Origin of the sequence: Saccharopolyspora halophila (assembly GCF_039531955.1) — a bacterium.
In the GTDB taxonomy this organism is placed as follows: domain Bacteria; phylum Actinomycetota; class Actinomycetes; order Mycobacteriales; family Pseudonocardiaceae; genus Saccharopolyspora; species Saccharopolyspora halophila.
The window spans coordinates 340,187-567,335 of the sequence record NZ_BAAARA010000001.1; the positions used below are offsets into that span (position 1 = coordinate 340,187).

218 protein-coding genes, 4 tRNA genes, 1 other RNA gene and 1 pseudogene (2 of these 224 cut by a window edge) are annotated in these 227,149 nt (G+C 70.1%); 138 read left to right on the forward strand and 86 right to left on the reverse strand.

The genetic code is table 11. From position 1 onward, the window contains the following. From ABD289_RS01660 to ABD289_RS01675, 4 genes are all read right to left on the reverse strand, one after another. Positions 1–538, reverse strand: partial view of a ribose-phosphate diphosphokinase gene (locus ABD289_RS01660; protein ID WP_344126169.1) — the 5' portion only. It extends 434 nt beyond the left edge of the window; the window shows 538 of its 972 coding nt (coding positions 1–538); it begins with the start codon at positions 536–538; its stop codon lies beyond the left edge, outside the window. Positions 539–549: 11 nt separating this feature from the next. Continuing rightward, positions 550–2,076 carry a bifunctional UDP-N-acetylglucosamine diphosphorylase/glucosamine-1-phosphate N-acetyltransferase GlmU gene (gene glmU, locus ABD289_RS01665; protein ID WP_344125670.1) on the reverse strand — a complete coding sequence of 509 codons (1,527 nt, stop codon included), beginning with the start codon at positions 2,074–2,076 and terminating at the stop codon, positions 550–552. Between the two features lie 279 nt (positions 2,077–2,355). Beyond that, positions 2,356–4,071 (reverse strand): GGDEF domain-containing protein, encoded by a 1,716-nt coding sequence (locus tag ABD289_RS01670; protein ID WP_344125672.1) that lies wholly within the window; start codon positions 4,069–4,071, stop codon positions 2,356–2,358. A 110-nt stretch (positions 4,072–4,181) separates the two neighbouring features. Further along, positions 4,182–4,252 (reverse strand) — tRNA-Gln (locus tag ABD289_RS01675). A gap of 442 nt (positions 4,253–4,694) precedes the next feature. Between ABD289_RS01675 and ABD289_RS01680 the strand changes: the two genes are divergently transcribed. Beyond that, on the forward strand, positions 4,695–5,675 hold the full coding sequence (locus ABD289_RS01680) for an acyl-CoA desaturase (protein ID WP_344125674.1): 981 nt from the start codon (positions 4,695–4,697) through the stop codon (positions 5,673–5,675). Between the two features lie 455 nt (positions 5,676–6,130). Further along, a complete protein-coding gene (locus ABD289_RS01685) occupies positions 6,131–6,724 on the forward strand; it encodes a TetR family transcriptional regulator (RefSeq protein WP_344126171.1) in 594 nt (197 codons plus the stop codon). Positions 6,725–6,739: 15 nt separating this feature from the next. Here the strand turns inward: ABD289_RS01685 and ABD289_RS01690 are convergent, their stop codons facing one another. After that, complete coding sequence (locus ABD289_RS01690; protein WP_344125676.1) at positions 6,740–7,897, reverse strand: PQQ-dependent sugar dehydrogenase; 1,158 nt, start codon at positions 7,895–7,897, stop codon at positions 6,740–6,742. A gap of 192 nt (positions 7,898–8,089) precedes the next feature. Here ABD289_RS01690 and mfd point away from each other — a divergent pair, with 192 nt between their 5' ends. From mfd to ABD289_RS01720, 6 genes are all read left to right on the forward strand, one after another. Continuing rightward, positions 8,090–11,677: a transcription-repair coupling factor gene (mfd, locus tag ABD289_RS01695; protein WP_344125678.1), complete on the forward strand. Its 3,588-nt coding sequence runs from the start codon at positions 8,090–8,092 to the stop codon at positions 11,675–11,677. 320 nt (positions 11,678–11,997) lie between these two features. Then, complete coding sequence (locus ABD289_RS01700) at positions 11,998–13,668, forward strand: BCCT family transporter (RefSeq protein ID WP_344125680.1); 1,671 nt, start codon at positions 11,998–12,000, stop codon at positions 13,666–13,668. 97 nt (positions 13,669–13,765) lie between these two features. After that, complete coding sequence (locus ABD289_RS01705; RefSeq protein WP_344125682.1) at positions 13,766–14,689, forward strand: SurA N-terminal domain-containing protein; 924 nt, start codon at positions 13,766–13,768, stop codon at positions 14,687–14,689. Between the two features lie 64 nt (positions 14,690–14,753). Then, positions 14,754–15,746, forward strand: coding sequence for a nucleoside triphosphate pyrophosphohydrolase (locus ABD289_RS01710; RefSeq protein ID WP_344125684.1), 993 nt, complete (start codon positions 14,754–14,756; stop codon positions 15,744–15,746). Next, positions 15,739–16,512, forward strand: coding sequence for a lytic transglycosylase domain-containing protein (locus tag ABD289_RS01715; RefSeq protein ID WP_344125686.1), 774 nt, complete (start codon positions 15,739–15,741; stop codon positions 16,510–16,512). Before ABD289_RS01710 ends, ABD289_RS01715 begins: the two co-directional genes overlap by 8 nt. A gap of 38 nt (positions 16,513–16,550) precedes the next feature. After that, complete coding sequence (locus ABD289_RS01720) at positions 16,551–17,366, forward strand: lytic transglycosylase domain-containing protein (protein ID WP_344125688.1); 816 nt, start codon at positions 16,551–16,553, stop codon at positions 17,364–17,366. Positions 17,367–17,370: 4 nt separating this feature from the next. On the opposite strand, the gene ABD289_RS01725 is transcribed toward ABD289_RS01720, so the two are convergent. Beyond that, positions 17,371–17,751: a tetratricopeptide repeat protein gene (locus tag ABD289_RS01725; protein ID WP_344125690.1), complete on the reverse strand. Its 381-nt coding sequence runs from the start codon at positions 17,749–17,751 to the stop codon at positions 17,371–17,373. Positions 17,752–18,086: 335 nt separating this feature from the next. On the opposite strand from ABD289_RS01725, the gene eno reads away from it, so the two are divergent. The 3 genes from eno to ABD289_RS01740 are packed head-to-tail and all read left to right on the forward strand — an operon-like array spanning position 18,087 to position 20,413. Beyond that, complete coding sequence (gene eno / locus ABD289_RS01730) at positions 18,087–19,373, forward strand: phosphopyruvate hydratase (protein ID WP_344125692.1); 1,287 nt, start codon at positions 18,087–18,089, stop codon at positions 19,371–19,373. Positions 19,374–19,376: 3 nt separating this feature from the next. Next, positions 19,377–19,907, forward strand: a complete 531-nt coding sequence (locus ABD289_RS01735; protein WP_344125694.1) for an FtsB family cell division protein — start codon at positions 19,377–19,379, stop codon at positions 19,905–19,907. Then, complete coding sequence (locus ABD289_RS01740; RefSeq protein ID WP_425564518.1) at positions 19,904–20,413, forward strand: DUF501 domain-containing protein; 510 nt, start codon at positions 19,904–19,906, stop codon at positions 20,411–20,413. Before ABD289_RS01735 ends, ABD289_RS01740 begins: the two co-directional genes overlap by 4 nt. Positions 20,414–20,533: 120 nt before the next feature. On the opposite strand, the gene ABD289_RS01745 is transcribed toward ABD289_RS01740, so the two are convergent. After that, positions 20,534–22,147: an acyl-CoA dehydrogenase family protein gene (locus tag ABD289_RS01745; protein ID WP_344125696.1), complete on the reverse strand. Its 1,614-nt coding sequence runs from the start codon at positions 22,145–22,147 to the stop codon at positions 20,534–20,536. A 223-nt stretch (positions 22,148–22,370) separates the two neighbouring features. Here ABD289_RS01745 and ABD289_RS01750 point away from each other — a divergent pair, with 223 nt between their 5' ends. The 7 genes from ABD289_RS01750 (at position 22,371) to ABD289_RS01780 (ending at position 30,897) form a co-directional block, all read left to right on the forward strand. Next, positions 22,371–23,984 carry a lytic transglycosylase domain-containing protein gene (locus tag ABD289_RS01750; RefSeq protein ID WP_344125699.1) on the forward strand — a complete coding sequence of 538 codons (1,614 nt, stop codon included), beginning with the start codon at positions 22,371–22,373 and terminating at the stop codon, positions 23,982–23,984. Positions 23,985–24,117: 133 nt separating this feature from the next. Beyond that, positions 24,118–25,071, forward strand: coding sequence for a Ppx/GppA phosphatase family protein (locus ABD289_RS01755; protein ID WP_344125701.1), 954 nt, complete (start codon positions 24,118–24,120; stop codon positions 25,069–25,071). Positions 25,072–25,301: 230 nt separating this feature from the next. After that, positions 25,302–26,918 carry a peptide ABC transporter substrate-binding protein gene (locus ABD289_RS01760; RefSeq protein WP_344125703.1) on the forward strand — a complete coding sequence of 539 codons (1,617 nt, stop codon included), beginning with the start codon at positions 25,302–25,304 and terminating at the stop codon, positions 26,916–26,918. Positions 26,919–26,986: 68 nt separating this feature from the next. Next, positions 26,987–27,913 carry an ABC transporter permease gene (locus tag ABD289_RS01765; protein ID WP_344125706.1) on the forward strand — a complete coding sequence of 309 codons (927 nt, stop codon included), beginning with the start codon at positions 26,987–26,989 and terminating at the stop codon, positions 27,911–27,913. Beyond that, the gene (locus tag ABD289_RS01770) at positions 27,906–28,886 is read left to right on the forward strand and encodes an ABC transporter permease (protein ID WP_344125708.1); all 981 of its coding nucleotides are present in this window, start codon (positions 27,906–27,908) and stop codon (positions 28,884–28,886) included. The genes ABD289_RS01765 and ABD289_RS01770 overlap by 8 nt, the downstream gene beginning before the upstream one ends. Positions 28,887–28,895: 9 nt before the next feature. After that, entirely contained in the window at positions 28,896–29,906 is a 1,011-nt protein-coding gene (locus ABD289_RS01775; RefSeq protein ID WP_344125711.1) for an ABC transporter ATP-binding protein, read from the forward strand. After that, positions 29,899–30,897, forward strand: coding sequence for an ABC transporter ATP-binding protein (locus ABD289_RS01780; RefSeq protein WP_344125713.1), 999 nt, complete (start codon positions 29,899–29,901; stop codon positions 30,895–30,897). Before ABD289_RS01775 ends, ABD289_RS01780 begins: the two co-directional genes overlap by 8 nt. A 230-nt stretch (positions 30,898–31,127) precedes the next feature. On the opposite strand, the gene ABD289_RS01785 is transcribed toward ABD289_RS01780, so the two are convergent. Further along, positions 31,128–32,591 carry a S10 family peptidase gene (locus tag ABD289_RS01785; RefSeq protein ID WP_344125715.1) on the reverse strand — a complete coding sequence of 488 codons (1,464 nt, stop codon included), beginning with the start codon at positions 32,589–32,591 and terminating at the stop codon, positions 31,128–31,130. An 81-nt stretch (positions 32,592–32,672) separates the two neighbouring features. Between ABD289_RS01785 and ABD289_RS01790 the strand changes: the two genes are divergently transcribed. Beyond that, entirely contained in the window at positions 32,673–33,395 is a 723-nt protein-coding gene (locus tag ABD289_RS01790; RefSeq protein WP_344126175.1) for a uracil-DNA glycosylase, read from the forward strand. Between the two features lie 142 nt (positions 33,396–33,537). Here ABD289_RS01790 and ABD289_RS01795 read toward each other — a convergent pair whose 3' ends face one another. The 3 genes from ABD289_RS01795 to ABD289_RS01805 form a co-directional block, all read right to left on the reverse strand. Beyond that, positions 33,538–33,819 (reverse strand): hypothetical protein, encoded by a 282-nt coding sequence (locus ABD289_RS01795; RefSeq protein WP_344125717.1) that lies wholly within the window; start codon positions 33,817–33,819, stop codon positions 33,538–33,540. Continuing rightward, complete coding sequence (locus tag ABD289_RS01800) at positions 33,807–34,055, reverse strand: hypothetical protein (protein ID WP_344125719.1); 249 nt, start codon at positions 34,053–34,055, stop codon at positions 33,807–33,809. Before ABD289_RS01800 ends, ABD289_RS01795 begins: the two co-directional genes overlap by 13 nt. 61 nt (positions 34,056–34,116) lie before the next feature. Further along, positions 34,117–34,752, reverse strand: coding sequence for an HAD-IA family hydrolase (locus ABD289_RS01805; RefSeq protein ID WP_344125721.1), 636 nt, complete (start codon positions 34,750–34,752; stop codon positions 34,117–34,119). 140 nt (positions 34,753–34,892) lie between these two features. Here ABD289_RS01805 and ABD289_RS01810 point away from each other — a divergent pair, with 140 nt between their 5' ends. The 8 genes from ABD289_RS01810 to ABD289_RS01845 all read left to right on the forward strand — a co-directional run bounded on the left by ABD289_RS01810 (position 34,893) and on the right by ABD289_RS01845 (position 42,129). After that, positions 34,893–35,096: a ribbon-helix-helix protein, CopG family gene (locus ABD289_RS01810; RefSeq protein ID WP_344125724.1), complete on the forward strand. Its 204-nt coding sequence runs from the start codon at positions 34,893–34,895 to the stop codon at positions 35,094–35,096. Next, positions 35,093–35,470 (forward strand): type II toxin-antitoxin system death-on-curing family toxin, encoded by a 378-nt coding sequence (locus ABD289_RS01815; protein WP_344125726.1) that lies wholly within the window; start codon positions 35,093–35,095, stop codon positions 35,468–35,470. The genes ABD289_RS01810 and ABD289_RS01815 overlap by 4 nt, the downstream gene beginning before the upstream one ends. Before the next feature lie 357 nt (positions 35,471–35,827). After that, the gene (locus ABD289_RS01820; RefSeq protein WP_344125728.1) at positions 35,828–37,150 is read left to right on the forward strand and encodes an NAD(P)/FAD-dependent oxidoreductase; all 1,323 of its coding nucleotides are present in this window, start codon (positions 35,828–35,830) and stop codon (positions 37,148–37,150) included. Positions 37,151–38,238: 1,088 nt separating this feature from the next. After that, complete coding sequence (locus ABD289_RS01825) at positions 38,239–38,592, forward strand: MvdC/MvdD family ATP grasp protein (protein ID WP_344125730.1); 354 nt, start codon at positions 38,239–38,241, stop codon at positions 38,590–38,592. Between the two features lie 101 nt (positions 38,593–38,693). Continuing rightward, a tRNA-Leu gene (locus tag ABD289_RS01830) sits at positions 38,694–38,770 on the forward strand. Between the two features lie 362 nt (positions 38,771–39,132). After that, complete coding sequence (locus ABD289_RS01835; protein WP_344125732.1) at positions 39,133–39,792, forward strand: hypothetical protein; 660 nt, start codon at positions 39,133–39,135, stop codon at positions 39,790–39,792. A 283-nt stretch (positions 39,793–40,075) separates the two neighbouring features. Next, entirely contained in the window at positions 40,076–41,161 is a 1,086-nt protein-coding gene (gene yidC, locus ABD289_RS01840) for a membrane protein insertase YidC (RefSeq protein WP_344125734.1), read from the forward strand. Between the two features lie 185 nt (positions 41,162–41,346). Further along, on the forward strand, positions 41,347–42,129 hold the full coding sequence (locus ABD289_RS01845; RefSeq protein WP_344125736.1) for a Bax inhibitor-1/YccA family protein: 783 nt from the start codon (positions 41,347–41,349) through the stop codon (positions 42,127–42,129). Positions 42,130–42,275: 146 nt separating this feature from the next. Here ABD289_RS01845 and ABD289_RS01850 read toward each other — a convergent pair whose 3' ends face one another. Both ABD289_RS01850 and ABD289_RS01855 read right to left on the reverse strand, forming a co-directional pair. After that, the gene (locus ABD289_RS01850) at positions 42,276–43,496 is read right to left on the reverse strand and encodes an acetyl-CoA C-acetyltransferase (protein ID WP_344125738.1); all 1,221 of its coding nucleotides are present in this window, start codon (positions 43,494–43,496) and stop codon (positions 42,276–42,278) included. Between the two features lie 209 nt (positions 43,497–43,705). Further along, complete coding sequence (locus ABD289_RS01855) at positions 43,706–44,623, reverse strand: SGNH/GDSL hydrolase family protein (RefSeq protein WP_344125740.1); 918 nt, start codon at positions 44,621–44,623, stop codon at positions 43,706–43,708. Between the two features lie 227 nt (positions 44,624–44,850). Between ABD289_RS01855 and ABD289_RS01860 the strand changes: the two genes are divergently transcribed. The 3 genes from ABD289_RS01860 to ABD289_RS01870 all read left to right on the forward strand — a co-directional run bounded on the left by ABD289_RS01860 (position 44,851) and on the right by ABD289_RS01870 (position 48,787). Then, complete coding sequence (locus ABD289_RS01860) at positions 44,851–46,218, forward strand: cystathionine beta-synthase (protein ID WP_344125742.1); 1,368 nt, start codon at positions 44,851–44,853, stop codon at positions 46,216–46,218. 118 nt (positions 46,219–46,336) lie between these two features. After that, a complete protein-coding gene (locus ABD289_RS01865; RefSeq protein ID WP_344125744.1) occupies positions 46,337–47,575 on the forward strand; it encodes a hypothetical protein in 1,239 nt (412 codons plus the stop codon). A 72-nt stretch (positions 47,576–47,647) separates the two neighbouring features. Then, entirely contained in the window at positions 47,648–48,787 is a 1,140-nt protein-coding gene (locus ABD289_RS01870; protein ID WP_344125746.1) for a cystathionine gamma-synthase, read from the forward strand. A 325-nt stretch (positions 48,788–49,112) separates the two neighbouring features. Here the strand turns inward: ABD289_RS01870 and ABD289_RS01875 are convergent, their stop codons facing one another. Continuing rightward, a complete protein-coding gene (locus tag ABD289_RS01875; protein ID WP_344125749.1) occupies positions 49,113–49,349 on the reverse strand; it encodes a hypothetical protein in 237 nt (78 codons plus the stop codon). A gap of 118 nt (positions 49,350–49,467) precedes the next feature. On the opposite strand from ABD289_RS01875, the gene ilvA reads away from it, so the two are divergent. Both ilvA and ABD289_RS01885 read left to right on the forward strand, forming a co-directional pair. Next, positions 49,468–50,679 carry a threonine ammonia-lyase gene (gene ilvA / locus ABD289_RS01880; RefSeq protein ID WP_344125751.1) on the forward strand — a complete coding sequence of 404 codons (1,212 nt, stop codon included), beginning with the start codon at positions 49,468–49,470 and terminating at the stop codon, positions 50,677–50,679. Between the two features lie 106 nt (positions 50,680–50,785). After that, positions 50,786–51,259 (forward strand): Lrp/AsnC family transcriptional regulator, encoded by a 474-nt coding sequence (locus tag ABD289_RS01885; RefSeq protein WP_344125753.1) that lies wholly within the window; start codon positions 50,786–50,788, stop codon positions 51,257–51,259. 172 nt (positions 51,260–51,431) lie between these two features. On the opposite strand, the gene greA is transcribed toward ABD289_RS01885, so the two are convergent. Beyond that, positions 51,432–51,920, reverse strand: a complete 489-nt coding sequence (greA, locus tag ABD289_RS01890) for a transcription elongation factor GreA (RefSeq protein WP_344125755.1) — start codon at positions 51,918–51,920, stop codon at positions 51,432–51,434. A 189-nt stretch (positions 51,921–52,109) separates the two neighbouring features. Beyond that, positions 52,110–52,550, reverse strand: a complete 441-nt coding sequence (locus ABD289_RS01895) for a DUF4307 domain-containing protein (RefSeq protein ID WP_344125757.1) — start codon at positions 52,548–52,550, stop codon at positions 52,110–52,112. A gap of 248 nt (positions 52,551–52,798) precedes the next feature. Between ABD289_RS01895 and mca the strand changes: the two genes are divergently transcribed. The 3 genes from mca to ABD289_RS01910 all read left to right on the forward strand — a co-directional run bounded on the left by mca (position 52,799) and on the right by ABD289_RS01910 (position 56,226). Beyond that, positions 52,799–53,683 carry a mycothiol conjugate amidase Mca gene (gene mca / locus ABD289_RS01900; protein WP_344125759.1) on the forward strand — a complete coding sequence of 295 codons (885 nt, stop codon included), beginning with the start codon at positions 52,799–52,801 and terminating at the stop codon, positions 53,681–53,683. Next, positions 53,680–54,021 (forward strand): hypothetical protein, encoded by a 342-nt coding sequence (locus ABD289_RS01905; RefSeq protein WP_344125761.1) that lies wholly within the window; start codon positions 53,680–53,682, stop codon positions 54,019–54,021. The genes mca and ABD289_RS01905 overlap by 4 nt, the downstream gene beginning before the upstream one ends. A 201-nt stretch (positions 54,022–54,222) precedes the next feature. After that, positions 54,223–56,226 carry a thioredoxin domain-containing protein gene (locus tag ABD289_RS01910; protein WP_344125763.1) on the forward strand — a complete coding sequence of 668 codons (2,004 nt, stop codon included), beginning with the start codon at positions 54,223–54,225 and terminating at the stop codon, positions 56,224–56,226. A 101-nt stretch (positions 56,227–56,327) separates the two neighbouring features. Here the strand turns inward: ABD289_RS01910 and trhA are convergent, their stop codons facing one another. Then, complete coding sequence (gene trhA, locus ABD289_RS01915; protein ID WP_344125765.1) at positions 56,328–57,005, reverse strand: PAQR family membrane homeostasis protein TrhA; 678 nt, start codon at positions 57,003–57,005, stop codon at positions 56,328–56,330. Positions 57,006–57,120: 115 nt separating this feature from the next. Between trhA and ABD289_RS01920 the strand changes: the two genes are divergently transcribed. Then, positions 57,121–57,897, forward strand: a complete 777-nt coding sequence (locus ABD289_RS01920) for an isoprenyl transferase (protein WP_344125767.1) — start codon at positions 57,121–57,123, stop codon at positions 57,895–57,897. Between the two features lie 193 nt (positions 57,898–58,090). On the opposite strand, the gene ABD289_RS01925 is transcribed toward ABD289_RS01920, so the two are convergent. After that, positions 58,091–58,333 (reverse strand): hypothetical protein, encoded by a 243-nt coding sequence (locus ABD289_RS01925; protein WP_344125769.1) that lies wholly within the window; start codon positions 58,331–58,333, stop codon positions 58,091–58,093. A gap of 277 nt (positions 58,334–58,610) precedes the next feature. Continuing rightward, the gene (locus ABD289_RS01930; protein WP_344125771.1) at positions 58,611–58,853 is read right to left on the reverse strand and encodes a hypothetical protein; all 243 of its coding nucleotides are present in this window, start codon (positions 58,851–58,853) and stop codon (positions 58,611–58,613) included. Positions 58,854–59,644: 791 nt separating this feature from the next. Between ABD289_RS01930 and phoH2 the strand changes: the two genes are divergently transcribed. After that, positions 59,645–61,012: an RNA 5'-3' helicase PhoH2 gene (gene phoH2 / locus ABD289_RS01935; RefSeq protein WP_425564519.1), complete on the forward strand. Its 1,368-nt coding sequence runs from the start codon at positions 59,645–59,647 to the stop codon at positions 61,010–61,012. 180 nt (positions 61,013–61,192) lie between these two features. Here phoH2 and ABD289_RS01940 read toward each other — a convergent pair whose 3' ends face one another. From ABD289_RS01940 to ABD289_RS01960, 5 genes are all read right to left on the reverse strand, one after another. Then, complete coding sequence (locus ABD289_RS01940) at positions 61,193–62,632, reverse strand: GuaB1 family IMP dehydrogenase-related protein (RefSeq protein WP_344125773.1); 1,440 nt, start codon at positions 62,630–62,632, stop codon at positions 61,193–61,195. A gap of 62 nt (positions 62,633–62,694) precedes the next feature. Next, complete coding sequence (locus ABD289_RS01945; RefSeq protein ID WP_344125775.1) at positions 62,695–63,114, reverse strand: DUF4288 domain-containing protein; 420 nt, start codon at positions 63,112–63,114, stop codon at positions 62,695–62,697. Positions 63,115–63,126: 12 nt separating this feature from the next. Then, on the reverse strand, positions 63,127–64,641 hold the full coding sequence (locus ABD289_RS01950) for an ATP-dependent DNA ligase (RefSeq protein ID WP_344125777.1): 1,515 nt from the start codon (positions 64,639–64,641) through the stop codon (positions 63,127–63,129). A 29-nt stretch (positions 64,642–64,670) separates the two neighbouring features. After that, entirely contained in the window at positions 64,671–66,065 is a 1,395-nt protein-coding gene (locus ABD289_RS01955) for a class II fumarate hydratase (RefSeq protein ID WP_344125779.1), read from the reverse strand. A gap of 154 nt (positions 66,066–66,219) precedes the next feature. Then, a complete protein-coding gene (locus tag ABD289_RS01960) occupies positions 66,220–67,017 on the reverse strand; it encodes a S1 family peptidase (protein WP_344125781.1) in 798 nt (265 codons plus the stop codon). Between the two features lie 248 nt (positions 67,018–67,265). On the opposite strand from ABD289_RS01960, the gene ABD289_RS01965 reads away from it, so the two are divergent. Then, entirely contained in the window at positions 67,266–68,231 is a 966-nt protein-coding gene (locus tag ABD289_RS01965; RefSeq protein ID WP_344125783.1) for an NAD(P)/FAD-dependent oxidoreductase, read from the forward strand. A 315-nt stretch (positions 68,232–68,546) separates the two neighbouring features. On the opposite strand, the gene ABD289_RS01970 is transcribed toward ABD289_RS01965, so the two are convergent. Together ABD289_RS01970 and glpX are read right to left on the reverse strand one after the other, a co-directional pair. Continuing rightward, entirely contained in the window at positions 68,547–69,287 is a 741-nt protein-coding gene (locus ABD289_RS01970) for a S1 family peptidase (RefSeq protein WP_344125785.1), read from the reverse strand. Positions 69,288–69,538: 251 nt separating this feature from the next. Next, positions 69,539–70,552, reverse strand: a complete 1,014-nt coding sequence (gene glpX / locus ABD289_RS01975) for a class II fructose-bisphosphatase (protein WP_344125787.1) — start codon at positions 70,550–70,552, stop codon at positions 69,539–69,541. A gap of 179 nt (positions 70,553–70,731) precedes the next feature. Here glpX and ABD289_RS01980 point away from each other — a divergent pair, with 179 nt between their 5' ends. Beyond that, positions 70,732–71,343 carry a DUF4245 domain-containing protein gene (locus ABD289_RS01980; RefSeq protein ID WP_344126179.1) on the forward strand — a complete coding sequence of 204 codons (612 nt, stop codon included), beginning with the start codon at positions 70,732–70,734 and terminating at the stop codon, positions 71,341–71,343. A 24-nt stretch (positions 71,344–71,367) separates the two neighbouring features. Here ABD289_RS01980 and ABD289_RS01985 read toward each other — a convergent pair whose 3' ends face one another. The 4 genes from ABD289_RS01985 to ABD289_RS02000 form a co-directional block, all read right to left on the reverse strand. Then, positions 71,368–71,622: an exodeoxyribonuclease VII small subunit gene (locus ABD289_RS01985; RefSeq protein ID WP_344125789.1), complete on the reverse strand. Its 255-nt coding sequence runs from the start codon at positions 71,620–71,622 to the stop codon at positions 71,368–71,370. Next, a complete protein-coding gene (locus ABD289_RS01990; protein ID WP_344125791.1) occupies positions 71,619–72,041 on the reverse strand; it encodes a hypothetical protein in 423 nt (140 codons plus the stop codon). Before ABD289_RS01990 ends, ABD289_RS01985 begins: the two co-directional genes overlap by 4 nt. Before the next feature lie 14 nt (positions 72,042–72,055). Beyond that, positions 72,056–73,258: an exodeoxyribonuclease VII large subunit gene (xseA, locus tag ABD289_RS01995; RefSeq protein WP_344125793.1), complete on the reverse strand. Its 1,203-nt coding sequence runs from the start codon at positions 73,256–73,258 to the stop codon at positions 72,056–72,058. Between the two features lie 170 nt (positions 73,259–73,428). Continuing rightward, a complete protein-coding gene (locus ABD289_RS02000) occupies positions 73,429–73,911 on the reverse strand; it encodes a lipid droplet-associated protein (RefSeq protein ID WP_344125795.1) in 483 nt (160 codons plus the stop codon). Between the two features lie 324 nt (positions 73,912–74,235). Here ABD289_RS02000 and ABD289_RS02005 point away from each other — a divergent pair, with 324 nt between their 5' ends. Continuing rightward, on the forward strand, positions 74,236–75,267 hold the full coding sequence (locus ABD289_RS02005; protein ID WP_344125797.1) for a 4-hydroxy-3-methylbut-2-enyl diphosphate reductase: 1,032 nt from the start codon (positions 74,236–74,238) through the stop codon (positions 75,265–75,267). Between the two features lie 314 nt (positions 75,268–75,581). On the opposite strand, the gene ABD289_RS02010 is transcribed toward ABD289_RS02005, so the two are convergent. Further along, positions 75,582–76,550 carry a DUF6542 domain-containing protein gene (locus ABD289_RS02010; protein ID WP_344125799.1) on the reverse strand — a complete coding sequence of 323 codons (969 nt, stop codon included), beginning with the start codon at positions 76,548–76,550 and terminating at the stop codon, positions 75,582–75,584. 237 nt (positions 76,551–76,787) lie between these two features. Here ABD289_RS02010 and ABD289_RS02015 point away from each other — a divergent pair, with 237 nt between their 5' ends. The 4 genes from ABD289_RS02015 to ABD289_RS02030 all read left to right on the forward strand — a co-directional run bounded on the left by ABD289_RS02015 (position 76,788) and on the right by ABD289_RS02030 (position 83,219). Beyond that, positions 76,788–78,362 (forward strand): sugar ABC transporter ATP-binding protein, encoded by a 1,575-nt coding sequence (locus ABD289_RS02015; RefSeq protein WP_344125801.1) that lies wholly within the window; start codon positions 76,788–76,790, stop codon positions 78,360–78,362. Next, entirely contained in the window at positions 78,359–79,393 is a 1,035-nt protein-coding gene (locus ABD289_RS02020; protein WP_344125803.1) for an ABC transporter permease, read from the forward strand. Before ABD289_RS02015 ends, ABD289_RS02020 begins: the two co-directional genes overlap by 4 nt. A 20-nt stretch (positions 79,394–79,413) precedes the next feature. Continuing rightward, a complete protein-coding gene (locus tag ABD289_RS02025; RefSeq protein ID WP_344125805.1) occupies positions 79,414–80,418 on the forward strand; it encodes a substrate-binding domain-containing protein in 1,005 nt (334 codons plus the stop codon). 485 nt (positions 80,419–80,903) lie between these two features. Then, positions 80,904–83,219, forward strand: coding sequence for a glycoside hydrolase family 172 protein (locus ABD289_RS02030; protein ID WP_344125807.1), 2,316 nt, complete (start codon positions 80,904–80,906; stop codon positions 83,217–83,219). A gap of 16 nt (positions 83,220–83,235) precedes the next feature. Here the strand turns inward: ABD289_RS02030 and ABD289_RS02035 are convergent, their stop codons facing one another. Then, a complete protein-coding gene (locus tag ABD289_RS02035; protein WP_344125809.1) occupies positions 83,236–84,228 on the reverse strand; it encodes a LacI family DNA-binding transcriptional regulator in 993 nt (330 codons plus the stop codon). 178 nt (positions 84,229–84,406) lie between these two features. On the opposite strand from ABD289_RS02035, the gene ABD289_RS02040 reads away from it, so the two are divergent. The 3 genes from ABD289_RS02040 to ABD289_RS02050 all read left to right on the forward strand — a co-directional run bounded on the left by ABD289_RS02040 (position 84,407) and on the right by ABD289_RS02050 (position 88,299). Further along, entirely contained in the window at positions 84,407–85,822 is a 1,416-nt protein-coding gene (locus ABD289_RS02040; protein ID WP_344125811.1) for an L-fucose/L-arabinose isomerase family protein, read from the forward strand. Continuing rightward, positions 85,819–87,315 carry an FGGY-family carbohydrate kinase gene (locus ABD289_RS02045; protein ID WP_344125813.1) on the forward strand — a complete coding sequence of 499 codons (1,497 nt, stop codon included), beginning with the start codon at positions 85,819–85,821 and terminating at the stop codon, positions 87,313–87,315. Before ABD289_RS02040 ends, ABD289_RS02045 begins: the two co-directional genes overlap by 4 nt. Before the next feature lie 69 nt (positions 87,316–87,384). After that, entirely contained in the window at positions 87,385–88,299 is a 915-nt protein-coding gene (locus ABD289_RS02050) for an alpha/beta hydrolase fold domain-containing protein (RefSeq protein WP_344125815.1), read from the forward strand. 199 nt (positions 88,300–88,498) lie between these two features. Here ABD289_RS02050 and ABD289_RS02055 read toward each other — a convergent pair whose 3' ends face one another. Further along, complete coding sequence (locus ABD289_RS02055) at positions 88,499–89,485, reverse strand: DNA recombination protein RmuC (RefSeq protein WP_425564520.1); 987 nt, start codon at positions 89,483–89,485, stop codon at positions 88,499–88,501. 185 nt (positions 89,486–89,670) lie between these two features. Between ABD289_RS02055 and ABD289_RS02060 the strand changes: the two genes are divergently transcribed. After that, the gene (locus ABD289_RS02060) at positions 89,671–90,852 is read left to right on the forward strand and encodes an exonuclease SbcCD subunit D (RefSeq protein ID WP_344125819.1); all 1,182 of its coding nucleotides are present in this window, start codon (positions 89,671–89,673) and stop codon (positions 90,850–90,852) included. Further along, positions 90,849–93,800, forward strand: a complete 2,952-nt coding sequence (locus ABD289_RS02065) for an AAA family ATPase (RefSeq protein WP_344125821.1) — start codon at positions 90,849–90,851, stop codon at positions 93,798–93,800. The genes ABD289_RS02060 and ABD289_RS02065 overlap by 4 nt, the downstream gene beginning before the upstream one ends. A gap of 201 nt (positions 93,801–94,001) precedes the next feature. Here ABD289_RS02065 and ABD289_RS02070 read toward each other — a convergent pair whose 3' ends face one another. Together ABD289_RS02070 and ABD289_RS02075 are read right to left on the reverse strand one after the other, a co-directional pair. Beyond that, on the reverse strand, positions 94,002–94,514 hold the full coding sequence (locus tag ABD289_RS02070; protein ID WP_344125823.1) for a methylated-DNA--[protein]-cysteine S-methyltransferase: 513 nt from the start codon (positions 94,512–94,514) through the stop codon (positions 94,002–94,004). Further along, positions 94,511–95,980 carry an AlkA N-terminal domain-containing protein gene (locus tag ABD289_RS02075; RefSeq protein ID WP_344125825.1) on the reverse strand — a complete coding sequence of 490 codons (1,470 nt, stop codon included), beginning with the start codon at positions 95,978–95,980 and terminating at the stop codon, positions 94,511–94,513. The genes ABD289_RS02070 and ABD289_RS02075 overlap by 4 nt, the downstream gene beginning before the upstream one ends. 103 nt (positions 95,981–96,083) lie before the next feature. Between ABD289_RS02075 and ABD289_RS02080 the strand changes: the two genes are divergently transcribed. Continuing rightward, the gene (locus tag ABD289_RS02080) at positions 96,084–96,302 is read left to right on the forward strand and encodes a hypothetical protein (protein WP_344125827.1); all 219 of its coding nucleotides are present in this window, start codon (positions 96,084–96,086) and stop codon (positions 96,300–96,302) included. A 48-nt stretch (positions 96,303–96,350) separates the two neighbouring features. Beyond that, positions 96,351–97,427: a redox-regulated ATPase YchF gene (gene ychF / locus ABD289_RS02085; protein WP_344125829.1), complete on the forward strand. Its 1,077-nt coding sequence runs from the start codon at positions 96,351–96,353 to the stop codon at positions 97,425–97,427. Positions 97,428–97,471: 44 nt separating this feature from the next. On the opposite strand, the gene ABD289_RS02090 is transcribed toward ychF, so the two are convergent. Beyond that, positions 97,472–98,053 carry an SRPBCC family protein gene (locus tag ABD289_RS02090; RefSeq protein WP_344125831.1) on the reverse strand — a complete coding sequence of 194 codons (582 nt, stop codon included), beginning with the start codon at positions 98,051–98,053 and terminating at the stop codon, positions 97,472–97,474. 244 nt (positions 98,054–98,297) lie between these two features. Here ABD289_RS02090 and ABD289_RS02095 point away from each other — a divergent pair, with 244 nt between their 5' ends. Continuing rightward, entirely contained in the window at positions 98,298–99,020 is a 723-nt protein-coding gene (locus ABD289_RS02095) for a DUF5701 family protein (RefSeq protein ID WP_344125833.1), read from the forward strand. A gap of 27 nt (positions 99,021–99,047) precedes the next feature. Here the strand turns inward: ABD289_RS02095 and ABD289_RS02100 are convergent, their stop codons facing one another. The 3 genes and pseudogenes from ABD289_RS02100 to ABD289_RS02110 all read right to left on the reverse strand — a co-directional run bounded on the left by ABD289_RS02100 (position 99,048) and on the right by ABD289_RS02110 (position 101,108). Continuing rightward, the gene (locus tag ABD289_RS02100; RefSeq protein WP_344125835.1) at positions 99,048–99,545 is read right to left on the reverse strand and encodes a GNAT family N-acetyltransferase; all 498 of its coding nucleotides are present in this window, start codon (positions 99,543–99,545) and stop codon (positions 99,048–99,050) included. A gap of 85 nt (positions 99,546–99,630) precedes the next feature. Beyond that, positions 99,631–100,689, reverse strand: a pseudogene (locus ABD289_RS02105) (BCCT family transporter); the annotation flags it as partial. Between the two features lie 173 nt (positions 100,690–100,862). Further along, the gene (locus ABD289_RS02110) at positions 100,863–101,108 is read right to left on the reverse strand and encodes a hypothetical protein (RefSeq protein WP_344125837.1); all 246 of its coding nucleotides are present in this window, start codon (positions 101,106–101,108) and stop codon (positions 100,863–100,865) included. A gap of 91 nt (positions 101,109–101,199) precedes the next feature. On the opposite strand from ABD289_RS02110, the gene ABD289_RS02115 reads away from it, so the two are divergent. Together ABD289_RS02115 and ABD289_RS02120 are read left to right on the forward strand one after the other, a co-directional pair. Continuing rightward, on the forward strand, positions 101,200–101,469 hold the full coding sequence (locus ABD289_RS02115; RefSeq protein WP_344125839.1) for a hypothetical protein: 270 nt from the start codon (positions 101,200–101,202) through the stop codon (positions 101,467–101,469). A gap of 47 nt (positions 101,470–101,516) precedes the next feature. After that, the gene (locus ABD289_RS02120) at positions 101,517–102,557 is read left to right on the forward strand and encodes a YncE family protein (protein ID WP_344125841.1); all 1,041 of its coding nucleotides are present in this window, start codon (positions 101,517–101,519) and stop codon (positions 102,555–102,557) included. A gap of 42 nt (positions 102,558–102,599) precedes the next feature. Here ABD289_RS02120 and ABD289_RS02125 read toward each other — a convergent pair whose 3' ends face one another. Further along, positions 102,600–102,833 (reverse strand): hypothetical protein, encoded by a 234-nt coding sequence (locus tag ABD289_RS02125; protein WP_344125843.1) that lies wholly within the window; start codon positions 102,831–102,833, stop codon positions 102,600–102,602. A 16-nt stretch (positions 102,834–102,849) separates the two neighbouring features. Continuing rightward, positions 102,850–104,145: a S8 family serine peptidase gene (locus tag ABD289_RS02130; RefSeq protein ID WP_344125845.1), complete on the reverse strand. Its 1,296-nt coding sequence runs from the start codon at positions 104,143–104,145 to the stop codon at positions 102,850–102,852. 394 nt (positions 104,146–104,539) lie between these two features. On the opposite strand from ABD289_RS02130, the gene ABD289_RS02135 reads away from it, so the two are divergent. From ABD289_RS02135 to ABD289_RS02145, 3 genes are read left to right on the forward strand one after another with little or no spacing between them, the layout of a single operon-like run. Beyond that, positions 104,540–104,821, forward strand: coding sequence for a hypothetical protein (locus tag ABD289_RS02135; protein ID WP_344125847.1), 282 nt, complete (start codon positions 104,540–104,542; stop codon positions 104,819–104,821). 25 nt (positions 104,822–104,846) lie between these two features. Further along, positions 104,847–105,419, forward strand: a complete 573-nt coding sequence (locus tag ABD289_RS02140; protein ID WP_344125849.1) for a hypothetical protein — start codon at positions 104,847–104,849, stop codon at positions 105,417–105,419. A 59-nt stretch (positions 105,420–105,478) separates the two neighbouring features. Further along, positions 105,479–105,604 carry a hypothetical protein gene (locus ABD289_RS02145; RefSeq protein ID WP_344125851.1) on the forward strand — a complete coding sequence of 42 codons (126 nt, stop codon included), beginning with the start codon at positions 105,479–105,481 and terminating at the stop codon, positions 105,602–105,604. Between the two features lie 87 nt (positions 105,605–105,691). Here ABD289_RS02145 and ABD289_RS02150 read toward each other — a convergent pair whose 3' ends face one another. Both ABD289_RS02150 and ABD289_RS02155 read right to left on the reverse strand, forming a co-directional pair. Then, positions 105,692–106,225, reverse strand: a complete 534-nt coding sequence (locus ABD289_RS02150) for a Clp protease N-terminal domain-containing protein (protein ID WP_344125853.1) — start codon at positions 106,223–106,225, stop codon at positions 105,692–105,694. 2 nt (positions 106,226–106,227) lie between these two features. After that, entirely contained in the window at positions 106,228–106,434 is a 207-nt protein-coding gene (locus ABD289_RS02155) for a hypothetical protein (RefSeq protein WP_344125855.1), read from the reverse strand. Between the two features lie 117 nt (positions 106,435–106,551). On the opposite strand from ABD289_RS02155, the gene ABD289_RS02160 reads away from it, so the two are divergent. Beyond that, the gene (locus tag ABD289_RS02160; protein WP_344125858.1) at positions 106,552–107,505 is read left to right on the forward strand and encodes an FAD-dependent oxidoreductase; all 954 of its coding nucleotides are present in this window, start codon (positions 106,552–106,554) and stop codon (positions 107,503–107,505) included. 157 nt (positions 107,506–107,662) lie between these two features. Here ABD289_RS02160 and ABD289_RS02165 read toward each other — a convergent pair whose 3' ends face one another. Both ABD289_RS02165 and ABD289_RS02170 read right to left on the reverse strand, forming a co-directional pair. After that, entirely contained in the window at positions 107,663–107,959 is a 297-nt protein-coding gene (locus tag ABD289_RS02165) for a 4a-hydroxytetrahydrobiopterin dehydratase (protein ID WP_344125860.1), read from the reverse strand. Between the two features lie 58 nt (positions 107,960–108,017). Then, positions 108,018–108,428, reverse strand: coding sequence for a GNAT family N-acetyltransferase (locus ABD289_RS02170; RefSeq protein ID WP_344125862.1), 411 nt, complete (start codon positions 108,426–108,428; stop codon positions 108,018–108,020). Positions 108,429–108,597: 169 nt separating this feature from the next. Here ABD289_RS02170 and ABD289_RS02175 point away from each other — a divergent pair, with 169 nt between their 5' ends. The 4 genes from ABD289_RS02175 (at position 108,598) to ABD289_RS02190 (ending at position 112,077) form a co-directional block, all read left to right on the forward strand. Continuing rightward, entirely contained in the window at positions 108,598–109,278 is a 681-nt protein-coding gene (locus ABD289_RS02175) for a response regulator transcription factor (RefSeq protein ID WP_344125864.1), read from the forward strand. Continuing rightward, complete coding sequence (locus ABD289_RS02180) at positions 109,278–110,606, forward strand: sensor histidine kinase (RefSeq protein WP_344125866.1); 1,329 nt, start codon at positions 109,278–109,280, stop codon at positions 110,604–110,606. The genes ABD289_RS02175 and ABD289_RS02180 overlap by 1 nt, the downstream gene beginning before the upstream one ends. 137 nt (positions 110,607–110,743) lie before the next feature. Continuing rightward, positions 110,744–111,589 carry an NUDIX domain-containing protein gene (locus ABD289_RS02185; RefSeq protein WP_344125868.1) on the forward strand — a complete coding sequence of 282 codons (846 nt, stop codon included), beginning with the start codon at positions 110,744–110,746 and terminating at the stop codon, positions 111,587–111,589. Between the two features lie 167 nt (positions 111,590–111,756). Next, positions 111,757–112,077 (forward strand): YciI family protein, encoded by a 321-nt coding sequence (locus ABD289_RS02190; RefSeq protein ID WP_344125870.1) that lies wholly within the window; start codon positions 111,757–111,759, stop codon positions 112,075–112,077. Positions 112,078–112,120: 43 nt separating this feature from the next. On the opposite strand, the gene ABD289_RS02195 is transcribed toward ABD289_RS02190, so the two are convergent. Next, the gene (locus tag ABD289_RS02195; protein WP_344125872.1) at positions 112,121–112,291 is read right to left on the reverse strand and encodes a hypothetical protein; all 171 of its coding nucleotides are present in this window, start codon (positions 112,289–112,291) and stop codon (positions 112,121–112,123) included. Between the two features lie 479 nt (positions 112,292–112,770). Here ABD289_RS02195 and typA point away from each other — a divergent pair, with 479 nt between their 5' ends. The 6 genes from typA (at position 112,771) to dapC (ending at position 120,012) form a co-directional block, all read left to right on the forward strand. Beyond that, entirely contained in the window at positions 112,771–114,690 is a 1,920-nt protein-coding gene (gene typA, locus ABD289_RS02200; RefSeq protein ID WP_344125874.1) for a translational GTPase TypA, read from the forward strand. 340 nt (positions 114,691–115,030) lie between these two features. Next, positions 115,031–116,776 carry an ABC transporter family substrate-binding protein gene (locus tag ABD289_RS02205; protein ID WP_344125876.1) on the forward strand — a complete coding sequence of 582 codons (1,746 nt, stop codon included), beginning with the start codon at positions 115,031–115,033 and terminating at the stop codon, positions 116,774–116,776. Between the two features lie 265 nt (positions 116,777–117,041). Beyond that, on the forward strand, positions 117,042–117,914 hold the full coding sequence (gene mshB, locus ABD289_RS02210) for an N-acetyl-1-D-myo-inositol-2-amino-2-deoxy-alpha-D-glucopyranoside deacetylase (protein ID WP_344125879.1): 873 nt from the start codon (positions 117,042–117,044) through the stop codon (positions 117,912–117,914). Beyond that, entirely contained in the window at positions 117,911–118,279 is a 369-nt protein-coding gene (locus tag ABD289_RS02215) for a hypothetical protein (RefSeq protein WP_344125882.1), read from the forward strand. The genes mshB and ABD289_RS02215 overlap by 4 nt, the downstream gene beginning before the upstream one ends. Before the next feature lie 297 nt (positions 118,280–118,576). Further along, positions 118,577–118,897: a ferredoxin gene (gene fdxA, locus ABD289_RS02220; RefSeq protein WP_344125885.1), complete on the forward strand. Its 321-nt coding sequence runs from the start codon at positions 118,577–118,579 to the stop codon at positions 118,895–118,897. After that, a complete protein-coding gene (gene dapC / locus ABD289_RS02225) occupies positions 118,894–120,012 on the forward strand; it encodes a succinyldiaminopimelate transaminase (RefSeq protein WP_344125887.1) in 1,119 nt (372 codons plus the stop codon). Before fdxA ends, dapC begins: the two co-directional genes overlap by 4 nt. A gap of 28 nt (positions 120,013–120,040) precedes the next feature. On the opposite strand, the gene ABD289_RS02230 is transcribed toward dapC, so the two are convergent. From ABD289_RS02230 to ABD289_RS02240, 3 genes are all read right to left on the reverse strand, one after another. Further along, positions 120,041–120,913 (reverse strand): CHAD domain-containing protein, encoded by an 873-nt coding sequence (locus tag ABD289_RS02230; protein WP_425564531.1) that lies wholly within the window; start codon positions 120,911–120,913, stop codon positions 120,041–120,043. A 265-nt stretch (positions 120,914–121,178) separates the two neighbouring features. Next, positions 121,179–122,162, reverse strand: a complete 984-nt coding sequence (dapD, locus tag ABD289_RS02235) for a 2,3,4,5-tetrahydropyridine-2,6-dicarboxylate N-succinyltransferase (protein WP_344125891.1) — start codon at positions 122,160–122,162, stop codon at positions 121,179–121,181. Between the two features lie 52 nt (positions 122,163–122,214). Next, complete coding sequence (locus ABD289_RS02240) at positions 122,215–122,652, reverse strand: LppA family lipoprotein (RefSeq protein ID WP_344125893.1); 438 nt, start codon at positions 122,650–122,652, stop codon at positions 122,215–122,217. A gap of 168 nt (positions 122,653–122,820) precedes the next feature. Between ABD289_RS02240 and dapE the strand changes: the two genes are divergently transcribed. Beyond that, entirely contained in the window at positions 122,821–123,897 is a 1,077-nt protein-coding gene (gene dapE, locus ABD289_RS02245; RefSeq protein WP_344125895.1) for a succinyl-diaminopimelate desuccinylase, read from the forward strand. 94 nt (positions 123,898–123,991) lie between these two features. Here the strand turns inward: dapE and ABD289_RS02250 are convergent, their stop codons facing one another. After that, complete coding sequence (locus tag ABD289_RS02250; protein ID WP_344125897.1) at positions 123,992–124,930, reverse strand: slipin family protein; 939 nt, start codon at positions 124,928–124,930, stop codon at positions 123,992–123,994. Positions 124,931–125,151: 221 nt separating this feature from the next. On the opposite strand from ABD289_RS02250, the gene ABD289_RS02255 reads away from it, so the two are divergent. Next, the gene (locus ABD289_RS02255) at positions 125,152–125,925 is read left to right on the forward strand and encodes an LOG family protein (protein WP_344125899.1); all 774 of its coding nucleotides are present in this window, start codon (positions 125,152–125,154) and stop codon (positions 125,923–125,925) included. Continuing rightward, positions 125,922–126,494, forward strand: a complete 573-nt coding sequence (locus ABD289_RS02260) for an LOG family protein (protein WP_344125901.1) — start codon at positions 125,922–125,924, stop codon at positions 126,492–126,494. Before ABD289_RS02255 ends, ABD289_RS02260 begins: the two co-directional genes overlap by 4 nt. A gap of 44 nt (positions 126,495–126,538) precedes the next feature. On the opposite strand, the gene ABD289_RS02265 is transcribed toward ABD289_RS02260, so the two are convergent. After that, positions 126,539–126,871, reverse strand: a complete 333-nt coding sequence (locus tag ABD289_RS02265) for a hypothetical protein (protein ID WP_344125903.1) — start codon at positions 126,869–126,871, stop codon at positions 126,539–126,541. 210 nt (positions 126,872–127,081) lie between these two features. Here ABD289_RS02265 and ABD289_RS02270 point away from each other — a divergent pair, with 210 nt between their 5' ends. The 3 genes from ABD289_RS02270 (at position 127,082) to ABD289_RS02280 (ending at position 128,739) form a co-directional block, all read left to right on the forward strand. Continuing rightward, entirely contained in the window at positions 127,082–127,411 is a 330-nt protein-coding gene (locus tag ABD289_RS02270; RefSeq protein WP_344125906.1) for a PadR family transcriptional regulator, read from the forward strand. Between the two features lie 370 nt (positions 127,412–127,781). Next, positions 127,782–128,117, forward strand: coding sequence for a DivIVA domain-containing protein (locus ABD289_RS02275; RefSeq protein ID WP_344125909.1), 336 nt, complete (start codon positions 127,782–127,784; stop codon positions 128,115–128,117). A 46-nt stretch (positions 128,118–128,163) separates the two neighbouring features. Next, positions 128,164–128,739 (forward strand): DNA-3-methyladenine glycosylase I, encoded by a 576-nt coding sequence (locus ABD289_RS02280; RefSeq protein ID WP_344125911.1) that lies wholly within the window; start codon positions 128,164–128,166, stop codon positions 128,737–128,739. A 41-nt stretch (positions 128,740–128,780) separates the two neighbouring features. Here ABD289_RS02280 and ABD289_RS02285 read toward each other — a convergent pair whose 3' ends face one another. Continuing rightward, on the reverse strand, positions 128,781–129,563 hold the full coding sequence (locus ABD289_RS02285; protein WP_344125913.1) for an enoyl-CoA hydratase-related protein: 783 nt from the start codon (positions 129,561–129,563) through the stop codon (positions 128,781–128,783). A gap of 362 nt (positions 129,564–129,925) precedes the next feature. Here ABD289_RS02285 and ABD289_RS02290 point away from each other — a divergent pair, with 362 nt between their 5' ends. Both ABD289_RS02290 and ABD289_RS02295 read left to right on the forward strand, forming a co-directional pair. After that, a complete protein-coding gene (locus ABD289_RS02290; RefSeq protein ID WP_344125915.1) occupies positions 129,926–130,093 on the forward strand; it encodes a DUF3117 domain-containing protein in 168 nt (55 codons plus the stop codon). Between the two features lie 471 nt (positions 130,094–130,564). Further along, positions 130,565–132,100 carry a leucyl aminopeptidase family protein gene (locus ABD289_RS02295; protein ID WP_425564532.1) on the forward strand — a complete coding sequence of 512 codons (1,536 nt, stop codon included), beginning with the start codon at positions 130,565–130,567 and terminating at the stop codon, positions 132,098–132,100. 296 nt (positions 132,101–132,396) lie between these two features. Here the strand turns inward: ABD289_RS02295 and tatB are convergent, their stop codons facing one another. The 4 genes from tatB to sigE form a co-directional block, all read right to left on the reverse strand. Then, positions 132,397–132,804 carry a Sec-independent protein translocase protein TatB gene (tatB, locus tag ABD289_RS02300; protein ID WP_344125919.1) on the reverse strand — a complete coding sequence of 136 codons (408 nt, stop codon included), beginning with the start codon at positions 132,802–132,804 and terminating at the stop codon, positions 132,397–132,399. A 141-nt stretch (positions 132,805–132,945) separates the two neighbouring features. Further along, positions 132,946–134,586, reverse strand: coding sequence for a trypsin-like peptidase domain-containing protein (locus tag ABD289_RS02305; protein WP_344125921.1), 1,641 nt, complete (start codon positions 134,584–134,586; stop codon positions 132,946–132,948). 204 nt (positions 134,587–134,790) lie between these two features. After that, the gene (locus ABD289_RS02310; protein WP_344125923.1) at positions 134,791–135,549 is read right to left on the reverse strand and encodes an anti-sigma factor family protein; all 759 of its coding nucleotides are present in this window, start codon (positions 135,547–135,549) and stop codon (positions 134,791–134,793) included. Next, entirely contained in the window at positions 135,546–136,172 is a 627-nt protein-coding gene (gene sigE, locus ABD289_RS02315; protein WP_425564524.1) for an RNA polymerase sigma factor SigE, read from the reverse strand. Before sigE ends, ABD289_RS02310 begins: the two co-directional genes overlap by 4 nt. 320 nt (positions 136,173–136,492) lie before the next feature. Between sigE and ABD289_RS02320 the strand changes: the two genes are divergently transcribed. After that, complete coding sequence (locus ABD289_RS02320) at positions 136,493–137,074, forward strand: O-methyltransferase (RefSeq protein WP_344125925.1); 582 nt, start codon at positions 136,493–136,495, stop codon at positions 137,072–137,074. A gap of 57 nt (positions 137,075–137,131) precedes the next feature. Here the strand turns inward: ABD289_RS02320 and ABD289_RS02325 are convergent, their stop codons facing one another. Then, positions 137,132–138,271 carry an Mrp/NBP35 family ATP-binding protein gene (locus ABD289_RS02325; protein ID WP_344125927.1) on the reverse strand — a complete coding sequence of 380 codons (1,140 nt, stop codon included), beginning with the start codon at positions 138,269–138,271 and terminating at the stop codon, positions 137,132–137,134. A gap of 207 nt (positions 138,272–138,478) precedes the next feature. Here ABD289_RS02325 and ABD289_RS02330 point away from each other — a divergent pair, with 207 nt between their 5' ends. After that, the gene (locus tag ABD289_RS02330) at positions 138,479–138,958 is read left to right on the forward strand and encodes a MarR family winged helix-turn-helix transcriptional regulator (RefSeq protein ID WP_344126184.1); all 480 of its coding nucleotides are present in this window, start codon (positions 138,479–138,481) and stop codon (positions 138,956–138,958) included. 4 nt (positions 138,959–138,962) lie between these two features. Next, positions 138,963–139,421, forward strand: a complete 459-nt coding sequence (locus ABD289_RS02335; RefSeq protein WP_344125929.1) for an NUDIX hydrolase — start codon at positions 138,963–138,965, stop codon at positions 139,419–139,421. A gap of 83 nt (positions 139,422–139,504) precedes the next feature. Here the strand turns inward: ABD289_RS02335 and ABD289_RS02340 are convergent, their stop codons facing one another. Next, the gene (locus tag ABD289_RS02340; protein WP_344125931.1) at positions 139,505–140,014 is read right to left on the reverse strand and encodes a DUF1003 domain-containing protein; all 510 of its coding nucleotides are present in this window, start codon (positions 140,012–140,014) and stop codon (positions 139,505–139,507) included. Next, the gene (locus ABD289_RS02345) at positions 140,014–141,297 is read right to left on the reverse strand and encodes a magnesium transporter MgtE N-terminal domain-containing protein (RefSeq protein ID WP_344125933.1); all 1,284 of its coding nucleotides are present in this window, start codon (positions 141,295–141,297) and stop codon (positions 140,014–140,016) included. Before ABD289_RS02345 ends, ABD289_RS02340 begins: the two co-directional genes overlap by 1 nt. A gap of 59 nt (positions 141,298–141,356) precedes the next feature. Here ABD289_RS02345 and ABD289_RS02350 point away from each other — a divergent pair, with 59 nt between their 5' ends. The 7 genes from ABD289_RS02350 (at position 141,357) to ABD289_RS02380 (ending at position 151,257) form a co-directional block, all read left to right on the forward strand. Beyond that, positions 141,357–142,316, forward strand: coding sequence for an HpcH/HpaI aldolase/citrate lyase family protein (locus ABD289_RS02350; protein WP_344125935.1), 960 nt, complete (start codon positions 141,357–141,359; stop codon positions 142,314–142,316). Positions 142,317–142,578: 262 nt separating this feature from the next. Next, entirely contained in the window at positions 142,579–145,806 is a 3,228-nt protein-coding gene (locus tag ABD289_RS02355; RefSeq protein ID WP_344125937.1) for a patatin-like protein, read from the forward strand. Positions 145,807–146,245: 439 nt separating this feature from the next. Next, positions 146,246–146,773 carry a general stress protein gene (locus tag ABD289_RS02360; RefSeq protein WP_344125939.1) on the forward strand — a complete coding sequence of 176 codons (528 nt, stop codon included), beginning with the start codon at positions 146,246–146,248 and terminating at the stop codon, positions 146,771–146,773. Positions 146,774–147,118: 345 nt separating this feature from the next. After that, the gene (locus ABD289_RS02365; RefSeq protein ID WP_425564533.1) at positions 147,119–148,324 is read left to right on the forward strand and encodes an ABC transporter substrate-binding protein; all 1,206 of its coding nucleotides are present in this window, start codon (positions 147,119–147,121) and stop codon (positions 148,322–148,324) included. After that, positions 148,324–149,235 (forward strand): carbohydrate ABC transporter permease, encoded by a 912-nt coding sequence (locus ABD289_RS02370; RefSeq protein WP_344125943.1) that lies wholly within the window; start codon positions 148,324–148,326, stop codon positions 149,233–149,235. The genes ABD289_RS02365 and ABD289_RS02370 overlap by 1 nt, the downstream gene beginning before the upstream one ends. After that, entirely contained in the window at positions 149,235–150,080 is an 846-nt protein-coding gene (locus ABD289_RS02375) for a carbohydrate ABC transporter permease (RefSeq protein WP_344125945.1), read from the forward strand. The genes ABD289_RS02370 and ABD289_RS02375 overlap by 1 nt, the downstream gene beginning before the upstream one ends. A gap of 4 nt (positions 150,081–150,084) precedes the next feature. Continuing rightward, on the forward strand, positions 150,085–151,257 hold the full coding sequence (locus ABD289_RS02380) for an ABC transporter ATP-binding protein (protein WP_344125947.1): 1,173 nt from the start codon (positions 150,085–150,087) through the stop codon (positions 151,255–151,257). 642 nt (positions 151,258–151,899) lie between these two features. On the opposite strand, the gene corA is transcribed toward ABD289_RS02380, so the two are convergent. Both corA and ABD289_RS02390 read right to left on the reverse strand, forming a co-directional pair. Then, a complete protein-coding gene (gene corA, locus ABD289_RS02385; protein WP_344125949.1) occupies positions 151,900–152,976 on the reverse strand; it encodes a magnesium/cobalt transporter CorA in 1,077 nt (358 codons plus the stop codon). 488 nt (positions 152,977–153,464) lie between these two features. Further along, complete coding sequence (locus ABD289_RS02390) at positions 153,465–153,896, reverse strand: NUDIX hydrolase (protein ID WP_344125951.1); 432 nt, start codon at positions 153,894–153,896, stop codon at positions 153,465–153,467. A gap of 143 nt (positions 153,897–154,039) precedes the next feature. Here ABD289_RS02390 and ABD289_RS02395 point away from each other — a divergent pair, with 143 nt between their 5' ends. From ABD289_RS02395 to ABD289_RS02415, 5 genes are all read left to right on the forward strand, one after another. Next, positions 154,040–154,204 carry a hypothetical protein gene (locus tag ABD289_RS02395; RefSeq protein ID WP_344125953.1) on the forward strand — a complete coding sequence of 55 codons (165 nt, stop codon included), beginning with the start codon at positions 154,040–154,042 and terminating at the stop codon, positions 154,202–154,204. Between the two features lie 30 nt (positions 154,205–154,234). After that, positions 154,235–154,807 carry a PH domain-containing protein gene (locus tag ABD289_RS02400; protein ID WP_344125956.1) on the forward strand — a complete coding sequence of 191 codons (573 nt, stop codon included), beginning with the start codon at positions 154,235–154,237 and terminating at the stop codon, positions 154,805–154,807. 106 nt (positions 154,808–154,913) lie between these two features. Next, complete coding sequence (locus ABD289_RS02405) at positions 154,914–155,789, forward strand: PHP domain-containing protein (protein ID WP_344126186.1); 876 nt, start codon at positions 154,914–154,916, stop codon at positions 155,787–155,789. A gap of 70 nt (positions 155,790–155,859) precedes the next feature. After that, positions 155,860–156,699, forward strand: a complete 840-nt coding sequence (locus ABD289_RS02410) for a RecB family exonuclease (RefSeq protein ID WP_344125958.1) — start codon at positions 155,860–155,862, stop codon at positions 156,697–156,699. 23 nt (positions 156,700–156,722) lie between these two features. Further along, positions 156,723–157,136, forward strand: a complete 414-nt coding sequence (locus tag ABD289_RS02415; protein ID WP_344125960.1) for a hypothetical protein — start codon at positions 156,723–156,725, stop codon at positions 157,134–157,136. Between the two features lie 10 nt (positions 157,137–157,146). Here ABD289_RS02415 and ABD289_RS02420 read toward each other — a convergent pair whose 3' ends face one another. Continuing rightward, entirely contained in the window at positions 157,147–158,355 is a 1,209-nt protein-coding gene (locus tag ABD289_RS02420; RefSeq protein WP_344125962.1) for an Rv3212 family protein, read from the reverse strand. 154 nt (positions 158,356–158,509) lie between these two features. Further along, on the reverse strand, positions 158,510–160,120 hold the full coding sequence (locus tag ABD289_RS02425) for a DEAD/DEAH box helicase (protein ID WP_425564534.1): 1,611 nt from the start codon (positions 160,118–160,120) through the stop codon (positions 158,510–158,512). A 459-nt stretch (positions 160,121–160,579) separates the two neighbouring features. Here ABD289_RS02425 and ABD289_RS02430 point away from each other — a divergent pair, with 459 nt between their 5' ends. Both ABD289_RS02430 and ABD289_RS02435 read left to right on the forward strand, forming a co-directional pair. After that, positions 160,580–161,266, forward strand: a complete 687-nt coding sequence (locus ABD289_RS02430) for a ferritin-like fold-containing protein (protein WP_344125966.1) — start codon at positions 160,580–160,582, stop codon at positions 161,264–161,266. Positions 161,267–161,496: 230 nt separating this feature from the next. Continuing rightward, positions 161,497–161,724: a DUF3107 domain-containing protein gene (locus ABD289_RS02435; protein ID WP_344125968.1), complete on the forward strand. Its 228-nt coding sequence runs from the start codon at positions 161,497–161,499 to the stop codon at positions 161,722–161,724. Between the two features lie 57 nt (positions 161,725–161,781). On the opposite strand, the gene ABD289_RS02440 is transcribed toward ABD289_RS02435, so the two are convergent. Next, positions 161,782–162,084: a DUF4873 domain-containing protein gene (locus ABD289_RS02440; protein ID WP_344125970.1), complete on the reverse strand. Its 303-nt coding sequence runs from the start codon at positions 162,082–162,084 to the stop codon at positions 161,782–161,784. Continuing rightward, complete coding sequence (locus ABD289_RS02445; protein WP_344125972.1) at positions 162,077–162,820, reverse strand: TetR/AcrR family transcriptional regulator; 744 nt, start codon at positions 162,818–162,820, stop codon at positions 162,077–162,079. The genes ABD289_RS02440 and ABD289_RS02445 overlap by 8 nt, the downstream gene beginning before the upstream one ends. Before the next feature lie 63 nt (positions 162,821–162,883). On the opposite strand from ABD289_RS02445, the gene ABD289_RS02450 reads away from it, so the two are divergent. Both ABD289_RS02450 and ABD289_RS02455 read left to right on the forward strand, forming a co-directional pair. Then, on the forward strand, positions 162,884–163,783 hold the full coding sequence (locus ABD289_RS02450; RefSeq protein ID WP_344125974.1) for an AurF N-oxygenase family protein: 900 nt from the start codon (positions 162,884–162,886) through the stop codon (positions 163,781–163,783). Then, complete coding sequence (locus tag ABD289_RS02455) at positions 163,780–164,655, forward strand: alpha/beta fold hydrolase (protein ID WP_344125976.1); 876 nt, start codon at positions 163,780–163,782, stop codon at positions 164,653–164,655. The genes ABD289_RS02450 and ABD289_RS02455 overlap by 4 nt, the downstream gene beginning before the upstream one ends. Before the next feature lie 13 nt (positions 164,656–164,668). Here ABD289_RS02455 and ABD289_RS02460 read toward each other — a convergent pair whose 3' ends face one another. Then, positions 164,669–165,292, reverse strand: a complete 624-nt coding sequence (locus ABD289_RS02460; protein ID WP_344125978.1) for a TetR/AcrR family transcriptional regulator — start codon at positions 165,290–165,292, stop codon at positions 164,669–164,671. Positions 165,293–165,395: 103 nt separating this feature from the next. On the opposite strand from ABD289_RS02460, the gene ABD289_RS02465 reads away from it, so the two are divergent. The 5 genes from ABD289_RS02465 to ABD289_RS02485 all read left to right on the forward strand — a co-directional run bounded on the left by ABD289_RS02465 (position 165,396) and on the right by ABD289_RS02485 (position 170,788). Then, positions 165,396–166,427 (forward strand): alpha/beta fold hydrolase, encoded by a 1,032-nt coding sequence (locus ABD289_RS02465; RefSeq protein ID WP_344125980.1) that lies wholly within the window; start codon positions 165,396–165,398, stop codon positions 166,425–166,427. Positions 166,428–166,597: 170 nt separating this feature from the next. Further along, entirely contained in the window at positions 166,598–167,551 is a 954-nt protein-coding gene (locus ABD289_RS02470; RefSeq protein ID WP_344125982.1) for a DUF3152 domain-containing protein, read from the forward strand. Between the two features lie 274 nt (positions 167,552–167,825). Continuing rightward, the gene (moeZ, locus tag ABD289_RS02475; RefSeq protein WP_344125984.1) at positions 167,826–168,998 is read left to right on the forward strand and encodes an adenylyltransferase/sulfurtransferase MoeZ; all 1,173 of its coding nucleotides are present in this window, start codon (positions 167,826–167,828) and stop codon (positions 168,996–168,998) included. A gap of 121 nt (positions 168,999–169,119) precedes the next feature. Next, on the forward strand, positions 169,120–169,917 hold the full coding sequence (locus tag ABD289_RS02480) for a TIGR02569 family protein (protein ID WP_344125986.1): 798 nt from the start codon (positions 169,120–169,122) through the stop codon (positions 169,915–169,917). A 52-nt stretch (positions 169,918–169,969) separates the two neighbouring features. Beyond that, positions 169,970–170,788, forward strand: a complete 819-nt coding sequence (locus tag ABD289_RS02485; protein WP_344125988.1) for a uroporphyrinogen-III synthase — start codon at positions 169,970–169,972, stop codon at positions 170,786–170,788. Positions 170,789–170,885: 97 nt separating this feature from the next. Here the strand turns inward: ABD289_RS02485 and ABD289_RS02490 are convergent, their stop codons facing one another. Both ABD289_RS02490 and ABD289_RS02495 read right to left on the reverse strand, forming a co-directional pair. Next, positions 170,886–171,173, reverse strand: coding sequence for an MGMT family protein (locus ABD289_RS02490; RefSeq protein ID WP_344125990.1), 288 nt, complete (start codon positions 171,171–171,173; stop codon positions 170,886–170,888). A 79-nt stretch (positions 171,174–171,252) separates the two neighbouring features. Next, positions 171,253–172,242 carry a chitinase gene (locus tag ABD289_RS02495; RefSeq protein WP_344125992.1) on the reverse strand — a complete coding sequence of 330 codons (990 nt, stop codon included), beginning with the start codon at positions 172,240–172,242 and terminating at the stop codon, positions 171,253–171,255. Between the two features lie 215 nt (positions 172,243–172,457). On the opposite strand from ABD289_RS02495, the gene ABD289_RS02500 reads away from it, so the two are divergent. From ABD289_RS02500 to ABD289_RS02510, 3 genes are all read left to right on the forward strand, one after another. Next, on the forward strand, positions 172,458–175,625 hold the full coding sequence (locus ABD289_RS02500) for an ATP-dependent helicase (protein ID WP_344125994.1): 3,168 nt from the start codon (positions 172,458–172,460) through the stop codon (positions 175,623–175,625). After that, on the forward strand, positions 175,622–178,861 hold the full coding sequence (locus tag ABD289_RS02505) for an ATP-dependent helicase (RefSeq protein ID WP_344125996.1): 3,240 nt from the start codon (positions 175,622–175,624) through the stop codon (positions 178,859–178,861). The genes ABD289_RS02500 and ABD289_RS02505 overlap by 4 nt, the downstream gene beginning before the upstream one ends. A gap of 163 nt (positions 178,862–179,024) precedes the next feature. Next, the gene (locus tag ABD289_RS02510) at positions 179,025–179,630 is read left to right on the forward strand and encodes a hypothetical protein (RefSeq protein ID WP_344125998.1); all 606 of its coding nucleotides are present in this window, start codon (positions 179,025–179,027) and stop codon (positions 179,628–179,630) included. 430 nt (positions 179,631–180,060) lie between these two features. Here ABD289_RS02510 and ABD289_RS02515 read toward each other — a convergent pair whose 3' ends face one another. Further along, on the reverse strand, positions 180,061–180,585 hold the full coding sequence (locus tag ABD289_RS02515) for a hypothetical protein (protein WP_344126000.1): 525 nt from the start codon (positions 180,583–180,585) through the stop codon (positions 180,061–180,063). A 129-nt stretch (positions 180,586–180,714) separates the two neighbouring features. Between ABD289_RS02515 and ABD289_RS02520 the strand changes: the two genes are divergently transcribed. Together ABD289_RS02520 and ABD289_RS02525 are read left to right on the forward strand one after the other, a co-directional pair. After that, positions 180,715–181,785 (forward strand): potassium channel family protein, encoded by a 1,071-nt coding sequence (locus tag ABD289_RS02520; RefSeq protein WP_344126188.1) that lies wholly within the window; start codon positions 180,715–180,717, stop codon positions 181,783–181,785. 90 nt (positions 181,786–181,875) lie between these two features. Then, complete coding sequence (locus ABD289_RS02525) at positions 181,876–182,277, forward strand: hypothetical protein (protein ID WP_344126002.1); 402 nt, start codon at positions 181,876–181,878, stop codon at positions 182,275–182,277. A gap of 141 nt (positions 182,278–182,418) precedes the next feature. Here the strand turns inward: ABD289_RS02525 and ABD289_RS02530 are convergent, their stop codons facing one another. Further along, entirely contained in the window at positions 182,419–183,606 is a 1,188-nt protein-coding gene (locus ABD289_RS02530; RefSeq protein ID WP_344126004.1) for a neutral zinc metallopeptidase, read from the reverse strand. Positions 183,607–183,984: 378 nt separating this feature from the next. On the opposite strand from ABD289_RS02530, the gene ABD289_RS02535 reads away from it, so the two are divergent. From ABD289_RS02535 to ABD289_RS02550, 4 genes are all read left to right on the forward strand, one after another. Then, the gene (locus tag ABD289_RS02535) at positions 183,985–184,407 is read left to right on the forward strand and encodes a YbaB/EbfC family nucleoid-associated protein (protein WP_344126007.1); all 423 of its coding nucleotides are present in this window, start codon (positions 183,985–183,987) and stop codon (positions 184,405–184,407) included. A 7-nt stretch (positions 184,408–184,414) separates the two neighbouring features. Continuing rightward, complete coding sequence (locus ABD289_RS02540) at positions 184,415–186,052, forward strand: WXG100 family type VII secretion target (RefSeq protein ID WP_344126009.1); 1,638 nt, start codon at positions 184,415–184,417, stop codon at positions 186,050–186,052. Positions 186,053–186,182: 130 nt separating this feature from the next. Further along, a complete protein-coding gene (locus ABD289_RS02545; protein WP_344126011.1) occupies positions 186,183–186,770 on the forward strand; it encodes a hypothetical protein in 588 nt (195 codons plus the stop codon). Next, positions 186,763–187,455, forward strand: coding sequence for a hypothetical protein (locus ABD289_RS02550; RefSeq protein ID WP_344126013.1), 693 nt, complete (start codon positions 186,763–186,765; stop codon positions 187,453–187,455). Before ABD289_RS02545 ends, ABD289_RS02550 begins: the two co-directional genes overlap by 8 nt. Positions 187,456–187,486: 31 nt before the next feature. Here ABD289_RS02550 and ABD289_RS02555 read toward each other — a convergent pair whose 3' ends face one another. Next, positions 187,487–187,927 (reverse strand): hypothetical protein, encoded by a 441-nt coding sequence (locus ABD289_RS02555; RefSeq protein WP_344126015.1) that lies wholly within the window; start codon positions 187,925–187,927, stop codon positions 187,487–187,489. An 89-nt stretch (positions 187,928–188,016) separates the two neighbouring features. Further along, positions 188,017–188,283, reverse strand: a complete 267-nt coding sequence (locus ABD289_RS02560; protein ID WP_344126017.1) for a hypothetical protein — start codon at positions 188,281–188,283, stop codon at positions 188,017–188,019. 153 nt (positions 188,284–188,436) lie between these two features. Here ABD289_RS02560 and ABD289_RS02565 point away from each other — a divergent pair, with 153 nt between their 5' ends. From ABD289_RS02565 to ABD289_RS02630, 14 genes are all read left to right on the forward strand, one after another. Continuing rightward, on the forward strand, positions 188,437–189,273 hold the full coding sequence (locus ABD289_RS02565) for a helix-turn-helix domain-containing protein (protein WP_344126019.1): 837 nt from the start codon (positions 188,437–188,439) through the stop codon (positions 189,271–189,273). Then, entirely contained in the window at positions 189,270–189,464 is a 195-nt protein-coding gene (locus ABD289_RS02570; protein WP_344126021.1) for a DUF397 domain-containing protein, read from the forward strand. The genes ABD289_RS02565 and ABD289_RS02570 overlap by 4 nt, the downstream gene beginning before the upstream one ends. A gap of 113 nt (positions 189,465–189,577) precedes the next feature. After that, entirely contained in the window at positions 189,578–189,988 is a 411-nt protein-coding gene (locus tag ABD289_RS02575; RefSeq protein WP_344126023.1) for a hypothetical protein, read from the forward strand. After that, positions 189,985–190,521: a DUF3558 family protein gene (locus ABD289_RS02580; RefSeq protein WP_344126025.1), complete on the forward strand. Its 537-nt coding sequence runs from the start codon at positions 189,985–189,987 to the stop codon at positions 190,519–190,521. Before ABD289_RS02575 ends, ABD289_RS02580 begins: the two co-directional genes overlap by 4 nt. A gap of 13 nt (positions 190,522–190,534) precedes the next feature. Further along, positions 190,535–191,887, forward strand: a complete 1,353-nt coding sequence (locus ABD289_RS02585) for a PPE domain-containing protein (protein ID WP_344126027.1) — start codon at positions 190,535–190,537, stop codon at positions 191,885–191,887. 104 nt (positions 191,888–191,991) lie between these two features. Further along, positions 191,992–192,810, forward strand: a complete 819-nt coding sequence (locus ABD289_RS02590; RefSeq protein ID WP_344126029.1) for an ESX secretion-associated protein EspG — start codon at positions 191,992–191,994, stop codon at positions 192,808–192,810. Positions 192,811–192,971: 161 nt separating this feature from the next. After that, entirely contained in the window at positions 192,972–194,285 is a 1,314-nt protein-coding gene (locus tag ABD289_RS02595) for a M16 family metallopeptidase (protein ID WP_344126031.1), read from the forward strand. Beyond that, a complete protein-coding gene (locus tag ABD289_RS02600; protein ID WP_344126033.1) occupies positions 194,282–195,649 on the forward strand; it encodes a M16 family metallopeptidase in 1,368 nt (455 codons plus the stop codon). Before ABD289_RS02595 ends, ABD289_RS02600 begins: the two co-directional genes overlap by 4 nt. A gap of 26 nt (positions 195,650–195,675) precedes the next feature. Continuing rightward, positions 195,676–196,602 (forward strand): NAD(+) diphosphatase, encoded by a 927-nt coding sequence (gene nudC, locus ABD289_RS02605; RefSeq protein ID WP_344126035.1) that lies wholly within the window; start codon positions 195,676–195,678, stop codon positions 196,600–196,602. 154 nt (positions 196,603–196,756) lie between these two features. After that, positions 196,757–198,841, forward strand: coding sequence for an ATP-dependent DNA helicase UvrD2 (locus tag ABD289_RS02610; protein WP_344126037.1), 2,085 nt, complete (start codon positions 196,757–196,759; stop codon positions 198,839–198,841). 161 nt (positions 198,842–199,002) lie between these two features. Continuing rightward, positions 199,003–199,200: a hypothetical protein gene (locus ABD289_RS02615; RefSeq protein ID WP_344126039.1), complete on the forward strand. Its 198-nt coding sequence runs from the start codon at positions 199,003–199,005 to the stop codon at positions 199,198–199,200. 127 nt (positions 199,201–199,327) lie between these two features. Continuing rightward, positions 199,328–199,693, forward strand: coding sequence for a WhiB family transcriptional regulator (locus ABD289_RS02620; protein ID WP_344126041.1), 366 nt, complete (start codon positions 199,328–199,330; stop codon positions 199,691–199,693). A 72-nt stretch (positions 199,694–199,765) separates the two neighbouring features. Next, positions 199,766–199,975 carry a hypothetical protein gene (locus ABD289_RS02625; protein ID WP_344126043.1) on the forward strand — a complete coding sequence of 70 codons (210 nt, stop codon included), beginning with the start codon at positions 199,766–199,768 and terminating at the stop codon, positions 199,973–199,975. A gap of 111 nt (positions 199,976–200,086) precedes the next feature. Next, positions 200,087–200,986, forward strand: a complete 900-nt coding sequence (locus tag ABD289_RS02630) for a class I SAM-dependent methyltransferase (RefSeq protein WP_344126045.1) — start codon at positions 200,087–200,089, stop codon at positions 200,984–200,986. Between the two features lie 18 nt (positions 200,987–201,004). Here ABD289_RS02630 and ABD289_RS02635 read toward each other — a convergent pair whose 3' ends face one another. After that, positions 201,005–202,330 (reverse strand): ABC1 kinase family protein, encoded by a 1,326-nt coding sequence (locus ABD289_RS02635; RefSeq protein WP_344126047.1) that lies wholly within the window; start codon positions 202,328–202,330, stop codon positions 201,005–201,007. Positions 202,331–202,607: 277 nt separating this feature from the next. Further along, positions 202,608–202,757, reverse strand: coding sequence for a DUF5679 domain-containing protein (locus ABD289_RS02640; RefSeq protein ID WP_010693945.1), 150 nt, complete (start codon positions 202,755–202,757; stop codon positions 202,608–202,610). Positions 202,758–202,982: 225 nt separating this feature from the next. Between ABD289_RS02640 and ABD289_RS02645 the strand changes: the two genes are divergently transcribed. Beyond that, positions 202,983–203,543, forward strand: coding sequence for a M48 metallopeptidase family protein (locus ABD289_RS02645; protein WP_344126049.1), 561 nt, complete (start codon positions 202,983–202,985; stop codon positions 203,541–203,543). A gap of 78 nt (positions 203,544–203,621) precedes the next feature. Here the strand turns inward: ABD289_RS02645 and ABD289_RS02650 are convergent, their stop codons facing one another. Further along, complete coding sequence (locus ABD289_RS02650) at positions 203,622–205,055, reverse strand: zinc-dependent metalloprotease (RefSeq protein WP_344126051.1); 1,434 nt, start codon at positions 205,053–205,055, stop codon at positions 203,622–203,624. Positions 205,056–205,160: 105 nt separating this feature from the next. Here ABD289_RS02650 and ABD289_RS02655 point away from each other — a divergent pair, with 105 nt between their 5' ends. Beyond that, positions 205,161–206,189, forward strand: a complete 1,029-nt coding sequence (locus ABD289_RS02655; RefSeq protein WP_344126053.1) for a YlbL family protein — start codon at positions 205,161–205,163, stop codon at positions 206,187–206,189. 72 nt (positions 206,190–206,261) lie between these two features. On the opposite strand, the gene ABD289_RS02660 is transcribed toward ABD289_RS02655, so the two are convergent. Continuing rightward, entirely contained in the window at positions 206,262–206,774 is a 513-nt protein-coding gene (locus ABD289_RS02660; RefSeq protein WP_344126055.1) for a PPA1309 family protein, read from the reverse strand. Between the two features lie 204 nt (positions 206,775–206,978). Between ABD289_RS02660 and ABD289_RS02665 the strand changes: the two genes are divergently transcribed. From ABD289_RS02665 to ABD289_RS02675, 3 genes are all read left to right on the forward strand, one after another. Then, positions 206,979–209,900 carry a UPF0182 family protein gene (locus ABD289_RS02665; RefSeq protein ID WP_344126057.1) on the forward strand — a complete coding sequence of 974 codons (2,922 nt, stop codon included), beginning with the start codon at positions 206,979–206,981 and terminating at the stop codon, positions 209,898–209,900. Positions 209,901–210,092: 192 nt separating this feature from the next. Then, a tRNA-Met gene (locus tag ABD289_RS02670) sits at positions 210,093–210,166 on the forward strand. 417 nt (positions 210,167–210,583) lie between these two features. Further along, positions 210,584–210,657 (forward strand) — tRNA-Met (locus ABD289_RS02675). Between the two features lie 59 nt (positions 210,658–210,716). On the opposite strand, the gene ABD289_RS02680 is transcribed toward ABD289_RS02675, so the two are convergent. Next, entirely contained in the window at positions 210,717–210,941 is a 225-nt protein-coding gene (locus ABD289_RS02680) for a hypothetical protein (RefSeq protein ID WP_344126059.1), read from the reverse strand. Between the two features lie 360 nt (positions 210,942–211,301). Here ABD289_RS02680 and ABD289_RS02685 point away from each other — a divergent pair, with 360 nt between their 5' ends. From ABD289_RS02685 to ssrA, 7 genes are all read left to right on the forward strand, one after another. After that, on the forward strand, positions 211,302–211,799 hold the full coding sequence (locus ABD289_RS02685) for a PadR family transcriptional regulator (RefSeq protein ID WP_344126062.1): 498 nt from the start codon (positions 211,302–211,304) through the stop codon (positions 211,797–211,799). Positions 211,800–211,883: 84 nt separating this feature from the next. After that, complete coding sequence (prfB, locus tag ABD289_RS02690; protein WP_344126064.1) at positions 211,884–212,990, forward strand: peptide chain release factor 2; 1,107 nt, start codon at positions 211,884–211,886, stop codon at positions 212,988–212,990. 114 nt (positions 212,991–213,104) lie between these two features. Next, positions 213,105–213,794, forward strand: coding sequence for a cell division ATP-binding protein FtsE (gene ftsE / locus ABD289_RS02695; RefSeq protein WP_344126066.1), 690 nt, complete (start codon positions 213,105–213,107; stop codon positions 213,792–213,794). 144 nt (positions 213,795–213,938) lie between these two features. Beyond that, on the forward strand, positions 213,939–214,841 hold the full coding sequence (gene ftsX, locus ABD289_RS02700) for a permease-like cell division protein FtsX (protein ID WP_344126068.1): 903 nt from the start codon (positions 213,939–213,941) through the stop codon (positions 214,839–214,841). A gap of 132 nt (positions 214,842–214,973) precedes the next feature. After that, the gene (smpB, locus tag ABD289_RS02705) at positions 214,974–215,450 is read left to right on the forward strand and encodes an SsrA-binding protein SmpB (RefSeq protein ID WP_344126070.1); all 477 of its coding nucleotides are present in this window, start codon (positions 214,974–214,976) and stop codon (positions 215,448–215,450) included. Between the two features lie 2 nt (positions 215,451–215,452). Beyond that, positions 215,453–216,367, forward strand: a complete 915-nt coding sequence (locus ABD289_RS02710; protein ID WP_344126072.1) for an amidohydrolase family protein — start codon at positions 215,453–215,455, stop codon at positions 216,365–216,367. Between the two features lie 90 nt (positions 216,368–216,457). Continuing rightward, positions 216,458–216,827: a transfer-messenger RNA gene (gene ssrA, locus ABD289_RS02715) on the forward strand. Between the two features lie 145 nt (positions 216,828–216,972). On the opposite strand, the gene ABD289_RS02720 is transcribed toward ssrA, so the two are convergent. The 5 genes from ABD289_RS02720 to ABD289_RS02740 form a co-directional block, all read right to left on the reverse strand. Further along, the gene (locus ABD289_RS02720; RefSeq protein ID WP_344126074.1) at positions 216,973–217,824 is read right to left on the reverse strand and encodes a nucleotidyl transferase AbiEii/AbiGii toxin family protein; all 852 of its coding nucleotides are present in this window, start codon (positions 217,822–217,824) and stop codon (positions 216,973–216,975) included. Beyond that, the gene (locus ABD289_RS02725) at positions 217,821–218,414 is read right to left on the reverse strand and encodes a type IV toxin-antitoxin system AbiEi family antitoxin domain-containing protein (protein WP_344126076.1); all 594 of its coding nucleotides are present in this window, start codon (positions 218,412–218,414) and stop codon (positions 217,821–217,823) included. Before ABD289_RS02725 ends, ABD289_RS02720 begins: the two co-directional genes overlap by 4 nt. 203 nt (positions 218,415–218,617) lie before the next feature. After that, positions 218,618–219,391, reverse strand: coding sequence for an SDR family oxidoreductase (locus tag ABD289_RS02730; RefSeq protein ID WP_344126078.1), 774 nt, complete (start codon positions 219,389–219,391; stop codon positions 218,618–218,620). Positions 219,392–219,403: 12 nt separating this feature from the next. Beyond that, positions 219,404–220,789, reverse strand: coding sequence for a GntP family permease (locus ABD289_RS02735; protein WP_344126080.1), 1,386 nt, complete (start codon positions 220,787–220,789; stop codon positions 219,404–219,406). 38 nt (positions 220,790–220,827) lie between these two features. Continuing rightward, positions 220,828–221,352, reverse strand: a complete 525-nt coding sequence (locus tag ABD289_RS02740) for a gluconokinase (RefSeq protein WP_344126083.1) — start codon at positions 221,350–221,352, stop codon at positions 220,828–220,830. Between the two features lie 275 nt (positions 221,353–221,627). Between ABD289_RS02740 and ABD289_RS02745 the strand changes: the two genes are divergently transcribed. Beyond that, complete coding sequence (locus ABD289_RS02745) at positions 221,628–222,311, forward strand: FadR/GntR family transcriptional regulator (protein WP_344126085.1); 684 nt, start codon at positions 221,628–221,630, stop codon at positions 222,309–222,311. A 76-nt stretch (positions 222,312–222,387) separates the two neighbouring features. Here the strand turns inward: ABD289_RS02745 and ABD289_RS02750 are convergent, their stop codons facing one another. Both ABD289_RS02750 and ABD289_RS02755 read right to left on the reverse strand, forming a co-directional pair. Further along, positions 222,388–223,194, reverse strand: coding sequence for a DUF2182 domain-containing protein (locus ABD289_RS02750; protein ID WP_344126087.1), 807 nt, complete (start codon positions 223,192–223,194; stop codon positions 222,388–222,390). After that, positions 223,191–223,850 carry a DUF1326 domain-containing protein gene (locus ABD289_RS02755; RefSeq protein WP_344126089.1) on the reverse strand — a complete coding sequence of 220 codons (660 nt, stop codon included), beginning with the start codon at positions 223,848–223,850 and terminating at the stop codon, positions 223,191–223,193. The genes ABD289_RS02750 and ABD289_RS02755 overlap by 4 nt, the downstream gene beginning before the upstream one ends. Before the next feature lie 193 nt (positions 223,851–224,043). On the opposite strand from ABD289_RS02755, the gene ABD289_RS02760 reads away from it, so the two are divergent. Beyond that, positions 224,044–224,793 carry an SDR family oxidoreductase gene (locus ABD289_RS02760; RefSeq protein WP_344126091.1) on the forward strand — a complete coding sequence of 250 codons (750 nt, stop codon included), beginning with the start codon at positions 224,044–224,046 and terminating at the stop codon, positions 224,791–224,793. Positions 224,794–224,845: 52 nt separating this feature from the next. On the opposite strand, the gene ABD289_RS02765 is transcribed toward ABD289_RS02760, so the two are convergent. Continuing rightward, positions 224,846–225,760, reverse strand: coding sequence for a DMT family transporter (locus ABD289_RS02765; RefSeq protein WP_425564526.1), 915 nt, complete (start codon positions 225,758–225,760; stop codon positions 224,846–224,848). Positions 225,761–225,835: 75 nt separating this feature from the next. Here ABD289_RS02765 and ABD289_RS02770 point away from each other — a divergent pair, with 75 nt between their 5' ends. Beyond that, a complete protein-coding gene (locus ABD289_RS02770) occupies positions 225,836–226,717 on the forward strand; it encodes a LysR family transcriptional regulator (protein ID WP_344126095.1) in 882 nt (293 codons plus the stop codon). Between the two features lie 12 nt (positions 226,718–226,729). Here the strand turns inward: ABD289_RS02770 and ABD289_RS02775 are convergent, their stop codons facing one another. Then, a protein-coding gene (locus ABD289_RS02775) for a sodium:calcium antiporter (RefSeq protein ID WP_344126097.1) crosses the window boundary here: on the reverse strand, positions 226,730–227,149 show its end. Its footprint extends 648 nt past the window's final position; only the last 420 of its 1,068 coding nucleotides appear in the window; the start codon falls outside the window, past its right edge; its stop codon occupies positions 226,730–226,732.

Consider the following 227,149-nt stretch of genomic DNA (forward strand, 5'->3'; position numbering starts at 1 on the left):
GGACGCGGCCGGAGTCCGGCGAGACCACGGTGATCCGCTCGTCCGAGTAGTTCTCGTGGATGTAGTCGGCGAGCACCTTCTGCGCCATCAGGTGGTCGACCGGGCCGTCGAAGAAGCCCTGGATCTGGTCGGTGTGCAGGTCCACGACCATGATCCGGTCGGCGCCCGCGGTCTTGAACAGGTCCGCCATCAGCCGCGCCGAGATCGGCTCACGACCCTTGTGCTTCTTGTCCTGGCGCGCGTAGCCGTAGAACGGGATGACCACGGTGATGCGCTTGGCGCTGGCGCGCTTGAGCGCGTCGACCATGATCAGCTGTTCCATGATCGCGTCGTTGAGCGGCGAGCAGTGCGACTGGATGACGAACGCGTCGCAGCCGCGAACGGACTCGTCGTAGCGCACGAAGATCTCGCCGTTGGCGAACTGGTAGGCAGCCTGGGGCGTGACCGTTACGTCGAGCTGCTTGGCCACCTCCTCGGCAAGTTCCGGGTGACTGCTACCGGAGAAGAGCTTGAGGCTCTTTTTCGGCGTGGCAGACATGGCACTCACGGTCATCGTCCCTCCCCGTTCGACGCCTGGACGTCATCGGTCGGCTTGTCGGCCCTGGCCTGCTGGGCGGCCTGGTCTGCGGCGGTTCCCGGGCGGCGCCTGGCCACCCAGTCTTCGATGTTGCGTTGCCTGCCGCGAGCGACTGCCATCGCTCCCGGCGGGACATCCTCGGTGATCACCGAGCCGGCGGCGGTGTAGGAGCCGTCGCCGATCTCGACCGGGGCGACGAACATGTTGTCCGCGCCGGTCCGGGCGTGTGATCCGATCACGGTGTGGTGCTTGGCCTCACCGTCGTAGTTGACGAAGACGGTCGCCGCGCCGATGTTCGACTTCTCGCCGATCGTCGCGTCGCCCACGTAGGTCAGGTGGGGGACCTTGGTGCCTCCGCCGATGGTCGCGTTCTTGGTCTCCACGAAGGTGCCGATCTTGCCGCCGGTGCCCAGCGAGGTGCCCGGCCGCAGGAAGGCGAACGGGCCGACGCTCGCGCCCGGCCCGACCTCGGCGCCCTCGCCGTGGGAGCGGATCACCTTCGCGCCGGGCTGCACGACGCAGCCAGTCAGCGTGCTGTCCGGTCCGATCGCGGCGCCTTCGCCGATCGAGGTGCCCGCCCGCAGCTGCACGCCGGGCTCGAGCACCACGTCGCGCGCCAGGGTCACGTCGCAGTCCAGCCAGACCGAGACCGGGTCGGTGACGGTGACGCCCTGGCGCATCCAGTTCAGCACCAGGCGGCGGTTGAGCTCGGCACCCAGCTTGGACAGCTGCACCCGGTCGTTGACGCCCTCGACCAGCCACGGGTCGGCGCAGACCAGCGCGCCAACCGGGCGTCCGTCGCCGCGAGCGATGGACAGCACATCGGTGAGGTAGAGCTCGCCCTGGGCGTTGTCGGTGGACAGCCGCTGCAGCGCGTCGGAGAGCACTGCCGCGTCGAAGGCGTACACCCCGGAGTTGATCTCGGCGATCTCGGACTGCTCGGGCGTGGCGTCCTTCTGCTCGACGATGCCGGTGACGTTGCCCTCGGCGTCGCGCAGCATCCGCCCGTAGCCGGTGGGTTCGTCGACCACCGCGGTCAGCACGGTCACGGCGTTGCCGGATTCGGCGTGCTCGGTGAGCAGGCCCTCCAGCGTGCCGGCGTCGAGCAGCGGCACGTCGCCGTAGCTGACCAGCACGGTTCCGGTGAGCTGCGCGGGCAGCGCGGCCAGCCCGCAGGACACCGCGTGTCCGGTGCCCAGCTGCTGCTCCTGCACGGCGGTGGTGACCTCGCGCCCCAGCGCGGTCGCGACCGAGGACAGGTGCTCGCCGACGGCCTCCTTGCCGTGCCCGAGCACGACGACGAGCTGGTCGGGATCGACACCGGCGGCGGCGCGCACGGCGTGTTCGACGAGGGGGCGCCCGGCGAGCGGGTGCAGCACCTTCGGTGTCGCCGATCGCATCCTGGTGCCCTCCCCGGCGGCCAGCACCACGGTGCTGATCGGTGCGGAGCGCGCCGCGGCGCGTTGGGAGGAGGGCTGGGCGTTGTCGCCCTGGAGCATCAGCGCTCTCCCTTGATCTCTAGGAGCTCCTCGGCCGTCGCGGGCCCGAGGGGTCGGCCGCCACTGGCCGAGTGCTCGTTGCGTCCAAGCGGGTGAAGAGTATCCGGCCGGGTGGCCTTTCCCGACCGCGCCCCTATCGGCTTCTCCAGCGCCCGTGATGGTACCGCCAAACGGCTTCCCTGCCGCGGCGAAACGGCGTCCGAGCTGGGGTGATGTGATCTGTATGCGAAGTTTGCCCGCGTCGGTGAACCGGTTCGGGCACGGTGCGCGAACCGATTACTACCGGGCGTCGGGAGGGGTCCACACGCCTTGATCGATCGCGGACGAGTGACGTTCTTCGGCGTGGAGAGTTCCGGAGAGTGCGGACACGCGGTTCCCGCCGTTTCGCTTGGCCTGATACATCGCCGCGTCCGCGCGGGCGAGCGCTTGGGCGGCCGGCTCCAGCGGGCGCATGGACACCACCCCGATGGACAGCGTCACGCCGCGGGAGAGGCCGGCGGGTAACCGATCCACGGCGGTCACCGTGCGGCTCAACGCCGCCTCGGCGGCGTCCAGCGTCGCGCCGGGCAGCAGCACGACGAACTCGTCGCCGCCGTAGCGGGCGAGGAAGTCGTCGGTGCGCAGCGTCTCGCGCAGCGTCCGGGCGACGGTGCGCAGCACGTCATCGCCCTCTGCGTGCGAGCAGCGGTCGTTGACGCCCTTGAACCCGTCCAGGTCCACCAGCGCCACGGCCAGGGGCTGCTCGGACGCCGAGTTCAGCAGCGTCTCGAGCCGGTCGTCCAGCGCACGGCGGTTGCACAGGCCGGTCAGCGGGTCTTCCCGGGCTTGCCGGGTGATCGCGTCGTGCTTGTGGCTCAGCCGCGAGTTCTCCAGCCGCGTCACCAGCGTGGACACCCGCGCCTCGCGCATCGCCCAGAGCTCGGTCTCCAACTCGGTGGCGTAGGTGCGCAGCGAGTCCCTGGGCCTGCCGTGCGAGTCGTTGAGCATGGCGAGTTCCCTGGCCAGCGAGATGCGCAGGGTCTGCTCGGAGGTGTCCGACATGAGGTTGTTCAGCGTCTCGGACAGCACCCGGATCGCCTCGTCGCGATGATCGGAGCGCACCAGGCAGCGCGCCAGCGCGATCGCGACCAGGATCTGCTCGCGCGGGTGCATCGAGCGGTCCACGTGCCGGAGCTCCTCGAGCTTCGGGATGTTCTCGGCGCCCGGCGAATCCAGCGCGTGCGCGGCGCCGAGCACCGGCATCTGCTCGCTGGCGCTGCGGTTGGACACCCGGGGGAACAGCGACTCGCGCCACGGCGCTTCCACCGCGACCGCGATGGCCGAGGCGGTGGAGAACTGGCTGGCGGCCTCCTCGGTGTGCCCCACCCGCTCCAGCCGCAGGCCCCAGGCGAGCTGCATCCGGCAGCGGTTGATCATGTGCACCGCGATCTCGTGCGGGCCGCCGCTCTCCCGGATGCGCTGGTGCGCGCGGGCCATCACCTCGTCGGCCATCTCGTAGACGCCGAGCTGGGTCAGCACCAGGCCCAGGTCGATCAGCGAGGTCGCCAGCAGGCGCTCCCAAGAACGTCTGCCCAGCGCGCGGTCCGGAGCGAGCTCGTCGTCCAGCATCGCCAGGCCCCGCGCGACCTCGGTGAGTGCGTTGTCCTCGCTGCCGCCGAGCAGCGCGCGCTTGCCGCGCAGCGCGTGCGCATCGGCCTGCAACACCTCCAGGCCGTGCCTGCGGGTGTGGTTGAGCAGCTCGTCGAGCAGCGGGTCGGCCTCGTCGGTGAGCTCGATGTTGGCCAGCCGCATGGAGGCGCAGTGGCGCAGCAGCTGGGCGACTATCCGGGGTTCGCCGCGTCGCTGCGCTTCCAGGAGCAGGTTGTCGGCCTCGCGGATGGTGGTGTGCTGGCCGGACGGCTCGCTGTGCTGGCCGGCGGCGTTGAGTTCGCGGGCGCGCCCGACCAGCCACGCGTCGGACACCTCGCTCAGCGTGGCTGCCGGATCTTCGCGCACGGCGGCAGTGTCGTCGCGCAGCGGCGCACACCCCCTGTTCACCTTGGCCCCCGGACGCCCGGTGCGGGCCGCGTGACCGCGAACCGCACCAGGGCCGGGAGGGCTGCTCGCTCCGCCGCCAGGATTCGAACCTGGACCATCGGAACCAAAATCCGAGGTGCTGCCTTTACACCACGGCGGATCGGGCGTCGAGCACCCGTGGCGCCGGTCAGTGCGCTCCGGTGCCGGTGCTCGAGCTTACCGGTACGGCATCGCGACCGGACGCGCCCGCCCGGCATCGTCACATCTCGTTGATCTCGGCGGGCGAGCGGGCGGCCTCGGTGCCGCACTGGCGTTTCCGGTGAAGCGGAGTTCGGGATTCCGATGGGCACACGGGTGGGACGGAACGATCAGGAGCCCGGTTGCACATCGACAGTCCGCCGATCAGGTGAGGTTGGCTCCCCAGACACGCCCGAATATGCGCGACACGCCGCATTTCCCCCGACGGGGGGTGACGATTCCGCATCGTTCTACTTACGCTAGCGTAGGTTACGGTCCCGTAGGGTGGAGGTGTTGCGGGCCGTGATCGCTGGTCGTGGACCAAAGTTCTTCCCACCTCCTCAACGCCATTCGAGGTATCGAGCATGACCGCAGCTACAGAGTCGGTGGCCGAGACCAGAGCTCCGAGCGATTCCGCCAACAAGACCGGGCCGAAACCGCTGACCGCGGGGTACCGCCCGCTGGTGGGGCAACTGTCGGTGTACGTGTTCGTCCTGGTCCCCTTCGTGGCGCTGCTGCTGGCGGTGCCCGCCGCCTGGGGGTGGGGGCTGGGCTGGCTGGACATCGGTCTGGCCGCGGTGTTCTACGTGGTCTCCGGGCTGGGCGTCACCGTCGGTTTCCACCGCTACTTCACGCACGGCTCGTTCAAGGCCAACAAAGCCGTGAAGATCGCGCTGGCGATCTCCGGGATGATGGCCGTGCAGGGGCCGGTGATCACCTGGGTAGCCGACCACCGCAGGCACCACGCCTACTCCGACCGGGACGGCGACCCGCACTCCCCGTGGCGCTTCGGCAGCACGCCGATGGCCCTGGCCAAGGGCTTCTGGTACGCGCACATGGGCTGGCTGTTCGAGCGCAACCTGACCAACGTCGACCGCTTCGCCCCGGACCTGCTCAAGGACAAGTCCCTGGTCAAGACCAACGACCTGTTCGCGCTGTGGACCGTGATGAGCCTGGTGCTGCCGGGCGTGCTCGGCGGGCTGATCAGCTGGTCCTGGTGGGGCGCGCTCACCGCGTTCTTCTGGGCCGGACTGGTGCGCGCCTCGCTGCTGCACCACGTGACCTGGGCCGTGAACTCGATCTGCCACATGATCGGTGAGCGCCCGTTCAAGAGCCGGGACAAGGCGGCCAACTTCTGGCCGCTGGCGATCCTGTCCTTCGGCGAGTCCTGGCACAACTCCCACCACGCCGACCCGACGTGCGCCCGGCACGGCGTGCTGCGCGGTCAGCTGGACATCTCCGCGCGGGTGATCTGGGCGTTCGAGAAGCTCGGGTGGGCGTGGAAGGTGCGCTGGCCCAACGCCAAGCGCCTCGAGCGCATCGCTGTTACGGACTACAAGGCATGACGTTTCGCTGTGGTGAGTAGTGTTTCCGCTCGTGCTGCTTTGCGGTGTGGGTGGCGGAACCTCAGCGGCCCGCTGGCTGCGGGATCCGCTACTTGAGTAGCGGCCCTACGCGGCGTCGCGGCTGTCCTCGCCAGCGGGCCGCTGAGAACCCGCGGCGGTGCGGGTTGCTCGGGTGGGGTTCCGGCTCGCGGCTTCGCCGCTTGCGCTTTGTCCGTTCTGGCTCGCGGGTTCGCCGCTTGCGCTTGGTCCGGGGGTTTCTTCGCTCGGGCTTGATTCGGGTCCGCTCCTGGTTGGTGGTTGACCGGGGTGGATGCTGCAAAACCAATGGTTAGCCGGGTCCGCGCTTATAGTGCGGACCCGGTCGCTTTAGGGTGGTCCGAGTGGCACGGCGACGCGCGAAGAACACGCCCGAACCGGGGGAGCCCCGGCCCGCGGGCAGAACTGCTCGGGTTCGGATGACCGGAACCGAGCGACGACTGCAACTGCTGGACGTGGCCCGCGCGCTGTTCGCGGAGAAGGGCTTCGACGGGACCTCCATCGAGGAGATCGCGCACCGCGCGGACGTGTCCAAGCCGGTCGTCTACGAGCACTTCGGCGGCAAGGAGGGCGTCTACGCGGTCGTGGTGGACCGCGAGATGCGCAACCTGCTGGACGCGGTGGTCGCCGCGCTCGGCACCGGGCACCCCAAGGACCTGCTGGAGCAGGCGGCGCGTGCGCTGCTGGACTACGTGGACAACAACACCGACGGCTTCCGCGTGCTGGTGCGCGACTCGCCGGTGGCCAGCAACAGCGGCACCTTCTCCAGCCTGCTCAACGACATCGCCAAGCAGGTCGAGCACATCCTCGGCATGCAGTTCAGCGCGCGCGGCTACGACGCCAAGCTCGCTCCGCTCTACAGCCAGGCGCTCGTCGGCATGGTGGCGCTGACCGGGCAGTGGTGGCTGGAGGCGCGCAAGCCGAAGAAGGAAGACGTCGCCGCGCACCTGGTCAACCTGGCCTGGAACGGCTTGTCCCACCTCGACCACAAGCCCAAGCTCGCGACGAAGTGAGCCCGCCGGGCCGGCTCAGCGGGTGATCCGCAGGACCTGGTCGTCGGTTCCGTTCGACGTCGTGACGTAGAGCGCGCCGTCCGGACCCTGCCGCGCCGCGCGCAGCCTGCCGTGCGTGTCGTCGAGCTCCGCCGGGACGGCGGGTCGCTCGACGCCCTCCGGGGAGGTGCGGAAGATCAGCAGCTTGCTGCCCTTGAGCGCGGGTACGGCCAGCGCACCGTCGAGATCGCCCCACTGCTCACCGGTGAGGATCTCCGCGCCGCAGATCGCCTCGGTCGACGACCCCGAGGACCACGCCGCCGGTACCGCCTCCGGGAAGCGCTGCAGGTCGGTCATCGGGACCGACTCGTCGTAGGAGTCCTCCTCGCCGCCGCGCGACGGGTCCCAGCCGTAGTTGCCGCCGGCCCGGAGCACGTTCACCTCGTCGTCGACGTCGGGGCCGTGCTCTGCGACGAACACCCGCCCGTCCGGGTGCAGCGCCAGTCCCTGCGGGTTGCGGTGGCCGTAGCTCTGGACCCGCCGCTCCGCCGGGTTCGGCGAGTTGATGAACGGGTTGTCCGGGAGCGGCGCACCGGTGTCGATGTCCATCCGCAGCACCTTGCCGCCCAGCGACGTCCGGTCCTGGGATACCGGGGCGCGGGCCGTGTCGCCGGTGCTGACCAGCAGCGCCCCGTCCGGCCCCAGCTCGGGACGGCAGCCCGAGTGGCGTCCGCTGGGATTGATCGGCAGCCCGGTGAGCAGATCACCCATTCGCCGCGCGCTGGTGCCGTCCTCGGCCAGCCGCCACCGGACCAGCCGGATGTCGACCGCAGTGCCGTTCTCCTGGTGCGTCTGGCAGGTGATGAACTGCCGGTTCGACGCGAAGTCCGGGTGCACCAGCAGGCCCATCAGCCCGCCCTCGCCCCGGTCGTGCACATCGCCGAGGTCGGCGCGCACCGGTCGGGGCGGACCGGGTTCGGGCCCGACCAGGGCCAGCTCGCCCGGCCGCTGGGTGACCAGCCCCGAACCGTCGGGCAGGAACCCGATGTCCCAGGGATGCTCCATCCCGCCCGCGAGCACTCGCACGTTCAGCGGTGGGACGGCGTTCGCCGGAGCGCCGCCGGAGGGCGCGGACGATCCGCAGGCGGTGGTCGTCAGCAGCAGGACCAACACGGCGAACCGGAGGCTTCTCATACCGCGAGTGTGGCAGCGCGCATGCCCGGAGCTCGGGTAGTCGTGTTCCTGTCACCCCGGAGTCGTAGTCTGGGAGCAACCCCAGCGACCGTTGTGCGCAGTCGACTGCTGCGCGCGGGCGCCCAGCCGGTAGTCCCGGGCGGGGGTGTGTGTCGTGTCCGCTTTCGCCTCTTTCCGCTGCGAGGTAGCTCCATGAGCCAGGCAGGTCCCCTGCGCGGGCTGCTCGACAACGTGCTGCGCGATCCGGCCCTGAGCCGGGTCGTCGAGGCCGCGGGCAAACCGCGCCTGGTGCTCGAAGGTCCCGTCGCGGCTCGTTCGTTGACGGCGGCCACCCTCGCGGGCGGTGCGCAGCGCCCGGTGCTGCTGGTGACCGCCACCGGCCGGGAGGCCGAGGAAGCGGCGGCGGCGTCCGCGGACCTGCTCGGCCCGGACGGCGTCGAGGTGTTCCCGTCCTGGGAAACCCTGCCGCACGAACGGCTTTCGCCGCGCGCCGACACGGTCGGCCGCCGCATGTCGGTGCTGCGGCGCCTGGCGCACCCGGAGGACGACCCGCGGGGCCGGATCCAGGTGCTGGTCACCACGGTTCGCAGCCTGATCCAGCCGATCGCTCCCCGGCTCGGCGAGCAGGTCCCGGTGCGGCTGCACGTCGGCGACGAGCACGACTTCTCGGAGCTGGTGGAACGACTCGCCGCGCTCGCCTACGACCGCGTCGACATGGTCGAGAAGCGCGGCGAGTTCGCGGTGCGCGGCGGCATCGTCGACGTCTTCCCGCCCACCTGCGAGCACCCGCTGCGCCTGGAGTTCTGGGGCGACGAGGTCACCGAGATCCGGCCGTTCTCGGTGGCCGACCAGCGGTCGCTGCCGGAGGCCACCGACACCGAGCTGCACGCGCCCGCCTGCCGCGAGCTGCTGATCACCGAGCAGGTCTCCGAACGCGCGGCCAAGCTGTCCGAGCAGCACAAGGCCGACGGCGATCTCGCCGAGATGCTCGGCAAGATCGCCGCGGGCGCCCCGGTCGAGGGCATGGAGGCCCTCATCCCGGCGCTGTGCGAAGGCGAGATGCAGCTGCTGTCGGACCTGGTGCCCGCCGGGACCCACGTGCTGCTCGCCGACCCGGAGAAGGTCCACGCCCGCGCCGCCGACCTGGTCCGCACCGGCCACGAGTTCCTCGAGGCCTCCTGGATGGTGGCCGCCGACGGCGGCAAGGCCCCGATCGACCTGGGCGCGGCGGCCTACCGCGGCCTCGCCGAGGTCGCCGAGCACACCCGTGAGATCGGCCTGTCCTGGTGGTCGCTGACCCAGCTGACCAGTGAGGACGGCGAGGACGACGAGGTCGTGCGGCTGTCCTTCAAGCAGGTCGAGGCCTACCGGGGCGAGATCGACCGCGCCTACACCGACCTGCGGGCGCACACCGCCGCCGGTGGTGCCGCGGTGATCGTGGTGGCCGGTTCCGGCACCGCTCAGCGCGCCGTGCAGCAGCTGCGCGAGGCCGAGCTGCCGGCCTCGCACGCCGAGGAGGGCCTGCCCGGTGAGCCCGCACCCGGTGTGGTGACCGTGGTGCGCGGCGGTCTGGAGGACGGCTTCGCCGCCCCGGACCTCTCGCTGGTGGTGCTCACCGAAACCGATCTCACCGGCGGACGCCACGGGACCTCCACCCGCGACATGCGACGGATGCCGTCCCGGCGGCGCAACGGCGTCGATCCGCTGGCGCTCAAGACCGGTGACTACGTGGTGCACGAGCAGCACGGCATCGGCAAGTACGTCGAGATGGTGCAGCGCTCGGTCGGCGGCGCCACTCGCGAGTACCTGGTGCTGGAGTACGCCTCCAGCAAGCGCGGTCAGCCCGGTGACCGGCTCTTCGTGCCCACCGATCAGCTCGACGAGGTCAGCCGCTACGTCGGCGGCGAGGCCCCGGCGCTGAACAAGCTCGGCGGCTCGGACTGGACGAACACCAAGGCCAAGGCGCGCAAGGCGGTCAAGGAGATCGCGGCCGAGCTCGTGCAGCTCTACGCGGCCCGCCAGTCCTCGCCGGGCCACGCCTACGGCCCGGACAGCCCGTGGCAGCGCGAGCTCGAGGACGCCTTCCCCTACACCGAGACCGGCGACCAGCTCGCCGCCATCGACGAGGTCAAGGACGACATGCAGCGCTCGGTCCCGATGGACCGCGTGATCTGCGGTGACGTCGGCTACGGCAAGACCGAGATCGCGGTGCGCGCGGCGTTCAAGGCGGTCCAGGACGGCAAGCAGGTCGCGGTGCTGGTGCCCACCACGCTGCTCGCGCAGCAGCACCTCAACACCTTCACCGACCGGATGCGCTCGTTCCCGGTCACCATCAAGGGCCTGTCCCGGTTCACCGACCCGACGGAGTCCGAGCAGACCGTCAAGGGCCTGGCCGACGGCGAGGTCGACATCGTCATCGGCACGCACCGGTTGCTGCAGACCGGGGTCCGCTACAAGGACCTCGGCCTGGTCATCGTCGACGAGGAGCAGCGCTTCGGCGTCGAGCACAAGGAACACATCAAGGCGCTGCGCACGCACGTCGACGTGCTGACCATGTCGGCCACGCCGATCCCGCGCACCCTCGAGATGAGCATGGCGGGCATCCGCGAGATGTCGACGATCCTGACCCCGCCGGAGGAGCGGCACCCGGTGCTGACCTACGTCGGCGCCTACGACGGCAAGCAGGTCGCCGCCGCGATCCGGCGCGAGCTGCTGCGCGACGGCCAGGTGTTCTTCGTGCACAACCGGGTCAGCGACATCGAGAAGACCGCCCGCAACCTGCGCGAGCTCGTGCCGGAGGCCCGGATCGTGACCGCGCACGGGCAGATGAACGAGGACCGGCTGGAGAAGATCATCCAGGGGTTCTGGGAGAACGAGCACGACGTGCTCGTGTGCACCACGATCGTCGAGACCGGGCTGGACATCTCCAACGCCAACACGCTGATCGTGGACCGCTCGGACATGCTCGGCCTGGCGCAGCTGCACCAGCTGCGCGGCCGCGTCGGCCGCGCCCGCGAGCGCGGCTACGCGTACTTCCTGTACCCGCCGGAGAAGGCGCTGACCGACACCGCGCACGACCGGCTCGCGACCATCGCGCAGAACTCCGAGCTCGGCGCGGGCATGGCGGTGGCGATGAAGGACCTGGAGATCCGCGGCGCGGGCAACATCCTCGGCGCCGAGCAGTCCGGGCACATCGCAGGCGTGGGATTCGACCTCTACGTCCGCCTCGTCGGCGAGGCCGTAGAGGCGTTCCGGCGCTCCGCGGGCGAGGAGCCCGGCGAGGCCGAGGAGGAGCTCACCGACGTGCGCATCGACCTGCCGATCGACGCGCACATCCCGCACGAGTACGTGCCGGGCGAGCGGCTGCGCCTGGAGGCCTACCGCAAGCTCGCGGCAGCGACCGACGAGGAGGCGCTGGAGGCGGTCCGCGCCGAGCTCGGCGACCGCTACGGTCCGCTGCCGGAACCCGTCGAGCGGCTGCTCAAGGTCGCCCGGTTCCGCCAGCAGTGCCGCGAGCACGGCATTCGCGAGGTGACGTTGCAGGGCAGCTCGTTGCGGTTGTCCCCGCTGGAGCTCGCCGATTCCAAGCAGGTCCGGCTCAAGCGGCTCTACCCGAAGGCCGTCTACAAGCCCGCCATGCGGACGGTGACCGTTCCGCATCCCACCGAAGGTGCGGCAGGCGGGCGCATCGGGGCGCCGAAGCTGCGGGACGAGGGGCTGTTGGCCTGGTGCGCGGAATTCCTCGAAACCCTCACCCAAACACCTGCTCTTTCTTCGTGACCTGCTGCTCCGGTCTCGCCTCGGTGCGGTGGCGGTGACAGTTTTGCCTATAACTGTCCGGACATTTCGGGCGCCGGAGGCTCACAGTTTTAGGCAAAACTGTCACCGCCCCTCTCGGGTGCCGTTGTCGGACTCGGATCGAGGCTTTCCCCGGTGCCGGGTTCGCCGGTTGCTGGGAATCTGATGGGTGACGTCTTCGCGCAGAGGCTTGGTTTGGACCTCGGGGCGGTGTGATCACTCGGTAGGAGGATCGTGGTTGCTGGCCTGCGGTGCGGGCGTGACCGTTGATCCGGTTGACTCCTACGTGAGGCGGCGGGTCTATGGCTGAGCAGGACGATTTTGCGCAGCAGTCGCACGCCGTGCGGCACCAGGCGAGGACCGACCGCGTCGTGTTCGGGGTGACCGCCGCGCTCACCGTGGTCTTCGTCGCCTGGGGTGTGCTGTCCACCGGAACGCTCGACGCAGTCGCCGCCGGCGGTCTGTCCTGGCTGGTGACCAACGTCGGCTGGGGATTCGTGCTGGCCGCAACGGGATTCGTGGTGTTCGCGCTGTGGCTGGCGGGCAGCCGGTTCGGGGCGATCCCGCTGGGCGGCGACGACGAGGATCCGGAGTTCCGGACGATCTCCTGGATCGCGATGATGTTCTCGGCCGGTATGGGCATCGGCCTGATGTTCTTCGGCGTGTCCGAACCGCTGGCGCACTTCGTGGAACCGCCGCCGGGCGCCGCGCAGCCGATGAGCGACGAGGCGGTCCGGGTCGCCATGGCCACCACGCTGTTCCACTGGACGCTGCACCCCTGGGCGATCTACGCGGTGGTCGGCCTGGCCATCGCTTACTGCAGCTTCCGCCGCGGGCGCAGGCAGTTGATCAGCGCCGTGTTCACGCCGTTGATCGGCAAGCGCCGCGCCGAAGGACCGCTGGGCAAGCTCATCGACATCCTGGCCCTGTTCGCGACGCTGTTCGGCTCAGCGGCCTCCCTGGGCCTGGGCACGCTGCAGATCCGCAGCGGTATGCAGGCGGCGGGCTGGATCGGCGCGGTCGGGAACATGCTGCTGGTGGGGATCATCGTGGTGCTCACGATCTGCTTCATCGCCTCGGCGGTCTCCGGCATCGCGCGCGGCATCCAGTGGCTGTCCAACATCAACATGGTGCTGGCCGCGCTGCTCGCGATCTTCGTGTTCGTGGTCGGGCCGACGGTGTTCGCGCTGGATCTGCTCCCCACCGCGTTGGGCTCCTACGTCAGCGACTTCGGCGACATGGCTTCGCGTTCCGGCGCCACCGGTGGCGAGTCGATGATCAGCTGGTTGTCCGAGTGGACGATCTTCTACTGGGCCTGGTGGATCTCCTGGACGCCGTTCGTGGGCATGTTCATCGCCCGGATCAGCCGCGGGCGCACCATTCGCCAGTTCGTCGGCGGCGTGATCCTGGTGCCCAGCGTGGTCAGCGTGATCTGGTTCGCGATCCTGGGCGGAAGCGCGATCAAGCTGCAGGACACCGGCACCGACGTCTACGCCAGCGGCGGCGAGGAGGCGCAGACCTTCGACATGCTCGGGGCGCTGCCGCTGTCGCTGATCACCACGGTGCTGGTGATGATCCTGGTGGCGATCTTCTTCGTCTCCGGCGCGGACGCGGCCTCGGTGGTGATGGGCACGCTCTCGCAGCGCGGTTCGATCGAGCCCAAGCGCTGGGTCGTGGTGTTCTGGGGTGCGGCCACCGGTGCGGTCGCGGCGATCATGCTCCTGCTCGGCGGTGAGGACGCGCTCAGCGGCATCCAGAACCTGACGTTCCTGGCTTCGGCGCCGTTCGCGGTGGTGATGGTGCTGCTGTGCGTCGCGCTGCTCAAGGACCTGCGCAGCGACCCGTTGATGCGGCGCGGCGAGAAGGGCGCGCAAGTCCTTGAGCAGGCGGTGATCTCCGGAACCGAGCGGCACGGCGAGGACTTCCAGCTGGAGGTCGGCCCGCCGGAGGAGAGCGAGGGCGACGACCGCTGAACCCGCGGCCGCGCCCGGCATCCGGTGCTGGCGAGATCCCGACTCCGCACCGTGGTGAGCCTTCACCTGACGGTGACGCCGTGAGAGGGTGCGCGCTGTGAGAACGCTGTCGCGCCACGGGCGCCTGTTCGCATCGATCGCGGTGGCCGGGCTGTTGCTGGTCGGCTGCGGCACCGGTCCCAGCAAGATGGGCGCCGCCGCCGTCGTCGGCGATACCCGCATCCCGGTCTCGCAGGTCAAGGCCTGGTTCGGCGACGTGCTCGACGAGGAGCCGCAGCTGCGCTCGCAGCTCGAGAAGCAGCACCAGTACGACGAGCTCGGGCGCGCGCTTGCCGGGCAGCTGGTGCGGCGGGAGCTGATCGCCAAGGCCGCGGAGCGCGAGCGGCTGAGCGTCGACGAGCAGCAGGTCGACGCCGTGATGGACAGGTGGCGCCGGTCGGGAGCCACCGAGGGCTCGATCTTCACCGAGGAGAACGTCCGCGGATTCGCCAGGGACGACGCGCTGTTGCTGGAGCTCGGCAGGCGCTACTTCGACGGTCTGTCGATCACCTTCGACTACACCCAGGCCACCACGCGGAGCGAGGCCGAGCGGAAGGCGCACCGGATGGCCGAGAGCGATGCCGTCGCCACCGAACTGATCAACAGCGACCGGGCGGGCGGCACCCCGGCAGGCACCGGCCAGCGGCTGCGCGCGACCGACAGCCCGAAGCTGGCCGCGGCCACCCCGCTGTTCGGCGCCGAGCCCGGCACCGTGCTGGCCTTCGAACCGGAACCGAACGCCGGCCAGTGGCTCATCGTCCGGATCGAGGAGCGCGAGGCGAGCCCGGCACCGCGCGCGAGTGCCGCCGACGAGTCGACGCTGCGGGCTCTCGGCGGGCAGCTCCTCGGCCTCACCGCGCAGCGCGCCGGCGTCCAGCTCAGCCCGCGCTACGGGGTCTGGGACCCGATCGGGCTCAGCCCGGTTCCCGACGAGGGCCAGACCACCGGCTTCCGCATCCCGGGAGACCCCGGACGCGCGTGAGCCCAGCGCGGGATCGCGGCCACGCGCTGACCGCCCGGTCCCGACGTGCTGGGACAATAGGGGCATGAGCGAGCTGCGGGTGGCGGAAGGCAGTGCGGTCGTCCTGGTCGACGATCGGTTGGGGGAGGTGCTGCCCGCGGCGGCGTTGCCCCTGGTCCGGGGAGCGACTGCCGTGTACGCCTCGCCCGGGCTCGCCCCTGCCGCGCGCGAGGCGCTGGGCGCTGCGGAACAGCCGGTGGACGTGGTCGAGAAGGCGTCGGTGGAGCCCGTCGTGCTGATCGCCGGGTCCCTCGACGCCGAGGCCGAGGCGCTGCGCGCCGCAGGGGCGACCGTGGTCGGGGCGCCCGCTCCAGCGGGGGCCGAGCTGCTCGACGCGGTCACGGTGATGGACCGGCTGCGCTCGCCCGGCGGTTGCCCGTGGGACGCCGAGCAGGACCACGACTCGCTGCGCCAGTACCTCGTGGAAGAGGCCTACGAACTGCTGGACGCGATCGCCGAGGGCGACCGCACCGCGCTGCGCGAAGAGCTCGGCGACGTGCTGCTGCAGGTGCTCTTCCACGCCCGCGTCGCCGCTGAGCACGCCGCGGACCCGTTCGGCATCGACGAGGTCGCCGCGGGCCTGGTCAGCAAGCTGGTCTCGCGGCATCCGCACGTGTTCGCCGAAGCCGACGCGATCGTCGATTCCGAGACCCAGCACCTGCGCTGGGAGGAGCTCAAGCAGCAGGAGAAGCAGCGCGAGTCCGCCGTGGACGGCGTGGCGCTCGGGCAGCCCGCGGTGGCGCTCGCCGCCAAGCTCGCCCAGCGCGCCGGCCGGGCGGGCATCCCGGCCGATGCCATGCCGCGCGGCGAGCAGGTGGGACCCGCGCTGTTCGCCGCGGCGGCGAGCGCCAAGCTCGCCGGCTGCGACCCGGAGGACGAACTCCGCGGTACCGCTCTGGACTTCGCCTCGCGGGTGCGCGCGGCCGAGCGCGCGGCGCGCGAATCCGGCCGGGCGCCAGCCGATCTCACCGCCGACGAGTGGCGGGACCTGCTCACCGGATCGCGCACCGATGCGTAGGCGCGGGCGGATCTGGTTACTGGCGCCCGCGCTATTGCTGGCGTCCTGCTCGTTACCGGTTCCGCAGCCTCCCGAACCGCCGCCACCACCGGCCGTCGCACCGCCGGACGCGGGCGCGCCGCCCCCGCCGGTCGCGCTGTTCGACGGCGGCCCGCCGCTGTCGACGCGGGACCGCCCGCAGCAGCAGCTCGCGGGCTGGGCCGAGAGCCTGTCCGACGGGCTGAACATCCCGCACGCGGCGCTCGAGGCGTACGGCTACGCGCAGCTGCAGATGGCCGCGACGGCCGGGGATTGCGGCTTGAGCTGGACGGTCCTGGCCGGTCTCGGCGCGGTGGAGTCCAGCCACGGCAGGCACGGTGGCGCGCGGCTGGACGAGACCGGCAGGCCCTCCCCGCCGATCATCGGGATGCCGCTGGACGGCTCGGAGGGCGTCAAGAGCCTCCCGGACACCGACGGCGGGCGCCTCGACGGCGATCGGCAGTGGGATCGCGCGGTCGGGCCGCTGCAGTTCATCCCGTCGACCTGGCAGCGCTACCAGGTCGACGGCGATGGTGATGGTGTCGCCGATCCGCACGACCTCGACGACGCGGCGCTGACCGCCGCGCACTACCTCTGCTCTTCGGGCGGCGACCTGCGGGATCCGGACCGGTTCTGGGCCGCGCTGTGGGACTACAACCGCAGCCGCAGCTATGGCCAGGACGTGCTCGACTTCGCGGACCGCTACGGGCGGAAGAGTCACGAGTTGGTCGAAACAGCCGGCGAATAGCCTGGTGACGGTGCACTACCAGCAAGTAGCCTGTGCGCGTGATTCGGATCTCGCCAACGGTGCTCGCGGCCCTCGGGCGGCTGGTCGTCGCCGTTTCGCTGCTCGCGGCACTCGTCGTCGGCGTCGGTCTGATCGGCTTCTTCGGCGCGCCGCCGAAGGCGCGGGTGGCGGCCCCTCCCGAGAGCCCCGAGATCGAACCCGCGCAGGTGCAGCCGGGAGCCGCGGCACCCCCGGTTGAGGTGCCCCCGGTCGCGCCGCCGCCGGAGCAGTCCTCGCCCGGGGTGGACCCGATCCGGCAGTGGGCCAACGAGGTCTCGCTGAGCGTGGACGTCCCGGCCCGCGCGCTGGTCTCCTACGCGGCCGCCGACCTGGCGATGCGCGAGCACGCGCCCGGCTGCCGGATCTCCTGGTCGACCATCGCGGGCATCGGGCGGGTGGAGTCCAACCACGGCCGCTACGGGCACCGGCAGCTCGGCGAGGACGGCAAGCCGTCGCAGCCGATCATCGGCATCAAGCTCGACGGAGGTCCCGACGTCCGCCGGATCACCGATACCGACGGCGGCCGCCTGGACGGCGACACCCAGCACGACCGCGCCGTCGGACCGATGCAGTTCATCCCCTCGACCTGGAACAAGTGGGCGACCGATGGCAACGGGGATGGCATCGGGGACCCGCAGAACCTCGACGACGCCGCCATCGCGGCCGCGCGCTACCTCTGCGCGGGAGGCCGCGACATGGCCACCGGTTCCGGTTGGTGGCAGGGCGTCATGTCCTACAACAACTCGGTCGAGTACGCCCAGAAGGTCTTCGGGCTGGCCGAGACCTACACCGCGGCGGGCAACCGCCGCGAGTAGTCGCTCAGGCGCTTCTCGTCGCGATGTGCGCGTTGATCTCGCTGAGGGCCTCTTGGTAGGCCGGGTCGTGCGGTTGCATGGTCGTGGCCAGGCGGATCTGGGCCCGCGCTTCGTTGTACCGGCCCTGGCGCTGCAGGGTCCGCCCCAGGACCAGGCGCGCGTAGTGGTCGGAGGGGTCGAACTCGAGGATGCGGCGGAACGCCTGCTCGGCCCGCTTCAGCTGAGCCGAGAAGAAGTACGCGCGACCGAGGAGCAGTTGCACGCTCGGCTCGTCTTCGGCCACCGATATGACCGGCTCCAGGACGCGGAGAGCTTCGAGCGGGCGGCGCTGCGAGACCAGCCGCTCCGCTCGGCGGAACGCTTGAACAGTGCCTTCGGTCGTCATGGCCAGGACAACGTTACGTACCAATTCCACTGTTCCGAGACCTCCGACCGGATGGTCTTCGGGGCGTTGCTCCCCATCGCGCACGGTGATCCCGCGCCGAAGCCGCCGGACGCGCCCGAGCCCGGCCCGACAAGGGCGTATTGCCAGGTCGTGGGCGCGATGTCCCGGATCGGTAAAGCGGCGCAGATCACCGGCATCGCGAGTCTGCGGCGAGCCCGGGACCGCCCCGGTTAGGCTCGTGGTCGGTTGTCGGGATCGGCGGTCGATCCGCGGCGTGCGGGAACGTCGCGAAGACCGTCCGAGTCCCATGGAGCACAGGCTGGTTAGGAGCACACGTGGCGATCATCGAGCAGGTTGGTGCCCGCGAGATCCTCGATTCGCGCGGTAACCCCACCGTCGAGGTCGAAGTGGCATTGGAGGACGGCACGCTGGCTCGCGCTGCGGTCCCCTCGGGCGCCTCGACCGGCGAGCACGAGGCCGTCGAATTGCGCGACGGCGACGCCTCCCGCTACGGCGGCAAGGGCGTGGAGAAGGCCGTGTCGGCCGTGCTCGACGAGATCGGGCCCGAGCTGACCGGTCTGGACGCGACCGAGCAGCGCGTCGTGGACCAGAAGCTGGTCGACCTGGACGGCACGCCGGGCAAGTCCCGCCTGGGGGCGAACGCGCTGCTGGGCGTCTCGCTGGCGGTGGCCAAGGCCGCCTCGGAAGCCTCCGAACTGGAGCTGTTCCGCTACGTCGGCGGTCCGAACGCGCACGTGCTGCCGGTGCCGATGATGAACATCCTCAACGGCGGTGCGCACGCCGACACCGGTGTGGACATCCAGGAGTTCATGATCGCGCCGATCGGCGCGGACACCTTCGCCGACGCGCTGCGCTGGGGCGCGGAGACCTACCAGGCGCTGAAGTCGGTGCTCAAGAGCAAGGGCCTGGCCACCGGTCTGGGTGACGAGGGCGGCTTCGCCCCGTCGCTGGCGAGCAACCGGGAGGCCCTGGACCTGATCACCACCGCGATCGAGAAGGCCGGCTACAAGCCGGGCCGGGACATCGCGCTCGCACTGGACGTGGCCGCCACCGAGTTCGTCGAGAACGGCGTCTACACCTTCGAGGGCACCAAGCGCACCGCCGACCAGATGGCGGAGTACTACCGCGAGCTGGTGGAGGCCTACCCGCTGGTGTCGATCGAGGACCCGCTGGGCGAGGACGACTGGGACGGCTGGGTCAAGCTGAGCCAGGAGATCGGCGGCAAGGTGCAGCTGGTCGGCGACGACCTGTTCGTCACCAACCCGGAGCGCCTCGAGGACGGCATCCACAAGGGCGCGGCCAACGCCCTGCTGGTCAAGGTCAACCAGATCGGCACCCTGTCCGAGACCCTGGACGCGGTGCACCTGGCGACCTCCAGCGGCTACAAGTCGATGATGAGCCACCGCTCCGGCGAGACCGAGGACACCACGATCGCCGACCTGGCGGTGGCCACCGGCTGCGGCCAGATCAAGGCCGGTGCTCCCGCTCGCAGCGAGCGCGTGGCGAAGTACAACCAGCTGCTGCGCATCGAGGAGGGCCTCGGCGACGCGGCCCGCTACGCAGGCGAGCTGGCCTTCCCGCGGTTCAACCCGGAGAGCTGAGCCATGCCGGCCGGGCGCGCATCGCAACCGCGTGGGCGCGGCGAGCGGGACACCCCGCCGTCGCGCCGGTCGGTGCGCGCCCGCCGGGATGCGCCGGGCAAGACGGGCCCCGCGAAGAAGGCGCCGCCGCGGCGGGGCCCCAACCCGCGGTCGAGCACCGGTGGCGCGTTCAAGCTGTCCTCCACGCGGCGCGCGGCGGTGCTGGCGCTGCTGGTCTGCGTGATGGCGCTGAGCGTCGCGGTGCCGCTGCGCACCTACCTCAGCCAGAGCGATGAACTGGCCGCGCAGCGACACCAGGAGAAGGTCCTGGAGGCGCAGGTGCGCGAGCTGGAGCAGCGCAGGGAACAGCTCTCCGACCCGAAGCAGATCGAGGCCGAAGCCAGGGCGCGGCTCGGCTACGTCAAGCCGGGCGAGACGCCCTACATCGTGCAGGTGCCGGAGACCCCGGCGCCGCCGTCCCCGAAGGAACCGGACGCCGACGGCGTCCCGTGGTACGAGAAGTTGTGGAAATCAGTGGTGGGGAAGGAATCGTGACGGTGGACTCGGCGCTGGTCAGCGAGGCCGATCGGGAGTGCGTCCGGCGGCAGCTGGGGCGCCCGCCCCGCGGTCTGCACGCGATCGCGGCCCGCGACGACGCGGGGGATCCCACGGTCGTGCAGACCTGGCCCCGCCTCGAGGACGGCACCCCGTTCCCGACGCTCTACTACCTCACGGCTCCGGAGCTCACCTCGCACGCCTCGACTCTCGAGGCCGACGGCCTGATGAAGGAGATGGCCGACCGCCTGGCCACCGATGAGGACCTGGCCGCCCGCTACCTCCGGGCCCACGAGTCCTACCTGGCCGAGCGAGACGCCCTCGAACCCCTGGGCACCAAGGTCACCGCGGGCGGCATGCCGGACCGCGTCAAGTGCCTGCACGTGCACATCGCCCACTCCCTCGCCAAGGGGCCGGGCCTCAACCCCTTCGGCGACGAGGCGATCGCCGAGATCGCCCAGCGCTGGCCCAACCACCGCTACTTGCTGGGCGACGCCTTCGCCTGAAAGCGCTGGGATCCGCGACTCGAGCAGCGAAGCCGCGCGGCGGTGGTGACAGTTTTGCCTAAAACTGTGAGAGCGTCCGGCGCCCGAAATGTCCGGGCAGTTTTAGGCAAACTGTCAGGGTCAGAGCGTGGGGGCGTTGCGGTCGAGGAGCGTTCTCGCCCCGCTGATGGGGGTTGAGCCGAAGGTGCGGCCCGGGGTGCCGAGGCGGGTGGCGATGAAGGCCTCCGCCACCTGGGTTGGGGCGTGCCGCAGGAGCAGGGATGCCTGCAGGGTCAGGACCAGGAGTTCCGCCAGGCCGCGGGCGCGCTCCTGGGCGGGGGAGTCCAGCTCGGTGCGCAACCTCGCCAGCGCGGCGTCGTAGGTCGGGTCGCCGCCCGCGGCGGAGTCGAGCTCGGCGAGGACCGCCTCCCGCGTGCTCGGTTGCTTCTGCAGCGCGCGCAGCAGGTCGAGCGCGGTGACGTTGCCGGAGCCCTCCCAGATCGACATCAGCGGCGCCTCCCGGTAGAGCCTGGGCATGCCGGATTCCTCGACGTAGCCGTTGCCGCCGAGGCATTCCAGCGCTTCGGCGACCACCACCGGCGCCCGCTTGCAGACGTAGAACTTCGTCGCGGGCAGCGCCAGCCGGAGCAGGTCGTCCTCCTGCTGCTCGACCGCCGCGGCGAGCCGCATGGCCAGCGTGGTCGCGGCCTCCGATTCCAGCGCGAGGTCGGCCAGCACCTGCTGCATCAGGGGCAGGTCGGCCAGCCGGGAACCGAACGCGGAGCGGTGCTGCACGTGGTGGGCGGCCTCGGACAACGCGCCGCGCATGTTGGCCGCCGCGCCGAGCACGCAGTCCAGCCGCGTCATCGACACCATCTCGATGATGCAGCGGACGCCACGTCCCTCCTCGCCGACGAGATGCCCGATCGCGCCGGTGTACTCGATCTCCGAGGAGGCGTTGGACTTGTTGCCGAGCTTGTCCTTGAGCCGCTGCAGGCGGATCCCGTTGCGGCTGCCGTCCGGGAGCACCCGGGGAACCAGGAAGCAGCTCACCCCGTTCGCGGTCTGCGCCAGCGTCAGGAACACGTCGTTCATCGGCGCCGAGGTGAACCACTTGTGCCCGACGAGCCGGTAGGTGCCGTCGGAGAGCCGTTCCGCGGTGGTGGTGTTGGCCCGCACGTCCGAGCCGCCCTGCTTCTCGGTCATCGACATGCCGGCCAGCAACGCGCCCTTGTCCTGCGGCGCGCGCAGCCCGAACTCGTAGCCGGTGGCGGCCAGCTTCGGCTCGAACTCGGCGGCCAGCTCGGGCGACCAGCGCAGCGCGGGTACCGCCGCGTAGGTCATCGACAGCGGGCATCCGTGCCCGGCCTCGACCTGCGACCACAGGTAGAACCCGGCGGCCCGGCGCAGGTGCGCTCCCGGGCCCTGCCTCCAGGGCGCGGCGTGCAGACCGTGCGAGGTCGCCCGGGACATCAGCCAGTGCCAGGACGGGTGGAACTCGACCTCGTCGGCGCGGTTGCCGTAGCGATCGTGGGTGCGCAGCTCGGGCGGGTTCTCTTCGGCGAGCCTGCCGTGCTCGCGGGCCTCGGCCGAGCCGGCCTCCAGCGCGAGCGGGGTGAGGTCGCCGACGGCGTAGCGGGTCAGCGCGGAACCCAGCGCTGGATCGCAGGCCAGCGGGTCGAAGCCGGACAGCGGCGGCGGCTGGTTGGACACCTGGTGCGTGCTGAAAGCCTGCGGCTCGTCGATGAGCGTCATGGTTCGGAGCGTAGGCAACCGAGCGGCTCGCGTAGAGGGATGCGCGCGAATTCGGGCGTACTGGAATCGCTGTCCCGGCTCCGTCCCCTCGGAGGTGTGAGGGGCCGTGTTGGTCATCCGGCGCCACCCGGACGGGTGCGGTATCCAGAGTGCCGGCTCTAGTCGTCCGCGCAGTTCGAGCGAGCACAGAGGTTGGCGAGTGAGCACCCGCAGGAAACGCGACATGCGAAGGCGAGCCGCAGCGCCGTGGCGGTCGCGCTGCCGGACCGCGGTCACCGCGATGGCGCCGGTCCTCGTGCTGCCCGCCGTGCTGCTCGGTGGCTCCTCGGTGCCGCCGCCGGCGGCTCAGCCGGGCGGTCCGGCGCCCCGCGAGCTCGGGGTCAGCGGGACCCTTCCCGAGTCCCCGCGGCTGAGCCCGCGGATCTTGGCGGAGGTCGGTGATCCGCAGCGGCCGACCGCTCCACCCGCCGAGGAGCTGCCCAGCGGTGATCTGGACATCCCGGAACCGGTGCTGGCCGCCTACGTCGGCGCGGCCCGTCGGGTCGCCGAGCGCGACCCCGGCTGCGGCCTCGACTGGTCGGTGCTGGCCTCGATCGGCCGGATCGAGTCCGGCCACGCCCGCGACGGGGCGATCGACGCGGACGGCAACACCACGCGCGCGATCCTCGGCCCGCGGCTGTCCGGTGGTGCGGAGTTCGCCGCGATCGGGGACACCGACGGCGCCCGGTTCGACGGTGACCCGGTGTGGGACCGGGCGGTCGGCCCGATGCAGTTCATCCCCTCGACCTGGCGCGAGTACGCCGCCGACGGCAACGACGACGGCGCGCGGAATCCGCACAACGTCCACGACGCGGCGGTAGCGGCGGGGGACTACCTCTGCGACCGCCGCGGCGACCTGAGCGATCGGGCGGAGCTGGCGCGAGCGGTGTTCGCCTACAACCGATCCGAGAGCTACGTGCGCACGGTGCTGCTGTGGGCCGACGCCTATTCCCGCGGCGTGACCCCGACCCCTGCGGAACAGGTTTCCCCGGTCGGCGACGTGCTGGGCGGTGCCCGGCTGCCGGAGGTGGCGCCGATGCCGGAGCCGCCGCCGCTGCGGATTCCGGACCCGCAGGCGTTGGGCGTGCCCGCGTCACCGCCGCGGGACCTGGGCACGGCGCCGGAGGCGTCGCCGATGCCGAGGCCCGGTCCCGCGCCGCTGCCCGCCGCGCCGCCCGACCGGCCGCCTGCTGCATCGCCTGGCGCGCCACCCGCTGCGCCACCCGATGGGCAGGTGTTCGAGCAGGGCGTCGCGCCGGTGCCGGAGCCGCAGGGGCCGAGTCCGAGCGTGCCGGCGGCTCCGCCGGAGCAGAACGCTCCGGCACCGGCGGCGCCGGCACTGCCCGAGCCGCCCGCTGAGCCGACGCGGCATCAGCAGACAGCCCCCGAGCTGACGTCCCCCGAGCCGGGCCCGCCGGAGCCGTCCCCGTCCGAGTCGGCTCCTGCCGGATCGACGCCGCCCGGATCGACGCCGCCCCAATCGACTCCGGACCAGCCGGCCCCGCACCAACCGATGCCGTCCCAACCGGATTCGGACGCCCCGGAGTCCCCGGAGCCGATGTCTTCGACGCCTTCGATCCCGGAGCCCGCCCGGCCGATGCGGCCCGCGAACCCGTTCACCCCGCCGGAGGAGTGCGTGCCCGCGGTGCTGAGGTCCGGCGAGTTCGTCCGGGAGGAGCCCGCTCAGCGCACCGACGTGCGACCGGGCACCACCGATCCCGCCGCGGCGCGGCCGGGGACGCCGGTGTTCACCGACGACGGCGCCTGCACCGTGCCGGACGAGTGGCCCGAGCGGTGATCGGGCCGGACGCGGTACCGCTCGCCCGCCCGGTTTCGCGTGCGCCTGCGGAACGGCCTCGGCGTTGCCCGCTAGCGTTGAACCACGGGTGCCGGGACCGGCGCCCGGTTCGCTCGAGATGGGAGGGGCGCGCATGTCCAGGGTTGCGGCGATCGACTGCGGGACGAACTCGATTCGTCTGCTGGTCGCGGATGTGACGGTGCACGAGGACGGTCGGAAGGACCTGCGCGACGTGCATCGCGAGATGCGCATCGTGCGGCTGGGCCAGGGCGTCGACGCCACCGGGCGGCTCGCGCCGGAGGCACTGGAGCGCACCCGTGCTGCGCTGGTCGACTACGCGATGATCGCCGCGCGGCGCGGGGTGGAGCGCGTGCGGATGGTGGCCACCTCGGCCACTCGCGACGCGGCCAACCGCGAGGACTTCTTCGGCATGGTTCGCGACACCCTCGGGGTGGACGCCGAGGTCATCACCGGTGACGAGGAGGCGCGGCTGTCCTTCACCGGCGCGGTCGGCGACCTCGCCCCGGAGGACGGGCCGTTCGCGGTCACCGACGTCGGTGGCGGTTCGACCGAGGTCGTGGTCGGCACCTGGGACGGCGCGAAGGCGGACATCACCGCCGCCCACTCGGCCGACATCGGTTGCGTGCGGCTCACCGAGCGCTGCCTGCACGACGACCCGCCAACCGCCGAGCAGGTCGCCGAGTCGGAGAAGGTCGCGCGGCAGGTTCTGGACGAGGCCTTCGCCCGGGTCGACAGCTCCGGAGTGCGGACCTGGGTCGGGGTCGCGGGAACGGTCACCACTTTGGCCGCGATCGACCAGGATTTGCCGGAGTACGATCCGCAAGCCATTCACCTTTCCCAGATTTCCCAGAATTGCGTTGAACAGATCGCCGACAGGTTGCTCTCGATGAGTCATGACGAACGCTCCGCGATCGGTTCGTTGCACCCCGGGCGTGTTGATGTCATCGCGGGCGGCGCGCAGGTTGTCAAGGTTCTGGCAGATGAATTCGCCGAACGGGCCGGAGTTACCACGATGACGGCAAGCGAGCACGACATCCTCGACGGTATTGCCTTGTCTATCAGCTAGTTCCCACGGAATGGGACGATCGTTCCGTTTGCAAAGAACGATCCCGCTGAATCGAAACAGAAAGTGACGCTTTTGTGACAGTGCATTGCCCGTGCCCGGTTCTCACTTATGTTTACGCACGTCTGACAGGACGGTGAATGGACCACCGTCGTGCGTTATGCCTCCCGACTGGCATTCCCAGTTGGAGGCATGCGTGTGAAAACGGGAGGGCAAAAATGCGGAAACGACGCTTGGCCGCTTGGATCGCGGCCCCGCTCGCGGTGGGCGTGTTCGCCACCGCGTGCGGCGGCGGTGGTGGCGGCGCGTCCGAGGACGGCTTCATCACGGTCAACTCCACCGAGCCGGAGAACCCGCTCGTGCCTGCCAACACCACCGAGACCGGTGGCGGCAAGGTCGTCGATGCGATGTTCACGGGCTTGATCTCCTACGACGAGAAGACCAGCGAGCCGTACAACGAGGTCGCCGAGTCGATCGAGACGACCGACAACCAGCACTACACGATCAAGCTCAAGGACGGCTGGACCTTCCACGACGGAACCCCGGTCACCTCCCAGAGCTTCGTGCGTGCCTGGAACTATGCGGCCTACGCGCCGAACGGCCAGTCGACCGCGTCCTTCTTCGAGCACATCCAGGGCTATGACGAGGTCAACCCCGCCGACCCGGACGGCGACAAGGGTCCGCAGCCGGCACCGGAGCCCACGGCCGAGACCATGTCCGGTCTGAAGGCGCCCGATGACAAGACCATCGAGGTCACCCTCGACGCGCCGTTCGCCACGTTCCCGACGATGCTCGGCTACACCGCCTTCTCGCCGATGCCCGACAAGTTCTTCGACGACAAGGCGGGCTTCGAGGAGAAGCCGATCGGCAACGGCCCGTTCAAGTTCGACGAGCGGCAGCCCAACCAGCTGATCAAGGTCTCGCGCTACGAGGAGTACGCGGGCAAGAACAAGCCGCAGATCAAGGGCGTCGAGTTCCGCGTCTACAACGAGCTCGAAACCGCCTACCAGGACCTGGTTTCGGGCAACCTCGACTTCATCGACCAGATGCCGCCCTCGGCGCTGGTCGACGAGAAGTGGAAGACCGACCTCAACGACCGCGGTGAGGTCAAGCCGATCCTGAGCAACAACGCGCTGCAGCTGCCGCTGTACCTCCCGGAGTACCAGGACCCGAAGCTGCGGCACGCCATCTCGCTGGCGATCAACCGCGAGGAGATCACCAACAGCATCTTCTCGGGCACCTACCAGCCGGCCACCGGTTGGGTGCCGTCCGATGCCGTCCCCGGTTACGAGCCCGGCGCCTGCGGCGAGTGGTGCGAGTACGACAAGGACCGCGCCAAGAAGCTCTTCGACGAGACCGGTTTCGAGGGCCCGATCACGATCACCTCGAACGCCGACGGCGGGCACAAGGAGTGGATCTCGGCGATCTGCGGTCAGATCAAGAACAACCTCGGCGCCGATTGCGTCTACAAGCCGGTTCCGACCTTCTCGGAATTCCTGAAGATGCACGACGAGCAGTCGCACGACGGGCCGTTCCGCTTCGGCTGGCTCGGTGACTACCCGGCTGCCGAGACCTTCCTCGGCAAGATCTACCGCACCGGTGCCTCGTCGAACTACATGGGCTACCGCAGCGAGGAATTCGACGCCGCCATGAACAAGGCCGACCGGGCCCCGTCCGTGGAGGAGGGCAACAAGCTCTACTTCGAGGCGGAGAAGATCCTGGCCAAGGACATGCCGTCCATCCCGCTGTGGGACCAGAAGGCCGCCGTCGGCTGGTCCGACCGGCTGGAGGGCGCCACGGTGACCTGGGACCGTCAGCTCAACGTGGAGACCGTCAAGCTCAAGTCCTGACGTCGTGAGTCCGGGTCCGGCTCGAAGATCCGAGCCGGACCCGGCTTGCGTCCTGGAGGAGGTACAACGTGGGACGCTACGTGCTGCGGCGACTGCTGCAGCTGATCCCGGTCTTCATCGGGACCACGTTCATCATCTACGCCCTCATCTGGGCGTTGCCCGGTGATCCCTTCGCCGGGCGCTGCGGCGAGCGGCCTTGCCCGCCCGCCTACATCGCCGAGATGACCGAGCAGTACAACCTGGACGACCCGGTGATCGTCCAGTACTTCAAGTACCTGTGGCAGCTGCTGCAGGGCAACTTCGGGGAGACCTACTCCGGTCAGATGGTCAGCGACCTGATGGCCAGCGCCTACCCCGTCACCATCCGGCTGGCGGTCGTCGCGCTGATCATCGAAGCCGTCATCGGCATCGGCGCGGGCATCCTCACCGGTCTGCGCAACAAGGGCTTCGCCGACAACCTCGTGCTGATGTCCACGTTGTTCCTGATCTCGCTGCCGGTGTTCGTCACCGGTTTCGTGCTGCAGGTCTGGCTGGGCACCGAGTGGGGCATCATCCGGCCCAGCGTCAGCTCGCAGGCCACCTGGGGCGAGCTGATCGTGCCTGGCTTCGTGCTGGGCAGCCTGTCGATGGCCTACGTCGCCCGGCTGACCAGGACCAGCCTGATGGAGAACAAGCGGGCCGACTACGTGCGCACGGCCGTGGCCAAGGGCCTGGAGCCGCGGCGCGTGGTCGGGGTGCACCTGCTGCGCAACTCGATGATCCCGGTGATCACCTTCCTGGGCACCGACCTCGGTGCGCTGATGGGTGGTGCCATCGTCACCGAAGGCATCTTCAACATCCGCGGTATCGGTGGTCTCGTCTACGACGCCATCATCACCAAGGAGGGCACCACGGTCACCGGCATCGTGACCCTGCTGGTTCTTGTGTATCTACTGATGAACCTGCTCGTGGACGTTCTCTACGCGGTTCTCGACCCGAGGATCCGATATGACTGACCAAAGCTCTGCCAGCCTGGCACCCGGTGCTGGTTCGCAGCAGGAGGAGCGGGAGACGCCACCGCCCACCGGCGGCGGGTCTGCCGATCAGGCCAAGGCCGAAAAGCCCCGCGGGCTCTGGGGCGACGCCTGGCACGACCTGCGCAGGCGGCCGATGTTCTGGATCTCGACCGCGATCATCCTGCTGCTCGTCGTGATGGCGATCTTCCCGCAGCTGTTCACCTCGGTGGATCCCACGCACAAGGACCTGACCCGGATGCGGGATTCGCCGTCGGCGGCGGGGTGGTTCGGCTTCGACACGCAGGGCCGGGACATCTATGCCCGCACGATCTACGGCGCCCGCGCCTCGATCGTCGTCGGCGTGCTCGCGACGCTCGCCACGGTGCTGCTGGGCTCGGTGGTCGGTCTGATCGCCGGTTACTTCGGCGGCTGGCTGGACAACCTGCTGTCCCGCTTCGGCGAGATCTTCCTGGGCCTGCCCTTCGTGCTCGGTGCGATCGTCATCCTGACGACGCTGAACCCGGCGACCGGCTTGCCCAACGCGACCAGGATCATGGCGCTGGTGATCATGTCGATCTCGCTGCTGTCCTGGCCGATCTGCATGCGCATCATGCGCTCCGCCGCGATCACCGCCAAGCAGCAGGACTACGTCAAGGCCGCCCGCGCCCTGGGCGCCAGCCCGATGCGCATCATCGTCCGGCACATGCTGCCGAACTGCCTGGCGCCGGTGATGGTCTACGCGACCATCGCGCTCGGCGGGTTCATCGGTGCCGAGGCGACGCTGTCGTTCCTGGGCATCGGTCTTCGCGAACCCATCGTGTCGTGGGGCGTCATGATCGCCGACTCGCGCGACTACATCACCATCGCGCCGCACCTGCTGCTGTTCCCGGCAGGATTCCTCGTGATGACGGTGCTGGCGTTCGTGATGCTCGGCGATGCGGTCCGCGACGCGCTCGACCCGAAGCAGAAGTAGGAGAACGTCTTGTCCACACCTGACGACAAGGCCTCGGCACAACGTCTGCTCGAGGTCGAGGACCTGCACGTGGAGTTCCGCACCCGGGACGGCGTGGCGAAGGTCCTCAACGGCGTGAGCTACCACGTCGACGCCGGCGAGACGCTGGCCGTGCTGGGCGAATCCGGTTCCGGCAAGTCCGTCACGGCGCAAACCGTGATGGGCATCCTGGACATGCCCCCGGGCGTGATCACCGGTGGCTCGATCCGGTTCCGCGGCGAGGACGTCCTCAAGGCCACCGAGGCCCGGCGCCGCGAACTGCGCGGCGAGTCGATGGCCATGATCTTCCAGGACGCACTCTCGGCGCTCAACCCCGTCTACACCGTGGGGTTCCAGATCGCCGAGCAGCTGCGGTTGCGCCGCGGCATGTCCCGCAAGGACGCCATGGCCGGGGCCGTCGAGCTGCTGGACCAGGTCAAGATCCCGAACGCCAAGCAGCGGATCAACGAGTACCCGCACCAGTTCTCCGGCGGTATGCGGCAGCGCGCGATGATCGCGATGTCGCTGGCGCTGGACCCGGCGCTGCTGATCGCCGACGAGCCCACCACAGCGCTGGACGTCACCGTGCAGGCCCAGATCATGGACCTGCTCGACGACCTGCGCCGGGAACGCGGCATGGGCCTGATCCTGATCACCCACGACCTGGGCGTGGTCGCCGAGGTCGCCGATCGGATCGTGGTGATGTACGCGGGCCGGATCGTGGAATCGGCCGATGCGGGATCGCTGTACGAACGACCCGGCCACCCCTACACCGAGGGCTTGATGCGGTCGATCCCGCGGCTCGACCTCAAGGGGCAGGAGCTGGACACGATCAAGGGCTTGCCGCCGAATCTGATGGCCGTGCCACCGGGCTGCCCGTTCCACCCGCGCTGCCCGCGGGCCGAGGACAAGTGCAGCCGGGAGGTCCCGGAGTACCGGGATCTGGGGCAGGGGCGGGTCAGCGCCTGCCACTTCGCGGAGGAGTTGATGAGCCATGGCTGAGCCGATCCTCCAGGTGCAGGACCTGGTCAAGCACTTCCCGGTGCGCGCCGGGCTGCCGCGGCGCACCGTCGGGCACGTGCGCGCGGTCGACGGTGTGTCCTTCGAGCTCGGCAAGGGGGAGACCCTCGGCGTCGTGGGCGAATCCGGTTGCGGCAAGTCGACTCTGGCGCAGGTGCTGATGCGGTTGGAGGACCCGACCAGCGGCAGCGCGCAGTTCGAGGGCCGGGAAATCTTCAAGATGCGCGGTGCCGAGCTGCGCAAGCTGCGCCGGGACATGCAGATCGTGCTGCAGGACCCCTACACCTCGCTGAACCCGCGGCGCACCGTCGGCGACATCGTCGGCGAGCCCTTCGAGATCCACCCCGAGGTGGCCCCGAAGGGCGAGCGGCAGCGCAAGGTGCAGGAGCTGCTGGACGTGGTCGGGCTCAACCCCGAGCACATCAACCGCTACCCGCACCAGTTCTCGGGCGGTCAGCGGCAGCGCATCGGCATCGCCCGCGCGCTGGCGCTGAAGCCCAAGGTGATCGTCTGCGACGAGCCGGTCTCCGCGCTGGACGTGTCGATCCAGGCCCAGGTGATGAACCTGCTGGGCGACCTGCAGCAGGAGTTCGAGCTGTCCTACGTCTTCATCGCGCACGACCTGGGCGTGGTGCGCCACCTGTCCGACCGGGTGGGGGTGATGTACCTCGGCAAGATGGTCGAGATCGGCACGGACGAGCAGATCTACGAGCACCCGCAGCACCCGTACACCCAGGCGCTGCTGTCGGCGGTTCCGGTCCCGGACCCGAAGCTGCGCGGCAAGCGCGAGGTCATCCGGCTCACCGGCGACGTCCCGAGCCCGGCGAACCCGCCGTCGGGCTGCCGCTTCCGCACTCGCTGCTGGAAGGCCCAGGACATCTGCGCCGAGCAGGAGCCTCCGCTGGAGGTGCGCCTGAACGATCACCCCTCGGCCTGCCACTTCGCCGAGGAACGCCCCCACGTCATCACCTGAACCCCAGTGGTCACCCGGGCACCGTGACAGTTTTGCCTAAAACTGCGCGGGCATCGCGAGCGCGGGAGGGTGACAGTTTTAGGCAAAACTGTCAGCCTCCCGCGCCGGGTCAGGTCGCCGTGACGAAGGCCGCGAGGTCGGCCGCCTGCTGCAGGCGGGAGGGTTCGTGGACGTACATCATGTGCCCNAGCTCACAGTTTTAGGCAAAACTGTCAGCCTCCCGCGCCGGGTCAGGTCGCCGTGACGAAGGCCGCGAGGTCGGCCGCCTGCTGCAGGCGGGAGGGTTCGTGGACGTACATCATGTGCCCGGCCTCGTAGTAGCGGACGTCGATGTTGTCCCGAAGCTCCTCGGGGATCGGTAGCCGGGCCAGGACGTGCTCGGCGGCGAAGTACGGCGTCGCGCCGTCGGTGTAGCCGCAGCCGACGTGGACCCGCAGGTGCGGATTGGCCTGCACGGCCGCGCCCAGCTTGTCCACAACGGACACCGACGAGCCCTCGAACTCCTTGTAGGACCACGGATGCACGCGTCCGGTGAGGGTCTCGTAGGGCAGATCGCTGTGGTAGTCGAGCTCTTCGCGCAGGTAGTGGTTGATCGCCGCCGAGTAGGCACCGCGGATGCCGGAGATGCTCGGGTCGTCGGTGAGCCGCTCCACGGCCGCGTCCGGTTCCCAGCCGGTGAAGCGCCCGTCCATCCGGCCGACGGTCTTGCGCTCGTCGCGCAGCAGCTCGGTGAAGAACCGCAGGTGCTCGATGCGCAGGTTGACCCGGTCCACGTAGTCCTCGGACAGCCCGGTCAGCTCGGCCAGCCGCCGGACGATGTCGGCCCGCTCTTCGACGCTCAGCCGCGCGCCCCGGGCGAGCGCCCACGGGTAGTCCTCGGCGGCGAACTTCTCGGCCTCGTCCAGCACCTCGCGCAGCGGCCGGTCGCCGTGCTTGCCGTGGTGGTGCGCGATGGCCGCGTAGGTCGGCAGGTACAGCGCGTACGGCAGATCGTTGCCCTCGGTGAACCGGATGGTGCCCATGTCCAGCACGGACGAGATCAGCATCAGGCCGTTCGGGTAGAGCCCGTGCCGCGACTGGAGGTGCTCGGCGAGCGCGGCGGCCCGCAGCGTCCCGTAGGACTCGCCCGCCAGGTACTTCGGCGCCATCCACCGGCCGTTGCGGGTGACCCACAGCCGGATGACCTCGGCGATGGACTCGATGTCGCCCTGGAACCCGTGGAACTCGTCGGGCTTGCCGCCCTCGACCGCCCGCGAGTAGCCGGTGGACACCGGGTCGATGAACACCAGATCGCTGTGCTTGAGCAGGGTTTCGGCGTTGTCGGTCAGCCCGTACGGCGGCGGTGCGAGATCGCCCGCGTCGCCGGAGACCACCCGTCGCGGCCCCAGCACGCCGAGGTGCAGCCACACGCTCGCCGAACCGGGACCGCCGTTGAACGCGAAGGTCACCGGCCGGTTGCTGCCCGGCGGGGCGTCGACGACGTAGGAGGTCAGGAACACCTCGGCCTTCGGCTTGTGCCCGTCGAACTTGCCTTCGGCGTAGACCTCGTCGCGCAGCACCGTCCGCCCCGTGGTGGCGGTGTAGGACAGCTCGGTGCCGTCCGCGGTGATCGCGTGATGCGTGCTGACCAGATCGTCGACCGGCTCGGCCGGGGTGGTCTGGGTGCCCTGGTCGGTTTCCTCGCTGGCTGCCATGTCGCCAGATTACGTGCTCGCGGAGAGCGTTTCTGTCAGTTTTGCGGTGTGGACACCCGCTCCGAACTGATCCCCGACCCGATCACCGACCCGGCCGCGGCCGCCCCGGAAGCGTCCGATGTGGACCCGCTGGTGACTCGCTGCGTCGCCTGCCCGCGCCTGGTCGACTGGCGCGAGGAGGTCGCCCGCACCAAGCGGGCGGCGTTCCGCGACCAGGACTACTGGGGTCGTCCGGTGCCCGGCTTCGGGCCGATGGACGCCCGGATCCTGGTGGTCGGTCTCGCCCCGGCCGCGCACGGCGCCAACCGAACCGGCCGCATGTTCACCGGCGACCGCTCCGGCGATGTCCTCTACCGGGCGCTGCACGACGTGGGCCTGGCCAACCAGCCGGAGGCCACCTCGATCGAGGACGGCCTGACCCTGCACAACACCCGGATCACGTCCCCGGTGCACTGCGCCCCGCCCGCCAACAAGCCCACTCCGGCCGAACGCGACACCTGCCGCCCGTGGCTGACCAGGGAGCTCGAGCTGCTCCGCCCGACGCTGCGCGCGGTCGTGGTGCTGGGCGCCTTCGGCTGGCAGGCGGTGCTGCCGGCGCTGGCGGGTGCCTGGCGCGTGCCGCGTCCACGCCCGAAGTTCGGCCACCTCGCCCACGCCGAGCTCCCGGCGACCGACGGCGGCCCCGATCTCCATCTGCTCGGCTGCTACCACGTCAGCCAGCAGAACACCTTCACCGGACGGTTGACGCCGGCCATGCTCCGCGAGGTCTTCGAGCGCGCGAAGGGCCTGTCGGGGGCGGGATGAGCCAGTCATGCGGCCCTACCGAGCATGCGAGAGCCTGTCGCCGGCCCCGCTGCGCGGCGCTCCTCGTCGCAGTGAGGGCAGCAACGCGGAGGCGGGGATCCGCCTGCACACCGATGCCTTCAGGTGCGAGCGGGTGTGGCGGTCACCGGATGCCAGCGACGAGGACGTCCGCGCTCCAGTCCGCGATTCGGTCGGTGAGCGGCGCTGCGGTGTCGAGAATGTGCCGGGAGAACGCATCGCGTTCGTGGGCGAGGAGTGCTGCTACCCAGACGCAGGGGGCGAGACCAGCGTGGCCGGGACGAAGCTGGTCGGGGCGTCCGGCGGGGCCGGTGAACACGGCCAGGTCGGACATGTACCCCTCGATCCAGGTGTGGACCAGCACGTAGTCACCGTCCCCGCCCGCATGGATGATCAGCAGGCCCAAGCCGAGTGATCCGCGAATGCTGCCGGTTTGCAGATGCGCGGCTGCACTCGAAGGGCTGCCTGAACGTCCTCGTCCGCCACCGTGGGGCCGGGCGCCTCCAGCGCGCAGACCTTGACCAGGTGCTCGCTGACCTCCTGGGTTCCCAGGGCACGTGCGGCCCGCTTGTGGTGCTCCTCGCCAAGGGTGGTCAAGGCCGTGACGTCCAATGCCTCCGGCAGGGTGTCCTGGTTGTTCATGCCGTCATGATGCGTTACCCGCCACGCCGACGACTCGAATTTCCGCGAACCGCGCACGTGGTCAGCGCACCAGCAGACCGTCGGGTGTGGACCGCGCGGTGCAGCGGGTGAGGTCGGGGATGACCGCATCGGCTTCGGTGAGGTCCGCGGCCTCGTGCGAGGTGGCGACGGCGAGGGTGGCGGCTCCCGCCGCGCGGCCTGCCCGGATGCCGGCCGGGGCGTCTTCGATCACCAGGCAGCGCGCGATGTCGTGACCCAGCGCGGCAGCGGCCGCGCGGTAGCCCTCCGGGTCGGGTTTGCCCGCGCTGACGTCCTCGGCCGCGATCAGCACTCGCGGCGCGGGCAGGCCCGCCGTCGCGAGCCGGGCGCGCATCAGCGCGGAAGAACCGGAGGTCACCGCCGCCCACCGGTCCTCGGGGAGCTCCGGAAGCAGTTCCCGCGTGCCCGGCAGCGCGATCACGTCGAGATCGGCCAGTTCCAGCTGCTCCAGCTCCGCGGCCGCCGCGGGGATCTGTTCCGCCGGCAGGAACAGCGCGAGGGTGTCCTCCGAGCGGCGCCCGTGGCACACGCGCAGGAACTCCTCGGCATCCCTGCCGTGCCTGGCGGCCCAGGTTCGCCAGGTGCGCTCCACGACGGGGGTGGAGTCGACCAGCGTGCCGTCGATGTCGAACAGGATCGCCTCGACCTGGAATCGCATGGTCGACACGCTAGATCAGCGACCGGCCTCGACGCGCGAGATTCGGCTTCTCGACAACGTCGGCCGGGCTCCACCTGTCCAGCAGCGGTGAGCGGTGGTGGCGTTCGCAGTAGTGGTGTCGCGAGTGATACCATCACGTCATGCCGATGACGTTGCGCTTGTCCGATGCGGAGGTCGACGCCCTCCGTCGACGCGCCGAGCGCGAGAACCGTTCCATGCAGGACGTTGCTCGTCAGGCCGTGCGCGAATACGTCGAGAGCCACAGCCGGGCTGAGCTGATCGACCAGGTCCTCGATGAGGAGCTGCCGCGTTATGCGGAGGCTCTGGAGCGACTTGGGCAATGATCTATCTGACCTTGGACGAACTGCTCCACGTGGCTAGGCGCACGTTGGGTGACGAGGTCGAGGTTCGTGACCACGGGTTGCTCGAGTCTGCGTTGGCGAGGCCTCGAACCTCGGCGTTCGGCGCTGAGGTCTACGCGAGTCTGGAGGAGAAGGCTGCAGCGCTCTTGCATTCGCTTGCTCGCAATCATGGCCTTGTCGACGGCAACAAGCGTTTGGCGTTGGCTGCGACTTTCACGTTCCTCGGCGTCAACGGGAAGCGTCTGACCTTCTCCAACGGCGAGGCATACGTCGTTGTCATGGCGGTGGCGGCCGGTGAACTCGACGATGTTGCAAGCATCGCGAAACGTCTGCAGGACTCCACTGAACCGCGCTGATCCGAACCGACTTCCGCAGGGTGCGCGCGTTCTCGGCTGATCCCCGGCGTGTGGTGAGCGCTCGGCGGCGCCGTCGGCGCGCGTCGTTGCCGGTGGTCGCGGCGAGGTCGGTCGAGATGCGGATCCGGGCGTGGCACGGGCTCATGATCATTGGGTAAGCTGATCCGAACCAGCCCATCTGACACCAACGGCGATGTCGTGCGGCGTCGCCGGACACGCGTACCCGATACGGGTGCGTACGCAGCGCGTACGGCCGAGCACGACGCGTTGATCGTGATCGACGCCACTGGCGACTGGCATCACAATTAGGGGGGTCGGCGCAGCGCGCGCACGGTACGTGGTGCGACCATCAGAGGCATGGCTGGTAAATCCGATCCCACGCGGATTCTCATCCTCGGCGGCGGTTACGTCGGCATGTACACGGCACTTCAGCTGCAGAAGAAGCTGGGGCGCCGGGAAGCCTCCGTGACGGTCGTCGATCCTCAGCCGCACATGACCTACCAGCCCTTCCTGCCGGAAGCGGCCGCGGGTTCGGTCGAACCCCGCCACGTGGTAGCGCCACTGCGACGAGTGTTGAAGCGGTGCCATGTGATCACCGCGTCTGTCACCGAGATCAAGCACGACGAGAAGCTGGTCACGGTCGAAAACCCGCAGACCGGTTCCCAGGAGCTGGGCTACGACGTGCTCGTCGTGGCGCTGGGCTCCGTTTCCCGGTTGCTGCCGATCCCCGGCCTGGCCGAGGAGGGCATCGGGCTCAAGACCGTCGGCGAAGCCACCTACCTGCGCAACCACGTGCTGGCCAAGATGGACGCCGCGGCCAACACCGACGACGAGGAGCTGCGCAAGCGGCTGCTGAACTTCACGTTCGTCGGCGGCGGGTTCGCCGGTGTCGAGGCCCTGGCCGAGCTGGAGGACATGGCTCGCTACGCGAGCAAGGAGTACGAGAACCTCTCTCCGGACGACATGTCCTGGTCGCTCATCGAAGCCGCCGGCCGGGTTATGCCCGAGGTCAGCGAGAACATGGGCGTCTACGTGGTCAAGGCGCTCGAGGAGCGCGGTATCAAGGTGTACCTGAACACCTTCCTCAAGTCGGTCGAGGGCGGGCACGCCGTGCTCTCCGACGGCACCGAGTTCGACACCGACACCCTGGTGTGGAACGCCGGTGTGAAGGCGCACCCCGTGCTCAAGAACAGCGACCTGCCGCTGGACGAGCGCGGCCGGGTCAAGGCCAGCGCCCACCTGCAGGTCGAGGGCCTGCCGGGCGTGTGGGCCGCGGGCGACTGCTCCGCGGTGCCGGACCTGTCCAAGGCCGAGGAGGACCCGAACGCCACCTGCGCCCCGTCCGCGCAGCACGCCGTTCGGCAGGCCGACCAGCTGGCGAAGAACGTGCTGGCCACGCTGCGCGACAAGCCCACCAAGGAGTACCGGCACGCCTACGCCGGCTCGGTGGCCGGCATGGGGCTGTACAAGGGCGTCGCCGACGTCTACGGCTTCAAGGCCAAGGGCTTCGTCGCCTGGTTCATGCACCGCAGCTACCACGTGAGCAAGATGCCCACGTTCAACCGGAAGCTGCGCATCATCATCGACTGGACGCTCGCCTTCCTGTTCAAGCGCGAGGCCGTTTCGATGGGGCAGATCCAGAATCCGCGCGCTGCTTTCGAGAAGGCCGCGGAGAGCTGACCAGGCACACCCCTACGGACTCGAAGGCCGCGTGTCGTGATGACGCGCGGCCTTCGAGTTGTCCGCGACTCTGGTCCGGGCGGTGGACATCCAGGTCGGTTATAGTCGACAATCCGTAGTCGAAAAGGGAAGTCATGTACGAAGTCTTCACCTGAATGAATGCGTCGCAGGGGAAGGGGTGGATCCCTTGACGCTCAAGGAACTGGCCGCGCTGCTGCCTAGCGGACAAGCACAGGACGGTCTCATCGCGGACTTCGAGACTGATCGCCGGAAAGCCGCCGAGGTCTTCCGGAAGAAGGATGACTGATCATGAGCGCGGCCGAGAGTCGGCCGGCTGATCCGGGGGAATCGGCGCGGTCGCAGGCGCTGCGCCCGACGCCGGTGCTGCTGAAGGGTCCGGACCGCTTCGTCCGCGCGCCCGACACGCCGCTGGACTTCCAGGAACGCATGTACCTGGCCGGGATGGTCGCGGAGCAGCCCGGGACGCCGGTGCCGTGCGTGCTGGTGCTCTCCGGCGCAGCGGACGGGCAGATGAACTCGCTGTCGGTGGCGCTGGCCGAGCACGACATCCGCATGGTGCGCATCGACGCGGACCGCTGCGTGGACCTGCCGCTCACCATTTACACGGACACACCCCTGATCGAATTCCAGCGCTGGCTCTTGCGTCCGGTCCTGATCTGGCAGCGACACTTCGACATGACGGCAGTACCGGTGGAGCCGGGCACCGTGCACGGTGCCTACGTCCGCGAGCAGTGGCACGCGGTCGCCAACTGGCTGACCAGGCGAGGGGACTGGGAACGGGTGAACGCGGCGCGAAGCGGAGATCAGCTCGACCGGCTCACGCAGCTGCACGACGCGGCCGCGGCCGGTCTGCGCGTGCCGCGCACCGCGGTGACCACCATGCCCGGCCGCGGCCGTCCCGGTGGCTCGGACTGCATCGTCAAGACCGCCGGTCACCACCTGCTCGAACCCGAGCCCGGCGAGCTGCGCGGCCTGTTCCCGCAGCCCCTCGACATCCGCCGCATCGGCGGGACGCGTGCGAGCGCGCGCCGGTCCTCGTGCAGCAGTACCTGGAAAGCGACGGTGAGTTGCGGGTTTTCGTTGTCGGTGAGCGCGTCATCGCGTTCCGGGTGCACGAGCTCGATCCCGGGCAGCTGCGGGTCGACCCGGATGCGGTCGTCGTCGAGCGCGTCGAGTTGCCGGATGGCCTGGGCGACAAGCTCTTCGGGCTGTGCAGCCAGTGGGGCCTCGACGTCGCGGGCTTCGACCTCATGCGAGTGGCGGACGAGTGGGTCTTCCGCGAGGTCGACGTCAACTGCGACTGGCAGTGGTTCGAGCAGAGGGCGGAGAGCTCCGAGGTCTCCGACGCGGTGCACGACTGGATCCGATATCGGTTCGGTGAACTCGTCGCGTCGGCGGCGGGCGACTGGAACGGTTGGTGACGCAACTACCGCGAGGGTGTAAACGTTCATTCCGAGAGGGAACCTGATGCGGCTCGGCCGCATCGAAGTTCTGCGGAACGGCTCCGAGCCGTTCCGCGCGAGCCCCCGTAGCCCAACTGGCAGAGGCAGACGACTTAAAATCGTCAGAGTGTCGGTTCGAACCCGACCGGGGGTACCAACCGTTCGCGACGTCGGACGAAGCCGACTCCTGTGATCATCTTTACTGGTCAAGGGCTTTGTGGTGCTCATCATGGGCGGGTTGTCCGAGTAGGGGTTTCGCCGGGAGGGCAGAACCCGCAACAATGCGCGGCCATGGCCCAAGAGCGAGACCCGCGAGCCGGTCGGCCCGGACCCCAGCAAGGCGGACCCCAGCACGGTGCCCCCCCTCAAGGGGGAGCGCCGCAGGGACCGCCCCCTGCACGGCCGCCGCAGGCCCCGCCACCTCCGCCGGGACACGTCCCGCCCGGCCAGCCGAACCAGGGACCGCCGCCGCAGCAGCCGCCCGGGCCTCCGATGGGTGGGCAGCCCCCGGCTGCGCCGATGCCGCCCCAGCCCCCGCAGCCCGGGTACGCGCCGCAGCAGCCGCCGGGCCAGCCACCGATGCCACCGCAGCAACCCGGCGGCTACCCGCAGCAGGGGCAACCGCCGATGCCGCCCGGGCAGCCCGGCTACCAGCCGCCGTCGAACAACCCGTACCCGGCGACCCGGATGGACGCTCACCCGGTCGCCGACGATCCGTACGCCGCTCCGCACCCGGATGACCGCTACGGGTATCCGGACGACCGCTACGGCGACCCGTACCGGGACGGCTACGACTACGACGATCGCCGCGATCGCTACGACGACCGCCATCGCGAGCCGGAGCGGGACCGCCGTCGCGACCGCGACGACGACCGCCCGCGCTCCCGGGATCGGGAGTTCCACGGCCCCAGCGCCGATGCGATCGGCCGCACCATCCAGGTCGTGACCGGCCTGATCGCGTTCGTGTTCGTGCTGCACATCATCTTCTCGGTGACCGGGGCGAACCCGGACAACTCCTTCGTTTCGTTCACCTACAGCACCGCGAAGATCTTCGTGTTCGGACTCGGCGACGTGTTCACCCCCGGCGACGCCACCATCGGCCTGGTGCTCAACTACGGCCTCGCGGCGGCGATCTACCTGTACGGCGGTCGCATCATCGGTAAGGCCCTCAAGCGCTGACTCTGCGTGCACCGGATCCGGAAATGACCGCGTCCGGTATCGCTTAAATCACCTGGTGGTGTGAGCAGGGGAAATACGGTACGAGGCGAGTCTCGGGCATACCGGACGCAGGGGGTGGCGGCCGTGCCACGTGCGGGCATGGCACCCTTGAATCGGCCGTACCTGCGGTTTGCGCAGGTGTGGCCGCGTACGTGCGCCCCCGGTCGTTCCGGCGGGCGAGCAAAGCGCGCGTGGCCGTGTGCGGCCGATTGGCCAGGCGTAGCCCAGGACCGGGAGTAGCCGAGTGGAAAGTTTCTTCTCATTCATCCTCTACCCGGTGTCGGCGATCTTGTGGTTTTGGCACAAGGTCTTCGGCGCCGTGCTGGGGCCGGACAACGGCTTCGCCTGGGCGCTGTCGGTGTTCTTCCTGGTCTTCTCGCTGCGCGTGGTGCTGATCAAGCCGGCGATCAGCCAGATCCGGGCCGGTCGCAAGATGGCCAAGTTCGCGCCGCACATGCAGAAGCTGCGCGAGAAGTACAAGAACGACCGCCAGCGCATGGCGCAGGAGATGCAGAAGCTGCAGTCCGAGCACGGGGTCAACCCGCTCGGCGGCTGCCTGCCCGCGCTGCTGCAGATCCCGGTGTTCCTGAGCCTGTTCCACGTGCTGCGGAACTTCACGCCCGGCGCGCAGAGCAACTTCATCTTCGACAAGCACGGCGTCGACTCGTTCATCCAGGCGGACATCTTCGGCGCGAAGCTGTCCAACTGGATCACTCAACCGGCCACCGAGCTGGCGGCGTACGGCACCGACCGGACGTCGATGATGATCGTGGCCATCCCGCTGATGCTGATCGCCTCGGTGGCCACCTTCTTCACCATGCGGTTGTCGGTGAAGAAGCAGACGGACGCCTCGATGGCCAATCCGCAGTCGGCGATGATGGCCAAGTTCATGATGTACGTCGCGCCGGTCGGCGCGATCGTCTCCGGCTGGTTCCTGCCGATCGCGGTCCTGCTCTACTGGCTGGCGAACAACGCCTGGACCCTCGGCCAGCAGCACGTGCTGACCAAGAAGATCGACCGCGAGCAGGAGCGGGAGAAGGAGAAGGAGATCGAGGCCAAGAAGGCCGCGCCGCGTCCGAAGCCGGGGCAGAAGCCCGTGCGCGACGGCAAGGCCGACTCCTCCGACGGCGAGGCGTCCTCCGGTGGCGAGGGCGAGACGGCCACCGCGACCGCCACGGAGAAGTCCGACGGCAAGCCCGATCCGGGGCAGCGCCCGAAGAATTCCGGCCAGCGCTCGAACGGCGGGAAATCGGGCGGTCAGAAGAACCAGCCCAAGAACCGCCCCGGAAAGCAGGCGTCCTCGGCGAAGAAGGGCAAGAAACGCCGCTAGCGAGAACTCGAACGACGCCTCCGACCTGCGTGTCGGGGGCGTCGTTTCGTTATCGAGGTGTGTCATTGATGGCCCGCTGACCGCGGTCGGCACGCCGGTAAAGTCACATTTAACCGGACCGGGAACCGATCGGGCTGACCATGCGTTGGCCCTGGTGACGGCGCAAGTACGCCCAGGAGGATGAGTTGCGCACAACGAGCAACCCCGCGTTCCGTAACCTGCCGAATTCAGCCGGCGGGTACGCGAACTTCGACTACGGCCAGGGCTCCCAGCCCGGCCAGACGCAGGCCGCACCGCCCCAGGCGACGCGGCCGATGACCATCGACGACGTGGTCACCAAGACCGGTATCACCCTCGGCCTGGCTGTGATCACGGCAGCGCTGACCTACACCGTCGGTGGTGCCGCCGTCGCGCTCGCGATGCCCGCGGCGATCGTCGGTCTGGTGCTCGCTCTGGTGATCACCTTCAAGAAGAAGGTCAGCCCGGCGCTGGTGATCGCCTACTCCGCGGTCGAGGGCGTGTTCCTCGGCGGCATCAGCTGGATGTTCGCCTCGATGTTCAACCCGGGCCTGATCATGCAGGCGATCGTGGGCACGCTCGGCGTGTTCGCGGCCATGCTCGTGGTCTACAAGACCGGCGCGATCCGGGTGACCCCGAAGCTGACCAAGTGGATCATCGGTGCCGTTGCCGGCGTCGCGGTGATGATGCTGGTCAACCTGGTCGCCTCGTTCTTCGTCGAGGGCGGCGTCGGCCTGCGCGAGCCCAGCCCGCTGGGGATCGGCTTCAGCCTGCTGTGCATCGGCATCGCGGCGTTCAGCTTCCTGCTGGACTTCGACGCCGCCGACAAGGCCATCCGCGCGGGCGTGGACGCCAAGTTCGCCTGGTACGTGGCCTTCGGCCTGATGGTGACCCTGGTCTGGCTGTACCTGGAGATCCTGCGTCTCCTGTCGTACTTTCAGAACGACTAGGGTTCTGCTGATCGATGGCGGGCGTCCGACCTCCGGGTCGGGCGCCCGCCGTTCTTGCACCGGATTCCGCTGGCCCGGCCTCTTCGCAGCGGCGGGGGTTCGTCCCGCGCGGTGGTGCGGGACGAACCCCGTTCTCGCCGGTCGTGTCAGCTCAGGCGCTCGAGCACCATGGCCATGCCCTGGCCACCGCCGACGCACATCGTCTCCAGGCCGAACTGCTTGTCGTGGTACTGGAGCGAGTTGAGCAGGGTGTTGGTGATGCGGGCACCGGTCATGCCGAACGGGTGGCCCACCGCGATCGCACCGCCGTTGACGTTGAGCTTCTCCAGCGGCAGCCCGAGCTCCTGGTAGGACGGGATGACCTGCGCGGCGAACGCCTCGTTGATCTCGGCGAGGTCGATGTCGCCGATGCTCATCCCGGCGCGCCGCAGCGCCTGCTTGGAGGCCTCCACCGGGCCCAGTCCCATGATCTCCGGGGACAGGCCGGACACGCCGGTGGACACGATGCGGGCCAGCGGGGTCAGGCCCAGCTGCTTGGCCTTGGTGTCGCTCATGATGACCAGGGCCGCTGCGCCGTCGTTGAGCGGGCAGCAGTTGGCCGCGGTGATCCGGCCGTCGGGGCGGAACACCGGCTTGAGCCCGGACACGGCCTCCTTGGTCACGCCCGCGCGCGGGCCGTCGTCGGCGTCCACGACGGTGCCGTCCGGGGTGGTGACCGGGGTGATCTCGCGAGACCAGAAGCCGTTGGCGATGGCCTTCTCGGCGAGGTTCTGCGAGCGGACGCCGAAGTCGTCCATCTCGTCGCGCGAGATGCCCTTCAGGCGCGCCAGGTTTTCCGCGGTCTGGCCCATCGGGATGTAGACGTCCGGGAGCAGGTCCTGCTCGCGCGGGTCGGTCCAGTCGTCCGCGCCCTGCTCGGCGGTGGCCTGGGTGCGGGCCTCGGCATCGGCGAACAGCGGGTTGCGGGTGTCCGGCAGCGAGTCGGAGTTGCCCTTGGCGAACCGGGAGACCATCTCGGTTCCCGCACTGATGAACACGTCGCCCTCGCCCGCCTTGATCGCGTGCAGCGCCATCCGGGTGGTCTGCAGGCTCGACGAGCAGTAGCGGGTGATGGTGGTGCCGGGCAGCTGGTCCTGGCCCATCAGCACCGCGACCACGCGAGCGAGGTTGAAGCCCTGCTCGCCGCCGGGCAGGCCGCAGCCGAGCATCAGGTCGTCGATCTCGGACGGGTCGAGCTCCGGGACCTTGTCCAGGGCCGCCTGGATGACCTGGGCGGCGATGTCGTCCGGGCGCAGATCCTTCAACGACCCCTTGCCTGCACGACCGATCGGTGACCGCGTGGCGGAGACGATGACTGCTTCGGGCATGGGAACTCCTTCGTTCGCCGGGGGAGGGCGGACCGCTTCGACGCGGTTGTTACTGACCGGTCACTTTAAGCCCGCAGACCCCATCTTCGCGGTGATGCCCGCCACCAACAACCCCCAAACCAACCGGTCGGTTTCCTGTCGGCGACAGTTTTGCCTAAAACTGCAGGCCTCCAGCGTCCGAAATGTCCGGACAGTTTTAGGCAAAACTGTCAGTTGCGCCGGAGGCGGCGGTTGAGGTGAGCGATGATGCGGCTGGTCGGGCGGCGGGCCTCCGCCGCCTCGGAGCGGGTGGGGGCCGCCGGTAGGGGACCGCCCTGCCAGGCGCCCACCGCCATGCACATCACCGGGAGGACGATCTCGGCCGCGGCCTCGTAGCCCGCGGCCGAGGGGTGGAAGTGGTCCGGGCTGAAGAACTCGGCGGGCTTGGCCAGGAACTCCGGCGAGAGCAGGTCCGCGAGCGGAACCGCGTAGCCGTCGTTGGCCTCCACCTCGCGGCGCTGGGCGCGAGCGAGGGCGAAGCTCCAGCGGCTGGCCACCGAGCGCAGCGGTTGCGGGATCGGACGAATGGCGCCCAGATCGGGGCAGGTGCCCACCACGACCTGCACGTCGGCGACCACCAGCTCCCGCACCGCCTTGCCGAGCAGGGCCGCTGAAGTGGACACGCCCAGCTTGGAGGTCACGTCGTTGGCGCCGATGATGATCAGCACCAGGTCCGGCGGATTCCGCAGCGCGTCCTGCACCTGGTCGGACAGCTCCTGCGAGGTGGTGCCCACGACGGCGTGCGTGCGCAGCGCGACCGGCCGGTCCAGTTCGTCGGCCAGTCCCCGCGCCATCCGGACACCGGGCAGGTCGGCCGGGAAGTCCACGCCCAGCCCGGCCGCCGAGGAATCGCCGAGCACCGCGAACTCCAGCGGCCGCGTCCCGGCGGGCAGGTCCGCGCGCGGCACCGGACCGGTGCCGTTGGGCAGGTGCACTCCGTCGGCGCGCAGCGGAGCTGCGGCCGGTGGCCCGATGACCCGGCGCGCGTGTCCGGCCTGGCCGTTGAGCAGCCCGTAGGCCGCTCCGGACAGTCCTCCCGCGGTTCCCGCCGCCAGCAGCGCGAGCCGCAACGCCTTCGCAGCGATCATGGCCCCTCCCCTCCTCGCAACTCCCGGCCGCGCCGCCCCCGGAGGGGTCGGGCGCGGCGAACACACCCCCCAACCAGCATGACGCCGGCGAGGCCGAAAATCCTTCCCTTTCGGTGTGTCGTCGGGCAGGTCGCTTGGGTTAGCGTCTGACCAGGCGATTACGCTCGATCTCGCAACCGCTGCGCGTGTGCGCGTGGCTTCTCTCACGAGTGATCTGAGGACTGGACGTGGACTACGTCGAGCACGTGACCGAGCTGGTGGGCAACACCCCGCTGGTCCGGTTGAACGCGGTGGCGACCGGGCAACCTCCGGTGCTGGCCAAAATCGAGTACTTGAACCCGGGCGGCAGCGTCAAGGACCGCATCGCGCTGCGCATGATCGAGGCCGCCGAGGAGGCCGGCGAGCTCAAGCCCGGCGGGACGATCGTGGAGCCCACCTCGGGCAACACCGGTGTCGGCCTGGCGATGGTCGCCCAGCGCAGGGGCTACCGGTGCGTGTTCGTCTGCCCGGACAAGGTCAGCGAGGACAAGCGCAACGTGCTCAAGGCGTACGGCGCGGAGGTCGTGGTCTGCCCGACGGCCGTGCCGCCCGAGCACGCCGACTCCTACTACAGCGTCTCCGACCGGCTGGTCCAGGAGATCGAGGGCGCCTGGAAGCCGAATCAGTACGCGAACCCGGCCAACCCCGAGTCGCACGTGCACTCCACCGGCCCGGAGATCTGGGAGCAGACCGAGGGGAAGATCACGCACTTCGTGGCGGGCATCGGCACCGGCGGCACCATCTCCGGCACCGGTGAGTACCTGAAGAAGGTCTCCAACGGGCAGGTGCAGATCGTCGGCGCCGACCCGGAGGGCTCCGTCTACTCCGGCGGGCACGGCCGTCCTTACCTGGTCGAGGGCGTCGGCGAGGACTTCTGGCCGAGCACCTACGACCGCGACATCTGCGATCAGATCGTGCCGATCTCGGACGCCCACTCCTTCGAGATGACCCGGCGCCTCGCGTGCGAGGAGGCGCTGCTGGTCGGCGGCTCCTGCGGGATGGCGGTCGCCGCCGCGCTGAAGGTCGCCGAGACCGCCGACCCGGACTCGGTGATCGTGGTGCTGCTGCCGGACGGTGGCCGCGGCTACCTCGGCAAGGTCTTCAACGATTCCTGGATGGCCTCCTACGGCTTCCTCTCGCCCGATCACGGGGGTGGTTCGCTGGGCGACGTGCTGCGCCGCAAGGACGGCACGATCCCGGAACTGGTGCACGTCCACCCGACCGAGACCGTCGCCGACGCCGTGGTGATCCTGCGCGAGTTCAACGTCTCGCAGATGCCGGTCGTCAAGGCCGAGCCGCCGGTGATGGCCGCCGAGGTCGCGGGCGCGGTCAACGAGCGGGACCTGCTCGACGCGCTGTTCGCGGGCCGGGCCAACCTCGCCGACAAGATCGAGGACCACATGTCGCCGCCGCTGCCCACCATCGGCGCGGGCGAGGAGATCAGCTCCGCGATGTCCGCGCTGACCAACGCGGACGGGGCGATGGTGCTGGTCGACGGCAAGCCTGCCGGGGTGGTCACCCGCCAGGACGTGCTCGGCTTCATCGCCGGGCGCTGACGACTTGTCACGGACCGACCACTTGTCACGGACCGGCCACGATGATCTGGGGCATCAGATAGCGTGGTGGGGTCTTCGCATGCCCAGGACTTTGGACGCCGCAAGGGAGTAGTACCCGATGAGCTCTCCGCAGCCGCCGGACGGCGGTCAGCAGGGTTCGGACCCGATTTCGAACCGCATGGACCCCCAGGACCCGAACCAGGCCGGCGGTGACTCGACCCAGGTCGTGCGGCCGGTGCAGGAGGAGTCCGGGCAGGACCAGGGATCCTCCGGCGAGTCCACCCAGATGGTGCAGCCGGGACAGCAGGCAGGCCAGTCGGGCGACTCCACCCAGGTGGTGTCGCCGTCGGCGCAGCCGGGTCCGCAGCCGATGTACCAGCAGCCGGGACTCGGCGGTCAGCAGGGCGGCGAGGCCACCTCGATGGTGCCGCCGACGATGCAGCCCCCGCAGCCGATGTACCAGCAGCCGGGCACGCAGTCCCAGCCCGGTGGGTTCCCGGCGCAGCCGCAGCAGGCTCCGGGCACGCCCGGTGGCGGTTTCCCCGCCCCGCAGGCCCAGGGCTTCGGGGCTCCGCCGCCGCAGGCGGGCTACTTCGCCGCGCCGGAGGCGGGCAATCCGGGCCTGGCCAAGCTGTGCGCGATCCTGGGCATCGTCTTCGGCGGGCTGGGAATCATCTTCGGCATCGTCGGGATCGCCGGTCTCGCGGCGGCGTCCGCCCTCATGGAGCGGGCTGCCCAGATGGGCGCCGACGTGCCGAGCATGGGCCTGCTGTACACGATGTACGCCTTCAGCATGATCGCTGCGGTCGTGTACCTGGTCGGCGGCGTCCTGCTCCTCAAGCGCAAGGCGATCGGCGCTCTGATGATCGGTGGCGCCGCGGCGGTGGGTGCCCTCGTCGGCGTGATCGGCTTGTTCATGTACCCGAGCGTCTCGGCGGGGGTCAGCCTGCTGTTCGGCATCGCGCTGGCGGTCCTCGCGTTCCTCCCGCAGGTTCGGGAGTGGGCCAACGCCGGTGCCGGCGCTGCGACCGCGCCCATGCCGGGCGGCTTCGGTCCGCCCCCGCAGCAGGGCTTCGGTCAGCCGCAGCAGTACGGTCAGCAGCCCTCGCAGCAGGGCGGTTTCGGCCAGCAGCCGCAGCAGTTCGGTCAGCAGCCACCCCAGTACGGGCAGTACGGGCAGCAGTACGGGCAGGCCCCGCAGTACGGCCAGCAGCCGGGCCAGCCGCAGTACGGCCAGCAGCCCCCGCAGGGCGGCTACGGCCAGCAACCGCAGCAGGGCTTCGGCCAGCAGCCTCCGCAGTACGGTCAGCCCCCGCAGGGCGGCTATGGTCAGCCGCCGCAGCCGCCGCAGTGGTGAGCTAGCCCGTTGAACTCGAAATGCCCCCGACCTGCCCAGGTCGGGGGCATTTCGTTGTCGTAGGCTGCCGTCATGAGTGATGGCTTTGCCACCCGCGCGATCCACGCGGGTCAGGAGGCGGACCCGACGACCGGTTCGGTGATCGTGCCGATCCACGCCACGTCGACCTACGCGCAGGACGGCGTCGGCGGCATGCGCAGCGGATACGAGTACTCGCGCACCGGCAACCCGACCCGGACCGCGCTGGAGGAGTGCTTGGCCGCGCTGGAGGGCGGCCGGTACGGGCGGGCGTACGCCTCCGGCATGGCGGCCACCGACGCGGTGCTGCGCGCCACGCTGCGGCCGGGCGACCACCTGGTCATCCCGGACGACGCCTACGGCGGCACGTTCCGGCTGATCGACAAGGTGCTCACCGGCTGGGGCATCTCCTACACGCCCGCGCAGGTGTCCGACGTGGACGCGGTCAAGGCCGCGATCCAGGACAACACCAAGCTCGTCTGGGTCGAGACGCCGACCAACCCGCTGCTCAACATCGGCGACATCGCCGCGCTCGCGCAGGTCGCCTCCGAGGCCGGGCTGAAGATGGTCGTGGACAACACTTTCGCCTCGCCTGCCCTGCAGCAACCGCTCGAACTGGGCGCGACGGCGGTCGTGCACTCCACGACCAAGTACCTGGGCGGGCACTCCGACGTGGTCGGTGGCGCGGTGGTCACCTCGGACGACGAGCTGGCCGAGCAGCTGGCTTTCCTGCAGAACGGTGCGGGCGCGGTGCCCGGTCCGTTCGACGCCTTCCTGACCATGCGCGGCATCAAGACGCTCGCGGTGCGCATGGAACGGCACAGCAAGAACGCCGAGCGCATCGTCGCCGCGCTGACCGATCACCCGAAGGTGGCCAAGGTCTACTACCCGGGACTGCCCGAGCACCCGGGGCACGAGGTCGCGGCCAAGCAGATGAAGCTGTTCGGCGGCATGGTCGCGTTCACCCACGTCGACGGTGAGCAGGCGGCTCTGGACGTGTGCGCGAAGACCCGGCTGTTCACCCTCGCCGAGTCGCTCGGCGGTGTGGAGTCGCTGATCGAGCACCCGGGGCGGATGACCCACGCGAGCACGGCGGGCTCGATGCTGCAGGTCCCGGCGGACCTGGTCCGCCTGTCGGTGGGCATCGAAGAGGCCGAGGACCTGGTCGAAGACCTCCTGCAGGCGCTGGGCTGAGCGCAACCCCGGTGATCCCCAGACCCGATCACCGGCCCGAAGCCCGAAGCCCGAAGCCCGAAGCCGGTGGCCCGACGGCCGAAGGCCGCGCCCGGACGCCCAACACCCCCGGGCGCGGCCGCCCGGCGGGACCGCCACCCGCTGACTCACCGAAGACCCCGACGCACCCCCGGCGGTACGACAACACGCCCAACGGCCCCCCGATAGGCCGAACCTCCAGAAAACCCTCGAAAACGCGACCCCGAATTCCCTGGAATTCGGGGTGCGGAATTCCAGGGAATTCGGGGCCGCGTCGGCGCGGGTGTTGGTGCGTGTTCGGGTGGGGTTATGGGGCTATGGAGGGGTTGCCGCTGCCCAGGGGGTCCTCCGGGTCCTGCGGGGTGACCGGGAGGTCGCTGGAGCGCAGGCAGCCGCCGACCAGTTCGACGACCCCGTCGTGCTCGAGGTAGGTGCCGGGGTCCTCGCAGCCGGACTGCAGGACGGCCACGGCGGCCGCACCGGACAGGGCTGCGGCGCTGACCAGGCCGGTGATCAGCGGGACCACGCTGCTCGGCTGCGTCATGTTCCCTCCCGCCGCACTCGCGTGTCGTGTGAGCCACTGCACGGTCACGTTCTCGTTCTCAGAGGGTACCCAACACGCCGCCCGCGTCGCCGGAGATCAGCGGTGGCACGATTGGCCTATGCAGCTGGTTGACCTGGACCGCATCCGCGAGGCGGACGAGAAGCTCGCCGATGTGGCGCGGCGCACGCCGCTGGAACATTCCCGCGTGCTCGGCGAGCACGTCGGCGGCGAGACCTACCTCAAGTGCGAGAACCTGCAGCGCACCGGCTCGTTCAAGCTGCGCGGCGCCTTCGTCCGGCTGCTCGGGCTGGATCCCGCGAGGCGCGCCGCCGGTGTGGTGGCCGCCAGCGCCGGCAACCACGCGCAGGGCGTCGCGCTCGCGGCCGCGCAGCTGGGCATCCAGGCGACCGTGTACATGCCGCAGCGGGCGCCGCTGCCCAAGCTGGAGGCGACCAAGTCCTACGGCGCCGAGGTGCGGCTGCACGGCGCGAACGTGGCCGAGACCCTGGTCGCCGCGCGGGAGCACGCCGAGCGCACCGGCGCGGAGTTCATCCACCCCTTCGACCACCCGGACATCATCGCGGGGCAGGGAACCGTCGGCCTGGAGATCCTGGACCAGCTTCCGCAGGTGCGCACCATCCTGGTGCCCACCGGTGGCGGGGGCCTGGTCGCCGGTATCGCCGCAGCGGTCAAGGCGCAGCGACCCGAGGTGCGGGTGCTGGCCGTGCAGGCCGAGCAGGCCGCCGCCTGGCCCGGTTCGCTGGCCGCGGGCAAGCCGGTCGCGCTGACCGAGACGCACACGATGGCCGACGGGATCGCCGTCGCCGAGCCGGGGCCGGTTCCGTTCGCGCACGTCAGCGAGCTCGCCGATGGCGTCCTCACGGTCAGCGAGGAGGCCCTGTCCCGGGCCCTGCTGCTGTGCCTGGAGCGCGCGAAGCTGGTGGTCGAGCCCGCGGGCGTGGCCGCGGTGGCCGCGCTGATGGAACACCCCGAGCAGGTCGTCTCGCCGACCGCGGCGGTCGTCTCCGGCGGCAACATCGACCCGCTGCTGATGCTGCAGCTCATCCAGCACGGCATGACCTCGTCCGGCCGCTACCTCTCGCTGCGGGTCCGGCTGCCCGATCGCCCCGGTTCGCTCGCGGCGCTGCTGGGCCGCCTGGGCGATCTCACGGCCAACGTCATCGACATCGAGCACTCCCGCATTGCGGGTGCGCTGGCGCTCGGCGAGGTCGACGTCGAGGTCTCCCTGGAGACGCGGGGCCCGGAGCACCGCGAGTACGTCGTCGAGCGGCTCGAGGCCACCGGCTACACGATCCTCGCCCGCCGCTGACCGCCGCCGGTCACTCTGATCGGTCGACGCCCGGAACGGTGTACAAACTGCCCGGTGTCTGCTTCTCTCGTCGGGAGAACCGGTCGATCCGAGCGGGGAGTGCGACGTGACCGAGAACCTGGACTCGCTGGATGCTCGCCTGCTCCTGCTGCTGGCCGACGAACCGCGGATGGGCGTGCTGGAGTGCTCCCGCAGGCTCGGTGTCGCGCGCGGCACCGTGCAGGCCAGGATGGACCGCATGGCCGAGCGCGGGATCCTGCGCGGTTTCCCGCCCGAGCTCGACCTGGCCGAGATGGGCTACGGCCTCACCGCCTTCGCAGTCCTGGAGATCGCCCAGGGCCACCGCGCTCCGGTCGTCGAGCAGCTCGAGGCCATCGACGAGGTCTGCGAGGTGCACGCCACCACCGGGCAGGGCGACCTGTTCGTGCGCATGGTCGCTCGGGACAACGCCGATCTGCAGCGGGTGATCGACGAGGTGGTGGCCGCTCCCGGGGTGCGCCGGACCTCGACCTCGATCGCGCTGTCCACCCCGGTCCCGCCGCGGGTGCGCCCGTTGCTGAACCGGATCGCCGAGGCATAGCGGGCAATACAAAGCGGGCGTCCCCGGCATTGGGGGACGCCCGCGATCATCCGAGTGCTCCGAGCCGGAAACGATTCGCGAATCAGATACGCGCCAAAGCGTTTCGCGGTCGATTCGCCGCAGCGTTCCGCAGATCAGCGAAAGCGCGAATGCGGCGGAATTTGCGGAGAGATCAGCCCGTGTAGGGCTCGGCCTTGACCAGCGTCACCTTCATGGTGCCGCCGTTGGGCAGCTCGTACTCCCGAGCCTCGCCCTCCTTGGCGTCCAGCAGGGCCTGTCCCAGCGGCGAGCTGGGGGAGTAGACCTCGAGGTCACCGTGCGCGCCCTCTTCGCGGGTGGCCAGCAGGAACCTCTCGGTGTCGTCCTCGTCGTCGAAGCGGACGGTCAGCACCGATCCGGGCTTGGCGACACCGGACTGGGTGGGCACGTCGCCGACCTGGGCGGTGCGCAGCAGTTCCTGCAGCTGGCGGATCCGGGACTCGACCTGGCCCTGCTCCTCGCGCGCGGCGTGGTACCCGCCGTTCTCCTTGAGGTCGCCTTCCTCGCGGGCCTCGTTGATCTTCGCGGCGATTGCCGGGCGGGTGGCCACGAGCTCGTCCAGCTCACCCTTGAGCCGATCGTAAGCATCCTGGGTCAGCCAGGTCACCTGGGTATCGCTCACGGTCACCACTCCTCGTCGACTGCGTCCCACGCCCGCGCGGGGACTAATTGCATTCCGTGCTTTTCTCGGGCCGATGCCAAGTAACGGAAAAACACGGCCCGCGTCGGGGCCGTGCTGAGGTCGACGATAGCACGAATCAACACGCCGAGGGGCCGGAATTTTGCGGCGCCCGGCGTGGTGCGGCGTTGTTCACCCGGTTGGCCGCGTACGGGTGGACAGGTATTCAGGAACGCTGTATGTGCAGCCGTACACCTCCCCCACGACCGCTCGTTCGGAGGTGCGCAGTTGGGTGTCCTGGCGGACCACGCCGTCCGCCGGATGGATCAGCACCTCGCGGCGCCCGACCTCGCGGCCGGATTCCGCGCGTGCCCGGACCACGCAGTCGGCGGGCTTGCTCGGGTCGTCGCGCTGGACCTCGACGGTGACCTCGACGGTGTGGTCGTCCAGGATGCGGAAGGCGGCCTGCTTGCCCTGGATCGGCGCGCTGCCCAGGTTGAGGTAGCCGAGCACGGCGACGCCGATCAGGACGACCAGCGCGAGGACGAGGAGTGACCAGCGCAACGCGGGGCGGGAGCGCGCCGCGCGGGCGCGCGATCCGTACCGCTCCGGCGGGAGCTGCTGGTTCGTCACTCGAGCCGACGGCCTTTCGATCTCCGGCTGCCATGTGCTCCGTGCGCCATCCGGGGGTGGCGCCGGCCATGTCGGTCCACCGGGAACAATGGGCACCGACATCCGCGTTAAGTATCCCCGGGGCGTCCTGCGGCTCGACGGCGGGGCCGCGCTCACCGGACGGATACCGCGACGACCTGTCGCGACGGACGCCGCGACGCTTCTTATTCGGGGCGGATGCTCACACGAGCGGGAGGAACTACGGGGCGATGGCGGACAAGCTGCGGCTGATGACGGTGCACGCGCACCCAGACGACGAGGCCAGCAAAGGTGCCGCGACCACCGCGCGCTACGTGGCCGAGGGCCATGATGTGATGGTCGTCACCTGCACGGGAGGTGAGGCGGGCAGCATCCTCAACCCCGCCATGGAGCGGCCGGAGGTCGAGGCGAACCTCACCAGCATCCGCAAGGAGGAGATGGCCGAGGCGGCCGAGATCCTCGGTGTCCAGCACCGCTGGATGGGCTACATCGACTCGGGCCTGCCGGAGGGCGACCCGCCCCCGCCGCTGCCGGACGGCGTGTTCGCGACGCTGCCGGTCGAGGAGGAGACCCGCGAGCTGGTCAAGATCATCCGCGAGTTCCGCCCGCACGTGGTGATCACCTACGACGAGAACGGCGGATACCCGCACCCGGACCACATCCGGACCCACGAGATCTCGGTGGCCGCGTTCGACGCCGCGGGCGACCCGGACCTGTTCCAGGGCGACGGCGAGCCCTGGCAGCCGCTGAAGCTGTACTACTCGCACGGCTTCTCCCGCAAGCGCATGCAGCTGTTCCACGAGTCCCTGCTGGCCGAGGGCAAGGAATCGCCGTACACCTCCTGGCTGGAGCGCTGGGACAAGCAGGGCAGGCCCGACCCGGACGACCGGGTCACCACCCGGGTGCCCTGCGGTGACTACTTCGAGCAGCGCGACGACGCGCTCCGGGCGCACGCCACCCAGATCGACCCGAACAGCCGGTGGTTCGCGGTCTCCTGCGAGACTCAGCGCGAGCTGTGGCCGACCGAGGACTACGAACTGGTCCGCTCCCTGGTCGACACCACGCTCCCGGAGGACGACCTGTTCTCCGGCGTGCAGGAGAGGGTGTGCGCATGACGGACACGGTCGCCCTGGTGCTGGCTCAGCCGGCGGGCCCGGCGAACGATCCGGGCGGTCAGGGCGAGGACTTCGGCAAGTCCTCGCCGGTCGGCCTGGTGCTGCTGATCGTCTTCGCGATCGCGATCGTCTTCCTGGTCCGCTCGATGAGCAAGCACGTCAAGAAGCTGCCCAGCACCTTCGACGAGAGCAAGGCCGCCGCTGCGGCGCCCGCGCGCGTCAAGCGCGCCGAGGCCAAGGCGGCCGCCGAGGCCGAAGCGGCCGCGGCAGCCGACGAGCCGGACGGGGAGGAATCCGCGGGTTCCGAAGACCGCGCCGAGTCCGGCAAGAGCGGCTAGCTGCCTGTTCGCGGACCGCTGCGCGCGGCGGTGCGGGTCGAGTCCCGCGCTCGAAGCAGCGACTCCGCAGCACCTGAAAGGCTGGCACCACCAGCTGAAGCGGGGCCATCCGGGGACGTCCGGGTGGCCCCGCTTCGCATCGCGCCCGGATCCGGTGATCCACCGGTTGGTGTCCGGTTTGCGCGATGGGAGGCTGGAGGCATGGCGAACCGGCTTGTGGACGCGACCAGCCCGTACCTGCTGCAGCACGCGGAGAACCCGGTGGACTGGTGGCCGTGGTGCCCCGAGGCGTTCGCCGAGGCGCGCCGCCGCGACGTGCCGGTGCTGCTGTCCATCGGCTACGCGGCCTGCCACTGGTGCCACGTGATGGCCCACGAGTCCTTCGAGGAGCCCGATACCGCAGCGCTGATGAACGAGCACTTCGTCAACATCAAGGTCGACCGCGAAGAACGGCCGGACATCGACGCCGTCTACATGGAGGCCACCCAGGGCATGACCGGCCAGGGCGGCTGGCCGATGACCTGCTTCCTGACCGCCGATGGCGAGCCGTTCCACTGCGGCACCTACTACCCGGCCTCGCCGATGCCCGGGATGCCCTCGTTCCCGCAGCTGCTGTCGGCGGTGCACCAGGCGTGGACCGAGCGCGGCGAGGAGGTCCGCAAGGCCGCCGCGCGCGTGGTCGAGCAGCTCAGCGCGCAGCGCTCGGCGCTGCCGGAGTCGGCTCTGGACGACGAGGTGCTCGCCGGTGCGGTCTCCCGGCTGCGCTCCGAATTCGACTCCGCGAACGGCGGCTTCGGCGACGCGCCGAAGTTCCCGCCGTCGATGGTGCTGGAGTTCCTGCTGCGCCACCACGAGCGGACCGGATCCGCGCAGGCGCTGGACCTGGCCCGGGAGAGCTGCTCGGCGATGGCCCGCGGCGGGATCTACGATCAGCTGGCGGGCGGTTTCGCCCGCTACAGCGTCGACGCCGCGTGGGTGGTGCCGCACTTCGAGAAGATGCTCTACGACAACGCGCTGCTGCTGCGCGCCTACGCCCGCCTCGGGCGGCTCGGTGACGAGACGGCCGCGCGGGTGGCGCGGGAGACCGCCGAGTTCCTGCTGCGCGATCTGCGCACCCCGCAGGGCGGTTTCGCCGCCTCGCTGGACGCCGACACCGACGGCGTCGAGGGCCTGACCTACGTCTGGACCCCTGCACAGCTGCGCGAGGTGCTCGGCGAGGACGACGGTTCCTGGGCGGCCGAGCTGCTCAACGTCACTGCCGACGGCACCTTCGAGCACGGAACCTCGACGCTGCAGCTGCCGCGCGATCCGCAGGACCCGGAGCGCTGGGCGCGGGTCCGCCGGACCCTGCTGGCCGCCCGTGACCGGCGACCGCAACCGGGCAAGGACGACAAGGTCGTCACCGCCTGGAACGGCCAGGCGATCACCGGTCTGGTGGAGGCGGCCGCGGCCCAGGACGAACCGGCCTGGATCACCGCCGCCGCCGAGGCCGCCGATCTGCTGCTCGCCACGCACCTGGTCGACGGGCGCCTCCAGCGCACCTCGCGGGACGGCGTGGTCGGGCCCGCCTCCGGTGTGCTGGAGGATTACGCGTGCTTCGCCGACGGCCTGCTGTCGCTGCACCAGGCCACCGCCGACGTCCGCTGGCTGCGGGCGGCCTGCGACTTCCTGGACGTCGCGCTGGAGCAGTTCGCCGACGCCGAGAACCCGGGCATGTTCCACGACACCGCCGCCGACGCGGAGGCGCTGGTCCGCAGGCCCTCGGACCCGACCGACAACTCGAGCCCGGCGGGTGCCTCGGCGCTGGCCTCGGCGCTCCTGACGGCTGCCGCCCTGGTCGGTCCCGATCGGGCGGGCACCTACCGCGCGGCGGCCGAGCAGGCGCTCTCGCGAGCCGGTCTGCTGGTCCAGCGCGCCTCCCGGTTCGCGGGTCACTGGCTCTCCGTCGCCGAAGCCCGGGCGCACGGCCCGCTGCAGGTCGCCGTCGTCGGCGACACCGAGGAGTCCCGGGCCGCGCTGCTGGCCACGGCTCGGCGCGATGCCCCGGGCGGCGCGGTCGTGCTCGCGGGCGCACCGGACGCCGCGCCGCTGCTCGCCGAACGACACCTCGTCGACGGTTCCCCGGCCGCCTACGTCTGCCACGGCTACGTCTGCGACCGCCCGGTCACCGAACCGGACGAACTGGCCGCGACGTTGCGCAGGTGACGCCTTCCGCGGCAACGGCGTGATCGCGAATCGCGGAGGGCCCGGCCGGTGACTCGAATCGCCGGACCGGCCGGGCCCGCCACGTCGCGTCCCGGACGCGTCTACGCGTAGAGCGCCAGCCAGATGGCGATGTGGTGGCAGAGCGCCGCCATCGAGACCGCCGAGTGGAAGAACTCGTGGTAGCCGAAGGTCTTGGGCCACGGGTCCGGCCAGCGGGTGGCGTAGCTGACCGCGCCGAGGCTGTAGAGCAGACCGCCGACGATGAGCAGCACCAGGGCCGCGACGCCCGCGTGGTCCATCAGTTCGGGCAGCACGAAGACCGCGACCCAGCCGAGCGCGATGTAGACCGGAACGCCGACCCAGCGCGGCGCGTTCGGCCAGGCGAGCTTGAGGATGACGCCGCCGAGCGCGCCGCCCCAGACCACGGCCAGCACCACCGCGCCGGTCGTCGGGCGCATCGCCAGCATCGCCAGCGGCGTGTAGGTGCCCGCGATGAACAGGAAGATCATCGAGTGGTCCAGGCGCCGCATCCAGGTGCGGGCGTCCACCGACTGCCAGGTCTTGCGGTGGTAGAGCGCGCTGACGCCGAACAGTCCCAGCACCGTGGCCACGTAGATCGAGGTGCCCACCGCTGCCTCGGTGGAGACCGTCGAAGCGGAGAGCGTGACCAGCGTCGCGCCGGCGACGATCGACACCACCAGCGACCAGAAGTGGATCCATCCGCGCAATCGCGGTTTGCTGACGGCGTATGCCTGCCGGGCGGAGAGTCCGTTGCTCACGCCTACGAGGTTACGGGGTCGTAGGTTTGTGGCGATGTGACCTCTCTTGCAAGAGGCGGTGAAGCCGCGGAGGCGGGGACCGCAGCGGAGCCGGATCCGCGTAGTCTCATGTGGCGTGGCGCTCAAGGTCCGGTTGAAAGAACTGATGTACGCGGTGTACGAGCGGAGGCTCGCCCGCAAGCTCGACGGGATTCAGCACCCCCGGCACGTCGGCGTGATCCTGGACGGCAATCGCAGATGGGCCAAGGAAGCCGGTCTGGATTCGGTCCACGGCCATCACGCGGGCGCGCGCAAGATCGCCGAGATGCTCGGCTGGTGCGAAGAGGCCAACGTCGAGGTCGTCACGCTGTGGCTGCTGTCCACCGACAACCTCAACCGCACCGACGAAGAGCTCAACGCCCTGATGGAAATCATCTCCGGGGTCGTCGACGAGCTGACTTCGCCGGGGCAGCCCTGGCGGGTGCGCGTCGTCGGGGCGCTGGACGTGCTGCCGACCGAGACGGCCGCCCGGCTGTCCGCGGCCGCGCTGCGCACCGAGGGCAGGCCGGGCATGCAGGTCAACGTGGCGATCGGGTACGGCGGGCGCCGGGAGATCGCGGACGCGGTCCGCAAGCTGCTGCTGCAGCACGCCGAATCCGGGACCAGCATCGAGGAGCTCGCCGAGGTGCTGACCGTGGATCACATCGCCGAGCACCTCTACACCTCCGGGCAACCCGACCCGGACCTGCTCATCCGCACGTCGGGGGAGCAGCGGTTGTCCGGGTTCATGCTCTGGCAGTCCGCGCACTCGGAGTTCTGGTTCACCGAGGCGTACTGGCCGGAGTTCCGCCGCGTCGACTTCCTGCGCGCGCTGCGCGACTACGCGGTGCGGCACCGGCGCTTCGGTGGTTAGGGACCGCTCAGGACGTGGCGGTGGCCGCTGTGGCAGGTGCTGTGCCCGGCCGGCACCGGCGCTGGAGTTCGGCCGAGCTTCGGCTGTCCGCACCGCTGAGCGAACGACTCCTGGCCCGGCCGGCAGCGGCTTCGGCCGGAACGCGAGAGGGCCAGGCCTGCTACCAGGCCTGGCCCTCTTCTCATGCGCTATCTCAGCCCTGCGGGTGGTCGACGATCGGCGCGTTGACGCACTGGCTCGTCTGCGGGGACAGGATCGGGACGACCGCGCCGAGCACCGCAACGTTGTTACCGCAGGCCTGCACCGGCAGGACGCTGAGGTTGTTGTCGTTGAGGACGTTCACGCCGTCGTTGTCCATGCTGTCGGCGTTGGCCATGGGGGCCAGGGCCATCAGCCCGGCGGCGGCACCAGCGACGATCGCAGCCTTCTTCAGCACTTGGTTCACTCTCCTTTGAATACCGCGGGATTTGGAGTTCACACCGGGTGGACTTCGCAAAGGCCACGAGGAGGCTACCGAGCCTGGTGTGTCCCGGAAGAAAAGTACATCGCGCCCGCTGATCGCCCAAACTCATTACCACTATTGTGTGAAGAAGAATTTTTCCGGCGCTGGTAGGCGCGACTTCGATTCGGGTCGAGCGCGCGCGAAAAGGAGCGCCGGGTGATCCCGGCGCTCCTTTTTCAGCTGCTGTTGACGTGTCCGCCGTGGCGGTTCGTCAGCCCTGCGGGTGGTCGACGATCGGCGCGTTGACGCACTGGCTCGCCTGCGGGGACAGGATCGGCACGGTGGCGCCGAGCACGGCGACGTTGTTGCCGCAGGCCTGGACAGGCAGGACGCTGGCGTTGTTGTCGTTCAGGACGTTGACGCCCTCGTTGTCCATGCTGTCGGCGTTGGCGACCGGGGCGAGGGCCAGCAGGCCGGCGGCGGCACCGGTGACGATCGCGGCTTTCTTCAGCACTTCGGATGCTCCTTGTTGGGGATGGATGAAGCGAGGACACTCGAATTCCCGGCCCGTTGAAACCGGCCGGAGGAGAGTCCGCGTGCAACCTATCCGCGCGCCTGCTCGATTTCCCAACTCGTTGCCACTATCGTGTGGAAATTCGCCCTCGCCCCTAAAGTTGCGAAATCAAACATCGCGAGAATTCACCCTGACGTGTTGGCGTCGAATCCTAAAGTTGACTCGCTGGCTCGCGCGGTAATCCGATCCGCAGTCGGTGATTCAGTCGTCGCGTCGAACGATGGCTTCTCGGAAGGCGCGGCTGTTCCCGAATCGCTTGCGCGTGCAACAGGATGAGGCACGCCGAGAAGTCACCCGAAAAGAGCAGTGTGGATCACCGGGAGTGTTGACGGGGTCGGCGAAGTAGTGCCTCGGGCGCGTCGGCCTGACCTGGTCACGAATCGTCCGGAAACCTGCTGTTAACCATCTGAGCTGGGAAAACGTGCTGATTGCAGGGCGTGAGCCGGTGGGTCGCCGAATCACCTGTCCGGCTGTCTGCCGAAGCTCGATCTCGCAGGTAGCGTTCGCGGTGACGGGCCGTTTCCATTGCAAGTCCGTACGCGGCCCGTCCGGGAGGCCCTGATCGTGGCTGTTGGCTGGAGCGGACGTTCACACGTCCACCTTGGTCGCGGGAGGGCCGGTCCTCGGTCCTTCGCGGCCGCGGCGGACGAACGGTCCAGTCGGGGCGCGAGCAGGCCAGGCCCGGCCCGCCGACGAGCGGGTGTGCACGCCACGCCCGCGAGGGAGTTGCCGTGACCGCACGACGTTCCCAGCCTCACGCGCACGACTCGAACACCGGGTCCGCGTCTGTCGCCGCCGGCGACGGAGTCGAGGTTCGTACCTATGTCCTGGACACTTCGGTGTTGCTCTCCGACCCGTGGGCTATGGCCAGATTCGCCGAGCACCACGTTGTGCTGCCACTGGTGGTCATCTCCGAACTCGAAGGCAAGCGCCAACATCCCGAACTGGGCTGGTTCGCTCGCGAAGCCCTGCGCGTGCTCGACGATCTGCGGATCCGGCACGGCAGGCTGGACCACCCGGTGACGGTCGGTTCGGACGGTGGCTCGCTGCACGTGGAGCTGAACCACTCCGACCCGTCGGTGCTTCCGCCGGGCTTCAGAACGGACTCCAACGACTCCCGCATCCTGGCCTGCGCGCTCAACCTGGAGGCCGACGGCAACCAGGTGGTGCTGGTCACCAAGGACATGCCTTTGCGGGTCAAGGCCGCTTCGGTGGCCTTGGAAGCCGAGGAGTACCGGGCGCAGGACGTGGTCTCGTCGGGCTGGAGCGGCATGGCCGACCTCGACGTGGGTTCGAACTCGGTGGACGCGCTGTTCAAGGACGGTGTGGCCGACCTGGACGACGCGCGGGACCTCCCGCCGAACACCGGTGTGCGGATGCTGGCGGGCTCGCAGAGCGCGCTGGGCCGGGTCACCGCGGACAAGCAGGTCAAGCTGGTGCGCGGCGACCGCGAGGTCTTCGGGCTGCACGGCCGTTCGGCCGAGCAGCGCATCGCGCTCGAGCTGCTGATGGATCCCGAGGTCGGGATCATCTCGCTCGGCGGCCGGGCGGGTACCGGTAAGTCGGCTCTGGCGCTGTGCGCGGGGCTGGAATCGGTCATGGAACGCCAGCAGCACCGCAAGGTCGTGGTGTTCCGCCCGGTCTACGCGGTCGGCGGGCAGGAGCTCGGCTACCTGCCGGGCAGCGAGGGCGAGAAGATGGCGCCCTGGGCGCAGGCGGTGTTCGACACCCTCGGCGCGCACGCCAGCGAGAACGTCCTGGAAGAGGTGATGGATCGCGGCATGCTCGAGGTGCTGCCGCTGACCCACATCCGCGGGCGGTCGCTGCACGACGCGTTCGTGATCGTCGACGAGGCGCAGTCGCTGGAGCGCAACGTGCTGCTCACGGTGCTGTCCAGGCTGGGCATGAACTCGCGGGTGGTGCTCACCCACGACGTCGCCCAGCGGGACAACCTGCGGGTCGGCAGGCACGACGGCGTGGCCGCGGTCATCGAGAAGCTCAAGGGGCACCCGCTGTTCGCCCACATCACCCTCACCCGCTCGGAGCGCTCCCCGATCGCGGCCCTGGTGACCGAACTCCTGGAGGGCGACAACCTCTAACCCGACGAGTTGACCTGGGCCCACCCGGGCCCAGGTCAACTCAGGGCTTTGACAGTTCTGCCCAACGGGACCTTGCAGGTTGTGGGTTGCGTGGCGGTGCCGGGAGCGGAACCTGACCCCGATAACCGTCCGGACATTTCGGGCGCCGGAGGTCGACAGTTATAGGCAAAACTGTCGGGCTCACCAGCCGGAGGGGAGGGGGCGGCCTTCGGCGAAGCCCGCTGCGGACTGGATGCCGACCAGGGCGCGCTCGTGGAACTCCTCGAGGGTGTGCGCACCCGCGTAGGTGCACGACGAGCGCAGACCCGAGGTGATCTGGTCCAGCAGGTCCTCCACGCCGGGCGACTGCGGGTCCAGGCGCATCCGGGAGCTCGAGATGCCCTCCTCGAACAGCGCCTTGCGCGCCTGGTCGAAGGCGCCGTCGGTGCGGGTGCGCGCGGACACCGCCCGCTTGGACGCCATCCCGAACGACTCCTTGTACGCCCGGCCGTGCTCATCGCGCTGCAGGTCGCCGGGCGACTCGTAGGTGCCCGCGAACCAGGACCCGACCATCACCGACGACGCTCCGGCGGCCAGCGCCAGCGCCACGTCGCGCGGGTGCCGCACACCGCCGTCGGCCCACACGTGCTTGCCGAGCTTGCGCGCCTCGGCGGCGCACTCGGCCACGGCGGAGAACTGCGGCCGACCGACACCGGTCATCATCCGCGTGGTGCACATCGCGCCGGGGCCCACGCCGACCTTGACCACGTCGGCTCCGGCCTCGACCAGGTCCCGCACGCCCTCGGCGGTGACCACGTTGCCCGCGACCACGGGCACGTCCGGACCTGCCGCGCGGACCGCCTTGAGCGCGGAGACCATCTTCTCCTGGTGGCCGTGCGCGGTGTCCACCACCAGCGCGTCCACCCCGGCCTCCAGCAGTGCGGAGGCCTTGGCCGTCACATCGCCGTTCACGCCGATCGCGGCCGCGATCCGCAGCTTGCCGCCGTCGTCGAGCGCGGGGGCGTAGATCTCGGCGCGCAGGGCACCGCGCTTGGTCAGGATGCCGGCCAGCTTGCCGTCGGAATCCACCGCGATCGCGACGGTGCGCGCCTGCTTGTCCAGCTGTTCGAAGACCTCGCGCGGCTTGGTCTCCAGCGGCAGCACCACCGGGTGGTTGTCGGCGACCTCGCCGATGCGCGCGAACCGGTCCACACCGGTGCAGGAGGACTCGTCGACGACGCCGAGCGGGCGGTTGGCGTCGTCGACCACGACCAGGGCCCCGTGCGCGCGCTTCGGAAGCAGGTTCAGCGCGTCGGCCACCGCGTCCTCGCTGTGCAGGACCAACGGGGTGTCCCACACGGGGTGCCGGTCCTTGACCCAGGACACGATCTCGCCGACCGCGCCCGGGTCGACGTCCTGCGGCAGCACGACCAGCCCGCCGCGCCGCGCGACCGTCTCGGCCATCCGCCGCCCGGAGACCGCGGTCATGTTCGCCACCACGATCGGCAGCGTGGTTCCGGACCCGTCGCTGGTGGCCAGGTCCACGTCGAACCGGGATTCCACGCCCGAGCGCCGCGGGGCCAGGAACACGTCGTCGTAGGTTAGGTCTGTAGTGGGCTTCTGCCCGTTCAAGAACTGCACATCCGACGACCATACGGCCTGAACGGCCGGCTCCGCTCCCCACCGAGGGCGTATTCGCGGGGTCAGTCCTCGTTGCCCAGGGTGTCCAGGTCCGCGTAGGCCTTGTGGTTGCGGAAGAAGCGGCTGTAGAGCTCCGAACCGTCGTCCAGGGTGGCGTCCTCGAGTGGCTTGACCTCGACCACCTGCTTCAGCTTCCAGGTGACCGGGTTGTTGTTCTCGTCGGCGTAGCTGGATTCCTGCTGCTTGCCGTATTCGCGGGCCTTCTCCGCGGCCTCCTCGCCGGACTCGGCGGTGAGCAGGACGAAGGACTCCTCGAACAGCGGCTCGTGGTCGGTGGCCTCGGACGTGGCCTCCAGCAGCAGGACCGCCACGTAGTGCTCGAGTTCGACCGATTCCGCGCCGCGCTGGAACTCGCGCGGGTCGATGGTGCCCGGTCCGATGTTGATGGAGCCGACCGCTTCCTCGAATTCTTCGCCGCTCATGCTCCCAGGATCTCACTCGCCGCGGAGCATGCCGCGAACCGCCTCGATGGTGTCGGCCTCGGCCGCGTCCTTGTCCGGCCGGTAGCGCAGCACCCGGGCGAAGCGCAGCGCCACCTCCCCGGGGTAGCGCGGGCTCGTCTGCACGCCGTCGAGCTCGATCTCCACCACCAGGTCCGGGCTGACCTGCACGGTCCACTCGTCGCCTCCGGTGGCCAGATGCTGGAACTCGGCCGTCTGCCAGGCCAGCAGCTCGTCGGTGAGGCCCTTGAAGGTCTTGCCGACCATGATCGGCGGGCCGCCGTCCGGGTCGCGGGCGCCCAGGTGCAGGTTGGACAGGTAGCCGCGGCGCCTGCCGTGCCCCCACTCGGCGGCAAGCACGACCAGATCGAGGGTGTGCTCGGGTTTGACCTTCCGCCAGGCCTTGCCGCGCCGTCCAGCCGCGTACGGCGAATCCAGGTCCTTGACGACCACGCCCTCGTGGCCGCCAGCCAGCGCGTCGTCGAACAGCGCTGCGGCGCGTTCCGGGGAGGGGGAGAGCGCACCGGGTATCCGGTGCTGGGCGGCGACGCTCTCCAGCGCTTCGAGGCGATCGCGCAGCGGCCGGTCGAGCAGGTCGGTGCCGTCCAGGTGCAAGCAGTCGAAGAAGTAGGGGTGCAGCAGCTCGGCGCGTTGCTCCTGAGCACCGAAGCGGGCCATGGTCTCCTGGAACGGACGCGGGCGGCCCGCGTCGTCGAGGGCCAGCGTCTCGCCGTCCAGCACCACCGAGCGGCAGCGCAGACCGCGCACCAGCTCGACGAGTTCGCCCACGTTGCGGGTGATCTCGCGCAGCGTCCGGGTGTAGACCCGCACCTCGTCGCCGTCGCGGTGGACCTGGATGCGGGCGCCGTCCAGCTTGTACTCGACGCTGCGCTCGCCGTCCCCCGCCAACGCGGCGTCGAGCGTCTCCGCAGGTGAGGCCAGCATCGGGCGGATCGGGCGGCCCAGCTCGAGGTGGAACTCGGCCAGCGCCGACTCGCCACCGAGCAGCGCCGCCTCGGCGGTCGCGGGCAACCGTCCGGAGAGCATGAACGCCCGTCGCACGGCCTCGGAACGCACTCCGGAGGCCGCGGCGATGGCCTCGACCACCACGCCTTCCAGCGCGCCCTGCCGCAGTTCGCCGCCGAACAACCGGACGAGGAAGGACTGCTCGGCTTCGGTCGCCCGGGACAACAACCGGGTCAACGCCTCGGTGCGCCGCTGCCCGGAACCTGGCCCGCTGATCTCCCGCACCTCTCCGATGGCTGCGGCGACCGCGGCGATGGTCAGCTGCGGCTCGGCAGCGGGCTCGGCCCGCACGGCGGACAGCGTCGACCACCCGACCCCGGCGCGTCCGCCGGGAAGTTCGCCGGCCAGCAGCGCGGTCGCCGGGGCGACCTCGGAGCGCTCCAGCCGACGCAGCAACCCGGCCAGCGCCGAGGTCTTCGCCTTGCGCGAGGACGTCGCCGCGACCTCGCCGGAGACCGCGACGACGTCCGAGAGCAGCACCATGGCCCCATGATGCTGCTCTTCGCCGACAGTTACCCGCCGTTGGCCATGCGCAGGACGTCGAGCGCCTCGTCGAGCTCGGCGAGGGTGAGCTTGCCGTCGTCGACGTGCCCGCGTTCGAGGACGACCTCGCGGATGGTCTTGCGCTCCTTGAGCGCCTGCTTGGCCACCGCCGCGGCCTCCTCGTAGCCGATGTAGCGGTTGAGCGGGGTGACGATCGACGGCGAGCCCTCGGCGTACTCCCGGGTCCGCTCGGTGTTGACGGACACCTCGGCGAAGACCTTGTCGGCCAGCTGCCGGGAGACCGCCGCCAGCAGGCGGGAGGATTCCAGGACGTTGCGGGCGATGACCGGCAGCATCACGTTGAGCTGGAAGTTGCCCTGCGAGCCGGCGAACGACACCGTCGCGTCGTTGCCGATCACCTGGGCGACGACCTGCAGGGTCGCCTCCGGGATGACCGGGTTGACCTTGCCCGGCATGATCGACGAACCCGGCTGCAGGTCCGGCAGCGCCAGCTCGCCAAGTCCGGTGCGCGGTCCGGAACCGAGGAAGCGCAGGTCGTTGGCGACCTTGGTGAGGCTCACGGCGACGGTTCGCAGGTGCCCGGAAGTCTCAACCACCGAGTCCTGCGCGGCCTGGGCCTCGAAGTGGTCGCGGGCCTCCGTCAGCGGCAGGCCGGTCACCCTGGCCAGCTCCTCGGACACGGCGGCGCCGAAGCCCTCGGGTGCGTTGAGCCCGGAACCGACCGCGGTCCCGCCGATCGGCAGCTCGCCCAGCCGGGGCAGCCCGGAGCGCAACCGCTCGACGCCGTAGCGGACCTGGCTGGCCCAGGCGCCCGCTTCCTGCGCGAGGGTGATCGGGACCGCGTCCATCAGGTGCGTCCGGCCGGACTTGACGACCTCGGTCCACTCCGCCGCGCGCCCCTCGATGGTGCCGGCCAGGTGCTCCAGCGCCGGGATGACGTCGGTGATCACCGCTTCGGTGGCGGCGACGTGGATCGTGGTCGGGAACGTGTCGTTGGACGACTGCGAGGCGTTGACCTGGTCGTTCGGGTGCACGTCCCGGCCGAGTTCGGCCGAGGCGAGGGTGGCGATGACCTCGTTGGCGTTCATGTTCGACGACGTGCCGGAGCCGGTCTGGAACACGTCGATGGGGAAGTGCTCGTCGTGCGCGCCCTCGGCGACCTGGTCCGCCGCGACGGCGATGGCTTCGGCGACCTCGGTCTCGAGCACGCCGAGCCTGGCGTTGACTCGCGCCGCGGCGGCCTTGAGCAGGCCCAGCGCGCGGATCTGCGCGCGTTCCAGGCCGCGGCCGGAGATCGGGAAGTTCTCCACGGCCCGCTGCGTCTGCGCGCGGTAGAGCGCTGCGGCGGGCACCCGCACCTCGCCCATCGTGTCGTGCTCGATCCGGTATTCCTGTTCAGCCATGCCCCGAGTGTCCCGCCGCGGTGAGCCCGAGGTCAGCGTGAACCGCCCCACGACGGCGCCGCTCGACCCGGGGCTTGATCGATGAAGGTGCCCGATCTCTCGACATGAAGAAGCGGGGCGCCCGCTCCGGGGTGCCCCGCTTCAGGTGCGTGGGTCAGCTGATCGTGGAGCTGATCCAGTCCTTGTAGGCCGTCGCGTCGGTGTAGACCGAGGGGGCCGTTCCGCAGACCGGTACCGGGCTGCCGAGGCGGCTGGTGACCCCGGTGAGCTCCCAGTTGCCCGGGGTGCCCTCCAGCTGCGGGCCGCCGGAGTCGCCGAAGCACGCGTTGGCCAGCGGTTCCGAGCTGGCCGTGCAGATCTCGGTGGGTCCGTCGATCGCGCTCAGCGTGCACGCCGAGTCCGCCGTGACGTTCGTTTCGAGCTCCTGCAGCTGCTCCGGCGGTTCGCCGCAGCCGCGGACCGGGCAGGTCACGCCCCAGCCGATGATCCGCGAGGGCGTGCCGGCCGCGCCGGAGGCGTCGGCGATGTCCACCGGGGTCTGCGATGCGGCGTGGTCGAGCTTGAGCAGCGCGATGTCGCCGTTCGGGCTCTGGTTCTCGTAATCCGGGTGCACCGCGATCTCGGAGACGCCCGCCTCCTCGCCGCCGCTGCCCCAGGTCGGGCTGCCGATGCGCAGTCCCAGATCGGCGGGCGCGGCGTCGGCCACGCAGTGCGCGGCGGTCAGCACCCATTGCGGGTCGATCAGCGAGGCGCCGCAGCTGTGCGAACCTTCCCGCTGCAGCGACGCCATGAAGTCGTACTGCTCCGACGCCTCGTGCCCGCCGACGATCAGCGGCCCCGCGTCGGGTGCGATCAGCTCACCGGGCTCGCCCGCCGCGCCCGCAGCGGGCACGACCCCAAGGCTTAACGCGAGCGCGGCCGCGCCTCCGATCAGTGTGGACAGCTTTCGCATGTTCCGGTGCCCCTCCCCGCCGAGATCCCCTTTCTCGCGAAATTACGGGGGGCGTGGATCACGCAGGTACCGCCGCACGCGCCAACCGGCTGGGCTGTTCGGGGGAGTGCCGGCGCTGCGAGCCGACATTCGGGATCGATCCGGCTAGGCTGGTGACGTCCCACGCGATCGAGCTCGCCTTCGCGTTCGGGCGGGGTGGATCGGTGCGCGGTCTCTCGATTGGCGTCCGGCAGTGCGAGGTGGTGGGCATGACCGAGGTCGACGTGCTGGTCGTCGGCGCGGGTCCGACGGGACTGTTCGCCGCGTACTACGCGGGTTTTCGCGGTCTCTCGGTGGCGCTGGTGGATGCGCTGCCCGAGCCGGGCGGTCAGGTGACCGCCATGTACCCGGAGAAGATGATCTTCGACGTGGCCGGCTTCCCGGAGATCCGCGGTCGCGACCTGGTGACCGCGCTCGTCGATCAGGCCGCGCAGTACGACCCCACCTACCTGCTGGGGCGACCGGCCGTGCATCTGTCCGATGTGGACGACGGTGTGGTGGTCGAGCTGGGTGCGGGCGAGTCGGTCCGCGCGGGCGCTGTCCTGGTGACCGCGGGCATCGGCGGGTTCACCCCGCGCCCGCTGCCCGCGGGCGGCGAGTGGGTCGGACGCGGCGTCGTGCACTTCATCCCCGAACTCGCCGCGCACAGCGGGCACGACGTGGTCGTCGTCGGCGGCGGGGACTCGGCCTTCGACTGGGCGCTCGCGCTGCACCCGGTCGCCCGCAGCGTCACCCTGGTCCACCGCAGGACCCGGTTCCGCGCGCACTCCGGCCTCGTGGACAAGGTCACCGACCTCGGAGTCGAGCTCGTCATCCCGGCGGAAGTCATCGAGATCCGCGGCGACCGGGCGGTCCAGGAGGTCGAGATCGAAGCCGACGGCGAGCGCCGCGTGCTGCCCGCGCAGACCGTGGTCGCCGCCCTCGGGTTCACCGCCGATCTCGGGCCGATCGAGGGCTGGGGGCTGGAGCTGGAGAAGCGCTCGATCCTGGTCGACACCACCATGCGGACCAACCGGCCGAGGGTCTACGCGGCCGGAGATGTCGCCGCCTACCCGGGCAAGGTCAAGCTCATCGCCACCGGCTTCGGGGAGGCGGCGACGGCGGTGAACAACATCGCCGTCGACCTGGACCCCAGCACGCGACTCTTCCCCGGCCATTCCTCGGATCTCAGCTAACCCTCAACAAATGCACCCCCGCACGCGTCCTGCGCGTTCTCGCGCGGGACCTGACGCACCGCGCGGCTGCTCGCGTCGACCTCACCTAAGTGGGCGGCTGGTGACAGTTTTGCCTAAAACTGTCCGGACATTTCGGGCGTCGAGTGCTCACAGTTTTAGGCAAAACTGTCACCGGCCCACCGCGCGCGGCGTCGGGCCGGTTGCCGGGTGGGGTGACGGCGTCGCCGTTGCGGAGGGAAACTGCCTGGGAATCGGGGGGTTTGAGATGCGAAGGCACCCGGGGCGGTGGGGCGCCCCGGGTGCCTCGGTGGTGGGTCAGCTGGTCGTGTTCTGGGTGATCCAGTCGGTGTAGGCCGTGACGTCGGTGTAGATCGACGGGCCGGTGGCGCAGGTGGGGTCGCCGTTGCCGGTGCGGCTGGTGGCGCCGATCAGTTCCCAGTTGCCCTCGCTGCCCTTGATCTGCGGTCCGCCCGAGTCGCCGTAGCAGGCTCCGGAGTCGCCGTTCGGGTTGTCGGTGCAGATCTCGCCCGCGCCGTCGATGCCCTGGCAGTCCGCGTCGTCGACCACCTGGGTGTCGAGCTCCTGCAGGTTCGTCGGCACCTCGCCGCAACCGCTCTCCGGGCAGGTCTGGCCCCAGCCGATGATGCGGGTGGGCGTGCCCGTCGCGCCGGAGTCGGCGGCGATGTCGATCGGAGCGGCCGACAGCTGCCGGTCCAGCTTCAGCACCGCGAGGTCGGCCGTGTCGTGCGAGCGGGTGGAGCTCACCGCGGCCTGCTCGCCGCCGCTGGTGTTGTCGTTGCTGCCCACCCGAACGGTGAAGTCGCCGCCGCCTTCGACGCAGTGCGCGGCCGTGACGACCGTGTCCGGGTTGATCAGCGCGCCGCCGCACAGGTGCGAGCCCTGCTGCTGCAGCGAGACCATGAACGAGTAGGTCTGGGTGGCGTCGTGGCCACCGACGATCATCGGGTCGACCTCGTCGGCCGCGGCCGTGGCGGGCAGGCACAGCGCGCCGACGGCACCGGTCGCGGCGAGAGCGGAGACGATTGCCTTACGCATGAAACCTCCGGGAGTCCCCGGCACCCAAGGCCGGCTGGCCGCAGACGCTAGCCACGGCCCGCGCCGGGGCGTACCCACGAAGGTGGGAGGAGATCACCGGAAAAGGCGGTGACCCGCCGTTGGAACAGCAGGTCACCGCCCTGAATCGCGGCCGGTTCCGGGTTTTTCCCTGCTTTCCCGGAGCCGCCGGTCGAGCCGCCGGTCGATCACCTCGCAGCCGCGCTCGCGATCAGCGTGCTGCGCACCGCCTTTCAGACCTCCGACGCGCCGAAGTCCACATCGGAGTACTGCCGCAGCTTGGACAGCTTGTGCGAGGCGTCGACCACGCGAACCGTGCCGGACTTCGAACGCATCACGATCGACTGCGTGGAGCAGCGGTTGGCGCGGTAGTGCACGCCGTGCAGCAGCGCGCCATCGGTGATGCCGGTGGCGACGAAGAACATGTTGTTCCCGCGCACCAGGTCCGAGGTGGTCAGCGTCTGGTCCGGGTCGTGCCCGGCTTCGCGCAGCTGGGCGCGCTCGGTGTCGTCCTTCGGCCACAGCCGGGTCTGGATCTCGCCGTCGAGGCACTTGAGCGCGCAGGCGGTGATGATGCCCTCCGGGGTGCCGCCGATGCCCAGCAGCATGTCCACACCGCTGTCCGGGCGGGCCGCGGCGATCGCGCCCGCCACGTCGCCGTCGGAGATGAACTGCACGCGGGCGCCCGCCTCGCGGATCTCCTTGACGTGCTGCTCGTGCCGCGGCCGGTCCAGCACGCAGACCGTCACGTCGGAGACGTCGACCTGCTTGGCCTTGGCGACCCGGCGGATGTTCTCCGCGATCGGCGCGCCGATGTCGATCACTCCGGCGGCTTCCGGGCCGACCGCCATCTTCTCCATGTAGAACACGGCGGACGGGTCGAACATGGTGCCGCGCTCGGAGACCGCCAGCACCGACAGGGCGTTGGGCATGCCCTTGCTCAGCAGTGTCGTGCCATCGATCGGGTCAACGGCGACGTCGACCTCGGGACCGGCGCCGTTGCCGACCTCCTCACCGTTGTAGAGCATCGGCGCTTCGTCCTTCTCGCCCTCGCCGATGACCACCGTGCCGCGCATCGACACGGTGCCGATGAGCTTGCGCATCGCGTCGACCGCGGCGCCGTCGCCGCTGTTCTTGTCGCCGCGACCCACCCAGCGTCCCGCGGCCATCGCGGCGGCTTCGGTCACGCGAACCAGTTCCATCGCGAGGTTGCGGTCCGGCTCTTCCGGGTATCGTGTGGTGCTCATCGAGCCCTCCCCGTTGATAAGGCATTCGGTGGCCAGTGCTCGGGTCCGGCGGGGCGCCGCCCGCGTCCCGGCGAGTTGTTTCGGATCTTCGCAGATCATCAAGGTGTCCGGAGCACTTGCGTGGGGCAGCCCACTCGCCTTCGACCTACCCGCTGAGCTGGGATGCGACCGGTGAGAGCATGGGTCGCGTGGCAGACCCCCGCAACCAGCAGCCAGAGCAGCCGCAGGCCGAGGCACCGTCCCGCCCGCCGAGGACGATGTCGGCGATGATCTTCGCTATCCTGCCGTTGGTGCTGGTCGCGTTCGGTTTCGCCGGCTTCGCCGGGATGTGCTCGTTCAACCCCGGCGGTCCATCGGTGGACAGCGGGGCGGTGCCGACCGTGGACGTATCGGGTGAGCTGCGCAGCGATGCGGCCACGACCGACTTCCCGGTCGTCGAGCCGGAGCTGCCGCCGAGCTGGCGGGCCAACTCGGCGAACACCACCACGCTGCCCTCGCACCAGCGAGTGGTGAAGGTGGGCTGGTTGACCGGCGAGGGCAACTACCTGCGCCTGGCCCAGTCCAACGGCGCCGAGGAAGAGCTGGTGGCCGCCGAGACCCGGCACGCCCCGCAGGCCGAGGGCGTGGTGCGCGCGGGTGGCGCGAACTGGGTCGACTACCGGGGCATGCGCGACGAGCAGGCATGGGTCACCGACCGGAACGGGGTCCGCCTGCTGATCACCGGCAACGCCTCGGAAGAGGAGTTCCGGACGCTGGCCGAAGCCGCCCTGGCGGCCGAGCCGGTGCGGTGACCCCGGCCCTGCGGCGGAGCGGATTCAGGACTCCTGGTCCTCCACCGACGCCAGCGCCCGGTCCACCCGCTCGCGCGCACCCGCGAGGTGGCGCTCGCAGACCGTGGCGAGAGCTTCGCCCTTCTCCCAGAGCGCCAGCGAGTCCTCCAGCGAGAGCCCACCGGCTTCCAGCTGCTTGACGACCTCGGCGAGCTGGTCGCGGGCTGCTTCGTAGCCGAGTTCGGCGACCTCGGGGTGCTCGGCCACCGGGTCGAAGTGGTCGTCCTGCTGCTCGCTCAAGGGGCCGGAGTCTCCATATCGCTGTTCACGGACACCACCGCCGTGGCGACCGCCTGGTCGTAGCCGACGAACGCCTCGGCGAACTCGGCGCCGTCGCCTTCGCGCACCGCGTCGTTGATGCGCAGTTGCGCCTCGGCGACTCTACGTCGGTGGGCCGACACCTCCCACCAGGCCTGGCCGAAGTAGCCCGAAGTCGCATCGGCGAGCGCGCGCAGCCGTCCCGGTAGCTCCCTGCGCTCGACGGACTGGCAGCCACCCAGCAGCGCAGCCCAGCACCCGGCGGCGGTCGCGTCGGCCGCCTCCGCGCAGCGTTGCACCTCGCACGCCTGCTCCGCGGCGTCCTCCGGTCTGTTCGCGGCGTTGCGGGCGACGCCGACGGTGAGCGGGAGGAACGAGGGTTGTTCCTGCTTGGGGTGCACGGTCTTCGTCCTGTTCAGGCTGGTCGGTCGGGTACTTCCGCGTGGATCGCGCCATCGGCGACCCTGACCCGCAGGTGCGTGCCCGGGGGCGCTTCCTCGACGGACCGCACGACGCCGTCGACGGTTCCGTCTCCATCGCCCTCGATGCGCTGCACGATCGCGTATCCACGAGCCAGCGTGGCCGCCGGTCCCAAGGTCGTCAAGCGTGATCTGGTGGCCGACAGCGCGTGCCCTTCCGCGGTGAGCACCGCGGAGACCGCCCGGCGGGAGCGTTCCCGCGCCAGCTCGACCTGCTCGACGCGCTGCTGCAGCGGCCCGTGCGGATCGGCCAGCACCGGCCTGCTGCGCAACTGGTCGAGCAGCCTGCGTTCCCGGTCCACCCAGCCGTGCAGGGCGCGGCGGGCGCGGTCCCGGAGCAGGCCGACGTGCCGGGTCTCCTCGGCCACGTCGGGCACCACCCGCTTGCCCGCGCCGGTCGGCGTGGAGCAGCGCACGTCGGCGACGTGATCCAGCAGCGGTGAATCCGGCTCGTGCCCGATCGCGCTGATCACCGGGGTCCCGCAGGCGGCCACCGCGCGGCACAGCGTCTCGTCGGAGAAGGCCAGCAGGTCCTCGACGCTGCCGCCACCGCGGGCCATCACGATGACCTCGACCTCGGGCATCGCGTCGAGCTCCTGCAGCGCGGGCAGGATCTGCGGCACCGCGCTGGAACCCTGCACGGCCACGTTCCGGATCTCGAAGTCCACGCCGGGCCAGCGCAGCTGCGCGTTGGTGAGCACGTCGTGCTCGGCCGCCGAGGCCCGGCCGGTGATCAGCCCGACGCGGTTGGGCAGGAAGGGCAGCGGGCGCTTGCGCGCCGGGTCGAACAGGCCCTCGGCCTTGAGCAGCTGGCGCAGCCGCTCGATGCGGGCGAGGAGCTCACCGATGCCGACCGCGCGGATCTCGTCGACTCGCAGGCTCAGCGTGCCGCGGCCCATGAAGAAGCTCGGCTTGCCGTGCACCACGACCCGGCTGCCGTCGGTCAGCGGCGGATCCATCTTGCGCAGCATCGCCGAGGCGCAGGTCAACGTCAGCGACACGTCGGCGGAGGGATCGCGCAGCGTCAGGAACGCGGTGCTCGCGCCGGGCCGCGCCGAGATCTGGGTGATCTGCCCCTCCACCCAGATCTTCCCGAGCCGGTTGATCCAGTCGGCGATCTTGCGCGCGACGGTCCGCACCGGCCAAGGTTCCTCGGCACTGGTCGGACCGCTGCTTTCTGCAGAGCTCAGCGCCCCTCCTCATCCGTTCCCGGCCGGATCGTGCGCGGCCGTTGCCTGCGTGACATCGCGCGGTCAGCCTAGCGCCCGATCTCCGCCGGAATCCGATCCTGCCGGTCGGCCGCCCGGGCTCACTCGCCGCGCAACCGGGTGAGGCGATTGCCGAGCATGCGGATGTACTCCGGCCGCTGATCGTGCGACTCCTCGTAGGCCAGGAGGGCTTCGATCTCCTCCTCGCTGAAGCCGCGCAGGCGCCCGCGCAGTTGCGGCAGGGAAAGGTTCGGGTAGTCGCCCAGCACCTCCGGCTCCGCGTCGGGATCGGTCGCCGGCTCGGCCGCGGGCTGCGGCTCGGGAGCCGGATCCGGCTCGGCGAGGTCTTCGTCGAAGGTCGCCCAGGCGGGCTGTTCCTCCGGCCGTTCGAGCGGGGCGAGCGCCTCGTCGCCCTTGATGGCGAGTTCGGTGATGTGCTGCTGGACGCGCATCGATGCCTGCAACGTCTGGCTGGCGAGGGTCACCGGGAGGCCGAGCAGCGTGTTCGGGAGCTTGCGGGCCTGCTCGACGGCGGTGGCCGCCAAGCCTGCGGCGACCCGCACCGGCAAGGGGAGCGACGACATGGCCACAGCCTGCCGCACGAGCGGGCCGGAGGCCATCGCTTCGCCGCGCGGCGACATCGACATCCGGCCGAAGGGAGGCCACCCGTCGGCCGATCGGAGCAGTCGTGCGGCGGCACGCTCCGCGCCACTGCGGCCGGGCCCGCGCAGCGCTTCCGGGGTCGGCCGCGCCACCCGTCGAGGGGACTCCGTCGCCTGTCCCGATCACCCGCCACCACCTGCGAAAACACCCGCCACGTCGGGTAGCCGGGCGGCTCGCTCGAAAGTGACGTGTGATGCCCTACCTTGCGGAAGAGCGCTCGGGGTGGAGTCCGTACCCTTGGAACCATGACGACCACGCCCGAGGCCAGCGACCGCGCCGCCACCGACCCCGTTGATGACGCCGGCCGGACCAAGCGGGTCCTGCTGGCCAAGCCACGTGGGTACTGCGCAGGTGTCGACCGCGCAGTGATCACCGTCGAGAAGGCCCTGGAGACCTACGGTCCGCCGGTCTACGTCCGCAAGGAGATCGTGCACAACCGCCACGTCGTGGACACCCTCACCGAGCGCGGTGTGATCTTCGTCGACGAGACCGACGAGGTGCCCGAGGGCGCTCTCGTGGTCTTCTCCGCGCACGGCGTCTCGCCGAAGGTCCACGAGGAGGCCCAGGAGCGCAACCTGCGCACCATCGACGCCACCTGCCCGCTGGTGACGAAGGTGCACAAGGAGGTCAACCGCTTCGCGCGCGACGACTACGACATCCTGCTGATCGGCCACGAGGGCCACGAAGAGGTCGAGGGCACCGCCGGTGAGGCGCCCGAGCGGGTGCAGCTGGTGGACAAGCCCGAGGACGTCGACAAGGTGAACGTCCGCGACCCCAACAAGGTCGTCTGGCTGTCGCAGACCACGCTGAGCGTCGACGAGACCATGGAGCGGGTCAACCAGCTCAAGGGCCGGATCCCGGATCTGCAGGCCCCGCCGAGCGACGACATCTGCTACGCCACCTCCAACCGGCAGGACGCGGTCAAGGCGATGGCCGCCGAGTGCGACCTGGTGATCGTGGTCGGTTCGCAGAACTCCTCGAACTCCAAGCGGCTGGTCGAGGTCGCCCTGCAGGCGGGCGCCACCGACTCGCACCTGATCGACTACGCCGAACAGCTCGAGGACTCCTGGCTGGAGGGCGTCGGCACGGTCGGCGTGACCAGCGGCGCGTCGGTCCCGGACGTGCTGGTGTTCCAGGTGCTCGACCACCTCGCCGAGCGCGGCTGGACCGATGTCGACGAGGTCACCACGGCCAACGAGAAGGTGACGTTCGCGCTGCCGCGAGAACTGCGCAAGGACCTCGACGAGAACCCGAACGGCCCCAAGGGCGTCCGCTGACTCCCGGGTTTCCGACCTTCTGGGCTCGTTCCGCTGGCCGGTGCGGGCAGGACACCTGACGCGCGCGGCTTCGGAATCCGCTCCTCGAGCAGCGGCCACGTGCCCGGCTTGCCCGTCGGCCCCGCCTTGCGTGGGTGGTGACAGTTTTGCCTATAACTGTCCGGACGTTTCGGGCGCAGGGGGTCCACAGTTTTAGGCAAAACTGTCACGTGGGCCGCCGCGCGCGTTGCTGAGCCGGGCTCTCGGGTTCGCCGTTGGGCTCGTGTGGTCCATGAGAAAGGCCCGTGGAACTTCCACGGGCCTTCTCTTCGTCTTCAGCGGGGGCGGCGGGGACCGCTCGGCGGGGGTTCCGGTGGGCGCGGTCGGCCCGGGTTCTGCCGGGGTGGGGCCGGGCCTCGGCGCGGGGGCGGGGCGCCGCGCTGATCAGCCGGGCGCGGGTGTCCGGACGGCTTGGAGGCTCCACCGCTGTTGGTGCGTCCCGGCGGGGTGGCTGGCTTCGGACGCCCCTCGCCGCGAGACTGCGCGTTGCCGCGAGGTCCGCTGCCGCGGGGGGCCTCACCGCGGGGTTGGGAACCGCGCGGCTTGCGGCCCTCCGGCGCGCTCTTGCGGCTCTCCGGGGCGCGCTCCTTGGCAGCGCTCTTGCGCTCCTTGCGCTCCTTGCGCTCCTTGGGGTCCTTGGAACCTTTGGGATTCTTGGGCTCCTTGGCCCCGCCCTTCCGGGCCGAACCGCGCTCCGGCGCGCTCGCGGGCTTGCGCGAAACCGGCCGCTGCTTGCGGGTCTTGGCCTCGGGATCGATGGCTTCCGGGTCCAGTGCTGTCACCGGCGCCCTTTGCGTCACGAAAACCCGAATCAGCCCGATTCCCAAGGTTACTGCGGAAGCCCCGGCCATGATCGGGAAACTCGTGATCAGCGGTCGTGCGATCGCGAGCGCCTGGCCCGCCAGTCCGCCGCCACCGCCGCCGCCAGCACCGCTGATCAGCACGAGCACCGGAACGACGACGCCCAGAACCAGCGGCGGCTGCACCATCGGGCCGAACACTCTGGTGCGCTTGACGGTCAGCACGGCGGCCAGGGAGCCGAGGAAGAACAGGATCTTGAACAGGATTCCCGGCTGTCCCCAGATGAGGATGTCGGCGATGGCGCCGATCGCGGTCGGAGCTGCAGCCGCCAGAATCGCGCCCCACAGGGGAATGCCGTAGGGGCCGAAGGCGGAACGGTCCGAGAAGTCGTCCGTCCCGCGGCCGGTGGGGGAAGCGCTCTGGCTCGCGCGGGTCGCGGTCACAACCCAACGGTAACGGTCGAGCGGCGGACGCGAAGAACCTCTTCCGCTGCGATCGCCGTGCAGCACGTCGGGTCATGGCGCCGGTGCGACGTGCCGTGATGCTTTCGCGGTGCTTACACAACCGAACGGATGGCATGTAGCCCGTCCAGGGGTGTGACTCTTGACACAACGAACGCCCCGCTTTAGCGTCCGAGCAATCGTTTTCTCGCGTCGCGAGCGGCGAGTTGGGGGTCGGTTATGGGCGCGGCGCCACCACTGATCGAGATGACCGGCATCGTCAAGCGCTACGGCGGTGTCCTGGCCTGCGATGGCGTCGATCTGACCCTCCGGGCCGGCGAGGTGCACGCCTTGCTCGGCGAGAACGGTGCGGGCAAGTCGACGTTGATGAAGATCCTCTCCGGCGACGTCGCCGATCACGCGGGCGAGATATCCATCGAGGGTCATCCGGCCCAGTTCGCCAAACCGGCTGATGCCCAGCAGGCCGGAATCGCCATGATTCACCAGGAATTGGACCTGGTGCCCGGTTTGAGCGTCGCGGAAAACCTGCATCTCGGGCGAGAGCCGCGAACCCGGCTGGGCACTGTGGACCGTCGCGCGATGGCGGCCCGCACCCGCGAGCTGCTGACTCGCACCGGCATCGACATCGACCCGGCGCGGCCGGTCGGCGCGCTGCGGGTCGGCGAGCAGCAGCTTGTAACCATCGCTCGCGCGCTGCTGCTGGAAGCTCGCGTGCTGATCATGGACGAACCGACTTCCGCGCTGTCCACAGCGGAGGTCGAGCGCCTGTTCGGGGTCATCGGCGAACTGCGCAGAGGCGGCACCGGCATCGTCTACATCTCGCACCGGATGGATGAGATCGGCCAGGTGGCCGACCGGGCCACCGTGCTGCGCAACGGACGCAAGGTCGCGGAGTTCGACGCCAAGGAGATGACCGCCGAACAGGCGGCCGAGGCGATGGTGGGTCATGCGGTGCGAAACCGATTCCCGGGCGGCGCTGAGGTCGGCGAGGACCTGCTGAACGTGCGAGGGCTCGTGGTCCACCCGCGCCGCCCGCGGGTGGGACGCCGCGAACCCGGCGGCGTGGATCTGACCGTGCGCCGCGGCGAGATCGTCGGGCTGTGCGGGTTGCTGGGCTCCGGCCGCACCGAACTGCTCGAAGCCCTGTTCGGCGCTGGTCCGCCGGGGGCGTGGGAGGGCGAGGTGCTGCTGGACGGGCGTCCGGTGCGACCGGGGGGTCCGCGCCGTGCGCTCAACCAGGGCATCGCCTTCGTCCCGGAGGACCGGCGCGGCTCCGGCCTGGTGCTGGAGCACTCGGTGCTGGCCAACACCGTGCTGTCGGTGCTGGGCAAGCTCGGGGTGGCCGGCTTGGTGCGGCGCCGCGCGGAGGTCGGTGCGACCGCGCGCAGCGTGGAGCGGCTCAAGGTCAAGCTCGGCAGGATGACCGACCCGGTCGGGACGCTCTCCGGTGGCAATCAGCAGAAGGTGGTCTTCGGCCGGATGCTGCTGACCGAACCGCGGCTGCTGCTGCTCGACGATCCGACCCGCGGCGTGGACATCGGGGCGAAGGCCGAGATCTACCAGCTGCTCGGCGAGATCGCCGAACGCGGAATCGGCGTGCTGCTGGCCTCTTCCGAATTGCCCGAGCTGGTCGGCGCCTGTCACCGGGTGGTGGTGCTGCGGGGTGGTCGCAGCGTCGCCGAGTTCGACACCTCCGCGGCCGGCGAGGCGGAGCTGCTCGCCGCGGCCATGGGCGAGGCGCAGTCCGATGTGGATGATCGGGCGGCCGAGGGCGCCCGGGGAGGTGCGCGTTGAGCAACGAGGTGCAGCAGCGAACCGAGCCCGCGGGCGACGGGTCGAACAAGCGGGCCAACACCGTCGAGAACCTGTTCCGGTTCCAGAGCTTCTTCGGCCTGGTCGCGGTGTTCTTGGCCGCGGTGATCTTCTCGCCCCGCAGCGACGGCGAGATCCTGTTCCTGACCAGCGACAACCTGTTCAACATCGTGCGAGCGGTCTCCGAGATCGGGATCATCGCGATCGGGCTGACCTTCGTCATCCTGATCGGCGGCATCGACCTGTCGGTCGGGTCCGTGCTCGGGCTGGCGGCGGTCGGTTCGGCGGTGCTGATGGTCCGCGACGACCAGAGCGTCTTGCTGGCGGTCGTGCTGGTGCTGCTGGCCGGGACCGCGTTCGGGATGCTGCAGGGCTCGGCGGTGGCGCTGCTGGGAGTGCAGGCGTTCATCGTCACGCTCGCGGGCCTGCAGATCGCGCGCGGCTTGGCGCGCATGTGGTCCGGCGGTGAGACGGTGCAGATCTCCTACGGCGACGGGCCCGATCGAGCGCCGATGCTGTTCTCCTTGCTGGGCGAGCGCACCTTCGGCGGTGTGGTCCCGATCCCGGCGCTGATCTTCGCGGTGGTCGCGGTGATCGCGGTGCTGTTCCTGCGCTCCAGCGCCTACTCCCGGCACCTCTACGCCATCGGCGGCAACGAGAAGGCCGCGCGGTTGTCGGGTGTTCCGGTGCATCGCACCAAGATCATCGCCTTCGCCATCGCCGGGTTCTGCGCGGCGCTGGCCGGAATCGTGCACGCCGGGCAGCTCAACGCGGGCAGCCCCAACGACGGCACGGCCTACGAGCTCGACGGCATCGCCGCGGTGGTCGTGGGCGGTACCAGCCTGGCGGGTGGTCGCGGATCGGTGATCGGAACCATCGCGGGTGCCCTGCTGCTGGGCATCCTCAACAACATCCTGAGCCTCAACAGCGTCAACACCGACCTGCAACTGCTGATCAAAGGTCTGGTGATCGTCGCGGCGGCGGCGCTGCAGCGCCTGCGACCGACGTCGTGAAACGTCCGGGAGGGAGCACGATGTACAAGACGACGAAGTCTCTGGTCGCCCTCGCCTGCGCCGCGGTCGCGTTCGCCGCCGCTGGTTGCGGGACCACGAGCGAGAACACCGGCGCCGCGCAGCCGCAGGATCCGACGGCCAACTGCGAGGGGCCGGAGGGCAACTACACGATCGGGATGAGCCAGGCGAACCTCGCCGAGCCCTACCGGGTGCGGATGGACGAGGACATCCGCAAGGCGGCGGCCGAGATCCCGCAGCTGGACGTGCAGTTCTCCGATGCGGCCAAGGACAACTCGCAGCAGGTCAACGACGTGGAGAACTTCATCACCAAGCAGGTCGACCTGTTGATGATCTCGCCGAACGAGGCGGCTCCGCTGACCGATGTGGTGCGCAAGGCCTACAACCAGGGAATTCCGGTGGTGGTGCTGGACCGCAAGGTCAACGGCGAGGCCTACACGACCTACATCGGTGCGGACAACGTCGCGATCGGTCGTCAGGCCGGGGAGTACTTCAAGAACACGCTGCTGCCGGAGGGCGGCAAGATCGCGCAGATCAAGGGCCTGTCCGGTTCCACGCCCGCCGCGGAGCGGGAGAAGGGCTTCAAGCAGGGCATCGAGGGGTCCGGCATCGAGATCGTGGCCAGCGCGGACGGCGAGTGGGAGCGCTCGGTGGGGCAGCAGAAGATGGACGCGCTGCTCAAGTCTCACCCGGAGATCCAGGCCGTGTACGCGCAGAACGACCCGATGGCCGAGGGCGCCTGGCTGGCCGCCCAGTCCGCGGGTCGCGACGACCTGAAGTTCGTCGGCATCGACGGGCTGCCGATCCCGTCCGGCGGCATCAAGGCCGTGGAGGCGGGCAGGCTCGCCGCCACCAACGTCTACCCGACCGGTGGTCGGCAGGCCGTGGACACGGCCAAGAAGCTGCTCGTGGATTGCCAGCAGGTGCCGAAGAAGCAGACGTTGCGGACCGAGCTGGTCACCGAGGAGAACGCCGGCGAGGTCTACGCCCGGCTGAACCAGCGCTGAATTCCTGAGCCGAGTTGGGAGTTGTCCTAGTTCGCGGTTCGCGCGGCGGCTGTCCTCGCCCGCACCGCAGGTGACTGCCGCCGCACGCTGAAGGGAAGCTCCTAGCGACGAACATCATGGCCCGATCGGCATCCGGTCGATCGGGCCATGATTCGCGCGGTGCCGCGCGGAAAAATGCGTCCGCGCTGTTTCGATACACCGACATTCGGCCGAATTCCGGCAGCCGGAAGTGAAAACACCTGGTTGGCGGCTGTGTTCGCGCCACACGTCGGAGACCATCTCATTGAGTGAATTCGCAAAGCGGCTTCGGCGCGCGAGCGTTCGCGTGGTTGCCGACGGAACGATCACTTCTTACCCTTCGCCTATCGCACGTGATCTCGACGTTCGAGTTCTCGAGGTTTCCGCTCGAAATTCCGCCAATTCGCAACGGGCAGCATTTTTGTCTGCTGTGGACAGCGCCATGTCCGCAGGGGAGGGCGATCACCATGACAGACCGCTCCGCAATCTCGCAGGGCCGGCGCGGCACGCTCCGGCTGGCTGCCTGTCTCGGCGTGTTCTCGCTGGCCGCGGCCTCCGTGGTCGCCGATGCCGGTTTCTCCGGGGCGCGCGCCCACGCGCAGGCGCCCGGACCGTCCAAGGGGCCCGTCGGTTGGGACGCCTACCGCGACTTCGGCGCCATGCCGCAGTTGCGCGGCGGCGAGCAGTCGCGGCAGTTCTCCAGCTACGACCGCAGCGGTGGGAACGACGACGGGTTCAACGGAACCTACTCGTGCCTGAGCGAGAGCGAGCGCGGTTGCGTGATCGCCGAGCACGACGGACCCGGCGAGATCTCCTCGATCTGGAGCACCCGGGAGCCGATGGGCGACGTCACCGCCACCGGCAACATCGTCGTCGAGCTGGACGGGAGGGTGGTGCTGGACGCGCCGCTGATCGACGTGGTCAGCGGCCGCGTGGGCGGGCCGTTCCAGTGGCCGCTGGTCGGCAACCCCGAGGACGCCGCGGGTGGCGTGGTGATCAAAGTCCCGATGCCCTACCGCGAATCGATGCGCGTGACGGTGACCAACAACCCGTACTTCTACCACGTGGATTACCGGGCGTTCCCGGACGCGGAGGGCGTGCCGACCTTCGACCCGAACGACCCGGCCGCGGACGTGCTGGAGAAGATGCGCGCCTTCGGCGTCGCCGACCCCAAGACCGGCAGCGGCGGGACGCCGGTGCGACGGGACTTCGACCTGGCACCGGGTGCGGCGACCACGGTCGCGGATCTGTCCGGTCCCGCGCGGATCAACCGGTTGCGGCTGCGGCTGCCGCAGGTGGTTCCGGCTCCGCAGGTCGTCGACGACGGTCGCGCCTACGGTGCGGGCGGGGGAAGCAGCTTCCGGATGCGGATCGATCCGAACAACGAGGGCGTTCGGCTGATCCGGCGGTTCGACCCGCAGGTGGCCGACCAGGTCGCCGCGGTCGCCGTCAACGGCGTGCCGGTCGGCGAGTGGCGCAGCGGCCCGGAGCGGCCCGGCGAGTGGGGCGTGCAGATCATCGACGTGCCACCGGAACTCACCGAGGGCCGGAGCTCGATCGAGGTGACCAACCGGTTCGTGTCGTCCTCGTTGGACGTCAACGAGTTCCGCTACGACGTGCAGAGTCTCGTCGGCGGCGACTGGGAGCGCACCGACGTGCTCGACCTGGGGCCGAGTCATCCGGGAGAGGAGAGCGCGCACGGCTACACCATCGACAACCCGGTCTTCGAGCGCTGGAAGCTCTCCGGTCGCTACCCGCACGACCCGGCGCGGGTAGCGCGCTCCGACGAGGTGCTGTCCACGGTGCGGCTGCGCATCACCTTCGATGATCAGACCACTGTGGACGCGCCGATCGGCGAGTTCTTCGGTTCCGGGCTCGGCGAGCACGACGTGCGCACCATGATGAGCTCGATCGACCCGGGTCTGAACGGCTGGTACACCGCCTGGTGGCCGATGCCGTTCGAGCGCGCCGCCGAGGTCGAGATCGTCAACGGGGGCGGCGTGCCGATCTCCGGCGCCACCGCCGAGGTCGTCGCCGGGCCCGGTGGGCCGGGCCCGAACGACGGGCTGTTCCACGCGACGCACAAGCGCGGCACGACCGTGCCGGGGCAGGACTGGAACTTCCTGGACACCGGTGGTGCGGGCACGTTCTACGGCGTGACGCACACGATGCGCGGCAAGATCCCGCTCGACGCCACGCGTTCCAGCGCGCTGCCGCACTCCGTGCGGGCGCAGGCCGCCAACCCGCGGAACTACCTGGAGGGTGACGAGCGCTTCTACGTCGACGGCGCGGAGGAACCGGCCTGGTACGGCACCGGCACCGAGGACTTCTACGAGTCCGGCTGGTACTTCCGCTTCGGCACCACGTTCTCCATGCCGCAGGCGGGCAACCCGGCGCACGAGATCAACCAGGACGGTTGCGAGTTCGACTGCACCGGCGCGTACCGGTTGATGCTCGGCGAGGCGGTCTCCTTCCGCACCGGACTGCGCGCCGGGATCGAGCACGGACCGGCCAACGACGAGCGCGGCGACTACAGCTCCACCGCCTACTGGTACGGCGCCCCGAGCGGCGGCGGTCTTCCGCTGCCGGAGCGGCGGCCCGGCCCCGAGGTGCCTCCATCGCTGCCGCCCGCGCCGGAGCCGCCCGCCGAACCGCCGTCGGCGCCGGTGCCCACGACTCCGGAGACGCCGCCGTCCCCGCCGGGTGAGCAGCTGCCCTCCGAGGAGCCCGCTCCGACCACGCAGCCGACCGGCGACGATCTGCTCGACATCCCCGGGACCTGAGCCGCCCGGGGGCCGCTCAGCGGGTCGTGCTGCCCCGGACGACGAGTTTGGCCGACAGGGTCTGGGTGGTCGGCGGCTCGCCGGGTGCGGTGAGCCGATCGAGGAGCAGCTGCGCCGCCACGGCGCCCATGTCGTAGGCGGGCTGGGCGACCACCGTCAGCGGCGGATCCAGCAGCGTCGTCCACGGGGCGTCGTCGAAGGCCACCACGCCGATGTCGCGTCCCGGGCGCAGGCCCAGGTCGGCGAGGGTCTGCAGCACGCCGACGGCCATCACGTTGTTGGCGACCAGCAGCGCGTCCGGCGGATCGGGGCGGTCCAGCAGGGAGCGGGCGGACTGCCGCGCGCCCTCGGCCTTGAACCGGGAGCGGCGGACCAGCGTCGTCGAGCCCGGCAGCTCGGCCGAGCGCAACCCGTCGCGGTAGCCGGCCAGGCGTTCGTCGGCCGTGAGTATCCCGCTCGGTCCGGGCAGGCACCCGATGCGCCGATATCCCCGCCGGGCCAGGTGCAGGGTCGCCTCCTCGGCGGCGAGCCGGTTGTCCAGCAGCACGGTGTCGCTGGTGCGCTCCGGCAGCGGCCGGTCCACGGCCACCACCGGGGTGGTGTTGCGGTCCAGCAGTTCGGTGGTGTCGGTGTTGCCGGTGGGCGAGAGCAGCACGCCGGCGACCCGCTCCTGCAGCGCCACGTCGACGTACTCGCGCTCCTTGTCGGGCTCGTCGTCGGAGTTGCACAGCACCAGCGAGTACCCGGCCGCGTGGGCCACGTCCTCCACGCCGCGCGCGATCGCTGTGAAGAACGGGTTCTCCACGTCGGAGATGATCAGGGCGAGCACCGCGGTTTCCTGTTTTCGCAGGTTGCGGGCGGGGCCGTTGGGGCGGTACCCGAGCTCCTCGGCGGCCGCGACCACCCGTGCGGACAGTTCCGGGTCGACGGTCGCCTTGCCGTTGAGCGCGCGGGAGACCGTCGCGGTCGACACCCCGGCGAGCGTCGCCACATCGCTGATCGTCGCCACGGTTCCTCCCCTTCGCCCGCTGGCCGAGTGATGGTCCCTCGTTCGCCTTGACAGCCCTCGTGAGGCCAGAATAGCGTTCGAGAAAACGATTGCTCGAGTGGGTTTCGCCGCTCGGACAGATTCACCGCCGGTTCCGCGCGCAGTCAACGCCGCCTGTCGAAGCGAACTTGGAGGAACTGTGGCTCGCATCGGTGTCGTCAGCATTTCCGACGGGCGCGGTCACGTGCACGCCCGCAACGCCTCCTTCATCCAGTCCAAACAGGACGCACTGGTCGCTTCGCTGCGCGCCGCGGGGCACGAGGTGGTCGTCGGCCGCGAGCTCGTCGCCACCAACGACCTGGCCGTCTCGGTCGCCCGCGAGGTCGCCGCGGCCGATGTCGACGTCACGGTGCTCTACTACGCGGTCTGGTCGTTCCCGCACTTCACGATGCTGGCCGCCGACGCGACCCGCAGCCCGCTGGTGCTCGTGGCCTCCACCGATCCCACCGAGCCCGGCCTCGTCGGCATGCTCGCCGCCGGTGGTGCGCTGGACCAGATCGGCCGCGAGCACGCCCGCGCCTGGGGCGCGCCCGACGATCCCGAGCTGGCCGCCGCGATCGGCGTGCACGCGAAGGCCTCGGCCGCGGTCTCCTCGCTGCGCGGATCCACCTTCGGCCGGTTCGGCGGCCGGCCGATGGGCATGAACACCGCGGTGGCCAACACCGATCAGTGGATGCGCCTGTTCGGCATCGACGTCGAGGAGATCGACCAGTACGAGCTGGTGCTGCGCGCCGACAAGGCCGACCCGGCCGAGGCGCGCAAGGCCCGCGAGTGGCTCGAGCGCAACACCGCCGGGGTGCACTACGACGGCGACAAGCTCACGCCCGAGCTGCTGGAGCGCCAGATCCGCTCCTACCTGGCGATCCGGGACATCATCGAGGAGCGAAACCTGGACTTCTCCGGGATCAAGGCGCAACCCGAACTCACCGAGAACTTCGCGACCATGGACGTCACCGAGGCGTTCCTGAACGACCCGTACGACTGGAACGGGCCGAAGGAGACGCACGTGACCGCCACCGAGGCGGACATGGACGGCGCGCTGACCATGCAGCTGTTCAAGCAGCTCTCCGGAACCCCGGTGCTGTTCGCCGACGTGCGGCACTACCACGCCGACCGCGACATCTGGGACCTGTGCAACTCCGGCCAGCACGCCACCTGGTTCGCCGCGCGCAGCGACGATCCGGCGGAGAACCTGGCGCACGTCAACCTCCACCCGGAGGTGTTCTTCTTCCCGGCGGGCGGTGCCTCGGTGCAGCACATCGCGGCTCCCGGCGAGATGACGCTGGGCCGGTTGACCAGGAAGAGCGGCGAGTACCGGCTGCAGCTGATGCTCGGCGAGTTCGAGAACTACGACGCGGCGACGAACGAGGAGCTCGTGGCGCAGTCCACTCCGGAGTGGCCGCACGCCTTCGCGCGGTTGGACGCGCCGGGCGAGGTGTTCCTGTCCGAGTTCGGGGCCAACCACATCCACGCGATCCCCGGCGACCACCGGGCCGAGCTGCGCGCGGTCTGCGACCAGCTCGGCATCCGGCTCGACGAGTGGAGCCGAGGGTGAGCGCCGGCGCCCTGCTGGGCATCGACATCGGCACCGCCAGCTCGAAGGGAGTGCTGGTAGGCACCGACGGCCGGGTCATCGCCCGCGCCGCGCGGCCGCACCACACCTCGCAACCGCATCCGGGCTGGGTGGAGCACGACGCGGAGTCGGTGTGGTGGGCTGATTTCCTGGCGTTGACGAGGGAATTGCTTCCCGCGGCGGAGGGTTTCGAGCTGGCGGGCATCGGCGTCAGCGGTATCGGACCGACGCTGCTTCCCGCGACCGCTGCGGGAAAACCGCTGCGCCCGGCGATCCTCTACGGCGTGGACACCCGATCCACCGCCGAGATCGACGAACTCACCGACGAGCTCGGTGCCGAGGCGATCCTCGACCGCGGCGGCTCGGCGCTGTCCAGCCAGGCCGTGGGGCCGAAGATCCGGTGGCTGGCCAAGAACGAGCCGGAGACATACCGGCGCACCGAGATGCTGCTGATGTGCAGCTCGTACCTGGTGCACCGGCTCACCGGGCGCTACGTCCTCGATCACCACTCGGCCAGCCAGGTCGACCCGCTCTACGACCTGCGCGCCCGCGACTGGGCGCACGACCTCGCGGGCGCGGTGGCGCCCGGCCTGCCGCTGCCCGAACTCGCCTGGCCCACCGAGGTCGTCGGCCGGGTCGGCGCCGACGCCGCTCGGGAAACCGGTCTGCCGCAGGGGCTTCCGGTCACGGCGGGCACCGTTGACGCGTGGGCCGAGTCCGCGAGCGTGGGCGTGCGCGATCCGGGTGACGTGATGCTGATGTACGGCACCACGATGTTCTTCGTCGAAGTCCTCGATGAGATCCGGCCGCACCCGGCCCTGTGGGGCACCTGCGGCGCCTACCCGGACACCTACACCCTGGCTGCGGGCATGGCGACCTCCGGTGCGGTCACCGACTGGCTGCGCGGGCTCGTGGAGGGCGACTTCGCGCAGCTGGTCAGCGAGGCGGGAGCGGTGCCAGCCGGTTCGCGCGGATTGCTGCTGCTGCCGTACTTCGCGGGCGAGCGCACGCCGATCCTCGATCCGGACGCCAGGGGTGCACTGGTCGGACTCACCCTCGAGCACGGCCGCGCCGAGCTGTACCGGGCGGCGCTGGAGGGCATCGGGTACGGCGTGCGGCACAACCTCGAGGCGATGGCGCGAGCGGGCGGTACGACCCGGCGGCTGGTCGCGGTCGGCGGCGGTACCCAGGGCGGGCTGTGGACGCAGATCGTCTCCGACATCACCGGCGAGGAGCAGCAGATCCCGGCCGAGACGGTCGGGGCGGCCTACGGCGATGCGCTGCTGGCCGGTGTCGGTACGGGCGCTGCCGAGGACCCGGACCGCTGGAACCCGATCGTGGGCACGGTGCAGCCGAACGCGGCCAACCTCGAGCGCTACGACACCTACTTCGAGCACTACCGCGAGCTCTACGAGTCCACCAAGCGCACCGCGCACTTCCTCGCCGGCGAGCAGCGCGCCGCCGACCGCTGCTGATCCCGGGTGCCCGCGTCGCGGAATTGCTAGTCTCACTCCTTCGAGTGGACTTGGTCGCGGGGAGGGGCAATGGTGCGGCGCATGCTGGCCGCAGGGCTGGCGCTGGTGGCTCTCGTCGCGACCGGTTGCTCGCCGGAGTCCGAGGCCGAATCCCCGGTGCAGGTCGGCCGCGATCTCGGCGCGTCCCAGGTGCTGCGGCAGCGGGTCTTCGCCGAGCGCGAGACCGGGGACCTGCGGCTGGACCTGTTCCTGCCCGACCACGACCGGCCCGCCCCGCTCGTGGTCTACGCGCACGGCGGTGGCTGGAACGCGGGCGAGCGGACCCTGCGCCCGGGAACGCCCGAGGGCTCGGCCGCCCGGGCGCTGCTGACCGCGGGCTACGCGGTCGCCACCGTGGACTACCGGCTCAGCGGCGCGGCTCGCCACCCGGCGCAGCTGCGCGACGTCGCCGAGGCGGTTCGCTGGTTGCAGGGCAAGGCGACCGACCTCGGCGTGGATCCCGATCGGCTGGCGTTGTGGGGCGCTTCGGCGGGTGGCCACCTGGTGTCCCAGCTCGGTGCGGTGACCGGGGATCCGGCGCAGCCCGGCGGTGGTCTGACCGGTGTCCGCGCGGTCCTCAACTGGTTCGGTCCCACCGACATGCGGGCCGAGGTCCAGCGCGCCCATCCCCGGATGCGTCCGTACGCCCGAGCGGCGGTCACCGAGCTCCTCGGCTGCGCCCCGGTGGAGTGCCCGCAGCGGGCGGCGGCGGCCAGCCCGGTCACCCACCTCTCGGGTGACGAACCGCCGTTCCTGATCCAGCAGGGCACGGCCGATTCGCTGGTGCCCGTGGGCGAAACCTTCGACTTCGCGGCCGAGCTCCGTCGCCGGAACGTCCCGGTCGAACTGCACCCCTACGAAGGCCTCGACCACGGCTTCGCCAAGGCCGAGAACCCGGAGACGATCACGAAAACCCTGGTGGCCTACGTCAAAACCCACGTCTGACCCGGTAGATCCGCTGCTCCGCGCGCGTTCCGCGCGGCGACGCGGGCCGCTGCTCAGGTGGTCGGATTGCTCGTCGGCCGCACCTTGCGTGGCTGGTGACAGTTTTGCCTAAAACTGTGAGCCCTCGGTGCCCGCAATCTCCGCGCAGTTTTAGGCAAAACTGTCGGGTGACTTGCCGCACGCGGTGTCGGGGCGGGGTCTAGGCGTAGTTGTTGAGGCCGGGTTCTGCTGCGCTGTTGCCGTTTTCGGTGGGGGCCGTGCCGAGGGAGGCGTCGTCCTCGCGGCGGACCGTACCGGTCTCGCCCGAGCTGGCCGCCTCGGCGAGCGGCTGGACGGTGGCCTGGAACGTCTCCAGCGCGTCCAGCTCCCTGCGGCGCGCGGACACGAAGCGCTGCAGGTGCGTGCTGGAGAGGTTGACCGCCTCGATGGCCCCGGCCGCGGCGCGCTGGGCGCGGACCGACTGACCGCGGATCTGCTCGATGTCCTCGGCGATGGTGCGCTCGGTCGCGGCGAACATCGCCGCCGAGGCCAGCACCGCGAAGCCCGTTGGCCCGCAGAGGAACACCCGCTTGCCCAGCAGCCAGGACAGCAGCTGCGGATCGGTGTCCAGCGCGGCGACGACCGCCGCGTCGGAGGGCACGAACATGATCGAGCCGTAGATCGCGTCCGCCCACCGCTGGTAGCCCTTGCCGGAGAGCTCGGTGGCCCGGGAGCGGATGTTGCGCACGTGCACCCGCAGCGCGTCGCGGCGCTCCTCGGGGTCGTCGGTGTCCATCGCCTCGGCCCAGACGGCGAGGCTCGCCTTCGCGTCGACCGGTACCTGCCTGCCGCCGCCGACGTTGAGCACCATGTCGGGTCGCGCGGCGCCGCCGCCGGCCAGGTCGGTCTGCAGCGCGAAGTGCACGCCCTCGCGCAACCCCAGCGACCGCGCGGTCTCCACCAGCACCTGCTCGCCGAGCTCGCCCCGCCCGGTGATCGAGGCGAACGCCACCTCGTAGCGCCGCAGCTTGGCCTGCTGCGCGGTGGTGCGGGCGCGCTCGGCCTCCACCATGCGGAGCGCCTCGTCGGCGCGCTTCGCGCTGTCGGTGTACAGCCGCCAGATCAGCACCAGCGCCGCCGCGCACAGCAGGATCAGCACGACGACGAACCCGATCAGCAAACCGGTCCCCACACTTCCTCCAACCATTGCGACCCACCGGCATCATCGCCGAGACGCCCGACAAGATCACGAACCCGCGCCGGAGCGGGGAGTCGCGGCGATGCACGCGCCCGGTGCCGGGGAGGCCACGCGGCGCAGCGGGACTGTGCGACACGCCGAACTGCGCTGGGGCGCCGACGACGGTTGTCGGGGGCGTCGATAGCTTGAGGAACATGCGGGTACTGCACACCTCGGATTGGCACGTGGGGCGGACGTTCCACGGCCGCGACCTGCTCGGTGATCAGGAGGCCGTGCTCGGTTCGCTGGCCGATGTGGTCGTCGAGGAGGGCGTCGACGTCGTGGTGGTCGCCGGTGACCTCTACGACCGGGCCGTGCCCTCGGGCGAGGCCGTGCAGACCTGCGTGCGGGTGATGGCGCGCATCCGCGCCGCGGGGGCGGAGCTGGTGGTCACCTCCGGCAACCACGATTCGGCCGCGCGCGTGGGCGCGTTCGCCGACTTCGCCGCGGCGGGCGGGCTGCACCTGCACACCCGCACCGACGCGCTGCACCGGCCGACGATGCTCGAGGACGAGCACGGGCCGGTCGCCGTCTACGGCATCCCGTACCTCGAACCCGACCCGGCCCGGCACGTGCTGCAGGAGTCCGCCGAGGTCGCCGGAGCGGGGGAGATCAGCTCCCGGGGGCACACCGCCGTGCTCACCGAGGCGATGAACCGCGTCCGCGCTGACTTGGCCGCGCGGCCGGACGGCACCCGTTCGGTGGTGCTCGCGCACGCCTTCGTCACCGGTGGCGCGGGCAGCGATTCGGAGCGCACCATCGCCGTCGGCGGCGTCGAGCAGGTGCCCGGTTCGGTCTTCGACGGCGTCGACTACGTCGCGCTCGGGCACCTGCACGGACCGCAACGCCTCGACGAGCACCTGCGCTACTCGGGCAGTCCGGTGGCCTACTCGTTCTCCGAAGCCGCGCACCGCAAGTCGGTCTGGCTGGTCGATCTCGACGCGAACGGCCTGGCCGACGTCCGCAGGCGCGAGCTCCCGGTCCCGCGCGCGCTCGCCGCCATCGAGGGCGAGCTGGAGGACCTGCTGGAGGACCCGGCGTACGCCGACGTCGAGGACTGCTACGTCTCAGCGACGCTGACCGACGAGGTCCGCCCGCTGGAGGCGATGCGTCGCCTGCAGGCGCGCTTCCCGCACGCGGTGCACATGGAGTGGCGCCCGGCGGAGGGCAAGGCCACCGCACCGCTGCACTACTCCGAGATCGTGCGCGGACGCGACGACAACGCGCTGGCGGCGCGCTTCGTGGAGGACTGCCGCGGCGCCGAACCCAGCGATTCCGAACGGGCGCTGCTGGACGAGGCGCTGCATCAGGTCAGCGCGGCCGAGGGGGCCGAATGAGGCTGCACCGCCTGGAAGTCACCGCCTTCGGGCCGTACAAGGACCACCAGGTCGTCGACTTCGACGTCCTCGGTTCCGACGGGCTCTTCCTGCTGCACGGCGACACCGGTGCGGGCAAGACCACGCTGCTCGACGCCATCGCCTTCGCGCTCTACGGGCAGGTTCCCGGTGCGCGCGGTGAGGTCAAGCGACTGCGCTGCGACACCGCCGACGGCGAGACGGCCACCAGCGTGGTGCTGGAGCTGACCGTGCAGGGCCAGCGGCTGCGCCTGGAGCGCAGCCCGGAGTACCAGCGCCCGAAGCGGCGCGGCGACGGCTACACCACCCAGCAGGCCAAGGCCTCGCTGACCTGGATCGGCGGTGCCCCGACCGAGCAGTCTCCGGAGAGCCTGACCCGCATCGACGAGGTCGGCCGCACGGTGCAGCGGCTGCTCGGGATGACCGTCGACCAGTTCTTCCAGGTCGTGATGCTGCCGCAGGGGGAGTTCGCGCGATTCCTGCGCTCGGAGACCACCGAACGCGAGCAGCTGCTCGAAAAGCTCTTCGGCACGCAGCGATTCGCCGAGGTCGAGCAGTGGTTCGTGGAGCGGCGCAGGGAACGCGGTCGAGTCGTGGAGGAGCACACCCAGCGGGTGCGCGATCTGCTGGCCCGCGTCTCGCAGGTTTCCGGCACGCCCAACTCGTCCGAAGTGGACGATCAGGATTGGCTGGCCGACATCGAGAAGCGGGCGCAGCGGGAACTGGAGCACGCGCAGGCCGAGCACTCCAGGCTGCGCCGCGAACGCGACACCGCCGAGGCCACGCTGACCGAGCGCCGCGAGCTCGCCGAGAAGGTCCGCAGGGTCAAGCAGGCCCGCGAAGCGCTGGCCGAGCTGGACGAGCGCAAGGGCGAGCACGACGCCTGGCGCGCCGAGCGGGACGCCGCGCACCGCGCCGTGCCGGTGCAGGCCGCCCGCCGCACCGCCGAGCGCGCCGAGCAGGAACGCGATCGCGCGCGGGCCGAGGTCGCGACCTGCGCCACGCGTTGCTCGGTCGACCCCGAGGCGGACCTGGCCGAGCTGCGCGACCGCGCCGCTGCCGAACGCGAGCGGGCCGGGGCGCTCACCGCGCTGATTCCGCAGGCGCAGCAGCAGGAAACCGATCAGCACCGGCTCGCCGAGCTCGCCGAGCGCATCCGTTCCGACGAGCAGCGCGAAACCGAGCTGGTGGCCGAGCAGAACGGTGTCCCGGAGCGGGTGAGCGCGGCGCGCGAGCGCGTTGAGGAGGCCAAGCACGCCGAGCTGCGGCTGGAAACCGTGCGCACCCGCGGTGAAGAGCTGGAAGCCCTGCTGGGCGTGGCGCGCGAGATCCCCGGTGCGGAAGCGGAACTCGCTCGTGCCAAGGAGTCCGCGCAGCAGGCCGTCGACGCTCACCAGCAGGCACGGGACGCCCTGCAGGACCGTCGCGCTCGCAGGCTCGCGGGCATGGCGGCCGAGCTGGCCACTCAGCTCGCGGACGGCGAACCGTGCCCGGTGTGCGGCTCGGCCGAGCACCCGAGTCCCGGGCAGCCGGTCGACGACCAGGTCAGCGCCGAGGACGAGCAGGCCGCCCAGGCGGCCGAGCAGCGGGCCGCTACGACGCGGGAGAAGACCGCGGCGGCGGCCCAGCAGGCGCAGCAGCACGTCGACAACCTGCGCGAACGCCTCGGCGAGCACACCGAGTCCGAGCTGGCCGCCGAACTCGATCAGCTGCGCGCCGAGCAGAACCGGTTGCGCGAGACCGCAGCCGAGCTCGCCCGGCGCAACACCGAGCTCGCCGAGCTGGAGGCGGCTACGGGCAGGCTCGGCGAGCAGCTGACCGAGCTGCGCACCCGGCTCGCCGCTGCCCGCAGCGAGCACGCCGGTCTGGCCGAGGCGATCGAGGAGCGCAGGGCGCGACTGCTGGAAGGGCGCGGGGACTTCGGCAGCATCGAGCAGCGCCGCGCGCACCTGCTGGACTCCGCGAGCGGGCTCGAAGAGCTCATCGCCGCCCGCACCGCCCGCGACGACGCCGACCAGCGGCTGACCCGGCAGCTGGCAGCGCTCGCCGAAGCGGCGAGCGGAGCGGGTTTCGCCGATGCCGAGCAGGCCAAGGCGGCCGAGCGCAGCGAACAGCGGCTCGCCGAACTCGACACCGCGATCGGCGAGGTCGAGCAGCGCGCCGCCGGTGCTCGTGAAACCCTCGCCAGCGCCGAGCTTTTCGGCGTCGAGCCGGACACCGAGGTCGAGTTGCAAGCGGCCACCGAAGCAGCCGGTCTCGCCCGCGAAGCCGCCGAACGCGCCGCCGCGCTGGCGCACCGCGCCGAGCAGCGTCAGCGCGAGCTCGCCGAGCTCGCCGAGAAGCTGCGCGCCGCCTGGGCCGAACTCGGACCGGCGATGGCCGAGCAGGCCGAGCTGGAAGCGCTCGCCGACGTGGTCAACGGGCGCGGGCAGAACGCGCGCAAGATGTCGCTGCGCGCCTACGTCCTGGCCGCTCGGCTCGAGGAGGTCGCCATCGCGGCGACCCGCCGCCTGCAGCGGATGAGCGACGGCCGCTACTCGTTCGTGCACTCCGACGCGGCGGGCGCTCGGGGCACCCGGGGCGGTCTCGGGCTCGACGTGCTGGACGACTACTCCGGCAAGGTCCGCCCGGCTAAGACCCTCTCCGGCGGCGAGTCGTTCCTCGCCTCCCTCTCGCTCGCCCTCGGCCTGGCCGACGTGGTGGCAGCCGAGACCGGTGGTGCACTGCTGGACACGCTGTTCATCGACGAGGGCTTCGGCACCCTCGACGCCGACACCCTCGACCTGGTCATGGACACCCTCGACGAACTGCGCACCGGCGGCCGCGTGGTGGGTCTCGTCTCCCACGTGGAGGAAATGCGCCAGCGAATCGGCACCCGGCTACGAGTGACCAAATCGAGAAAGGGCTCCACCCTCACCGTCCAGACCTAGCCAGTTCTTCCCGAGGGATGTCCGGTTCGCGGTGCGCGCGGCGGTCGTGACAGTTTTGCCTATAACTGTGAGATCCCGGCGCCCGAAATGGCCGGACAGCTCTAGGAGATGTTGCAGTTTGGGGCTTGCGCGGCGGTGCGGGTGGCGGTGCGAGTTGAGTCCCGCACCGCGTGCGGCTCCGCCGCGTACGGCAAGGAACCCTCAGGCAGAACTGTCAGCGCCGACCCGTTCGTGGTCGAGGTGCCAGCGTTTGGTGTCCGGTCCCCATCGGAACTGGCCGGTGGAGCCGTCGCTGCGCACGACGCGGTGGCAGGGGACGAACAGGCCGGTCCGGTTGCGGGCGCAGGCGCTCGCCGCCGCGCGCGTGGCCGTCGGGCGTCCCATGCGGTCGGCGAGTTGCTGGTAGGTGACCCGCTCGCCCGCCGGGATGGCGCGCATGGCTGCCCACGCCTCGCCGAGGAACGCGGTGCCCGCCGGGTGCACCTCGATTCCGTCGAGGGCCGCGAAATCTCCGCGCTCGTAGTAGTCGACGACCGCCTCCCGGATCCGGCCGAGGTCTTCCTCGGTGCGCTCCATTCGAGCCAGCTCCGGGGCGACCTCGCGCAACAGATCATCCACATCGGATTCCCAGCCGGACGCCCGGACGACGTCGTTCTCGTCGGCGACGACGCAGAACGGCCCGGCCGGTGTGTCCACAACGGTCCACTTGATCATGATTCCTCCTCGAAAAGCGTTGGTCCGGATCGGGAAACCGCCGGGTCCGCGACCTGCCACAGCAGCACGCCCGCGTAGGAGCGCCACGGGCTCCACCGCTCCCCGCGGGCCGGGAGCTCCTCGGGCCGGATGCCCAATCGCTGCGCTCCTCTTCGCAGCACGAGGTCCCCGGTGAGCAGGACGTCCGGCGCCCCGAGCACGCGCATCGCCACGTAGCCGGACGTCCACGGCCCGATGCCGGGGATCCGTTCCAGCTCGGCGCGCAGCTCGGCCTCGTCCCGGCCGGGGTGCAGCGCCAGCCGCCCCTCGGCCACTGCCGCGGCCACCGCGCGCACGGTGTCCGCGCGCCGCCGCGGGCCGGGGACGTCGGACTCGGCAAGGGCCTCGGCACTCGGGAACAGCGTCGTCACCGCGCCAGCGGGACGCGGCAGCGGTTCGCCGAGCGCGGCCACCAGGTCCTCGGTCGTCCGCCGGGCGGCCGCGACAGAGACCTGCTGGCCGATCACCGCCCGCACCGCCGTCTCCAGCCCGTCCACCGCGCCGGGAACCCGGATTCCGGGCCGGCTGGCCACCGCACCGCGCAACGCCGGGTCGGCGCCGAGCACCTCCGCGACCGCGATCGGATCGGCGTCGAGATCGAGCAGCCGACGCAGCCGGGACACCGCGCTGCCGAGATCGCGCAGGTCGGTGAGTCGCAAGGTGCAGGCGACGTGATCGGTCGCGGGCCGCAGCGTCGCGATCCCGGGGCCGTGCGCCAGCCGCAACGCCCGGGAATACCCGTCCGAGACGTCCTCGAGCCCCGCGAGCGCCCGCCGCCCGAGGAACCGCAGCACGCCGTCGGCATCGCACGGCCGCCGGAAGGGCAGCCGCAGCCGCACCGCACCGCTGCCGTTGGGCACCTTGCGGTGCGCCTTGGCCCGCATCCGGCTCGGGGTGTCGTCGAAGACTTCCCGGATCGTGTCGTTGAACTGCCGCAGGCTGGTGAACCCGGCCGCGAAGGCGACATCGGTGAGCGCGATCGCGGTCGTCTCGATCAGGATCCGCGCCGAGTGCGCCCGGTTCGCCCGCGCCAGCCCGAGCGGGCCCGCGCCCAGCTCGGCGGTCAGCACGCGGGTGAGTTGCCGCTCGGAGTACCCGAGCTGTTCGGCCAGCCCGCGCACGCCCTCGCGGTCGACGACGCCGTCGCCGATCAACCGCATCGCCCGCCCGGCCAGGTCGGCGCGGAGGTCCCACTCCGGCGATCCGGGAACGGCGTCCGGCAGGCACCGGCGGCACGCGCGGTACCCGGCGGCCTGCGCCGCAGCGGCCGTCGCGTAGAACTCGCTGTTCACCGGTTTGGGTGTCGGCGCGGGACAGGAGGGGCGGCAGTAGATCCCGGTCGAGCGCACGGCGTGGATGAAGCAGCCGTCGAACCGCGCGTCCCGCGCGGCCACCGCCTTGAGCGCTTCATCGTTGCGAACCAGCATGACCTCGATAGTTCCAGCGTCCTGGGCCGATTCCTAGCGGAAATCGGACACCGTGCTGCCGAGGTGCGTGCGCGGGGTGAGCTTCGTCCCTATCGTCGACGGCATGAAGCGTTCCAGGATGACCAAGGTCGCCGGCGCGTCGCTGGGCGCGGTGTTCGCGCTCACCGTGGCCGCCGGGTGCAACGACACCATGCAGCAGGACGGTGAACAGCAGGAACAGGAGCAGGAGGGCGACCAGCAGCAGCAAGAGGGCGATCGGCAGTACGGTGACCAGCAGGAAGACGAGCAGCAGGAGGGCGGCGGCGAGCAGGAGGACGGCTGACGCACCGGGGGCCCGAGCGGTCCACCCCGAACCCCTAGACTTCGGGGTGTGAGTCTCACCCTCGGAATCGTCGGCCTGCCCAACGTCGGCAAGTCCACGCTGTTCAACGCGCTGACCAGTAACGACGCGCTCGCCGCGAACTACCCGTTCGCCACCATCGAGCCCAACGTCGGCGTGGTCCCGCTACCGGACCAGCGCCTGGACAAGCTCGCCGAGCTGTTCGACTCGGCCAAGACCATCCCGGCCACCGTGTCGTTCGTCGACATCGCGGGCCTGGTCAAGGGTGCCTCCGAGGGGCAGGGCCTGGGTAACAAGTTCCTCGCCAACGTCCGCGAGGCCGACGCGATCTGCCAGGTCATCCGCGTCTTCGACAACCCGGACGTGGTGCACGTCGACGGCCGGGTGGACCCGACCAGCGACATCGAGACGATCAACACCGAGCTGATCCTCGCCGACATGCAGACCCTGGAGAAGGCGATGCCGCGGCTGGAGAAGGAAGCTCGGACGCACAAGGACAAGCGCCCCGTTCTGGAAGCCGTGCAGCAGGCCAACAAGGTCCTGGAGGACGGCAAGACCCTGTTCGCCGCGGGCATGAACGAGGTCGAGGAGCTGCGCGAGCTCAACCTGCTCACCACCAAGCCGTTCCTCTACGTCTTCAACGCCGACGAGGGAATCCTCGCTGACGAGGCCAAGCAGCAGGAGCTGCGCGAGCTGGTCGCCCCGGCCGACGCGGTGTTCCTGGACGCCAAGGTGGAGGAAGAGCTCAAGGGGCTCGAGGAGGACGAGCAGCGCGAGCTGCTGGAGTCCATCGGCCAGGCCGAGCCGGGTCTCAACGCCATGGCCCACGCCGGCTTCCACACCCTCGGCCTGCAGACCTACCTCACGGCAGGCCCCAAGGAAGCCCGCGCCTGGACCATCCGCGAGGGCTGGACGGCTCCGCAGGCGGCCGGCGTGATCCACACCGACTTCGAGCGCGGCTTCATCAAGGCCGAGATCGTCTCCTACGACGACCTCATGGCCGCGGGCTCCATGGCCGACGCCAAGTCCGCGGGCAAGGTCCGCATGGAGGGCAAGGACTACATCATGCACGACGGCGACGTCGTGGAGTTCCGCTTCAACGTGTGAGCGTGACGTGATCCGGCGCGACTCCCGTTGCTGATTGCGGCGGGTCAGTCGTTCTCTTCGCGGACGTCCTTTCCCCGTTCGGCGAACGCCTTGAAATCTTCCATGTGCTGTTGTGACTGCTTGTGGAAGGTGCTCGGCATCAGACGCGCCACCAGTCGCATCAGCAGGTTGCTGAACCGGTATTCGCTCTCTTGCTCCCAGAGCGTCGTCTCCGGATCGGCTTCGGTCAGCCGATCGCGCACGACGCTCCACATGCCCGCGCCGACGATCTCGCGGTCGAAGTGAACGACGATCTCTTCGGGGATCTCGTGCAGGTCGGCCGGATCCCTGCGTGTGATCGTTTCGGTGCACTCCATCGTCCGCTTGCCCGACTGCATCACGACCCGCGACTTGGTGCCGAGCTGCCCATGAATCCCGCTCACCGGCTCGTGCAGCACCACCCCTCGCAGCCACTTCGGTATGTGTTCCGGGTCGGCGAGCAGTTGGGCGACCTTCTCCCGCGGCAGGTCGATCTCGATCGAGTTGCTGTACTTCATGGCGCGTTCTCCTTCCAGCTGTGGGACAACGTACTGAGTCTGCGATGTAGATGGCCCTAGCTGCGGCGACGTGGTCGACTTCCGCTTCAACGTCTGATCGGCGGCGTTGCCGCGGCGTTCGGGCGCAGTCCTCCGCCTTCGGCCACAGGTGAGCGTAGGCGTTCAGCGTGGTGGTTGCGCTGGAATGTCCCAATGCCCGCTGTGCTGTGATGGACGAGCGACCGAGTCGGTTACCTCGCCACTTCCTGGTTCTCGTGTCGCGCAGTTCTCGGGGAATAGCGACGGGGCTTCGGGCGTTGGATGAGCATCCGATTCCCGAGCGAGGACGCCACCGATGTCAGAAGTGACCGGACCGGCCGCGCGAGCGGCAACAGCGTCACATGCCGAGGGCGAGCCGGTGGTACCGGTGTTGCCTTCGTTGATCGACCAGGCCGAGCGGCTCGTTGAACTCGGTCTGGTGGAGGCAACCGGCGCTCTGAGCGCGGACGACCTGTTGGGCGCGGCCGAGCGCCTGGGGACATCGGCGGGCGCGGGGGCGCTCCTGGTGGTCGCTGACGGCGTGCTGCCGCCCAGTGCGCTGGTGCCGCGGCTGCGTCGAAGTGTCGGTGGTCGCGATCCCGGGGATAAGCGCGGGTTCGTGGTGACCGACATGTCCGACATCGACGACTTCGCACCCACTCCGACGACGGTTGTTCCGGACGCGCTGGTGTACGCGGTCGCAGACCCCGATCGCGGTGATGCCATGCGCGACTGGTCGGGCGCCGAGGCGGAAGCAGCAATCCTGGAGCGCGGGCGCACGCCGTTCACGATCGCGGAGGGCGTGCATTGGGCGCTGCAAGCTCCGGAAGTCCTCGCGCGCAATGCGTGCTACATGATGATCGGGTCTCGCCTGCCGAAGGCGAAGGGGTTCGATTCGCGGACCCCCGCATTGTGGATCTCGAACGGCACCGGTTGGGACGGGCGCGAACGTCGTGGCGCGCCCAAGGCGGGCTGGTGCTGGTGGAACAACCGCCACACGTGGCTCGGATTCGCCTCCGGGGTTGAGCGAGTGGCGTGAACCCGCTTCTTCGGCATCGGGTTCCGCTTAGGTCACTGGTCGCTGGCGAGACGCTTGAGTTCCGCGCCGTCGAGGCGCATCACCTGGATCTCGTCGACTGTTCGTGCGCCCAGACGGCGGTAGAAGCGGATCGCGTCGTCGTTGGTGCAGCACCCACCACTCGAAGCGTCCGCAGCCTCGCGCGACCGCTTCCGCCGACAGGTGCTGAAAGAGCGCCACGCCGAGACCGTTGTTGCGGGCGGCCGGTGAAACGTAGAGGTCTTCCAGATGCAGCGTGGGGCGGCCCAGAATCGTGCTGTAGGCCAGGTAATACAGGGCGAACCCGGCTGGTTCGCCGTCGATCGTTGCGACGATCGCCTCAGCGACCGGCCGCGTGCCGAAGAGCGCTTCCGCGAGGTCATCGGGGGTTGCCTCGACCGTGCAGGGGAAGTCCTCGGCGGCTGCGAGTTCGATGACGAAGCGGTGCAGCGTGGTGACATCGTCCGGCACTGCGCGACGTATAAACAGATCGACCACGCCGAGCATGTTCGCACATCGCGGGCGTTCTGATCGTGTTCTGGGACGAGTCGGCGAAACGTTCAGAAGCGGCGTCTTGTCGCGCTTGCCCGCGTCACTCGGAGGTCTCTTCGGGGCCCCGCCGCGTTGGGCGGTCTTGCCATAGGGACAGGGCGAGCGCGACGCAGAGGGCGAGCAGGATCAGCGTGAACGGCACCGCTGCGATCACGGCGGTGCTGCGCAGGCTGTCCTGGCCGCCGCTGAGCAGCAGGACTGCGGCGAACGCGGCTGCGAAGGACCACATCAGTCGCAGCGGTCTCGGTGGCTTCATGCTGCCGCCGGAGGTCGTGCAGCCGAGCATGAACGAGGCCGAATCGGCCGAGGTGATGAACAGCAGCGCCATCACGGGCACCAGCAGCGCCACCGCGATCGTGGTCAGCGGCAGCGTGCGCAGCACTTCGATGGTGGCGACGGACTTGGTGTCCGCGGCGATGCCGGCGACGTCGACGGTGCCGGAGAGCTCGCGCTGCAGCGATGTTCCGCCGAAGACCGCGAACCACGCGAAGCTGATCAGGCTGGGGACGGCCACGGCTCCGGCGATGACGTTGCGGATCGTTCGGCCGCGCGAGATCCGTGCGATGAAGATGTCCACGAACGGCGTCCAGCCGATCCACCAGGCCCAGAAGAAGAAGATCCACTCGTGGTCCCAGGTGTTGGCCGGTGCGCCCTCGGTGGCGAGGCTCATCGGCAGGAAGTTGCCGATGTAGTCCCGCATCCCGATGCCGAACGTGGTGAGCAGGTCGCCGGTGGGCCCGAGCGCCAGCACCAGGACCAGCAGTCCGGCGGACAGCGCGATGTTGGCCAGGCTCAGCGCGCGAATGCCGCGGCCGAGGCCGGTCATCGCCGAGATGGTGCTGACGGTCATCAGGCCCGCGATGATCGTGATCTTGACGCCGTAGGAGTCAGGGACCGCGAAGGCGTGGCTGAGGCTCGCGTTGAGCTCGCGGGTGCCGAGGCCGAGCGAGGTGGCCACGCCGAACAGGATGGCCAACACCACGAGGACGTCGATGACCTTGCCCACCGGCCCGTCGACGCTGCGGCCCAGCAGCGGCCGCAGCGCGGCGCTGATCAGCACCGTGCGGCCCTGGCGGAAGCAGGAGTGGGCCACCGCGACGGCGACGACAGCACGAGCGAGGCGAGGAAGACCACTCCCGGTCGGGAACTCGCGGCATCACCGGTGCGCCACCCCATGCGAGCGCAGTGTAGGCCAGCCGCGGTGCCGGGACGCGCCGGAAACGCGCGCGCGAGGCCGCGGGCGCTGCACGACTACCTCAGCCGGGCCGCTGGTCACGGCCTTCGGAAGATCGCGCAGAGGGTCGCGTTGGTGCCGACGAAGGTGTGCCGATCGAGCTGCCAGCCGACGGACTCGATGGATTCCAGGGCCCGCGCGACGTCCGGGAGCGGGCGGGACCGGTCGTTGATGCGCTTCGTCCGCGGCCGGATCTCAACGACGTGGATGTCGTCGCCGGCGTCCCACGCCTGCTGCGCATCGCTCTGGGCGGTGTCCGCCTCGGCCCTCGAGAAGATCCCCATGCGGTCCAGGCTACGGAGCTGGTGCGGAGCGGCTCGCGCGGTGGCGGTGGCCAACCTCGGAGGGCTCCGGCTCGGACGTGATCCTGGCCGGGTGCCCCGATCGATCTGGATCAGTCCGCGTCAACGGGCGATCGTGGTGGGTCTGCCCGATCGGCCGGGTCGCTGCGGTCGAGTGCTGGCCGAGCCCGGCGCGATGGAGTTGGATGCCATGACCCGGCACGTGGAAGTCGTCCACCTCGACGTGATCGGTCTGCGGCTGCTCACCGGGAACGTGCCGGAGAAGCGCTCGCCGGCGACCTCCGAGGAGGAGATCCGCCGTCGTTTTCGCGATGTTCCTGAGGATGTTCGCTTCTTGCACTAATGTGCGACAGCGGTGGATCTTCCTCGGCTTCGAAGGGGCGAATCGACGTGGTGACGCGACGGACGGTGCTGGGTGCGATGGGAGGCGGGCTGCTGACCGCCGGGGTGGCTCCGGGCATGGCGGCCGCTGCCACTCCTTCGGGCGGCCGGTCCGACAGCGGTTCCGTCGCAGGCACTCTCGTGGTGGTGGAGAAGAGCGGGCACGCCGTGGCGTTCCACGACGTGTCCGACGGATCCTTGCTGGATCGCGTCGAGCTCGGCGAGTACCCGCACGAGATGGTGATCGACAGCGCCGGCGCGTACGCCTACATCGGGCACTACGGCGTGCGGATGTCCAACGACGTGGGCGTCGGCGGCACGAGCGTGTTCGTCATCGACCTGGCCGCCCGCGAGTTCGTGCGGCGGATCGAGCTCAGCCCGTTCAACCGTATCCACGGCATCGCGATCGACGACCGCGACCGGGTTTACGCGCTCAGCGAGGAGAAGGGCGTTCTGCTCCGGATCGACGACCCGAAGAACGCCGAGAAGCCCTCGGCGGCAGTGCAAACCGGTGGGATCAAGACGCACATGGTGGTCACGAACCGGGAGGGGACCCGCGCCTACGTCACCGGTCTGCTGTCGCACACGGTGAGCCTGGTCGATCCGCACGACGCCGCCGCGGCACCGCTCGTCGCCTCGCCGGGGCGGCTGCCGGAGAGCTGCGCGCTGAGCGCGGACGAGCGGCACCTGTACGTGGGTGCGCGCGAGGACAAGGCGCTGGTGTTGCTGGACGCGCGGACGCTGGAGGAGAAGAAGCGGGCGCGGGTTCCGGGGGATCCGCTGCGGGTCTACGCGATGCCCGGGCGGGACAAGCTGCTGACCACCGACATCGAGAACCGGACCGTCACCCGCTACGACTCCGACCTGCGCGAGGAGCGCTCGATCGCCTTCGACGGCACGCCCGCCGGGATCTCGTTCCACCCCTCGGAGCCGAAGGCGTTCATCACGCTGCTGGACATCGACGAGGTGGCGATCCTGGACCTCGAGACGTTCTCGCGCGTGGGAACCATCTCGACGGGTTCGGAGCCCGACGTCACCGCGCTGATCTGATGCGGTCGAGAGGGTGAGCGCGCCGAGGCCCGGTGTCCTCGACTACTGGGCCTCGTCCGGGGGCGGGGGCTGGAACGTCGTCTCGTCCTCGATTCCCGCGACGCCGGGCAGGGCGCTCACCTTCGCGCGATGCTCTCGGGGCACGGTCCCGATGATCATTCCGATCTCGTCCAGGACCTGCTCGACCTGCATGCCCGCTCGGCGCAGCCGATCGGCGAGCACGTCGGCCGTGGATCCCTCGGCTTCGTCGAGGATCACCGTCACCCTGTCCGGCATCGAGGCCTCCTCGCGATCAGCGGGGCGCTTGCGCCAAGCCGGCGCCCGCGTCGAGCGAGGGTAGCTCCAGCCGCTGAGCGGTGCGCATCAGCAGAGCCCACAACGAGGTCCCGGTCGCTCCGCTCTGCTGCGACCACAGCGCCGCGATGCCGGCCACGTGCGGTGTGGCCATGCTGGTGCCGCTGATCGTGTTGTAGCGCTGATCCATCGGCCAGGACGAGTAGATGTCAACACCGGGTGCGGCGATGTCGACCTGACCGCCTTGCACCGGATTGCTGCGGGCGGAGAAGTTCGCGATGCGCAGCTGGTTGTCGACCGCGCCGACCGCCATGATCGAACGGCTGTTGGCGGGAATCCCGACGAAGCCGGGATTGCCGTTGGCCCGGTCGGCGTTGTTGCCCGCCGCGGCCACGATCAGCGAGCCGCGCTCCAGCGCGCGACGTCCGACCTGCTCGTAGCGCTGCGAGACCTCGCGGATGTTCGCGCCGAGGGACATCGAGATCACTCGGCTGCCGGAGGCGATCGCCCAGTTGATCCCCGCGAGGATGTTGCTGTCGGTACCGCTGCCCTGGTCGCTGAGGACCTTGCCGATCTGGATGTCCGCCGCGTGGGCGGCCCCGTACCGGCGGCTGCCGGGCGGAGCCGGTGGGTCGGCGGGACCGGCCGACGTGCCCGTGCAGTGCGTGCCGTGGCCGTTGCCGTCCTGCGCCGTCTCGCCGGGGATGAACGAACGCGCGTTGACCTGGCGGTTGCCGAAGTCCGGGTGGCGGAGGTCGAATCCGGTGTCCAGCACGGTGATCGGCACGCCCGAGCCGCTCTGCTGGGATTGGGCGACGCCGGTGGCCTGCAGGCCCCAGGTGAGCTCCGGCGTGTCAACGAATTCCGGAGCGCGTGTCGCGGCGCCGTTGACGTGCTCGTGCAAGTTCACCGCGGCGTCCCGGAAGCCCCGCAGGTACTCCGCCGACAGCGACTGCGGCGAGGCGAGCGCGTGCATGGTGCGCTCCGGTTCGACCGCGAGCACCCGGGAATCCTCCCCGGCGGCCGCGATGATCGATGCGACTCGTTCGGGATCCGCCGAGATCACACCCACGCCGAGCTCGGCGAACATCGTCGCGTCCGCCGATGCGGTTTGCCCCAGGTCCAGCGCGCCCTCCGAGAAGTCGTTCGTGCTCGCGATGTTGGACGACCCGGCGACCGAGCGCAGCACGTCGTCGGATGCCGTCCGGTCGCCTTGCACCTGGTCGCTGAGGACCACCACGTACCGTCCGGTCGGTGCGCTCGGTCGTTCGTGCCCGTCAAACGAATCGATCATCAGTAGCTCCAGCGCTGGGACGTGCATCCGGATGTGCGGATGCGGAGGAAGAGTTGCGGCGGTAGTTCCCGAAACCGGCTGTGCTGCGTCCTCTTTGGCTGCCGGCTGCGATCGCGCGTCCACTATCCGTCCGGCTGGCGGCCCTGTCACTACCACATACGAGCGAAATCGGATCAGCGTCAATCCGCCGATCCCCTGTGGCGGGGTCGGCCGCCGGAAGCGAGGAGCGGCCCCCGTCGGGCAGATGGCGGGCTGCTCCGTCCGGCCCGCGCGGAATTCGGCGTGCCGCGGCGTACATCTACTCAGCCGGGAGGGGGCGTTCAACGCTGCCCACCCCGCCCCGTCCGCCTGCACCATTCCTTCAGCGGGATCGAAACGGGTGAGGGGGAGAACGGTGATCGACGACCATCGGACGGCCGGGAGACCGATGCGCTCCGCGGCGAACTTCGCCGTGGTGCTGCGCGAAGCCCAGTGGGAACTCGACCGGGTCGCCTACCGGCTGCCCAGGGGCGAGGTTTCCAGCGTCGAACGACACCGGCTCGCCGGAATGCTCACCGAACTGGCCGACCAGCTCCGCGACGACGAACCCCGAGGAACGTCCGGCCGCTCGTCCGAGCGACGCGATCCGACCCGACGCGAATCCGCGTTACCGCCGAACGAATCCCGGCTAGGGTGACCGAATCCGCCGGGGGAGGGACGCGATGAACCCGTTTTCCGAGGGCGCGCACCGCAGGGGTGGCGCCGCGCGTCCTGAAGCGCAGCTGCCGCGAGCGCTCGCGCTGGTCGGGATCGTTTTCGGCGCGGTGTTCGTGCTCGTCAACGCCGGCGGTCTGCCCGGGCCGTGGGATGGCGTGGCTCGCATCGCCGGTGTCTGCCTGATCGTCACCGCTGCGTGGCGAGGTCTGATCCGCGCGCGGCCCCTGGAGGACACGTGGCCGGGTTCGGCGAGGGCCTACTGGATCGCGGTCGGCGTGGAGATCGTCGCGATCCCGGCGGGCGCGGTCGTGCTCAACAGGGTCCTCGAACTGCCGGACCTCGTGGTCCTCTGGGTGGTCTTCGTCGTGGGCGCCCACTTCCTCCCCGCGCGGATGTTCGCGATCGGTCGCTACGCCGAACTGGGAGTCGTCCTGATGCTGCTCGCCGTCGGCTCGGCGGCCGCGCATCTCGCCGCCGGCCTGAGCTGGGTCCCGTCCCTCGGAGCGGTGCTGGCCGGCATGGTGCTGCTCGCCTTCGCGGCGATCCCCGCTCTCGCGCACCCCGGAACGAGGTCGTGAACCCGGAAGCGGGACAACGAACTCGGAGCGATTCGGGGAGGACGAGCGGCCGCCCGGCGGTGTCGTTCGGCAGCGCGGAGCCGCGCGTAGCGAGCTCGGCCAGCGGGCTTTTCCAGGGCGTGCGCTCGTTCCTGTTCGTCATCGCGTTCGTGCTGGCCTGCCTCGCCGTGACCTCGACCGGATGAGGTGCCGCGAGGGCGAGGACCCTGGTCGTGGCAGCGGGGGTCGGGGCGGTCCCGGTGCGGCTGCTCGGCAGGTGGCAGCCCCGCTCGTCAGGCGGACTTCGCCTCGGGTTGTTCCAGGTGGGCGCGCAGCTCGTCCAGGTCCGCTCCTGTGGCGGCCAGGGTTGCGCGGCCCGGGCACTCCGCCCGGATCAGGCCGAGCAGGACGTGACGCCCGTCGATGGTGCGGTGCTTGAGGCGGATCGCCTCGCGCAGCGCGAGTTCCAGGATCTTCTTCGCGTCCGATGTGAACGGGACGTGGCCCCGTGCCCGCTTCCGGCCGCCCCGGCGCAGGGCGCCCTGGCCGAAGAGCTCGTCGGCCCTGGCGCTGACCGATTCGAGGTCGATGCCCAGGGTTGCCAGGGCTTCGGCGTCGAGGCCGTCGCTGCTGAGCTCGGAGCGGATCCGCTCGGCGAGGGCCTTGTTGTCCACGCCCGCGGAGCGCAGGGCCGATGTCGCCTCGCCGCACGTGGCCAGGCCGCCGAGCACGTGCCTGCTGTCGATCTTGGGTGAGTCCGTTTCCCGCGCCAGCTCCTGGGCTACGGTCACGACCTGCCGGGCGTCGTGGGTGAACCGTTCGAACATGGCTACCTCCTGCCGTGCTTCTTGTGGACGGCCTGGCGGGTGACTCCGAGCGTGTCCGCGATCTCCTGCCACGACATGCCCAGTTCGCGGGCGCGGCCCACCTGCAGGGTCTCCAGCCGTTCGGCCAGCTCGCGCAGCGAACGAACCGCGCGCAGGCCGACCGCGGGGTCATCGCTGACGGCCGCATCCGTCAGGTCGTGTTCCGACATGTGTCAACCGTAGTTGACGCCGCGAAAGGCTGTCAACGTTAGTTGACGAAGTCGAGCGCCGGATATGCCCGCATCGGTGGGTCCTCACAGGTGGTCAAGTGGTCTAGCGTGGGGAAGATGACCGAGCCGCCAGTGCTGGTGATCGGAGCAGGCGTGCAGGGTTTGACCTGCGGCGTCGTGCTCGCCGAAGCGGGGAACCGGGTGCGGATCCGGACCACCGATCCACCCCGCGCGACGACCTCGGCCGCCGCCGGGGCGATGTGGGCTCCGACGATGGCGAGCCCATCGGACAGGGCACCGCACTGGGCGGCGCTCTCGCACGCGGAGTTCACCGAGCTCGCGGACGACGATGACACCGGTGTGCACCTGAGCAAGGGCAGGATCGCGGCGCGCTACGGGCTCGGCGAGGCCCTCCCGGCCGAGGCGCGGTTGATCCCGGACCTGCAGCGCTGCGGTCCGCAGGACCTGCCGGCGGGCTTCGCGGACGGGTTCCGGGGAACCGTGCCGCTGATCGACATGCCCCGCTACCTCGACTACCTCGTCGCGCGCTTCCGGGGCGCGGGCGGGGAGATCGCGCGCAGCGCCGTCCAGTCCTGCGACGAGGCGATCGCCGAATCCGGCGCGGTGGTGAACTGCTCGGGCGTCGGGGCCCACGAGCTCGTCGGCGATCCGGGCGTGTACCCGGTGTTCGGCCAGCTCGTCGTGGTGCGCAACCCCGGCGTCGACGAGTACTTCATCGAGCTCACCGAAAGCGGTGAGTTCATCTCGGCCATGCCGCACGGCGATCGGTTGCTGCTCGGTGGTGTGAAGTTCGCGCAGGACTGGGGGACGCGTCCGCGCCCGCGCGTGCGGGAGGGAATCCTGCGCCGGTGCGCGGCGCTCGACCCGCGGCTGGCCGAGGCCGAGGTGCTCGACGAACTCGTCGGGCTCCGGCCTGGCCGTCAGTCGGTGCGGGTGCAGCTCGAGCGCTATTCCGGGGCGCGGATCGTGCACAACTACGGGCACGGCGGCAACGGCGTCGCGCTGTCCTGGGGTTGCGCCTACGAGGTCGCCGAGCTGTTGGCCAGCTAAGCGAGCGATGCTTCTGCGGCGGATGGCGTTGCGGTTGGGCTCGTGGTGCACCGCCCGGCGCTCCGAGCCGACCCCGCACCGGGAGCGCCGCAGCCCCGGCCGGCTCCCGGGCCGACGCCCCGGGCGGGCCGTCGGCCGGAAGCGGGCCTCGCGTCGGTCAGTTCGAGTACTGCTCGACGACGCCGTCGATCTCCTGGGCCATCGACGTGTCGTTGCCGGTGATGCCGCCCTTGAAGTGCGTGGTCAGGTAGAACGTCACCGTCTTGAACCGGATGTCCATGTCCGGGTGGTGGTCCTCGTTCTCGGCGATCTCCGCGATCCGCGTGATGGCCTGGATGGCCTTCGGGAAACCGGGGAAGTCGACGACCCGGGTGAGCTTCTCGCCGTCCCGGCTCCACTCCGGGAGGTGTTCCAGGGCTTCGGTGATCTGGTCGTCCGTGAGAAGTTCCGTCATGCGTCCATGGTGGATGCCCACCGCGACAACCTCCACCGGTGCACCGGCGATGTCGCGCTCATCGACTGATCGGGCGTTCGAGGTAGGTGCCGTCGGGCGCGTCGAACCCGAACGAGCGGTAGAGCCCGTGCGCGTCGTCGGTGTGCAACATCCAGCGGAAGTCCCGCCCCGGACCGGACTCGATCATCTCGCGCACCACGGCCTTGCCGACCCCGTGCCCGCGCGCTTCGTCGAGCACGAACACGTCGGCGAGGTAGGCGTTGGCGACGCCGTCGGAGAAGGCGCGGGCGAAGCCGATCATGGCGCCGTCGTCGCGCCGGTACGCACCGACCACCCGCCAGGCCAGGTCTACCTGCCGCTCGACGTCCGCGCGCTGCCGCCACCGGTGCCAGTAGGCCTGCGTGGACAGGAAGTCCCACACCACGTCGCGGTCCACTCGATCGGGGGCGGCATCGATCTCGAAATCCATGATCGAAGCCTATGTCCGAGGAGAAGCGAGGGTGTCCGGGATCGACGAGGCGTGGAGCTCGCGCCGAAGCCGTCCGGGACCTGAGAGCGTCCTGAGAATCTGCCGTTCTGCCGTGAGAAGGCGCTGAGATCGGGTTTCCCAGCCGCTCGTGGTCGGCATGCTGGTGGCCATGGTGCCTCGGGTCTTGCTGGTCGACGACGAACCGGGCGTGCGCACCGCGCTGTCCCGCGGGCTCGCTGCGGAGGGCATGGAGGTCAGCGTCGCGGCGGACGGTCACGAGGCGCTGCGGCTGGCCACCACCGGTTCCTTCGACGTGGTGCTGCTGGACGTGCTGCTGCCCGGCCTGTCCGGCTACCGCGTGCTGCAACGGATGCGCGAGCTGGACGTGTCCACCCCGGTGCTGATGATCTCGGCCAAGAGCGGCGAGGTCGACCAGGCCGACGGTCTGGACCTCGGCGCCGACGGATACCTGGTCAAGCCCTTCTCCTTCCTGGTGCTGGTCGCGCAGGTGCGCGCGTTGCTGCGGCGGCGCGATGCCGCCGGGCAGCAGGCCTGCCTGCGGGTGGGGGCGCTCGAGATCGATCGCACCGGCCGCGAGGTGCGCTGGGACGGTCGGCCGGTCACGCTCTCGCCGCGCGAGTACGGGCTGCTCGTGGCACTGGCCGGGCATCCCGAGACCGTGGTGCCCAAGGACGACCTGCTGCGCATGGTGTGGGGCGAGGACCAGTTCGTCACCCGCAACGTGGTGGAGGTCTACGTCGGCTACCTGCGGCGCAAGCTCGCTGCCGTGGGCGCCGGTGACGTCGTGCAGACGGTGCGGGGCCGCGGTTATCGGGTAACCGCGGGATGATGCCGCGGTTGGGCCGGTGGTGGCAGCGGCGCACCATCCAGTTCCGCACCAGCGTGGTCGCCACCGCCGTCGCGCTCATCGGGCTGGGCGTCATCGCGCACGCGGGCGGCGGGATCGTCAGCTGGCTGCTGATCGACTCGGTGGACGCCGACCTCGAGCGCATCGCCACCGGAACCGCCCGCCGGGTCACCGCGGGCGAGGATCCCGGCGTGATCGCCCGCCCCGAGGTGCGGGTGCTCACGCCCGCGGGCGAGCCGGTCGACGGCATGCCCGGAGTCGATCTGGACGATTGGCAGATCGCCGAACTGCGCTTCGGCTACGGCGTGCTGGACTTCGAGGCCCCGGCCGAGCTGCACCGCTGGCGCGGCGTCGTCACCAGCACCCCGGACGGGCGGCAACTGCTGGTCGCCGCCGAGGCGCGGCTGGTCGGGTTCGCCGACACCGCGGGCCGCACCGGCAAGCTGCTGGCCATCGCCTCGGTGCTGGCCGCCGCGCTGGTCGGCCTGGCCACCTGGCTGGTGGTGCACCGCTCGCTGCGCCCGGTCGAGCGGATCCGCAGCGCCGCCGCCGGGCTGCCCGAGGGCGAGCGGTTGCCGGTGCCCGAGGCGGCCGACGAGATCCGCGCGCTCGCCGAGGAGCTCAACTCGATGCTGGCGCGCCGCGATGCCGACACCGAACGACTCCGCCGGTTCACCGGGGACGCCGCCCACGAGCTGCGCAACCCGGTGGCCTCCATCCGCGCCCAGGCCGAGGTCGCCGTGGTGCATCCCGAGCCGGAGCTGGCGCAGGAGACGCTGCAGGACATCGCGCACGAGACCCAGCGGCTGTCCGAGCTGGTCGAGAGCCTGCTGGCGCTGGCCCGCTCCGAACGCGAGGCCGAACCGCCGCAGCCGGTGGACCTGGCCGCGGCCGTGCGCGCGGCCGAGGGCGTCGAGCTGGACGTCCCGGAGGGGCCGGTGCTGATCCTCGCCGCGCCCGCCGAGGTCTTCACGGTGCTGAGCAACGTCATCGGCAACGCCCAGCGCTACGCCCGCGAGCTGATCCGGGTGGCCGTGCGGGTCGACCAGCCGGACGGCGCCGGCACTCCCGGCAGGGTTCGGTTGATCGTGGACGACGACGGCCCCGGGATCCCGCCCGAACACCGCGAGCGCGTGTTCGACCGGTTCTACCGGGTCGAGGAGGACCGCGCGCGAAGCACCGGCGGCGCAGGTCTGGGCCTCGCGCTGGTGGCCGAGGCGGTGCGGCGCCGCGGCGGCGCGGTGCGCGCGGGCGAGGCTCCCGAGGGCGGCGCGCGCGTGGAGGTTCGCTGGCCGTGCGCGCCGGGCTGACGGGTCCGCGCAGAATGCGGCGGAGCCGCGGCGTCTGATGCTCCGCTCCCGGAGCTGCCACGCAAACCCCGAACCGGGACATCTCCGGAGGGAGCACCGGGACGACCGGCGGGCGGCGTCGGGCAAGATGGTCGACCGTGTCGGTTCTGCGCAGCACCGGATTGATCGAGGCACCCGCGACCACGGTGGGGGCCGCGCTGCGGCACACCCGCACCGCTGAGGCCGGGCTCGCCCCGAGAGGCGTCATCGGGAGGGCGTTGACCTGCCCCGCCGAGCTGCTGATCCCCGGTGACGAGCTCCGCTTCGCGCTGCGCGCCGCGGGAGTGCCGTTCGAACTGACCACCCGCATCGAACGCGCCGAGGCCGACGGGACCTCGTCGGTGCTGGTCTCCGGCCCGTTACCGCGGTTGCGCCATGAGACGGCCCTGGCCGCGGTCGGCCCGCGCACCCTGCTCACCGATTCGCTTTCCTGGACCTCCCCGCTGGGGCCGCTCGGCAAGCTCGCCGACGTCGTCATCGGCCGCGGGCTGGTCCTCGACGTGCTGGACGCGCGCATCCGGGCGGTCCGCGACCTCGCGGAGTCCTGGGCGTCCCGCCCGATCGTGGTGGGTACCGCGATCGTCCGCTCCGGGAGTCTGCTCGCCCAGCAGCGCAGCTACCCGGCGGCCGACGCGGGTCGCTGGGAGCTCCCCGGCGGTCGTGTGGAACCGGGCGAGTCCGAGCAGGACGCGGTCGTGCGCGAATGCCGGGAAGAGCTCGCGATCGACGTCGAACCCACCGGCGCGCTGGGCACCGACGTTCCGCTCGACAACGGCATGCTGCTGCGAATCCACACCGCGCGGCCGGTCGAACCCGCGGCGGAGCCCAAGCCGGTCGACCACCAGGCCCTCCGCTGGGTGAGCGCCGCCGAGCTGACCGACCTCGACTGGCTCAACACCGATCGGGTGCTGCTGCACAACATGCGGGGGTTGCTGACCGGATAGCGCACCGCGCGGCCCACCGGTTTCCGGCATCGCTCGCCGCGTTCGAACAACAGGCCGAAAACTCCGATCTCGCGCGTTGTCAACGTGCGCGGCGGAAGCGTGTGCGTACGGGAAATGATTCCATTCGGTGATCGGCATTCGCGGACCGGAAGGTCTATCGTGAAAGCATGTTTGTAGTGCTGCTCGAATACACCGCACCGGTATCGGAAATCGACGCCCAGCTGGTAGATCACTACGAATGGATCACGCGGCATTACGACGCCGGAGACTTCATCGCCGCAGGTCACCGGCAGCCGCGCAACGGTGCCGTGATCATCGCTCGGGCGATGCCCCGGGGCAAGCTGGACGCGATCCTCGCGACCGACCCGTTCGCGCTGCACAAGCTGGTTCGACACGACGTCATCGAGTTCCAGGCGCTGCGGACCATCCCCGAGCTCGCCGCTTACGCCGATCAGCTGACAACGGCTTCCGAGGGCGCCGAGCGCTAGGGCGCGGAACCTGCCCCGGCCGCGGTGCGCACCGCGGCCGAGATCATTTTGCGTCCTTTTTCTTGTCCGCCTTTTTGCTCTTCTTTTTCGCTTTCTTGACCTCTTCGGCCTTGGCGTCGCGCAAAAGCTTGCGAAGCAGCACGATCGGACAGCTGTCGCACGGGGGTTGCGAGTGACAGCATTTCTTCTTGACCTCGATGGTGCCTTTGCCCACGGTGCTTCTTTCCGGGGTGGGGACAGGGGCGCCCTTGAAGGCTAGGCGAACCTAACTTCGAAGGCGACCCCCATGTCGCTTTCGTCTCCCGCGCCAGCCCATTTGATCTTGGTTGTTGGTTTCGCCGGGAACGGGCCGGGCGAAGCGGACGTGATCGCGCGGTGGTTCTGCGCGGCCTGTGCCCCGCCGATCGGCCCGCCGCTGCCCGGCGAAACAGGCGTTCAGCGGGCCGCTCGGTGTTGCACTGCGCACGTGGGCGTTGGCTTCGCGCACCCTTGCACTACGCTGGGAGGAGCCGCGAGTCGACGCACGTCTCCCCGCAGCAGCGGGGTGTCGCCCGAAATTTGCTCCGCAGCGGCGGCGCAGTGGAGCCGCGGCCGGTACCTGGAGGACCCGCAGGTGCATCGCACCAGCAGCTGGTGCGCCAAGTCGACGAACCCGCCGTGCCCTTTTCCGCGTCGAAACCATGGAGTACCCGCGTGTCCGCAAGCGTCGCCGCCCCCACGCGCAGTGATCTGCGCAACGTAGCCATCGTCGCGCACGTCGACCACGGCAAGACCACCCTGGTGGACGCGATGCTGCGCCAGTCCGGGGCGTTCTCCGAACGTGCCGAGCTGGTCGACCGCGTGATGGACTCCAACGACCTGGAGCGTGAGAAGGGCATCACGATCCTGTCGAAGAACACCGCGATCCGCCGGGAGACCGGCGACGGTGCGGTCACCATCAACGTCATCGACACCCCGGGCCACGCCGACTTCGGCGGCGAGGTCGAGCGCGGGCTGTCCATGGCCGACGGCGTGGTGCTGCTGGTCGACGCCAGCGAGGGCCCGCTGCCGCAGACCCGCTTCGTGCTGCGCAAGACCCTGGCCGCGGGCCTGCCGGTCATCCTCGTGCTGAACAAGGTCGACCGCCCCGACGCGCGCTGCGCCGAGGTCGTCGAGGAGACCCACGACCTGCTGCTCGAGCTGGCCACCGAGCTCGACGAGGAGGGCGATCTCGAGCTCGACATGGAGGCCGTTCTCGACCTGCCGGTCGTCTACGCCTCCGCCCGCGCGGGCCGCGCCTCGATGTCCCAGCCCGTCGACGGCGAGCTGCCGGTCGACGAGGACCTGACCGCGATGTTCGACGTGCTGCTCAGGCACGTCCCGGCTCCCGCCGCCGACTTCGACTCGCCCACCCGCGCGCTGGTGACCAACCTCGACGCGTCCTCGTTCCTCGGCCGGATCGCGCTGTGCCGGATCCACTCGGGCACCTTGCGCAAGGGCCAGACCGTCGGCTGGTGCCGCGAGGACGGCACGGTCGAGAAGGTCCGCCTGACCGAGCTGATGATCACCGAGAACCTGGACCGCGTCCCCACCGAGCAGGCCTCGGCCGGCGACCTGGTGGCCATCGCGGGCATCCCGGACATCACCATCGGCGACACCCTCGCCGACCCGGACGACCCGCAGCCGCTGCCGCGGATCACCGTCGACGACCCGGCGATCTCGATGACCATCGGCGTCAACACCTCGCCGCTGACCGGCCGCAACGGTGGCAGCAAGGTCACCGCCCGGCAGGTCAAGAGCCGCCTGGACGCCGAGCTGATCGGTAACGTCAGCATGAAGGTGCTGCCCACCGAGAAGCCCGACGCCTGGGAGGTGCAGGGCCGTGGTGAGCTGGCGCTGGCGGTGCTGGTGGAGACCATGCGCCGGGAGGGCTTCGAGCTCACCGTAGGCAAGCCCGAGGTCGTCACCAAGACCATCGACGGCAAGCTGTGCGAGCCGTTCGAGCGGCTGACCATCGACTCGCCCGAGGAGTACATGGGTGCGATCACCCAGCTGCTCGCCTCGCGCAAGGGCCGCATGGAGTCGGTGGACGGGCACGGCACCGGCCGGATCCGCCTGATCTACGTGATCCCGGCGCGCGGCCTGATCGGGTTCCGCACCGACTTCCTCACCGAGACCCGCGGCACCGGCATCGCCAACCACGTCTTCGAGGGCTACTTCCCGTGGGTCGGCGAGCTGCGCACCCGCAACTCCGGCTCGCTGGTGGCCGACCGCGCCGGCTCGGCCACCATGTACGCGCTGCTGCAGCTGTCCGACCGCGGTGTGTTCTTCGTGGAGCCGACCAACGAGGTCTACGAGGGCATGGTCGTGGGCGAGAACCCGCGCGCCGAGGACCTCGACGTCAACGTCACCAAGGAGAAGAAGCTCACCAACATGCGCTCTTCGAGCGCTGATGAGCTGGAGAAGCTGGCCAAGCCGCGAACCCTCTCGCTGGAGGAGGCGCTGGAGTTCTGCTCGGTCGACGAGTGCGTCGAGATCGGCCCGTCGGTCACCCGCGTCCGCAAGGTGACCCTCGACTCGGTCACCCGCGGCCGCGAGCGGTCCCGCGCCAAGGCGCGCGACAACAACGCCTGAGCCGGTTGCTCCCGGCCGGCGTCCGCCGGCTGATCGTGTCCGTTCGCCCGGCCGGTTCCGCGAGAACCGGCCGGGCGAACGTGCGTCGCCTGCCGGGTGCGCGGAGCCGGATCGCGGCGCGGTGCGGGTGCTTTCCAGCAGGGGCTCGCCCGCCCGTTTCGCCGTTCCCCGGGCGCGGCGTCCCGGCAGCTAGCAAACTGGTCGCCGACCCCGGTGCCGATCACCCGATCGGAGGCAGGAACCATAGGGGGTTCGCGCGTTCGCGAACGCGCGAGGGCCGCTGTTCCGAGGGCTCGTCGGAGTTCGAGTTGTCGGGGGACGATGTGATGGGAGGTTCGGCGTGTCCCAGGGTCGACGCCGCCCATGGGGTTCGGTTCCCCTGCTGGTGGCCGCGGTAAGCCTGGTCGCCGGGTGCACCAACGCACCTCCGCCGCAGCTGGTGCCGCCGGGTGAGGCGCCCCCGCCGCCGACGACGAGCGAGCCCGCCCGGCCGATGCCGATCGAGGTGGTCGTCGGCGTGGATCAGCTCGAGAGCGGGTTCAACCCGCACACCCTCGCCGATCTGTCGCCGACCAGTTCCGCGCTGGCCAGTCTGATGCTGCCGTCGGTGTTCCGCCCGGATCCCTCCGGCGTGCCGCGGCTGGACACCACGCTGATGGAATCCGCCGAGGTCGTGCCGGACGCGCAGAACTTCACCGTGCGCTACCGGATCAAGCGCCAGGCCAGCTGGTCCGACGGGGCGCCGATCGCGGCCGAGGACTTCGTCTACCTGTGGGAGCAGCTGCGCTCGCAACCCGGCGTGATCAATCCCGCCGGGTACCGGCTGATCGACGACGTCGCCTCCCGGCAGGGCGGCAAGACCGTCGACGTCACCTTCGCCAAGCCCTTCCCGGGCTGGCGCACCCTGTTCAACAACCTGCTGCCCGCGCATCTGCTGCGCGACGCGCCCCGCGACTGGGGCGCCGCCCTCGACGAGGGCTATCCCGCCTCCGGCGGGCCGTTCGCGATCCGGCAGGTCGACCTGGATCGCGGCGAGCTGATCCTGGAGCGCAACGACCGCTACTGGGGCCCGCCCGCGCGCTCCGAACGGGTCGTGCTCCGCGCGCTGGACAAGACCCGGCAGGTGCAGGCGCTGCGCAGCGGGGACAGTCACATGGCCATGTTCAGCGCCGACTCCGGCACCATCGGGCAGCTCAAGGGTCTGGGCGATCAGGTTCGGGTGCTGACCGTGCCGCGGCCGGCGACCATGGAGGTGCTGCTGCGGCAGGACAGCCGGGCGCTGTCCGAGGGCAAGGTGCGCCAGGCCGTGCTGGCCGCCCTCGACCGGCGCGCGTTGATCGACGCCGGGACCGGTGGCGGTCCGGGGGAGCAGCTGCCCGCGCACGCGCAGGTGCTCGCGCCCACCGATCCGGCGTACAAGCCGACCGAGCCCGCCGGGATGCCGGACGTGCCGGATCCGGCGGAGGTGCAGCGCCTGCTCACCGAGGTCGGGTATCAGCGCAGCGGTGATTCCTGGATGCGAGATGGGACTCCGCTGAACCTGGTGATCGCGGCGCCGTTCGAGCAGGAGTCCTACGCCCGCATCGCCGAGGAGGCCGCGAAGCAGCTGCGCGCGGCAGGGATCCAGGCGACGGTGGTCACGCCGACCAGCGATCAGCTCTTCAACGAGATGCTGGCCACCGACCCGATCTCGGCGGAGGCCGGCACGGCGGGCACCGTCGACATGGCGATCGCGCCGCGCCCGGCGGGCGGGGATCCGGCGGCGACCATGGCGTCGGCCTTCGGCTGTCCCGGCGCGGGTCCGGACGAGCAGCCGTTCCCGTACAACTCTGCGGGCTTCTGCGACGAGCTCCTGCAGCCGACCATCGACGCGGCCCTGACCGGCAAGCAGCCGTTCGCCAAGGCCTCGGCCAGCGTCGAGTCCGAGGTCTGGGAGGAAGCGATCGCCCTGCCGCTCTACCAGCAGGCCCAGGTGCTGGCGGTGCGCGACGACGTCAAGGGCGTCGAGGTCGGCAACGGCCTCGCCGGCCCGTTCTCCACGGCGGCCCAATGGCTCGGCACCCCAGCCGACAGCGACGGCTACTAGGCCTGCGCCAGCAACGCCTGAACAGCTACGCCTGCGCCAGCAACGCCTGAACAGCTACGCCTGAACAGCTACGCCTGAACAGCTACGCCTGAACAGCTACGCCTGAGAGCGGTTCGCGGCCTGCGTGGCGGTGCCGGTAGCGCGGTGACAGTTTTGCCTAAAACTGTCCGGACATTTCGGGCGCCGCAGGCGGACAGTTTTAGGCAAAACTGTCACGGGCCTGGGGCTGCTGGGGTCGATCGTTCGGGTGGCTAGGCTTGGGGCCATGGCTCGGTTCTTGCTGGTGCACGCGCATCCCGATGACGAGACGTTGTGGACCGGCGGGACCATCGCCCGGTACGCCGCTCGCGGGGTCGAGGTCATGGTCGTGACCTGCACGCTCGGTGAGGCCGGCGAGGTGATCCCGGCCGAGCTGCGGGGATTGGTCAGCGACGAGGCCGATCAGCTGGGCGGATATCGAATCGGCGAGCTGCGCTCGGCCCTGGCCGCGCTGCGGGTGTCCGAGCACCGGTTCCTCGGCGGTGCAGGCCGCTGGCGGGACTCCGGGATGCTGTGGGACGAGCCCGGGCGGGCGACCGCGGTCCCGGACGCGCACCCGAGGGCCTTCGCCATCGGCGACCTCGCCGAGCAGACCGACCAGCTGGTGCAGATCATCGAGGAGTTCCGGCCGGAGGTCGTGGTGACCTACGCCGCGGACGGCGGTTACGGGCACCCCGACCACATCCGGGCGCACGAGGTCACCGAGGCCGCCGTCGAGCGCAGCACCGACGTGCGGCGCCTGTTCCACGCCGTGCCGTCCCGGCAGGCGCAGGACCGGGGCCTCGCCGAGCTGGCCGAGTCCGCGGACCTGCCGTTCCGGCTGCCCGAGTCGCACGAGCTGCCCGGCGTCGACGAGGGATCGATCACCACCGCGATCGACGTCGCCGAGCACCTGCCCGCCAAGATCGCCGCGCTGCGCGCGCACGCCACCCAGGTCGAGGTCTGGGTCGAGCAGCGGCGCGACGGGGCGGGGATCGCCTCCTTCGCGCTGAGCAACGGCATCGCCCAGCCGCTGCTGGGCACCGAGCACTACGTGCTGGCCAGCGGCGACGCGAACGGCTGCGCGACCGACCTGTTCGGCGGACTGGAGACCCGGTGACGTTCCGCGACGCCGTTCTGCTCGGCTTCCTGCTGCTCGATGCCGCGATCCTGGCCGTGGTCGAGCTGCTCTACCTGCCGCTCTACATCGGGCCGGTGCAGTTCCCGATCGCCGCCGCCGTCGCCGCGGTCACCACGCCGCTGCTGGTGGCAGCGGCGGGCTGGATCTCCGCGCGCCGGCGGGTCGCGGGGGCTCCCCTGGTCGTGTGGTTCTTGGTGGTGCTGATCTTCGGGGTGTTCGGCCCCGGTGGCGACGTGGTGCTGCTGGGTAGCGACTGGCGCACTCTGCTGCTGCTCGGCGGTGGAGCGCTGCCCAGCGCGATGATGCTCGGGATCGTGCTCAGCAAGCAGGCCGCCAAGAGCTGATCCGCCCGGTGAGCGGCGGTGTGGCGCATGGCACGTTCCTTTTGTCCGGAGGCTCGCGAGGCTCACCGCCAGGCTGGTGCGAATTCACCCGTGATCGGCATTATCGGTGGGCATCGCGGGTATCGCGGGGGAAGCGGAAGACACCGTTTACGGCGTTTACCCGGACATCGTAAGGTCAACACGGCCTCCCGAGCCGTGGGACCAGTTACCCCAGCAGGGGAGTCCGAGGGATACTGTCATTAGCCGCGCCAGGAGATTCCTGCGCGCCGAGGACAACGCTTCGAGCAGGAGTGAACCGTGACCTACGTGATCGCCGAGCCCTGCGTGGACGTGCTCGACAAGGGATGCATCGAAGAGTGCCCCGTCGACTGCATCTACGAGGGCGGGCGGATGCTCTACATCCACCCCGATGAGTGCGTCGACTGCGGTGCCTGCGAGCCGGTCTGCCCGGTCGAGGCCATCTACTACGAGGACGACGTGCCGGACGAGTGGGCCGCCTACACGAAGGCGAACGTGGACTTCTTCGATGACCTCGGTTCGCCGGGCGGTGCGGCCAAGGTGGGCAAGGTCAACAAGGACGTCGAGCCCGTCACGAGCCTTCCGCCGCAGGGCGAATGAGTCCCGCGCACGGCCCGGACGAGGTGTCGTCCGGGCCCCGTGGCCCGCAACTCCCGCAGTTCCCGTGGGATTCGCTGGCGACGTGCAAGGCGACGGCCGCCGCCCATCCGGACGGCATCGTCGACCTGTCCGTCGGCACCCCGGTCGACCCGGTCCCGGAGAACCTGCAGCAGGCGCTGCGCTCGGTCTCCGAGGTGCCGGGATACCCGGCCACCCACGGCACGCCCGCGCTGCGCGAGGCGGCGGCCGAGTCGCTGCGCCGCCGCTACGGCATCGACGGGATCGAGCACGACGCGGTGCTGCCCACCGTCGGCTCCAAGGAGCTGGTGGCCTGGCTGCCCACGCTGGCCGGTGTGCGACCGGGTGACGTGGTGGCCATCCCGGATCTGGCGTACCCGACCTACGAGGTCGGCGCGAAGATCGCGGGCGCCGAGGTGGTCCGGCTGGGCCCTGGCGAACGGCCGCCGGAGGGAACCGCGCTGCTGTGGTTGAACTCGCCGTCGAACCCGACCGGCCGCGTCCTCGACGCGGGCGAGCTGTCCGCGCAGGTGCGCGCTGCGCAGGAGATGGGCGCGGTGGTGGCCTCCGACGAGTGCTACCTCGCGCTGGGCTGGGACACCGATCCGGTGTCGGTGCTGCACCCGTCGGTCGGCGCCTCGCGGCGGAACCTGCTCGCGGTGCACTCCCTGTCGAAGTCCTCGAACCTGGCCGGTTACCGCGCCGGGTTCGTCACCGGTGATCCGGACCTGGTCGCGCGGCTGCTGGAGCTGCGCAAGCACGCGGGCATGATCGTGCCCCGGCCGGTTCAGGAGGCGATCACCGAGGCGCTGAGCGACGACGAGCACGTCGCGGTTCAGCGCGAACGGTATGCCCAGCGGCGCGCGACGCTGCGCCCGGCGCTGGAAGCGGCCGGGTTCGGCATCGAGCACTCGCAGGCCGGCCTGTACCTGTGGGCCTCGCGCGGCGAGGACGCCTGGCAGACCGTGGAATGGCTGGCGCAGCGCGGCATCCTGGCCGCCCCCGGGACCTTCTACGGCCCGGGCGGCGACCGGCACGTGCGGATCGCGTTGACCGCGACCGACGAGCGCATCGCCGCCGCTGCCAAGCGCCTGTAGCAACGGCTGAACCGGCGCGGCCGCCGCTTCAGCGGGGGCCGCGCCGGACGCCCTTCTCGGCCTCGACGAGCTGGTCCCAGGCCCCGGGCCAGCGGGCGCGGCGATCGGCCTTGCGCAGCTGTTCGCGTTCGACCAGCCTGCCCGCGACGAAGGCGGCCCCGGCGTCGGCCTCGGCGGCCAGATCGCGCAGGCGCTGCTCGGCGACGCAGGCGTCCTGGTGCTCGCCGAGCACGTCCTGGAATTTCTTGGTGGCCTTGATCAGGCGCTTGATCGGTTTGCCGAGCGCGGGTTCGGCGAGCTCGGCGGTGTAGCGGACCTTCTTGCCGCGAATCCGGAGTGCGTGCAGCCGATCGTCCGGCGGGTCGTCGGGCAGCTTGCCGACGTCCTTGCGAAGCTTGCCGAACTGGCGCAGGACCAGGTCGCGCAGCTCGGAACCGCCGTCGTCGCCAGCATCGGATTCGCGCGCGGGAAGCTCCCGGGAGGCTTCCTCGACCCAGTCGAGGAGTGCGCGGTAGCGGTCGCTGTCCAGCGCGGCGAGCAGGTCGGCGCGGGCGCGCTCGTGCTCGGCGTCCAGCCCGGCCAGCAGTCGTTCGGCGGCGTCCTGCTCGGGCATCTCCGCGGTCTGCTCGCGGAGGTGTTCCAGCAGCACGTCCAGGTCGCGCACGGGCCCCAGCGCACGTCCCAGCCAGCCGAGCTCGTTGCGCAGCGGCTCGGAGTGCTCTCGGTCGAGGAAGCTGCGGGCCGAGCGCAGCATCTCCCGCATGCGCCGCACCGATACCCGCATCTGGTGCAGCTCCTCGGGATCGCTGCCGTCCCTGGTCCCGCCCTCGTGCTCCCGCAAGGCCTGCAACCGGGTTGCGAGCCCCGAGCGAACCTGGTCCACCACGCCGCCAGACACCATTCCCAATTTTAGGAGATGGTGGCGGTTCGCGTGGCTGCGCAAGCGGCGGAACCTCAGCGTCCCGCTGGCGGCGGGATCCGCTCGTCGATCAGCGGCCTGCGCGGCGTCGCGGCTGTCCTCGCCAGGCGGGCCGCGGAGAACCGCCGCGGTGCGGGCTGAGTCCCACACCAGAAGCAGAGCAGCTGCTGCCGCCCCATGCCGAAGGAACGGCCGGGCGTCCCTCGCGGGGATGCCCGGCCGTTCTCGCGGCTTCGAGAGCCGTTGCTCAGTCGTTGGCGTGCAGGGCGGCGTTGAGCTCGATCTTGCCGCCGGTGCGGTTGACGACCTCGACGGTGCCGGTGGTGGAGTTGCGGCGGAACAGCAGGCCGTCGTTGCCGGAGACCTCGGCGGCCTTGGTGATCGTGCCGTCCGGCAGGGTCACCTTGGTGCCCGCCGTGATGTACAGCCCGGCCTCGACGACGCAGTCGTCGCCCAGCGAGATGCCGATGCCCGCGTTGGAACCGAGCAGGCAGCGCTCGCCGACCGAGATGACCTCCTTGCCGCCGCCGGAGAGCGTGCCCATGATCGAGGCACCGCCGCCGACGTCCGAGCCATCGCCGACCACTACGCCCGCCGAGATCCGGCCCTCGACCATGGAGGCGCCCAGCGTCCCGGCGTTGAAGTTCACGAAGCCCTCGTGCATCACGGTGGTGCCGCTGGCCAGGTGCGCGCCCAGGCGGACCCGGTCGGCGTCGCCGATGCGCACGCCGGACGGGATCACGTAGTCGACCATCCGGGGGAACTTGTCGATGCTGTAGACGGTCACCGGGCCGCGCGCCTTGAGCCGCAGGCGGGTGGCCTCGAAGCCCTCCACCGGGCACGGGCCGTGGTTGGTCCACACGACGTTGGCCAGCAGGCCGAACTGCCCGTCCAGGCTGACCCCGTGCGGGCGGACCATGCGGTGCGAGAGCAGGTGCAGCCGCAGGTAGACGTCGTGGGTGTCGGCCGGGGCGTCGGCGAGCGAGGGGATCTCGGTGCGCACCGCGACGATCTCCACGCCGCGGGCGTCATCCCGCCCGAGCAGCGCCGCGCCGGCTTCCCCGAGGGACTCGGCCGCTCGCTCGGCGGTCAGCCGCGTGCTGCCCGCTTGCCCGGACTCGCCCAGCTTGACGGTGGGGAACCAGGTGTCGAGGACCGTGCCGTCGTCGGTCACGGTGGCCAGGCCCACGCCGTGGGCGCCGGTGCTCTGCTGGTCGGGGAATGCGCTCATGTGCAAAACGGTAATCGGCAACGCCCCGCTCGGCCCGCACGGGGTGGCGCGATCAGGCGGTGCGCGCGGCTCGCAGATGACACCCGGTGGTGACGCTGAGCTCGGTGCCGGTCGCGGTGCCGAAGGAGTAGACGGCGCCGTAGGTGTCGTTGCCGGTGACCTCGTGGTCCCCGGAACGGTTGATGACGATCTCCGGGGGCTCGAAGCCGTGCTCGGCGGTGATCGAGCGCACGATGCCCATCGCCCGCGGCCAGTCGTCATCGGTGATCGAGCGGGGCGAGCGCCAGGCCTCCAGCAGCCGGCTCTCGGCCTCGGCGATGCCGGGGAAGGAGGTGCAGTTCCGGGGTGACTCGGGTTCGACGACCGTCCAGTCCATCGGGCCGAGGGCCTGGTCGAGCAGCTCGATCACCCGCTGCTGCATCCGCCGGTACTGCGCGCTGATGTCCTCGATGCTCGGGCGCTGCCGAAGCACGCCTCGCGGGTCCAACACCGGATACCCCCGTCGGATGTGCACGTCGTTGCGTCCCGCATCTTGCCGGATCGACCAGCCGGAAACCGCACGACCCGGTTACGGGAGAACCAATCGTGATCGAACGCGCAGCTGCGCGCTGGAGCGCCGCCGACTGTGAACCTCGCCACCCGGAGTAGCCTGCCGGGCGTGAGTGGCTCGTTGGATCTCAAGTCGGACCCCGTCGAACTGACCGCGGCGCTGGTGGACATCCCCAGCGTCTCGGAGGATGAGCGCGACATCGCGGACGCGGTGGAGCGGGCGCTGCGCGAGCAGGCGCCGCACCTGGAGGTGGTCCGCAACGGGCAGGCCGTGCTGGCGCGCACCGACCTCGGCAGGCAGGAGCGGGTCGTGCTGGCCGGGCACCTGGACACCGTGCCGATCAACGACAACCTGCCGGTGCGCCGCACCGGTTCCGGGGCCGACGAGGTCCTGCACGGGTGCGGGACGGTGGACATGAAGGGCGGCGACGCGGTGCTGCTGCACCTGGCCGCGACGCTGCCGGAGCCGCGGCACGACCTGACCTTCGTGTTCTACGACTGCGAGGAGATCGAGGCCGAGCGCAATGGTCTCGGCCGCATCGAGCGCGAGCTGCCCGAGTGGCTCGACGGCGACCTCGCGGTGGTCGGCGAACCGTCCAACGCCGCGATCGAGGCCGGTTGCCAGGGCACCATCCGCGTCCAGATCCGCCTCACCGGCGCCCGCGCGCACACCGCGCGGGGGTGGATGGGCTCGAACGCGATCCACGCGGCGGAGCCGGTCCTGCGGCGGCTGAGCGAGTACACCCCGCGCAACCCGGTCATCGACGGCCTGCAGTACCACGAGGGCCTGCAGGCGGTGAAGATCGAGGGCGGCGTCGCGGGCAACGTGGTGCCCGACGAGTGCGTGGTGACCGTCAACCACCGCTTCGCCCCGGACCGCTCGGCCGCCGAGGCCGAGGCCCACCTGCGCGAGGTCTTCGACGGCTTCGACCTCACGGTCACCGATTGCTCCGGCGGCGCGCTGCCCGGACTGACCTCACCGGCGGCCGCCGGGCTGGTCAGCGCCTCGCAGTCGGAGCCGGTCGCCAAGCTCGGCTGGACCGACGTCGCCCGCTTCGCGGCCCGCGGCCTGCCCGCGGTCAACTTCGGCCCCGGCAACCCGACGCTGGCGCACACTCAGCAGGAGAACGTCCGCACCGCCGAGATCCGGCACTGCGCGGAGACCCTGCAGCGCTTCCTGAGCTGACCCGGCCGCCGAACGCGTTCCTCCCCGCCGCGGGCGGCGCGGTGCCGGCTCAGCAGGACGCCGCCCGCGCGGTGCGGTCGTGCCTACCGGTCGTTCAGGCCGTGCCCACGGCCTCGGAGTCGCCGGGTTCCAAGACCTCACGGGTGCGCTGCTGCGGTAGTTCGGTTCCGGGGGCGGACTCGGTCAGTTCCGGTCGCTCCTCGTCCGGTTCCGCGGTTTCGGTGCCTCGCTCGGTCGCTTCGGTCTCCTCGGAGGTCTCGGTCTTCGCGGCGGCCGCACCGGCGCCCTTGACGGTGTCGACGAACTGCAGCAGCTCGACCGGGAACGGCAGCACCAGCGTGGAGTTCTGCTCCGCGGCGACCTCCACCACGGTCTCCAGCAGCCGCAGCTGCATCGCCTGCGGCGTGTCGGCCATGACGTGCGCGGCATCGGCGAGCTTGCGGGAGGCCTGGTACTCGCCGTCGGCGGAGATGATCCGCGAGCGGCGTTCGCGCTCGGCCTCGGCCTGCCGGGCGATCGAGCGCTCCATCGACTCCGGCAGCGAGACGTCCTTGATCTCCACCCGGTCGATGTGCACGCCCCAGCCCAGCGCCGGGCTGTCGATCATCAGCTCGAGGCCCTGGTTGAGCTTCTCGCGGTTGGACAGCAGATCGTCGAGATCGCTCTTGCCGATGATCGAGCGCAGCGAGGTCTGCGCGACCTGACCGACCGCGAACAGGTAGTCCTCGACGTTGATGATCGCCTTCTGCGGATCCGCGACCTGGAAGTACACGACCGCGTCCACGCGGACGGTGACGTTGTCGCGGGTGATGCCCTCCTGCGCGGGCACCGGCATCGTGACGATCTGGAGGTTCACCTTCCGGAGGTGATCGATCGCCGGGACGATCATGGTCAGTCCCGGCCCGCGGGTGAGTTCCTGCACCCGTCCCAAGCGGAACACCACGCCCCGCTCGTACTGGCGTACGACTTTGAGGCTGGCCGCCAGGTAGATGACGCCTGCGGCCAGTATCGCGATCAGCAGTTCGATGATCATGGCGGACTCCCGGGCTCGAAGCTGCATCGGCCCGGCGACGCGTGGGGCGCGCCTGCGTAGATCCCGAGATCTGCGTGGTGTGCGCGGCCGCCGTCGCCGCGCCACTCGATCTTGTCGTTCCATGGTACGCCGCCTGAATCTCCCATGAACAGGCATTTCATCGTGCGCAAAGTGACGGCCTGGACACCGCGAGCGATCAGTGGCTGCGTAGTCTCGGGCCCATGAGCGAAGCCCGGTCCAACGGTGCGGAACGTCCGCACGAGAAGCAACGCGGCCCCGTGGTGCTGCGTCGCTCGCGCTCGAGCGAGCCGACCACCACCGACGAGCGGCTGCTGGATTCCAGAGGACCCACGGATTGGGTGCACACCGACCCGTGGCGAGTGCTGCGCATCCAGGCCGAGTTCGTCGAGGGCTTCGGCGCGCTGGCCGAGGTGCCGCGCGCGGTGACCGTGTTCGGCTCCGCCCGCACCCCGCGCGAGCACCCCGAGTACCAGACCGGTGTGGAGCTGGGCAGGGCGCTCGCGGGCATCGGCTGCGCGTCGATCACCGGTGGCGGGCCCGGCACGATGGAAGCGGTCAACCGCGGGGCCTCGGAGGCCGGTGGGCTGTCCATCGGGCTGGGCATCGAGCTGCCGTTCGAGCAGGGGCTGAACCCGTGGGTCGACCTGGGCGTCAACTTCCGGTACTTCTTCGTGCGCAAGACGATGTTCATGAAGTACGCCCAGGCGTTCATCTGCCTGCCGGGTGGCTTCGGCACCATGGACGAGTTGTTCGAGGCGCTGACCCTGGTGCAGACCAAGAAGGTCACCAAGTTCCCGGTCGTGCTGTTCGGCAAGGACTACTGGCAGGGCCTCTACGACTGGGTCTGCAGCAGCATGCTGGAGTACGGGAAGATCGGCGAGAAGGATCTCGCGCTGCTGCACCTCACCGACGACATCGATGATGCGGTCTCCATCGTGCAGGAGGCCTACGAAGCTTGGGAGCAGACGCATTGACCGTTGCGGCAACGGAAATCGGTGGATCTACTGGGGACGTCTCGGTGTGCGTCTACTGCGCGTCCGGGCCCGTTCCGCAGCCCCACCTGGATCTGGCGGCCGAGGTCGGGCGCAAGATCGCCAAGCGCGGCTGGACGCTGGTATCCGGTGGTGGCCGGGTCTCGATGATGGGCGAGTTGGCCCGCGCCGCCCGCGCGGACGGCGGCCGGACGGTCGGCGTCATCCCGCGCGCCCTGCTGGAAAAGGAGGTGGGCGATACCGAGTCGGACGAGCTGCTGGTGGTCGACACCATGCGGGAGCGCAAGGGCCTGATGGACGCGCACGCCAGCGCGTTCCTGACGTTGCCCGGCGGGATCGGAACCTGCGAGGAGCTGTTCGAGATCTGGACCTCGCGCTACCTGGGGATGCACAACAAGCCGGTGGTCCTGCTCGACCCGGACGGCCACTACCAGGGCCTGCTGGACTGGCTGCGGAACCTGGCCGATACCGGCTTCGCCTCGGCCCGTTCCATGGAAGCGCTGCGGGTGACCACCGACATCGACGAGGCCCTGGAGCTGTGCGCCGGGTGAACCCCCGCGCGCTCGCCGCGCGGTGACGCCGCGCGGCGACGGGGTCAGCCGACGCCGACGGCCCGCTTGATCAGTTCGGTCAGCTGCTCGGTCGGGATGTCGGGGCGGAGCTCCCGCAGCACCGGAATGAGCCGCATCCAGCGCGACTGCACTCGCGGAGCGCTGGGGCGCTCGTGGGCGAGCTCGTCGTTGAGCTCGGCCAGCCGCCACTGGGCCTCGGGCAGGTAGAGGTCCGGTTCCTGCTGGTCGAGCACACCGGCCAGCTCCGCCAGGTAGACGCGGACCTGGTCGAGCGCGGTCCGGCTCGGGGAGTCGTCGGCTGCGGCGTCGAGCAGGTCGGCACCGTTCGCCGATTGCTCCGCGTTGTTCTCGGCCACGGAAAGCTCCTGGTCAACTGGGCCGGTTGTGGTCGACTTCGCAGTGTGCGCGCCCCGCTCGTCCGGTGCGCCCCATTCGGGTTCGTGCCACCCGAACGGCCCAGAGCTGGGGCGTGATCGACATCACGCTGCGAAGGATCGGAAAAGGACCTTCGTCCTGTTGCCCCCTGGCGATGACACCGCCGGGAAATATCCGTAGAGTCGCTACTCGTGAAGGCTGACGCGCTCCGCGGCCATCTGGACGCCCTGCTGCTGGCGACGCTGGACGGCAAGGCACTGCATGGCTACGCGATCATCGAAGCGCTGCAAGAACGCAGCGGTGGTGCTCTCGACCTGCCTACCGGCACGGTCTACCCGGCGCTGCGCCGGCTCGAGCGTGCCGGATACGTGCAGAGCACTTGGAGCACGGTCGGAGGCAGGCAGCGGCGCACCTACCGGCTCACACCCACCGGCCAGCAGACGCTGCAGGCCGAGCGCAAGGCCTGGCAGGAGTTCACCAGCGCCATCGAAGGCGTGCTGAAGGCTCCCGCGCAGGCTTAGGCGACATTTCCGCCTGTGGTTTGCCTGGCGTGCCGGGAGGAGCCTCGGACGCCGCCGGGCTGCGGGATCCGCTCCTCGCGTAGCGGCCTGCGCGGCGCCGCGGCTGTCCTCGCCCGACGACGTCTGAGAACCCGCCGCGGCACCGGCTGAGGCCCACACCGCATGCGGCTCCGCCGCATGCTGAACGGACCCTTGGGACCGCTCGCTGGCCCGTCTCCGCGAGTCGCCCGGTGCGAGCAGGCGTGACCTCCCGGCCGCGCGACCGGTCGCACCTCGGGGTCGCCGGTCGTTGCGGTGGGTACGCGGCAGGGCCGCCGGACGAGGCGAGGCCGGGCTCCGGCCGCCGGTGTCGCGTGCCACGATTGCGTGCGTGGCTAGTGCGCTGATCTACCTGTTCGTGGTGCTGGCGGTCGCCGCCGTGGTCTACCTGCTGGCCGTGCTGGTCTTCGGCCGCGGCGAAGAACTCGCACCCCTGCCCCCGGGAGCGACCCCCACCTGGTTGCCCGCGACCGACGTCGAGGGAGTCCACGTGCGGGATCTGCGCTTCCAGCAGGTCTTGCGCGGTTACAAGCCCGCGGAGGTGGACTGGGTCGTGGAACGGCTGGCCGGCGAGCTCGACGAGCTGCACGGCCGCATCGCCACGCTGGAGCGCCAGCTCGACGCCGCGGGCGAGCAACTTCGCGAGGTCCGCTCCGAGGACGACTGAACCTGCCGGCGCCGGGTGTCCCCGCGCCGTCGTGATGGAGGATCCGGTGATCGAGCAAGATCCGGTGGTCGGTGCCGACGGGAGGGCGCGCTGCCCGTGGAGCGTCAACCAGCCCGACTACGCCGAGTACCACGACAGCGAGTGGGGCGTGCCGCTGCGCGGCGTCCCGGAGCTGTTCGAGCGGATCACCCTGGAGGCCTTCCAATCCGGCCTGTCCTGGCTGACCATCCTGCGCAAGCGCCCCGCGTTCCGGCAGGCCTTCGCGGGCTTCGACCCGACCGCGGTCGCCGCGTTCACCGATGCCGACCGCGAGCGGCTGCTGGCCGACGCGGGCATCGTGCGCAACCGCGCCAAGATCGACGCTGCCATCAACAACGCCCGCGCGGTCCTCGACCTGGACCGGCCGCTGGACGACCTGCTGTGGTCCTTCGCCCCGTCGTCGCGGACCGGGCGTCCCGCGCGAATCGGTGACGTCCCGGCGACCACCCCTGAATCCAAGGCCATGGCCAAGGAGCTCAAGCGCCGCGGTTTCGCCTTCGTCGGACCGACCACCTGCTACGCGATGATGCAGGCCACCGGGATGGTCGACGATCACCTCGAGGGCTGCTGGCGCGCGGACTGACCCGCGACCCGCTCGGGGTCAGTCCGCGCGGGAGCCGCAGGTCAGCGGCCGGTGAACCGCGGGTCGCGCTTCTCCACGAAGGACGCCACGGCTTCCTTGTGGTCGGCAGTGCCGCCGGCCTCGTTCTGCGCGCCCGCTTCGACGGCGAGGGCCTCGTCGAGCCCTTCGGAGGCGGCCGCGCGCATCGTCTCCTTGATCCGGGCGTAGGCGAAGGTCGGTCCGGTGGCCATCCGGGACGCGAGTTCCTCGGCCGTGGCCCTGGCGTCCTCGACGACCTGATTGACCATCCCGATGCGCAGCGCCTCGTCGGCCTCCACCGGTTGGGCCAGCAGCATCATCTCCATCGCCCGCCCGTAGCCGATCAGCCGCGGCAGCGTCCAGGACGCTCCCGAATCGGTGGACAGACCGACGTTGGCGAAGGCCATCAGGAACTTCGCCCCGGTCTGGGCGATGCGCAGGTCGCTGGCGTACGCGATGGCCGCGCCCGCGCCCGCCGCGGTGCCGTTGACCGCTGCGATCACCGGCTTCGGCATGTTCGCCACCGCCTTGGTGATCGGGTTGTAGTGCTCCTCGACCGTGCGCAGCGGCATGTCCGAACCCGAGGAGAGCAGCTCGATGTGCTCCTTGAGGTCCTGGCCCGCGCAGAACGCCTTGCCCGCCCCGGTGATCACCACGGCGCGCACCGCGTCATCGGCCGCGGCGTCGCGCAGCGCGGCGAGCAGAGCCTCCTTGAGCTCGACGTTGAGCGAGTTGAACGACTCCGGGCGGTTCAACGTGAGCAGGCGCACACCAGCGTTGTCCTCGGTCAGCAGTACGTCGGTCACTTCCAGCTCCTTGCCTCGAGATGCAGTGCGCGCGGGATTTCCAATGTGGACCGCTTCCGGTTCTCGCGTCCCGAGTAGACGGTGTTCCCGCAGGTTGCCGGGCTCTTCGCCGGACGGGGGAGACGCGCCCGAGCGCGCACACGCCGGAGAGTGCCATTCCCGGCGCTCTCCGTGACTCCCGTTGTGGCCGAAAAAGCCCGCACAGCGGGTGAGTCTGCCAGGCGCCATCGTTATTCGACCAGCGCACGGCGACACGAGTTGATCGGTTCGGTTTCGTCTCCGGCTCGAGATGGGGGAGAATGGAGCGGGACCCGCCTGGTTGTGGCGACCGGCGGGGTGGATGTTCACGGAGGGAGCACGCTATGGCGGCCATGAAGCCCCGGACCGGAGACGGTCCCCTCGAGGTGACTAAGGAGGGGCGCGGCATCGTGATGCGCGTCCCGCTTGAGGGTGGTGGGCGACTAGTCGTCGAGATGTCGCTCGAGGAGGCCCAGAACCTGGGCGATGCCTTGGAGTCGGCCACCGGCTGAGGGGTTGTTCCGGTTTCCGGCTCGCGTGGCGGTGCCGGGAGCGGCACCTCAGACGCCGCCGGGATCCGCGACTCGAGCACGGCAGATGCGCGGCGCTGCGGCTGTCCTCACCCGACGACGTCTGAGAACCCGCAGCGGCGCGAGCTGGTCCCACTCCGCACCCGGCTACCGGAGCGACCCGCGAGGCCGCAACCGGCGACCAGCGGCGCTGCAGGCCAACCCCGGGCGCGGTGCCGCGACGTCGCCGAGGCGACAACACGTCGACGACGGGTGGCAAGACGTTCGCCGCCGCCTGACCCCGGTGCCGGAGCTTCGGTGCCGGGGTTCTCGTTGAGCAAGGACATCTCGCTCCGACCGCGGTTCGCGCGGCCGGGAAGACGGTAGTTTCGACCGCGTTCGACGTGGTCCATGCAGGAAGGTCTATTCGTGTCCGGTGCCTCCGTGTTCCGCTCCGCTCAGCCGTCCCGGCCGGTGGAGCCCGAGCTTCCCGTGATCCCCACCGCACTGGTCGAAGTGGACGTGGTGCGCAAGTGGCGCGATGGCCTGCCGGGAGCGGTGGCCGTCCACGAAGGCGAGTCCGGCCCGGATCTGGACGCGGCGGCCGAGCGGTTCGACGTGACTCCAGCGGTGCTGCAGGCGGTCGGCGCCTCCGCCGCCGCCGGAACCGTGCGCCCGCTGCCGCTGTCGTCCGGTGGGGTCGGCTGGGCCATCGGCGTCGGTTCCGGCGCGAGCCACGAGTGGCGCACCGCCGGTGCGTCGGTGGCTCGCGCGGTGCGCGACCGGCTCGCCGGGGCTGTCGAGTCCGAGGACGAGACCGGTGACCTCGGTGAGGCCTCGGACGCCGACTACCTCCAGGTCCGGCTGCCCGCCGAGCCCGACGAAGAGCTGCTCACCGAGCTGACCCTCGGGCTCGCGCTCGGCGGCTACCGGTTCAAGGTGACCAACGACACCTCGCCGCCGCGACTGCGCAAGGTGCTCCTGGTCGCGCCGGAAGACGCCGATGTGGAACCGATGCGCGAGACGGTGCGCCGCGCGAGCGAACTCGCCGCGGCGACCTCGCTGGCCCGGGACCTGGCCAACGCCCCCTCCAACGTCAAGGACCCCGCCTGGCTCACCGGCACCGGTGCCGCGCTGGCCGAACCGCTGCCGAACCTCACCGCCACCGTTCGCGACGAGAAGTGGCTCGCCGAGAACGGTTTCGGCGGCATCCTCGCCGTCGGTGGCGGCTCGTCGCGCCCGCCCCGGCTGCTCGAGCTGAACCACCACCCCGCTGCGGCCACCGGCCCGCACCTGGTGCTGGTGGGCAAGGGCATCACCTTCGACACGGGCGGCATCTCGCTCAAGCCCGCCGACGGGATGCACCTGATGCGCACCGACATGGCCGGCGGCGGCGCCGTGATCGGCGCGCTGCTGGCGGTCGCTCGGCTGGGCCTGCCGGTGAAGGTGACCGGGCTGGTGCCTTCGGCGGAGAACCACGTTTCCGGCAGCGCGTACCGCCCCGGCGACGTGGTGCGCCACTACGGCGGCAAGACGACCGAGGTCGGCAACACCGACGCGGAGGGCCGCATGGTGATGGCCGATGCGCTGGCCTACGCCGCGGACAAGCTCGAACCGGACGTGCTGCTCGACGTGGCGACCCTCACCGGGGCCATGAAGGTGGCTCTCGGGCTGCGCACCGGTGGTGTGTTCGCCACCGACGAAGACCTGGCCGACCGGATCACCCGGGCGGGGCACTCCGCGGGCGAGACCTGGTGGCGGATGCCGCTGCTCGAGGATCACGCGGACGCGGTCAAGGGCGATCTGTCCGATGTCAAGCAGACCCCGGCCGGACCCGGCGGTGTGACCGCCGCGCTGTTCCTCCGGGAGTTCACCGCGGGCCTGCCGTGGGCGCACCTGGACATCGCGGGCCCGGCTCGTGCCGAGAGCGACTACTCCGAGGTCGTCACCGGAGCGACCGGCTTCGCGGCTCGGACCCTGGTCAACCTGATCGCCTCGATGCAGGGTTGAGGTTTTCCGTGGTCGGTTTGCTGGCCGGTGCGGGTGGGGGAACCTGACGCGTCGTGTGGCTGCGGGATCCGCTCCTTGAGTAGCCACCTACGCGGCGTCGCGGCTGTCCTCGCCACACGACGCGTCAGAACCCCCGGCGGTGCGGGCTGAGTCCCGCACTTGAGGCGGCGGCTGCCGCCGCGACCGCGAGGAACACTGCTCGACGACGTCGAGAACCGGCGGTTCCGGGCTGAGTCCCCGCACCTGAAACGGCGGCTGCCGCCGCATGTTGCGAAGAGCCCGAGTCCGTGCGGCGGTCAGGTCGCGTCTTCGTCGTAGGGCGGACGCTCGCCGGGTTCGAGCGGCTTCGAGGCGGCGGGCTTGGACGCCGACGCCGAGCCGTTGCCGTTCGAACCGCTGCTGCTCGAACCGTTGCCGGTGAGGTCGTCCAGCGGGTTCTCGCCGTCCAGCAAGTGCTTGGTCACGGCCGTCTTGGGGTTGAAGTTGCGCACGTTGCGGAGGTCGTTGAGCGGCTTCTGCAGCTCGTCGAACTCCGGGCCCATCTCCGAGCGGATCTGCTCGCGGGCACCCGTCGCGTAGTCCCGGACCTGGCGCACGGCCTTGCCCAGCCACGCGGCGCCTTCCGGAAGCCGCTCCGGTCCCAGCACGAACAGCCCGACGAGCGCGAGCACCAGGATCTCCGGCCATCCGACGCTATCGAACACCTCGCGACTCCTCCGGGATCCTCGCGGCCCGCGGGCCTGATACGGCCGAACCGATGCACCACCAGACTACCGACCGGGTGAGGCCTGATGGATAGGGGAAGTGGCGCAACATGCACTCGCCCGCGCGAGGTCGACGGTGGTTCATCTGAGCGTCACGTCGAGGACCAGCTCGCGGCCCTGCCGGACGACGGTCACCGGGACCGTCTGGCCGACCTCGTGGCGGTCCACGGCCACGATCAGCTCGTCGGCGCTGCCGACCTCGCGGTCGCCGACCTTGATGATCACGTCGCCCTCGGCGATCCCGCCGGCCGCGCCCGCGCCGCCGTCCTGCACGTTCTGCACCTGCGCGCCGTCGGAGAGGCCATCGCTGACCGACTTCGCGTTGACGCCGAGGTCGGCGTGCTCGACCTTGCCGGTGCGGATCAGCTCCTGGGCGATGCGCCGCGCGTCGTCGATCGGAATGGCGAAGCCGAGCCCGATCGAGCCGCCCTCGCCGCCTTGGCCGAGGGTGCGGATGGCGCTGTTGATGCCGACCACCGCGCCGTTGCCGTCGACCAGCGCGCCACCGGAGTTGCCCGGGTTGATCGCGGCGTCGGTCTGGATGGCGTCGATGACCGCGTTGGTGTCGGTGCCCTCCCCGGCCAGCCGCACCGGCCGGTCCACCGAGCTGACGATCCCGGTCGTCACGGTGCCCGCGAGCCCCAGCGGCGAGCCGATGGCGATCACGTCGTCGCCGACCGTGAGGTTGTCGGAGTCGCCGAGCCGGGCGACCGTCGGATTGCTGACCTCGACCTTGAGCACCGCCAGGTCCGTCTTGACGTCCCGGCCGACGACCCGGGCCGGAGCGCGGGTGCCGTCGTGGAAGACCGTCGAGACCTTCGCGCTCGGGGTGTCGGCGGCCATCGAGATCACGTGGTTGTTCGTCAGAACGTAACCGTTGCCGTCGATCATCACGCCGGAACCGGAGCCGCCCTGGCCGCCGACGCGGACCTCGACCGACACCACGGCGGGAACCACGCTGCGGGCCACCTGCGCGACCTCGCCGTGCGGCCTGCCGCCCGGTCCTGGTTTCACCTCGGCGAGGGTGACATCGGGGTTGACCAGCGGGTTGCCCTCCTCGGCGGTGATCCGGCCGAGGAATCCGCCGCCGATGCCGATCAGCAGCGCCAGCACCGCCAGGACGGCCAGCGCCTTCGGGTGCACCCTGCGGCCGAACAGCACTTCGCGGGTGCTCAGCAGGGGAGCGCGCTCGGTGGCCGCCGCGGCGTTCGGCTGCTCCTCGCCGACCGCCGGCGGCCCGAGCACGGCACCCGCCGCCGGGTTGCGCCAGGGATCGCGCTCGTCGGAGCCCCAGAGGACCTCCTCGTCCTCCGAGTCGGCGTCGGGAGGGGTCTCACCGGGAGCGCGCTGCAGGCGCTCGGAGCTGTAGGCCGGGCGGCTGAACGCCTGCGTCAGCGCCTCGGCTTGCGGCGGGGCCTGCGTCAGGCCGCGGGTGGGCAGGCGGTCCTGGTTCGGGGAGAAGCTCCCCGTCACGCCCTCGGGACGGCCGAAGGCCGCCTGCTGGGCGGAGTCGGCGGCCGGGCGCCGCAGCGGACGCGGTGCGAGCCGGTGGCCGTTGGAATCGCTCTTGGGAGCCGGGGCGTACTGCTCGGCGGGCACGTTGCGGCCGGCGGGGGCACCACCCTGCCACGGGTGCACGGGCTCCTGACCCGGCTCGGGCGGCTCCCGGCGCGGCTCATCGGCGTCCGGGCCCGGCGCGGGCGTTCCTGGCTGGTCGCTCATCGCTCCCCGGGGCTGTGTGGTCGGGCTCGTCGGTTCGAGTGGATCACACACCATAGGCATGCGTCCGGCGACCCCATTCTGCCCCGAGCGGGGTGAAGTCGGTGTGGGAACACCGACGCTCGGAGGAGGTGCTGCCTCGCGCAGCCGTGCGAGCGGAGTCCCGCCACGCCTGAAGCGGCGGCTCCGCGCAGCCCTGCGAAGTTCCTAGTTCGCCGGTGTCGCCGAGGCCGTGGGCTCGGCGGTAGCGGAGCCCACCGCGCTCTCCGTGGGTTGCGCGCTGGTCGAAGCCGGCGGCGGAGCGGTCTCCGGGACGAGAGCCGGTGAGCTCGGGGCCTGCGATGCCGAGCTCGTCTCCTGCGGCAGCAGGGTCTGTCCCGCGGCCGGGATCACCGCGTTGGAGAAGTCGTCCCCGGGCATCTGCATCCGGGTCATGGGGCGGCCCTGGTCGTCGGGCAGGTTCATGAACGCCAGCGCCCCGAGCACGAGTCCGGAGAACACGACGCTCGCGCCCTGCTTGGTGCGCCTGCCGACGCGGCGCCCGGCCTCATCGGCGGTCTCGAACGGACCAACGCCACCGAGCGGCCGATCCCCGCCGAGCGGGGTGGATCTTCCCACCGCGGAACCACCGCCGAACTGCTTCGACCGGTTGGAACGGGCCACGGTGACCAGCTGGCCGTCCTCGCTCAGCGCCAGGCCGTCGGGTGCGGACGGCAGCTCGGCGGTGCCCGGGATGGCCTGCAGCGCCTGCAGGAGCGCGGGAGAGACGGACGGGACCTCGGCTTCCTTCACCGCCGCGCGGGCCTGCCGCTGCGTGGTGGCCTCCCCGCTGCACGCGGGGCAGTGGGCGAGGTGCGCGACCGCGCGGTCATGGGCGCTCGCGCTGAGCTCACCGTCGACGAAGGCGACGATGGCGTCCAGCGCGAGGTGCTGCTCGGGCAGCCCCCACCCCCGCAAAGTCGTCATCCTTCCAACCTCCGCGCTTGTTCGCGTCGGGTCTCCATGGTGTTCTTCAGCATCTGGCGCCCGCGGTGGATCCTGCTGCGCACCGTGCCGAGCTTCACCCCGAGGGTCGCGCCGATCTCCTCGTAGGACAGGCCCTCGACGTCGCAGAGCACGATCGCCGCGCGGAACTCCGGGGGCAGCTCGTCCAGCGCGACCTGCAGGTCGGGGTCCAGATGGGCGTCCGAGAACACCTGCTCCGGGCTCGGGCCGCCGCCGGGGATCCGGTCGGTGTCCTCGGGCAGGCCCTCCATCCGCAGGCGGGACCTGCGGCGGGCCATGTCCAGGAACAGGTTCGTGGTGATGCGGTGCAGCCAGCCCTCGAACGTGCCCGGCTTGTAGTTCGCGAGGTTGCGGAAGACCCGGATGAAGGTCTCCTGGGTCAGGTCCTCGGCGTCGTGCTTGTTGCCGGACAGGCGGAAGGCCAGGCGGTACACCCGGTCGGCGTGCTGGCGCACGACCTCATCCCAGCTCGGAGGAGTCCAGTTGGCCTCTTCCTCGGCTGGCGAGACGGGGCTGGGGACGCTTGCTTCATGGGCCTTCGGCTCGTCGAGCTCCGGGGCCACACGCATCGGCTGAGTTGCCATTGGCAGAAAAGCCACCTCCTGTGGGGTGCATCGGTAAGAACGAGCGGGCCGTTTCGGTTGTTCCCGAACCCGACCGTTCGCAAGACGCCGATGGGTGCCGGTAGTGGCCTTCACTGTCGTCTCCCCTGGTGAAGTGGCGATGAGAGGTTCCTTAGAAGGATCTGAGAGTTTTGGTGAGCTGCCTCTCACTCGGCCGCCGCAAGGTTGTGGTCACCCTGAGTAGCGAAACCTTGCTCTCGGAAACGGCCTCCTAACGATGTCGGCCGAACTGATCAGTTCTCGCGCGCGCGTCGATAACCTCTGTCCCCGTGATACCCCAGATGTCGGCGAGTGACGAGCCGCTGAGCGGCGAGCAGCCTCGTTCTCAGCCGGTCGGCGCAGGTTCGCCGGTCGGCGAGTCGATGCTGCACGTGCTGCGGTTCCTGGCCGCCACGTTGCGCGCCAAGGCGATCGTGGAGGTCGGTACCGGCACCGGGGCCAGCGCGCTGTGGCTGCTCGAGGGAATGGTCGAGGGTGGCGTGCTGACCTCGATCGACGCCGATCCGGTCAAGCAGCGGACGGCGCGCGAGGCGCTGCGCGAGGCGGGGCATCCGCCCGGCAGCGCGCGGTTGATCACCGGCCGCGCCGCCGAGGTGCTGCCGAGGCTGACCGACGGCGGCTACGACCTGGTGTCGGTGGGCGCGGCGGGCATCGACGCGCCGATGTACCTGGAGCTGGGGCGCAAGCTCCTGCGCCCGGGCGGCGTGATCGTGTTCAACGGCGTGCCGTCCACCCCGCCGAGCTCGCGCGGGGCGCTGGCGAGCGCGCTGCGCGACCTCATCCAGGCCGTGCGCGAGGACGAGGGCTTGGTGCCGGTCTCGCTGCCCGCCGGGCCGGGTCTGCTGGCCGCGGCCAAGCGCTGAGAACGGGACCCCGCCGGAGCGAGGTCCCGTTTCGCGTTCGGGCGCGCGGGGCGGCCGTCAGGCCGGGGAGACCGACAGGAGCTTGCCGCTGAGCCCGCGAGCGCGGGTGGACAGGCGCTTGGCGATGTCCTGCATGGTGGCGGCGGCCGGGGACTCCGGGTGCTCCAGCACCAGCGGTTTGCCCTCGTCGCCGGACTCGCGCAGCTGGGGGTCGAGCGGGATCTGGCCCAGCAGCGGGACCTCGGTGCCGACCGAGCGGCTCAGCGAGTCGGCCACGATCTGGCCGCCACCGGAGCCGAAGACGTCGATCTTCTGGCCGCCCGGCGTCTCCATCCAGGACATGTTCTCCACGACGCCGGCCAGCCGCTGACGCGTCTGCATCGCGATCGCGCCCGCGCGCTCGGCCACCTCGGCCGCCGCCTGCTGCGGGGTGGTGACCACCAAGATCTCGGCGTTGGGGATCAGCTGGGCGGTCGACAGGGCGACGTCGCCGGTGCCGGGCGGCAGGTCGAGCAGCAGCACGTCCAGGTCGCCCCAGAAGACGTCGGAGAGGAACTGCTGCAGCGCGCGGTGCAGCATCGGTCCGCGCCAGACCACCGGCGTGTTGCCGGGGGTGAACATGCCGATGGAGATGAGCTTCACGCCGTGCGCCTCGGGTGGCATGATCATCTTCTCCACCTGGGTGGGCTTGCCGTTCGCGCCCAGCATCCGCGGCACCGAGTGGCCGTAGATGTCGGCGTCGACGACACCCACCGACAGGCCGCGGGCCGCCATCGCGGCGGCCAGGTTGACCGTCACGCTGGACTTGCCGACGCCGCCCTTGCCGGAGGCCACGCAGTAGACGCGGGTCATCGAACCGGGCTCGGCGAACGGGATGCGGGGCTCCTCGGCATCGCCGCGCAGGGACTTGCGCAGCTCGGTGCGCTGCTCGTCGCTCATCACGTCGAGCTCGACCTGCACCGAGGCGACGCCCTCGACCTCGGACACGGCGTTCTCGACGCGCTGGGTGATCGTCTCGCGCATCGGGCAGCCGGACACCGTCAGGTAGACCTCGACCTGCACCGCGCCGTCATCACCGACGGACACGCTCTTGACCATGCCCAGGTCGGTGATCGGCTTGTGGATCTCCGGGTCCTCGACCTTGGTGAGGGCCTGCCGGACGGCATCCTCGGTCGGCGTGGACTGCGTACTGGTCACGGTTACCTCGACATGCATTGGGAAACGTGGTGGGAACGGAGCCTTGAGACCCCGCGAACTAGAAGACTCTCATACCCCGATCCGGTAATCCCATGTTACGGACCGGTAGTCGGGTGGTGATAGGGCTGCTGACCTGTGATGCTCGCAAGATCGGGGGCAGTGCGCAGTCGGGCGAACGCGTTCCGTAATATCTGGGCCGTGGCCGAGATGGCTCTCGATCGATTACCTACGCAAAGCGAACTGTCGGCGTACCGCAGTTTTCTCCGCGCGCACGCCCGCGTCACGCGCTGCCTGGAAAGCGACCTGATCGCCGAGCAGCGACTCACGCTGGCCGCCTACGACGTGCTCGAGGCGCTCGCCGAGACCTCGGAGCAGCGGCTCCGGATGACCGAGCTCGCCGATGTGGTGCTGCTCTCCCGATCCGGTGTCACCCGGCTGGTCGACCGGTTGGAGAAGCTCGGACTGGTGCGCCGGGTCCGGGTCGACTCCGACGGGCGAGGGGTGCAGGCCGTGATCACCGAGCGCGGCCAGGACCGGGTGCGGATGGCGGCCGCGACGCACCGCAACGGTGTCGCGCGCTACTTCCTGTCCGTCGCCGACAGCGAGCTCGACACGCTGGTGCGCACCTGCGAGCGCTTGGCGGACGGGGGCGTGCCGTCCCCGCCCGGACAACGTGCGCAAGCATGAACGGGTGACCGAACCAGTCAGCGATGGCCCGGCCGCGGGCCCCCGAGGCGATGCGGCGCGCCCGGAACCGCCCACGATCCGCGCGGTCGGCCTGGTGCTCTACGCCGCTGACCGGCTGCTGCTCGTCCGCGCCTCCGGTCAGCGGGCCTACTACCTGCCGGGCGGCAAGATCGACCCCGGTGAGACCGAGCTGGAGGCGCTGCACCGCGAAGCTCGCGAGGAGCTCGGCGTGGAACTGCGCGAGACCCGCTTCTACGCCCGATACGTCACCGACGCGGTGGGGCAGCGGCCGGGCACCCAGGTCGACCTCGCCTGCTACACGGCCACGATCGAAGGCACCCCGACCCCGGCGGCCGAGATCACCGACCTCCGCCACCTCACCCGAGCCGAGTACCTCGCGGACCCCGAGATCCAAGCCCCGGCGATCCGCACCCTCTACACCGACCTCACCTCGGGCCGGTGACAGTTTTGCCTAAAACTGTCCGGACAAAACGGACATGATCCCGCGACGGTTTTAGGCAAAACTGTCAAGTCCACCGGATCGGGTTACTCGCGGGTGCGGCCGCGGCGCTTCTCCTGCGGGCTCTCGATGCCCGGGAGCTCCTCGCGGAGGCGGTCGAGCTCGCCCCGGAGGTAGTCGCGGGTGGCGACCTCGCCCACGGCCAGGCGCAGGGCCGCGAGCTCGCGGGCCAGGTAGTCGGTGTCCGCCTTGGTCTGATCCGCGCGGGCGCGATCCTCCTCCAGCGAGACGCGGTCGCGGTCGTCCTGGCGGTTCTGCGCCAGCAGGATCAGCGGTGCGGCGTACGAGGCCTGGGTGGAGAAGCACAGGTTGAGCAGGATGAACGGGTACGGATCCCAGCGGAGCCCGTAGGCGAACAGGTTCAGCGAAATCCAGGTGATCACGAACAGCGTCATCCAGAACAGGAACTTGCCGGTGCCCAGGAACCGCGCGATGCGCTCGGACAACTGCCCGAACAGCTCCGGGTCGAAGGAAACCTTGATGCGGTGCGGCGCGCGGGGCTGGTCGAGTCGGCGGTGGGTGAGCAGCTCGGGCATCAGCGAGCCTCCCGGGTCGTCGGCTGATTCTGTTCCTGGTCGGGCAGGCCGCTGGTCCGCCAGCCGCCGGGCAGCAGGTGGTCGAGCAGGTCGTCGACCGTGACGGCCCCGATCAGGTGTTCCTGGTCGTCGAGCACCGGCCCGCACACCAGGTTGTAGGCGGCGAAGTAGCGGGTGAGCTCGGCCAGCGGCGCGTCCGGTGGCAGGGTCGCCAGGTCGGTGTCCAGCGCGCCGGCCACCAAAGTCGACGGTGGCTCGCGCAGCATGCGCTGCAGGTGCACGCACCCCAGGTACGGCCCGGTCGGGGTCGCGGTCGGCGGGCGGCAGACGAAGACCGCGCTGGCGACCGCGATCGGCAGGTCCGGGTTGCGCGCCATGGCCAGCGCTTCGGCGATGGTCGCGTCCGGTGTGACCACCACGGGTTCCGGTGTCATCAACCCGCCCGCAGTGTCGGAGGAGTAGGCGAGCAGCCGCTTGACCGGTGCGGACTCCTCCGGCTTCATCATCTCCAGCAGCCGGTTCTTGTCCACTTCGGAGAGCTCGGTGAGCAGGTCGGCCGCGTCGTCCGGGTTCATCGCCTCCAGCACGTCGGCTGCGCGCTGGTCGTCGAGGTAGCCCAGGAGGTCCTTCTGATCGTCCTCGGGCAGCTCCTCGACGACATCGGCAAGCCGATCGTCGTCGAGGGCTTCAGCGACCTCGTAGCGCCGCTTGTTCGGCAGCTCGTGCAGGGTGCTGGCGACATCGACGGCGCGCATCGTGTCGAACATGGCCAGCAGTTGCTGCACGCCCTGCGGTTTGCTGGTTACCTGGGCGAAGTCCAGCCCGGTGACCTGGTCCCAGTCCAGCACCTTGGTCGGCCCGCGACGGCCGAGCCTGCCGGTGCGTTCCCGGACGGCGAGCTTGGCCAGCCGCCAGTCCCGGGTGCGCGTCTGCTCCAGCGCGGCGTCGATGAGCACCGCCGAGGCATCCTCGGCGACGACCCGGGCGTCCAGCAGCTGACCGAGCACCAGCAGCTCGTTGGGGCGCTTGTGGAAGTGCCGCAGATTCACCGAACCGGTCGTGAGGGTGACCGCGCCCGCCTCGATGCGGGTCACGCGCAGCATCGGCACGAAGATCCGCCGCCGGGTGGGCAGTTCCACCACCAGGCCCAGGACGCGCGGCGGCTGTCGCCGGGCGCTGAGCCCGGCGACGACGTCGCGCACTCGCCCGATGGACTCGCCGTCCGGGCCGAACACGGACAGCCCGGCCATCCGGGCGACGAATACCCTGGTTACGGCCGCCACGTCGATCATGCTAGGCACAACTGGCCGCATCCGCCGGACGGCGTGGTAGACACCTGGGCATGAGCATGGTGGATGGTTCTCGACGCAGCTGCCTGGCGGTTCCCGGATCGAGCGCGAAGATGATCGACAAGGCCCGCGGCCTGGAGGTCGACCAGTTCTTCCTGGACCTCGAGGACGCGGTCGCGCCGCTGGCCAAGGCCGAGGCGCGGGAGCGGATCGTGGGTGCGCTCAACGAGGGCGGCTGGGACGGCAAGATCCGGTCGGTGCGGGTCAACGCGCTGGACACCGAGTGGACCTACCGCGATGTGGTGACCGTGGTCGAGGGCGCCGGCGCCGAGCTGGACTCGATCATCCTACCCAAGGTCTCGGCGGCCGATCACGTGCGCTGGCTGGACCTGACGCTGACCCAGATCGAGCGCGCGATGGGCCTGCGGCTCGGCGGAATCGGCATCGAGCCGCAGATCGAGGACGCCCGCGGGCTGGTCGACATCGACGCCATCGCCACCGCCTCGCCGCGGGTGCGGTCGCTGATCTACGGCCCCGCGGACTTCATGGCCTCGATCAACATGCGCTCGCTAGTGGTCGGCCACCAGCCTCCGGGGTACGACGTGGGCGATGCGTACCACTACACGCTGATGCGCATCCTCACCGCGGCTCGCGCGGCCGGGGTGCAGGCCATCGACGGTCCGTACCTGCAGATCAAGGACGTCGACGGCCTCCGCGCGGTCGGCGGCCGCTCGGCCGCGTTGGGCTTCGACGGCAAGTGGGTGCTGCACCCGGCCCAGGTCGAGGCGGTCAACGAGCTGTTCTCGCCGCGCCAGGAGGACTACGACCACGCCGAGAACATCCTCGACGCCTACGAGTGGCACACCTCCGCGGCCGGCGGCGCCCGCGGCGCGGCGATGCTCGGCGACGAGATGATCGACGAGGCCTCCCGCAAGATGGCCCTGGTCATCGCGGGCAAGGGCCGCGCAGCAGGCATGACCCGAAACAACCCCTGGCAACCCCCCGAGTCCTGACAGCTGTGCCAGCGGAGCTCCGGTGCGCGGTTTGCGCGGCGGCGCGGGTAGCGGAACTTTCGACGCCGCCGCGCTCCGGGAGCCGCGACTGAGTAGCCACCTGCGCGGCGCTGCGGCTGCCCTCGCGGGGTGGTGACAGTTTTGCCTAAAACTGTGGGGCTTTGGCGCCCGAAATGTCCGGACAGTTTTAGGCAAAACTGTGGTTGGCAACGCGCCTTCTCGCTGGCAGGTTCGATCTCGGTGTCTAGGGAGAGGTGGGGGCGTGGGTACTGCGGAGAATCCACGGGAGTTGCGGCTGGCGTTGGCCATGCGCGGCGGCGCGAGCATGGCGGTGTGGATCGGCGGCGCCGTCGCCGAGATCAACCGGCTGCGCGAGTCGCTCTGCGACGAAGGTGATTCCGAGCACCCCTGGGCGAAGCTGGCGAAGCTCGGCGGCTACGACACCGTTTCGATCGACGTGCTCGCCGGCGCCTCGGCGGGCGGGCTGAACGCGGCGCTGCTGTCGGCGAACCTGGTCTACGGCATGCCGTTCGACCGGATGCGGCGGACCTGGGTGCGTCTGGCGGACGTGGAGGCGATGGCCAGGCCGGTGCCGAAGTTCTGGCAACGCGGCCCGGAATCGCTGCTCGACGGCGATGGCTACTTCCGATCCGCGTTGCGGCGCACCATCACCGACAACGCGCGTTCCGCCGATCAGCGCCCGGGCGCGCGCACCGATCTGCTGCTGACCGCGACCCTGCTGGACCCGATCGTCGAGCGACGTCCGGACGCGCGCCTGCGTCAGCTGCACGAGCAGCGGCGCGCAGCGATGTTCCGGTTCCACCACGAGGGCCTGGCCGGAGATCCGTTGTCGGACTTCGGATCCGACCCCGGACCGACGGCGTTGCGACTGGCTCAGGCGGCCCGATCCAGCTCGTCGTTCCCGTTCGCCTTCGAACCGGCGAAGGTCGTGTCCTCCTCGGCCGAACCACCGCCGGGCGAGCCGAACATGCTCGGGCACTTCTCCGAATCCACCGAGCACGCCGAACCTTTCCGCGTCATCGACGGCGGGGTGCTGGACAACATCCCGGTGGCCGCCGCCATCGACGCCATCGCGCGGGCACCGGCCGACCGGCCCACCCGGCGCTTCCTGCTGTACCTCAACCCGGAACCGGAGATCGCCACCGGCGAGCGCGAGCCGACGCTGCCGCTGCCGGTCGCGATCTCGGCGCTGCGCGGCCGCTTCGGCCAGGAGACGCTGCTGTCCGACCTGGCCGCGCTCGACGAGCACAACCGCGCGGTGCGGCGAAACGACCTGCACCGCAGGGCGTTGTTCGCCGCGCTGCACTCCGCGCCGGAATCCGAGCGAGCCGACGTGCTGGCGCGGCACAGCGCCGCGGTGGAATCCGAGCACGCCGCGGTGCGCGCCGAGCTGGACGCCGGGGCCGTGCACGAGCTGCTGACCGAACCGGACGGCTGCGAGGACGGCGCGTTGCTGTCCCCCGTGGTCGGTGATCCGCTGGCGGACTGGTCGACGCAGGCACGCGCGGCGCTGCGGCAGCGGTTGTCGGAAGCCCTCCCGGAGCTGGTGACCACAGCCGTCTTCGACGACGTGCAGGGCCTGAAGGTGGCGATCCGCGAGTGCCTGGGCTGGGCGCGCGACATCGAGCGCTTCGCCGACGATCGCGCCGAGGTCGGCCGCTGCAAGGCGCGGCTGTACCGGCTGTCGGCCTTCGCCTCGGTGCTGGAGGGCCACGTCGACCGGTATTGGACGGCCGGGGCCCGGCTGGAACCGATCGTGGACGCCGCCGAGCTCGACGACTGGGCGCGGCGGGTGATGGGTCGCCGCGATCGGCTGCAGCACCGGCTTCCCTCTCCGGTCGAACCGCTGCTCGGCGCGGTGCTGGCGGCCGCCGACGACGGCGCGGGCTTCCAGCGGGCACTGGCCGACCTCGCCGCCGAACTCGCCTCCATCGTGGAGTCCTCGGGCGCTGACGCCGCGCCCGAGGACTCCGATGTGGACGCGGTCGCCCGGGCTCGCGGGGTGCTGCACGACATCGCCGACCGGCTGGCCGCGGCCGCGCCGCCGCGCGCCGAGATTTGGTCCGAGCAGATCGGCTACGCCCTGCTGGAGGCCACCGACCGGCGCCCCGAGGTGCTGCGTCAGCTGGTCGTGCTCACCGCGCCGCTTGACGTGGACCGGACACCGGGTTCGCGCATCGAGCTGCTGCGGGTGGTCAGCGACGAGCAGAGCCCGCTGCCGTTCACCGCGCTGCGCCAGGACGGCCGGCTGCGCGTCGAGGACAAGATCCGTGGCCTGGACCTGGGTACCTTCGGTGCTTTCCTGTCCGCGAAGTGGCGGGCCAACGACTGGATGTGGGGCCGGATGGACGCCGCGGCCGCGCTGGTCGGCCTGCTCACCGACCCGGCCCGGTTGCTGTCCGCGCGCGCGAGCACCGAGGAGTTGGCCGACGCGCTGGCAGCGATCGTCTGCCGCCCCACCGAAGCCGAGCTGGGGACGCTCGCGGAAGCGCAGGCCAAGCAGTGGCGCGGTTTCCTCGCCGAGGTCTGGGCCCGGCACGCGGGCGAGGTGCACGCCGAACTCGATGCCCTCGGCGCCGGACCGGCGGAGACCGACCCGCTGCCGCACACCCGAGAGCTGCTCACCGAACGTCTGCAGTGGACGATCGCGGCTTCCGAAGTGCCGTACGTGGAGTCGGTTTCGCTCGGCTCCGACGAGCAGGGCGGTGCCGAGCCCGCGGTGCCGGACCCCGCGCAGCTGACCCGCTCGGTGGAGAGCTTCGACGTGGGCAGGCAACGCGTGCCCGATCTCGGCGAACCTCGGCTGCTGTCCATCACCACCCGCCTGGGCCTGCTGGCATACCGCGCCGCGCGCCCGCGCGATCGCGGCATCGCCCCGTGGTTCGCACGCAGGCTGATGACGCTGCTCAAGCCGCTCTACCTGCTGGTCGCGTTCGCTGCGGCGGCCCCGGCGCGCGCCGCGTTGCTGGGCTTCACCGCGGCCACCGCGGCCGCCGTGGCCGGGCCGCCGGTCACCGCACCGGACCCGGTTCGGCTGCTGGGCGCGCTCGCGCCTCCGGACAGCGGACAGCTGCCCGGGCTGGCCTGCGCGGTGCTGCTCGCGTTCTGGTTCGGCCACCGGGTGACCCACCGGTTGGGTGACGGCATCCGGCGCTGGCTGCCCGCCGCGCTCGTGGGATCGCTGCTGACCGCAGCGGCCGCCGGGCTCTGCGCGCTCGGTCTGCGCTTGGGCCCGCTGGCGATCGTCGCGCTGGCCGCGCTGATCACGTGCGCGGCCACGCCCGCCTATCGAACGGCCGCCAGGGTCGCGACGACCGCGGCGACGCTCGCCGTCTTCGCCGCCGGTTACGCCTTCCTGCCCGGCGCACCCGTGCTCCTGCTGGCCACGCTCGCCACGGCCTACCTGCAAACGCTGGTCACCACGACCTTCGACGTCCTCCACCGGCGCCCCAGGCCGACCGACGGGTAGCGGTCGTCCCGGGGCGGGCGTGCGTGCGGCGGCCGGTGGGCACCATCACGTCCTTCGGCCCGGACGCGGGGACCGGCGCGACGCTCGCCCCGCCGCCAGGCCAGCGCTCGCTCGATGAGACGGGCGCGGTCGGCCGGACGTCCTCGTCTCCGCCCCTGGTCATGGAGGCTGTTCACGAGGTCTCGGGCCAGCGCCTCGGGGCTCGGCCCGGCAGCGCCGCCGGTGGTTCGCCTCGGGTGACGGGCGCGCGATCGGCGGTCTCCCGAACCCGCACCGGACGGATTCGGCTGGTCGAGGGACATCGTTGGCGCGATGTTCTCGATCTCGCGGTGCAGCTGCGGGGTAACCTTGGGGCAGCGGACATTGCACCCGGAACCGGGCTGCCGCACCCGTCCACCCAGGGCGGCCCCAAGCAAGTAGTTCAACGGAGGTGTCAGCGGTGTCCAACCCCTTCGCCGGAGGAGCCGGGCGGCAGACGCCGGGCACGCCGAACCTGCCCACGCCACCGACCGGTTGGCCGATCGGCTCCTACGGCACGTACGAGGAGGCGCAGCGCGCTGTCGACCACCTGGCAGACAGCGAGTTCCCGGTGCAGGAGGTCACCATCGTCGGCGTCGACCTGATGCTGGTCGAGCGGGTGACGGGCCGCCTCACCTGGGGACGGGTGCTCGGCGGGGGAGCCGCGTCCGGCGCGTGGTTCGGTCTGTTCGTCGGGCTGATCATGGGCATGTTCACCCAGCAGGCCAGCTGGTTCGGCCCGGTGCTGGCAGGTCTCGGCGCCGGCATCATCTTCGGCCTGGTCTTCGCCGCGGTGGGTTACGCCTCCACGCGCGGTCGTCGCGACTTCTCCTCGGCCAGCCAGCTGGTCGCCGGGCGCTACGACGTCCTGGCCCAGCCCAAGCACGCCGAGCAGGGCCGCGATCTGCTCGCCCGGCTGGCGATGCGCCCGCCGACGCAACAGCAGTGATCACGCGGTTCCGGTCGACGAGCTGACCTCGCCGCCCGGGCAACCGCTGCCGATTCAAACGGAACCGACGCGTCCTCTTTCGCCGGTGGTGGCGCCCGCAGTGGTCGAGACGTCCGTTCGGTGGATTGCGGTGGCGCAAAATCGCCGCGATCTCCACACATCGGCGACAAACCTTGCCGAAGCTGATCTTCCGGCCTAGTTTCCTCCGCACCGGCCTGCCGCCGGTGTTCACGGCGCGACGCAGCGTGCAGTCCGGGGCTCGTTCGCGCCGTCGATCGGAGACCGGAAGGACGCGATGTGACAGCTCGCCGCGCTCGATCGGTGGCACTGCTGGGGGCCGCGCTGATGTGCGCATCGGCGCTGACCGCCTGCGGCCAGTCCAGCAGTCCCCGCACCATCAACCTCTACAGCGCTCCCGAGGAGAACCTGCAGCACAACGTCGACCGCTGCAACGAGCGGGCGGCCGGGCGCTACGAGATCGTCTACCACAAGCTGCCGCGCGACGCCGACGGTCAGCGCGAGCAGCTGGTGCGCAGGCTCGCCGCGGGCGACCACGGCATGGACCTGCTCTACCTGGACGTCACCTGGACCGCCGAGTTCGCCGAGGCGGGCTGGATCCGGGAGTGGACCGGGCGCAACAAGGCCGAGGTCACCCGCGACACCCTGCCCGGTCCGCTGTCGACGGCCAGCTGGCAGGGCGAGCTGTACGCCGCGCCGAAGAACACCAACGTCCAATTGCTCTGGTATCGCAAGGATCTCGTGCCGGAGCCGCCGAAGTCGTGGTCGGAGATGATCGACACGGCCGAGCGGTTGAAGCGGGAGGGCGAACCGCACTGGATCTCGTTCACCGGCGCGCAGTACGAGGGCCTGTACGTGCACTACAACACCCTGCTGCAGACCGTCGGCGGGCACGTCGTCTCCGACGACGGCGAGCGCGCGGTGGTCGACGAGGGCGCGATCCGCGGGCTGCGGGCGCTCAAGCAGCTGGGCACCGCCGGGGTCACCGGGCCCGCGATGGACAACGCGCAGGAGGACGACGCCCGGCGGGAGTTCGAGAGCGGGCAGGCGGCCTTCCAGATCAACTGGCCCTTCGTCTACCCGTCCATGCAGGAGAACGCGCCTGAGCTGGCCGAGAAGGTCGGCTGGGCGCCGATTCCCGGGCTGGACGGCAAGCCCAGCAAGTCCACCATCGGCGGTGCGAACTACGCGGTAAGCCGGTTCTCCACCAAGCCGGACAAGGCCTTCGACGCGGCCAAGTGCCTGCGCAGCCCGGAGAGCCAGCGGTTCTCCGCGATCAACGACGGCGTGCCGCCGACGCTCGAGTCGTTGTACTCCGACCCGGAGCTGCAGGCCGAGTACCCGATGCACCGGACCATCCTCGAAGCCCTGCGGAACCCCGGCGTGCGACCGGGAACGCCTGCCGCGCAGAACGTCTCGAGCGTGCTGTCGAACGTGCTCAACCCGATCGCGGAGATCCAGCCGGAAGCCGATGCCGCGGAGATGCGCTCCGAGGTGCAGAACGCCCTGGAATCCAAGGGAGTGATGCCCTGATGGCCGAAACCGCCGCCGCGGCGGCCGAAAGCGAGGGCCGCAGGGCCGAGCGCCGGCTGGGCTGGTTGTTGTGCGCCCCGGCCGCGCTGGTGATGGTCGCGGTCACGGGCTGGCCGATCCTCTACGCGTTCTGGCTGTCCTTCCAGCGCTACGACCTCAAATACCCCGACGAGCGCGAGTTCGTCGGACTGGACAACTACGTCACCGTGCTGTCCAACGGTTACTGGTGGCAGGCGTTCTGGGTGACCGTGCTGGTCACGGCCGTGTCAGTGGTCATCGAATTCGCGCTGGGCATGGCCCTCGCGCTGATCATGCACCGGGCGCTGGTCGGCCGCGGGCTGGTCCGGACGGTCACCCTCATCCCGTACGGCATCGTCACCGTGGTCGCCGCGTTCTCCTGGCGCTATGCCTGGACGCCGGACACCGGCTACCTGGCCAACGCGATCACGCCGAACGGCGCACCGCTGACCGAGTACGGCAGCGCGCTGGCCATCGTGATCGTGGCCGAGATCTGGAAGACCACGCCGTTCATGGCGCTGCTGCTGATGGCCGGGCTCGCCCTGGTGCCCGACGACCTGCTCAAGGCGGCGGCGATGGACGGCGCGGGGCCGTGGCAGCGGTTCGTCAAGGTCATGTTGCCCGTGATGAAGCCCGCGATCCTGGTGGCGCTGCTGTTCCGCACCCTCGACGCCTTTCGCGTCTTCGACAACATCGTGGTGCTCACCTCCGGCTCGCAGGGCACTTCCTCGGTGTCGGTGCTTGCCTACAACAACCTGATCAAAGGACTCAACCTGGGAATCGGCTCGACGATGTCGGTGCTGATCTTCCTCGCGGTCGCGCTGATCGCCTGGATCTTCGTGAAGCTCTTCGGCGCGGCCGCTCCGGGCAGCGATGACGAGGGAGGGCGCTGATGGCCGGCCTGGGCGGGGCGGAAACCCCTGCGCGCAAGGCGAAGTGGACGGTGCTCAACGCCGTCGTGGTGGTCTACGCGCTGCTGCCGGTGCTGTGGATCCTGTCGCTGTCGCTGAAGACCCCGGACACGCTCTCCGACGGGAACCTGATCCCGCGGGAGTGGACGCTGCAGAACTACGCGGCGATCTTCACCACCACCGAGTTCACCCGCGCGCTGGTGAACTCCATCGGCATCGCGCTGATCGCCACCGCGATCGCCGTCGTGCTGGGCACCATGGCCGCCTACGCGATCGCCCGGCTCGAGTTCCCGGGCAAGCGGCTGCTGGTCGGGGTTTCGCTGCTGATCGCGATGTTCCCGCAGGTGTCGCTGGTCTCGCCGCTGTTCGAGATCGAGCGCACCCTCGGGCTCTTCGACACCTGGCCCGGGCTGATCCTGCCCTACATCACCTTCTCGCTGCCGCTGGCGATCTACACGCTGTCGGCGTTCTTCCGGGAGATCCCGTGGGAACTGGAGAAGGCGGCCAAGATGGACGGCGCCACACCGGGGCAGGCCTTCGTCAAGGTGATCGCTCCGCTGGCCGCGCCGGGGGTGTTCACCACCGCGATCCTGGTGTTCATCTTCTGCTGGAACGACTTCCTGTTCGCGATCTCGCTGACCTCGACGTCGAGCTCGCGGACCGCTCCGGTGGCGTTGCAGTTCTTCACCGGTGACTCGCAGTTCGAGGACCCGACCGGGACCATCTCGGCGGCGGCCGTGGTGATCACCATCCCGATCGTCCTGTTCGTGCTGCTCTTCCAGCGACGCATCGTTTCCGGACTGACCTCCGGTGCAGTGAAGGGGTAAGCAAGTGGCCGACATCGTGCTGGACAACGTGACCAAGCGCTACCCGGACGGGTCGCTGGCGGTCAGCGAGCTTGATCTGGACATCGCCGACGGCGAGTTCGTCATCCTGGTCGGCCCCTCCGGGTGCGGGAAGTCGACGACGTTGAACATGATCGCCGGGCTGGAGGACATCAGCGGCGGCGAGCTCCGCATCGACGGCGAGCGGGTGAACGAGCGAGCGCCCAAGGATCGCGACATCGCGATGGTGTTCCAGTCCTACGCGCTGTACCCGCACATGACCGTCCGCGAGAACATGGCCTTCCCGCTGCGCCTGGCCAAGATGGACAACGCCGAGGTCCAGCGGCGCGTGGCCGATGCCGCCGAGATCCTGGATCTGACCGGCCATCTCGATCGCAGACCGGCCAATCTCTCCGGTGGTCAGCGGCAGCGGGTGGCGATGGGACGCGCGATCGTCCGCAGCCCCAAGGCGTTCCTGATGGACGAGCCGCTGTCCAACCTGGACGCCAAGCTGCGGGTGCAGATGCGCACCTCGGTCTCGAAGCTGCAGAAGCGGCTGGGAACCACCACCGTCTACGTCACCCACGATCAGACCGAGGCGATGACCCTCGGGGACAAGGTCGTGGTGCTGCGCGGCGGTCTGGTGCAGCAAGTGGGGGAGCCGCAGGAGCTCTACACCCGCCCGGCGAACCTGTTCGTGGCCGGGTTCATCGGATCCCCGGCGATGAACTTCGTGCCGGTCGAGGTCACCGACGGGCGTCTCAGCAGCGCGCTGGGCGAGATCCCGCTGCCGGATCGGCTGCGCGGGCTCGTCGCCGAGGCCGGGGTGCCGCGTGAGCTGATCATGGGCGTGCGGCCGGAGCACTTCGAGGACGCGGCGTTGGTCGACGAGGCCCACCGGGCCGGGGGCGCGACCTACGGGGGCGAGGTGGACGTGGTCGAGGAGATGGGCTCGGACAAGTACGTCTACTTCACCGTCCCCAACGCGCGGGTCGACCACGCGGAGCTGCGGGAGGTCGCTGCCGACAGCGGCCAAGCCGAGATCCCCACCGACGACGGGCAGCTGGTCACCCGCCTCTCGGCGGACTCATCCGCGCGCGAAGGCGAGCACCTAGAGATCTGGTTCGACCCGGAGAAACTGCACCTCTTCAGCCCCGATACGGGCACCCGGGTCGCGTGAGGTTGACAGTTTTGCCTAAAACTGCGCCATGTGCGCATCCGCTTCATCCGTGCAGTTCTAGGCAAAACTGTCACCCCGGACGCAAGAGCGCCCCGGGACCTTCACCACTTCAGTGGGTCCCGGGGCGCTTCTCGCGAGAGGTGTTGGCGCTACATCTGGTTCGCGATGATGACGAACTCCGCGACGATCCAGGTGGACAGCAGCGCGACGAGAACGGTGAGCTTGCTTACGAGCAGGCGAGCCATGGCGGTGCCTCCCAACGTGCAAAACGAACTGGTCAGATCCGTCTTCACGATGTGGCCCGCGGTCTACCCTGGCGGGGCCGTCAGCGCGCGGTGGCGCGAGGCGCGACGGGGACCGCGTCCCACATCGCGCCGGGTTTTCGCTGCACCCAAGAGGTGTGCTGGAACAGCCGCTCCGCGATTTCCCGGCGCGCCACGGGACTTCGCGGATGGCTGCGGCGGGGGAGGAGCCAGTCGCGAGTGATGAGCATGACAACCTCCTCGGGCGTATCCGGCCCGGCCCAACCGCGGATCACGCGGGGGCGGGCGAGTGGGGGCGCGGACGATGCCCCGTGCGGAACCGGGTGCCGAGCACCCTCACGTACAACATCGTCTTCCAGGCGGAAAGCGTTACAGGCCATCACAACCACTTGTTCCGCCGGAAGATCTTGAACAGCGTGATGCAGCAGATCAGCATCACGCACATGGTCAGCGGGTAGCCGTAGGTCCAGTTCGTCTCCGGCATGTAGTCGAAGTTCATGCCGTAGATGCCCGCGATCATCGTCGGCGTCGAGATGATCGCGACCCACGCCGAGATCTTGCGCATGTCGGTGTTCTGCTGCAGCGTGATCTTGGCCAGCGTGGCGTCGACCAGCGTGGTCAGCAGCTCGTCGAAGCCGCTGACGGTTTCCGAGACCCGCGCCAGGTGGTCCTCGACGTTGCGGAAGTAGGAGCGCACCTGCTCGGCGACCATCGGGGTGTAGCCCTCGGCCAGTCGCTGCATCGGCTTGGTCAGCGGCTGCACCGCTCGCCGAAGCTCCATGACCTCGCGCTTCATCAGGTAGATCTGCTCGGCGTCGATCTTGGTGCGGGGTTCGAAGACCTCCGCTTCCATCTCGTCGATGTCGTCCTGGATCGCCTCGGTGACGTCCAGGTACTTGTCCACGACGTTGTCGGCCACCCCGTGCAGCACCGAGGACGGTCCGAGCGCGAGCTGCTCGGGGTCTGCCTCCAGCCTGCTGCGCAGCTCGCCGAGCTGGGCGTGGCTGCCGTGCCGGACGGTGATGACGAAGTCGCGGCCGAGGAAGACCATCAGCTCACCGGTGTCGACGATCTCGCTGGTCGCGGTACGCGGCTCGGTGGCCACGTAGCGGACCGTCTTGAGCACCATGAACAGCGTGTTGTCGTAGCGCTCCAGCTTGGGTCGCTGGTGGGCGTGCACCGCGTCCTCGACGGCGAGCTCGTGCAGTCCGAAGGTCTCGGCGATGCCGTTGATCTGCTCCTCGGTCGGTTCGTGCAACCCGATCCAGACGAACCCGGTGCCGCGCTCGCGCACCTCGGCGATGGCTTCGTCGTGCGTCCAGGTGCCCTCGAGCCGATGACCGTCGATGTAGACGGCGCAGTCGACGACGTAGGCCTTCGTCGGGACCGGCTTGCGGTTGACCGGCTGGGCGGAGCGCCCGTTTCGGCGCAGGTTCAGCGAAGGCAGGCTGGGCACGGCGACCTCCAGGGGTCAGCAAGCACGCGGGCGCGGCCGGGTTGATCGATCCGGATGGCGGGGTCCGGAAATCAACTCCGTCGGCGGCGGCAGCGCGGTAGGGCGCTTGAGCGGATCTCTCTCGCTGGTGCGCATCCCGGCCGGACCCCGGAGGGAACGCCGATTTCGCCTTAGCGGCGGGCCCTTCCGGCGGGGATGCGGTTGGTACTACACGGAAGCGCACTGTCAGTACTACTGCCCACGATCCCTCACCTCCCGAAGGTCGACCACCAAGCAGGTGGTTCGGTCACAGCCGACCTGCCACGATACTCCGTCCGGGTGGGAAGCCCGCAACGGCGGTGGGGTGACGTCACAGTTCGGGGTGCGGCTTTGCCGCAAAAGCGGACTCAACGTCTTATTCGGGCAAGGCTGACACCCGTGTATTTGGGGGTTTCCCTACCGATGGTCACCACCATAGGCATGAGTGGGTAACCCGGTCGAATTCACGATCACTCGTTGCGGGGTAAACAATCCCAAGATGTGAGCGCTTCGGCGAGACCTTCGACGAGTGCGCCATTCCGAGCGAGTGTGGTGAATGTCGCACCGTCCGCCCACATCGCATCCGCGGCGTCGTCACCAGGGGAAATTTCCCATTCGGTAGCTCGGCAGGAGTAGTCGAGAATCTCGTAGGTGCCGTGCGGCGCCGGGCGCTCCACTCGACCCACAAGATCACCGACGGTGACCTGCAGTCCGGTCTCCTCGAGAACCTCTCGCCGTACCGCCGAATGGTCGTTCTCGCCGTCCTCCACTCGGCCGCCGGGCACTGACCACCGGCCCTTTCCGGGTGGATTCGCGCGTTTGACCAGCAGCAAACGGCCCCGCGGGTCAAAAATCAGGGCACCGGTGCAGCGGATCACCGGGTTTTTCGATACGATCATCATACACGGAGGGTAGTTGGTCCGGGCCTGCCCGGAAACGACTGACCCAAGTGCGGTACAAAGCTGCCGTTAAGGGGCGAAGTGCGGTACAACGGATCAGCAGGCGCCTGTGCTACTCAAGGGCTTTTCGGACGGGGTGCGTCACAGTGAACATCAAGAAAATCCTGACCTGGGCTGTAGTTGCCTTCCTCCTGTTCTTTCTGTTTTCCGCGCCAGACCAGGCCAGCAATGTCGTCAACGGCATCCTGGCCAGTCTTCGCGGCGCGGCTGAAGCAGTAATCACCTTCATGCAGAACCTCTTCCAGGCCTAATAGAGCGCGAGCCGCAGGGAGGCGGGTGCCGTGTTCGCTCCAAGGGATCCCGACGAGTACCTGCTGGAGACCGAGCGCCGGGTGATCCGGGTTCGCAGGCACTGGGCATGCCTGGTGTGGGACCTGTTCGAAGCATCGGGTCTGCTGGTGGGCCTGGTGCTGGTCTCCTACCTGTTGCCGGAGGACAGCAACTGGTTGTTCCAGAACATCCTCTGGTACGCGGGCCTCGCGGTGCTGATCCGGTTCACCTACCAGGTGCTGGACTGGTACGTGGAGCGCATCGTGGTGACCGACAAGAGGTTCCTGATCACGTCCGGCATCTTCACCACCAACGTGGGGATGATGCCGGTCACCAAGGTCACGGACCTCACGTTCGAGCGCACCCTGATGGGCAGGCTCTTCGGTTACGGGAGGTTGGTGCTCGAGTCGGCTGGTCAGATCCAGGCGCTCAACCGCATCGACTACGTCCCGAACCCCAATGAGGTCGAGGACGCGATCTCCGGTCTCGTCTTCGGTGACAAGAAGGGCCAGCAGCAGGACCGCTTCTCGATGCTCAAGGCTCGTCGCGCGGCGGTCGGCAAGCGGAAGGCCGCGAAGCTGTAGTGAAGGTGACCGCGAGGTCACCTGCGACCCGTGGCCGGTGATCTCCGCCTCCCCGGAGCGTGGAGATCACCGGTCCGGGGTTGTCCGGACTCGGAGATCCGGCAGACTGCTGGGTGTGCTCATCGACCTGCACACGCATTCCACCGAGTCCGACGGGACCGATACGCCTGCCGGGCTGGTGACGACAGCGGTCGCCGCCGGTCTGGACGCGATCGCGATCACCGACCACGACACGACCGCAGGCTGGGCGGAGGCCGAACGCGCGGTGCGCGAGCTCGGCAGCGGCTTCCGGCTGGTGCCCGGCGCGGAGCTTTCCTGCTCCTGCCCGGACGGCAACGGCCGCACGGTCACCGTGCACCTGCTGGCCTACCTCTTCGATCCCGAATCTCCCGCGCTGATGCGCGAGCAGTCCCGGCTGCGCGCCGAACGGCGCGAGCGGCTGCGCGAGATGGCCAGGCGGATGGCCGCGGACGGGTTCCCGGTCGATCCGGACCGGATCATGGCCGAACTGCCAACGGATTCCCCCGGCGGACGTCCGCACCTGGGCCGCGCGCTGGTCGAGAGCGGCGTCGTGGACAGCGTCGACGAGGCCTTCGCCCGCTACCTCGGCAGCAGCGGCGGCTACTACCTGCCGCGCACCGACACGCCGGTGCACCGCGCCATCGAGATGATCAACGAGGCCGGCGGCGCGACCGTGCTCGCGCACCCGTTCGCCACCAAGCGAGGCCCGACCGTGAGCCCGGAGGTCGTCGCCGAGCTCGCCGAGCGCGGGCTGGCGGGTATCGAGATCGACCACCCGGACCACGACGAGCCCACCCGCGAGCGGTTGCGCGCCCTGGCCGCGGAGCTGTCGCTGATCCCGACCGGGAGCAGCGATTACCACGGCACGAACAAGACGATCCGGATCGGGCAGGAGACCACCCCTGCCGAGTCGCTGGAGCGGATCGTGGCGCGCTGCACCGGTAGCAAGGTCGTCGGCTGAAGCGGACGACCCGCTCGCAAGATCGGAGGTCCCGCCTGACCCTCGCGGGAATCTGCGTAATGTGGGGACCGTGCAGCAGGGACAGTTGAGCTTGGAGGGCATTCCGAGCGAACTCGTGCGCGTGACGCCCGCTCGGTTGTCGACCTGGGCCGGATGCCCGCGGCGCTATCGGATGGCCTACCTCGATCGGCCGACGCCGCGTCGTGGCGGGGCTTGGGCGAACGCGACGCTGGGCGCGGTGGTGCACAACGCGCTGAAGGCCTACTTCGAGCTGGTTCCCGCGCGGCGCGGTCCCGAGCGGGCCGCTGAGCTGGTGCGCCGCTGCTGGAAGTCCGACGGGTTCGCCGACCCGGAGCAGGCCGCCGAGTACCGGGAGCGCGCGCAGGGCTGGGTGCGCGACTACGTCGCCGCGCTGCCCGCCGAGCAGACCCCGGTGGCGGTCGAGCGGTGGGTCTCCGCCCCGATGGGCGAGATCATCGCCGAGGGGCGGGTGGACCGCATCGACGAGCGCGAGGGCGAGCTCGTCGTGGTCGACTACAAGACCGGGCGGCGCGAACTGCGCGCCGAGGACGCGAGAGATTCCCTTGCGCTGGGGCTTTACGCCCTGGCAGCGGGAAAGAACCTGCACCGGCCGTGCTCCCGCGTCGAGCTGCACCACCTGCCCAGCGGAACCGTCGCGGGCTGGGACCACACCACCGAGAGCCTTGGTGAGCTGCGCGAACGTGCCGAAAAGCTGGCAGGCGAGCTGAGTTCGGCCGCCGCGGAGCTGGCGGGCGGCGCGGACCCGGACGCCCCGTTCCCGGTGAAACCCGGTGCGCACTGCTCGTGGTGCGATTTCCGGGCACACTGCACCGAGGGGAAGCGGGCGGCACCCGATCTGCCACCCTGGGCTCTGCTGGGGGACGGATGAGAAGGCGACCGGAGGATGGCCCGATGCGCGCAGTCCCGCGCCAGCCGATGCCGCCCAGGACTCGACACCTCCCGCCGCAGGACGTGGCCCGCAGGCTCCCGCCTCCGGAGCGCCCGCGCCGTGAACCCCCGCCGCGACGCCCGGAGCCGCCGCGCAGCGGTCCGGGCCGGATCGGGCGCGCCGCCCGCAGCCTCGCGGGAGTGCTGACGGCGGGCTTCGTGATCCTGGTCCTGTTCCTGATCGCCGTGCAGATCTGGGCGACCAGCTGGGGCCAGCAGGGACCGGGGACGGCGGCGCTCATCTCGCACGTCGTCGCCGCGGCCGTGGCGATCGTCGCCCAGGCCATCGGGGAGCGCGAAGCCGACCGCAGGGGCGATCTGGCCACGACCGCGGTCTACCTCGCGGTCATCGGCTCGCTGTGGTTCTGGTGGTGGTGAGGCTCGCGGCTCAGCGGAGGGCGACCAGGGTGTCCTCGCGCTGCTCCAGCAGCACCGGACCGTCGGCGTTGAGCCGGATCGAGCCGGTGTAGCCGGCCCGGTCCACCGGGATCTCGGCGACCGGGGCGCCGGTTCCGGGAGCCACGAACTCGACGCCCGCCCGGTTGGGCAATGCCAGGTGATGGGCGTACATCGTGCCCGCGCCCGACGTGTCCCGGACCGTCCACTGCGGTGTGAGCGTGTCCGGGTCGAGTGCGATGGTGTCCGCACCGGTCCACCAGTAGATCTTGTTCGCCGTCGTGGTCGACTCGATCCGAACGTTGTCCGGGTAGTTCGGGGGCCCCACCCGCACCGGGTACTGCGCGACCGCGCGCCCCTTGCTGTCGAAGACCGTCACCTGCTGCGATCCGCGCAGCAGCACCGCGATGCGCTGCTCGCTCACCGCGACCACCGAGGCGTTCGGATCGCCGAGGACGAGGCTGAAGTACTCCTCGGGCTCCTCGTCGTCCTCCGGGTGCGCCTTGAGCATGGTGACCCGGCCGGTCTCCCGGGGGCAGTCCTCGATGACCCCGATCCGCTTGTCGCCGACGGCGATCGAGTCGTAGGTGCAGTCCGGCCGCTCGATGTTGTTGTCCGGGTTCTTGATGTCCGGCGGGATGCCGTACTGCTGGGTGCGCACCAGATCGGAACGCCAGGTCGGGAACACCTTCTTCCCGGTGGCGGTCAGGTAGGTGCCGTCGCCGAGCAGCCGGGTGCCGAACTCGGCGTTGGAGTTTCGCTGCGGGCCGCGCACCCCGGTCGGACCGACCAGCGAGGTGACCTCGCTGCAGTTGTGCGACTTGCGGTAGACCGCGATCGCCCGATTCCACTGCTCGCCGACGGTGCAGAGCCGGAGGTCCCGCGCGTAGCGCCAGGCGACTCGGCCGGTCAGCGGATCGTGCCCGCGCACCTCGCCACCGCCCGCCGTGACCACCGCGGAATCGGCGACCACCGGGACCGGTGTTCGCGGGCTCTGCGCGCGCCACACCTCGTGCAGGGCGTCCGGAAGGGCGTCCGGCGTGGCCGGTTCGGGGATGGGCTGCGCGGCGGGCTCGGACAGGGTGGCGCGCGCGTCGCTGTTCCACCAGATCACCGCGCCGCCGACGGCCAGGACCATCCCGATCAGCGCGACCACCAGCAGGTCGATCGGCTTGCGCCGCTCCGGCCGGACCAAGACCACTCCCCACAACATCGGATGACTGCCCCGAGCCTAATGCTTGTTCCCGCGCGGCCTCGGGCAGCGGTGCCGGCGACCTGGTTCGGTCCCGGCGGCTCGGCGAAGCGGTCCGGACGAGCGAAACCCCGGCCTCCGCGGAGACCGGGGTTTCGCTCGCTCAGCTGTCCTGCGGTTGCGACTCGGTTGCGCCTCCGCCACCGCGTCCCCGACGACGCCGCCGACGGCGCGGCTGGTCACCGCCCTCGGCGGATTCGCCGCCGGAGGCCGATCCCTCCGACTGCTGCGCGCCGACCTCGGCCGAGACCTCGCCGGACTGCGCGCCGCCGCGGGTGCGCCTGCGACGGCGCCGGGCCGGACGGGTCTCGTCCTGCTTCGTCTCGGACTGCGCATCGCCGCCCTGCGACTGCTTGCCGCTGCGGGTGCGGCGCCGGTTGCGCGAGGAGGAGTGCTTGGCCTCGCCACCGGACTCCTGCTCGGCGTCCAGCCCTTCGCGGGTGCGCTTGGCCAGCGGCAACCTGCCGCTCACATCGGTGGGGATGTCCAGGTCGGCGAACAGGTGCGGCGAGGTGGAGTAGGTCTCCACCGGCTGCGGCTTGTCCAGGCCGAGGGTGTCGCTGATCATCTTCCAGCGCGGTTCCTCGTCCCAGTCGACCAGCGTGATCGCCACGCCCTCGCGACCGGCGCGACCGGTGCGGCCGATGCGGTGCACGTAGGTCTTCTCGTCGTCCGGGCACTGCAGGTTGATCACGTGCGTCACGCCTGCCACGTCGATGCCCCGGGCGGCCACGTCGGTGGCGACCAGGATGTCGACCTTGCCGGAGCGGAACGCGCGCAGCGCCTTCTCGCGGGCGCCCTGGCCCAGGTCGCCGTGCACCGCGCCCGCGGCGAAGCCGCGCTCGGTGAGCTCGTCGGCGAGCTTCTGCGCCTGCCGCTTGGTGCGGCTGAAGATCATCGACAGCCCGCGCCCGTCGGCCTGCAGCGCCTTGGCGATCAGCTCGGGCTTGTCCATCGAGTGCGCCCGGTAGATGTACTGGTGGGTGCGCTCGTGCACCGCGCCCTCGTCGGCCTGCTCGGCGCGGATGTGCGTCGGGCGGGTCATGAAGGTGCGCGCCAGGGTCAGGATCGGGCCCGGCATGGTGGCCGAGAAGAGCATGGTCTGCCGCTTCTCCGGGACCATGTTCAGGATCCGCTCGATGTCGGGCAGGAAGCCCAGGTCGAGCATCTCGTCGGCCTCGTCGAGGACCAGGTTGCTTACCTTGCCCAGCACCAGGTGGCGCTGCTCGGCCAGGTCCAGCAGGCGCCCCGGGGTGCCGATGACGACGTCGACGCCCTCCTTGAGCACCGAGGTCTGCTCCTCGTACGGGCGGCCACCGTAGACGGCCAGCGTGCGCAGTCCGAGGTGCTTGCCCGCCTCGGTGAGGTCGCGGGTGACCTGCATGCACAGCTCGCGGGTGGGAACCACGATGAGCGCCTGCGGGGTGCCGTCGCCGGGGTCGGAAACGCGGTGCAGCAGCGGGACGCCGAAGCCCAGCGTCTTGCCCGTGCCGGTGCGGGCCTGGCCGATGAGGTCCTCGCCGCGCATCGCCAGCGGCAGGGTCAGCTCCTGGATGGCGAAGGTGCGCTCGATGCCGGTCTCGTGCAGCGCCCGGACGATCTCCGGGTGCACGTCCAGTTCGGCGAACGTCGGGGGGAGGTGCTCCGCGGCGGGTTCCGCGGGGGACTGCTCGGTGGTGCTGTCGGGGGTGCCGCCCCCGGTCTGCTCGTCCAGGCCACCAGGGGCCTGAGTGTTGGTGAACGTCAGAATGATCGCCTCTCTCGGTGCCTGCGCGCATGCGTCCCGGTTCGGGCCGATCCGTGGCGACGTCCTCCCGGCACGGCGTCCGCGCTCGCGGACGCGCTGCGTGCTCGTGGTCACCGACGTAATGGGTGCGCGCCGTTTTCATCAGCGGTGTGATCCCGCTGTTGGTTCGTTGTTTCGTTCGGCATCGCTTGCGCGCCACGAGCCTGCGAGCTGTTCGCTCGGGCCGCGTCGCGCCGGCAGTGTCCGGGCCGTCCCGCTCGGGCTTCCCGTCGCCCTGATCGTGAGGTGTGCGGGTGTCCGGCCCCGCGGTGTTCGACCTCACCGCCGGATGCCGATCTGCTCCTCCGCCGCCGAGGGTACCTGTTATGCCCGCGAACACGACGTGGTGCGTATAACTCGGGCGCGCCGACGGCTAGGCTCGCGGGCATGAGTGAGGCTGACCAGCGCGCCACCGCGCCGGAAGAAAGTGACGAACGTTACCAGGAAGGTGTCGTGGACCTGCTCGCCGCGCTCGCCTACGGCGAACTGTCCGCGTTCGACCGCCTCGCCGAGGACGCCCGCGCGGCGCCGACGCTGACCGGCCGGGCCGCGCTGTCCAGCATGGCCGCCGCGGAGATCGGGCACTACCGCAAGCTCGAGCAGGCGCTCGCCGAGCGCGGCGTCGCGGTGGAGGAGGCGATGCAGCCCTTCGCGTCGCCGTTCGAGGCGTTCAACGAGTCCACCGCCCCGCACTCGTGGCACGAGTCGCTGGTCAAGGCCTACGTGGGTGACGGGCTGGCCGCCGACTTCTACCGCGAGATCGCCGAGTGGCTGGACGAGTCCAGCCGCGAGCTGGTGCTGTCCGTGCTGGCCGACACCGGGCACTCGGCGTTCGCCGAGCGGGAGGTGCAGGCCGCCTGCGAGATCGACCCGACGCTGCGCGACAAGCTCACGCTGTGGGGCAGGCGGCTGCTCGGCGAGGCGATCACCCAGGCGCAACGCGTCGTCGCCGAGCGCGACGCGCTCGCCGAGCTGATCATCAAGGGCTCCGGTGACCTCACCGGCATAGGCGCCATGTTCCGCCGCCTGCAGAGCAACCACGGCAAGCGCATGTCCCGCCTCGGCCTCGGCTGACTGGAGAGCCGTTTCGGTTCGCGGTGCGCGGCGGTGGTGACAGTTTTGCCTAGAACTGCGAGGCCCCGGTGTCCGAAATGTCCGGACAGTTTTAGGCAAAACTGTCGCGGTGCTGCGGCGGGGAAGCTCACTCGATCGCTCTCGGCGAAGCGCGTGGTGCCGGTCGTGCCGCCGCGGCTGGGATAGCCTGAGGGCATCCAAATCGGTACGAGTGCCAACGGAGGTTCGGCGTGGAGGTCAAGATCGGCGTCGTGGACAGCCCGCGCGAACTCACGGTTGAGAGCGGAGAGACGCCGCAGGAGATCGAGTCGTTCGTCGCCGACACCCTGAAGAAGGAAGAGAGCGTGCTGGCGCTGTCCGACGTGAAGGGACGGCGCATCATGGTCCCTTCCAGCAAGGTGGCCTACGTGGAGATCGGCCCGGCCGACGCTCCGCGCGTGGGATTCGGCGTGGAGTGAGCTCGGCGCGAGACCAGGACGAGGGGCATCCGGCAGCGCCGGGTGCCCCTCGCCTCGTCAGTCCTGCAGCGGGAAGTCCACGGCGAACGGCGGTTTCCCCGTGCCGGTGATCCGGTAGCGCCCCCACGGGTCCGGTTCGGACAGCGTGGCTGGGGCTTCGCCATCGCTGGTGCGCAGCAGCACGGCGGTCTTGCGCCCCGCGGCGAGCTCGTCGATCGCCTCGTCGGCGGCGGCCCTGCCGTACCAGCGGTACTTGCCGTCGATGGGCTGGAAGAAGCCGCGCAGCACCACCTCGGTGGACAGCTCGCGGTCCTCGGCGCGGATGGTGGCCGGGCCCTGGTAGTCGTGCTCGTCAGACATCGTCGTCGACCTCCGGTTCCTGCAGCTGTTCGTCGAGCAGGTCGAGTGACTCGTCGGGATCCAGCGTCATGCCCGCCGAGCGCAGCACGCCGTCGATGGCCGCCCAGATCACCTGGGCCAGGTACGCGGTCAGATCGGCGCGGCTCATGGACTGCCGGTCGAGCCACCAGTCACCGGCGGACTGCACCATGCCGACCAGGCCGTGGCTCCAGACCTCGACGCCGCCGGAGTCCAGGCCCAGCGCGCGCATGTACCGGCCGAGCAGCCGGGACAGCGAGTTGGCGATGAGCGTCTTCTCCGTGCTGACCGGGTCGGATTCGGCGGGCCGGTCGGCGAAGGTGCGCTGGACGATGAAGCGGTACAGGTCCGGGTATTCCTCGATCAGCCCGAGGTAGGCGTCCAGCAGGCGGCGGATTCGCTGGTTGGGCGATTGGTCGCGGAGCTGGAACAGCGGCTCGAGGCGCTGCATGAGCAGCTTGGTTCCCCACTCGCCGACGGCTTGGTGCAGGTCGCTCTTGTCGCTGAAGTGCCGGTAGAGGACGGGTTTGCTGACTCCGGCCTCGGCGGCGATGTCGTCCATCCCGACCTCGGCGCCCTTGTCCCCGATGGCGCGGACCGCGGCCTCGACGAGCTCCGCGCGGCGCGCCAGGCGATGTTCTCGCCAGCGTTCCTTGCGGGCGTCGCCGCGTGACCCGTCCGTTCGAACAGCCTTGACAGGCCGGGGGATCTCGCTCACGCTTCCAATGTATCTGTTACTGGAAGTAACATGCAATCTCAATGGTGAGAAGGTGAGCGCTGCATGAGCGGGAACCTGCAGGTCAACGACCGGGAAAAGACCGCTGGACGGCTGCTGGGTTCATCGGCGAAGAACAGCTACGACCCCGAAGTCGACATCGACTGGGACGCTCCGCTGGACGAGTCCAAGCCGTACCTCCCGTTCGAGCGGTCATCGCTGTACGGCACCGAGCTCTGGGACCGGCTCAGCCACGAGCAGCGCCTCGAGCTCACCAAGCACGAGCTCATGAGCGTCGCCACCAACGGCATCTTCTTCGAGGTGCTGCTGATGCAGATCCTGCTCAAGCAGTACTACGCGGCCGATCCCACGACCAAGCACGCCCAGTACATGCTCACCGAGATCGGCGATGAGTGCAGGCACTCCACGATGTTCGCCAAGATGGCCGAACGGGTCGGCGCACCCGCCTACGGACCGCAGAAGTGGGTGCACGCCGGCGGCAAGCTGCTGCCCGCGGTGCTCAAGGGCGTCTCGTCCTACGCGTCGATCCTGGTCGCCGAGGAGATCCTGGACCGCGTGCAGCGCGAGCAGATGAACGATCCGGGCGTGCAGCCGCTGGTCCGGATGGTCAACCGGATCCACGTGCTCGAGGAGGCGCGGCACGTGACCTTCGCGCGCGAGGAGGTGGTCCGGGGGATGGCCGAGTGCGGGCCCGCCGGGCGCGCCTACCACCAGTTCTGGACCGGGTTCGTGTCCTACTTCATCACGTTGTCGCTGATCCACCCCCGCGTCTACCGCGCGGTCGGGCTGGACCCCAGGCAGGCGCACGAGGTCGCCTGGAACAACCCCCACTACCACGCTCAGCTGCGGTGGTCCGGGGAGAAGATCCTCGGTTTCCTGGATGAGCAGGGCCTGGTCGGCGGACCGGGTCTGTACTGGTTCCGAAAGGCACGCTTGATCGAATGACTGGTACCCATTGCACGACCGGCGACGGAGCGCGGCTGCGGATCGCGGAGTCCGGCCCGCCGGACGCCACGATCACCGCGGTGTTCGTGCACGGCTGGACGCTGGCCCATCGGACCTGGGACGACGTGGTCGCCCGCCTGCCCGATGATGTGCGCACGCTGCGGTTCGACCTGCGCGGCCAGGGCGAGAGCGCCCCGGCCGAACCGGGCTCGGCCAACATCGAGCGGTGCGCGGACGACCTGGCGGAGCTGATCGCGGCCCGGGTGCCCTCCGGCCGGATCCTGCTGGCGGGTCATTCCATGGGCGGCATGACGATCATGGCGTTGGCCGAGCGGCACCCGCAGCTGCTCTCCCGCGTGTCCGGGGTGGCCCTGGTGGCGACCTCGGCCGGTGATCTCCGCGAACCCGGCTATCTGCTGCCGGGGCCCGCGGCCGCGGTGTTCAACGCGGGCGAGCGGGTCCTGCGCAAGCGTCTCGCCCGTTCCGGCGGGCGCAGGCTCGCGCGCGGTTCCGGCTGGTTGCGCCCGGGCATCCGCTGGCTGCTCTTCGGCACCCGGCCGAACCGCGAGCACGTCGCGGCCGCGGCCGATTGGGTGGCGCAGTGCAACCCGGCGAACATGGCGGCCTATCGGGAGTCGCTGGCGGAGCACGAGCGCCAGGCGGTGCTGGAAGGCCTCGCGGGCATCCCCGCAGTGATCCTCGCGGGCACCGCCGATCGGCTCACCCCGGTCTCGCACGCCGAGCGGATCGCGGACGCCTTGCCGGAGGCCGAGCTGGTCCTCTACCCGGGGGCCGGGCACATGGTCCCGATGGAGCGCGCCGACGAGGTCGCGCACCGCATCGCGGGCCTGCTGGCGAGAGTTCCCGGCTGAGCGCAGGCGCTGGTCAGGGCGCCTGGTGCAGCGGGAAGCCCGCGAGGCCCTTCCAGGCGAGGGTGGACATCAGGTTGACCGCCTCTTCGCGGGAGATCTGCTGACCGCCCTCGAGCCAGTCGCGCGCGGTCACCTGGGACAGGCCGACGAGCCCCACCGCCAGCAGGCGGGCGCGGCCCGCGTCGAGGCCGGCGTCGGCGGCGACGACCTCGGTGACCGCGTCGACGCAACCGGACAGGGCGCCCTCGACGGCCTTCTCCACAGCGGGCTCGCCGCGCAGGTCGGATTCGAACACGAGGCGGAAGGCCTGGTCCTCACCGGCGACGAACTCGTACAGCGCACCGATGGCGGCGCGCACGCGGAGCTTGTTGTCCGAGGTCGACGCGATCGCCTCGCGGACCCGGCGGACCAGCTCGTTGCCGTGGGTGTCCAGCAGCGCCAAGTAGAGGTCCAGCTTGCCGGGGAAGTGCTGGTAGAGGACGGGCTTGCTCACGCCCGCGCGTTCGGCGATGTCGTCCATCGCGGCGGCGTGGTAGCCGTTGTGCACGAAGACGTGCTGCGCCGCATCGAGCAGTTGCGCCCGGCGCGCGTCGCGGGGCAACCGGACACCTCGACTCGGCTGCGCGGTCCCGGTCATCCTCGCCTCTTCCTTCCACCTCGGTGCCTGACAGGCCCCTGACTCTACTCGCCAGTAGAGGCGTGTACCGCAAACCGCCCGGCGGTCGGCGCATCCTGGGGGGATGAACACGCGCACCGCCGAAGTGCACGCACCGGTGACGAGCAGGCAAAACCCGGTAACCCGACCGGAGCTGACGCGGGTCCCGCTGGTGGCCGAGGAGATTGCTCCGGGCGATCAACCGACGAGTCCTCCACCAGGGCGCTACGTCGAGTTGCCCGCCGCCTCCGAGGCCGACGAGGCGAGTCTGTACCTGCGCGAGACCGACGGGCCGCCCGGAGCCCCCACCGCCGTGCACCTGCACGGTCTGGCGGGTTCCTCGGCGAACTGGACCGAGCTGGCCGCGATGATGTCCGGCGAGCTGCGCAGCATCGCCGTCGACCTGCCCGGCTTCGGCTTCTCGGCGCCGCCGCACGAGTTCGGCTTCACCCGCGAGGCCAACGCCGCCCGGGTCATCCGGCTGCTCGCCGAGCTGGGCACCGGACCGGTGCACCTGTCCGGGAACTCCTTCGGCGCGGCGGTGGCGATCGAGATCGCGGTGCAGCGCCCCGACCTGGTCTCCTCGCTGACGCTGATCTCGCCGGCCATGCCCGACCTGCGGCCGGACCCGCGCAGGCTCTCCGACCCCCGGCTGGCCCTGGCGCTGCTGCCCGTGGTGGGGCGTCCGGCGCGGCGCGCGATGGCCAGGCTGAGCCCGCAGCAGCGGGTCGAGCAGTTGCTCGAGCTGTGCTTCGCCGAGCCTGCCGAGGTGCCCCGGCACAAGGTGCTGGAGGTCGCTGCGGAGTTCGCCGAGCGCTCCGCGCTGCCGTGGGCCGGGCCCGCGCTGGCCCGCACCACCATCGAGCTGGGGCGTTCCTGGTTGCGGCCGCCGTCGCGGTCGCTGTGGCGGTTGCTCCCGGAGATCCATTCGCGTTCGCTGGTGGTCTGGGGGAACGAGGACAAGGTGGTCAGCGTCCGCAAGGCCCCGCGCACCGCGATGTCGCTGCCGCACGGCAAGCTCCTGGTGCTGCCGCGCACCGGGCACGTCGCCCAGATGGAGCGGCCCGGGATGGTGGCGCGAGCGATGCTCGGAATGCTGCGCGCGCAAACCTGGTGACGCCTGCATTGACCAACCCGGGTGATCCTCGCGCGGGGCGTTGCATCGACCGGTGAGTGTCTCGTCGCGCGCGGAAGGGGGTGTGGCAACCTAGTGGCGTGACGCGTCCGCCGCATCTTCCGAACGACTCCGCGCAAGACCGACCTGCTCCAGGACCGGACGCGGAGCGGGTGGACGCTGACCGGCGGGACGAACCGCTGGCCGCCTCCTGGCGCCCCGCCGAGGGCGAGCGGCCCAAGCACCGCAAGAGCAGGACCCGCCGCTACGGGTGGCAGGTCTACGCGCTGCCGCTGCTGGTGGTGATCACCGCGCTGGTGGTGTTCCAGACCGTGCGCCCGGACGACGTCGACGCCGCGCTGAGCGGCGCCGAGTCACCGCTGGGCGGCGAGGCCGGGGGCGCGCAGGGCGAGGGCGAGGATCCGGTGGTCACCGAGGCGCCGACGAAGCAGCGCTATCCCGCGGACATGTTCGACGCGGACTTACCACCGGGCGCTCCGATCCCCAAGACGGGCGCGCGCACGTTCGAGACGCTGCCCGGCGGTGCGCCGGTGATCGGCCAGGGCAAGCTCTACCGCTACCGCGTCGAGGTCGAGGTCGGCATGGACCTGCCCAACCCGGAGGCCGAGTTCGGCCACACCGTGCAGACCACGCTCGCCGATCCGCGCAGCTGGACCAACCCGAAGGCGGGTGGCATCTCGCTGCAGCGCGTGGACGACGCGGGGCCCGCCCCGGACTTCCGGGTGATCCTGATCAGCCAGGAGACGGCCCGCGTGCTGTGCGGCTACTCCGCGGGCCTGCCCTACGACAGCTCGTGCCGCCGGGGCGAGATGGTCTACATCAACGCGGCCCGCTGGGTCCGCGGCGCGAAGGCCTTCGAGGGTGACATCGGCAACTACCGCCGCTACGCGATCAACCACGAGGTCGGCCACGCCTTCGAGAACGACCACGTCGGCTGCCCGGCCCCCGGCGCGCTGGCGCCGGTGATGATGCAGCAGACCTTCAGCACCTCCAACAACGTGCTGCACAAGCTCAACGAGGTCGCCGACCAGGGCACCAAGATCCCGGCGGACGGCTTCGTCTGCAAACCCAACGCCTGGCCCTTCCCAGTAGTAGCCCCCTCCTGACCAGGGCCTGACAGTTTTGCCTAAAACTGTACGAACACCTCGGGCGCGCCCCTGACAGTTTTAGGCAAAACTGTCACGCCCCGAACCCGCCCCGCTCCGCGAAGGGACCCGGAAACGCCCACGTCCCGAATGCTGGGAGCGGGTTGGTGTTGGGAAGGTATTCCGGGAGCCTTGCGTTAAAGATTCCGTGGGGCCTTGAAGGGCTTCACGAGGACGCTTGAGGCGCCGGTGGTCGCGAACCGATCGGCGCCGTCACCAGAGGAGGATGCTGGGAATGTCCGGCGCAACGTCGCTACCGCCGCTGGTCGAGCCGGCGTCGGAGCTGACCAAGGAAGAGGTCGCGCGCTACAGCCGCCACCTGATCATCCCGGACGTCGGGATGAGCGGGCAGAAGCGGTTGAAGAACGCGAAGGTGCTCGTGGTCGGCGCCGGCGGACTCGGCAGCCCGGCGCTTCTGTACCTGGCCGCTGCCGGTGTCGGCACGCTCGGCATCGTCGAGTTCGACGAGGTCGACGAGTCGAACCTGCACCGCCAGATCATCCACGGCCAGTCCGACCTCGGCCGATCCAAGGGCGAGTCCGCGAAGGACTCGATCGCCGAGGTCAACCCGTACGTCCAGGTGAACCTGCACAAGACCCACCTGACCTCGGAAAACGCTCTGGACATCTTCCGGGACTACGACCTGATCCTGGACGGTACCGACAACTTCGCGACCCGTTACCTGGTCAACGACGCCGCGGTGCTGCTCGGCAAGCCGTACGTGTGGGGCTCGATCTTCCGCTTCGAGGGTCAGGCCAGCGTGTTCTGGGACCAGTACGGCCCGAACTACCGCGACCTCTACCCCGAACCGCCGCCGCCCGGCATGGTGCCGAGCTGCGCCGAGGGCGGCGTGCTCGGCGTGCTGTGCGCCTCCATCGGTTCGATCATGGTCAACGAGGCCATCAAGCTGATCACCGGTATCGGTGAGACGCTGCTCGGCCGGCTGATGATCTACGACGCGCTGGAGATGAGCTACCGCACCGTCAAGATCCGCAAGGACCCGAACGCGGACGCGATCAACGAGCTGATCGACTACGACGCGTTCTGCGGCACGGTCTCCGACGAGGCGCAGCAGGCGGCGGTCAACTCGACCATCACGCCGCAGGAGCTCAAGGACATGTTCGACAAGGGCGAGAAGTTCGAGCTGGTCGACGTCCGCGAGCCGCACGAGTACGAGATCGTCAAGATCGACGGCTCGAAGCTGATCCCGAAGGACCGCATCCTGTCCGGCGAGGCTCTCGCGGAGCTGCCGCAGGACCGCAAGCTGGTGCTGCACTGCAAGTCCGGCGCCCGCTCGGCCGAGGCGCTGGCCGCGCTGCACAAGGCGGGCTTCGGCGACGCGGTGCACGTCGGCGGCGGGGTGCTCGCCTGGGCGAACCAGGTGGACACCAGCCTGCCCACCTACTGATCGGGTAGGACAGCGGTGCGCTGGTGGGTTTTTGCCCACCGGCGCACCGCTTTCGCGCTTTTCGAGCACGCCTCGGAGCGTCGGGTGCTCAACCGCCGATCTTCGATGTAGCGTCTGCCACGTGAGTACTACGCCGGAGCCGCCACCGCCGCACGTGCGCGCGGCATTCGGTGCGCGCGTCGAAGAAGCCGAAGCACTCGAGGGCGCGGTCGCCTGGCGCTGCGGCGAGATCGTGCTGAAGCCGGCTTCCAACACCGCCGAGGCGGCTTGGGTCGCGCAGACCCTGGACGTCCTGGAACCCGACGAGGTGCGGGTGTCGCGGCCGGTGCGGTCGACCGACGGCCGCTGGGTTGTCTCCGGGTGGTCGGCGAGCCGGGACATCCCCGGCCAGGCGGAGCCGCGGCACGACGACGTGGTGGCCATGTCGCTGCGGTTGCACACCGCGAGCCGGTACCTCGCCAAGCCCCGGTTCCTCAACGCCCGGCAGGACATCTACGCGCTGGCCGACCGGATGGCCTGGGGCGAGGAGGAGTACGCGCTGCCGCAGGACAAGGGCGGCAGGCTCTACGACGTGCTGGCGGGCTCGCGGCGGAACGTCCGGCTGCAGCCGCAGGTGGTGCACGGCGACCTGTTCGGCAACGTGCTGTTCAAGGCCGACGAGGCGCCCGGGATCATCGACTTCAACCCGTACTGGCGGCCCGCCGAGTGGGCCGCCGCCGTGGTGGTCGTGGACTCGCTGGCCTGGGGAGGTGCGGATCCGGCGATCGTGGAGCGCTGGTCGCACCTGACGGATTGGCCGCAGGCGCTGCTGCGCGCGCTGCTGTTCCGGCTCGCGGTGCACGCGCTGCACCCGCGCTCGTCCACCCAGACGCTGACCGGGTTGGAGCGCTCCTCGCAGATGGTGCTCGAAGTGCTCTGATCCGCGTCACGTCTCGGCCCGCTGCGACGCGCGGGTGTGTGAGCATGGGCCGGTGCAGGATGTGCTGACGGGCTACACGATCGGGATCACCGCGGAGCGCAAGGCCGAGGAGCTCGGCGATGTGCTCCGCAGACGTGGTGCGCGCGTGCTGTTCGGCGCGGCGATGCACACCGTTCCGCTGCCTGAGGACGGCGAGCTCGCGGAGGTCACCGAGCGGGTCCTGTCGGCTCCGGTGGACTACGCGATCGCGATCACCGGAATGGGTTTTCGCGGCTGGTTCGAGTCCGCCGAGCTCAACGGAGCGGGCGAGCGGTTGCGCGAGCACTTGAGTTCGGCGCACGTCGTGGCGCGCGGGGCGAAGGCCCGCGGCGCGGTGCGCGGGGCCGGCCTGCGCGATGCGTGGACCTCGCCCGAGGAGGAGTCGGCCGAGGTCCTGGAGTACCTGCTCGAGCACGATCTGGCCGGTAAGCGGATCGTGCTGCAGGTGCACGGTGATCCGATGCGCGCCTTCCGCGAGCGCCTGGCCGAGGCGGGTGCGGAGGTGGTCGCGGTGACGGTCTACCGCTGGACCGACCCGGTGGACCTTCCCGCGCTGGACCGGCTCATCGACGCGGTCATCGCGGGCGAGGTGGACGCGCTGCCGTTCACCAGCGCCCCGGCCGCCACCAACTTCCTGGCGCGCGCCGACGCCACCGGGCGTGCCGAGCCCCTCCGAAAGGTGCTGCGCGAGAAGGTCTTCATCGCCTGCGTGGGCCCGGTGACGGCGGCACCCATCGCTCGCGAAGGGCTCCCGCACGCAACCCCGGAACGCTCCCGCACAGCAGCCCTGGTCCGCCTGCTCGAGAACCACTTCACCGACGGCTCTGCCTGAAGACCGGTTCCGGTTCGCGGGCGGCGGCGGTGACAGTTTTGCCTAAAACTGTGAGGCCTCGGTGCCCGAGATGTCCGCACAGTTCTAGGCAAAACTGTCAGGTGGTCCAGCGGTGGGCGCGCATGTCGATCTTGGGGCCGTTGGCCAGGACGCCTTCGGCGCGCAGGGCCTCGAGCTGGCGTTCGCGCAGGTGCTCGGCGACCGTGCCGTTGGCGCGCAGGACCCGGTGCCAGGGCAGGTCCGCGGTGTCCTCGGACATGATCCGGCCGACGAGCCGGGGCGAGCTGACGCCGGCGCGCTTCGCCACATCGCCGTAGGACAGCACCTTGCCCGTGGGAATCGAGGCGACCACGTCGCGGACCCGTTCGAACATCTCCTCATCCACGGCTCGAACCTAATCCCGGGCTCGGACGAAGTCGAACGCCGCAACCCGCGATGGGCGCGGCGTTCGACATCGGCGGGTGTCAGCTCTCGAAACCGGCGACGATCTTGGTGAAGTCCCACGGCTGCTGGTCGATGCTGCTGCAGCTGGAGATGTCGCCGCCGTCGCACGGGCGGTCCCGGTTGACCGACCAGAAGGTGAAGCGGCCGAGGCCGTTCTGCTTCGCGTAGTCGGCCATCGTCTGGAACGCGGCCTGGTCGACCAGCTCGCCCTCGACGTCGGTGACGCCGTTCATCGAGGAGATGCCGGAGTGCGCGTAGGCCTCGGCGTCGCTGTAGCCGAAGGTGCTCTTGAGGGCTTCCTTGAGCCCTTCGGTGGCGTTGATGGTGTCCTGGGCCATGTCGCTGCCGTAGAAGTCGAACGGCATCTGGGTCCACACGTCGATGTCGGCGCCGATCGCGTTGGCCTTGGCGAACATGTCCTCGCCGTTGGCGTTGGGCCCGGTGGTCGTGGTCGGGAAGGTGACCACGGTCAGGATCCCGGGGTTGTTCTGCTTGACGATCTTGAGCGCTTCGATGACCTCGTCGCGGGAGGCCTTGGTGTTGAACTCGTCGGCCTCGATGTCGATGTCGATGGCCTTGAGCTGGTAGGCGTCGATCACCTTCTGGTAGGCGCCCGCCAGCGCCTGCGCGTCGGCGCACGGGGTGCTCAGCTTGGTGCCGGAGTACCCGCCGATGGAGGGCACCACGTCACCGCCAGCGGCGCGGATCTCGTCGATGGTGGCGGCGTCCTGGCCGTTCAGCGGTCGCCTGCCGTCCCACGCGGGATTGCAGCCACCGTCGGAGTTGATGAACGCCAGGGTGAAGCTGCTGATCCCGGTGGCGTTCATGACTTCGGTCGGCGAGGGCGGGTCGCCCCAGCCGTTGTAGAGGTAGGGCGAGGCCGCGACCGGGCTCTGGGCCTTCGGGGCGACGTCTTCGGGGGCTGCCGCGCTGAGCGCCTGCGGTGCGCCGAGGGCCAGCGCACCGGCGGCGACCGCGGTGGCGAGCAGGCTCTTGCGGATCTTGCTCACGCTTTCCTCCTTGCGGTTTGCGTCGCGTTTTCGGGGACGCGAATTCGCAGGTCACGGGCGGGGGCGGCCCGCGGTGGAAAGCAATTTGCCAGAGCCCGAAATTGGTTTGCACCACCAAAAGTCGCAGCGCTTTCCCAGTTCCTTCCCGGAGAACTGCGGCACACCCGGCCAGGCCTTTCGGGATCTTGACGGGTCTTCGTGGTTCCATCGGACTCGTGCCGACTCCGACCGCTCCTGTTCTCGTGCGCCACACCGAGTCCGCTCGGCCCAGCACGACCTGGGACGACGCCGGTCGGCGCGCGCTGGAGCACTCCTTCGGCTTCCTGCGCGTGCTGGGCGGTCCTGGCACCGGCAAGTCCACGCTGACCGCCGAGCTGGCCGCCGACCGGATCCGAAACCGCGGTGTGTCCCCGGAGAACGTGCTGGTGCTGACCGCCAGCAGGCGCGCCGCGGCGTGGATGCGCACCGAGATCACCCGGTTGCTCACCGGATCCGAAGGGCTGCGCACCTCTCCGGAACCGCTGGTGCGCACGGTGCACTCCTACGCCTTCGCGGTGCTGCGGCTGCAGGCGGTTCGCGACGAGCTGCCCCCGCCGCAGCTGCTGGCGGGCCCGGACCAGGACGCTCTCGTCCGCGAACTGCTCGAGGGCGACCTGGACCTCGGCGCGCCGGACTGGCCGGAGAACCTGCAGCCGGCGGTGAGCGTTCCGGGCTTCGCCGAGGAGCTGCGGGATCTGCTGCTGCGCGCCACCGAGCGCGGGGTCGGCCACGAGCGGCTGATCGAGCTGGGCCGGGAGCACGGCAGGCCCGAGTGGGTCGCGGCCGGTCGCTTCGCCCAGCAGTACGAGCAGGTCACGCTGTTGCGCGGGGCGGGCGGTTCGCAGGCTCCCGCGGTCGACGCCGCCGAGCTGATCGCCACCGCGCTGCTCGCCTTCGAGACCGATCCCGGCCTGCTCGCCGCCGAGCAGGACCGGGTGCGCTACGTGCTGCTCGACGACGCCCAGCACCTGGACCCGTTGCAGCACCGCCTGGTCGGCAAGCTCGCGGACACCGCCACCGAGTTCGTGATGACCGGAGATCCGGACCAGGCGATCTACACCTTCCGCGGCGCCGACCCGCGCGGTTTCCTGGACGCCGACCCGGACGGCAGCGACACGGCGGTGCTGACCGTCGATCACCGCATGTCCAAGCCGGTTCGCGAGGCCGTGCAGCGGCTCGCGGGCAGGCTTCCCGGTCACGGCCCGCAGCGCAGGCTCGTCGAGCCGGATGCGGGGCCGGACGGCTCGGTGCAGGTCCGGCTGCTGGCCACCGAGGCCCAGGAGGCCTCCTGGGCCGCCGACCAGCTGCGCCGCGCGTACCTGCTCGAGGAGATCCCATGGTCGCGGATGGCCGTGGTGGTGCGCTCCACCGGTCGCTCGCTGCCGGTGCTGCGCCGCGCGCTGCTCGCTGCCGGTATCCCGATCACGCTGCCGTCCGACGACCAGCCCCTCGCGGCCCGCACCGCGGTCCGCCCGCTGCTGACCCTGCTGCGCTGCGCGGTGCGCCCGGACCAGCTCGACGGCACGGCGGCCGAGGAGCTGCTCAACTCCCAGCTCGGTGGCGCGGACCCGCTCGCGCTGCGCCGCCTCAAGCGCGGTCTGCTGCGCCTGGACCAGGCCACCGGCGGCGGCCGCGCCAGCAGCGAGCTGCTGGTCGAGGTGCTGCGCAGCGGTGACAAGCTCGCCGCGCTCGAGGACTCGGCCGCCGAACCGGCTCGCCGCATCGCGAAGCTGCTCGACCTGGCCCGGGAGTCGGTGGAGAAGGGCCAGTCCGTCGAGGAGACCCTCTGGCGCGTCTGGAAGGCCTCCGGGCTGGAGAAGCGCTGGGTCACCCAGTCCGAGCGCCACGGCGTCGCGGGCATGCAGGCCGACCGCAACCTGGACGCGATCGTCGCGCTGTTCGACGCCGCCGCCAACTACGTGGACAAGAATCCCGGCAACGACGCCTTCGGCTTCGTCAGCGAACTCGAGGGCCAGCAGATCGCGGGTTCCTCGCTGGCCCCGACCGCGCCCCGGGACAACGCGGTGCAGATCCTCACCGCGCACGCCGCGGCCGGCCAGGAGTGGGACGTAGTCGCGATTCCCGGTGTGCAGGAGGGCACTTGGCCGGACCTGCGGCTGCGCGGCTCGCTGCTCGGGGTGGAGCGACTGGTCGACGTGCTGTCCGGGATGTCGGCCGAGCGGGTCTCGGCGACCGCTCCGCTGCTGGCCGAGGAACGTCGCCTGCTGCTGGTCGCCGCCAGCCGCGCCCGGCGCAACCTGCTGGTCAGCGCGGTCCGCGGCGAGGACGAGCAGCCGTCGCGGTTCCTCGACGAGCTCGACGGCGTGGAGAGCGACCCGGACTCCGCCGAGCGCCCGGTCGAGCGGCCGGAGCGCGGCCTGACGCTGGCCGATCTGGTCGGCGAGCTGCGCCAGGTGGTCTGCGATCCGCAGGAGGACCCGGAGCGCAAGCAGCGCGCGGCCAACCAGCTCGCGCGGCTGGCCGCCGACGGGGTTCCCGGCGCCGATCCGGATTCCTGGTACGGGTTGCCCGAAAGCTCCTCGGACGCACCGCTGGTCACCGCCGACGAACCGGTGCGCGTGTCACCGTCCACCGTGGACATCCTGGCGAAGTGCCCGCTGCGCTGGCTGATCGAGCGCAACGGTGGCCAGGACACCGCCGAACTCGCCGCCGTCACGGGCACTCTCGTGCACGCGCTGGTGCAGGCCGCCGCCGACGGGGCCGACACCGCGACGTTGCACGCCGAGCTGGACAAGGCATGGGAGCAGGTCGACGCGGGCGCTCCGTGGTTCTCGCGCAAGGAGCGCAAGCGCGTCGAGGGGATGCTCGGCGCGTTCGTCAACTGGCTGGTGCAGTCCCGCGCCGAGCTCACCCAGCTCGGCGTCGAGAAGGATCTCGACATCGAGGTCCCCGGTCGCGAGGGAGGTCCCTGGTTGCGGTTGCGCGGCCGGGTGGACCGGCTGGAGGGCGATGCCGACGGGCGCCCGGTGGTCGTCGACGTCAAGACCGCGAAGGCCCCGGTCAGCAAGAACGAGGCGGCCGAGCACCCGCAGCTGGCGGTCTACCAGCTCGCCGCCGCGCTGGGCGCTTTCGGCGAGGAGGGCGAAGCCGGCGGTGCGCGGCTGCTCTACGTGGCCAAGTCCGACCGCTCGGGCGCGGCCACCGAGCGCGCGCAGGAGCCCTTCGACGAGGAGCGGTTCAAGGTGTGGCTCGACGTGGTGCACCAGGCGGCTGCGGACAGCCTCGGCCCGGTCTACGCCGCGCAGGAGAACTCGGACTGCTCGCGCTGCCCGGCCCGGACCAGCTGCCCGGTGCACTCGGCAGGTAGGCAGGTGCCGCAGTGATCACTCCGCAGCGGATCGCCCAGGCGCTGGGCCTGCACTCGCCCACGCCCGAGCAGACCGAGGTCATCGCCGCGACCCCGGAACCGGCGCTGGTCGTGGCCGGTGCGGGCGCGGGCAAGACCGAGACGATGGCCGCGCGCGTGGTGTGGCTGGTGGCCAACCAGATCGTCACCCCGGAGCGGGTGCTGGGCCTGACCTTCACCCGCAAGGCCGCCCGCCAGCTCTCCGACCGCGTCCGCGCGCGCCTGCGCAGGCTCGCGGGATCCGGTCTGCTCGACGAGGTCGATCCGTCCGGGCAGCTGCGCTCCACGGTGCTCACCGAGGAACCCACGGTGCTGACCTATCACGCCTACGCGGGCCGCATCGTCGGCGAGCACGGTCTGCGGGTGCCGGTCGAGCCCGGCGCGCGGCTGCTCAGCCAGACCGCGTCCTGGCAGCTCGCGCACCGCGTGGTCTCCAGCTGGACCGAGGACCTGGACACCGACAAGGTTCCCGCGACGGTGACCGCCTACGTGCTCGCCCTGGCCGGTGAGCTCGCCGAGCACCTCGTCGACCCCGCCGATCTGCGCGCGCACGCCGAGAAGCTCTGCGAGGCGATCGAGAACGCTCCCCGCGCCAAGGGGCAGCGCGCGAACCTCCCGCAGGACATGGTCAAGGTCGTTGCCGCGCAACGGCTCCGCACCGCGCTGCTGCCGCTGGTCGACGAGTACGCCCGGCGCAAGCGGCGCGAGGGCGCGATGGACTTCGCCGACCAGATGTCGCTGGCGGCGACGCTGGCCGCCGGGCACCGCGAGGTCGTCGAGGGCGAGCGGGCCCGCTACGGCGCGATCCTGCTGGACGAGTACCAGGACACCGGCCACGCCCAGCGCGTGCTGCTGCGCTCGCTGTTCGGGCAGGGCGAGCCGCTGCCGGTCACCGCGGTCGGCGATCCCGCCCAAGCCATCTACGGCTGGCGCGGCGCCAGCGCGGCCAACCTGCCCAGGTTCACCACCGACTTCCCGCGCACCGAGGTCGACCACCCGGTGCCCGCGTCCCGCTACGGGCTGCTGACCAGCTTCCGGAACCCGCCCGAGGTGCTCGACCTGGCCAACGCGGTGTCCGAACCGCTGCGCCGCGTCGGCCTGGAGGTCGAGGAGCTGCGCGCCCGCGACGGCGCCGACGACGGCGACATCCGCCTGACGCTGACCGAACACGTTCGCGCGGAACGGGAATGGGTCGCCGACCAGGTAACCGCGCAGTGGCAGGCCGCCATCGACGAGACCGGCAGGCCCCCGACGGCCGCCGTGCTGGTGCGCAGGCGCGCCGACATGGCCGACATCGCGGCCGCGCTGCGCGAGCGCGGCCTGCCGGTCGAGGTCGTCGGTCTCGGTGGCCTGCTGGACGAACCCGAGGTCCGCGACCTCGTCTCCGCCCTGCGCCTGCTCGTCGACCCGCTCGCGGGCACCGCGGCCGCGCGGCTGCTCACCGGCGCGCGCTGGCGCATCGGCGCCGCCGACCTCGCCGCGCTGTGGCAGCGCGCCCGTGAGCTCGGCGCCCAGTTCTACGGCGATCCGGACTCGGAGGACCCGGCGGCGGTCGTGCAGGCCGCTCTGCCGGGGGAGAGCGCCGAGCAGGCCGGGCTGGCCGACGCCCTGGACGACCCGGGCGGTCCGGAACGCTATTCCGCGGACGGCTATCAGCGGATCCGCAAGCTCGGCGGGGAACTCGCCGGGCTGCGCCGCCGCCTCGACCAGCCGCTGCCGGAGCTGGTCGCCGATGTCGAGCGCACCCTGCTGCTGGACATCGAGAGCCTGGCCCGCCCGGTCGGTGCCGGTCGCATCCACCTCGACGCCTTCGCCGACGTGGTCACCTCGTTCACCACGGCCAGCCCGTCGGCCACGCTCCCGTCGCTGCTGGACTACCTCTCGGCCGCCGAGCGCGCCGAGGACGGTCTCGAGCCCGGCGAGGTGGAGGTCGCCGAGGACCGCGTCCAGATCCTGACCGTGCACGCGGCCAAGGGGCTGGAGTGGCAGGTCGTGGCGGTTCCGCACCTGGTCGCCGACGTCTTCCCCGGCAAGCGCAAGTCCTCCTCCTGGCTGCGCTCGGTGACCTCGCTGCCCGCCGAGCTGCGCGGTGACGCCCCGGACCTGCCCAAGCTCGACCTCGGACGGCTGCCGGGCATGGACCGCAAGGAGATCGGCGAGGAACTCGGCCTGCACGAGGAGGAGTTCGAGGCCCGCAGGCTGGCCGAGGAACGCCGCCTGTTCTACGTCGCGGTGACCCGCTCCGAGCGCACCCTGCTGCTGTCCGGGCACTGGTGGGGCGAGAACGGCGACAAGCCCAAGGGTCCGTCGGACTTCCTCACCGAGGTCGCCGAGGTGGCCCACCGCGACGGCGCCGGTGTGATCGACGAGTGGACCCCGTCGCCGGACGAGGACGCCACCAACCCGCTCGCCGAGGACGTCCGCAGCGCGCAGTGGCCGGTCGATCCGCTCGGTCCCCGCCGCCAGGCCGTCGCCGCGGGTGCCGATCTGGTGCGCGCCGCGATGGCGAACCCGCCGCAGCCGGACGAGAACGACCCGGACGGCTGGTCCCGCGATGTCGACGTGCTGCTGGCCGAGCGCGCCGCCGCGGCGCAGCGCCGCGAGCAGGTCCGGCTGCCCGAACACCTGTCGGTGAGCCAGCTGGTCGAACTTGCCGGGGACACCGATGGGCTCGCCCGCAGGCTGCGTCGCCCGCTGCCGTTCCCGCCGAACCCGATGACCAGGCGCGGCACGGCCTTCCACGCCTGGTTGGAGCACCGGTTCACGTCCTCGGCGCTGTTGGACTTCGACGACCTGCCCGGTGCCGCGGACGAATCCGCCCCGGTGCACGCGGACCTCGCCGAGCTGCAGGAGGCGTTCCTGAAGGGCTCCTGGGCCGATCGCACCCCGCACCGCGTGGAGGTCCCGTTCGAGACGCAGGTCGAGGGCATCGTGCTGCGCGGCCGGATGGACGCGGTCTTCGCCGACGAGGACGGCGGCTGGACGGTCGTGGACTGGAAGACCGGTTCGGTTCCCGGCGGTGACCAGATCCCGTCCCTGTCGGTGCAGCTCGCGGCCTACCGCATCGCCTGGGCGGAGTTGTCCGGAACGCCGTTGGAGCGGGTCCGGGCGGCTTTCCACTACGTGCGCGACGATTACACCCTGCGCCCGGCGGACCTGCGCGACGGCGATGGACTGCGCGAGCTCATCACGGCGGTGCCGAAGCCCGAATGACGCTTGGCCCGCCGTTGCGGCGCTGGAACGGCCCGATCGGCGGCCGCGGGCCCAATGACCGGCGGTTTCAACGGAAATCGCGCGCGCGGTGCTTCGGCGAAGGTTTACACGTTCGAGTGGCGGAGCTTGAGTCCGGCGTGCGTGGCGACCGAGTATGCCCACGATGAACACCGACTGGAAGCTCAGCACACCACCGGAATCCCCGGTGCGCGTGGACACCGAGGTCTTGGCCATGCGCGCTCCGCTGGTGCGGGTCCACCGCGACGAGGAGGGCACCTGGTCGTTCGACGGCCCGGAGACGCCGAAGCAGGCGAAGCAGACCAAGATGCAGGCCGTCATCGGGGCGTGGCCGCACGTGGCCGCTCTCGACGACCTCGACGCGGGAGGCGCGGCGGTCTGGTCCTGGCGGCAGCACGGCTGGGCGAGCGAGTTCGAGTGCGAATGCGGCAGTTGCGAACAACCGGTCGCAGGCGACATCGACCGCAAGAGCTGGCCCGCCGAGCTGCAGCCGCACACCATCATCAGCGTCGAGCAGACCGCTCTGTCCGGCCAGCGCCCGCTCACCGACATCATCCGCACCGAGGGCGGCACGGCCATGCTCGGCCCGGGTGACCACCGCCGCACCGTCGACCTGATGACGCCGGTGGCCATGGCCAACGTCATCCGCCGCTGGCCGCACACCATGCAGGCGCTGAAGATGCTCGCCGAAGGCCGGGGAATGCGCTGGAACCCAGAAGCCCTCAACTGGCACGAGTACGTGCTGGCGTAGGGGAACTCTTGGTGTGGGATTTGCGTGGCGGTGCCGGGAGCGGAACCTCAGACGCCGTCGGGCTGCGGGATCCGCGACTTGAGTAGCCACCTACGCGGCGCTGCGGCTGTCCTCGCCCGACGACGTCTGAGAACCCGCGGCGGTGCGGGCTGAGTCCCACACTTGAGACGGCGGCTGCCGCCGCATACCGCGAGGGCCCCTTAGGGGATATTTCGGTTTTGGATCTTTGCGTGGCTGCGGGATCTGCTCCTTGAGCAGCGGCCTGCGCGGCGTCGCGGCTGTCCTCGCCGCACGACGCGTCAGAACCCGCGGCGGTGCCGACTGAGTCCCACACTCGGAACAGCGGCTGCCGCCGCATGCCGCGAGGGCGCTCGGAACCTGCGTTGAGGTCGCCTTTGCGCGGTGGTGCGGGTGGTGGGCCGAGCAGGGCTCAGGCGTTCTCCGGCTCGGGTTCCAGCAGCCGCGAGTACAGGACCTCCAGCAGCCAGCGGCCGAAGGTGGAGGAGCCGAACTCGGCCGCCCGATCCTCCGGTGCGATGACGAGTTCGGCATCGCCCCGCGAGCTGGTGCGCACGGCACCCGCGCCGTAGTAGTCGAGTTCCAGCATGGACAGCACGTCGTTGGTGCCGGTCGAGGGCAGCACGGCCGCGCAGGGCGCGAGGGTCAGCAGCATTCCGCAGGCCTGCAGGGCCTTGCTGGGCCTGTTCACCGGAACCAGCGTGCCGAGCAGGTCGACCGCCGCGACGGGGAGCTGGTCGTGGTGCTCGGGCTCGGACCAGGTCTTGAACCAGGCCGGGTCGAGCTCCGGCGCCCACCCGTTGTGCATCCGCCACCGGTGCACGTTGGGCCGGATGCGGGCGACCGCGGTGAACCGGGTGCCGAGCACTTCGACATCCTGCACTAATCGTCCGTCCCAGCCCAGGACCTGGGCTGCGTGGCGTAGCCGCTGCTGCACCGCTGCATGGTAGAACGCCGGACGCCGGTTTCGGGATGGGGACCTGCCGGATTCACCCGCGAATTCGGTGGTGGACGCGGAGGCGTTACTGTTGCGCGCCGTGAGTGACCGAGTCGGGGAGTGCGGGTGATGAAGCGGGGCTTCAAGCGGTCGATCGGCGGCGGCGCCGAGAACGAACTCAGCGATCTGCCCGACCACACGCTGGCCGGCGTGATCCGGATGCCGGGCTCCACGATCAGCCCGGTTCGCTCGATCCTCCGCCGCATCGTCTACGCGCTGACCGCGCTGGCCACCACGGTGCTCATCGTCTACGTCGGCCGCGACGGCTACACCGACTCCGATGGCATGGGTGAGATCACCGTCCTCGACGCCGTGTACTACGCGACGGTGTCGCTGTCCACGACCGGCTACGGTGACATCGCGCCGGTCACCCAGACCGCCCGGCTGGTGAACATCCTGGTCGTCACCCCGCTGCGGGTGCTGTTCCTGATCGTGCTGGTCGGCACCACCCTGGAGGTGCTCACCGAGCGGTCCCGGCAGGCTTACAAGATCCAACGCTGGAGGTCCAAGGTGCGCGACCACGTGGTCGTCATCGGTTACGGAACGAAGGGCCGTTCGGCGGTCACCTCGCTGCTCGGCGAGGGCGCGGACCCGGGGCGCATCGTGGTGGTCGACACCGAGCGCGCGGCCCTGGAGTCGGCATCAGCGCAGGGCCTGGTCACGGTCAACGGTTCGGGCACCCGCTCGGACGTGCTGCGGGTCGCGGGCGTCCCGCGCGCCAGCGCGATCGTGATCTGCCCGGAACGCGACGACACGGCCGTGCTGGTGACCCTCACGGCTCGCGAACTGGCCCCGAAGGCGCGTGTGGTGGCCGCGGTCCGGGAAGCCGAGAACGTGCACCTGCTGCGCCAGTCCGGCGCCGATTCGGTGGTGGTCTCCAGCGACACCGCGGGCCGCCTGCTGGGGATGGCGACGTCCACGCCGTCGGTGGTGGAGATGTTCGAGGACCTGCTCTCGCCGGAGGCGGGCCTGGCGATCTCCGAGCGCGACGTGGATCCCTCGGAGGTCGGCGGCTCGCCGCGGCACCTGCCGGACATGGTGCTCGGACTGGTGCGCGGGGGGACTCTGCACCGGGTCGACGCTCCGGAGGCGGACGCGATCGAGGCGGGCGACCGGTTGCTGTACGTGCGCAAGACGTAGCGGCCGGTTTCGTGATCCGCCTGTGTCACCGCGCAGTGTGCCGAGGCTGGCACTATCTGTGGGGTGGGAAGCACGCGAGGTGTGGCCTCGGTGGCGTCGATCCTGCTCGTTCTGGGCGTTCTCGGCGTTGTGGTGGCCGGTGTGACGGTCTGGCCGCTCGTGGCGGCAGCCGACGAACAGTCGAAACTGCGCCCGGCGACGGCGACCGTGGTCGAACAGCGTCCGTGCGGCCGGCAGACCAAGGGCGATCGGATCGAGGTTCAGATCGGCGGGAAGACTCGCACCGGCACGTTCAACGGCTGCGGGCACCTCGAGGGCCATGAGCTCGAGGTGATGATCCCGGCCGGTGCCTCCGACGGTTTCGTGGCGATTCCGGCGGACTCGGCCGGAACGGAACTGGAGGACCTGGTGCTGCGCGCGAACCTGGTGCTGGCCACGCTCGCCGCGGTCGCCGGCGGCGGCTACGGCATCCTCCTGGGCGGCAAGCGCTAGGAGTCGGAGGTCCAGAGCTCGTCGAGGGCGCGCCTCCCGCTGACACCCGGCTCAGGGCACTGGCAGTTCTGCCGAAAACTGTCCGGGCACGGCATCCACAGTTTTAGGCAAAACTGTCACCCTCAGCCGGTGAGGGGCGGGTCAGTCGACGTGCTCGTCGGCGGAGAGCCAGGTGTTGCACTGGACCACGCGGTTCTTGGTGAAGCCCTGGTCGACCCAGGAGGCGTTGGTCTCGGTGCTGCCGTGGTCGCGGACGTCGCCGTGCTCGTCGCCGCGCGCGGAGGAGTCGGTCAGCGCGGGGAAGATCAGCTCGTTGCTGACGCCGCCGTTCTGCAGCGCGGCCAGCGACATGCCCTCGAAGCAGGTCGCCTGCAGCTCCGAGCGCCGGGTCAGTTCCAGTCCTTCGGGGCTTTCCCAGCCCGCCCGGTTGATCGCGTCGCCGTAGGCGGTGTTGATCCCGGCCAGGGCCTGGATGGCGTGGCCGAACTCGTGCGCGAACTGCCCGAGGTAGACGCCGCCGCGGGTGCGGTTCTCCACCTGCGAGTAGTACCGCGCGGTCATGTAGATGGTGTGGTCGTCGGGGCAGTACAGCGCGGTCTGGTTCCAGCGCCGCACACCGCAGGGAGTGTCGGTGTCCTGACCGATGGTGACAACGCGCGGGGTTTCGGTCGGCAGGTTCGCCTCCCGCAGCGCCGGCGCCCACGCCTTCATCAGGCACGGGATGATCGCCTGGTAGAAGCGGTCCTGCGAGGCCACGTCGGTGCCGAAGTCCGGGATGCTGCACGGGGTGCTCATCGCCCCGTTGCCCTCGATGTTGATCGGGTTGTTGCCCAGCGCCGTCACCGGGTGCGCGTCGGATTCGGCGGATTCGGTCGTGGGGCTCGTGCTGCTCGTGGTCGTCTCGGAGCTGCTGGGGCCGGAGGCTTCGCTCGACGCGGTGGGAGCGATGTCGTTGCCCGCCAGCGGGCGGCCCGAGGCGCTGTCGTGGGACCCAGTGGCGGCCACGGTCACCACGCCCCCGGCCACCAGCGTGACGCCTGCCAGCACCAGCGCGACGACGAGTCCGGCGCGCGAGCGCTTGCGCTGCGGCGGCACGGGAACCGGCGCGAACCCCCACGGTTGCTGCTGGGGCGGATGCTGCGGCGACAGCTGCTGGTGTTGCTGGTGCTGCTGCTGGGGTGGTGGGCCGTAGGGCGGCGGTGGCGGTCCTTGCTGCGGCCCGTACCCGGGCGGTAATCCCTGCGGTACCCACTGCGGCGAGGGCTGTTGCGGTGTCTGCTGGTGCGGTGGCCAAGGCCGTTCCCAGGGGTGCTGCGGTGGTTGAGTCACGCGTCGAACCCCGCTAACTGCCTGCTGTGGACGGACATCCTGACCTCGAACTTCCTTGGGGCCACCTCGCTTGCCCGGCAGAGCTTAAACTCGCGCGCTCCCGTCCCGCCCCAGATTTGACGAATGGAGCACACCCGTTGCTCCGTGCGTGCCAAACGATTTCACGGAAAGTGCAGCAGTGGTAGCGATTCGTGCTGACGCGGCCCTGTCCTGTGTCGCCGGCAACTCGCAGCGTCGCGGGCAACTCGCGACGCGATGCCGACCGATCGGGTCAACCAGGCATTTCCGGACGTAAGGGGTGGATTTTCGAATCGGTCCGCCCGCGTCCTCCGTGATCGTTAGCCTCGCGTCGGAATCTGGCCGAACTCAGCTGGGGGGATGTTGATGGACGCCTCGGAGCGCATCCAGGAGATGATGCGCCGGTTCGAAGAGCAGGCGCAGCAGGCGGGGCAGCTCAAGGACAAGATGCAGGAGGTCCGCGGCCGGGCCAGCAGCGACGACGGTTCGGTGTCGGTCGAGGTCGCTCCTTCCGGTGCGGTCGTGGATCTGCGGTTGTCCCCGGAGGCCATGCGCCAGTCGCACTCGGCGCTGCAGCAGGCCATCCTCGGCGCGATCCGCGCGGCGACGCAGAACGCGGCCCAGCAGATGGACGAGGTGGTCGATCCCGCGTTGGGCGAGCGCGCCGAGCAGTTCAAGGAGGCGTTCAACGCCCATTCCCGGCCTCCGCAGGACGAAGCCCCCGCCGGTCGGTCGTCCGGCGGCGATGACGAGGACTTCTCCCACGGCTCCTACCTGAGGTGAGGCGCAGATGGAGATGAAGGTCGCGCCGGAGGCGCTCGCGGCGCACAGCACGGGTTCGGAGGGCGTCGCCGAACACCTCCAGCAGCTCTCCCAGCTGCTCGAACAGGCGCGGGTCAGCGACGACTGCTTCGGGCCGATCGGTGAGTTCCTGGCGTTCACCTACTTCGACTCGCTCGAGGAATGCCGCGACCTGGCCAACCGAGCTGGCGGTTTCATGCGGCACATCTCCGAGGCGGTCCAGGAGTCGGCGAAGCACTACCGGGAGACCGACCAGGGCCAGGCCGACCAGCTCGGCGGCATCGACCTCGCCGGCCTTTCCGGCGCGGGAGGCGGTCCGGGCTCGCTGGCGGCGGTCAACGGCGCGGGCTCGCAGAAGGGCTTCATGGCCCAGACCGCGGGTTATGGCATGTCGTCGGTCTCGGCCTCGCAGGGCCTTGCCAAGGCCTCCAGCCCGCCGGACGTCGCGATCGCGACGGTCAACGCCCGGATGGAGCAGCTCGAGCTGGTCACCAGCCCCGGCCAGTCGTTCGTCGACAACGGTCTCGGATTCCTGGTCTCGCTGGTGATCAGCCCGCTGGTGGAGTTCGTCCTCGAACCGGCCATCGGCGACCCGGAGCAGATGCGCAGCACCGGCAAGGGCTGGGAACAGGTCGCCGACTGGCTGGAGAAGCTGGGCGAGCACGAACAGCAGCGCGCCGAGGCGACCCGCCCGGTCTGGGAGGGGCGGGCGGGCGACGCCTTCCGCGAGCAGATGGGCGAATTCACCGAGGGAACCTCGGCTTTCGCCAGCGACGTGCGGGACCTCAAGCAGACCCTGGACCTGGCAGCGGACATCTTCGACACCTTCGTCGAGACCTGCATCGACATCATCCAGGAACTGGTCATCGGCCTGATCATCGAATGGATCGCCGCCCTGGCTGCGTCCTGGATCACGGCAGGCGCCTCGGTGGCGACGGCGCAGGGAGCGACCGCCGCCCAAGCGGCGATCACCGGCACACGACTGGGTACGAAGGTCGCTGAGCTCGTGCACAAGCTGAGGCCACTGGTCACGAAGCTGGAAGATCTCCTCCAGAAGCTTCGGACGAGCCACTTGAGCAAGCTCGTGGACAAGATGAACGAATTGCGCGACGGGAATATGGCCCAGCAGTGGGTCGCACGCCAAGTGGACGCGAACCCCTTGGCGAAGACGCTTACCCGTGGCGGTGGTCACGACATCAAGAAGGCCGAGGAAGCAGTCGAGGCCGCGCAGAAGCGTGTGGACCTCGGAGAAGCGGGTGCGGCGGAAAGGCTGCGGAACGCGCAGCGAGACCTCGCTGACGTGCAGGCAGACCCTTCTTACGCCACGACTACGGGCAACAGGTACGCGCAGCAGGTTAGGGACGGCTGGAGTGGTGACCTCGAAGCCGAGCCTGGGGAGAGCGCCGTCGGGGAGCAGGCCTTGGCGGCCAACCTCACGCAGGCCGGTTTGGGGCAGCTCGGACTCAGCGGTGAGCACCGCTGGCAGGATGCGGTCATTCACCAGGGCAGTGCGAACGTACTGCACGAGGGTGTCGAGCAGGGCGTCAAGTACGGGTATGACGAGGCCGCCGACCCATCGACGGAGGAAGAGCGTCGAGCAGCTGAAGAGCGCGGTTTCGGGGTCTGAGGGGAGTTGAATCGTGACGGTCTCTCAACGACTCGGGCCTTCGCTGGCTGCTCGTCGCTGGTGGTGCTTGTCTGATGAACCGATCTTGTGGGCTGTTTGGCAGCGAGGCAGGACCTTTCGCGTTCGTGGCTTGGACGAGCGCGGGTACCGGGAAAAATCCTTTGGTAAGAAGCTCGGGCGCGCGGCCTTTTCGGTCGGTGACGCGGCCCTGGCCACGGTTGCGACGGCTGCCTTCGGCGGTGGTGACCGGGGAGGCATTCCCAAGCGCGCGGATGATGTCACGATCATCGGCCCGGAGCCGGATGGTCGGGCGGTCCGGCTGGAGCGCACGCCCTATCCCGATGATCATGCCGGGGTCGAACACCTCTGGGTGCTGACCCCCGACCGCTTGGGGGTTCTTCTCCCGCCGCAGCGTGCGAAGGCCCCGCAGACGGGCTGGGGCGATTTCGGGCGATCCCTGGTCGGCAAGACGGTCGAGGAGTTCGGCGAGAACGATCCGGGTGAGCCGATGGGGAACCGAGAGCTCCGGCCCTGGGTTGAGATCAAGGCGAGTGAGATCGCGGACTTCGGTGTGGTTGGCCCGCAGCGCAGTTCGGAGAAGTGGCGGCATTGCGCGCTGCAGTTGGCGGACGGGTCCGGGTTCGTGCTCAACGGCAAGACGCCCGCTGACGCGCAGCACATGGTCGAGGCGATGCGGAGGGGATGGGGTCGTGGCTGATCGCAGCGGGACCGACGAGCACGTCCTGCGGTTCAAGCAGGAGCCGATCCTCAAGGAGCAGTGGGCTCGTGAGGACGAGCGGTTGTTGTGGTTCGACCTCCCGTCGCAGGGCTACGTCGCGTCGGTGATCGGCGGGCAGTCGCGGATTCCGCACGTGGCGTTGAACGAGGTTCGCGGGTCGCTGGTGGACGCGCCGGAATGGCCGTTGCCGAGCGAGCAGCTCGTCAACGGCCGGTTCCTGGGCGAGGAGTGGGCCGACGACCCGTCGATCATGTGGTGGGTGTTCGCCGCCGGCCCGAGCGAGGACGCGGTGCTGCTCGGCGATCACCTGGTGCAGGTGCCGGACGAGGCGTTCCTGGTCATGACCACGCAGCGATTCGCAGTGGTGGTCAAGGGAAAGCACCTCGCCGACGAGGAGCAGGCGTCCGGGGGTGGGTTGTTCGGCCGGGCCAAGGCCGTTGCCGCTCAGGTGCAGCGCGTTGCGGAGAGCGTCAAGAGCGACAACGGCCCGGTCTCCTACGCGGAGGTCCCGGTGGAGCGGATCGCCCGGGTGGAGGCGGTGGACCTGGGGTGCGGCATTCCCCGGGCCACGTTCATCCGGCTGGAGTTCACGGACGGCTCCGCCCTGCTCGCCCGCGTCCCGCGCGGGTTCGCCGAAGCGCACGCCGAGCACTTCGCGTCCTGAGCGATCCGCGACCGCCCCGCCGCAACGGTTCTCACCACGCGTGCGCGAGCGCTCGCGCGCGGTCGTCGCGCCGGGCTCGCTCGGTGCGCATGGCGCGCGTGGTCGCGGGCAGCCACCAGAGCACGCCGAGCGGAATCGCGACGGCCAGCTGGACGAGGCTGCCGATGTTCCCGTTCAGCAGCGTGATGGTGCCGTTGCCCAGGTAGAACAGGCAGCAAGTCGTGACCAGGACGCGGCCGGTGCGGCTGCCGCGCATCGCTTCCAGGCCGCCTCCGGCACCGAGGAGCAGGGTCAGCACGGCCGCGGTGAGCACCAGCGCGCCGAAGAGCGCGCGGCCTTGCTGGAATCCGCCCATCACGGCGATCACGATCTGCAGGAAGGCGCCGATCAGCGAGATCAGGCAGGTCGCGATCGCGAGGACGAGCAGGGGCACGCTGGTGCGCGCGTAGTTGGTCGATGTCGTTTCGGTCATGCGGTTCCTCTCGTGGATTTGCGCGATGTTTCTCGGTAGGTCTTCCGGGAAGTGCATTCCCGCGAGTTCCGCGCGAGAGCTGTTCGGATTCAGAAGTCCCAGACGTGCCCGCGGTGTCCGCGGTCGGCGACGATCAGTTCGCACTCCGCGCACTGCTCGGTGTACTTCGCGGTGACTGGCACCTGCCCGAATGGCGTGGCGGACGGGATGAGCAGCCACATCTCGCAGAGCGCGGGAACCCACGCGCCGGTATATACCGAACCGGGAAGCGCGAACATCGCGTGCCGCACGCGAAACCCGGCGCCGACGATCCAGAACACATCGGTGCTCTCGCGCCGAAACACGTCGAAAACCATCCCATCGAGTCCTTTTCTGCCAGTGGACGTAGATCTCGGATGGCGCCGGAAGCTAGCGTTGTTTCATCGCTTCATCCATTCCGAATCTGATTCGCCGGAACTGAAACGAGCTGAAACGCGAAACAGCTGGATCGGAAACCCTGGGGGTAGGGGATGTTTCAAGGCCGCCGTGTGTTTCAAGTCGGCCTCGGAGCCGAGCTGCGGAGGCTCCGCGAACTCAACAGGTTTTCCACCCGATCGGTGGCATCCAAGCTGGGCACGAGCCCGGCTTGGGTGAGCCGCAACGAGACCGGAGCCCGCAAGCCCACCGCGGGCGAGGTCAAGGAACTCTGCGTGCTCTTCGGCGTGACCGGCGCGCAGAAGGACAAGCTCGTCGCCAAGGCCTGCGACGGAAGCGACACCGTCGAACTACCGGCGGACGAGTTCGCCGACCAGCTGGCGAACGTCATGACCCTGGAGCGCGAAGCCTCGAGGATCACCGACTTCGGGAACTCGCTTGTGCCAGGCCTTCTGCAGACACCTAGTTATGCCCGCGCGGTCTTTTCCACGCGTGGGCGCACTGTCAGTGAGGTGGAGCAGTGCGTCTCAACTCGGGTTGGCCGTCAGTGCTTGTTGTCAAGGCCTAACGGCCCGGAGTTGGTCTTCCTCCTCGACGAACTGGCGCTTCGACGGCTGATCGGTGGTGCCCGGATTATGCGCGCACAGCTTAGGCACATCATCGACTGTGCTGAGCTTCCAATGGTGCTGGTTAACGTCATTCCTGTGGACGCTGGCGCCCATGCCGGGATCCAAGGGCCGTTCGCGGTCTATGAGTTCGGATCCCTAGGAACGTACGTCTATCTGGAGAACCGGAAGGGCGGGATTTTCCTTACCAAGCCTGAAGAAGCTTGCGAGTATCTTGATGTGTGCGAGCAGCTACGAGGCCAGGCGTTGGACGTTGCGGGCTCGGCAGAGCTGATCGAGTCGATCGCGAAGGGGCTTGACCGATGAACGACTCCATCTGGCGCAAGAGCAGTCGCAGTGACCAGGTCAACTGTATCGAGGTATCCCTGAGGCCAGGGGAAACAGCGGTGCGTGACTCGAAAGATCCGAAGAGTAGCCACTTAGTCATTGGTAGTTCTTCCTGGGGCAGCTTCCTGGGCTGCCTCAAAGCGGGCCGATTCGACCGTGACCTGGACTGAACGGGTGATCCAGATCAAATTGCCCGATCTGAGCGGAACCACTCCGCGACGGCCTGCGTCCACGCTAGAGTTACCCCGTCTGGTGGGGGATCGCAGGTGCCGGAGGGTCTGAGATGACAAGCGCAGAGGGCGGCTTCGCCGCGATGAAAGAGGGCTTGAAGGCCGTCAGCGGTCAGACTGCGTGGATGAACTCGCAGGTCAGCGCGGGCAAGCTTGCTCTCGACCCGGACGTAGCCGAGAAGGCCGCGAGCCGTTGCGAGGAGGAGGCCAGATCCTTAAGCGACCTTCTCGGGGAAGCACGTGCGGTTACGCGTGTTCAAGGCTTGGGTGACTACCCGGATGGAAAGCAGCTCGCGAAGCGATTCGAGGACAAGGCGGGCGATTCCAATGCTGGGGTGCTGACGCTCATCCGTGACATGCAGGAAGAGCTTCAGAAGCAAGCGGAGGCATTCCGGGGCGCTGCCAAGGATTACCGGGCGATTGACGAACAGCACGCCGACGACATTAGGCGAGGTATGCAGTGAAGACGGTTTCTCGAGCGCTGACCGCAGCGGCCGCCGGCGTGGCGCTGTTCGGCTTGTCTGCGTGCTCGGGCGGTGGCGCGGGCGACACCACGACCGGTGAGCCGACCACAGAGCCACAGGCCAAGGCCATCGAGAGCTTTGACCCGTGCACCTTTTTTGAATCTGATGAGCTCACTTCGTTCGGGGTTTCCACCCAGAGTCAGGACTTCTCGCCTGTCAGTTTCGAGCCCGGCTGCAAGTGGGATGGCGAAAAGCTCGACATCTCGCTGCAGAAGAATGCCGAAGAGACCGTCGACTCGTACGAATCGAGTGGTAGCTGGGACAGCTATCACAAGACGACCATCGCTGGCCGCCAGGGAGCGGTGGCGTTGGAAACCGGAGCTACCGATGTCGGCTCATGCACTGTCCTCGTCGATGCGGGTGGTGGCGTCGCGATCTACATGCTTGACGGAATGATGCGGGATTCCGTCGCCGATCCGTGCGGTGAGCTCGAAAAGATCGCTAACCAGACCGCCTCTAGACTGCCGAAGTAACTCTGGGGGAGTTATGGGCCTCTTCGAAAACATCTACAACTCCGGTGCTGAAGTCTTCGGCTACGACAGCACGGCGGACACCGCGCGCAAGGAGCAGCTGGCCCAGGCCAAGCAGGTTGCCCAGCAGCAGCAGTCGCAGTTGGCTGCGGACAACCGCGGGTTGCAGGTCGGCCAGTACGACTCTCCGGCGATCAGCCAGTGCGTCAACTGGGGTGGTTTCGGCCATTCCGAGATCTACAAGACGAACCAGGAGTCGATCGACCAGGGCCGAGTCGGAGAGGTCGCCCAGGCGTGGATAAAGCTGGCCGGAAAGCTGCGCGAGCGCGGTCAGAACTACTCCAAGGATCTCGGCGAGATCGTTCGTGGTGGTTGGCAGGGCGAGGCCGCCGACAAGGCGGCCGAGGTCGGCAAGCCCGCTTCGGAGTGGATGGTGCAGAGCGCCGATGCTTTCGAGGCGACCGGTAACAACCTGAACGCAGCTGGTGACGCCGCGGGCAAGTCGAAGCAGATGGTGCCCAAGCCGGAGGGCTTCAGCTGGGGTCAGACCGCTGCCAACGCGATCCCGTTCGGGCTCTCCGGGGCCGGTATGGACGCGGTCAACCAGATGGAGCAGCAGGAAGAGGCCGAGAAGGCCGCGCAGGGGACGATGGGTCGCGTCTACAGCCCGACCCTGACGCAGGTCGACGGGCAGATGCCGCAGTACACCAAGCCGGACGGCAACACCGCGCATCCGCCCGCGGTTCCGCCGCAGGACGGCACCAACTGGGGCTCGGGCATGCCTTCCGGGGCCGGGACCGGTTCCGGGGCGGGAGTCGGGTCCGGTGGGACCGCGCAGGGCATCGGCAACGTCGGCTCCGGGGTTCCCGGAAGTGGGATTCCCGGTGGTTCGCCGTCGCCGTCGCAGACCGACAGCGCTTGGGCGTCCAATCCGGCGGGTGCTGGTGCCGGTGTGCCCGGTGCCGGTGCCGGGACCGGAGCCGGAGCGCCCGGTGCGGGCGGTGGAGTCGGTGTGGCCGGTGGACTCGGGGCCGGTGGTGCGGCCGGAGCCGGTCGCGGAGCCGGAGCCGGTGGTGCGCGCGGGCTCGGAGCCGGTGGTGCCGGTGGGGCGCGCGGTGCCGGGATGGGTGCCGGCGGCCGGGCCAGTGCCGGTGGGCTCGGGTCGGGTGCCGGTGGTGCCGGCGCCGGAGCGGGAGCAGCCGGGCGCGGTGGTGCCGGTGGTCGCGGCATGATGGGTCCCGGGGCCGGTCGTGGCCAGGGGCAAGGCGGCGACGAGGAAGAGCACGAGCGCCCGTCCTGGCTCGAGGAGCAGGACGACGTGTGGATGAACGACATGCCCAAGACCGCGCCGCCGGTGCTGGGCGAGTAGATCCTGCGGATTGCGGTGGCGCCCTGGAGGAAACCGGGCGCCACCGCTGAATCCCCTCCCGTTTTCCCGGGAATTCGAATTCGCTCGACTGGGGAGTACATCACGTGAGCGTGTTGGGTCGGTGGCAGCTGGCGCCGGTGCACCTGGACATCGTCTGCAAGTACCTCGAGATCGAACGGCTCACGATGCCGATCAGCACCCGGTCCTTCGGGCGCACCGCCGAGGAGTTCAGCAACATCGGCCGGGCCGAGTACCCGGCGATGGAAGCCGCCGGCGTCGTCGTCGACGACGAGATCGCGCCGCCGCTCGTCGAGGCGCTGAAAGTGCTCGCCACGCCGTACTTCTGGGTGGACTCGCTGTGGTTCCCGCAGCCCGGCACCGACCACTGCTGGCGTGCCCTGGCGGCGTTCACCGACGAGAACCGCGTCGTGCTCGGCGTGCAGGCGCCCGGCGAAGACCCCCAGCGCGGCGGGCTGCTCACCGTCGAGGTGTACCAGAACGTTCCGCTGCCGTCGGTCGTGCTCGGGACGCTGCCGCCCGCCAAACCCGGTACCGCGGGCATCGTGCGCGTCCCGCACAGCTCGCTGAACCGGGAACAGGCCGAGGACTACGACCCGAGCAACATGATGCAGTCGGCCACGCCCCGTCGCGGCAGCAGCGGTGATCGCCAGGTCGCCCTGCTCGAGCAGCTCGGCAACGCGCCGCACGTGCGCCTCGGGCAGCTCGCCGCCAACCGGCGCGACCAGTACAACCGGCGCAACCGCACGCAGACCATCTCCTGGTTCGACAACGCCGAACCCGACGGCCGCTACGTCAACAAGGTCGAGCGCGGCAGCACCGGTGAGCCCGTCTACGCCCTGCTGCCCGCCGACGCCCGGCTGATCGGCGGCGAGATCGACGGATTGATCAACAGCCTCCGGTGATCGACCGTGGCGGTTTTGCCCACGAACGGCCCGCGAACCCGCACGAGCGGAGGAGTTCGCAGGTCCGACGGGTTGCCCCGGGGTGCCGGAATGATCACGACACGCCGATTCGTGTGGAAGGGGCTCCACACGAAGCCTGGGCTCGGACGTAGGCTGCGGGCATGGTCGAACCACAGCTGCATCGCGTTACCTTGCCCAATGGGCTGCGCGTGGTGTTGGCACCGGACTCCGCAGCGGGCCAGGCCTCAGCCGGGCAGGCCCCCGTGATCGGTGTCAGCGTGCACTACGACGTTGGATTCCGCTCCGAGCCCCAGGGGCGCACCGGCTTCGCGCATCTCTTCGAGCACCTGATGTTCCAGGGCAGCGAGAGCCTCGAGAAGCTCGCGCACTTCCGGCACGTGCAGGGCTCGGGTGGTGTGTTCAACGGTTCGACGCACCAGGACTACACCGACTACTACCAGCTGCTGCCCTCCGCGGCCCTGGAACGCGCGCTGTTCCTGGAGGCCGACCGGATGCGCGCGCCGAAGCTCACCGAGGAGAACCTGGCCAACCAGGTGGACGTGGTCAAGGAGGAGATCCGGCTCAACGTCCTCAACCGCCCCTACGGCGGTTTCCCCTGGATCCTGCTGCCGCCGGTGCTGTACTCGACCTTCGCCAACGCGCACAACGGCTACGGCGACTTCACCGACCTCGAGAAGGCGACCGTCGACGACTGCGCCGCCTTCTTCGACACCTTCTACTCCCCGGGCAACGCGGTGCTGACCGTCGCGGGCGACCTCGACGTGGACCGCACCATCGAGCTCGTCGAGAAGCACTTCGGCGACGTGCCCGCCCGCGCGGTCCCGCAGCGCCCGTCCTTCGGCGAGCCGCTGCCCACCAGCGAGCAGCGCGGCAAGCAGACCGACCCGCACGCGCCGCTGCCCGCCGTGGCCCTCGGCTACCGGCTGCCCGACCCGGTCGGCGAGATCGACTCCTACCTCGCCAACGTGGTGCTGGCCGCGCTGCTGTCCGACGGCGACGCCTCCCGGCTGCAGCAGCGGATGGTGCACCAGGAGAACCTGGTCGTCGACGTGCACGCGGGCGCGGGCCTGATGGGCGCGCCGCTGGACGCGCGCGACCCGGACACCTTCACCTTCACCGCGATCCACACCCCCGACGTCGGGGTGGACCGGGTGATCGGCGCCATCGACGAGGAGCTCGACAAGCTCGCCTCCGACGGCCCGAGCGAGGACGAACTGCAGCGGGTCACCGCCCGCTGGGCCGCCAGCCTGCACCGCGAGCACGACCGCGTGGTCTCCCGGACGCTGGACCTGGGCAGCGCGGAGCTGCTGCACGGCCGTGCCGAGATGGTCTCCGAGCTGCCCGACCGCATCGGCCGGATCCGCGCGGCCGACGTCTCCGCGGCGGCCAAGGCGATGCGCGCCGACGCCCGCGCCGTGCTGGAGATCGAACCCGAGAACGGAGGTGCGGAATGACCCGCGCTACGCACCGCAGCGCCGAGGAGATCGGCCGCACCGAGCTCGGCCCCCGGGCGCTGCCCGAACTGGCTGAGCGACGCACCGGACGCCCGCCGGAGACCGTGGACACCGTGCTGGACAACGGGCTGCGCGTGATCGCGGCCCGGCACGGCGTGGTGCCGATGGTGGAGCTCCGGCTGCGCATCCCGTTCGCCGGGGACTCGCCGCAGCACCCGGCCCAGGCCGAGATGCTGGCCGAGACGCTGCTCACCGGCACCGCCAAGCGCGACCGGGTGCAGATGGACGTCGACCTGGCCAAGGTCGGCGCCGACATGCACGCCGTGGTCGACCCCGAGCGCCTGAGCATCGCGGGCGACGCGCTGGCCAGCGGCCTGGACACGGTTCTCGACGTGCTCTCCGACGCGCTGACCGGCGCGGTCTACCGCGACGAGGAGATCGAGGGCGAGCGCGCCCGCCTCGTGGAGCGGATCAGCGTCGCGCGCTCGCAGCCGCGCGTGATCGCGCGCGAGGAGCTGCAGCGCCACCGCTACGGCGACCACCCGTTCGTCCACGAGGTCCCGCAGGCCGAGGACGTCGCCGAGGTCACCGCCGAGCAGGTCCGCGAGCTGCACCGCGCCGCCGTGCTGCCGCGCGGTTCGGTGCTGGTGCTGGTCGGCGACATCGATCCCGAGCAGGCCGTGGCCGACGTGCAGCGCGCGCTGGGCGGCTGGAAGTCCGAGGGCTCCGCCAACGAGCTGCCGCAGCTGCCGGAGGTCACCGGTGGTGACGTGCGGCTGGTGCACCGGCCCGGTGCCGTGCAGTCGCAGATGCGGCTGTCCGCGCAGGCGGTGCCGCGCACCGACCCGCAGTACCCCGCGCTGCAGATCGCCAACCTGTGCTTCGGCGGCTACTTCTCCTCCCGGTTGATGGAGAACATCCGCGAGGACAAGGGCTACACCTACGGTGCGCACTCCTCGTTCGAGTTCACCAAGGGCAACGGCACCCTGCTGGTCGACGCGGACACCGCCAGCGAGGTCACCGCGGCCGCCCTGCTGGAGACCCGCTACGAGCTCTCCCGGATGGCCGTGGTGCCGCCGACCGAGAGCGAGGTCGAGTCCGCCCGCCAGTACGCCATCGGCGGGCTGCTGACCTCCACCTCCTCGCAGTCCGGCCTGGCCTCCACGCTGGTCGGGCTCGCCTCGGCGGGGCTCGGCCAGGACTGGCTGACCGCCCACCCGGGCAGGCTGGCCGAGGTCACCGTCGAGCAGGTCGTCGAGGCCTCCAAGCTGTTCGCGCCGACCTCGTTCACCGGGGTGGTCGTCGGTGACGCCGACGAGCTCGCCGAACAGATGCGCATGCTCGGCGGTGTGCGGACGGAATGAGCGCTTTACCGGACGGAAGCCAGGGCATGACGCGCGAAGCGCTCGCCGGTACCGGTTTCCAGCTGGACAGCCCGCCGCTGCTCTCGAGGTCCACGGTGGATCGCCGGGAGGAGCTGCGGGACTCGCTGGACGGCGGTACCCGGTTGTGGAAGGCCGGCCGCGTGGTGCTGGTCGACAGCAAGGGCCGGACCCCGATCCACGCGAACGGCAGGCTGGCGATGCAGCCCGCCGCCGATTTCGGCGACGCTCCCGCGCCGACCTCCGTGCTGCTCGGCGTGGAGGACGACGTCAGCTACTGGGCGTTGCGCACCGACCACGACGGCGAAGCCGAGGGCTGGCTCGACCTGCGTCGCGGCGGTGGCCAGCTCAACGACACCGACGCGGGGCTGTTCACCACCGCGGTCGGGCTGCTCAGCTGGCACGACAACGCCCGCTACTGCGCGGTCTGCGGTGCCGGGACCACTCGGGTCCGCGTCGGCTGGGCTCGCCGGTGCACCGGCTGCGAGCGGGAGGAATACCCGCGCACCGACCCCGCGGTGATCTGCCTGGTTCACGACGGCGCCGACCACGTGCTGCTCGCCCGCCAGCCGATCTGGCCCCCGCACCGCTTCTCGGTGCTGGCCGGATTCGTCGAGGTCGGCGAGTCGTTGGAGGCCTGCGTGGCACGCGAGGTCGCCGAAGAGGTCGGGGTCGACTGCTCGGAGATCCGCTACCTCGGCAGCCAGCCCTGGCCGTTCCCGCGTTCGCTGATGCTCGGCTTCACGGCCACCGCCAGCCGCGATCAGCCGCTGATCCCGGCCGACGGCGAGATCGAGGAGGCCCGCTGGGTCCACCGCGACACCATCCTCGCGGCCCTGGACGCCGACGGCGAAGCGGTCGACGGCGTTCGCCTGCCGCCGAGCGTGTCCATCGCCTACCGGATGATCAAGGGCTGGGCCACCTGGAAACCGTGAGACCGCGCAGCGGTGACAGTTTTGCCTAAAACTGTCACCCACCAGGTCGAGGGCGTCAAAATTCTCGATCAGCGGCGCGAGTCGCGGTGCGCTGGGCGACACGTGGCGGTGGGTATCGTTCGGTCGGGGGCGTGGGTCTGCGAGACTGCCTGGCATGGCCGAACTACCGCGACTCCTGGAAGGTTTGGATCCGGAGCAGCGGGAGGCGGTTGCGGCGCTGCGGGGGCCGGTGTGCGTGCTGGCTGGTGCGGGCACCGGTAAGACGCGGACCATCACGCACCGCATCGCCTACCTCGTGCAGCGCGGGCTCGTCGCCCCTCAGCAGGTGCTGGCCGTGACGTTCACCGCGCGCGCCGCCGGCGAGATGCGGACCCGGTTGCGCGGTCTCGGCGCGGGCGGGGTGCAGGCGCAGACGTTCCACGCCGCCGCGTTCCGGCAGCTGCGCTACTTCTGGCCGCGGATGCACGACATGCCCATGTGGCAGCTCACCGACAACAAGTTCCGGCTGGTCGTCACCGCCGTGAACAAGCTCGGCATGTCCACCGAGAAGGAGGACGTGCGCGACGTCGCGAGCGAGATCGAGTGGGCCAAGTCCTCGATGATCAGCCCCGAGCAGTACCCGTCGGCCGCCGACGCCGCGGGGCGCGAGCCGCCGGTCGCCCCGACGCTGCTCGCCCGCGCCTTCGCCGCCTACGAGCAGGTCAAATCCCGCGCGCAGCTGCTCGACTTCGACGATCTGCTGCTGCACATCGCGGCGATCCTGGAGGACTCGCAAGAACTCGCCGAGGAGTTCCGCAGCCAGTACCGCTCGTTCGTCGTCGACGAGTACCAGGACGTCAACCCGCTGCAGCAGCGCGTGCTCGACGCCTGGGTCGGCAACCGCGACGACCTGACCGTGGTCGGCGACGCCAACCAGACCATCTACTCCTTCGCCGGAGCCGCGCCGAAGTGGCTGATCGGCTTCCCGCGCCGGTACCCGGAGGCGACCTTGGTCCGCCTGGAGCGCGACTACCGGTCGACGCCGCAGGTGGTGGACCTGGCCAACCAGGTCATCGGTGCTGCCCGCGAACGGCCCGCGGGCACCCGGCTCAAGCTGATCGGGCAGCGCCCGGACGGGCCGCGACCGGACTTCGCCGAGTACGACGACGAGACCGAGGAGGCCGAGGCGATCGCGCGCAAGATCGCGCAGCTGGCCAAGCGCGGCGTGCCGCTGTCCGAGATCGCGATCCTGTTCCGGATCAACGCCCAGTCCGAGGTCTACGAGAAGGCGCTGTCCGAGGCCGAGATCCCGTACCAGGTGCGCGGCGGGGAGCGGTTCTTCGCCCGCGCCGAGATCCGCAAGGCCATGTCGACGTTGCGCACCGCGATCGCCCGCGACGTCGCCGCCGACGACCTGCCGGGCGCGGTCCGGGAACTGCTCGTCGAGGTCGGCCTCACCGAGGAACCGCCCGCAGGCGGCAGCGCGCGGGAGCGCTGGGAATCGATGATCTCGCTGGTCGAGCTCGCCGAGGAACTCGTCGGCCAGGTACCGGACGCCGACCTGGCGCGCTACGTCGCCGAGCTCGACGCGCGCGCCGAGTCGCAGCACCCGCCGACCGTCGAGGGCGTCACCCTCGCCTCGCTGCACGCCGCCAAGGGCCTGGAGTGGGACGCGGTGTTCCTGGCCGGGCTGGTCGAGGGCACGCTGCCGATCCAGCACGCCGACACCGACGCCGCGGTCGAGGAGGAGCGCAGGCTGCTCTACGTGGGCGTCACCCGCGCCCGCGAGCACCTGCACCTGTCGTGGGCGCTGGCCCGCGCGGGCGGGCGGCGGTTCCGGCGCCGCAGCCGCTTCCTCTACAGCCTGGTGCCCGACGAGCACCCGGCCGCGCTGCCGACCAAGGCGAAGATGCGCGAGCAGCAGCAGATCAAGCCGAGCAAGCAGCAGGCGAAGCCGAAGTGCCGGGTCTGCGAGGCCGCGCTGGCCGGGACGATGGACATCAAGCTCGGCCGCTGCCGCGACTGCCCGTCCGATCTCGACGAGGACCTGCTGTCCGCGCTGCGCGCCTGGCGCAGCGAACGCGCCCGGCAGCTCAAGGTCCCGGCCTACGTGGTGTTCACCGACGCGACGCTGACCGCGATCGCCGAGCAGCGGCCCACCGACGTGCCCGCGCTGGTGGAGATCTCCGGGGTCGGCGCCGCGAAGATCCAGAAGTTCGGCGAGGACGTGCTGACCCTGATCAACGGCAGGCAGAACTGACTTGAGAGCGAAACCCCTGGTCGCATAGGTTTTCTGCGCACTCGGGGGAATACCCGAAAAATACGTTGCGCGATCTGCTGCGGGCCCCATAACCTGCTTGGGTGCGCGCGGCGAGAGCCGCGCCGACCGACCCCGCGAGCCCAGACGAGGAGGTGGCTGAAGTGGACACGACGATTTCGATCATCGACACCCCGAGTCACCTCATGGCCGGGGTCGTTTCGATGTATCAGGGCATCCGTGTGCCCGCTCCCGCCGACAAAAGCCGTGGTGACGTGCGTGTCCACCCGCGTCTCGACGTCTTTCCGGCGGGCGACCCGCACAAGTCGGTCCGTTGGCCCTTCCTGGATCCGCTGATCTAGGAGGAGCACAGGCTTTTACCAAGGCCGCGGACCCGACTCGGGGTCCGCGGCCTTTTTGTTTGTCTTTCCTGATCACAGCTGCCCCACAAGCGCAGATCGCCGTAGTCCGACTACTGGAGGAAGTCGTATGTTCACCGCGAGTGTGCCGATAGCCGACTCGGCCGAGGACTCGCAGCCCGAGGACGACAGCGTCGCGGAGTTGCTGGAGACGTCCGCGAAGCTGGACGACCAACTGCCCTGCAGGCGCGACCCGGACCTGTGGTTCGCCGACAGGCCCGCCGACCTGGAGCGGGCGAAGACCCTGTGCGCCGACTGCCCGCTCAAGGATCAGTGCCTGGCCGGTGCGCTGGCGCGCAGCGAACCCTGGGGGGTCTGGGGAGGAGAGATCTTCGAGCACGGCCGCGTGGTGGCGCGCAAGCGCGGCCGCGGCCGTCCGCGCAAGCACCCGCGTCCCGAGGACTCCCGCCCGGCCGAGCGGGGCCGGGCGGCGTAACCGCACCAACGAGTTGACCTTCCCGCTGCGGGAGGTCGGAAAGTCAGGGCCGAGATGTCCTACGCCCACGCCTTGAGTCGGCAACACGCCGAGACCACGATCGTTCCCAACAGCGCGGAGGCACACGCCTTGTTGCCCGAAGAACTGTCCCGGATACGTCACGAAGAGCTGCGGGCCGAGGCGCAGCGACAACGCGAGGCCCGCAGGCACTCCGCCGGACGCTGGTGGAGATCGCTGGCCCGCTACGCCACCGAGCGGGCCGAAGCGGCCGAACGCCGCTGAACGATCGGTCTCCCGCGCGGTCGCGACCGGCCGCGCGGGAGACCGGACCGGTTTGCCGGAAGGGCAAATCGATGTGCGTCCGGTCCGCGCCGCGGTCTACGCTCATCGCTCGTGGCTGGACATTCGCACTCGCACGACAACATCGACTGGGACGAGCACCTGCAGCGGCTCCGCGCGGCCGACGAGTTCAACGCCCCCGAGATCGAGGAGCTCGTCGACAAGCTGCTCAACCCCGGTGATCGCACGGTCATCGAGATCGGCGCCGGGGCCGGTGGCACCGCCGCGGCCTTCGCCGCCGCGCTCAGCGGCGCCGACGCCGAGCTGACCATCGTCGACACCGCCGAGCAGCTGCTGGCCGCCGCGGGGGAGCGCGCGGCCGAGGCGGCGGGCGAGACCGGTGCCGACATCGCGGTGCACACCGTCCGCGCCGACGCCGCCGACGACGCCCTCGCCGGGGAGATCACCAAGGCGGGTGCCACCTCGCGGGCCGACCTGGTCTACGCGGCGTTCGTGGTTCACCACCTGCCGGACCAGCTCGCCGGTCTGCGCCGCCTGGCCGACCTCGTCCGCCCCGGCGGACGGCTCGCGATCGTCGAGTTCGGCCTGCAGACCAAGGTCCTGCCCGCCGACATCGGCATCGGCGAGCCCGGGCTGGAAGCCCGCCTGATCGCGGCGCGCGAGGAGTCGTTCCAGCAGATGCGCTCGGACATGGAAGGCTGCGTCCGGCTGCCGATGGGATGGAACCGGGCGCTCGCCGAAGCCGGACTCGCCGACGCCCGGTCGTGGAGCTACCTCGTCGACCGCCCCGCCCCGCTCGACGAAGCCGGGCACACCGCGGTGCTGCGGCGCCTGGAGCTGTTCCGCAGGCACGCCGACGAGCGCGTCTCGGCGGAAGACCTCGCCACGCTGGACGCGTTGCTCGACCCGAGCAACGAGCACTACGCGGGGACTCGCGAGGACCTCTACTACCTGTCGGCCAACACGGTCCACGTCGCCACCAAGCCCAGGTAGCGGTCCCGCCCGCGCCGCTCAGGCAGTGGGGCGCTGGTCCCGGAAGCCCGGCTGGTAGGTCGTGATGATCTCCCGGGCGTCGAGCTCGGCGTCGAGCTGGCAGAGGATGCCGATGGCGCCCATCGTCACCCGGTGGATCAGCAGGTAGTCCGGCGGCAGGTTCAGCGAGCGGCTGGTGTGGAAGTCCGGGCTGCGCAGATCGCTGACCCGCTCCGCCTGGTGCTGCAGCCAGGCGCGGGTGAAGTGGAAGCGCTCGGTGCGCGCCGGGTCGACGAACGGGGCGAGGTAGGCCAGCACGTCCTCGGCCTGCACGTTCTGCTCCGGCCGGATGAAGCGCTCGGCGCGCATCAGCTCCAGCAGCTCCTCCGGGCGGTCGTCGAGCGCCAGCCGGATCATCGTGCCGAAGGTCTCCGGCATGCCTCCGGGCAGCCGGGAGACCGCGCCGAAGTCGATCACGCCCAGCCGCCCGCACGGCAGCAGCATGAAGTTGCCCGGGTGCGGGTCGGCGTGCAGCATCCCGATCCGCGACGGGGTGGAGTAGGTGAACTCCGCCAGCAGCCGTCCGGCCAGGTCGCGCTGCTCCCGCGAGCCCTCGGCGATGATCTTCGAGAACGGCGTCCCGGTGATCCACTCGGTGACGGCCACCTTCGGCGAGCTCGCCACCACCTTGGGCACCACGACCTCCGGGTCCCCGCTGAACTCCTTGGCGAACGCGCGCTGGTTGTCCGCCTCGATCCGGTAGTCCAGCTCCTCGACCATCCGGTCCTGCAGCTCGGTCAGGAGGGGTTTGATCTCCGCGCCGGGGGCCAGCGACTGGAACAGCCGGGAGAACCGCATCAGCTGGCGCAGGTCCGAGCGCAGCGCCTCGTCCGCGCCGGGGTACTGCACCTTGACCGCGACCTCGCGGCCGTCGTGCCACACCGCGCGGTGCACCTGCCCGATGCTGGCCGAGGCGGTCGGGGTCTCGTCGAACTCGCGGAAGCGATCGCGCCACCCGGTGCCGAGCTGCTCGTCGAGCACCCGGTGCACGCTCTCGGCCGACATCGGCGGGGCCGCCGATTGCAGCTTGGTCAGCGCCTCGCGGTACGGCCCGGACATCTCCTCCGGGACGGCCGCCTCGAACACGCTCAGCGCCTGCCCGAACTTCATCGCCCCGCCCTTGAGCTCGCCGAGGACCGCGAACAGCTGCTCAGCCGTTCGAATCGAGATCGACGAGTTGACCGACGTGGCGTCCTGGCCGGTCAGGCGCTTTCCCCAGCCCGCGGCGAGCCGTCCGGCGGCGCCCAGCGGCAGGCCGGCCAGCTTGGCGGTTCGATGGGCTGCTCGGCGGGGAATGTCGGCCACGAATTCTCCTAGGTGCGCGCAGGAAAACTCCCTCGACGCCGAAAGCGGGCGAACCGGCATTCGAAATCGAGAAACCTGGTCACATACTAGAGGTTCCGAGCCGGTGGTTGCGATCGTTGGAGGCCGCGAATCGTTTCCATCGAGGAGCGGGTGAAATGCGAATCACGGTCGCGGTGGTTCATTCGCGCGGTGCGCGGCCCTGAAGCGCCGACCGGGACGGCCGGCGCCGCTCACCGGGGCTGGCGGGGTGGGCCGTGACCGGCCCACCCGTGCCCGGTCATGCCTTGCCGAGGATGCGGGTCATCTTGGTGCCGCAGACCGGGCAAGTGCCCTTGGCCATCCGGCGCCCATTGGTCTCCGAGACCTCTCCGGAAAAGTCGCGCTTCTCCCGGCACTTGACGCAGTAGCCGTTGTACGTCTCGGCCACGGCTCCCCTCCTTCTGGTAATGACCCAGCGTCGATGCTGGATCCTCTCCGGGCCCTGTGGGCGGGCTGGACGAACGGTACAGGTGGCGCAATTCAAATGCATGCATTCAGGCCAGGGCATGTTCGACTCGATGGAGTAATCCTTCGGCGTTTGCGCCTGCTGTCGGATGAGGTGCAGCTCACAGGAGGGACCGTTTGTCGTGGTGGGTCGCTAGGGTCCACTTCCGTGGCTGAACCTGAGGTCGAGGTCCGCCGCAGCAAGCGCCGCCGGCAGACGGTGAGCGCTTATCGCGACGGCGAGAAGGTCGTGGTGCTGCTCCCGGCACGGATGAGCCGCACCGAGGAAAAGCGCTGGGTGGCGGACATGCTGAGCCGTCTGCAGCGCAGTGAGACGCGCCGTCGTTCGCCGGCGCGCGAGTCGGACTCGGCGCTGTCCGAGCGCTGCCGGGAGCTGTCCGCCAAGTACCTCGACGGACGGGCGAAACCGAAGTCGATCCGGTGGGTTCCGCCGATGCGGACGCGCTGGGCCTCGTGCACCCCGAGCGAGGGAACTATCCGGGTGAGTTCGCGCCTGAAAGATGTACCCGGTTGGGTGCTCGATTACGTGCTCGTGCACGAGCTCGCGCACCTGCTCGCGCCCGGCCACGGCGAGGACTTCTGGGCCTGGGTGCGCCGCTACGCCAAGACCGAGCGCGCGATCGGCTACCTGGAGGGCTTGTCGGCGGCTGCCCAGCTGGGCATCGACACGCACGCCGACGACGACACCGACGAGGCCGAGGGCGACTGATCACCGCGCCGGTCGCGGCGCGGTGAGAACGAAAGAGCCGGGGCGCCCCGCGGACGCCCCGGCTCTTTCGCTGCGCGGTTACTTGGACTCGGCGTCGCCGTTGCCGGAGTCCTCTTCGCCGGATTCCTGCTGGTCGGAGCCCTGCTCGCCCCTGGCGGCCTCGGCCTCCTCGGCGCGGCGGATCGCGGCGATCGGGTCGTCCAGATCGGCCGAATCCGTGCCCCAGCGGTCGGCGAAGTCCAGCGGTTCGTCCAGGTCGGAGGCGTCCGGCAGCAGGTCGGGGTGATCCCACACCCGGTCCCGGCTGTCCGTGCCGTGCCGCTCGCCCATCAGTCGCCAGAGGTTCGCGGCATCGCGCATCCGGCGCGGCCGCAGCTCCAGCCCGATCAGGGTGGCGAAGGTCTGCTCGGCGGGTCCGCCGCTGGCCCGGCGCCGCCGGATCATCTCGGCCAGCGCCTCGGTGCCCGGCACCCGGTCGGTCAGCGCGTCGGCGACCACGACGTCCACCCATCCCTCGACCAGGGCCAGCAGCGTCTCCAGACGCTTGAGCGCGGCCTCCTGCTCCGGGGTGGTCTGCGGTTCGAGCATCCCGGAGTTCATCAGCTCCTGCATCGAACTCGGGTTGGACGGGTCGATCTTGCTCGCCATGTCCTCCAGCGCCGAGGTGTCGATGCTGATGCCCTGGGCGTACTCCTCCACGGTCGCCAGCAGACGCTGCGCCAGCCACGGCACGTGGCGGAACAACCGGTGGTGCGCGGCCTCGCGGGCGGCCAGGAACAGGGTGGCCTCGCTGGTCGGCCGGTCCATGCCCTCGGTGAACTTCTCGATGTTGGCCGGCAGCAGCGCCGCGGTGCCCTCCGGCCCCAGCGGCAGACCGACCTCGGTGGAGGTCAGCACGTCCCCGCCGAGCTGCGCCAGCCCCTGACCCAGCTGCGAACCGAAGGTCATCCCGCCCATCTGGCCGAGCATGGACAGCAGCGGACCAGCGGCCTGCTTGGCCTCGTCCGGCAGCGCCTCCAGCCAGGCCGAGGACATCCGCTGCGCGACCGGGTCGCACAGCCGCTGCCACACCGGCAGGGTCTTCTCCACCCAGTCGACCGAGGACCAGGTCTGCACCGAGCGCACCCCAGCGGGCAGCGCGGTGGCCGCGTCGAGCCACAGCTCCGCCAGCCGCACCGCGTCCTCGATGCTCTTGACCTGCTCCTGGCTGGGCCGCTCGGTGCGGCTGTTGTTGTGCAGCTGCTGCACCGCGAGCTGCTTGGCCAGGTCGTAGTTGACCGGCCCCTGCTGGGTGCCGCCGGAGCTGCTCATGGCCTGGCCGAGCTGCGTCAGCATCTGACCGAGCTGGCCGATGTCGAAGTTGGGCATGCCGCCCGGACCGGGCATACCGGTGAACCCGAACGGATCATTCGGGTTGGAACCGGAACCGCCCTCAGAGCGGCCTTGCGACGAGTCGCCCTTGTCAGGGTCGTCGGGGTCCTGCGAGCTGAACCCGAACGGCATATTGGTCATAGTTCCACCGTACGCGGCGTGGCTGGGGAGAGCGTAGACCTCTCGGCTACTTCCGGGGCGAACACCGCGCACATCGCCAACAGCGAACACGTACGCTGTGGCCTCGTGAATCGCCGCACCTGGACGCTGTTGACAAGTGTCGTTCTGGTCGTCGCCTTCGGGCTGCTCGGCGCGTTCGTACCGGTGCCGTTCGTCGCCCTGGGGCCCGGCCCCACCTACGACACCCTCGGCACCGACGGCGACAAACCGGTCATCGAGGTCGACGGACGACAGACCTTCCCGACCGCCGGTCATCTCAACATGACCACGGTGTCGGTCACCGACCGGTTGTCCCTGTTCGGCGCCCTGGGCATGTGGGCCTCCGGCCGCTACGCGCTGGCTCCCCGCGAGGTGTACTTCCCGCCGAGCAAGAGCGAGCAGGAGGTCGAGCAGGAGAACGCCCAGGCCTTCGACGCCTCGCAGAACAGCGCCGAGACGGCCGCCCTGCGCTACCTCGGCTACCCGATGCAGGTGGAGGTCGGCCAGACCATCCAGGGCGGCCCCGCGGAGAACGTCCTGCAGCCCGGCGACCAGCTGATCTCGGCCAACGGCAAGTCGGTCACCGACCCGCAGTCGCTCAAGGCGGCGCTGTCGGGCACCAAGCCCGGCGATCGCGTGGAAATCCGCTTCTCCCGCGACGGCGGCCCGGAGCAGGTCGCCAACATCCAGCTGGGCACCTACCCGGACAGCGACGAGATGCAGGGCTTCCTGGGCGTCTCGCCGACGCAGCAGCCGGACGTGCCGTTCGACATCAAGATCCACCTGGCCGACGTGGGCGGCCCCTCGGCCGGGCTGATGTTCAGCCTGGCGATCGTGGACAAGCTGACACCCGGCGACCTCAACGGCGGCAAGTTCGTCGCGGGTACCGGGGAGATCGACGCGGCCGGCACGGTCGGCCCGATCGGCGGCATCCAGTTCAAGATGGTCAAGGCCCGCGAAGCCGGAGCCACCACCTTCCTGGTCCCGGCCGAGAACTGCGCCGAGGCCAAGGCCGAGGCGCCCGAGGGACTCGGCCTCGCCAAGGTGCACACCATCGAGGACGCCACCAAGGCGCTCGAGGCGCTGCGCCGGAACCAGGCCCCGGCGAGCTGCTGAGCGGTCGCCGCAGCAGAACCGTCCCCGGCGTGCCCAGCACACCGGGGCGGTCTCGTCGGCGCGGTGGCCAGTTCAGGAGCTGAAGGTTCCGTGCAACGCCGTGAGCAGGTTCGGGGCCAGCGTGCGGTCGGCGTAGAGCTCCTCGTCGTTGTCCCGGACCCGCATCACGCAGATGTCGGTGCCGTTGCGCAGCACCGCGGCGACCAGCCGGGCCTCCTGGCGGTCGGGGTGCTCGGCGGCGGTCTTGGCCGCATCGTCCTGGTCCTCCGGGAGGTCGGACTCTGCCTCCGGCGGCAGGATGACGATCTCCTGCACCAGGGCGCAGCCCTCGACCTGCTCGGGCCACTCGATGCGGGCCAGCGCCTCGGCCAGGTCCTCGGCGGGCAGCGAGTCCTGCGCGATCGGGGTCAGCGGGGCGTTCGGGTCCAGCTGGTCGGAGAGATTCGGCTCGGCGGTGAGTAGCTTGTCGGTGTCGACCAGGGCGAACACCTGGGAGGGCTGATCCCAGCCCGCGGAGTGCACGAATTCCTCGATCTCGCGGGCGGCGGTCGGCAGGGCGGCGGTCAGTTCCTCGGCGGAAGACATGCGCGTCATCGTCGCACCCGGTGACGTACCCACCCGGGGTCCCCGGATGTTGCGAAATCGTGTCCGAAAAATTCCGTTCGTGCCCCGGGTTATCAGGAACTTCACTCCGAGGTCGTAGAGTTGAACATCACGAGGGGCGACGGGTGTGTTGCGCACTGGTCGTCCCAGCCCTGCTGATCGTCACCAGGAGCGTGCGCTGTGGCCATGCGGCCCCCGGTAGGAATGCCGAAACTGTCCCGGCGAAGCCGGATCTTGCTGATCTTGGGCGGTGTGGTGCTGGTAGCCCTCATCGCAGGATCGCGGGCGCTGGGCACCTATGTGGATTGGTTGTGGTTCGGCGAGGTCGGTTATCGCCAGGTATACCGGACCCAGCTGCTCTCCCGCCTGGCGATGGGCGGGATCGCCTTCGTCTTCGTGGCCGGTGTGCTGCTGGGCAATCTGTGGCTGGCGTATCGCAACCGCCCGGTGTTCGTGCCGGTCACCGGACCGGACGACCCGCTGGCCGGGTATCGCACGCTGCTGACCGAGCGCTCCCGGCTGTTCGGCCTCGGGATCCCGATCGCCGTGGGTCTGATCGCCGCCCTGGCCGCGCAGGGGCAGTGGCAGGTCCTGCAGCTGTTCCTCAACAGCGTGCCGTTCGGCAAGACCGACCCCGAGTTCGGTCACGACATCAGCTTCTACGTCTTCCAGCTGCCGTTCTGGCGGATGGTGCTCTCCTGGGCCTTCGTCGCGGTGGTCGTGTCGTTCATCGGCTCGCTGATCACCCACTACATCTTCGGCGGCATCCAGCTGCGCGGCCGCTCCGGTCAGCTGTCCATGCCCGCCAGGGTCCAGCTGGCCGTGCTGGCCGGGGTCTTCGTGCTGCTCAAGGCGGTCGACTACTTCTTCGACCGGTACGACCTGCTGCTGTCCGACCGGAACAACCTGTTCACCGGTGCCAGCTACACGGACCTGAACGCGGTGCTGCCCGCGAAGCTGATCCTGATGTGCATCGCCGTGTTCTGCGCGCTGGCGTTCTTCGCGGTGATCTTCCTGAAGAACCTGCAGATCCCGGCGCTGGCCGCGGTGCTGCTGCTGCTGTCCAGCGTGGTGGTCGGCGCGGTCTGGCCCGCTCTGCTGGAGCAGTTCTCGGTGCGGCCGAACGCCAACCAGCGCGAGGCCGAGTCGATCAGCCGCAACCTGGCGGCGACCAAGGACGCGTTCAAGGTCGGCGACGACAACGTCACGTTCAAGGACTACCCGGGGCGCACCCAGCTGCAACCCAGCGAGGTGGCCGCGAACGAGGGCACGATCCCGAACATCCGGCTGCTCGACCCGAACATCCTGTCGGCGACGTTCACCCAGCTCACGCAGCAGTACAACTTCTACGGCTTCACCGACAAGCTGGACGTCGACCGCTACCGCGACGAGAACGGCAAGCTGCAGGACTACCTGGTCGCGCTGCGCGAGATCAACACCGACGGGCTGGCGGCCAACCAGCAGAACTGGATCAACCAGCACACCGTCTACACCCACGGCAACGGCTTCGTCGCCGCGCCCGCGGGCAAGGTCGACTCGACCTTCGAGGAAGGCCGGAGCCAGGGCGGCTATCCGATCTTCCAGATCAGCGACGTGGCCAACGACGGGCAGGGCGCGATCCCGGTCGAGCAGCCCCGCGTCTACTACGGCGAGCTGTCCGGGCGGGGTGACTACGCGATCGTCGGCGGCGACCCGGGCGAGGCGCCGCGCGAGTACGACACGGACACCAAGCAGTTCACCTATGACGGCGAGGGCGGGGTGCCGATCGGCAACCTGTTCAAGCGCGCGGTCTTCGGTGCCTACTACGGCGAGCGGAACTTCCTGTTCAGCGGCGCCATCGGGTCCGAGTCGAAGCTGCTCTACGAGCGCAACCCGCGGGACCGCGTGCAGAAGGTCGCCCCGTGGCTCAAGCTCGACGGCGACCCCTACCCGGCGGTGGTCGACGGCCGGATCAAGTGGATCGTCGACGGCTACACCACGCTGAACAACTACCCGTACTCGCAGCGGACCGAGTTCGGCGAGGCCACCAACGACACCAACACTGGCGTCGAGCGGCAGCCCAACCAGCAGATCAACTACATCCGCAACTCGGTCAAGGCCACCGTCGACGCCTACGACGGCACGGTGAACCTCTACGAGACCGACCCGAAGGATCCGGTGCTCAACGCCTGGGAAGGCGTGTTCCCCGGGGTGGTCAAGCCGGCCAGCGAGATCTCGCCCGAGCTGCGCCAGCACTTCCGGTACCCGGAAGACATCTTCAAGGTGCAGCGCGAGATGCTGACCAGCTACCACGTGGACAACCCGCAGGACTTCTTCTCCACCCAGACCTTCTGGCAGGTCCCGGACGACCCGACGGCCCGAGGCGGCTCCGGCGGCACCAGCCAGGGCCCGCTGCCGCCCTACTACGTGCTGGCCCAGACCGGTGACCAGCAGGAGCCGACCTTCCAGCTGACCAGTGCGCTCACCGCGCTGCGGCGGCAGAACCTCTCGGCGTGGGTCTCGGCGTCCTCGGATCCGGAGAACTACGGCAAGCTGACCGTGCTGCGGTTGCCGACCCAGACGCAGACACCGGGTCCGAACCAGGTCCAGAACCAGATGGAGTCGACCCCGGAGGTCACCGAGAACCGGACGCTGTTCAACAACCCGAACGTCACGGCGATGTTCGGCAACCTGCTGACGCTGCCGGTCGAGGGCGGTCTGCTCTACGTCGAGCCGATCTACATCCAGCGGAACGAGGAGGAGTCCTACCCGCAGCTGGCCAGGGTGCTGGTCTCCTTCGGCGGCAAGGTCGGGTTCCACGAGACGCTGCAGGGCGCGTTGGACCAGGTCTTCGGATCCGGTGCCGGGCAGGCCGCCGACACCGGCGAGGAGCCGCAGCAGCCGCAGCAGCCCCAGCAACCGCCGGAGCAGGAGCAGGGGCAGGGTCAGCAGCAGGGACAGCAGGACGTCTCGCCGCAGACCAGCCAGGCCGTCAGCGACATCCAGGGTGCTCTGGAGCGGCTCCGGCAGGCCCAGCAGTCCGGTGACTACAACCAGATCGGGCAGGCCTACCAGGAACTCGGCGACGCGATCACGCGTTTCGAGCAGAGCCAGGGCAGCGGTGGCTGAGCCGGACGTCCCGTAGTGGATGAGGCGGGGCGGGGGATCGGCGCGATCCCCCGCCCCGCCGCCTTTTTCCGGGGCTTTCGACGTGGCGGGAGATGGCGTGCGTCACTTTGGGGGCCCCCGGTTTGTTTTGTTCTTCGGCGACCCGTAAGCTTCGAGGTACAACAAAACGCGGCGGAGAAATCCGATCGCTGGCGCGGGGTGGAGCAGTTCGGTAGCTCGCTGGGCTCATAACCCAGAGGTCGCAGGTTCGAATCCTGTCCCCGCTACGAGTAGCGTGTTTAAGACCCCTCGGCTTCGCCGGGGGGTCTTTTCCCGTTTTCATCATTTCCGTACGGGGGCCGAGCCCCCGTAGGCCCCCGCGGTGCGGTGGTCGGGTTGCGGAGTGCTCCCCGCTCGGGGTGCGTGCCCGGCCTGGGCTGGGACCAGCTGACTCGGCCTTCGGCCTCGCTGGGGTCTCGCCTTCGGCGTCGGGTGTGGCCCCGCCTTTGGCGTCGTTGGGGCCCGCCCCGTCTTGACTCGCCCCGTCTTGCTTCGGGGCGGGTTCGGTTCGTGCGGGGGTTGGGCATTCGTGCCGGGGTTGGGCTGGCGTTTTGGGTTTTGGGGACCCCCCCCTTTAACGGGGGTGTTGGGCGGGTGCTAACTTATATTCACAACAGAACGCGGCGGAGAGATCCGGTCGCTGGCGCGGGGTGGAGCAGTTCGGTAGCTCGCTGGGCTCATAACCCAGAGGTCGCAGGTTCGAATCCTGTCCCCGCTACTTGGAAAAAGCCCTCCGGCTCAGTCGGAGGGCTTTTTCGCGCGTGATTCCGCGGCCCGCTAATCGCCGGCGCCCTCGGCCCACTTGCGGGCGCAGTTCGGCGAGCAGACGCGGCCCTCACCGCGCACGGTGGCCGTCGGGCGCATCGTGCGGCCGCAGACCATGCAGGAGTCCGTCTCGGCGCCGCGCTGCGCGGGTACGAGGGACTTGGCCCGCTCGGCGACCTTGGTGGTCACCTTCGACTTGTTCTCATTGACCTTCGTGCGCAACCAACTGCGATGCACTGGTAACAACCTCCTGCGGTGCGGCCACTCGGGTCGCCTTGACCCGACGGTCATTGAGCAGCGTGCGGGTAACCGGCCGTAGTTGTGCAGCTTCAGAAAGTAATAGCACCTCATTGCGCGCCCAATAACCCCCATCCAGGCGAACTCGCGCCCAGGTGGTTGCAATGCGTGCACTACCGGGCCTGGCATTCGGGTGGCTCTCGAGCACGCGGTGTGATGGACGCCGCCGGGCAGCCGATGCCGGTGTCTGCGGCCAACGGCGCAGCGATTCGTCCACTCGGAGCAGTCCTTCGCCGCCACTGTGGACAGAAGCTTGGACCACTGTGGACAGCACCCCCGGACCGTGGCACCGTGGTGGCTGTGAGCGAGCTGAATGCGACATCCGCTGCCCTGTTGGGACTACTGCACGAAGGGCCGAAGACCGGCGGCCAGCTGGTTGCTGCCGCCACCGAGCGCTTCGGTGGATTCTTCAGCGTGACCCGCAGCCAGGTCTACCGCGAGTTGCCGGCGCTGACCGAGGCCGGCCTGCTGCGCCTGGGTAAGCAGGGACCGCGCTCCAGCCAGCAGTACGCGATCACGCCTGCGGGCAAGCGGGCGTTCAAGTCCTGGCTGAACACCGAGCCGGGGCCGGACAACGTCCGCAGCCCGCTGATCCTGCGCCTGGTCTACTCTGGCACGTTGACGCCCAAGCAGCGCGCCAACCTGGTCGAGTCGGCGCGCGCGCAGTACGCGGTGAAGATGGACGAGGCGCGGAACGCGGCCAAGACCGCCTCCGACCCGTACGAGAAGGCCGCCGCCGATTTCACGGTTTCCTACAACCGGGCGATCATGAAGTTGCTCGACAACATTCCGGAGTAACGGATTCGCCGGTCGCAGGGGCCAACGGCGCGAAACGGGCCGTCCTCGTGGGCGGCCCGGGCGCAGTGACGTACGCTGAGCACTGTGAATGCCGACGTCGCCGCCGCCCTGAAGGAACTGACCAACACGCTCGAGGGAATCGAGAGCGTGATGGACCTGGAAGCTCTGCGCGCGGAAATCGCCGAGCTCGAGACCGAGGCCGCAAGGCCCGACCTCTGGGACGACGTCGAGAACGCGCAGCAGGTCACCTCCAAGCTCGTGCACCGGCAGGCCGCCCTGCGCCGCGTGACCGAGCTGCGGCAGCGGGTCGAGGACCTGGAGGTCCTCTACGAGCTCAGCGAGGACGAGGGCGACGACGCCGGTAGGGCCGAGGCGGACGAGGAGCGCGCCCGGCTGGCCAAGGATCTGGAAACCCTCGAGGTCCGCACCCTGCTGTCCGGCGAGTACGACCCGCGCGAGGCCATGGTCACCATTCGCGCCGAGGCCGGTGGCGTGGACGCCGCCGACTTCGCCGAGATGCTGATGCGGATGTACCTGCGCTGGGCCGAGCGGCACGACTACCCGACCGAGGTGTACGACACCTCCTACGCGGAAGAGGCCGGCCTGAAGTCGGCGACCTTCCTGATCAAGGCGCCCTACGCCTACGGCACCCTCTCGGTCGAGCAGGGCACGCACCGGCTGGTGCGCATCTCACCGTTCGACAACCAGGGCCGCAGGCAGACCTCCTTCGCCGGCGTCGAGGTGCTGCCGGTCGTGGAGGAGACCGACCACGTCGAGGTCGAGGAGAAGGACATCCGAGTGGACGTCTACCGCTCCTCCGGTCCCGGCGGGCAGTCGGTGAACACCACCGACTCCGCCGTGCGCATCACGCACCAGCCCACCGGCATCGTGGTCAGCTGCCAGAACGAGAAGTCGCAGCTGCAGAACAAGGCCGCGGCGCTGCGCGTGCTGCAGGCCAAGCTGCTGGCCCGCAAGAAGGAGGAGGAGCGCGCCGAGCTGGACGCGCTCAAGGACAGCGGATCCTCCTGGGGCAACCAGATGCGCTCCTACGTGCTGCACCCCTACCAGATGGTCAAGGACCTGCGGACCGACTACGAGGTCGGCAACCCCGAGGCGGTGCTCGACGGCGAGATCGACGGTTTCCTCGAGGCCGCGATCCGCTGGCGTCGCCAGCAGCAGACCGTAGCCTGATCGACCCCTTGCGGGGCGATCTCCGCGAGCCGCGAATTCGCAGGTCAGAAGTGGCACAACCACCTAAGTGGGTGAGTGCCGGTCGGCTCTGGCGGCGAGGGTAAACTGCCGCTCGTGATCCGCCTCGAGCACGTGTCCAAGTCGTACAAGACGTCGACCCGGCCCGCTCTTGAGGATGTCTCGGTGGACATCGGCAAGGGCGAGTTCGTGTTCCTGATCGGGCCGTCCGGCTCCGGCAAGTCGACGTTCATGCGCATGCTGCTGCGCGAGGAAGTGCCCAACCGCGGCCGCGTCTTCGTGGCCGACTGGAACGTGGCCAAGCTGCCGCGTCGCCGGGTGCCCCGCCTTCGCCAGCGCATCGGTTGCGTCTTCCAGGACTTCCGGCTGCTGAACAACAAGACGGTCTTCGAGAACGTCGCGTTCGCGCTGGAAGTGATCGGTAAGCCGCGCAACGACATCCGCCGCGTCGTCCCGCAGGTCCTGCAGCTGGTCGGCCTGGACTCCAAGTCCGACCGGATGCCGCACGAGCTCTCCGGTGGCGAGCAGCAGCGCGTGGCCATCGCCCGGGCGTTCGTGAACCGGCCGCTGGTGCTGATCTGCGACGAGCCGACGGGCAACCTGGACCCCGACACCAGCCAGGACATCATGCTGCTGCTGGAGCGGATCAACCGCACCGGCACGACAGTCGTGATGGCCACGCACGACCACGGCATCGTCGACTCGATGCGTCGGCGCGTCGTGGAACTGAGCCTCGGGCGCGTCATCCGGGACGACGCCCGCGGCGTCTACGGCGTCGGCCGCTAGGAACTGCTGATGAGCGTGCGCAGCGGTGCCGGTAGCGGGCTCAGCTCCGCACCTGGAACAGCTGCGGCCCGCAGCGGCCGCTAGTCCGCCACGTTCCCCGAATCCTGAGGACACCTCCCCCGACCGGCAGGAAAGCAACCCAAGATGCGTGCCAGCTTCGTATTCAGCGAGGTCATCAACGGCCTTCGGCGCAACGTCACGATGACCATCGCGATGATCCTGACGACCGCCATCTCGGTGGGTTTGCTCGGTGGTGGTCTGCTCGCGGTCCGCATGATCGACAAGATGCAGGACACCTACCAGGACCAGGTCGAGGTCGTGGTGTTCATGACCGACGACGTCAGCGCCAACGACACCGACTGCTCCAGCGACCCCTGCGCGGGGATCAAGTCCTCGCTCAAGGCGGTGCAGGGCGTTGAGCAGGTCACCTTCGAGAACCGGCAGGAAGCCTACGAGAACTTCAACAAGGTCTTCCAGTCCCAGCCGGAGCTGCGCGACGTCGCCCGCCCCGAGGCGATGCCGGCCTCGCTGCGCGTGAAGCTGTCCGACCAGGCCCGCTTCAGCCAGATCCAGGCCCAGTTCCAGGGCAAGCCCGGCGTGGACAGCGTCGTCGACCAGGCCGAGTACCTGCAGCAGATGTTCAGCGTGCTCGGCGGCGTCCGCAACGGTGCCTTCGTGATCGCGCTGGTGCAGGCGATGGCCGCGCTGCTGCTGATCTCCAACACGATCCAGCTGTCGGCGTTCACCCGGCGCACCGAGACCGGCATCATGCGCCTGGTCGGTGCGACCCGCTGGTACACCCAGCTGCCCTTCCTCCTGGAGGCGGTGGTCTCCGGCCTCGTCGGTGCCGTCCTGGGTATCGGCGGTCTGATCATCGCCAAGCTGGCGTTCCTGGACAGCGTGCTCGGCCCGTTGTCGCGGACCGGGGTGATCCCGGCCGTGGAATGGGGCGACATCGCCTTCGTCTCGCCGATCCTGCTGGCGATCTCGATGGCGATCGCCGCCGTGACCGGTTACGTCACCCTCCGCTTGTACGTCCGGCTGTGATCCGGGCCCGCCCGGTGCCGTGGGCACCGGGCGGGCGACCGGGCTCGACGGGCCGCCCGCCCCGGCGATTCCGCGCCCGCGGGCTCGCCGGCCTGCGGAAATCCGGGTGACACGACAGCTAGGGTTGAGGTCATGGTGAAGGAACGCGGCCGCAAGGTCATCGCGCAGAACCGCAAGGCGCGGCACGACTGGTCGGTGCTGGACACCTACGAGGCCGGTCTGGTGCTCAGCGGGACCGAGGTGAAGAGCCTGCGGCAGGGCAAGGCGCAGTTGAGGGATGCCTTCGCCACGGTGGACGACGGCGAGGTGTGGCTGCGCAACGTGCACATCCCCGAGTACACCGAGGGGACCTGGACCAACCACGAGCCGCGTCGCTCCCGCAAGCTGCTGCTGCACCGCCACGAGATCGAGCGGCTGGTCGGCAAGATCAAGGAGACCGGGCTGAGCCTGGTCCCGCTGCAGCTGTACTTCAGCGACGGCAAGGCCAAGGTCGAGCTGGCCCTGGCCCGCGGCAAGAGGGCGCACGACAAGCGCCAGGACATCGCCAAGCGGGACATGCAGCGCGAGATCGACCGGGCCATCGCGGACTCCCGCAAGGGACGTCGCTGACGTTGCCAGGGGATCGGACGGCACCGCGCAGCGATGCCGAGGTGCCGGACTGGGTCGCCGGGCTCGGTCTCCCGGGGCTCATCGACATCCACACGCACTTCCTGCCGGAGCGGGTCCTGCGCAAGGTCTGGGCGTACTTCGACCGGGCCGGTGAGCACTACGGCACCGAGTGGGACATCTTCTACCGGCACTCCGAGGCCACCCGGCTGCAGGTGCTGCGCGACCTCGGGGTGCGCACATTCGCTCCGCTGGTCTACGCGCACAAGCCCGGCATGGCCGAGTGGCTGACCGACTGGGCGGTGGAGTTCGGCAACCGCGAGCCCGACGCGGTGCCGACCGCGACCATCTACCCGGAGCCGGGCGTGGCCGACTACCTGGACCGCGCGCTGGAGGCCGGGGCTCGCTGCGTCAAGGTGCACGTGCAGGTCGGCGGGTTCGACCCGCGCGACCCGATGCTGGACCAGGCGTGGGGACTGCTCGCCGAGGCGGGCGTGCCGGTGGTCGTGCACTGCGGCCACGGGCCGCTGCCCGGTTCGCACACCGGGCTGGACATCTTCGAGGGAGTGCTGCGCAGGCACCCGCGGCTGGTCGCCGTGCTCGCGCACGCGGGAATGCCGGACTTCCTGGCCGCGTTGGAGCTCGTGGAACGCTATCCGCGGGCACACCTGGACACCACGATGGTGGGGGTTGACTTCAGCGAGAAGATGGCCCCGCTGCCCAAGGACTGGGCAGCGCGCATCGCGGCCCGTCCGGACCGCGTGCTCCTGGGTACGGACTTCCCGAACATCCCGTACCCGTACGCGGAGCAGCTGGCCGCCATCGCGGGTTGGGCCGATTCCGACGACCGGCTCGGCGCCGAGTTCCTGCGCGCGGTGCTGCACGACACACCGTCTCGATTGCTCGGCCTGACCGATTGAGGGAACCGGGAATGATCAGGCGGTGGTCGGGCGTTATGCTTGAGTGCACCGGTTCGAAACCGCGGACCGGTGATCGAGGTAGGAAGACATGGGGGTGAACGGTTTCGACTCCGTCAGTTGATCCTTGGGAAGCGTGCCAGTGCAGGCGGGAGACCACTGTGAGCGTCGCCGCAAACAAATAAGCGCCGACAAGAGTCAGCGCGAGTTCGCCCTCGCTGCCTGAGCGAGGAGCGACTCTGTCGGACCGGGAACGCCTCCGTCCCGGAATCCGGCATCAGCTAGGAGGCTCAACCTCCAGGCCCGGTCGCGGGGCCTGTTGGGACATCGCACAGCGACTGGGCTCGTCACACCGGCTTGTTCGCGTGACCGGTGGAGCCAAGTAGAGACGTAGCGAACTGCGCACGGAGAAGTCTTGGTGAGGCGACGGAGGACCCGGGTTCGATTCCCGGCACCTCCACCAACAGGGGCGAACGCTCACGACGAGCGTTCGCCCCTACTCGTGTGTCCGCGGTGCGACTGACAGTTTTGCCTAAAACTGTCCAGACAAAACGGACACGAACCTGCCACAGTTTTAGGCAAAACTGTCACCTGGAGGCCCTCCGGCTTTAGTGCGGGAACATGCGGCCCCACAGTTGGCTAACCTGGGCTACAGCTTCGGGGTAAGGCGGGATATCAATCTTGTGGTTGCTGATGAGCTGTTCATAGCGCGGCGGCCAGGTTTCAGGAAGCGTCGGCAGATCCACAGGCGGGTCGGCGTTGTCGCGTTCGAGCCAGACGGTCCGTGTCGTGGCGCCCACGCGGGCGGGGGTGAGGAGCCCATGCTCTAGGAGGATCATGAGGTCGACGAGATCCCGAACCCGGGAGTTCTCGCGTTCACCGAAGTCCTTGAGCATGCCGTGGAACTTCTCCGCCGCGTGCCGGTGGATATCGATCGTCTGCACTTCGGCGGCCGGGACACCGGCGAATTCCAAAGAGTTCGGCACGGCGAGCGTGTCGGTCGCGTTCAACTCATGTGTCCTCGGGGACACGTCCAGCTGGATTCGGCCAAATGGCTTGTCAGCCAGGTGAGCGTCGACTTTGGCTCGCCAGGTCGGGACTCCCGCGCCGTCGTCCCGCATTCGTTCGGGCGGGCTGACGGTGAAGATGAAGTAGTCGTTGTCGAGTTCGGTCGAGAGGATCTCGATGAGCCTCTCGTGGAGATCGAGTGCGTCGGTGACGTCATGGCGCACTCCGAGATCGATGTCTTTGGTCAACCGTGCACCGTCTTGGAGGCGCACTTCGAGTGCCATGCCGCCCTTGAGGACCCAATCGCCTGGCTCCGTTTTCTGGATGCGCGCGATGATGCGCTCGAACATGACTCGCCGGCGCAGTCGGTCGAGGCTGATTCCTGAGGTGGACTGCTTCAGCAGTCGGTCTTCCAATGCGGTGCGGAGGGCCTGCGCCGATTGGTAGGTCACGGTGTCTCCTGCTGGATCGCTCGCTCGATGTGGAGTGCTGCTTTGGGGGCTACGATTTCCGAGCGGGAACGGAGGCGTCGGTGAGTTATCAGACCGGCTCGCCTCGCGTCGCTGATCACGCGGGCCAGCTGCTCCTCATCGGGTGCCTGCGCGGCGATATCGATGATCGTCCGCACGGGGGTTGTTACCCGGTACCCCAAGCGCTCGGAGACATCATCGGCAGGAAGTTCGGTGCGGTGAAGGGCTACGGCATCACTGCGCATGGTGAACCCCGGCGGTACTGTCAGATGGACGTAAGCCGATTCGAATTCGCCGATGCCGTGTGCGCTCAGTGCTGATTCGTGCGACACGACTCCGCGGCCGCGTGACCACAGGGTCCACCTGGCGAGTTCATCGTGTGTGCCCGGTATCCACTCGGTGAGCCGATACATCCCGCGTTCGATGCGCCGCCAGTTGCCAGCTTTGACGTGGTAGGCCTGGGCTTGGTGCGAGTAGCCGAGCTCCTTGGCCTGGGACGAGGTGAAGTAGCCGCCTTGTGCGGAAGCGAGCTCGAAGAGCCGCCGACGGAGGTCGCGCCGATCGATCGACATGGGCCAATACTACGAAAAATCTTTAGTTTCGGCTTGGCGGTCTGTCTGGAACTATAATTTTCTTTTAGTTCCAGCTGCGGTTTCGGTGTCCCGCTGGGTGGCGGAGGGTCGGTGCGGCTCTGTCGGGGTGTTGTTACGAGGCGGTTCGACGCGAGAAGCGGGGCGATCTCGCGTGAGATCGCCCCGCTTCTCCTCGTTGGTTGTCAGACCACGGCGGTCATCCCGCCGTCGACGAAGAGGATCTGTCCGTTGACGAAGGCGGAAGCGTCCGAGGCCAGGAAAACGCCCGGCCCGACGAGATCCTCGGCACGACCCCAGCGGCCCGCCGGTGTACGGCCGGTCACCCAGCCGCTGAAGTCCGGGTCGGCCACCAGCGGCGCGGTCAGCTCGGTGGCGAAGTAACCCGGTGCGATCCCGTTGATCTGCACCCCGCGGCTCGCCCATTCCGCGGCCATCGCCCGGGTCAGATTCCGCAGCCCGCCCTTGGCCGCCGTGTACGGCGCGATCGAGGGGCGAGCCAGCTCCGCCTGCACCGAGCAGATGTTCACGATCTTGCCGCGGCCACGCTCGACCATTCCGCGCGCGACGGTCCTGCCCACGATGAACGCGCTCGTGAGATCGGTGCGCAGGACGTCGTCCCAATCGGCCAACGAGAGATCGAGCATCGGCTCGCGGTGCTGGAATCCCGCGTTGTTGACCAGGATGTCGATGTCGCCGTTCCGCTCGATCGTCTCGGCGACCCCGGTGGTCACCGCGGCCTCGTCGGTCACGTCGAACGCGGCGATATCGCAGGAGGCGCCGGTCACGGTGTCGCACAACGCGTCCCGCGCCTCGGTGAGGCGGTGCTGATCACGGCCGTTCAGCACGACGGTCGCGCCCGCCTGCGCCAGGCCGGTCGCGAGCACGTTGCCGATGCCGCGACTGCTTCCCGTCACCAGCGCGACGCGCCCGGTGAGGTCGAACGGATTCGATGCCAAGACGATCTCCGATCAGGCGATCACGAACAGCAGGGAGGAGATGGCGAAGCCCATCAGACCGATGGTGGTCTGCATGACCGTCCACGTCTTCAGCGTCGTCTTCACGTCCATGCCGAAGAAACGACCGACCAGCCAGAAACCGGAGTCGTTGACGTGGCCCGCCGTGACGGAGCCCGCTGCCAGCGCCAGCACGAGCGCGGCGAGCTGGACGGGGCTGAAGTCGGTGCCCGCCACCACCGGCTGCACCAACCCGGCCGCCGTGGTCAGCGCCACGGTCGCCGAACCCTGGGCGATCCGCAGCACCGCTGCGACCACGTAGGCGGCGACGATCACCGGCATGCCCACGTTCGAAAGCACGCCGGACAGGGCGCCACCGATTCCGCTGGTTTCCAGAACGCCACCGAACATGCCGCCCGCGCCCGTGATCAGGATGATCGCGCACACCGGTCCCAGCGCGGAGTCGAGCAGCTTCTCCACGACGTCCTGACCGCGACCACGACGGGTGCCGAGCACGTAGGTCGCCACGAACACCGTGATCAGCAGCGCGACCGGGGTGGCGCCCATGACCCGCGCGACCTCGAACCAACCGGCGTCGGAATCGACCCAGCCCGCTTCACCCGCGGTGTTCAGCCCGGTGTTGGCGAAGATGAGTACGAGCGGAAGCAGCAGCAGCGAGACCACGGTTCGCGCCGGCGGCGGGGTCCTGTCCTGCTCGACCGGGCTGCCGCCGCTGAGCAGTTCGGGGACGGGCAGCACGATTCGCTTGCCCACCCAGAGGCCGTAGAGGTAGCTGGTCACGTACCAGGTGGGGATCGCCACCACCAGGGCCAGGGCGATGACCAATCCGACGTCGGCGCCCAGCAACCCGCTGGCCGCGACCGGACCGGGGTGTGGCGGAACGAAGATGTGCATCACCGAGAACGCACCGGCCGTGGGTAGCGCGTAGCGCAGCACGCCGCCGCCGAGCTTGCGCGCGATCGCGAACACGATCGGCAACATGACCACGAGCCCGGCGTCGAAGAAGATCGGGAAGCCGAAGATCAGCGAGGCGATGCCCAGGGCCAACGGGGCGCGCTTCTCCCCGAACCTGGCGAGCAAGGCGTCGGTCAGCGCTTGCGCACCTCCGCTGACCTCGAGGAGTCTGCCGAGCATCGCGCCGATCCCGACCAGCAAGGCGACCTCGGCGAGGGTCTCGCCGAAGCCGCTCATCAACGTGTCGATGATGCTGCCCGCCGGGATCCCGGTGGCGAACGCGGTTCCGATGCTGACCACGGTCAGGGCGAGGAAAGCGTGCACGCGCAGCTTGATGATCAAGAACAGCAGCACGGCGATGGCTCCGGCGGCGATGCCGAGGAGCGGACCGGCGCCCAGGGTTTGAGTCCAGCCTTCGATTTCCATGCGAAAAGCTCCGTTGCTTTTTGTGGGGAGGGTGTTGCTCAGCGCGCGGCGGGGCAGGCGTCGAGCGCCAGGGCCGTGATCGTCAGCCGCGCGACTTCTTCCGGGGGATTGGTGACGTCGACGACCACGCCGTCCTCATCGGGCCGGAGCGGTTCGAGATCGCCGAACTGCGAATCCAGCAATGAGGCGGGCATGAAGTGCCCGGAGCGCTCGGTGAGCCGCGCGCCGATCGTCTCCGCGGAACCGGAGAGGTGGACGAAGCGGACCCGTGCTCGGGATCGCCGCAGGTGATCGCGATACGTCCGCTTCAGCGCGGAGCAGGTCACGATCGTGCTCGCGCCGTCTTCGGCGCGCCGCGTGATCCAGTCCCGCATGGTCGACAACCACGGCGAGCGGTCGGCATCCGTGAGCGGAATGCCGTTGGTCATCTTCTCGATGTTCGCCTCGGGGTGGAACTCGTCGGCTTCGGCAGTGGTCCAGCCGAGCCGCTGTCCCAGCAACTGCGCGACGGTGCTCTTGCCTGCTCCCGAGACGCCCATCACCACCAGACACGTGGATGTCATTCGGCTCCCTTGGTCGAGCGTCGTTGACTCGTGGCCAGGCACGAAACAGAAAGGTATTACCTTAGGCGTCGAAAGTTAACACCTTTTGGTGTGACGGGGAAGACGCCCTTGGCCGGGTAATCTGCGTACGTGCACCCAGCAGGCGTCGAGCGCGGGAGAACAGGTTGATCAGGTCCGGGCACGGACAGGAGGGCGCTGAGCGCTCGGCTCCGGCCGGCGATTCGTCCCGGACGTCGAGGTCTGCCGACGGTCGTCGACGCGAAGCCGCGTCGAACGTGGAAGTGCTGCACAGCGGTGTCCTGGACGCGATCGGCAGGGAGATCACCGGTGGCGAGCTGCCCGCCGGTCACGTGCTGACCCTCGACATGCTCGAAGAGCGCTTCGGGGTATCGCGCACCGTGGCGCGGGAAAGCATGCGGATCCTGCAGTCCATGGGTCTGGTGACCTCGCGGCGCCGGGTGGGGATCACCGTCCAGCCGCGCGAGACGTGGAACGTGTTCGATCCGCGGGTGATCTGGTGGCGCCTCGCGGGGGATGGGTGCGAGGCTCAGCTTCGATCGCTGACCGAGCTGCGGATCGCGGTAGAGCCGTTGGCCGCGGCAGCGGCGGCTCGGAACGCTTCGGGTGACGTGCGAGCGCGCGTGGTCGAGCTGTCCAAGACCATGCGCGTCAAAGGGGAAGCGGGCGAACTGGGCGAGTTCCTGGAGTTCGACGTCGAATTCCACACCGCCCTGCTGAACGCCAGCGGAAACGAGATGTTCGAGGCGCTGGCGGATGTCGTCGCCGCGGTCTTGCGGGGTCGTACGCAGCTCGGTCTGATGCCGCACCAACCGGTTCCCGAGGCGCTGGCCTTGCACGAGCGGGTAGCGGACGCGGTGGCGAACGCGCGATCGGAGGACGCGGAAGACGCGATGCGCGAGCTGCTCGCGGAGGTTCGCCGGGCGATGGTGCCCTGGTGACGGCCAGTCGAGCTCGAAACGCCGTCAGCGATCCCGCTGCTGACGCAGGGCGTGCTGCGAGCGGGTGGCCCTGTCGCTACATCGCGCTGACAACACCGGGTGCCGCGAGCAACGTGGCGCCGAGGCCGATGAGCACGGCGCCGAGCGCGTAGCTGATCACCTTGCCGCCGGGCGCGACCTTCTCGACCGTGATCACCGCGGCGATGGCCGCCATCCACGCCAGGCTCATCACGCCTGCGGCCAGCAGCACGAGCATCAGCGCCCAACAGCAGCCCAGGCAGTATCCGCCGTGGTTGACGCCCACCGCCACCGCCGAGCGCCTGCTGCGGGCCGCACGGCTCCCGTACCTCAGCACGAGCGCGAACGGCGACCGGCAGCGCACCAAGCACCACTGCTTGAGCGGCGAGAACTGGTACGCCCCCGCGACGAGCAGGACAACGGCTCCCGCGCGCACGCCGTTCGCGGTTCCGCCCGCGCCGAGCGCGTCGAACCCGCGCACGACGAAGTACGCGAGCACGCCCACAGCGCTCCAGACCAGCAAGTAGCCGGCCGTCAGCGAGGGCAGGGTGCCGTGCGCGTCGGGTCGTGCACCCATGAGTCGGCTGACGCCCACGGTGAACGGGATGATGGCGGGCAACATCATCGCCGCCATCATCACGACCCAGGTGACCAGGAAGAGGACGAACGCAACCGGGTCCGCCGCCGACATGCTCGTGGAACCCGTCCCGGTGAGGATGCCCATCCGCATGCCGGGCATCGCCATGCTGCCGGTGAGCAGCCACGCGCCGACCGCCAGCAGGAGCAGTACCCCGGCCAGTGAGAGCTCAGCCCTCTTCCAGGTGTGGAGCGGCGGGATGCCGCTCCCCTGCGCGTGGCGGGTCATGCCCCGTCGGGCCCCGACCACTCGAACGGGATCAACTTGCTCGAGTAACCGGAGCGATCCCACTGGAAGCCGAATGCGTCGGCCCGGTCGGTGGTGGCCTTGCCCCAGGTCCCCGCCGGCTGTCCCGGCCCGACTTCGGCGCCCGGCAGGTTATGGGTCTGCACCCGTTCGCCTTCCGCGATGGTGGGGCCGGTCAGCGCCTCGACGGTCGCTTCCGCCTTGCCCGGTATCCGCACGCTCCAGCTCGCGAGATCGTCCCGAATCGACGTCTCGATCGGGGCGAATTCCATGCCCCGCATCTCCGGGTGGAAGAGCGCGCCGAACTCGGCGGGCCATCCGCCCGCCTCACCGCCGAACACGGTTTGCAGCGCCGCGCGCTGATCGTCGTCGGCGCGGTCGTCGACGAACACCGCGGCGTAGGCATCGGTGTGCTCACCGCTCCACACGTTGCCGGTGAACGATCCGAGCATCACGACGTTGAGGCCGTCCAGCCGAACGTCTCCGTACTTCCCCTCTCGGACGTGCCAGACGAGGACGCCCTCGCAGTCACCGTACGTCGGCGGCTGGGCGAAGGAGCACGGGCACGGGATCGCGCACTTGCAGGCGTCGAACCAATCACCTCTGAGGTGCCATTTCTGAATCGCAGGAGTTCCCATGATCCCCCCTTTTCCGGCGATTCGGACGCCACCAACGCTACGCCCCGCAGTCGGCAGAAGCGCCTCGAAAACCGAAGGCGTGCGCGCATTCGCCGCCGCTCCGTGGCGGGTGTTCCGGGCGAAGAGCGAAACGAGGCGAGGGCTCGTTCTTCGGCTCTGTCGCGGGCTTATTACTCGGCGGTAGGGTTCGGGCATGCGGACCAACATCGTGATCACCGGTGCCAGTTCCGGGCTCGGCGCCGGCATGGCCCGGCGGTTTGCCGCCGCCGGGCGCAACCTCGCGCTGTGCGCTCGCCGCACCGAGCGGCTCGATGCGCTGGCCGAGGAGCTGACCTCGCAGCACCCCGGCATCCGAGTCATCACCCGGGAGCTGGACGTCAACGATCACGATCGCGTGTTCCAGGTCTTCGAGGAGTTCCGCGCCGAGCTGGGCACGCTCGACCGCGTGATCGTCAACGCGGGGCTGGGCAAGGGCGCGCGGATCGGGACCGGGCACTTCGAGGCCAACAAGCAGACGGCCGAGACGAACTACATCGCCGCGCTCGCGCAGTGCGAGGCCGCGATGGGGATCTTCCGGGAGCAGAACGCGGGGCACCTGGTCGTGGTGTCCTCGTTCGCCTCGTTGCGCGGGATGCCGAAGCAGATGACCACCTACGCCAGCTCCAAGGCCGCGGCGCTCGCGCTGGCCGAGGGGATCCGGGCCGACACCCTGCGCACGCCGATCAAGGTGTCCAGCGTGCTGCCCGGCTACATCGAGTCGGAGATGACCGGCCAGAAGGAGGGCGGCACGCCGCTGCTGGCGGGCGCCGAGGTGGGCGTGCAGGAGATGGTCAAGGCGATCGAGAAGGAGCGCGCCAAGGCCTTCGTCCCGGCCTGGCCCTGGAAGCCGCTGAGCCTGCTCGTCCGGTTGCTGCCCGCCAAGATGCTCCGCAAGCTGGCCTGATCGGTAGCCGCTTCCGCCCGAACCGAGCAGCGCGGTTCGGGCGGAAGGCGGCTCACGCCTTCGGCCTGCGACGGGAGAGGGCCACGCCGATCAGGCAGACGGTGCCGCCGACGATGCCGTAGATCGACGGGATCTCGCCGAGCAGCAGGAAGGACAGCAGCACCGACAGCGCCGGAACGGCGTAGGACGAGGTGCTGAGCTTGCCCGCGTCGGTGCGCCGCAGGGCGTAGGCCCAGGTGCTGAAGCCGAGCGCGGTCGGGGCGATGCCCAGGTAGATCACCGCGAGGATGTGGGCCGGGGCGGCGGTGCTCAGTTCGGTGATCAGCGGGGGCAGCCACGGCAGCAGCGCGATCGTGGCGACCACGCAGCCCAGCCAGGTGATCACGAGCCCGTCGCTGGTGTGCCGCATCGCGAGCTTCTGGATCAGCACGCCCGCCGCGTAGAGGAACGCGGCCAGCAGGCACAGCACGACCCCGATCCAGTCGCTGCTGCCCGAGGAGCCCGCGCTGATGAGCGCGACGCCGCCGAAGGAGACCGCCGCACCGATCAGCAGCGGTTTCGGGAAGCCCTCGCTCAGGAAGAACCCGGCGCCGAAGGCGACGAGCAGCGGGGCCACGTTCACCAGCAGCGCGGCGGTGCCCGCGTCGACGTGCAGCTCGCCCGCGTTGAGCGCCACGGTGTAGGCGCCCAGCCAGAGCACGCCGTAGGCGGCGATCAGGCCGAACGCCGTGCGGGACAGCCGGACCGGTCTGCCGCGTCGCGCGAGCACGAACGGCGACAGGACGGCGGCCGCCACCGCGAGCCGCAGCAGCGCCATCGTCGCGGGCGAGAAGGTGTCGCCGAGCGCGCGAATCGCCACGAAGGACGACGACCACAGCAGCATGGTGAACGCCGCGGCTGCGGCGGCCTTGCGGGATTCGGTAACCAGCGCGGGGCGGACATCGGTTCGCGGAGTCACGGTTCCCATGTTCGGGGCGGGAATCACGTCAGCACAAGCGAATAGTTCTGCACAAGTGTTAAGCGTCTCTGTACGATGGGGTGCGTGCTGGACATCGCCAGGCTCCGGTTGCTGCGCGCGGTGATCGCCACCGGATCGATCCGCGCGAGCGCGTCCGCGCTCGGCTACACGCCCTCCGCGGTGAGTCAGCAGCTCTCGGCGCTGCAGCGGGAGACCGGCCTGCGGTTGTTCGACCGCGTCGGCAGGGGCATCGAGCCCACGGACGCCGGACGCACGCTGGCCGCCGAATCCGAGTCGCTGTTCGAGGCCGTGTCCAAGCTGGAGGGCGTGGTCGGTGATCTGCGCGCGGGCCGCGTCGGCAGCCTGTCGATCGGCTATTTCGGTTCGGCGGGTGCCACCTGGTTGCCCCGGGTCGTTGCCGTGCTCCGGGAGGAGTTCCCCGAGCTGCGGCTCGACCTGCGGATGACGGAGCTCCGCGACGGGCTGACGGCGCCGGACATCGACCTGTTCGTCGAGGCCGCGCGTGCCGAGGCCCAGCCGCACGCCGAGATCCACCGGCTGGCCGACGACCCCTACCTGCTGGTGGTGCGCACCTGCGATCCGCTGGCCGCCCACGACGAGGTGCCGCTGGCCGCGCTGGCCGAGCGCTCCTGGGTGGACAACGACCTGCAGCGGGGCGCCTGCAGGCAGGTGCTGCTCGACGCCTGCGCCGAAGCAGGTTTCGCGCCCTCGTTCGTGGTCGAGACGCACGACTACGCCACGGCGATCCCGTTCGTCTCCACCGGAATCGGGATCACCGTCGTGCCGCGGCTGGGCATCGGCGACCTGCCGGAAGGACTGACGACCACCCGCCTGATCAACCCGTCTCCGGTGCGGCACATCTCGGTCGCGGTCCGCAAGGCCGTCGCCGATCACCCGGCGGCGATCAGGGCGCTCGACGTGCTCGACGAGGTGGTCGGCGACTGATCGCGCGGGAGGTCAGTCCACCTCGACGGGGACGATGCCGAGGATTCCGTAGCTGACCGCCCAGTAGAGGGCGTACAGGGCCAGCAGCGTCACGCCGTGCCAGCGGCGCAGGTGGCCGGTGGACAGGAAGTACGCGGCCAGCGCGGTCAGCACCACCAGCGCGGGCAGGTGCAGCGTGAACACGGCCGAGTTCACCACCAGCCCGCCCGCGAGCAGGATGATGCCGAGCTTGCCGGTCACCGAGAAGATGACGCTGCCGATCACGTTGCCCACGCCGATCTCCGGCGCGCCGCGCCGCGCGGGCTCCACGGTCAGGAAGACGTCCTCGATGGTGAGCACGAGGGTGGCGATGGTGGCGCCGAACAGGGTGCCCTCCAGGCCGTACTCCTCGAGGATCCCCTCGGTGCCCGCCCCGGTGGCCGAGGCGCCGAC

Excerpts from the sequence above, each read along its gene's own strand:
- glmU (WP_344125670.1), bottom strand. The coding sequence starts at position 2,076 with ATGCTCCAGGGCGACAACGCCCAGCCCTCCTCCCAACGCGCCGCGGCG.
- ABD289_RS01680 (WP_344125674.1), top strand. The coding sequence starts at position 4,695 with ATGACCGCAGCTACAGAGTCGGTGGCCGAGACCAGAGCTCCGAGCGAT.
- ABD289_RS01685 (WP_344126171.1), top strand. The coding sequence starts at position 6,131 with ATGACCGGAACCGAGCGACGACTGCAACTGCTGGACGTGGCCCGCGCG.
- ABD289_RS01690 (WP_344125676.1), bottom strand. The coding sequence starts at position 7,897 with ATGAGAAGCCTCCGGTTCGCCGTGTTGGTCCTGCTGCTGACGACCACC.
- mfd (WP_344125678.1), top strand. The coding sequence starts at position 8,090 with ATGAGCCAGGCAGGTCCCCTGCGCGGGCTGCTCGACAACGTGCTGCGC.
- ABD289_RS01700 (WP_344125680.1), top strand. The coding sequence starts at position 11,998 with ATGGCTGAGCAGGACGATTTTGCGCAGCAGTCGCACGCCGTGCGGCAC.
- ABD289_RS01710 (WP_344125684.1), top strand. The coding sequence starts at position 14,754 with ATGAGCGAGCTGCGGGTGGCGGAAGGCAGTGCGGTCGTCCTGGTCGAC.
- ABD289_RS01715 (WP_344125686.1), top strand. The coding sequence starts at position 15,739 with ATGCGTAGGCGCGGGCGGATCTGGTTACTGGCGCCCGCGCTATTGCTG.
- ABD289_RS01725 (WP_344125690.1), bottom strand. The coding sequence starts at position 17,751 with ATGACGACCGAAGGCACTGTTCAAGCGTTCCGCCGAGCGGAGCGGCTG.
- ABD289_RS01735 (WP_344125694.1), top strand. The coding sequence starts at position 19,377 with ATGCCGGCCGGGCGCGCATCGCAACCGCGTGGGCGCGGCGAGCGGGAC.
- ABD289_RS01745 (WP_344125696.1), bottom strand. The coding sequence starts at position 22,147 with ATGACGCTCATCGACGAGCCGCAGGCTTTCAGCACGCACCAGGTGTCC.
- ABD289_RS01750 (WP_344125699.1), top strand. The coding sequence starts at position 22,371 with ATGCGAAGGCGAGCCGCAGCGCCGTGGCGGTCGCGCTGCCGGACCGCG.
- ABD289_RS01755 (WP_344125701.1), top strand. The coding sequence starts at position 24,118 with ATGTCCAGGGTTGCGGCGATCGACTGCGGGACGAACTCGATTCGTCTG.
- ABD289_RS01770 (WP_344125708.1), top strand. The coding sequence starts at position 27,906 with ATGACTGACCAAAGCTCTGCCAGCCTGGCACCCGGTGCTGGTTCGCAG.
- ABD289_RS01780 (WP_344125713.1), top strand. The coding sequence starts at position 29,899 with ATGGCTGAGCCGATCCTCCAGGTGCAGGACCTGGTCAAGCACTTCCCG.
- ABD289_RS01785 (WP_344125715.1), bottom strand. The coding sequence starts at position 32,591 with ATGGCAGCCAGCGAGGAAACCGACCAGGGCACCCAGACCACCCCGGCC.
- ABD289_RS01800 (WP_344125719.1), bottom strand. The coding sequence starts at position 34,055 with ATGAACAACCAGGACACCCTGCCGGAGGCATTGGACGTCACGGCCTTG.
- ABD289_RS01805 (WP_344125721.1), bottom strand. The coding sequence starts at position 34,752 with ATGCGATTCCAGGTCGAGGCGATCCTGTTCGACATCGACGGCACGCTG.
- ABD289_RS01810 (WP_344125724.1), top strand. The coding sequence starts at position 34,893 with ATGCCGATGACGTTGCGCTTGTCCGATGCGGAGGTCGACGCCCTCCGT.
- ABD289_RS01815 (WP_344125726.1), top strand. The coding sequence starts at position 35,093 with ATGATCTATCTGACCTTGGACGAACTGCTCCACGTGGCTAGGCGCACG.
- ABD289_RS01820 (WP_344125728.1), top strand. The coding sequence starts at position 35,828 with ATGGCTGGTAAATCCGATCCCACGCGGATTCTCATCCTCGGCGGCGGT.
- ABD289_RS01835 (WP_344125732.1), top strand. The coding sequence starts at position 39,133 with ATGCCGCCCCAGCCCCCGCAGCCCGGGTACGCGCCGCAGCAGCCGCCG.
- ABD289_RS01850 (WP_344125738.1), bottom strand. The coding sequence starts at position 43,496 with ATGCCCGAAGCAGTCATCGTCTCCGCCACGCGGTCACCGATCGGTCGT.
- ABD289_RS01855 (WP_344125740.1), bottom strand. The coding sequence starts at position 44,623 with ATGATCGCTGCGAAGGCGTTGCGGCTCGCGCTGCTGGCGGCGGGAACC.
- ABD289_RS01865 (WP_344125744.1), top strand. The coding sequence starts at position 46,337 with ATGAGCTCTCCGCAGCCGCCGGACGGCGGTCAGCAGGGTTCGGACCCG.
- ABD289_RS01870 (WP_344125746.1), top strand. The coding sequence starts at position 47,648 with ATGAGTGATGGCTTTGCCACCCGCGCGATCCACGCGGGTCAGGAGGCG.
- ABD289_RS01875 (WP_344125749.1), bottom strand. The coding sequence starts at position 49,349 with ATGACGCAGCCGAGCAGCGTGGTCCCGCTGATCACCGGCCTGGTCAGC.
- ilvA (WP_344125751.1), top strand. The coding sequence starts at position 49,468 with ATGCAGCTGGTTGACCTGGACCGCATCCGCGAGGCGGACGAGAAGCTC.
- mca (WP_344125759.1), top strand. The coding sequence starts at position 52,799 with ATGGCGGACAAGCTGCGGCTGATGACGGTGCACGCGCACCCAGACGAC.
- ABD289_RS01905 (WP_344125761.1), top strand. The coding sequence starts at position 53,680 with ATGACGGACACGGTCGCCCTGGTGCTGGCTCAGCCGGCGGGCCCGGCG.
- ABD289_RS01910 (WP_344125763.1), top strand. The coding sequence starts at position 54,223 with ATGGCGAACCGGCTTGTGGACGCGACCAGCCCGTACCTGCTGCAGCAC.
- ABD289_RS01945 (WP_344125775.1), bottom strand. The coding sequence starts at position 63,114 with ATGAGCGGCGAAGAATTCGAGGAAGCGGTCGGCTCCATCAACATCGGA.
- ABD289_RS01950 (WP_344125777.1), bottom strand. The coding sequence starts at position 64,641 with ATGGTGCTGCTCTCGGACGTCGTCGCGGTCTCCGGCGAGGTCGCGGCG.
- ABD289_RS01955 (WP_344125779.1), bottom strand. The coding sequence starts at position 66,065 with ATGGCTGAACAGGAATACCGGATCGAGCACGACACGATGGGCGAGGTG.
- ABD289_RS01960 (WP_344125781.1), bottom strand. The coding sequence starts at position 67,017 with ATGCGAAAGCTGTCCACACTGATCGGAGGCGCGGCCGCGCTCGCGTTA.
- ABD289_RS01965 (WP_344125783.1), top strand. The coding sequence starts at position 67,266 with ATGACCGAGGTCGACGTGCTGGTCGTCGGCGCGGGTCCGACGGGACTG.
- ABD289_RS01970 (WP_344125785.1), bottom strand. The coding sequence starts at position 69,287 with ATGCGTAAGGCAATCGTCTCCGCTCTCGCCGCGACCGGTGCCGTCGGC.
- glpX (WP_344125787.1), bottom strand. The coding sequence starts at position 70,552 with ATGAGCACCACACGATACCCGGAAGAGCCGGACCGCAACCTCGCGATG.
- ABD289_RS01980 (WP_344126179.1), top strand. The coding sequence starts at position 70,732 with ATGGGTCGCGTGGCAGACCCCCGCAACCAGCAGCCAGAGCAGCCGCAG.
- ABD289_RS02000 (WP_344125795.1), bottom strand. The coding sequence starts at position 73,911 with ATGTCGTCGCTCCCCTTGCCGGTGCGGGTCGCCGCAGGCTTGGCGGCC.
- ABD289_RS02005 (WP_344125797.1), top strand. The coding sequence starts at position 74,236 with ATGACGACCACGCCCGAGGCCAGCGACCGCGCCGCCACCGACCCCGTT.
- ABD289_RS02015 (WP_344125801.1), top strand. The coding sequence starts at position 76,788 with ATGGGCGCGGCGCCACCACTGATCGAGATGACCGGCATCGTCAAGCGC.
- ABD289_RS02025 (WP_344125805.1), top strand. The coding sequence starts at position 79,414 with ATGTACAAGACGACGAAGTCTCTGGTCGCCCTCGCCTGCGCCGCGGTC.
- ABD289_RS02030 (WP_344125807.1), top strand. The coding sequence starts at position 80,904 with ATGACAGACCGCTCCGCAATCTCGCAGGGCCGGCGCGGCACGCTCCGG.
- ABD289_RS02050 (WP_344125815.1), top strand. The coding sequence starts at position 87,385 with ATGGTGCGGCGCATGCTGGCCGCAGGGCTGGCGCTGGTGGCTCTCGTC.
- ABD289_RS02055 (WP_425564520.1), bottom strand. The coding sequence starts at position 89,485 with ATGGTTGGAGGAAGTGTGGGGACCGGTTTGCTGATCGGGTTCGTCGTC.
- ABD289_RS02060 (WP_344125819.1), top strand. The coding sequence starts at position 89,671 with ATGCGGGTACTGCACACCTCGGATTGGCACGTGGGGCGGACGTTCCAC.
- ABD289_RS02065 (WP_344125821.1), top strand. The coding sequence starts at position 90,849 with ATGAGGCTGCACCGCCTGGAAGTCACCGCCTTCGGGCCGTACAAGGAC.
- ABD289_RS02070 (WP_344125823.1), bottom strand. The coding sequence starts at position 94,514 with ATGATCAAGTGGACCGTTGTGGACACACCGGCCGGGCCGTTCTGCGTC.
- ABD289_RS02075 (WP_344125825.1), bottom strand. The coding sequence starts at position 95,980 with ATGCTGGTTCGCAACGATGAAGCGCTCAAGGCGGTGGCCGCGCGGGAC.
- ABD289_RS02080 (WP_344125827.1), top strand. The coding sequence starts at position 96,084 with ATGAAGCGTTCCAGGATGACCAAGGTCGCCGGCGCGTCGCTGGGCGCG.
- ABD289_RS02095 (WP_344125833.1), top strand. The coding sequence starts at position 98,298 with ATGTCAGAAGTGACCGGACCGGCCGCGCGAGCGGCAACAGCGTCACAT.
- ABD289_RS02100 (WP_344125835.1), bottom strand. The coding sequence starts at position 99,545 with ATGCTCGGCGTGGTCGATCTGTTTATACGTCGCGCAGTGCCGGACGAT.
- ABD289_RS02110 (WP_344125837.1), bottom strand. The coding sequence starts at position 101,108 with ATGGGGATCTTCTCGAGGGCCGAGGCGGACACCGCCCAGAGCGATGCG.
- ABD289_RS02125 (WP_344125843.1), bottom strand. The coding sequence starts at position 102,833 with ATGCCGGACAGGGTGACGGTGATCCTCGACGAAGCCGAGGGATCCACG.
- ABD289_RS02130 (WP_344125845.1), bottom strand. The coding sequence starts at position 104,145 with ATGATCGATTCGTTTGACGGGCACGAACGACCGAGCGCACCGACCGGA.
- ABD289_RS02140 (WP_344125849.1), top strand. The coding sequence starts at position 104,847 with ATGAACCCGTTTTCCGAGGGCGCGCACCGCAGGGGTGGCGCCGCGCGT.
- ABD289_RS02150 (WP_344125853.1), bottom strand. The coding sequence starts at position 106,225 with ATGTTCGAACGGTTCACCCACGACGCCCGGCAGGTCGTGACCGTAGCC.
- ABD289_RS02155 (WP_344125855.1), bottom strand. The coding sequence starts at position 106,434 with ATGTCGGAACACGACCTGACGGATGCGGCCGTCAGCGATGACCCCGCG.
- ABD289_RS02160 (WP_344125858.1), top strand. The coding sequence starts at position 106,552 with ATGACCGAGCCGCCAGTGCTGGTGATCGGAGCAGGCGTGCAGGGTTTG.
- ABD289_RS02165 (WP_344125860.1), bottom strand. The coding sequence starts at position 107,959 with ATGACGGAACTTCTCACGGACGACCAGATCACCGAAGCCCTGGAACAC.
- ABD289_RS02170 (WP_344125862.1), bottom strand. The coding sequence starts at position 108,428 with ATGGATTTCGAGATCGATGCCGCCCCCGATCGAGTGGACCGCGACGTG.
- ABD289_RS02175 (WP_344125864.1), top strand. The coding sequence starts at position 108,598 with ATGGTGCCTCGGGTCTTGCTGGTCGACGACGAACCGGGCGTGCGCACC.
- ABD289_RS02180 (WP_344125866.1), top strand. The coding sequence starts at position 109,278 with ATGCCGCGGTTGGGCCGGTGGTGGCAGCGGCGCACCATCCAGTTCCGC.
- ABD289_RS02190 (WP_344125870.1), top strand. The coding sequence starts at position 111,757 with ATGTTTGTAGTGCTGCTCGAATACACCGCACCGGTATCGGAAATCGAC.
- mshB (WP_344125879.1), top strand. The coding sequence starts at position 117,042 with ATGGCTCGGTTCTTGCTGGTGCACGCGCATCCCGATGACGAGACGTTG.
- dapC (WP_344125887.1), top strand. The coding sequence starts at position 118,894 with ATGAGTCCCGCGCACGGCCCGGACGAGGTGTCGTCCGGGCCCCGTGGC.
- ABD289_RS02230 (WP_425564531.1), bottom strand. The coding sequence starts at position 120,913 with ATGGTGTCTGGCGGCGTGGTGGACCAGGTTCGCTCGGGGCTCGCAACC.
- dapD (WP_344125891.1), bottom strand. The coding sequence starts at position 122,162 with ATGAGCGCATTCCCCGACCAGCAGAGCACCGGCGCCCACGGCGTGGGC.
- ABD289_RS02250 (WP_344125897.1), bottom strand. The coding sequence starts at position 124,930 with ATGATCATCGAACTGCTGATCGCGATACTGGCCGCAGGCGTCATCTAC.
- ABD289_RS02255 (WP_344125899.1), top strand. The coding sequence starts at position 125,152 with ATGAGCGAAGCCCGGTCCAACGGTGCGGAACGTCCGCACGAGAAGCAA.
- ABD289_RS02290 (WP_344125915.1), top strand. The coding sequence starts at position 129,926 with ATGGCGGCCATGAAGCCCCGGACCGGAGACGGTCCCCTCGAGGTGACT.
- ABD289_RS02305 (WP_344125921.1), bottom strand. The coding sequence starts at position 134,586 with ATGAGCGACCAGCCAGGAACGCCCGCGCCGGGCCCGGACGCCGATGAG.
- ABD289_RS02310 (WP_344125923.1), bottom strand. The coding sequence starts at position 135,549 with ATGACGACTTTGCGGGGGTGGGGGCTGCCCGAGCAGCACCTCGCGCTG.
- sigE (WP_425564524.1), bottom strand. The coding sequence starts at position 136,172 with ATGGCAACTCAGCCGATGCGTGTGGCCCCGGAGCTCGACGAGCCGAAG.
- ABD289_RS02320 (WP_344125925.1), top strand. The coding sequence starts at position 136,493 with ATGTCGGCGAGTGACGAGCCGCTGAGCGGCGAGCAGCCTCGTTCTCAG.
- ABD289_RS02330 (WP_344126184.1), top strand. The coding sequence starts at position 138,479 with ATGGCTCTCGATCGATTACCTACGCAAAGCGAACTGTCGGCGTACCGC.
- ABD289_RS02340 (WP_344125931.1), bottom strand. The coding sequence starts at position 140,014 with ATGCCCGAGCTGCTCACCCACCGCCGACTCGACCAGCCCCGCGCGCCG.
- ABD289_RS02350 (WP_344125935.1), top strand. The coding sequence starts at position 141,357 with ATGAGCATGGTGGATGGTTCTCGACGCAGCTGCCTGGCGGTTCCCGGA.
- ABD289_RS02365 (WP_425564533.1), top strand. The coding sequence starts at position 147,119 with ATGTGCGCATCGGCGCTGACCGCCTGCGGCCAGTCCAGCAGTCCCCGC.
- ABD289_RS02370 (WP_344125943.1), top strand. The coding sequence starts at position 148,324 with ATGGCCGAAACCGCCGCCGCGGCGGCCGAAAGCGAGGGCCGCAGGGCC.
- ABD289_RS02375 (WP_344125945.1), top strand. The coding sequence starts at position 149,235 with ATGGCCGGCCTGGGCGGGGCGGAAACCCCTGCGCGCAAGGCGAAGTGG.
- ABD289_RS02390 (WP_344125951.1), bottom strand. The coding sequence starts at position 153,896 with ATGATGATCGTATCGAAAAACCCGGTGATCCGCTGCACCGGTGCCCTG.
- ABD289_RS02415 (WP_344125960.1), top strand. The coding sequence starts at position 156,723 with ATGCGCGCAGTCCCGCGCCAGCCGATGCCGCCCAGGACTCGACACCTC.
- ABD289_RS02430 (WP_344125966.1), top strand. The coding sequence starts at position 160,580 with ATGAGTGAGGCTGACCAGCGCGCCACCGCGCCGGAAGAAAGTGACGAA.
- ABD289_RS02440 (WP_344125970.1), bottom strand. The coding sequence starts at position 162,084 with ATGTCTGACGAGCACGACTACCAGGGCCCGGCCACCATCCGCGCCGAG.
- ABD289_RS02450 (WP_344125974.1), top strand. The coding sequence starts at position 162,884 with ATGAGCGGGAACCTGCAGGTCAACGACCGGGAAAAGACCGCTGGACGG.
- ABD289_RS02455 (WP_344125976.1), top strand. The coding sequence starts at position 163,780 with ATGACTGGTACCCATTGCACGACCGGCGACGGAGCGCGGCTGCGGATC.
- ABD289_RS02460 (WP_344125978.1), bottom strand. The coding sequence starts at position 165,292 with ATGACCGGGACCGCGCAGCCGAGTCGAGGTGTCCGGTTGCCCCGCGAC.
- ABD289_RS02465 (WP_344125980.1), top strand. The coding sequence starts at position 165,396 with ATGAACACGCGCACCGCCGAAGTGCACGCACCGGTGACGAGCAGGCAA.
- moeZ (WP_344125984.1), top strand. The coding sequence starts at position 167,826 with ATGTCCGGCGCAACGTCGCTACCGCCGCTGGTCGAGCCGGCGTCGGAG.
- ABD289_RS02510 (WP_344125998.1), top strand. The coding sequence starts at position 179,025 with ATGAACACCGACTGGAAGCTCAGCACACCACCGGAATCCCCGGTGCGC.
- ABD289_RS02520 (WP_344126188.1), top strand. The coding sequence starts at position 180,715 with ATGAAGCGGGGCTTCAAGCGGTCGATCGGCGGCGGCGCCGAGAACGAA.
- ABD289_RS02535 (WP_344126007.1), top strand. The coding sequence starts at position 183,985 with ATGTTGATGGACGCCTCGGAGCGCATCCAGGAGATGATGCGCCGGTTC.
- ABD289_RS02540 (WP_344126009.1), top strand. The coding sequence starts at position 184,415 with ATGGAGATGAAGGTCGCGCCGGAGGCGCTCGCGGCGCACAGCACGGGT.
- ABD289_RS02555 (WP_344126015.1), bottom strand. The coding sequence starts at position 187,927 with ATGACCGAAACGACATCGACCAACTACGCGCGCACCAGCGTGCCCCTG.
- ABD289_RS02560 (WP_344126017.1), bottom strand. The coding sequence starts at position 188,283 with ATGGTTTTCGACGTGTTTCGGCGCGAGAGCACCGATGTGTTCTGGATC.
- ABD289_RS02565 (WP_344126019.1), top strand. The coding sequence starts at position 188,437 with ATGTTTCAAGGCCGCCGTGTGTTTCAAGTCGGCCTCGGAGCCGAGCTG.
- ABD289_RS02570 (WP_344126021.1), top strand. The coding sequence starts at position 189,270 with ATGAACGACTCCATCTGGCGCAAGAGCAGTCGCAGTGACCAGGTCAAC.
- ABD289_RS02575 (WP_344126023.1), top strand. The coding sequence starts at position 189,578 with ATGACAAGCGCAGAGGGCGGCTTCGCCGCGATGAAAGAGGGCTTGAAG.
- ABD289_RS02585 (WP_344126027.1), top strand. The coding sequence starts at position 190,535 with ATGGGCCTCTTCGAAAACATCTACAACTCCGGTGCTGAAGTCTTCGGC.
- ABD289_RS02595 (WP_344126031.1), top strand. The coding sequence starts at position 192,972 with ATGGTCGAACCACAGCTGCATCGCGTTACCTTGCCCAATGGGCTGCGC.
- ABD289_RS02600 (WP_344126033.1), top strand. The coding sequence starts at position 194,282 with ATGACCCGCGCTACGCACCGCAGCGCCGAGGAGATCGGCCGCACCGAG.
- nudC (WP_344126035.1), top strand. The coding sequence starts at position 195,676 with ATGACGCGCGAAGCGCTCGCCGGTACCGGTTTCCAGCTGGACAGCCCG.
- ABD289_RS02610 (WP_344126037.1), top strand. The coding sequence starts at position 196,757 with ATGGCCGAACTACCGCGACTCCTGGAAGGTTTGGATCCGGAGCAGCGG.
- ABD289_RS02620 (WP_344126041.1), top strand. The coding sequence starts at position 199,328 with ATGTTCACCGCGAGTGTGCCGATAGCCGACTCGGCCGAGGACTCGCAG.
- ABD289_RS02650 (WP_344126051.1), bottom strand. The coding sequence starts at position 205,055 with ATGACCAATATGCCGTTCGGGTTCAGCTCGCAGGACCCCGACGACCCT.
- ABD289_RS02660 (WP_344126055.1), bottom strand. The coding sequence starts at position 206,774 with ATGTCTTCCGCCGAGGAACTGACCGCCGCCCTGCCGACCGCCGCCCGC.
- ABD289_RS02665 (WP_344126057.1), top strand. The coding sequence starts at position 206,979 with ATGCGGCCCCCGGTAGGAATGCCGAAACTGTCCCGGCGAAGCCGGATC.
- ftsX (WP_344126068.1), top strand. The coding sequence starts at position 213,939 with ATGCGTGCCAGCTTCGTATTCAGCGAGGTCATCAACGGCCTTCGGCGC.
- smpB (WP_344126070.1), top strand. The coding sequence starts at position 214,974 with ATGGTGAAGGAACGCGGCCGCAAGGTCATCGCGCAGAACCGCAAGGCG.
- ABD289_RS02725 (WP_344126076.1), bottom strand. The coding sequence starts at position 218,414 with ATGTCGATCGATCGGCGCGACCTCCGTCGGCGGCTCTTCGAGCTCGCT.
- ABD289_RS02735 (WP_344126080.1), bottom strand. The coding sequence starts at position 220,789 with ATGGAAATCGAAGGCTGGACTCAAACCCTGGGCGCCGGTCCGCTCCTC.
- ABD289_RS02740 (WP_344126083.1), bottom strand. The coding sequence starts at position 221,352 with ATGACATCCACGTGTCTGGTGGTGATGGGCGTCTCGGGAGCAGGCAAG.
- ABD289_RS02750 (WP_344126087.1), bottom strand. The coding sequence starts at position 223,194 with ATGACCCGCCACGCGCAGGGGAGCGGCATCCCGCCGCTCCACACCTGG.
- ABD289_RS02755 (WP_344126089.1), bottom strand. The coding sequence starts at position 223,850 with ATGGGAACTCCTGCGATTCAGAAATGGCACCTCAGAGGTGATTGGTTC.
- ABD289_RS02760 (WP_344126091.1), top strand. The coding sequence starts at position 224,044 with ATGCGGACCAACATCGTGATCACCGGTGCCAGTTCCGGGCTCGGCGCC.
- ABD289_RS02765 (WP_425564526.1), bottom strand. The coding sequence starts at position 225,760 with ATGGGAACCGTGACTCCGCGAACCGATGTCCGCCCCGCGCTGGTTACC.